General features: G+C 45.7%; 140 protein-coding genes, 1 tRNA gene and 4 pseudogenes. 66 read left to right on the plus strand and 79 right to left on the minus strand.

Annotation, left to right across the window (positions count from 1 at the left end; genetic code table 11):
• The first annotated feature begins 286 nt into the window (after nucleotides 1–286).
• From ACP2WE_RS10160 to ACP2WE_RS10180, 5 genes are all read left to right on the plus strand, one after another.
• Nucleotides 287–796, plus strand: a complete 510-nt coding sequence (locus ACP2WE_RS10160; protein ID WP_425215444.1) for a VOC family protein — start codon at nucleotides 287–289, stop codon at nucleotides 794–796.
• A 25-nt stretch (nucleotides 797–821) separates the two neighbouring features.
• A complete protein-coding gene (locus ACP2WE_RS10165; protein WP_425215445.1) occupies nucleotides 822–1,010 on the plus strand; it encodes a hypothetical protein in 189 nt (62 codons plus the stop codon).
• 70 nt (nucleotides 1,011–1,080) lie between these two features.
• Nucleotides 1,081–1,245, plus strand: a complete 165-nt coding sequence (locus ACP2WE_RS10170; protein ID WP_425215446.1) for a DUF1016 N-terminal domain-containing protein — start codon at nucleotides 1,081–1,083, stop codon at nucleotides 1,243–1,245.
• Between the two features lie 130 nt (nucleotides 1,246–1,375).
• Nucleotides 1,376–1,585, plus strand: a complete 210-nt coding sequence (locus tag ACP2WE_RS10175; RefSeq protein ID WP_425215447.1) for a hypothetical protein — start codon at nucleotides 1,376–1,378, stop codon at nucleotides 1,583–1,585.
• 1 nt (nucleotide 1,586) lies between these two features.
• Nucleotides 1,587–2,009 (plus strand): aspartyl protease family protein, encoded by a 423-nt coding sequence (locus tag ACP2WE_RS10180; RefSeq protein WP_425215448.1) that lies wholly within the window; start codon nucleotides 1,587–1,589, stop codon nucleotides 2,007–2,009.
• 153 nt (nucleotides 2,010–2,162) lie between these two features.
• On the opposite strand, the gene ACP2WE_RS10185 is transcribed toward ACP2WE_RS10180, so the two are convergent.
• The 7 genes from ACP2WE_RS10185 to ACP2WE_RS10215 form a co-directional block, all read right to left on the minus strand.
• On the minus strand, nucleotides 2,163–3,272 hold the full coding sequence (locus ACP2WE_RS10185; RefSeq protein ID WP_425215449.1) for a serine hydrolase: 1,110 nt from the start codon (nucleotides 3,270–3,272) through the stop codon (nucleotides 2,163–2,165).
• A 187-nt stretch (nucleotides 3,273–3,459) separates the two neighbouring features.
• Nucleotides 3,460–4,554: an alpha/beta hydrolase family protein gene (locus ACP2WE_RS10190; protein ID WP_425215450.1), complete on the minus strand. Its 1,095-nt coding sequence runs from the start codon at nucleotides 4,552–4,554 to the stop codon at nucleotides 3,460–3,462.
• A 48-nt stretch (nucleotides 4,555–4,602) separates the two neighbouring features.
• Complete coding sequence (locus tag ACP2WE_RS10195) at nucleotides 4,603–5,859, minus strand: hypothetical protein (RefSeq protein WP_425215451.1); 1,257 nt, start codon at nucleotides 5,857–5,859, stop codon at nucleotides 4,603–4,605.
• Between the two features lie 40 nt (nucleotides 5,860–5,899).
• Nucleotides 5,900–7,231, minus strand: coding sequence for an APC family permease (locus ACP2WE_RS10200; protein ID WP_425215452.1), 1,332 nt, complete (start codon nucleotides 7,229–7,231; stop codon nucleotides 5,900–5,902).
• Between the two features lie 322 nt (nucleotides 7,232–7,553).
• Nucleotides 7,554–8,966, minus strand: coding sequence for a serine/threonine protein kinase (locus ACP2WE_RS10205; protein WP_425215453.1), 1,413 nt, complete (start codon nucleotides 8,964–8,966; stop codon nucleotides 7,554–7,556).
• Nucleotides 8,967–9,014: 48 nt separating this feature from the next.
• On the minus strand, nucleotides 9,015–9,206 hold the full coding sequence (locus tag ACP2WE_RS10210; RefSeq protein ID WP_425215454.1) for a hypothetical protein: 192 nt from the start codon (nucleotides 9,204–9,206) through the stop codon (nucleotides 9,015–9,017).
• A 65-nt stretch (nucleotides 9,207–9,271) separates the two neighbouring features.
• A complete protein-coding gene (locus ACP2WE_RS10215) occupies nucleotides 9,272–11,239 on the minus strand; it encodes a transglycosylase domain-containing protein (protein WP_425215455.1) in 1,968 nt (655 codons plus the stop codon).
• A gap of 39 nt (nucleotides 11,240–11,278) precedes the next feature.
• Here ACP2WE_RS10215 and tyrS point away from each other — a divergent pair, with 39 nt between their 5' ends.
• Nucleotides 11,279–12,514, plus strand: coding sequence for a tyrosine--tRNA ligase (gene tyrS / locus ACP2WE_RS10220; protein ID WP_425215456.1), 1,236 nt, complete (start codon nucleotides 11,279–11,281; stop codon nucleotides 12,512–12,514).
• Nucleotides 12,515–12,587: 73 nt separating this feature from the next.
• Here the strand turns inward: tyrS and ACP2WE_RS10225 are convergent, their stop codons facing one another.
• Nucleotides 12,588–13,139, minus strand: a complete 552-nt coding sequence (locus ACP2WE_RS10225; RefSeq protein WP_425215457.1) for a heme-binding protein — start codon at nucleotides 13,137–13,139, stop codon at nucleotides 12,588–12,590.
• Nucleotides 13,140–13,244: 105 nt separating this feature from the next.
• On the opposite strand from ACP2WE_RS10225, the gene ACP2WE_RS10230 reads away from it, so the two are divergent.
• The 3 genes from ACP2WE_RS10230 to recD2 all read left to right on the plus strand — a co-directional run bounded on the left by ACP2WE_RS10230 (nucleotide 13,245) and on the right by recD2 (nucleotide 17,416).
• Nucleotides 13,245–13,502 carry a DUF3134 domain-containing protein gene (locus tag ACP2WE_RS10230; RefSeq protein WP_425215575.1) on the plus strand — a complete coding sequence of 86 codons (258 nt, stop codon included), beginning with the start codon at nucleotides 13,245–13,247 and terminating at the stop codon, nucleotides 13,500–13,502.
• A gap of 479 nt (nucleotides 13,503–13,981) precedes the next feature.
• Nucleotides 13,982–15,046, plus strand: a complete 1,065-nt coding sequence (gene argC, locus ACP2WE_RS10235) for an N-acetyl-gamma-glutamyl-phosphate reductase (RefSeq protein ID WP_425215458.1) — start codon at nucleotides 13,982–13,984, stop codon at nucleotides 15,044–15,046.
• A 126-nt stretch (nucleotides 15,047–15,172) separates the two neighbouring features.
• Nucleotides 15,173–17,416 carry an SF1B family DNA helicase RecD2 gene (gene recD2, locus ACP2WE_RS10240; RefSeq protein WP_425215459.1) on the plus strand — a complete coding sequence of 748 codons (2,244 nt, stop codon included), beginning with the start codon at nucleotides 15,173–15,175 and terminating at the stop codon, nucleotides 17,414–17,416.
• A 75-nt stretch (nucleotides 17,417–17,491) separates the two neighbouring features.
• Here recD2 and hepC read toward each other — a convergent pair whose 3' ends face one another.
• The 3 genes from hepC to ACP2WE_RS10255 form a co-directional block, all read right to left on the minus strand.
• Nucleotides 17,492–18,412 carry a heterocyst development glycosyltransferase HepC gene (gene hepC / locus ACP2WE_RS10245; RefSeq protein ID WP_425215460.1) on the minus strand — a complete coding sequence of 307 codons (921 nt, stop codon included), beginning with the start codon at nucleotides 18,410–18,412 and terminating at the stop codon, nucleotides 17,492–17,494.
• Nucleotides 18,413–19,180: 768 nt separating this feature from the next.
• The gene (locus ACP2WE_RS10250; protein ID WP_425215461.1) at nucleotides 19,181–21,361 is read right to left on the minus strand and encodes a GumC family protein; all 2,181 of its coding nucleotides are present in this window, start codon (nucleotides 21,359–21,361) and stop codon (nucleotides 19,181–19,183) included.
• Nucleotides 21,354–22,526 (minus strand): glycosyltransferase, encoded by a 1,173-nt coding sequence (locus ACP2WE_RS10255; RefSeq protein WP_425215462.1) that lies wholly within the window; start codon nucleotides 22,524–22,526, stop codon nucleotides 21,354–21,356. The genes ACP2WE_RS10250 and ACP2WE_RS10255 overlap by 8 nt, the downstream gene beginning before the upstream one ends.
• A gap of 464 nt (nucleotides 22,527–22,990) precedes the next feature.
• Here ACP2WE_RS10255 and ACP2WE_RS10260 point away from each other — a divergent pair, with 464 nt between their 5' ends.
• Nucleotides 22,991–26,794 carry a WD40 repeat domain-containing protein gene (locus ACP2WE_RS10260; protein ID WP_425215463.1) on the plus strand — a complete coding sequence of 1,268 codons (3,804 nt, stop codon included), beginning with the start codon at nucleotides 22,991–22,993 and terminating at the stop codon, nucleotides 26,792–26,794.
• Nucleotides 26,795–26,806: 12 nt separating this feature from the next.
• Here ACP2WE_RS10260 and ACP2WE_RS10265 read toward each other — a convergent pair whose 3' ends face one another.
• The 8 genes from ACP2WE_RS10265 to ACP2WE_RS10300 all read right to left on the minus strand — a co-directional run bounded on the left by ACP2WE_RS10265 (nucleotide 26,807) and on the right by ACP2WE_RS10300 (nucleotide 36,358).
• Nucleotides 26,807–27,775, minus strand: coding sequence for a GDP-mannose 4,6-dehydratase (locus tag ACP2WE_RS10265; protein WP_425215464.1), 969 nt, complete (start codon nucleotides 27,773–27,775; stop codon nucleotides 26,807–26,809).
• 2 nt (nucleotides 27,776–27,777) lie between these two features.
• The gene (locus ACP2WE_RS10270) at nucleotides 27,778–28,242 is read right to left on the minus strand and encodes a hypothetical protein (protein ID WP_425215465.1); all 465 of its coding nucleotides are present in this window, start codon (nucleotides 28,240–28,242) and stop codon (nucleotides 27,778–27,780) included.
• Nucleotides 28,243–28,246: 4 nt separating this feature from the next.
• On the minus strand, nucleotides 28,247–28,795 hold the full coding sequence (locus ACP2WE_RS10275; protein ID WP_425215581.1) for a hypothetical protein: 549 nt from the start codon (nucleotides 28,793–28,795) through the stop codon (nucleotides 28,247–28,249).
• Nucleotides 28,725–29,873 carry a glycosyltransferase family 4 protein gene (locus ACP2WE_RS10280; protein ID WP_425215466.1) on the minus strand — a complete coding sequence of 383 codons (1,149 nt, stop codon included), beginning with the start codon at nucleotides 29,871–29,873 and terminating at the stop codon, nucleotides 28,725–28,727. The genes ACP2WE_RS10275 and ACP2WE_RS10280 overlap by 71 nt, the downstream gene beginning before the upstream one ends.
• A 378-nt stretch (nucleotides 29,874–30,251) precedes the next feature.
• A complete protein-coding gene (locus ACP2WE_RS10285) occupies nucleotides 30,252–31,397 on the minus strand; it encodes a glycosyltransferase family 4 protein (protein ID WP_425215467.1) in 1,146 nt (381 codons plus the stop codon).
• Between the two features lie 258 nt (nucleotides 31,398–31,655).
• Nucleotides 31,656–32,351, minus strand: a complete 696-nt coding sequence (locus ACP2WE_RS10290) for a hypothetical protein (protein ID WP_425215468.1) — start codon at nucleotides 32,349–32,351, stop codon at nucleotides 31,656–31,658.
• Nucleotides 32,352–32,943: 592 nt separating this feature from the next.
• The gene (gene acnB, locus ACP2WE_RS10295; protein ID WP_425215469.1) at nucleotides 32,944–35,541 is read right to left on the minus strand and encodes a bifunctional aconitate hydratase 2/2-methylisocitrate dehydratase; all 2,598 of its coding nucleotides are present in this window, start codon (nucleotides 35,539–35,541) and stop codon (nucleotides 32,944–32,946) included.
• Nucleotides 35,542–35,686: 145 nt separating this feature from the next.
• Nucleotides 35,687–36,358 (minus strand): hypothetical protein, encoded by a 672-nt coding sequence (locus ACP2WE_RS10300; RefSeq protein WP_425215470.1) that lies wholly within the window; start codon nucleotides 36,356–36,358, stop codon nucleotides 35,687–35,689.
• A 125-nt stretch (nucleotides 36,359–36,483) separates the two neighbouring features.
• On the opposite strand from ACP2WE_RS10300, the gene ACP2WE_RS10305 reads away from it, so the two are divergent.
• Nucleotides 36,484–36,900 carry a DUF309 domain-containing protein gene (locus ACP2WE_RS10305; protein ID WP_425215471.1) on the plus strand — a complete coding sequence of 139 codons (417 nt, stop codon included), beginning with the start codon at nucleotides 36,484–36,486 and terminating at the stop codon, nucleotides 36,898–36,900.
• Here ACP2WE_RS10305 and ACP2WE_RS10310 read toward each other — a convergent pair.
• The 3 genes from ACP2WE_RS10310 to ACP2WE_RS10320 form a co-directional block, all read right to left on the minus strand.
• The gene (locus ACP2WE_RS10310) at nucleotides 36,897–38,003 is read right to left on the minus strand and encodes an amino acid ABC transporter substrate-binding protein (RefSeq protein ID WP_425215472.1); all 1,107 of its coding nucleotides are present in this window, start codon (nucleotides 38,001–38,003) and stop codon (nucleotides 36,897–36,899) included. The two genes, ACP2WE_RS10305 and ACP2WE_RS10310, sit on opposite strands and share 4 nt — an antisense overlap.
• A gap of 111 nt (nucleotides 38,004–38,114) precedes the next feature.
• Nucleotides 38,115–38,894, minus strand: coding sequence for a serine O-acetyltransferase (gene cysE, locus ACP2WE_RS10315; RefSeq protein WP_425215473.1), 780 nt, complete (start codon nucleotides 38,892–38,894; stop codon nucleotides 38,115–38,117).
• A gap of 138 nt (nucleotides 38,895–39,032) precedes the next feature.
• Nucleotides 39,033–39,767: an RDD family protein gene (locus ACP2WE_RS10320; protein ID WP_425215474.1), complete on the minus strand. Its 735-nt coding sequence runs from the start codon at nucleotides 39,765–39,767 to the stop codon at nucleotides 39,033–39,035.
• Between the two features lie 122 nt (nucleotides 39,768–39,889).
• Between ACP2WE_RS10320 and ACP2WE_RS10325 the strand changes: the two genes are divergently transcribed.
• The 4 genes from ACP2WE_RS10325 (at nucleotide 39,890) to yidD (ending at nucleotide 41,945) form a co-directional block, all read left to right on the plus strand.
• On the plus strand, nucleotides 39,890–40,156 hold the full coding sequence (locus ACP2WE_RS10325) for a TIGR02450 family Trp-rich protein (RefSeq protein ID WP_425215475.1): 267 nt from the start codon (nucleotides 39,890–39,892) through the stop codon (nucleotides 40,154–40,156).
• A 255-nt stretch (nucleotides 40,157–40,411) separates the two neighbouring features.
• A complete protein-coding gene (locus tag ACP2WE_RS10330; RefSeq protein WP_425215476.1) occupies nucleotides 40,412–40,630 on the plus strand; it encodes a DUF2839 domain-containing protein in 219 nt (72 codons plus the stop codon).
• Nucleotides 40,631–40,660: 30 nt separating this feature from the next.
• A complete protein-coding gene (locus ACP2WE_RS10335; protein ID WP_425215477.1) occupies nucleotides 40,661–41,191 on the plus strand; it encodes a GIY-YIG nuclease family protein in 531 nt (176 codons plus the stop codon).
• A gap of 124 nt (nucleotides 41,192–41,315) precedes the next feature.
• On the plus strand, nucleotides 41,316–41,945 hold the full coding sequence (gene yidD, locus ACP2WE_RS10340; RefSeq protein ID WP_425215478.1) for a membrane protein insertion efficiency factor YidD: 630 nt from the start codon (nucleotides 41,316–41,318) through the stop codon (nucleotides 41,943–41,945).
• 38 nt (nucleotides 41,946–41,983) lie between these two features.
• On the opposite strand, the gene ACP2WE_RS10345 is transcribed toward yidD, so the two are convergent.
• The gene (locus ACP2WE_RS10345) at nucleotides 41,984–42,523 is read right to left on the minus strand and encodes a Uma2 family endonuclease (protein ID WP_425215479.1); all 540 of its coding nucleotides are present in this window, start codon (nucleotides 42,521–42,523) and stop codon (nucleotides 41,984–41,986) included.
• Nucleotides 42,524–42,600: 77 nt separating this feature from the next.
• Nucleotides 42,601–43,077, minus strand: coding sequence for a Uma2 family endonuclease (locus ACP2WE_RS10350; RefSeq protein ID WP_425215480.1), 477 nt, complete (start codon nucleotides 43,075–43,077; stop codon nucleotides 42,601–42,603).
• 408 nt (nucleotides 43,078–43,485) lie between these two features.
• Between ACP2WE_RS10350 and ACP2WE_RS10355 the strand changes: the two genes are divergently transcribed.
• Complete coding sequence (locus ACP2WE_RS10355) at nucleotides 43,486–44,184, plus strand: hypothetical protein (protein WP_425215481.1); 699 nt, start codon at nucleotides 43,486–43,488, stop codon at nucleotides 44,182–44,184.
• Between the two features lie 124 nt (nucleotides 44,185–44,308).
• Here the strand turns inward: ACP2WE_RS10355 and ACP2WE_RS10360 are convergent, their stop codons facing one another.
• Nucleotides 44,309–44,755, minus strand: coding sequence for a nucleoside deaminase (locus ACP2WE_RS10360; RefSeq protein ID WP_425215576.1), 447 nt, complete (start codon nucleotides 44,753–44,755; stop codon nucleotides 44,309–44,311).
• Between the two features lie 129 nt (nucleotides 44,756–44,884).
• On the opposite strand from ACP2WE_RS10360, the gene ACP2WE_RS10365 reads away from it, so the two are divergent.
• Nucleotides 44,885–46,228, plus strand: coding sequence for a glycosyltransferase family 2 protein (locus tag ACP2WE_RS10365; protein WP_425215482.1), 1,344 nt, complete (start codon nucleotides 44,885–44,887; stop codon nucleotides 46,226–46,228).
• 354 nt (nucleotides 46,229–46,582) lie between these two features.
• Here ACP2WE_RS10365 and ACP2WE_RS10370 read toward each other — a convergent pair whose 3' ends face one another.
• On the minus strand, nucleotides 46,583–46,783 hold the full coding sequence (locus tag ACP2WE_RS10370) for a hypothetical protein (protein WP_425215483.1): 201 nt from the start codon (nucleotides 46,781–46,783) through the stop codon (nucleotides 46,583–46,585).
• A 33-nt stretch (nucleotides 46,784–46,816) separates the two neighbouring features.
• Between ACP2WE_RS10370 and ACP2WE_RS10375 the strand changes: the two genes are divergently transcribed.
• From ACP2WE_RS10375 to ACP2WE_RS10400, 6 genes are all read left to right on the plus strand, one after another.
• Nucleotides 46,817–46,993, plus strand: coding sequence for a hypothetical protein (locus ACP2WE_RS10375; protein ID WP_330484664.1), 177 nt, complete (start codon nucleotides 46,817–46,819; stop codon nucleotides 46,991–46,993).
• Nucleotides 46,994–47,063: 70 nt separating this feature from the next.
• Entirely contained in the window at nucleotides 47,064–48,107 is a 1,044-nt protein-coding gene (gene queA, locus ACP2WE_RS10380) for a tRNA preQ1(34) S-adenosylmethionine ribosyltransferase-isomerase QueA (protein ID WP_425215484.1), read from the plus strand.
• Nucleotides 48,108–48,135: 28 nt separating this feature from the next.
• On the plus strand, nucleotides 48,136–49,362 hold the full coding sequence (locus tag ACP2WE_RS10385; protein ID WP_425215485.1) for a glycosyltransferase: 1,227 nt from the start codon (nucleotides 48,136–48,138) through the stop codon (nucleotides 49,360–49,362).
• 19 nt (nucleotides 49,363–49,381) lie between these two features.
• On the plus strand, nucleotides 49,382–49,687 hold the full coding sequence (locus ACP2WE_RS10390) for a hypothetical protein (protein ID WP_425215486.1): 306 nt from the start codon (nucleotides 49,382–49,384) through the stop codon (nucleotides 49,685–49,687).
• A 44-nt stretch (nucleotides 49,688–49,731) separates the two neighbouring features.
• Nucleotides 49,732–50,097: a hypothetical protein gene (locus ACP2WE_RS10395; RefSeq protein ID WP_425215487.1), complete on the plus strand. Its 366-nt coding sequence runs from the start codon at nucleotides 49,732–49,734 to the stop codon at nucleotides 50,095–50,097.
• Nucleotides 50,098–50,307: 210 nt separating this feature from the next.
• Nucleotides 50,308–51,075 carry a glycosyltransferase family 2 protein gene (locus ACP2WE_RS10400; protein ID WP_425215488.1) on the plus strand — a complete coding sequence of 256 codons (768 nt, stop codon included), beginning with the start codon at nucleotides 50,308–50,310 and terminating at the stop codon, nucleotides 51,073–51,075.
• 18 nt (nucleotides 51,076–51,093) lie between these two features.
• On the opposite strand, the gene ACP2WE_RS10405 is transcribed toward ACP2WE_RS10400, so the two are convergent.
• Nucleotides 51,094–52,443, minus strand: a complete 1,350-nt coding sequence (locus tag ACP2WE_RS10405) for a glycosyltransferase (RefSeq protein ID WP_425215489.1) — start codon at nucleotides 52,441–52,443, stop codon at nucleotides 51,094–51,096.
• A 126-nt stretch (nucleotides 52,444–52,569) separates the two neighbouring features.
• On the opposite strand from ACP2WE_RS10405, the gene ACP2WE_RS10410 reads away from it, so the two are divergent.
• The 8 genes from ACP2WE_RS10410 (at nucleotide 52,570) to ACP2WE_RS10445 (ending at nucleotide 66,912) form a co-directional block, all read left to right on the plus strand.
• On the plus strand, nucleotides 52,570–53,313 hold the full coding sequence (locus tag ACP2WE_RS10410; protein ID WP_425215490.1) for an FkbM family methyltransferase: 744 nt from the start codon (nucleotides 52,570–52,572) through the stop codon (nucleotides 53,311–53,313).
• Nucleotides 53,314–53,481: 168 nt separating this feature from the next.
• Nucleotides 53,482–55,350: a beta strand repeat-containing protein gene (locus tag ACP2WE_RS10415; protein WP_425215491.1), complete on the plus strand. Its 1,869-nt coding sequence runs from the start codon at nucleotides 53,482–53,484 to the stop codon at nucleotides 55,348–55,350.
• 523 nt (nucleotides 55,351–55,873) lie between these two features.
• The gene (locus ACP2WE_RS10420) at nucleotides 55,874–57,163 is read left to right on the plus strand and encodes a leucine-rich repeat domain-containing protein (protein ID WP_425215492.1); all 1,290 of its coding nucleotides are present in this window, start codon (nucleotides 55,874–55,876) and stop codon (nucleotides 57,161–57,163) included.
• A 74-nt stretch (nucleotides 57,164–57,237) separates the two neighbouring features.
• Nucleotides 57,238–59,001 carry a hypothetical protein gene (locus tag ACP2WE_RS10425; RefSeq protein WP_425215493.1) on the plus strand — a complete coding sequence of 588 codons (1,764 nt, stop codon included), beginning with the start codon at nucleotides 57,238–57,240 and terminating at the stop codon, nucleotides 58,999–59,001.
• A 113-nt stretch (nucleotides 59,002–59,114) separates the two neighbouring features.
• The gene (locus ACP2WE_RS10430; protein WP_425215494.1) at nucleotides 59,115–60,362 is read left to right on the plus strand and encodes a leucine-rich repeat domain-containing protein; all 1,248 of its coding nucleotides are present in this window, start codon (nucleotides 59,115–59,117) and stop codon (nucleotides 60,360–60,362) included.
• A 100-nt stretch (nucleotides 60,363–60,462) separates the two neighbouring features.
• Nucleotides 60,463–62,244: a hypothetical protein gene (locus ACP2WE_RS10435; RefSeq protein WP_425215495.1), complete on the plus strand. Its 1,782-nt coding sequence runs from the start codon at nucleotides 60,463–60,465 to the stop codon at nucleotides 62,242–62,244.
• Nucleotides 62,245–62,357: 113 nt separating this feature from the next.
• A complete protein-coding gene (locus ACP2WE_RS10440) occupies nucleotides 62,358–63,368 on the plus strand; it encodes a pentapeptide repeat-containing protein (RefSeq protein WP_425215496.1) in 1,011 nt (336 codons plus the stop codon).
• A 1-nt stretch (nucleotide 63,369) separates the two neighbouring features.
• A complete protein-coding gene (locus ACP2WE_RS10445) occupies nucleotides 63,370–66,912 on the plus strand; it encodes a beta strand repeat-containing protein (protein WP_425215497.1) in 3,543 nt (1,180 codons plus the stop codon).
• Nucleotides 66,913–67,328: 416 nt separating this feature from the next.
• Here ACP2WE_RS10445 and ACP2WE_RS10450 read toward each other — a convergent pair whose 3' ends face one another.
• From ACP2WE_RS10450 to ACP2WE_RS10555, 22 genes and pseudogenes are all read right to left on the minus strand, one after another.
• Nucleotides 67,329–67,637, minus strand: a complete 309-nt coding sequence (locus ACP2WE_RS10450; protein ID WP_425215498.1) for a hypothetical protein — start codon at nucleotides 67,635–67,637, stop codon at nucleotides 67,329–67,331.
• An 11-nt stretch (nucleotides 67,638–67,648) separates the two neighbouring features.
• The gene (serS, locus tag ACP2WE_RS10455; protein WP_425215499.1) at nucleotides 67,649–68,929 is read right to left on the minus strand and encodes a serine--tRNA ligase; all 1,281 of its coding nucleotides are present in this window, start codon (nucleotides 68,927–68,929) and stop codon (nucleotides 67,649–67,651) included.
• A gap of 164 nt (nucleotides 68,930–69,093) precedes the next feature.
• On the minus strand, nucleotides 69,094–69,399 hold the full coding sequence (locus ACP2WE_RS10460) for a CAB/ELIP/HLIP family chlorophyll-binding protein (protein ID WP_330485087.1): 306 nt from the start codon (nucleotides 69,397–69,399) through the stop codon (nucleotides 69,094–69,096).
• Nucleotides 69,400–69,519: 120 nt separating this feature from the next.
• A complete protein-coding gene (locus ACP2WE_RS10465; RefSeq protein ID WP_425215500.1) occupies nucleotides 69,520–71,037 on the minus strand; it encodes a protein kinase domain-containing protein in 1,518 nt (505 codons plus the stop codon).
• 378 nt (nucleotides 71,038–71,415) lie between these two features.
• Nucleotides 71,416–71,910, minus strand: a complete 495-nt coding sequence (locus ACP2WE_RS10470; RefSeq protein WP_425215501.1) for a response regulator — start codon at nucleotides 71,908–71,910, stop codon at nucleotides 71,416–71,418.
• 11 nt (nucleotides 71,911–71,921) lie between these two features.
• Nucleotides 71,922–74,285 carry an ATP-binding protein gene (locus ACP2WE_RS10475; RefSeq protein ID WP_425215502.1) on the minus strand — a complete coding sequence of 788 codons (2,364 nt, stop codon included), beginning with the start codon at nucleotides 74,283–74,285 and terminating at the stop codon, nucleotides 71,922–71,924.
• Nucleotides 74,286–74,324: 39 nt separating this feature from the next.
• Nucleotides 74,325–80,081, minus strand: a complete 5,757-nt coding sequence (locus tag ACP2WE_RS10480) for a PAS domain S-box protein (RefSeq protein WP_425215503.1) — start codon at nucleotides 80,079–80,081, stop codon at nucleotides 74,325–74,327.
• Between the two features lie 11 nt (nucleotides 80,082–80,092).
• Complete coding sequence (locus tag ACP2WE_RS10485) at nucleotides 80,093–83,407, minus strand: response regulator (RefSeq protein ID WP_425215504.1); 3,315 nt, start codon at nucleotides 83,405–83,407, stop codon at nucleotides 80,093–80,095.
• A complete protein-coding gene (locus tag ACP2WE_RS10490) occupies nucleotides 83,404–83,835 on the minus strand; it encodes a response regulator (RefSeq protein WP_425215577.1) in 432 nt (143 codons plus the stop codon). The genes ACP2WE_RS10485 and ACP2WE_RS10490 overlap by 4 nt, the downstream gene beginning before the upstream one ends.
• On the minus strand, nucleotides 83,836–89,574 hold the full coding sequence (locus tag ACP2WE_RS10495) for a PAS domain S-box protein (RefSeq protein WP_425215505.1): 5,739 nt from the start codon (nucleotides 89,572–89,574) through the stop codon (nucleotides 83,836–83,838).
• A 57-nt stretch (nucleotides 89,575–89,631) separates the two neighbouring features.
• Complete coding sequence (locus ACP2WE_RS10500) at nucleotides 89,632–91,389, minus strand: sensor histidine kinase (protein ID WP_425215506.1); 1,758 nt, start codon at nucleotides 91,387–91,389, stop codon at nucleotides 89,632–89,634.
• Between the two features lie 12 nt (nucleotides 91,390–91,401).
• Nucleotides 91,402–91,581 (minus strand): annotated as a pseudogene (locus ACP2WE_RS10505) (alpha/beta fold hydrolase); the annotation flags it as partial.
• A 16-nt stretch (nucleotides 91,582–91,597) separates the two neighbouring features.
• Nucleotides 91,598–93,565 (minus strand): diguanylate cyclase domain-containing protein, encoded by a 1,968-nt coding sequence (locus tag ACP2WE_RS10510; protein WP_425215507.1) that lies wholly within the window; start codon nucleotides 93,563–93,565, stop codon nucleotides 91,598–91,600.
• 9 nt (nucleotides 93,566–93,574) lie between these two features.
• Nucleotides 93,575–94,396: an alpha/beta fold hydrolase gene (locus ACP2WE_RS10515; protein ID WP_425215508.1), complete on the minus strand. Its 822-nt coding sequence runs from the start codon at nucleotides 94,394–94,396 to the stop codon at nucleotides 93,575–93,577.
• Between the two features lie 16 nt (nucleotides 94,397–94,412).
• On the minus strand, nucleotides 94,413–96,809 hold the full coding sequence (locus ACP2WE_RS10520) for a hybrid sensor histidine kinase/response regulator (protein WP_425215509.1): 2,397 nt from the start codon (nucleotides 96,807–96,809) through the stop codon (nucleotides 94,413–94,415).
• Between the two features lie 463 nt (nucleotides 96,810–97,272).
• On the minus strand, nucleotides 97,273–100,548 hold the full coding sequence (locus ACP2WE_RS10525) for a hybrid sensor histidine kinase/response regulator (protein ID WP_425215510.1): 3,276 nt from the start codon (nucleotides 100,546–100,548) through the stop codon (nucleotides 97,273–97,275).
• 20 nt (nucleotides 100,549–100,568) lie between these two features.
• On the minus strand, nucleotides 100,569–100,991 hold the full coding sequence (locus ACP2WE_RS10530; RefSeq protein ID WP_425215511.1) for a response regulator: 423 nt from the start codon (nucleotides 100,989–100,991) through the stop codon (nucleotides 100,569–100,571).
• Nucleotides 100,992–100,997: 6 nt separating this feature from the next.
• Nucleotides 100,998–102,113, minus strand: coding sequence for a sensor histidine kinase (locus ACP2WE_RS10535; RefSeq protein ID WP_425215512.1), 1,116 nt, complete (start codon nucleotides 102,111–102,113; stop codon nucleotides 100,998–101,000).
• Between the two features lie 90 nt (nucleotides 102,114–102,203).
• Nucleotides 102,204–103,526 (minus strand): sensor histidine kinase, encoded by a 1,323-nt coding sequence (locus ACP2WE_RS10540; protein ID WP_425215513.1) that lies wholly within the window; start codon nucleotides 103,524–103,526, stop codon nucleotides 102,204–102,206.
• 102 nt (nucleotides 103,527–103,628) lie between these two features.
• Nucleotides 103,629–104,084, minus strand: a complete 456-nt coding sequence (locus tag ACP2WE_RS10545; RefSeq protein ID WP_425215514.1) for a response regulator — start codon at nucleotides 104,082–104,084, stop codon at nucleotides 103,629–103,631.
• Complete coding sequence (locus tag ACP2WE_RS10550; protein ID WP_425215515.1) at nucleotides 104,084–106,516, minus strand: PAS domain S-box protein; 2,433 nt, start codon at nucleotides 106,514–106,516, stop codon at nucleotides 104,084–104,086. Before ACP2WE_RS10550 ends, ACP2WE_RS10545 begins: the two co-directional genes overlap by 1 nt.
• Nucleotides 106,517–107,000: 484 nt before the next feature.
• Nucleotides 107,001–107,189, minus strand: a complete 189-nt coding sequence (locus tag ACP2WE_RS10555) for a hypothetical protein (protein ID WP_425215516.1) — start codon at nucleotides 107,187–107,189, stop codon at nucleotides 107,001–107,003.
• A 44-nt stretch (nucleotides 107,190–107,233) separates the two neighbouring features.
• Between ACP2WE_RS10555 and ACP2WE_RS10560 the strand changes: the two genes are divergently transcribed.
• Complete coding sequence (locus ACP2WE_RS10560; protein WP_425215517.1) at nucleotides 107,234–107,734, plus strand: hypothetical protein; 501 nt, start codon at nucleotides 107,234–107,236, stop codon at nucleotides 107,732–107,734.
• Nucleotides 107,735–107,848: 114 nt separating this feature from the next.
• Nucleotides 107,849–109,036, plus strand: a complete 1,188-nt coding sequence (locus tag ACP2WE_RS10565; protein WP_425215578.1) for a DUF4336 domain-containing protein — start codon at nucleotides 107,849–107,851, stop codon at nucleotides 109,034–109,036.
• Between the two features lie 102 nt (nucleotides 109,037–109,138).
• Here the strand turns inward: ACP2WE_RS10565 and ACP2WE_RS10570 are convergent, their stop codons facing one another.
• Nucleotides 109,139–110,719 carry an NAD(P)H-hydrate dehydratase gene (locus ACP2WE_RS10570; RefSeq protein WP_425215518.1) on the minus strand — a complete coding sequence of 527 codons (1,581 nt, stop codon included), beginning with the start codon at nucleotides 110,717–110,719 and terminating at the stop codon, nucleotides 109,139–109,141.
• 45 nt (nucleotides 110,720–110,764) lie between these two features.
• Here ACP2WE_RS10570 and ACP2WE_RS10575 point away from each other — a divergent pair.
• A tRNA-Arg gene (locus ACP2WE_RS10575) sits at nucleotides 110,765–110,838 on the plus strand.
• A gap of 174 nt (nucleotides 110,839–111,012) precedes the next feature.
• Here ACP2WE_RS10575 and ACP2WE_RS10580 read toward each other — a convergent pair.
• The gene (locus ACP2WE_RS10580; RefSeq protein WP_425215519.1) at nucleotides 111,013–111,378 is read right to left on the minus strand and encodes a transporter; all 366 of its coding nucleotides are present in this window, start codon (nucleotides 111,376–111,378) and stop codon (nucleotides 111,013–111,015) included.
• Between the two features lie 82 nt (nucleotides 111,379–111,460).
• Complete coding sequence (locus ACP2WE_RS10585; RefSeq protein ID WP_425215520.1) at nucleotides 111,461–112,993, minus strand: tetratricopeptide repeat protein; 1,533 nt, start codon at nucleotides 112,991–112,993, stop codon at nucleotides 111,461–111,463.
• Between the two features lie 270 nt (nucleotides 112,994–113,263).
• Between ACP2WE_RS10585 and ACP2WE_RS10590 the strand changes: the two genes are divergently transcribed.
• From ACP2WE_RS10590 to ACP2WE_RS10600, 3 genes are all read left to right on the plus strand, one after another.
• Nucleotides 113,264–113,839 carry a Uma2 family endonuclease gene (locus ACP2WE_RS10590; RefSeq protein ID WP_425215521.1) on the plus strand — a complete coding sequence of 192 codons (576 nt, stop codon included), beginning with the start codon at nucleotides 113,264–113,266 and terminating at the stop codon, nucleotides 113,837–113,839.
• 60 nt (nucleotides 113,840–113,899) lie between these two features.
• On the plus strand, nucleotides 113,900–115,156 hold the full coding sequence (locus tag ACP2WE_RS10595; RefSeq protein WP_425215522.1) for a glycosyltransferase family 2 protein: 1,257 nt from the start codon (nucleotides 113,900–113,902) through the stop codon (nucleotides 115,154–115,156).
• A gap of 65 nt (nucleotides 115,157–115,221) precedes the next feature.
• Complete coding sequence (locus tag ACP2WE_RS10600; RefSeq protein ID WP_425215523.1) at nucleotides 115,222–116,205, plus strand: 4-hydroxyphenylpyruvate dioxygenase family protein; 984 nt, start codon at nucleotides 115,222–115,224, stop codon at nucleotides 116,203–116,205.
• 407 nt (nucleotides 116,206–116,612) lie between these two features.
• Here the strand turns inward: ACP2WE_RS10600 and ACP2WE_RS10605 are convergent, their stop codons facing one another.
• The gene (locus tag ACP2WE_RS10605; RefSeq protein ID WP_425215524.1) at nucleotides 116,613–117,269 is read right to left on the minus strand and encodes a response regulator; all 657 of its coding nucleotides are present in this window, start codon (nucleotides 117,267–117,269) and stop codon (nucleotides 116,613–116,615) included.
• Nucleotides 117,270–117,488: 219 nt separating this feature from the next.
• Here ACP2WE_RS10605 and ACP2WE_RS10610 point away from each other — a divergent pair, with 219 nt between their 5' ends.
• From ACP2WE_RS10610 to ACP2WE_RS10645, 8 genes are all read left to right on the plus strand, one after another.
• A complete protein-coding gene (locus ACP2WE_RS10610) occupies nucleotides 117,489–117,902 on the plus strand; it encodes a response regulator (RefSeq protein ID WP_425215525.1) in 414 nt (137 codons plus the stop codon).
• 156 nt (nucleotides 117,903–118,058) lie between these two features.
• Nucleotides 118,059–118,901, plus strand: a complete 843-nt coding sequence (locus ACP2WE_RS10615; RefSeq protein WP_425215526.1) for an ABC transporter permease — start codon at nucleotides 118,059–118,061, stop codon at nucleotides 118,899–118,901.
• A 22-nt stretch (nucleotides 118,902–118,923) separates the two neighbouring features.
• Nucleotides 118,924–120,195 (plus strand): ABC transporter ATP-binding protein, encoded by a 1,272-nt coding sequence (locus ACP2WE_RS10620; protein WP_425215527.1) that lies wholly within the window; start codon nucleotides 118,924–118,926, stop codon nucleotides 120,193–120,195.
• The gene (locus tag ACP2WE_RS10625) at nucleotides 120,192–120,938 is read left to right on the plus strand and encodes a TylF/MycF/NovP-related O-methyltransferase (RefSeq protein WP_425215528.1); all 747 of its coding nucleotides are present in this window, start codon (nucleotides 120,192–120,194) and stop codon (nucleotides 120,936–120,938) included. The genes ACP2WE_RS10620 and ACP2WE_RS10625 overlap by 4 nt, the downstream gene beginning before the upstream one ends.
• Nucleotides 120,935–121,489: an acyltransferase gene (locus ACP2WE_RS10630; protein ID WP_425215529.1), complete on the plus strand. Its 555-nt coding sequence runs from the start codon at nucleotides 120,935–120,937 to the stop codon at nucleotides 121,487–121,489. The genes ACP2WE_RS10625 and ACP2WE_RS10630 overlap by 4 nt, the downstream gene beginning before the upstream one ends.
• Nucleotides 121,486–122,466 (plus strand): glycosyltransferase, encoded by a 981-nt coding sequence (locus ACP2WE_RS10635; protein WP_425215530.1) that lies wholly within the window; start codon nucleotides 121,486–121,488, stop codon nucleotides 122,464–122,466. The genes ACP2WE_RS10630 and ACP2WE_RS10635 overlap by 4 nt, the downstream gene beginning before the upstream one ends.
• 106 nt (nucleotides 122,467–122,572) lie before the next feature.
• Nucleotides 122,573–123,574, plus strand: coding sequence for a glycosyl transferase (locus ACP2WE_RS10640; protein WP_425215531.1), 1,002 nt, complete (start codon nucleotides 122,573–122,575; stop codon nucleotides 123,572–123,574).
• Between the two features lies 1 nt (nucleotide 123,575).
• Entirely contained in the window at nucleotides 123,576–124,640 is a 1,065-nt protein-coding gene (locus ACP2WE_RS10645) for a glycosyltransferase family 2 protein (RefSeq protein ID WP_425215532.1), read from the plus strand.
• On the opposite strand, the pseudogene ACP2WE_RS10650 reads toward ACP2WE_RS10645, so the two are convergent.
• The 9 genes and pseudogenes from ACP2WE_RS10650 to ACP2WE_RS10695 form a co-directional block, all read right to left on the minus strand.
• Nucleotides 124,613–124,894 (minus strand): annotated as a pseudogene (locus ACP2WE_RS10650) (tetratricopeptide repeat protein); the annotation flags it as partial. The gene ACP2WE_RS10645 and the pseudogene ACP2WE_RS10650 overlap by 28 nt on opposite strands.
• Nucleotides 124,895–124,940: 46 nt before the next feature.
• Nucleotides 124,941–126,167, minus strand: a pseudogene (locus ACP2WE_RS26045) (tetratricopeptide repeat protein); the annotation flags it as partial.
• 813 nt (nucleotides 126,168–126,980) lie between these two features.
• Nucleotides 126,981–127,568: pseudogene (locus ACP2WE_RS26050) on the minus strand (NB-ARC domain-containing protein); the annotation flags it as partial.
• Nucleotides 127,549–127,836: a type II toxin-antitoxin system HicB family antitoxin gene (locus ACP2WE_RS10670; protein WP_425215534.1), complete on the minus strand. Its 288-nt coding sequence runs from the start codon at nucleotides 127,834–127,836 to the stop codon at nucleotides 127,549–127,551. The gene ACP2WE_RS10670 and the pseudogene ACP2WE_RS26050, both read right to left, overlap by 20 nt.
• Nucleotides 127,833–128,024: a type II toxin-antitoxin system HicA family toxin gene (locus ACP2WE_RS10675; protein ID WP_425215535.1), complete on the minus strand. Its 192-nt coding sequence runs from the start codon at nucleotides 128,022–128,024 to the stop codon at nucleotides 127,833–127,835. Before ACP2WE_RS10675 ends, ACP2WE_RS10670 begins: the two co-directional genes overlap by 4 nt.
• Nucleotides 128,021–128,407: a hypothetical protein gene (locus ACP2WE_RS10680; protein ID WP_425215536.1), complete on the minus strand. Its 387-nt coding sequence runs from the start codon at nucleotides 128,405–128,407 to the stop codon at nucleotides 128,021–128,023. The genes ACP2WE_RS10675 and ACP2WE_RS10680 overlap by 4 nt, the downstream gene beginning before the upstream one ends.
• Before the next feature lie 186 nt (nucleotides 128,408–128,593).
• On the minus strand, nucleotides 128,594–129,025 hold the full coding sequence (locus tag ACP2WE_RS10685; protein ID WP_425215537.1) for a DUF29 family protein: 432 nt from the start codon (nucleotides 129,023–129,025) through the stop codon (nucleotides 128,594–128,596).
• 140 nt (nucleotides 129,026–129,165) lie between these two features.
• Complete coding sequence (locus ACP2WE_RS10690) at nucleotides 129,166–129,645, minus strand: DUF29 domain-containing protein (RefSeq protein WP_425215538.1); 480 nt, start codon at nucleotides 129,643–129,645, stop codon at nucleotides 129,166–129,168.
• Nucleotides 129,646–130,162: 517 nt separating this feature from the next.
• The gene (locus tag ACP2WE_RS10695) at nucleotides 130,163–132,055 is read right to left on the minus strand and encodes an eCIS core domain-containing protein (protein ID WP_425215539.1); all 1,893 of its coding nucleotides are present in this window, start codon (nucleotides 132,053–132,055) and stop codon (nucleotides 130,163–130,165) included.
• Between the two features lie 379 nt (nucleotides 132,056–132,434).
• Here ACP2WE_RS10695 and ACP2WE_RS10700 point away from each other — a divergent pair, with 379 nt between their 5' ends.
• Nucleotides 132,435–133,712, plus strand: a complete 1,278-nt coding sequence (locus ACP2WE_RS10700) for a tRNA nucleotidyltransferase/poly(A) polymerase-related protein (RefSeq protein WP_425215540.1) — start codon at nucleotides 132,435–132,437, stop codon at nucleotides 133,710–133,712.
• Nucleotides 133,713–133,765: 53 nt separating this feature from the next.
• Here the strand turns inward: ACP2WE_RS10700 and ACP2WE_RS10705 are convergent, their stop codons facing one another.
• Complete coding sequence (locus tag ACP2WE_RS10705; protein ID WP_425215541.1) at nucleotides 133,766–134,107, minus strand: hypothetical protein; 342 nt, start codon at nucleotides 134,105–134,107, stop codon at nucleotides 133,766–133,768.
• Nucleotides 134,108–134,404: 297 nt separating this feature from the next.
• Between ACP2WE_RS10705 and ACP2WE_RS10710 the strand changes: the two genes are divergently transcribed.
• Nucleotides 134,405–134,947 carry a hypothetical protein gene (locus ACP2WE_RS10710; protein WP_425215542.1) on the plus strand — a complete coding sequence of 181 codons (543 nt, stop codon included), beginning with the start codon at nucleotides 134,405–134,407 and terminating at the stop codon, nucleotides 134,945–134,947.
• Nucleotides 134,948–135,040: 93 nt separating this feature from the next.
• Nucleotides 135,041–135,970, plus strand: a complete 930-nt coding sequence (gene cruF / locus ACP2WE_RS10715) for a gamma-carotene 1'-hydroxylase CruF (protein WP_425215543.1) — start codon at nucleotides 135,041–135,043, stop codon at nucleotides 135,968–135,970.
• Between the two features lie 215 nt (nucleotides 135,971–136,185).
• On the opposite strand, the gene ACP2WE_RS10720 is transcribed toward cruF, so the two are convergent.
• Together ACP2WE_RS10720 and ACP2WE_RS10725 are read right to left on the minus strand one after the other, a co-directional pair.
• Nucleotides 136,186–136,620 carry a gas vesicle protein K gene (locus ACP2WE_RS10720; RefSeq protein WP_425215544.1) on the minus strand — a complete coding sequence of 145 codons (435 nt, stop codon included), beginning with the start codon at nucleotides 136,618–136,620 and terminating at the stop codon, nucleotides 136,186–136,188.
• Between the two features lie 149 nt (nucleotides 136,621–136,769).
• Entirely contained in the window at nucleotides 136,770–137,339 is a 570-nt protein-coding gene (locus ACP2WE_RS10725; protein ID WP_425215545.1) for a DUF2808 domain-containing protein, read from the minus strand.
• Between the two features lie 215 nt (nucleotides 137,340–137,554).
• On the opposite strand from ACP2WE_RS10725, the gene guaA reads away from it, so the two are divergent.
• The 14 genes from guaA (at nucleotide 137,555) to minE (ending at nucleotide 153,018) form a co-directional block, all read left to right on the plus strand.
• Entirely contained in the window at nucleotides 137,555–139,162 is a 1,608-nt protein-coding gene (gene guaA / locus ACP2WE_RS10730) for a glutamine-hydrolyzing GMP synthase (RefSeq protein ID WP_425215580.1), read from the plus strand.
• Nucleotides 139,163–139,237: 75 nt separating this feature from the next.
• Nucleotides 139,238–139,780: a GAF domain-containing protein gene (locus ACP2WE_RS10735; protein WP_425215546.1), complete on the plus strand. Its 543-nt coding sequence runs from the start codon at nucleotides 139,238–139,240 to the stop codon at nucleotides 139,778–139,780.
• Nucleotides 139,781–139,951: 171 nt separating this feature from the next.
• Complete coding sequence (locus ACP2WE_RS10740; RefSeq protein ID WP_425215547.1) at nucleotides 139,952–140,500, plus strand: type IV pilin-like G/H family protein; 549 nt, start codon at nucleotides 139,952–139,954, stop codon at nucleotides 140,498–140,500.
• A 276-nt stretch (nucleotides 140,501–140,776) separates the two neighbouring features.
• Nucleotides 140,777–142,204, plus strand: coding sequence for a Sll1247 family protein (locus ACP2WE_RS10745; protein WP_425215548.1), 1,428 nt, complete (start codon nucleotides 140,777–140,779; stop codon nucleotides 142,202–142,204).
• Nucleotides 142,205–142,211: 7 nt separating this feature from the next.
• Nucleotides 142,212–143,669, plus strand: a complete 1,458-nt coding sequence (locus tag ACP2WE_RS10750; protein ID WP_425215549.1) for a RecQ family ATP-dependent DNA helicase — start codon at nucleotides 142,212–142,214, stop codon at nucleotides 143,667–143,669.
• Between the two features lie 84 nt (nucleotides 143,670–143,753).
• Entirely contained in the window at nucleotides 143,754–144,026 is a 273-nt protein-coding gene (locus ACP2WE_RS10755) for a hypothetical protein (protein ID WP_425215550.1), read from the plus strand.
• 353 nt (nucleotides 144,027–144,379) lie between these two features.
• Nucleotides 144,380–146,515 (plus strand): protein kinase domain-containing protein, encoded by a 2,136-nt coding sequence (locus ACP2WE_RS10760; RefSeq protein ID WP_425215551.1) that lies wholly within the window; start codon nucleotides 144,380–144,382, stop codon nucleotides 146,513–146,515.
• A gap of 69 nt (nucleotides 146,516–146,584) precedes the next feature.
• On the plus strand, nucleotides 146,585–146,839 hold the full coding sequence (locus tag ACP2WE_RS10765; RefSeq protein ID WP_425215552.1) for a hypothetical protein: 255 nt from the start codon (nucleotides 146,585–146,587) through the stop codon (nucleotides 146,837–146,839).
• Entirely contained in the window at nucleotides 146,832–147,245 is a 414-nt protein-coding gene (locus ACP2WE_RS10770) for a type II toxin-antitoxin system VapC family toxin (RefSeq protein ID WP_425215553.1), read from the plus strand. The genes ACP2WE_RS10765 and ACP2WE_RS10770 overlap by 8 nt, the downstream gene beginning before the upstream one ends.
• Before the next feature lie 83 nt (nucleotides 147,246–147,328).
• Entirely contained in the window at nucleotides 147,329–148,057 is a 729-nt protein-coding gene (locus ACP2WE_RS10775; RefSeq protein WP_425215554.1) for a Uma2 family endonuclease, read from the plus strand.
• Between the two features lie 135 nt (nucleotides 148,058–148,192).
• Nucleotides 148,193–150,682, plus strand: coding sequence for an ATP-dependent Clp protease ATP-binding subunit (locus ACP2WE_RS10780; protein WP_425215555.1), 2,490 nt, complete (start codon nucleotides 148,193–148,195; stop codon nucleotides 150,680–150,682).
• A 45-nt stretch (nucleotides 150,683–150,727) separates the two neighbouring features.
• The gene (gene minC, locus ACP2WE_RS10785) at nucleotides 150,728–151,786 is read left to right on the plus strand and encodes a septum site-determining protein MinC (RefSeq protein WP_425215556.1); all 1,059 of its coding nucleotides are present in this window, start codon (nucleotides 150,728–150,730) and stop codon (nucleotides 151,784–151,786) included.
• A gap of 71 nt (nucleotides 151,787–151,857) precedes the next feature.
• Nucleotides 151,858–152,661, plus strand: a complete 804-nt coding sequence (gene minD / locus ACP2WE_RS10790) for a septum site-determining protein MinD (RefSeq protein ID WP_425215557.1) — start codon at nucleotides 151,858–151,860, stop codon at nucleotides 152,659–152,661.
• A gap of 12 nt (nucleotides 152,662–152,673) precedes the next feature.
• Nucleotides 152,674–153,018 carry a cell division topological specificity factor MinE gene (minE, locus tag ACP2WE_RS10795; RefSeq protein WP_425215558.1) on the plus strand — a complete coding sequence of 115 codons (345 nt, stop codon included), beginning with the start codon at nucleotides 152,674–152,676 and terminating at the stop codon, nucleotides 153,016–153,018.
• A 78-nt stretch (nucleotides 153,019–153,096) separates the two neighbouring features.
• Here the strand turns inward: minE and ACP2WE_RS10800 are convergent, their stop codons facing one another.
• The 10 genes from ACP2WE_RS10800 to ACP2WE_RS10845 form a co-directional block, all read right to left on the minus strand.
• Nucleotides 153,097–153,786, minus strand: coding sequence for an NUDIX hydrolase (locus tag ACP2WE_RS10800; RefSeq protein WP_425215559.1), 690 nt, complete (start codon nucleotides 153,784–153,786; stop codon nucleotides 153,097–153,099).
• A gap of 42 nt (nucleotides 153,787–153,828) precedes the next feature.
• Complete coding sequence (locus ACP2WE_RS10805; protein ID WP_425215560.1) at nucleotides 153,829–154,461, minus strand: L,D-transpeptidase; 633 nt, start codon at nucleotides 154,459–154,461, stop codon at nucleotides 153,829–153,831.
• Nucleotides 154,462–154,541: 80 nt separating this feature from the next.
• Nucleotides 154,542–155,531 (minus strand): signal peptide peptidase SppA, encoded by a 990-nt coding sequence (sppA, locus tag ACP2WE_RS10810; RefSeq protein ID WP_425215561.1) that lies wholly within the window; start codon nucleotides 155,529–155,531, stop codon nucleotides 154,542–154,544.
• A 92-nt stretch (nucleotides 155,532–155,623) separates the two neighbouring features.
• Nucleotides 155,624–157,141: a F0F1 ATP synthase subunit alpha gene (gene atpA / locus ACP2WE_RS10815; RefSeq protein WP_330481586.1), complete on the minus strand. Its 1,518-nt coding sequence runs from the start codon at nucleotides 157,139–157,141 to the stop codon at nucleotides 155,624–155,626.
• 81 nt (nucleotides 157,142–157,222) lie between these two features.
• Nucleotides 157,223–157,780, minus strand: a complete 558-nt coding sequence (atpH, locus tag ACP2WE_RS10820; RefSeq protein ID WP_425215562.1) for an ATP synthase F1 subunit delta — start codon at nucleotides 157,778–157,780, stop codon at nucleotides 157,223–157,225.
• A 30-nt stretch (nucleotides 157,781–157,810) separates the two neighbouring features.
• Nucleotides 157,811–158,344 carry a F0F1 ATP synthase subunit B gene (locus ACP2WE_RS10825; protein WP_425215563.1) on the minus strand — a complete coding sequence of 178 codons (534 nt, stop codon included), beginning with the start codon at nucleotides 158,342–158,344 and terminating at the stop codon, nucleotides 157,811–157,813.
• Between the two features lie 43 nt (nucleotides 158,345–158,387).
• A complete protein-coding gene (locus ACP2WE_RS10830) occupies nucleotides 158,388–158,873 on the minus strand; it encodes a F0F1 ATP synthase subunit B' (RefSeq protein WP_425215564.1) in 486 nt (161 codons plus the stop codon).
• 74 nt (nucleotides 158,874–158,947) lie between these two features.
• Nucleotides 158,948–159,196, minus strand: coding sequence for an ATP synthase F0 subunit C (gene atpE / locus ACP2WE_RS10835; protein ID WP_330481582.1), 249 nt, complete (start codon nucleotides 159,194–159,196; stop codon nucleotides 158,948–158,950).
• 85 nt (nucleotides 159,197–159,281) lie between these two features.
• Nucleotides 159,282–160,037 (minus strand): F0F1 ATP synthase subunit A, encoded by a 756-nt coding sequence (gene atpB, locus ACP2WE_RS10840; RefSeq protein ID WP_425215565.1) that lies wholly within the window; start codon nucleotides 160,035–160,037, stop codon nucleotides 159,282–159,284.
• A 49-nt stretch (nucleotides 160,038–160,086) separates the two neighbouring features.
• Nucleotides 160,087–160,527, minus strand: coding sequence for an ATP synthase subunit I (locus ACP2WE_RS10845; protein ID WP_425215566.1), 441 nt, complete (start codon nucleotides 160,525–160,527; stop codon nucleotides 160,087–160,089).
• Nucleotides 160,528–160,908: 381 nt separating this feature from the next.
• Between ACP2WE_RS10845 and ACP2WE_RS10850 the strand changes: the two genes are divergently transcribed.
• Complete coding sequence (locus ACP2WE_RS10850) at nucleotides 160,909–161,565, plus strand: hypothetical protein (protein WP_425215567.1); 657 nt, start codon at nucleotides 160,909–160,911, stop codon at nucleotides 161,563–161,565.
• A gap of 68 nt (nucleotides 161,566–161,633) precedes the next feature.
• Here ACP2WE_RS10850 and ACP2WE_RS10855 read toward each other — a convergent pair whose 3' ends face one another.
• The gene (locus ACP2WE_RS10855) at nucleotides 161,634–163,313 is read right to left on the minus strand and encodes a S8 family serine peptidase (protein WP_425215568.1); all 1,680 of its coding nucleotides are present in this window, start codon (nucleotides 163,311–163,313) and stop codon (nucleotides 161,634–161,636) included.
• A 75-nt stretch (nucleotides 163,314–163,388) separates the two neighbouring features.
• Here ACP2WE_RS10855 and ACP2WE_RS10860 point away from each other — a divergent pair, with 75 nt between their 5' ends.
• The gene (locus ACP2WE_RS10860; RefSeq protein ID WP_425215569.1) at nucleotides 163,389–164,159 is read left to right on the plus strand and encodes a hypothetical protein; all 771 of its coding nucleotides are present in this window, start codon (nucleotides 163,389–163,391) and stop codon (nucleotides 164,157–164,159) included.
• A gap of 71 nt (nucleotides 164,160–164,230) precedes the next feature.
• On the opposite strand, the gene ACP2WE_RS10865 is transcribed toward ACP2WE_RS10860, so the two are convergent.
• The 3 genes from ACP2WE_RS10865 to ACP2WE_RS10875 form a co-directional block, all read right to left on the minus strand.
• On the minus strand, nucleotides 164,231–164,743 hold the full coding sequence (locus ACP2WE_RS10865; protein WP_425215570.1) for a Tic20 family protein: 513 nt from the start codon (nucleotides 164,741–164,743) through the stop codon (nucleotides 164,231–164,233).
• 92 nt (nucleotides 164,744–164,835) lie between these two features.
• The gene (locus ACP2WE_RS10870; protein WP_425215571.1) at nucleotides 164,836–165,975 is read right to left on the minus strand and encodes a ligand-binding sensor domain-containing protein; all 1,140 of its coding nucleotides are present in this window, start codon (nucleotides 165,973–165,975) and stop codon (nucleotides 164,836–164,838) included.
• A 142-nt stretch (nucleotides 165,976–166,117) separates the two neighbouring features.
• Nucleotides 166,118–167,239 (minus strand): FecR domain-containing protein, encoded by a 1,122-nt coding sequence (locus ACP2WE_RS10875; protein WP_425215572.1) that lies wholly within the window; start codon nucleotides 167,237–167,239, stop codon nucleotides 166,118–166,120.
• Between the two features lie 192 nt (nucleotides 167,240–167,431).
• Between ACP2WE_RS10875 and rplI the strand changes: the two genes are divergently transcribed.
• Both rplI and miaA read left to right on the plus strand, forming a co-directional pair.
• On the plus strand, nucleotides 167,432–167,893 hold the full coding sequence (rplI, locus tag ACP2WE_RS10880) for a 50S ribosomal protein L9 (protein WP_425215573.1): 462 nt from the start codon (nucleotides 167,432–167,434) through the stop codon (nucleotides 167,891–167,893).
• Between the two features lie 170 nt (nucleotides 167,894–168,063).
• Nucleotides 168,064–168,993 (plus strand): tRNA (adenosine(37)-N6)-dimethylallyltransferase MiaA, encoded by a 930-nt coding sequence (miaA, locus tag ACP2WE_RS10885; protein WP_425215574.1) that lies wholly within the window; start codon nucleotides 168,064–168,066, stop codon nucleotides 168,991–168,993.
• The last annotated feature ends 197 nt before the right edge of the window (nucleotides 168,994–169,190 follow it).

A 169,190-nucleotide genomic window follows, 5' to 3' on the forward strand; every position in this document is an offset into this window, starting at 1 on the left:
AATCTTTTCTGTAGGGTATACTTTGTCTGATGTAAGGAGCGATGCGATATATTAGTGGACATGAATCTATCACTCGTTGCATGGTCGTCTCCTCGGCTTGATTGTTTTCGTCTCCCCATAACATCATTGGAGCGGACAAACTTGTGATATTTTGGTGTTGAGTTGGGAAAAGATCGCTTGCCGCTCAATTCAACCGTTGGGCATCAAGTGCAATGCTCGGCCTCAGCCGATGTATTTAGCTGAGTCTGCCAGCCAAAATGGATCGGCTTCAAAACACGAGGACGTCATGAGCCAAGCAAAATTTCGAATGGGGCATCTCGATCACGTTCATATTCGCGTGCCCGATCGAGAAGTGGCGGCGCAGTGGTACGCCGACTACTTGGGCTTTGAAACCGTCAAAAAGTACGAGTTCTGGGCGAAGGGCTTCGACGGCGGCCCACTTCAAATCTCCGCAGATGGCGGAAAGACTATGCTCGCGCTGTTTGAGGCAAGTGATGGACACCCTATGGCCCCGCAAATAACAGGGGTCGCATTCAGCCTTGATGTAGAAAATTTCACAGCTTTCGCCCGATCACTCCCGAATGGCATTGACAGCCCATCAGGTCAGCCACTTCATATCAATGATGTCGTTGACTTGGACATGTGCTGGGCCTATAACTTCGCCGACCCTTGGGGAAATAATTTCGAACTTAACTGCTACGAGTATGAGCGCGTCAAGATAGATTTAATCGAGGCGGACGGCGTAGATCCAGTGCGCTACTGGCCGCACGAACTGTACGAGCAGTACCATAGATGAAAGCGTTTGGTTTGGGAGAGGATTAATGCCCAACAAATCGTTGCAGCGGATATTTGACCCGCCACCCATTTTTGCTATCGCAAAAACGGACGTCGCCTCAAATGCCGCTGAACTCGGGCGTTATAGAGATCCCTGTCGCGTAAACGATGCTAAAAATTTTCGCGATCGCGAGTATAGTCGAGCCGATCTTGTAGGGTACGTTAATGAAATGTAACGCGCCTTATTTTTGCTTCAATTTGAAATGCCCTTTAGGATACTATTAAAATTTTCAGTAAAACCACTTAATGGCAGCCTCTTTGCAGCCTCAATTTGCGGAAATTCTCACTCCGATCGAAACTGCTCAGCAAAAGGTCATCGCTACCGCAAACCAAGAACCGATCGAACTATATTGGAGTGTTGGTAAGTACATCAGCGATCGCCACCTCGATTGTTCAGAGAAAGATTGCTGACACAGAGATAGAAGTTCCTGAACCAACCGATCGAGCTAATTGGTAGAATTAATGAACGCTAGCGATCGCTCGTATGAGACAAGCTAGTACTACTAACCTTTTCAGCAACCTCAGACGAGGAGAACTTGAAATGCCATTGGCTGAACTTATGTCACAAATTCAGGGGCTTCCAAAAATTGACAAGCTTAGGCTGATGCAGTTTCTTGCAACAGAACTTGTCAAAGAAGAAAATGTAAACTTCTTTGTTGCAAACCAAGAGTATCCTGTTTGGTCGCCCTACAATTGCTCTGAGGCTGCCAATGTTTTAATGAATCTTCTAGCTACCAAAAAACAAGGATAGAATGGTTGACGCTCAGAGGTTCTCCTACAAAATTATTGATAGCAGTCTCGGTCTAGTCGATCGAATGCCGTATCTGCCTTTAACGCTCAGGCTTAATGGTCAGTCCCTGAACGCCGAAGGCTTATTAGATACAGGCGCAAGCGTTAATGTTTTGCCATACGAGTTGGGGCTACAACTGGGTTTAATCTGGGAAGATGAGACGCTCTCGGTTGTATTGGCAGGGAACTTAGCTCGATTTGAAGCTCGCGCAGTCGTTGTTGATGCTCAAATTAGCTCATTCCCAACGGTTAACCTAGCATTTGCCTGGACACAAGCAGCCGATGTGCCTTTGATCTTGGGGCAGGCTAATTTCTTCTTGGAGTTTGAGGTTTGTTTCTTTCGGGCGCGTTCTGAATTTGAAGTCCGCCCTAAACAGGTTAGATAGAAATGAAGATGGGAATGCTGGTTGGAGGAGATCGGTGAGGTACAGTCTAATAATTCCATTGCACACCGAACGTCAAGATTGTCTGTAAGTCCGAAAGGTTACTAGCGGCGGGTGAACGGGAACGTTATAGAACGCCCTATCGCGTAAACGGTACTAAAAATTTTCGCGATCGCTAATATAGTTGGCAATGCGATGAATGCAATCTCGCAAACCCTCTTCACCTCCAGTATTGTCATCGATCGCAGTCACGATATAAATCTTATCCGCGATGCGCATGGCTAACGTCGTTCCTAGCACATCCGAAGTTTGTCCTGTTTTTTCACCCAACCACTCTGCGGGGGTGTTTTGCAGCGCTGCAAAACCAAGATCGAGATCGGCCTGTAACCGCAGTGCCTCCACCAAGAGATGCGCGCTCGCATACTTGAAACTGTAGGTATCCAGCATGATCTGGGTAAGCTCATCGCTCGTCAGCCGATTCGAGTCATTCCCTGGGTCGGCAGGCATGGTTTCTTCGCCCACAACTTTAAAATTAACTTCTGTCGATTGGTAACCGAGATCGTGCAGCGTTCGATTCATGTAATCCCAGCCGAGGTAATCGATCAACTGATTGGTGGCAATGTTACTGCTATGGGTAATCATTTCAAACAGGAGCGTCTTGAGTGGCAGTTCCTCGCCAACCCCAATGTCGCTCTTGTCTTCGGTAAAGTTATCGGGCGAAACCAAGGTTTTGGTATTGAGGCTGAGATTCTCCGCATCCGATTTATGCAACAGCAACAAAGCGATCGGAACCTTAATCAAACTAGCGGGATTGTCTAAACGCTGGTTGCCTCTCAAATGGCGACACTCGCCGCCCAACTGACAGACCGTAATCATGGCACTGGGGGACAATCCACTGTCTGTAGCAATTTGGGCTAAAAACTCCGAATGCTTAACTTCTAAGGCATAGGCATCCGCAGTGATGTGCTTGCGATTGTTGGCAGCTAGATCGTCAATTTTAGATAGCGCCAGCATGGGCTGTTGCTGTTCCGTCACAAGGACATATTGTGTCGATCGCGTCCAACGCAAAGCTACTTGCGAAAGGCATGTTAAGACCTCATCTCGACAGAGTCCCGTGCGTTTGGTAATTTTTTTTGGATCTTTTTTGAATGTCGAAGATAGGGGCATACTCCGATCGCCTGCTGATAGCGAAACAGCTGAGAGCACGGAAATACCTACCGCACAAGAAATTCCAATCAGGGCAAGTAACCTGCGACTTAGTTTCATACCTCAGTCAAATTCCTAAGCAAAGAGGTTTGTTGCCTCAAGATTAACTTTACCTTAACCTAAACAATGAAAAGCTCTTGGTGACCGTTTTTTCAGAATTCTTACAGCTTACTATGGTTGGGAAAAGCGATCGCTGTGCGTAAAACTCAAACTTTAATCTGGTGGAAATTCAGGAAATAGGGATCGCTCAGCCCTGCCAGAGCACATTGACACCGCGATCGCTGCGCGCACCACTTTTTAAATAGTCCATAGCCACCCCATCGTTGGTGGCATAGGCTCGCAAAAATGCCGCTGTCCACCGTGAAATTGTATCGATCGCAGCTTCTTGGGCGATCGCAGGGCGGGCTTTCTCCTTTGGCGAACCAGAGGGATTGTCCCGATCGGCAATGCCGTAGTGATTAGCACCCAAAACGCGGACAAAAGCTTTGGGAGGTGTCTGCACAATATCGTAGGTGCTCTTTACGGCGCTGTCGGCAATCAAACTGTCTTTACTCCCGACAATAAACGCAATGGGAATGCGATCGTTTTTAATCGATATAAAATTGCCGTCGTACCACAAATCTGAGCCATAAAAGACGCCTGCCAGTAGTTCTGGTGGACGGGTATAGGTTCCCACACACCAAGGCGGATCGCAGACATTACGAATTGCATCCATACCAATAAACCCACCATGGGAATGTCCGATTAAGACGAGTTTCGTAACGTCGATCGCACCCGCTAGCGGCGATTTGGGATTCTGGTTCTCTGCGCGAGCATAGGCTAGAACATCGGGCACTTCTCCTACCTGTGCGAATAGTTCTCGTTGACCGCGCACGCTCGTATAGTGGTTGGGCAGCACGACGACAAAACCATGTCTGGCGATCTGGGTCGCAAACTTGGAGTAAACCGACTTTTCGACATTAAAGCCTTGCAACAACAGGGCAATGGGAAAGGTCGGCTTAGGATTGGCTGCGATCGCCTGAGTAGGCTGGCTGGGTGTTGCAATCGGATAGTAGACATCGGCGAGATCGCCATTGGCAGGGATCGTGGTGGCATAGTTACCAACGCGATCGAATCTGGGTTCTAATTTTGATGCCAATTTGGTCTCTGGTTTGGTCTCTGATTTGGGCATTGCTGTCAGCAATGCCTGTGCTGAAGGCGTCATGTTTTCTAGGCGCAATGAGGAAGATGTTTGCGCCAACAGGGGAGACAAAGTAGCTCCTTTGATATCGGTAAACCGACTAACCGCGATCGCGGTCAAAATGGCAAGGAGGATCAACCAAAGCATCCGCTTTACGCTCATCTCAAGTACCCCTTCTTTAACTAGCGATCGTCATTCTTTAATCTAATCCTAATTCTTTTTGGTGGCTAGCATCAAATTTGACTCGTTGAGCCCATACTTATAGCCAATGCCAAAATTGAGCGCCTTCACGTTTGAGCCTGTTTCATAGATCTGGCGCAGGTCATCTTGATATTCCTTGGCAAATAATGCGATCGGCCCTGTGTAAGTGCCATAAAACTGCAAATTCCACTGTTTGGGCTCAAAAAATCGGACAGGCATACCCGAGTCATCCTGTAAAATCGCGCTACTCTTTGCCAAAACGAGATCTCGAATCTGAGAGAAGTTCTCATAATGCATCAGATAAGACGCCGCTTTGGTATAGGTAATCGACTCTTTGAGGTTCTTTTCCACAAAATTTTTCAGTGCGGGTGTAGCTTCAAAGCCCTCGTCAGAGAGGTCGATCGCAAAGTAGTATAGAAATTGTGGTTCGGACTTTCCAGCCTGCACGAAAGTAATCTTTGCCCCTTTAAGATAAGCTTCGTCGATGTTTCCATCGGGGAAGGTCTTGAGACCACCATTCTTATCCATGCCAACATATTCCATGGCTAAGATCTGATTGTTGGTTCTTGCCAAAAACACAAATAAAATCGGTAGCGTGCCCTTGTCTGCGAGGTCAACCTGCATCGATTTAGTCTGAAAAAAACTGAACTGGAGGAGCGAGAACATTGCACCGTTCATCTCTCGTAATTTCTGAGAAATCTCATCGTCAGAGAGTGCTGCCAGATCTGGCAGTTTCCCCACTGGCTCTAAGCCAATCAGCATATAGTTATTGGCATTGGGAAAAAAGGTATAGGCATAGAGGAAATCAGGCCCAGCAAATGGATAAAAGATCGGTTTACTGGTCTGGCTGAGAGATTTGAGTTCCGTACTCGACCATTTCTTGATTGGGGAAAGCTGTTGGCTTTCTAACTTACTCCAAGCCTCCTCAAAAAATTTGTTGTACTCTATCCAAGCTCCGCTTTTCGTCAATCTCGCCAGTTTGCTTTTGTCTTCTAACTTGATTCCTGCAATAAATTTGGCTGTATCTGTCAGCCGCTCGGCTTCCGCGCGATCGAACTTGGCAAGCAGATCGGGTTTATCAGGAGCTTTGCTCTCTACAGGAGTTGGTTTCGATTGAGCTGACGGAGTCGGTTGTGCATTCGTGACAGCAGTGTTTTGACGTTGCGACTCCGTGCAACCTGCCAAAGACATGACCAAACCTAGAAATGCCATCAGCAGCGGCGGGACGCATCCTGAAAGGAATCGCGAAACATGGGACTCTACCATACTTATAAACCTCTTGCGAATAGTAACAATTTGTGGACTATTACTCGATCTCAGTAGAATCGAGCATGGGAGCTTTTTGTCGCGCTCCCCATAGATAAATCGGAATCCCTAGCAAAATAGTTCCCAAGCCAGCGAGGGACTCAGCGGGTTTATCGCGAAAAATGAAGACCAACATCCACAGACTGATGGCAAGGAAGATCAAGGGTGTCAATGGATAGCCCCAAGTCCGATAAGGACGAAGGATATCGGGATATCGGAGGCGATGGACAAACAAGCCTAAAACCGTAATGCAGGAGGAGAGCGTCAGGGTAAACCCGAGATAGGTAATCACTGCCTCAAAGGAAGAGCTAATCGTTAGAAATATGACGATCGCCAACTGCAAGAGCATGGCATAAAGGGGCACTCCATACTGATTGCGTTTGGATAGCAATTTGAACAGGGGAATATCTTCTCCCATCACCTGCGTCACCCTTGGTCCCGCCCAAACCATCGAACTGATACTTGAGACCAACCCAAAAGAAATCAAAAAACTCATGATATTGCCGCCGGCAGCACCAAAAATGCGGTTGGCAGCGACATAACCCACATCTAATTGCCCAGCCAATTCACCAATGGGGGTGGTGAACAGGAAGATAAAGTTTAAGAACACGTACAACACCAAAACCACTAGCGTGCCGAGCAGCAAAGAGACAGGAATGTTCTTTTCTGGCTTTTTGATGTCATTGGCGATATAGATCGAGGCATTCCAGCCTGAGTAGGCATAGGTAACGAACACCAATGAAGTGGCAAATGGTGCGCTAAAAATGTCAGAAAAAGATGCCGCAGAAGGCAGAAAACTCAAGTTTTGCGGTTGTTGAACTAATAAGCCACAGGCGATCAGAACCAAAATCAGCGCTACCTTGAGGGTGGTCGAAATCCCCTGAAAATAAGCACCCACTCGAATATTCCGCGTATGAATTAGAGAAATGGCAACAACGGCAATGAGGGCAGTTGCCTTTGCATCGATGCCAGGAACAACATGGCTGAAATATTTACCCAAAGCGATCGCTGCTGCAGCGATCGGAGCGGCAAATCCTACCGTTACCGATACCCAGCCGGACAAAAAGCCGACAATCGGATGATAGATTTTCGATAGATAATGGTATTCTCCTCCCGATCGCGGCATAACCGAGGCGAGCTCGCCATAGCAAAGCGCACCACATAGGGCAAAAATGCCACCCACAATCCAGAGTGCGAGCAAGGCAAAGCCAGAAGTAATGCTCGTAACTTGGAAGCCCAAGCTAGTAAACACTCCTACACCGATCGTATTGGCTACTACGAGACAAGTAGCCGTAAATAAGTCAATTTTCCTTGGACTTGAGTCTACGTTCATCGCTCCAAATCAGGCTTGGTAAACATCGCAGGCAATTAAAGTTAGCACCCTAACTTGCATTTGGGAAAAGAGTTTTGGGGCAAATCAAATTAAGTTTGTTTGCGACCAACCCTCCGTCCAATCGGCATGCTCTGACTCTAAAACATGCCGCTTTGCACCTAGGGAGATTTTTCTTGTTTTTAAGAAAAGCTGATGCAATGCTTAGACGTTGGGTATGAGATTTTTCGTTCCCAAACAGCCGCTATTGTATGAGATACATGAAGCGATCGCAAAGCTGAGAAAAACATACATGACAAGAAATCTTGTGGTAACTTATGTTGCCTTAGGTGCGAACTTGCCGAATAAACTCAGATATTTCGGCAACTAGCCAGTCTAATTCTTTTTGATCGAGTAACTCGGAATCTAGACGATGTTCTTGGGTTCCTTCCCAAATCGAACAATTGGTGGCTTTGCCATTTTCAGGGGACTCTAGGGTTTTATTTGTAATCGCTGTAATGTCAGCCACATAGCCTTGAGATTGCGTAAACTTGATGCCGAGGAAATATTTTTTAATGTGAAATGTATTCCGATCGATCGCAATATGTACCTTGCCAAAAATGGAGAAAAGCAACATGATCGGAGCCACGATCGCCAACAAAAATAGGGGTGAAGTTACGACACCCAGCAGGATCTTGAGCCACCATTCACTCGTGGAGAACAAGGGTAAAATCCATTTAAATAGCGCAAAATACGTGAAGCCACCAAAAAAACCTGCTCCCCAAAGCGTATCGCTCTTAAGTTGGGGTGGAATGTCAATGGTCAAGCGATCGCTGCTTTTCTCTAAGGTAACGCGGCTATGTAAGGGTTTGCGTGGTTTCGCGATCGCAGCGTCTAGAAGATTTTGTGGAGCGATGGAACTGAGTGGCGATCGCTGGGATGATTCTACATCATCTTCGTTACGCAAGGCAGCAAGCGCTACTTGGGCAGTCTGAAATCGATCTTCGAGTACTGGTTCCAACAGGCGATCGAGCCAATTGGCGAACTGAGGCGATAATTGCAATTGGGAACGAAAATCGATCTTCATGCGGACTTGTGGTAGCTCCGCAGGCGATCGATGGGTCAGCAAGAAAGCAAGGGTTGCACCTAGGCTATACAGATCGGAGGCACAGGTGGTTTGTCCTTGAAACTGCTCGGGTGGCATATACCCGTAGGTTCCGACAAAGGTTCCACTGCGAGTTGCTGTATTCCAGACATCTTGAACTGCACCAAAATCCACCAGAAACACCTGCCCATCGGGCTGACGAATGATATTTTGCGGCTTAAGATCGCGATGAATTACTGGAGGTAAAAGACTATGCAAGTAGCTGAGAACTTCTAAAATCTGTTCGGCAATTTGCTTGACTTCTGCTTCGGTGGCATGCCAGCCCTTTTGAACGAGTGCTACTAGCGAGTCACCCTCGATTAACTGCTGTACTAGGTAAAAACGGCGATCGCTTTCCGTATCAATTTGAAAATAGTCTAGATATTTAGGAATGGCAGGATGATCGAGATTTGCCAGCACCTTCGCCTCTCGCTCAAACAGCTCCATGACTTTCCAGTCAGAGATTTGGCGCAGGGAGAGAACCTTGATCGCAATTTTTTGTTGGCTTAGAATATCCGTAGCGGCATAGGTGGTTCCCATGCCACCCTGTCCCAATAGATCGACGATTTGATACTGTTCCCGAAGGATGTCGCCCAGTTGATGTAATGATTCCATACTGTTTCTATCCTTGGGTTTTGCGGAGAATCCTTTTGGGTGGAACCTTTAGCGACGCAGCCACAAAATCAAGGCATAGATAGCAACGGGAAGCGTAATTGCTGCGATCGCAATCCCATTCATCATGGATATTGGCAGATCGTGGGCTGCGATCGATGAGAAAGCGGGAAGTAGAGGTAGCCCAAATTTAACGATAGCACTGGCGATCGCCGAGAGAACCATCACTTTGAGGATAAGCATGAATTGGGAGGTGAAAGGCGATCGCATAACTTACTAGGTTTAAAATTACAAATTGAATTTATCTGTTAGTTCTTTTTTCCGTCGGTTTTTGTGTCATTTTTGCGATCTTTTTTCACATCCGTTTTGCTTTCAGCAGGAATTTCACTCGGTACGGGGAATTGCTCAATGGGAACCCCAGCCATCGCTTTTTCCATAAACTGTCGCCAGATCGGTGCTACGTAGACACCGCCCGTAACGCCATGCGCCATCTGTGAATAGTCGTCATTACCAATCCAGATTGCCACTGCCAATTGCGGTACGTAACCTACAAACCAAGCATCGCGGAAATCGGAGGTTGTGCCTGTTTTACCTGCGACGGGACGACCATCGCTCAGTTGTGCTTCCGTACCCGTACCATTCGTCACCACACCTCTTAAAACCTCAGTAAGTTCTGACACAGCGATCGGATCGAGAATGAGCTCGGGCTTGGGTGTGTTATCCCAAATCACGTTGCCGTTGCGATCGGTAACTCTGGCGATCATCGTGGTTTTCGACTTATAGCCACCACTAGCAAATACGGCATAGGCTCCTGCAACTTCTAAAGGTGTGACATCGGCTGCCCCCAATGGCAGCGAGACAACAGGTAACATGGGGCTAGTAATGCCCAGTTTGCGACAGAGTGCTACGACATTTTCCATGCCAACATGCAAACCTAGCCTGATCGCGGGGATATTACGCGATACTGCCACTGCCTGACGAATGCTAATTACACCTGAGAACTTATTGTCATAGTTACGGGGCTGATAATTTTCGTCGCCATCGGGGATACTCATTGGCGTATCCTCAATGCTTGAGTCAGGCGCATAGTCGCCTGTGGCAAAGGCAGCATAGTAGACAAAAGGCTTAAAGGATGAACCAAGTTGTCGTCTTGCTAGTACCGCCCGATTGTATTGATTTTTATCAAAGGGTCCAACACCACCTACCAGAGCCTTGACAAAGCCAGTACGTGGATCTACGGCAACCAGCGCTAACTGACCAGCATAAGCACCGCGATCGTTTAGATCTTTATGCGCTTGTTCGGCGACCTCTTCAGCAATGCGTTGTAGCTTTAAGTCAATAGTTGTCTGTACGCGCAGTCCCCCTTTAAGAACGACATCCTTGCCAAATTTTTCTTCTAACTCAACGGTCACCGCTTGCGTTACATAGGGCACGCGGCTGGCTTCGTAGGAAATGCCTTTGCCCAGTTTGATCGGTTGGGCTTTCGCGGCTTTGACTTCGGCGGGGGTTGCCCAACCAATTTCCTGCATCCGATCTAGTACGAGTGCCTGTCGATGTTTTGCCGTTTTGTAGTCATCCACAGGATTAAATGCCGAGGGTGCTTGAATTACCCCCGCCATCATCGCAGCTTCACCAAGGGTTAAGTCGGCGGCGGATTTACCAAAATAGTTTTGTGCCGCAGTTTCAGCCCCATTCGTGTTTTGTCCCCAAAACACTTGGTTGAGGTACATTTCTAAAATTTGATCTTTGGTGAAAACCTGCTCGACGCGCATGGCTAAAACTGCCTCAGCTACCTTGCGGTTGATGCTTTTTTCTGAGGATAGAAATAAATTTTTCACCAATTGCTGCGTTAGGGTAGAGCCACCTTCTAGGGTGCTGCCAGCATTAAAGTTAACCACGATCGCACGGGCAACACCACTCGGATCGACCCCTTTATGGGTGTAAAAGTAAGCATCTTCGATCGCCAGTACAGCGCGTTTGAGGTGGGGCGAGATGCGATCGAGCGGTACGACCTCACGGTTAATGTCGCCGTGCAGGCGGGCGATTAGTTCGCCGTTGATGTCGTATATATAAGTTGTCTCAGCAGGAACATACCCTTTTAAAACTCTAACATCGGGTAGATCGCGAAATGAGAGTGCTAAGCCTACCAAGCCACCTGCGACTCCGGCTCCGCCAATCATGACCACAGCAAGCAGTGTGCCGCCAACAGCTTTGAGCGTTCCTCTCAAAATGCTGCCTGCTAAAGAACCAGACTGCTTTAAACTATTAGATGCCACAGTAGTTTGCCTTTTCAACGGTTGTTATTTGTTGTAGGAATGCCAGAAAGTTTAACCGACACCACCCCAAACTTGCCACAGTCTCATACAAATTTTTTGCTAGCGCGTGGCGTAGTTGAGATTTTTCCAGACAGCAGTTCTGAGAACTTGCTCAACAGGATAACAGAAGCTAACCGACCCCTGCGGATCAAGTTAGGCATCGATCCCACTCGCCCAGACTTACATCTCGGACATACGGTAGCCCTCCGCAAGTTGCGCCAGTTTCAGGATGCAGGTCATGTAGCAGTATTAATCATAGGTGATTTTACTGCACAGATTGGCGATCCCACAGGCAAATCTGAGGCACGTCCTCGCCTGACAGCGGCGGAAGTGCTGCACAATGCCGAAACTTACCTCGATCAAGCCCGTAAGATTTTGGACTTTCGCAGCGATCGCTTAGAGTTGCGTCACAACAGTGAATGGCTAGGCAAGTTAGACCTCCAAGAAATTATTGGCTTAATGGCAAGCATGACCGTCGGTCAAATGTTAGCCAAAGAGGGATTTTCGGGCAGATATGAGAAAGGTACGCCGATCTACCTGCATGAATTTCTCTATCCACTCTTACAGGGCTACGACTCTGTAGCCATTCAATCGGATGTAGAGCTAGGGGGCACAGATCAAAAATTTAATATTTTGGTTGGGCGCGATCTGCAACTTCATCTCGATCGAGCGCCTTCTGGCAAGGGACAGTTTGGTTTGTTATTGCCGTTGCTTGTGGGCTTAGATGGCGTGCAAAAAATGTCTAAGTCGCTCGATAATTATGTCGGCTTGACCGAAGATCCCCTGTCGATGTATTCCAAATTAGAAAAAGTGCCAGATGCCCTAGTCAATCAGTACTTTGAGCTACTCACGGATATTGACATTACTACGTTACCCGAAAATCCCAGAGAAAAGCAAAAACAACTAGCCAGAGCGATCGTGGGGCAATATCACGGTGAGGACGCTGCCCTCCAAGCCCAACAAGATGCTGAAAAAATTGTGCTATCGGGAGTTACTTCTGATTTAGGACAAATTCCTGAGTATGCGCTTTCAGAGATCGCTTTTCCGACACCGCTTTACTACCTACTTAAGGCAAGTGGGTTATGCAAGAGCAACAACGAAGCCCAAAGTCAGATCGACAATGGTGCGGTGCGGATCGATGGCGAGAAAGTCCAGAATTTAACCTTTGCCGCAGCAGATGAACTGACAGGTAAGGTATTACAGGTCGGCAAAAAGAAATTTTTGCGACTGGTTTAACGCCGCTCGTTAAATTACCCGAATTGGGATCTGTACCTCACTGCGCTTAAGGGGGGCGGGTGTAAACGGTGAGTCATAAAAAGCAACGGCGCGGCTCACCGATCGCTTCATATTCTGGATGCTCGGTTAACCATTGCTGCAATTTCGCTAGGTTGTCTTGATAGCTGCTATAGCTATAGGCTCCTTGAATACCAATACTGACCACCAGCATGGGCGGATGGTCTTCAACCTTGATGTCTTTGGTAATCTGCTGGGGCACAATATCAGTGCTGCGGTAGAGAAAAGACACCTGGGCAATGCCTCGATCTAGCTTGCGATCGAGGGTTTCGGTGGGATACCGCGCCTCGACAGGAGAGGTCATAGCGATATTGTTACTACGAATATGGTTGTAAAGAGGGTTAAAAGCATTCCCTGTGGCATCTTCGAGCTTACCCTCGTAAACATAGGTACCCGAACGATAGGCAGGATATTGTTTGACTTCAATGCGATCGTCTGGTGTAGGCGCAGGAAAACCAACGGGTAGAGGAGTAGCCATAGCTTTTTGAGCCAGTGGATATAGAACGCCGAAAATGACGATGGGGAGAGCAATCAGTCCAAGCGTGAGTAACAAGTTTTGTAGCTTCATAGCTTCATTGTAGGTTGTGAAAAAATCCCTAGTGGATGGGTTTATGAGAATTGTGCTACTTTGGAGGTTGTGAAATAATTGTCTCTGCAACTTACCCAGCCCGATATGTATAACCCTTCTCTGCGTGAAGAGCCCAGAAATAAACCCGCCTCAGTCGTTACCTCTAAACAACAGGTATCGATTCTCAACTGGCTAGAATCTACAGGTCGGTTGATTGCACGCGAGGCTGTCCCCAGCGTATATGGGGATGACACGGAAGAACTCAATGAATTAATGCTGGGTGATGATGCCAGTTATCTAGATGATGAAGAAGACGATGACGACGATGATGATGCTGTTGCTGACGACGATGATATCGTTTAGACCAGCTTCTTAGAAATTAACTAATTCTCTCCCCTCGATCGATTCTCCCCTTGGCACTATTAAATCAAAGGGGATAATTTCTCTTAGCATTCTTTAAAACTCTTCACTCCATTCACTTGTATGAGGATAGAGTTGGTTTCCTTACCAACGTTGAAGTTCGGGAACCGCAAGTCACAATCGATCGCTGCAAGCAAGATCGTCGCCAAATATTCATGATTTGTTCGTTCAAATCACTTGCATTGTCAGATCGCTTGTTGCGATCGCAACGCAACGAGCAGCCATGATGAAATTTTAAAAACTAGGATAAATAACCAATTAATAACTCCAAACTTGCCCAATACTTCACTATCGGGTGTATCTTACATTTAATCCGATCGCTCGCATCTTTAGCTCAGCTTTGATAGCAGTAAATACAGAATCATTTCGGGTTTTAAAACTAAACTCAAGACGAAATTTAGAAACACTGGGACAGAAAAATTATGGGTGAAGATAAGCGCATACCAGTGGGAATCATCGGTGCATCTGGCTATGGTGGCATTCAGTTAGTCAGACTGCTACTCGAACACCCACTTGTAGAAATTACCTATATGGGTGGTAGCGGCAGTGTTGGACAGAATTTTTCCGATCTGTATCCTCACCTAGCCCATTGTGTTAACTTACCCATCGAAAGTTGCGAACCTGAGGAAGTTGCTGCCAGAGCCAAAGTTGTGTTTCTCTCTTTACCGAATGGTCTCGCTGCCAAGATCGCACCGAAGCTATTGGCAAAGGGCTGTAAGGTTCTCGATCTCTCTGCTGACTATCGGTTCAAAGATCTGCAAGTTTATGATGCTTGGTACAAAGAAGGCGAACCTCGTACCGATCGCGAAGTCAACCAAAGTGCCGTGTATGGCTTGCCCGAACTCTATCGCGATCGCATTGCCACTGCCAATCTAGTTGGTTGTGCGGGTTGTTATCCGACGGCAAGTTTATTGGCATTGCTACCCCTGTTGAAACAAGGTCTGATCGATCACAGCACGATTATTATTGATGCCAAGTCAGGCACATCGGGCGGTGGTCGCCAGCCCAAAACCAATTTACTATTAGCCGAAGCCAGCAACTCTCTGGGAGCCTATGGCATTGCCAGTCACCGTCATACCCCAGAAATCGAACAAGTTTGCAGCGATATTGCGGGGCAAGAGGTGATGGTGCAGTTTACCCCGCATCTAATTCCGATGGTGCGTGGCATTTTATCAACGGTCTATGCCAAGATGCGCGATCCCGGTCTTACCAAAGACGATGTGCTCACGATCTATAAGTCTTTTTATCGCAATTCTCAATGGGTGAAAGTGCTTCCTAAAAATGTTTATCCCCAGACTAAATGGGCTTGTGGAACCAATCTCTGCTATCTCGGTGTGGAGGTCGACCAGCGCACAGGTCGCGTGATTGTCGTTTCCGCGATCGATAACCTGATGAAAGGGCAGGCATCTCAAGCCCTGCAATGCCTAAACATTATGATGGGCTGGGAAGAAACCCTCGGTCTGCCTCAACTAACTTTCTATCCTTAGAAGCTCAAACGGTATAATTGATAAATCGTTCAGAATGATAGGCTGGGCTTTGTGCAACACATTCTGCATGAAATTCAATATCGCTTTTGTAGGTGCTGCGTGAAGCTCTTATTCGATCGATGAACTATGGAAGATACTTCCTATTCATCTCAAAAGCACGAACAACTGCAAGGCGTAGTCGAGCGCCTGACGTTTCATTCGGCGGATACGGGTTATACGGTGGCAAGGCTGAAAGCACCGCAGGAAATGGAACTCGTTACTATTGTTGGGAGTTTTCCTGATATTCAGGCGGGACAGACATTAAAACTGGAAGGATTTTGGCGATCGCATCCCAAATATGGCGATCAGTTTCAAGTCACGCAATATCAAGAAACCAAGCCGGCAACCCTGACTGGGCTAGAGAAATATCTCGGCAGCGGACTGATTAAGGGTGTGGGTGTCGTTACCGCCAAACGGATTGTGGCGCACTTTGGCTTGGAAACCCTAGACATTATCGAGAACCAAATCGATCGCTTAAACGAAGTACCTGGTATCGCTCAAAAACGGATTGTCGCCATCCAACAGGCTTGGCAAGAGCAAAAATCGATTAAAGATGTAATGGTGTTTTTGCAGGGACATGGGGTTTCCACGGTTTATGCGGTCAAGATTTTTAAGCAATATGGCAAGGACTCGATCGCTACGGTTACGGATAATCCCTACAGGCTTGCCACGGATATTTACGGAATTGGTTTTATTACTGCCGATGCGATCGCGCGAAATTTGGGAGTTGCGCCCTCCTCAGAGTTTCGCTATCGCAGTGGAATGCTCCATGTTTTAGGTGAAGCTGCCGAAGAAGGGCATTGCTATTTGCCACAACAGGAACTGGTGGAGCGCTCTGTAAAGCAGTTGAGTTTAGAAGCTCACGAGCCAGATGCTGAAGCGATCGCGGCACTGATTCCCAAAATGGTCGAGGAATTAGAAATCATCGTAAAAGCCGATCTTAAAAGCGGTAAGGAAGTAGCAGAGGAACAACTGATTTGCTATAAACCGACGTTCTTTCGTACTGAAGAGGGACTTGCCAAGCGCATCAATCAGTTACTCGAACGAGAGGTAATTGTAGATGGATTGCGGGTACAGAACTGGATCGATCGGTTCACGCAAAAATATCATGTCGCACTCTCCAGCAAACAACGTCAAGCTGTAGAGATGGCAGCCAGTCAACGGTTTACCATTCTCACGGGCAATCCGGGTTGTGGGAAGACCTTTACCGTCCGCACAATTGTCGCACTCTGGAAAGCGATGGGAAAATCGATCGCTTTGGCATCTCCCACAGGACGAGCCGCCCAACGACTGGCTGAGGTGACAGGGCAGGAAGCAAAAACCATTCATCGTTTATTGGAATTCGACCCAAGTTCGATGGGCTTTAAACGCGACCAAGATCGTCCGATTGATGCCGATGCGATCGTGATTGATGAGGCTTCCATGTTGGATATTTTTCTAGCGAATTCCCTCATGAAGGCAATACCACCCGACGCACAGGTTCTATTTGTCGGCGATGCCGATCAATTACCCAGCGTGGGAGCGGGCAATGTTTTGCAAGATTTAATTCAATCGGAACGCGTACCTGTGGTGAAATTAACAGAAGTGTTTCGGCAGGCGCAGTCTAGCAAAATTGTCAGTCACGCCCATACGATTAACCAAGGCAAGTATCCTCAAATTGAACCTGTCAGCGATCGCCCCCAATCGGATTGTTTGTGGCTCAATGCCAGCGAACCAGAACATGGCGTCCAAGCCATTCGCGATTTACTGACTTACCTAGTGCCTGCCTTAGGATTTGAACCCGCCCGAGATGTACAAATTCTCTGTCCGATGACGAGGGGGGAGATCGGAACGCGTAACTTAAATAAGGTACTACAGGAATTGTTGAATCCCGCTCAGGCAGAAAAACAAGAACTGATCAGAGGCTCGACAACCTTTCGGGTCGGCGATCGCGTTTTGCAACAGGTGAATGACTATAACCGCGAAGTCTTTAATGGCGATCTCGGCGTTATCTCAGATATTGACCGAGAAGAACAGGCTGTGGCAGTACAGTTTGGCGATCGCATCGCAATCTACGACTATGCCGACTTAAATGAGATTGGTCTAGCCTTCGCTACCACAATTCACAAAAGCCAAGGCAGTGAATATCCTGTGGTAATTTTGCCTATATTTATGCAGCATTACCTGATGCTATCGCGTAATTTGATCTATACAGGCATTACAAGAGCTAAAAAGTTAGCCATTCTAGTTGGTTCTCAAAAAGCGATCGGCCTAGCCATCAGGCAAGTCAAAGACAAGCAACGCTATACCCAGTTGGATATGCGACTTTATCCTAACCAAGCGATAAATTAGTAAGAGGAAAGAGAGCATTGATTAAAATGCTCTCTGAACAGCCAACAAAAATAAATAGCGGACGATCGACAATTTTTAGAAAGCCCCAAACCCAGATAACACTTTAGGCAATGTCATGCAAAGGATCTTGAGATCTGTCCATAAAGACCATTTACGTAAGTAATCAAGATCGCATTCATTTACGACATCCATGTCTAACATGGTCGATCTGGACTTCACTTGCCATGCACCCGTAATACCAGGGAGGGAGTTGAGGCGGCGATCGCCAGTTTTACTAATGCGTAAGGCATCATACAGTGCCCATGGACGAGGACCGACCAAACTCATTTCTCCACGGAGAACATTAAATAGCTGGGGTAGCTCGTCTAAACTGTACTTACGCATCCAACCACCAAGTCGAGTTACCCTTGGGTCATTCTCGCATTTGTGCAATCCTTGTTGTCCAAACATAACTATCTGGTGTCGCTTTTCTGCACCGACTACCATTGAGCGAAACTTGATGATTCTGAATAATTTCCCACGTTGCCCAACCCGCCACTGATAAAAGAAGATGGGACCCGATGATTCATTTTTAATCATGAGGGCAAGCATCAACATCAGAGGGCTAAAAATCACCAATAGTAGGGAGGCGGCAATTAGATCTAGCCCACGCTTGATCAGCCAGTCTGTAGGATTGCGCTTTTGAGGTAATTCAGCTATAGAGGACAACCTCAGAAATAAAGGCTTCTCTGCAAGCAAACACATATCGGCAAGGTGATTAATCCGTGGTTCGCCAATATTCGTATCGACAAGCACTAGCTTTACAGGGGAGTTAATTAAGCAGTCTTGCAGACGTCCTTCAGGATTACTCAAATTTTGCGAGAATTGCCAATCTGATTTTGACAAACCGACAAGCAATTTCTTTTGTCTCCAAGTAAAAGAGAGAGGGTGGAGGGGGCGTAATTTACGCAGAGGATAGGGTGGCTTTAGTAGTTTTAGTCCGGTTGGGCTGTTCATGGCTTCCATCTTTTACTGGCTTAGATAATCTAGCTGACGTACATCCAACAAATTTCAGACAACATTGACAAGAATTTCAGACAACATTGACAAGAATTTCAGACAATATTGGCATAGAGACGGCAAATATTAATTCAGAGTTCCCAATGAATGTAGGAGAATCACAGGAACCCTGGAAACCAGATATGTCTGCTTTTGAAGTCAGATACTTAAGCAATTCACGAAATGGGGCTATGAATTAACTGGGTATCTCTCTTCACAAACAACCTGACCAACTCCTATCTTTTTTTAAGCTCTTAGAAAGAGCACCAGAAAAGTAGGAAGTAACTTTATGGATATCATTTACTCATCTCTAACCAGCTTTTACAACTGCCTGAAGTTATGCAGAAGTCATCGTAAAGTTATATAGAAGTCATATAGAAGTCATTATTAAAGTTATATGGAGGTTATATAAAAGTTATATTTTTCGGATTTATTTATCAAAATCTCTACAGAAATTTCACAAGCTAAGTCTAAAAATCTAATGAATGTTAGGTTTGAATAGACTTCCCCGCCTCACTTATTTATAGGGTTGTATACCATTTCAAACCAATAATTCAACGCATAATTGGTTGGGCGATTTCGATCTACGAGGAACTCAAATCTCGATCTGTTGCCCGTTCAAATGGACTGGGTATAACTTTAAAGTTATATCCAGCATGATTGCGTTAGACTTCTTGAGAATAATTTCTTAGCCTAAGCTCAGATTACATAATTTTGATTTAAAAGCTAGTTTTCATCTTCGTTGTCGTCATCTTTCGCGATATAGGTTTTGGGGCGATTATTCACGCCATTGGCAATAACCCCGATCGGATTAAATCGTTTCATCACTTCTGTAGCCTGCGCAAATTCAGAGCGGGTAACGCGATCGATTCGTCCTACCAACAAGACCCCACTACAAAAAGAAGCGATTTGAATTGCATCGACAGTCCCCAAAATTGGTGGTGAATCTACAATCACGAGATCGTAGGTTTGCTCGAATACAGACACCAATTTCCGCATCCACTCGGAGCTTAAAAGATTTACCGAGTCTGTGGGTATTGGACCAGAGGTAAGAATATCAATATTGGAGTTTGAGGACTGAATGATATCTGTGCTTAGAACTGTACCGTTGCTGGTAAGAAGTGTGGATAGTCCACGATCGTTGGGTAACTTGAGAAATTTATGCAAGCTAGGCGATCGCAGATCGGCATCAACCAAGAGCACCCTCTGGTGTAACCTTGCGGCACTCGTTGCCAAGCCTAGTGCAATCGTTGATTTACCCTCGTCTGGCAAGGATGAACTGATCACGAGCGATCGCAATGGGGACTCAAAACTAAGTAGTTGAATATTCTTGTAAATTAAATCCAGCGACTCTCGAAAAGGCTGCCACTGCACGACATCAATCGTCAAAGGTGAAAATGCCTTGCCCTTCAAAAATTGCGACACAAAGGTTGTGGGTTCTGTTTCGGATTGCCAAAACTTAGGTGTCATACCCAAGAGTGGCAGTTCCATTTGCTTTTCTAGGTCAGATGAGGTATGAACTGTATCGTCTTGCAGATCTCTGACAAAAGCGATCGCGGCTCCTAAAAACAGCCCCACAATTACACCTAAAATTAAATTGCGTTTCTGGTTGGGTGCTAGTTCTGCTCCCAAACGGGGTTCTTCGACCACTTGCCAATCAAACCCGCCTCTAGCAATTTCTAAGCTAAGTTGCTGCCTTGCTTTTAAAAGGGTTTGGAGCGTATCTTGTTCGATCAGTAGTTTTGGTTTTAAGGCATCATATTCTGTGAGTAGGCGGGGGAGCCGTTTAATTTCAGCTTTTAGCTGCTGTTCTTGCTCCGCTAGTGCTTGCTGCCTAGCAGCGATTATCGTCAAACCAGATTGTGCTTCAACCAATTGGGTAGCTTCAGTCAGATCGATACCATTCAACTGGTCAGCATTCCACCGATCTCGCTCGAGCGATCGATTGCCAGAAATTCTTTGCTTTTCGTCTCCTAGCAACTGCAACTGGCTCTGAAACCGATCTTGAAGTGTTTGGATCAGAGGGCTAGCACTGGTAAAACGTTGCTGTTCCTGAACTAAAGCAATCTCAGTTTTCTGCAATTCCGCCAATATCGTTGTAAAACGAGGTGACTGGCTCAGGCGCGTAGAAGTGCGAGCATCTTGAGGAGAAAGACCCAACTCTTGCTGTAAAGAATTTACCCGCGATAAGAGTTGCTCGTACTCAACTGTATTTGCCCGCTTTTGTTGCTCGATCGCATTCAACGCTGTTGTAACCTCTGCTACCCGTTGAGAAGCATCAAAAATATTATGAGTCTGGCGAAACTGTTCTAAAGCACTCGTGGCATCAGCGATATTTTTTTTCACAACAGGAACTTGCTCGTCAATAAAGGCAAGCCCATTGGTTAAACGCAGCTTTTGTTGCTCTAAGTTGTAGGCCAAATAAACTTTCTGAAATGCTTTGAGAACTTGTCTTGCTTTTACAGGATCGTCGGATGTATATTCGATTTCAAAAATTTTGGTAGCAGTCGTCCCTTGGCTAACTTGCCCAACTTTGAGTGACTGGCTTAATTCAGCAATATTAATGTTTGGATATTCTGCTACGAGTAGATCGACTGCTTTTTGAAACATTTGCGAACTACGCATCAGAGTCAGTTGTGTAGAAAAGTCAAGCTCCACACCTGTACCTGTGACAAATTGACTTTCAGAGGTTCCCGCTCCTCCTTTAGCCTGTTTGTAGTTGGGCTCAACCAAAAATTGCATTGAGCTTTGATAGGTAGATTTAGAAATAAGGTTTATAACTGTTGCTGTTGCGAGACTGACGCATAGCGTGCCCAAAACCCAAAAACGTCGGCGTGAAAAGATCGCAAAGATTTGTCCATAGCCAAAATCACTTTCAAGCATTGGGCTAGATTTACTTTTAGTCATATTGCACTTCCTCAGATTGCTCAGCAGTGGGTTGATGTGCGTCAGCTAGCCCTGCATTGACGAGATCGGTTTTGGTTACTTTGGTTTTACAAACATCCTCAATTACTCGATCGACCTTTTGAAAAAATACACGCTCAGAAAAATTTGACAGCGCATGTTCCCTAATTTTTGCATAGTCCCAATTAATTTCACGCGCTTCTAATAAAGCGGCTTGCAAAGCTTCAGGTGTTTGTCGTTTAAAAAACACGCCCGTCTCTCCTGGAATTTGGGTGTCAAGCACACCACCTGCACCATAGGTAATCACAGGGGTACCGCTGGCATTTGCTTCGACAGGAACTAGCCCGTAGTCTTCAAGCGCAGCAACAATGACAGATTTAGCCGTTGACATTAGCTTAGCTCGTTCTTCATCACTCACATAACCAAGAAACCGAATATTATCTAACGCTCGTGATTCTAAACGTTCGCGCTCTGGTCCTTCTCCAATAATGTACAGTGGGAATCCTAGCCAGTTTAAAGCTTCCACAATCACATCAATGCGTTTGTAACTCAATAACCGAGCTGAAGTGAGGTAATGATCGCCTTTTTGATCTGAAAATGTAAAACGGGTTTCATCGATGGGATAGTTAATCACGATCGCTGGCTTGCCATAGGTATCCCGAATTCGTTTGCCCACAATACTTGAGTTGGCAATATACACATCAGGCTCTTGAGCGTAGGCGAAATCTGTTTTTCGCATGGCTCTAAACATTTTGTCAATTACAGGATAGAAGTTTTGAAAATCAGAGTACTCGCGCAGGTAGTTTTTGGTGTCCCATAAAAACCTCGTGACATTATGACAAAAGCAAATATGCCATGCACCTTCTCGCTTCCGTACAGCTTTGGCAAAACTCGTACTGCTACTGATGATTAAATCGTAAGCGCTCAAGTCGAGGGCGCGAAATACTGGATAGTAAAAAGGAGCCATCAGGCGAAAATACTTAATGGCACCAGGGACTTTTTGCAGGGGGGGCGTGTGGACGAGGCGATTGCCTAAATCGATGGTGGCTTGGGGATCGTACAAAGACGTATAAACATCTGCATCAGGGAAGTGCTTACAGAAAAGTTCAAACACACGCTCCGCACCGCCACGTTGGGTTAAGTAGTCATGGACCAGAGCAATTTTCATGAATTTGAACCGTCTCTAATCGTATTCGTAGTTAGCAATTGCATTGGTATTTTGTGCAAAGATTGACTACCGTTAAAAGTGCTAAGCTGCTCGGGTTTGAATGGCTAGTCTAGCATATGCTTTAGCTTTGATAAAATTGCTAGATTGCATGAAAAAAACAGCAAAATTGAGCAGAATATCTAAACTTAAAGTTGTTGTATTTAGACAATATTCTAAAACTAAAGTGGGTATGAATAAATTATAGACTGAGTGCAAATCACTCATAAAATGCATATTAAAATGCCGATCGAGTAAGACATGTATAAATTGGTGAATGTTCCAAGTAAACACTGACTTTTCGCCCGATCTCATCAGTTGGGTCAGATAAATTCTACAAAGAACTAGATTACAACATGCTACAGCGATAAAAAGTTACTAGAATGTCATAGTTAAGGTTATATAAAGTTATATCGAGGCAATATCCTATGACTGCTGACGAAGCACTAGCATTTATAGAGATGGGGCTAGAGCAACGCAGCCTGACTAAAGTCGAGCGCTCAGTGTTTCTAGGCGTTTGGCAGGGGCTATCTTACGCTGAGATTGCGAAACAGTCTGATTATGACTCTGGCTATATTAAGCTGGTTAGCCATAAACTTTGGCACTTGCTCTCAGAATCTTTGGGCGAAAAGATTACCAAAAGTACTTTACAGTCAGTTGTTAGGAAGCACCTTCACAGTAAAAAACTGAGTGTGAATGTCTCAACGTTGAGTTCTGATGGCAATAGTCGTCAAGATTGGGGTGAGGTGGTTGATGTTTCTATTTTTTACGGACGTACCCAAGAATTAAACACTCTAGAGCAGTGGATTGAAAATGAGCGCTGCCGCCTTGTTGCCATTTTGGGTATGGGTGGACTTGGTAAAACTGCATTATCTGTAAAATTATCGCAACAGGTTCAGGACAAGTTTGATTTTGTGGTGTGGCGATCGCTGAGTAATGCCAAATCGCCAGAAGAAAAGCTGATTGATATCATTAAGTTTTTATCAGGAGAGCGAGAAACAGAATTTAGCAGCGGCCTCGAAGACCTGATTTCTAGGCTATTGGAATATCTGCAACAACACCGATGCCTGATTGTACTAGACAATTTTGAGTCTGTATTGCAAAGTGGGAATCACGCTGGCTCTTATCGCAGTAACTATGAGGGTTATGGTGTGCTGCTAAAGCGTGTGGGAGAAGTGTCACACCGCAGTTGTCTAGTCATCACCAGCCGAGAAAAGCCCGAAGAAGTGGCAATGCTTGAGGGAGATAGGTTAGCTGTTCGATCTTTTCCGTTAGAGGGCATTGATGAAGTTGCGGCAGAACATGTTTTAAATGCCAAAGGTCTATTTAGTCAGTCCAATGAAATTCAAAAGTTGGTCAGTTGGTATCGCGGTAATCCACTTGCGTTAAAGATTGCCGCCACCTCAATTAAAGAAGTGTTCTCAGGCAGTGTTGCCAGATTTCTAGAACAGAAGAACAGGATCTTTAGTGGGATTACGAACCTGATCGATCAGCAGTTTCGGCGCTTAACTCCCCTAGAAAAACAAGTCATGTTTTGGCTGGCAATCAACCGAGAGCCAGTCCAGGCAGAGGATTTAAAATCTGATGTTGTACCGAATGTCGAACAATCTGAAGTGTTTGCGGCATTGGGATCTTTGAAACGGCGATCGCTGATTGAAGATAGCCTTTCTGGGTTTACACAACAGCCTGTGGTAATGGAATACATTACCAGTGTGTTGATCGAACAGGTTTATCAAGAAATCACGCAAGAGCAGCCTCTCGGTATTCTTCCTAGCATTCAAGCCAAACTCCACAAACAATTATTTTATTTGCGACACTACGCCCTCATGCAGGCAACTGCTAAAGACTACGTTAGGCAGAGTCAAATTCGTTTCATTATCGAGCCTCTAGTGGTCAAGCTCAAAGCAAGTCTTGGGACAAAACAAGACATTACCGAGATTCTGTTTCAAACCCTGCAAGAACTGCGCAAACGGGATTTACGATCGCCCGAAGGTAGATCTACCCCAAATTATGGCGGTGGCAATATTATCAACCTCCTCGCTCATTTGAATGTCGATTTAACGGATACAGACTTTTCCTATTTGACAATACGGCAAGCCTTTCTTTCCGATGTCAAGCTACATCGGGTCAATTTCAGCCATGCAGAAATCGTTAAATCGGTGTTTGCTGAAGTTTTAGGCGGTGTCTTGTCTGTCACTTTTAGCCCCGATGGCAAGATCTTAGCGATCGGAGATACTAGAGGGGAAATTCACCTATGGCTCGTTCGAGATAGTAAGCCTTTACAAACCTACAAAGGGCATACATCATGGGTGCGATCGATTGCGTTTAACCCCGATGGCAAGATCTTAGCGAGTAGTAGCAACGATCAAGCGATCAAACTCTGGGATGTGAAAACGGGCGAATGTTTGAAAACATTTCATGGCGACATTGGACCCATCATGTCCGTTGCCTTTAGTCCTGACGGTCAAACCTTAGCCAGTGGCAATGCCGATCGCACAGTCAGGTTATGGGATGTTGGTAGTGGTCTGTGTTTCCAAGCTTTACAGGGACATGAAGATATTGTTGGTTCAGTTGCATTTAGTCCTAGAGGAAATCTTTTAGCCAGCAGTAGTGACGATCAAACCGTAAGACTGTGGGATGTGGAAACGGGAGAATGTATTCGCACCCTAAGAGGTCATACAGACATTGTTTGGTCAATTGCCTTTAGCCCGAATGGCAATGTCTTAGCCAGCAGTAGTGAAGACCATACGATTAAGTTATGGAATGTTGAGACGGGAAGTTGTCTCAAAACCTTAACAGGTCACAACCATATCGTCTTTTCTGTAAGTTTTAGTCATGATGGCTCTACCTTAGCTAGTGGCAGTGGCGATCGCACCATTCGTCTATGGGAGATCAAAACTGCCAAATGCATCAAAACTCTAATCGGGCACAATCATTGGGTGCGTGCAGTTGCTTTCCATCCGCGAAGCCTTGTACTTGCTAGTAGCAGTGGGGATGAGATGGTTAAGCTTTGGGAAACTAGTACTGCCCAATGTATTAAGACCTTTCAGGGGCATATTGGTAGATCTTGGTCTTCTTCTAGCAAAGCAGAAGTACAAGATCCCGTATCGAACAGTAATGACCATTTGCAAAATCTTTGGGAAGTCAATAGCGGACAGCAGTTTCGGATCTTGCAGGGCTACACCAATGCAATTTGGTCTGTTGCCTTTCATCCAACCTCCTATCAAAAGGGCGATACAGAAGGGATCATCGCCAGTGGTAGCGATGACTCCATTGTGCGCTTATGGAATATCCACACAGGAGAATGTGTCAAAACCCTTTCAGGGCATGCAGGACGAGTTTGGTCGGTCGCTTTTAGTCCAGACGGCAATACTTTAGCAAGTTGTAGCGAAGACTGCACGATCAAACTCTGGCATATCAAGAGTGGGCAATGTATTACTACAATCAACGAGCACCCTGATGAAGTACGTACTCTTGCCTTTAGTCATGATGGTCAATATCTGGTTACTGGCGATATGGGGCACGCTGTGAAACTGTGGCGGGTGATTACGGGGGAAAGATTACAAGTTTTTGAAGGACATAGCCGTGCGGTATTGTCAGTGGCTTTTAGCCATGATAGTCAAATCTTAGCCAGCAGCAGTCGAGATAAAACCGTAAAATTATGGCGCATCAGTACTGGGGAATGCCTGCAAACCCTAAATGGACATACAGAAGCGATCGCTTCTGTCGCCCTAAATGGCGAAGGTACATTAGTTGCAACTGGCAGCTCAGCCAGCACAGTTCGTCTCTGGCAAGTAGAAACAGGCGAATGCCTACAAGTGATCCACGGACATGAGGGCAATGTGCTTTCGGTTGCCTTTAGCCCTCATCGCTGTGACCTCGACCAAACCCTAATTAGCGGTAGTGAAGATTGCACAATTAAAGTCTGGGACTTAAACGCAAGAACCCCCTTACTTAACCTAGAGGGACATACGGGCACAGTCCATTCCGTTGCCGTTAGCCCTGATGGGAAGGTGATTGCAAGCGGTAGCCGCGATGAAACGATTAAGCTTTGGGATATGACTACAGGTAAATGTTTAAAAACCTTAAGAGAGCCCAGACCCTACGAAGAGCTAAATATTACTGGTGCCATTGGTTTGAGTTCAGCCCAAAAATCGAAGCTTCTGGCGCTGGGAGCAGTTGAAATTGAATCGCTAGTTTCCGATGAAAATGATGGTGCTAGCCTTTCCTAGGTCATAAATTGTTCAAACCAAACTGCTAATGGCTCTATAGTCGTCAACCATTTTTTGCGCGATCGCTGGCATTTGCTCCTTTGCATGCCAACTCAGTTTTTGCTTTGCTTTAACAGGATTAGCACTACTTGTGAGAATGTCAGTTGGTCGAAACAAGCTTGTATCTGTAATGATATAATCGCGCCACTCTAGATCTAGGTATGCAAATACAGCCGCGATAAAGTCTTCTAGTGTGTAGGTTTTACCAGTGGCAATTACATAATCATCAGGATTAGGCTGTTGCAGCATCCTATACATGGCTTCGACATATTCAGGTGCCCAACCCCAATCTCGCTGAATTGCAATATTCCCCAAACTGAGTTTCTCACGCTTACCTGCGGCAATTTGGCAAGCAGTCATGACAATTTTTTGCGTGACAAATCGCTGAGGTCTAAGCGGAGACTCGTGGTTAAACAAAATACCCGAACAGGCAAACAAGTTATACGCCTCTCGGTAGTTTGCCACTTCCCAAAAAGCCGCCGCCTTTGCCACCGCATAGGGGCTACGAGGACGGAACGGTGTATTCTCATTGGCAGCCTCTGTACCCGTATTACCAAAGCACTCACTAGAGCCAGCATTATAGAATTTGATTTTGCCGCCGATAAATCGGATCGCTTCCAACAAATTTAATGTGCCAACTGTAATACTCTCCATGGTTTCTACGGGTTGCTCAAATGACAAACCCACGGAAGTCTGTCCCGCTAAGTTATAGATTTCATCGGGTTCTACCTTTTTAATTACTTGCAAAACGCTGCGAAAGTCATTTAAAGCCATGGACTCGACTTTGACCTGACTACGGATACCCAAGCGCACAAGATTATGGAAGCTGGACATTTGGGCATCGCGAGAAGTTCCCCAGACTTGATAGCCCTCCTGCAAAAGTAACCGAGATAGATAGGCTCCATCCTGTCCTGAAATGCCTGAGATTAACGCAGTTTTCATCGTTATTTCTTTGGCTGGTCTAATTTTTGGATTTGTTGAGTAACGTGCCCTGGAAAGAGATCGATGCCCAGACCCGATTTAACCAAATAGGCAAGCAAAATCACAAAGGCACTGATCAGTAAATTAACCGCTAGCAGCAACAAAATCGAGGCAACAATATTCGCAAATCTCGTGATTTTATGAAGAGGATATTGACGTTGCTCACCACGATTATCTTTACCAACAAACAAAACGATATAAAAACGCGAAACGACTAAATCGACAATAAACCGCAGATCGACGATTTTGGGTGAAGGCTTAGGAATAGCTCGATCTAACACTTCTCGGACAGCAGCTAGCTGCTCTGGGTCAAACTTAACCAAAACAGACCGATCGATCTGGTTGATATAGTAGCTGGCATCTCTAAGATGATAACTAGGTAGGCTTGGTTGCTCAGCTTTTAGCGATGATATTTCTGATTCTTCCATAGGGTTAGAAGTTAAGGTTGTAAATTAGCAAGCCGAGTAGCATAGATACCCAAGTAAGTATGACTAGGCAATAAAAACCCTGCTTTTTACCAAGCCCGATCGCTTGTAGGGGGCGCTTTGCAAAAGCAAGTAGCAACACTAAAACAAGTGCAAAAATCCAAGCTAGCAATAATGTCCATGCTACAGTTGGACCGCCTCTTGGTGGGAAATTTTTAGGATATGCCCATGCCAACGCGCCTGTTCCCACTAACAGAACGATCCAAGTTGTTGCCACTGCGATCGCTGCCGAACCAGCCTTGGATAGATGTACTAGCACTGCTAGCGTCACGAACCACGCTACCCACGAAGCATTATAGGCAGCTAACAACCAACCTGCGGCGGTATAGCCCACGACTAGTACGATTAGGTGAACCCATGGGACATATTTGGATGGGGATAAAGATTTCATCGTAGGGTGAAGCCCATTGTTCAACTGTCTAATGTCAACTGTCAGGATCGATCGCCCGATCGAAGTTGGCAATTTGAATGTCAAGCGCAAATGTAGACTTAGCATGAATGTATCCCTGCTGGGCGATCGCCGCAGTCCTGTCGGGGTTAGCCAACAGAGACTGAATGACTGTACGCAATGTCTCAGGATCGCTAGGTGGGACGAGCCAACCCGTCTCGCCATCTTTCACCAGCTCTAACGCACCACCTGCAGCAGTCGCAATCACAGGTCGTTGTGCCAGTTGTCCTTCTACAATTACACGGCCGAACGGTTCTGGCTCTGTGGATGTATGTACGACGATCGTACAAGCTGCCATCAAGGCTGGAATATCACTGCGAAAGCCCAACCAATGCACGCGATCGCCAAATTCATGCTCGAGTGCCATTTGCTTGAGGCGATCGGCGTACTCAACTTCACCAAACAAGGGCTCCCCCACCAGCATGACATGGACGTTAGGTAATTTTTGAATCGCCTCTAAGAGAACATGCTGACCTTTCCAGTAAGAGATACGGCTAAATACACCCAAAAGGGGCCAATCCCCCACACCTAACTCTGCACGAATCTTGGCAGTTTGTGCGTGCGATACCTGCTGAAAGGGCTCTAGGGAGAAACCGTTATAAACCACGCTCACCAGTGCTGGGTTTCCACCCACTGCGATAAATGCGTCCCCTGTGGCATGGGAATTGACGATTACCTTAGAAGCAAAACGATTCGCTAAAGTGACTGCAATCCAGCGATTGAGCTTACTAAATATGCGTGCTGTAAGGATGTCATGTAAATGCCAGACCACAGGCGCACCACCTAAAAGTCGCGCGATCGCTGCCACAATAAACCCTTTTTGATTGTTGGCATGAACCAGTTCAAATTCTTGGCTGATTTGGGCGACTTGTTTTGCCAATTTCCACAGAGCAGACAGTGACTTTAGCGAAGCCAAGCCACTAGATGTTCTCACCTCTGCCAAAGACTGCGATGCCTGCAAAACCTGTACCTGTAAGCCGACTTCTGTCAAACGCTGCCGTAAGATGCCATCGGTCAGTAAAAGTACCCGACTGGTTTCGCGATAGGCTTGGGCGATATCTAGTAAATAGAGTTCAGCCCCGCCTAAGACGGCTGCATAACTGACAAAAAGGATGCGACGTTTCATGGGTAATCAGTAATCCGCGATCGGTTATTCGTCAAAAGTTGCGGGCATTTAACCCAACAAGAGCTAATACCAATTTCTCTTGAATTTGCCACAGATCGGGTTTTGGGTTTTGGGTTCCGCGCTCTGCGCGGTCTTTTCAAAAAGATGCGTTGCATCATTTTTTGAAAATGGTATAAAAGCATGTCTTTTCAGGATAAGAAAACCTAAAACGCCAAACATCCCAATAATGTCCCCCAACGCCCCCTGCAAAATGGGGAGAATTTACTTGCCTCCCTTTTGTAAGGGGGATGCCCGATAGGGCAGAGGGATCGAACACTTTGGTTCTAACAAATTGGCTTGCTTTGTTCCGAAATCATTATCTCGAATTCACGTTAAAAGCTATCTTTGATTATCCAAAACTTGCTGATAGACAGCTTTGATTTTAGTCGCGATCGCTTGCCGATCGTAATTTTTTCGTACATAGGCTTGACACATTTCCGCAGTCGGCAACCGACGTTGACCCGCCAGTACTTCTATAATTCCTTGGGTAATCTGTGCCGTAGAGATCCCCTCCAGCAGCAAATCTGACGCAAAAGGGCTCAAGACTTCTGGCATCCCCCCCACAGGTGTACTCAATACAGGTGTACCCGCCGCTAGAGACTCAATCAAGATCAATCCAAATCCTTCCAAAGCGATCGAGGGCACAATCGAAAAATTGGCGGCACGATAAGCCGCCACCAAATCTCCCTCGGGGACAAACCCCAATAATTTGACGTGATTCTCTAACCCCAGCGCTTCGATCTGTGACTGCAACGCCTCATGGATGGGGCCTTTCCCAGCAATCAACAACAATACTTCTGGATACTTTTGCTTTACCTCTGCGATCGCGTCGATTAACCGCTCCAACCCCATGCGATGCACCAATCGGCGCACCGAAAAAATAATCTGTCGGTCTTGCGGCCACCCCAGTCTTTCCCTTGCTCGCGATCGCGATAAATCAAGTTTGTATTGCTGCGAATCGATGCCTCCTGGGACAACATCAATTCGTTCCATCGGCACGCCATAGGTTTGATGCAAAATCTGGCGAAAAGCTTCTGACAGGACGATAAAACCGTTCGATCGGTTATAAGTTATTTTCTCCAACATCCATTTTGCCCCTGCTGCGAGAGTTTTTGCCCCCTCAGCATTGCTCTCTAATGCCCAAGGTCCATGGAAATGCGTCACTAAGGGGCGTTGACCGAGGCGATCGAGAATCGGAAACGTATATAGTGCAAAATGAGAAGCCACTAAGTCATAGCTTGACTGTAAGAATGCCTGCTTAACCGCAAACCGTAAACCTGTCCATCTTTGCCACAGCGAAGATTGGGTAGGGGCAAACGCCTGCACAACTCCCATAGAACTGCGAGATACCTGCTCGGAACCCGTTACCAAGCCACTTACCTCAACGCCTATCTGGGGTAAAGCCTGAATGCAGTCATAATATACCCTCGGTAAACCACCTGGTTGCTCTGGGAACCACTCCATCCCTACCTGTAAAACCCTCATACGCTCCCAGCCATTTATTACCAAATTCAATTGAATTTACAACAGATCGGAATTTGAGTTTCGCACAAAGCGCAGGCTTTCAAAAAAACAACATCACAGTTTTTTGAAAGTTTCCTCAGTGAAATGTCTACCCGTAGAAAAACATCGTAATAAAAAATAAGGAGTAGAAAATTACTACTCCTTACAAGGTTGAAATCTGAATACAACTAACTTTTGCAGGTTAAACCTTATACAAATAAGCTAGATTTGCCAAACATATTAGACGGCAGCTTTAGCTGTTGCAGCTTGCTTGCGCTTGAGGGTACGGCTACCAAAGTACAGACCAGCCAAAATCACACCAGGCACGATTGCTGGAACTGGAACGGGTCTAGCCGAAACGATGAAATCGTTAAAGTCGCGATCTCCGAAATCGTCATTTACGCCGATCAGTACAGCACCGCCACTAAAGTTAAACGTGCTGACCAGATCTTTGAATTTGTTGGCAGGTGTACCAGGATTGGGTACGCCACCAGTGCTTGAAGGATCGTTACTAGTAAATGGAAGCAAAGCTAGTGTAGCAGCTTGATTTGATGAGTTAACAATCCAGAAACCTTGACTGCCAGGAGCAGCTGTCGCGGAAGACGTAAACGAGGTGTTGTTACCGAGATTTTTACTAAAAAAGTCAGCAGCTGCGCCTGTAAAGGTATAAGTTACTTTTGTGCCTGGTACGATACCACCATTAGGTGAGGTACCGTTTAATTCTGAGAATAAGGTTGTCGCACCTGGATCGACACCAAGTTCAGTCTTAATTGCACCAAAGGAGTACTCAAAAGTAAACTCCCATGTACCGCTAAAGTTAAACACACCATTTTCGGCGGTGACATTTGCTGCCTTTACAGAAGAAGCAGGTAAAAATGCAAGGCTAGAAGCGACAGCCGCAGCCGTCAAACCTAAAGCTAGTGAAATATTTTTCATGATGATTATCGTCCCGCAATGAATTAAGTAGTTAAGTTCATAGATTCTGCCTGATTAGTGAGCATGGCTTTACGAGCCGATCACTACCATCACATTTGCCCAGTTCAGACGTTATGCTTAGGCTGCACACTAGTACAGATAAAATTTTGCAGATTGTGAGACGCCCTTAGGGATAAAGGCAAAAATTAAGTCCTTATGTAAAGACAGATTAATTAATTCTTTGTTCCCAAAAAGCATACAAATCTAAACTTGACATTCCTTAGCTGCGAGTATGGCCTTACCTACCATCACCACTTAATATTGTCTGCATTAAGCTACTCATCGCTAGGTGAAGGGAAACAAGAATATTTAAAAAACTGAATCATTAGCCCCAGACAACAGTTCTAAATATTTTTATTCCTTCAGGAGAGATTTACATCACTTCAATAACTGAAGTTTAAATACTCTCTAAAATTTAATCAGCATTAATAAGCTGCTCCTACACAAGCTTATTAACCTTTGACTAAACTCTACAGGATTTTTTTGGAGTTGTAAACCCTTTTTAAGAGAAATATTGTAGGAGCCCTTGGTCTAGGGTTTTCCTGACGAGCAATCAGCGTACCCCCATGCCCAAAATGTCCTCAATGCGAGGCATTTGCTCGAGTGGAATTACTCGTCCCTCATCCTCAAACCCTGCAATTTGGTCAAAGTTGAGGTAGCGGTATAGGTCGCTGGCAAAGGGATCGACTTTTTTCGCCACAATGTCCATATACTCCTGCACGGTAGGGACGCGACCGAGTAGGGCGCATACAGCCGAGAGTTCAGCCGAGCCTAGATAGACTCTGGCATCCTTACCCATGCGATTGTTGAAATTGCGGGTTGAGGTGGAAAATACAGTCGTACCGTCACCGACACGGGCTTGATTGCCCATACACAGGCTACATCCAGGAACTTCAGTTCTCGCACCTGCTAAACCAAAGGTGCTGTAAACTCCCTCTTCTTTAAGCTTTTGCTCGTCCATGCGGGTGGGTGGACAAATCCACAGGCGCACTTTTACAGGGGGTTCCTTCTCAAGCACCTTCGCGGAAGCGCGGTAGTGACCGATATTGGTCATGCATGAACCAATGAAGACTTCATCAATGCGATCGCCTGCAACTTCCGACAGTAGCTTAATGTTGTCTGGATCGTTAGGAGCGGCTACGATGGGCTCTTTAATCTCATTAAGGTCAATCTCAATAATCTCAGCGTACTCAGCGTCGGCATCCGCTTCCATGAGTACGGGATTCGCTAACCAAGCTTCCATTTTGGCAACGCGGCGCATAATCGTCTTGGCATCCTGATAGCCCCGTGCCGCCATGTTTTTGAGCAGGGCTACATTGGAACGCAGATATTCCGACACCGTCTCAATACTGAGTTTAATCGTACAACCCGCACAGGAACGTTCTGCCGAAGCATCCGTGAGTTCAAAAGCCTGTTCCACTTTGAGGTCGGGCAATCCCTCAATTTCCATAATGCGGCCTGAAAAGACGTTCTTTTTATTCTTCTTCTCAACGGTGAGCAATCCCTTTTGAATCGCCACATAGGGAATCGCATTCACGACATCCCTAAGGGTGACACCAGGTTGCAGTTCTCCCTTAAAGCGAACCAAGACCGATTCGGGCATATCTAAAGGCATGACACCCAAAGCCGCCGCAAACGCCACCAAGCCAGAGCCACCGGGGAAGGAAATCCCCAGAGGGAATCTGGTATGGGAATCGCCTCCAGTCCCAACTGTATCGGGGAGCAACATGCGATTGAGCCATGAATGGATAATGCCATCGCCTGGGCGAAGTGCGACACCACCACGGGTAGAGAAAAAGTCAGGTAACTCTTTATGGGTCTTGATATCCGTAGGCTTAGGATAGGCTGCGGTATGGCAGAAGCTCTGCATGACGAGATCGGCACTAAAGCCCAAACAAGCGAGTTCTTGCAGTTCATCGCGGGTCATGGGCCCAGTTGTATCTTGGGAACCGACGGTGGTCATCAGTGGTTCGCAGGATGTGCCAGGGCGAACACCTGCAAGACCGCAAGCTTTGCCCACCATTTTTTGCGCAAGCGTGAAGCCTTTGCCTGTATCGGAGGGAGCGGTGGGACGTTGGAAGATTTCACTCGTTGCCAAGCCGATCGCGTGACGGGTTTTATCGGTCAAGCTACGCCCAATGATTAATGGAATCCGTCCGCCTGCTTGGACTTCATCGGCAATAATTTCGGGCGCAAGCGTAAATGTGGCGAGGGTTTCACCCGTTGCACGATCGGTGACCTTACCTTCTTGCGTATGAATCGTAATTACCATGCCCGTTTCGAGCTTGGTGACATCGCAGACGATCGGCAAAGCTCCAGCATCTTCGGCGGTATTGAAGAAAATAGGCGCGATCGCACTGCCTAAAATTACCCCGCCCGCCCGCTTGTTGGGAATACAGGGAATGTCATGACCGATATACCAAAGCACGGAATTGATGGCAGATTTGCGCGAGGAGCCAGTGCCGACCACATCCCCCACATAGGCGATCGGAAAACCTTTTTGTTTGAGTTCGGCGATCGTGGCCAGTCCTTCGGGCATCCGAGAGTCCAGCATACTCAGTGCATGCAATGGAATATCGGGGCGGGAAAATGCCTGAGCCGCAGGTGAGAGATCGTCGGTATTGGTTTCACCTGCAACTTTAAATACGGTGACTGTAATCGTCTCAGGTAGAGGGGGGCGACTGGTAAACCATTCTGCATTTGCCCAAGCATGAATTACTTGCTTGGCATGGGCATTGGTCTCCGATAGCTCTAGCACCTGATGAAAGGCATCAAACACCAAGGTGGTTTTGCTCAAGGCTTTGGCGGCAGCATCACCTAAATTTTCATGGGAAAGTAGATCGACCAAAGTTTGGACATTGTAGCCACCCACCATCGTACCGAGTAGCTCGACAGCCAACTCTGGAGATACTAATGGGGACTGCACCTCACCCTTGGCTATGGCGGTCAACCAGCCAGCTTTAACATAGGCTGCTTTGTCTACCCCAGGTGGAATCCGATCGCGGAGCAAGGCAAGTAAAAATTCTGCTTCATCAGCAGGGGGATTTTGTAATAATTCGCATAATGCTGAAGTTTGGGGGGCAGTTAGTGGCAGTGGAGGAATGCCCAGTTGAGCGCGTTCAGCAACATGGTCGCGGTAGGCTGATAACATAGGTGGCTTAATTCAGGTCTAGGTTCAAATGTCTATCTACATCTTAGATAATTAATTATCATTAATTCGCAGTTAGACTCAAATAAATGTTTATAGCGATCGCTATAATCGCGATCCCCACGCACCTAAATCCTCAAATTCGCGATTAATTAGGCAATTTATCGAGGCAGTGATTGGGTAAAAACGCCGACCAACCATTGTCCAGTTTGACGCGACAACTGACGCTAATCACCTGATCGACCGTGCCGACTTGATTGGCATATTGGGGACGATTGGCATTGACTTGGACGCGATCGCCAACTCGAAACGTTGCTTTTTCTTTAGTCTGACTTTTCGCAGTTGTTTTAACATCAGCGGCAACGCGATCGCTCTTAGCTTCTTTAGATTGCTTGGGGTGAAATGTTAGGGATGCTGCCATTTGCTCGCCAACGGTATAGTTGTGACTGCGCCCTTGAATCAGTTGGAGATTGCCAATTTGCAGGGGTGTAACCAGTTGCACAAATCGCTCGACAGTAATGCCCATAGCTTCGGCAAGCTCTTCAAAGGCGATCGGATAGCTCCAAAAATTATCCCCAACTTGCTCGTTTGCTAGCTCTTGCCATGTGTCAAACAGCTTTCTGTCAAAATCAAGGCTGATTTTTATCTCAGATTCCGCTCTAGGGCTAGCCTCAGCTTGATTTGGACTAGAATTATCGTCAAGCAAAAAGGTCAGCACTTGGATCAGCAGTTGTTGCGCTTGCCGATCGCCCTTGTCAGCCTGCGATCGCAAGTAGTCTTGAATTTGCCTCAATAAATCTGTACTAGTTCTGATTGTCATGAGTTTGCGATATATTCCTGAGCTTCAATGGCTGCTGGTCTAAGTTAAATTCTAAGTTTAAATTCTGAGCTTCGATGCTGAGATTAAATTAAGCTAAGCCAGAATACCGATCTAGAAACAAGCAAATGACCGAAGACATCGCGATCGCTTTTGAACAAGCCGTAGAACAGTTTAACCAGCGAGATTTTTATGCTTGTCATGATACTTTAGAAGCGATCTGGATGGATGCTTTACATCCTGACAAAGCGTTTTATCAAGGTTTGCTACAAGTTGCTGTGGGTTTATATCATTTTGAGAACCACAATTGGCGCGGTGCAACGATCTTATTGGGGGAAGGGATTAGCCGCCTGCGTTACTACTTACCAACTTACGGCACAGTTGAAGTACAGCAAATTTTGACAGAAAGTGCAACGCTTTTAGCTACCTTACAACAAGCAGGAGCCGAAGGCGTTAGTGATTTGTTAAAAAAATTTGAATCTGGCGAACTCAACTTCCCCAAGATTCTTTGCTGCGATCGCGATCGATCGTCCATCAATCCCTAACGGAAGGGAGGTGCATAGATCAGTCCGCCATCGCTCCAGAGTTTGTTGAGTCCGCGTGGCAGGTTAAATTTAGAATCTTTACCCATGTTGCGATCGTAGATTTCACCATAGTTGCCAACATGCTTGATTACCCTTGCGGCAAAATCGTTACTCAAGCCCATATCCTTACCCAAGCTTCCTTCCATACCGAGAAAGCGTTTGATGGGAGCATTACTACTTTTTGCCTGTTCTGCCAGATTTTTGGAGGTGATTCCCAACTCTTCAGCTTCTATCGTGGCATAGACAACCCATTTCACCGTGTCGAACCATTTTGAATCGCCATTGAGTACCGCAGGTGCGAGCGGTTCCTTTGAGATACTTGCCTCTAGCACGACATGATCGTCAGGATTCGGTAACCGCGTGCGACGGCTAACTAGGGCTGAGCGATCGGCGGTAACTGCCGCACACCGACCCGATTGATAGGCAGCAAAGGTGGCATTTACATCTTCAAAAGTAATGGGCTTATAGGAAATATTGCGCTTTCGCATTTGATCGGCAAAGTTTAGCTCTGTGGTTGTACCACTCTGAGCGCAGATCGAGGCATCTTTTAGATCGTCTAAAGATTTGATGTTGCTATCTTTGCGAACCATAACGCCTTGACCGTCATAAAACACCACGGGGGCAAACTCCATCTTGCCTGAGGTATCTCGACTCAGCGTCCAAGTTGTGTTGCGACTGAGCACGTCAATTTCGCCTGTTTGCAAGGCAGTAAATCGCTCTTTAGCATTTAAGTTGCGATACTGTACGGCGTCGGGGTTATCAAACAGGGCCGCTGCGATCGCTTTGCAAACATCGACATCAAGCCCAGAATACTTCCCAGTTTGATCGACAAAACTAAATCCAGGCAGTTCGCCACTGACCCCACAGATCAGTTTTCCTCTAGCCAGCACCACATCAAGACGACTTGCGGAATTGTTACCTGTATTCTGTCCAGACTGATTGGTTGGGGTTTGACCGTTTTGGGGAGGTCGATCTTCACAAGCTGTCAAAACAAATACTGCGATCGAGCTACAAACAGCAAGGGCAAATAGCTTTAGGGAATTTCTCGCAAAAGAAGCAATCATTTTGGTTTGGTTTGAAGATGATCTCTATTTAAACCCAGATTTTAGGCAATTCAGAAAATCTATACCATTTACGACAGTAGGGGCATAGCCCCTACTGAAATCTGCTTATACTTAAATGCCTGCACCCTCATCAAAATCACCGTAGCTAAGATCGGTTCTGTGCAATTTACTTAGCTCCGTTGCATATTCTGCTTGCGAAAAATGGCGAGGACGCACATCTTCAAGCAGTTTAGAATCAATTAGACAGTTGCGAACTGGGCTGAGGCTTTGCTGCTGCAATTGTCGCTCTAACTGTTCGACACGACCGATCAGCGATCGAATCACATCTCCCTCTGGGTCGGGTATGCAATCATGATTGAGCGGGGGCACAACTTGTCCGTGTCTGTGAACGATCCGACCTGGCACACCTACGACAGTGCAGTCGGGGGGAACGCACTTTAATACCACAGAACCAGCCCCAATTCTGACATTGCTGCCAATCTGAATGTTACCAAGCACTTTTGCGCCTGCACCGATTACGACGTTATCGCCCAAAGTCGGGTGGCGTTTGCCTGTCTCTTTACCAGTACCACCGAGGGTTACACCTTGATATAGCAAGACATATTCACCCACGATCGCGGTTTCGCCAACCACAACGCCCATACCATGATCGATAAAAGCACCTTTACCAATGACTGCTCCAGGGTGAATCTCAACCCCTGTAAAGAAGCGAGCCAGTTGTGAAATCGTGCGTGGGATCACTGGAATACCAAAACCTTGTAGCCAATGGGCAAAGCGATAAAACCAGAGGGCATGAAGACCGGGATAGCAAAATAAAACCTCTAACCAATTTCGGGCAGCGGGATCGCGCTCAAAAATGATCTTGAAGTCGGCTCGAAGAGTATCAAACACTTGCTTAAAAATTTTGTGTTGAATAAGTTTGCAATTCAGATCAATGATCGTAGCGGATCTTTCAACCCTTAAGTAACTTTCTAAAGAGATAGTTAGCAATTCTGACGAGAAAGCGAGAAAACAAATGAGAAACTGGAATCATCTGCGGCGACGGGGTCTTCTGACCCGACTTGGGGGGCGCGATCGCTCTTCATCGCCGTAAGCATCTTCTGGGTAACGCGTTTGCTTTTGACTGCGAGGCTGGCTGCGGGTTTGACTGTGGGTTTGACTGCGATTGGAATTGCGGGGCTGATAGTCTAGATCGTCATCGCGTCCGCCATACCGATCTTGATAGAGCTGCGTGGTGCGCTGACCGACTTGACCAAATAACTTAGATAGTTTGCGATCTAGTTCAAACCCTTTTCTAGACATAATTACAATTGTGCCGCCTAAGCGATCGTGCAGCATTTGACGTTTTACGGGATCGGCGATCGCAAAGATGATATCCACCGCTAAAGGCAACCAAGCAAATACGATTAAGGTGGTGGTGAAAGTACTGAGTAAAATCACAAGCCCAAGGAAAATTACAGCCTCGCGTTTGAGCAGATCGACGATCCCAGAAGTTTTGCCGTAGTTCATATCTACAACCCGAATGCTCATCAGCCAGCGCCCAAAACTTTGCCCCTGTGCTTTGCTCGATACCAAGACGCGGAATAAAAACCAAACAGGCGCAAAAATAAAAGTATTCAAAGAGCCATCGTTGTTGTTCCAAATCAATGCCTGAATCAGTTGGCTGAGAAATTCACAGGCGACAAAATCGATCAGGGTCGCACCAATGCGCTGCGGTAACTGGGCGATCGCAAGACGATTGTAGGCGGGGTCAAAGTCCATCATAAAAAGTGCGCTGCTGAATTAGAGTCGCCGATCTGCGGCAAGATATCTATGGGAAGCGATCTCCAAAAGTAAGATTGCCTCAGACTCATATTTTAGTACCCATACCCCCATCAAAAAAGTCAATGTCAAAAAAGCAAAAGTTTCCATACTTAGTTGGTTCTAAGTGGACTGCCATGCAGGAAACTTTCGGTTGGCGGCATTTTATCGTCACCAATCGTAAAAATGAAGGCAATCTAGTCTTTGCCGAACTCAAAGCCGCTTGCGATTGCACGGTAAGTTTTTGGTTAAATGCTAAAGCCTTAAACGAGCGATCGCTCTGGTTGCCCGGCTGGCAAGCTTTAAGCGAGCAACTCCCCCCTAACACAGCAGATCGAGAGGATCTCGCCTAGGCTTCCTAGATCTTGCACATTGACAAATTCTTCCATACTATAAATTTTTGATTGATGATTGTGGGGGTAGGAGCAATCCCCCTGTGGTTGCCCAAATATCTAGGGGTAGACACTAACGCTATAAATACAAAATATTGAGAAATGTAGCGTTGGTATGAGGTTATGGAGAAAAAATTAACTCCTGCCTCTAGAATTGAAAAAATAAGTTGCGAAAACTTGGATCTTTGAAATTGGCAGAAAACTTAGGAAAAAACCATGGGTGAATCAAAGCGTCGCAAAGAAGTTCTCGGAGAAGATTACGGTAAATCAGAGCCCTTAATTTCTTGGATCCCTTTTTGGACAAAGCAAAAAGCAGAACAGTTTGTCACGCTCTCTACCAAAGCTGCTTGGATCGGCATTTTTGTGATGGCGGGTTTGTGGGTAACTATTCGTTTTATCGGCCCCGCATTGGGTTGGTGGCAACTCCTTGACTAAATCAATTCCTACGCCACCCCTTACAACGAAATGAGTATTACAGATTCTATTCCAGCCTTAGCTGAGTTGCCTTTTTTGCCTTACCTAGACGAAGCTGGGGGCATATCGGCAGATTTGGCTGGCAAGATCGGCGTGTATGCGATTTTCGATCGCGATCGCACCCTGCAATATGTGGGCATCTCCCGCGATATTGCGGCAAGTCTAAAACTTCATATGGTGCGCGTGCCCGATCGCTGTCACTGGGTTAAAGTCACCACGGTGACCAAGCCTAGCCGTACCGTTCTCGGCGAAATGCAAGCTACTTGGTTGGGGGACAAAGTCTTAACCTCAGAAGAGCAAGAGCTTTGGGATCAACCCCTAGACTGCAAAAAACAGATGACGGAGGCTGAGAAACAACTCTTGGCTGAAGCGCTCAATGAAGGCGAACAGGAAAAAATTCTCAAAAATGTGGCAAGGCGTTTGGAAGAGGGAATTCTGACGCAGCTCAAGGCGAGGGGTATAGGTTTTGATGTGCGTTTTAACCCTAAGCTCAAAAGTGCAGGGATTTTGGATATCAAGTAATCCTCTGAGGCGGCGGAATGTATGCCGTTGAGAATTGCTTTCAGAACTTCAATCCTAAAAAACGCTTGAAAGATCGAATGTCAGTAGGTGTCAGATCGAAATATTTGATGTAAGGGGCTTGGCAATGCACACAAATCTTCTCGATACTACTGCTAGAAAGATTGCGGTAACTTCTATCGCTGGCTATCAGCGCTATATCTCTCCCCATAAGGGTTTTTCTTGCGCCCATCGAATTTTGCATGGCAGTGAGTCCTGCTCGCAATTTGTGAAGCGGGTAATTATCGAAGAAGGTGTGGTGACGGCAGTCAAGGCTTCACGTCAGCGTTTTCAAGCCTGTAAAGAAGCAAATCAAATTCTTAAAGCCCGTCGCATGGGAATCTGTAAGAAAGTCTCTTTGCAGGTTCCTTCTATGCAAATTCAACCGCCTCAAAATATCTCTTCCGATCCATCCGATCTCCCCGAAGAAATTCCAGAAGGGAATCCTGAAGATATGCCAGAAGTCCCTTTGCAGGGAACCGAAGGGGCAGAGGCTGCCAAAAAGGCTAATGCTTCTAATTCTTCTAATGGCTGTAATGAATGTGGCGATTTGGGTGACTGTTCTTATATAAGTTGCGATGCGATCGACTGTGCCAGTGCAGATTGTTCGGCTTTGGATTGTTCTAGTCTCAATTGCTCGGGCGCAGACTGTTCGGCTTTAGATTGCTCGGGTGCAGATTGCAGTGGTTGTGGAGACTGCGGTAGTTGTAGTTGGTAGTTTGCGGTGGATTTCGAGCTTGAGGATTCGCGATCGCGTTAGCACTCTAACCAACCGAAAATGAGATCGGGGGTTAGTTGCAGTGAAATTTCGTTTAAGACTGTTAGAGGCGTGTCGTCTCTAAGGAGGCGGAGAGGCTGTTCGGGTAGAAAAATCATGACTACTTTTTCTTGGCTGTCGATTAACCAACCCAGTTGAGTTCCTTCCGTAAGGCAATCCTGAATTTTTGTAATTAGTTTTGTCGTACTTTGGTCGGGAGAGAGGATCTCGATCAGCCAGTCTGGGGCACCTTGAATTGGCTCATTACCAGCAGGTATGCGACTTTGGTGAACGATCGCGATATCTGGAACAACGGAGTTTTGGCTCAAGATACAACGGAGTTCTGGAAAAGCTTCATAGGCACTATTCGTATTATCGATCGCACTGACTAAGCGTTTTTGCAACCGACTGTGGTGAAGTGTTGGCATAGGCTTTTGTAAGACTTGACCGTTGAGAAGTTCCCAAGCTGGAGATTCCTCAAGGTTGGGGAGCTTAGTAAACTCATCTAGGGTGACCGATCGCAGAGTTGCTAAAACCATAAGCCTCGTATACACTCCGAAATAAACCCAATCAATTAGATTTTACTATGTTCAGCTAATCAAGCGAACCATTTAAATCATCGTTTGATTTGCTTGGGGAAATCAGGAACTAACAGAGAGTGTGCTAATTCATTTTGGGGGCTAAAGAATTTGATTTCGCCTTGCTCGTTGCACAACCAAACTTCAAGAGCTTGAGCGGCAAAATATAAATTTTTCTTGAACTCCATTTCATCCGAAGTGTTACCAATGGACTTCACTTCTACACAAATTTCTGGTGCGATCGAAGCCGACACTTGCTCTTGAATGATGTCAAATCTTTCCTCTGAGCACCAAACGACATCTGCAACTTTAACCCCATCTGATGTGTCGATCGCGCATTCTGGCATGACTTCTCCAGACTTCAGTAAAGATTCTAATAGACGTTGAATTCTGCCTTGATAAAAAGAATGTTTGATCTTTACTGGACTCATTACTATCTGACCCCATTTATTTAACTCAATTTTGAAGGGTAAATCTTGTAATTGCTTATTGTCACAAACTTCTTCCCATCTCATATCGTTAGTTCCCTAGAGCGATTCATTTAATCCTAACTCATTTCTAAAAACAGATATAGCGATCCGATCTGATTTGTGAGAATAGAAGATGCTTGTAGAGTTCATTTCACAAACTCCCTGTCTCACGAATGACTTAGGATGACTATATCTATGGATGTGTAGCGAACGCACATAAAATGCTACTTTTCTAATAAATTACAATTCATAAAGCATATTTTGCTTGAAAATTTATCGCCTTCATGATAATTTTAGTTTTACTGAGTAGAAAAGTAGAATGTAGCTGCTTTAATTTTTAGGTAATCTAAGTAATTAAAAATCCAAAAGAATATACATGCTTTTGGGGGCTAAATAGCTTCTAGTTTTTCTATATAAGTTCTTGAATCTTTTTTCTGTTAAACCTGTTGAATTGTGCAAATTTCTCTTCCAGAAAACATTACAAAAAATCTACAAAATACTAAAAGCTTTTTTGATGCAAATATTGATACTGCTGCAAATACTGTTAACCAAAATGTTCAGAAAGCTAAAACTGTAGTCTTAGAAAGTACTAACCAGTCTATTGAAGGTATCAATCAAATCACAGAAAATGCAAAAGTAAATCTTACTGAAACTGCTAAAAGTACTCTAGGAAATGTTACAGAAAAAAGTGGTCAACTACTTTATAGTATAACTACTGCAACTAGTACTCTAAAAGACTCTTTACAGGCAGCTATTCAAAAAATTGACAGTCTAAACCAAACATTGTCAGATGGCATACAGGCTTCAATTAATTCATCTTTGAATAGTTGGATTGATGAAAACTCTCAATTGATTTGGTTAATAAATCATCCTCTACAATGTCTTGGCATATTGCTGTTAGGACTATTTCTGTTTTCAGGATTACTAGGAGCAATATCTAAAATAACTGAGAAGTTTTGGCTATTTATTCTGACCTATCCATTTAAGATATTTTCAAACAGTTGGATGTTGATTTCAAAATCTTTACAGAAAGATGATGACAAGAAAAAAACTGAGAATCAGAAACGAGTTACAGTAATTTTAAGGCGCTTAGAATCGATTAGACACGAGCAAACATCATTATCGCAAGAATTAGAGTCTCTTCTCAAATAATTTGCAATGAAATCTTAGATTTGCTTCCTAGAATTATATAGCAATCCAATTGGATACATGAGAGCTTCTTGCCTCTACATTGAGCGTAGGAGCAATTCATGAATTGCCCCTACGCTCAAATCATTTAGGGCTGTTCTACATTTCGCAATTGTTGGAACCATGTTTGGAGCAAATTCTGACAAGAAATTTCGCAGATCCCAGCAATTACAGTCAGGCGATGGAAAGAGACTGGGCTGTCGGGTAAGTTCGCCACGGTACGAATTGCCCCTGTTTTGGGATCGTCCGCGCCATAAATGAGGGTACTGACTCGCGCTTGGATAATCGCCCCCGCACACATGGGGCATGGTTCGAGAGTGACATAGAGACTGCAACCATTCAGATGCCAGTCCTTTAGTTTTTTAGCGGCGGCTCTTATTGCCACAATTTCAGCATGGGCTGTGGGATCGCGATCGCGTTCCTTACGATTTTCCCCGATCCCCACCACTTGATTGCGAGCACTCACTACGATCGCCCCCACAGGAATTTCGCCTGCTGCTCCTGCTTGCTCAGCCAGTGCGATCGCCTGCTGCATCCAAGTTTGGTGTAATCCAAAATCCACTTAGAAAACCCACTTAATTCGATGTGTTTTGAGTAACTGTCAATCTAATCGCAAGATAAGATTATGATTTTACATAGTTCTTAATAATGTATTTAAATTTTGATGGATCAGACAGATTTTGGCAGCAACTTGACTGCTAGGGGTGAGAGGCGCAGGCTAAAGGCGGCGATTGTCGTAATTTTCGTTTACGCCTCGATCGTGTGGCTACATCTGTTGCCTTGGGGTCAATGGCTGATTTTAGGTTTGCTCCTGTTTATGGCAATTCATGGGCTGCGGTTGCTCGTATCTCCGCCTCTGCCCCAGCCTGCTGGTGCGACTACCAACCAGAGTCAAGACCAAGAGTTACCTTTTTTCTCTCTGCTGGTGGCTGCCAAAAATGAGGAGGTTGTGATTGCCAACTTGGTCACCTCCCTCTGTCAACTTGACTACCAGAGCGATCGCTGGGAAGTATGGATTATTGATGACAACAGCAGCGATCGCACCCCCGAGGTTTTAGAAAAACTCAAACAAAAATTCCCACAACTCAAAACCATTCGACGCGGGGCAGATGGCAAAGGTGGAAAGTCGGGTGCTTTAAATCAAGTGTTACCCCTGACCAAAGGCGAAATTATTGGTGTATTTGATGCCGATGCTCAAATTTCTGCCGATTTTTTACATGCCCTCGTGCCGTTATTTCAACGTCCCCGCACGGGGGCCATCCAGTTACGCAAGGCGATCGCCAATGCTGCTCACAATTTTTGGACAAAGGGACAGTCCGCAGAAATGGCGTTGGATATTTTCTTTCAAGATCGGCGCAATCGCGTTGGTGGCATTGGCGAACTGCGGGGCAACGGTCAGTTTGTCAGGCGATCGGCTTTACTGGAGTGTGGTGGTTGGAATGAAGAGACGATTACCGACGACCTAGACCTTACGATTCGCTTGCACCTGCATCAATGGGATATTGGCTGCCTCTCTTTTCCTGCCGTACAGGAAGAGGGGGTAGAGACTTTCATGCAACTGTGGCATCAACGCAATCGTTGGGCGGAAGGTGGATTTCAGCGCTATCTAGACTATTGGTCGGCGATCTTAAACAGCAAAATGGGGTTTGCTAAAATTGCCGATATGTCCATGTTTTTACTGACCCAATATCTTTTACCCACTGCCTTTGTGCCTGACCTGATCGCCGCGATCGCCCTGAAACAACAGCCTTTACTCGCCCCCATTGGTGGGTTTGCTTTAGTCCTATCGACGATTGGGATGGCTTTTGGTATTAAGCGATCGTATCAAGTCTCATGGTTTAGCGCTTTGGTGCAAACCCTGCGCGGCACGATCTATATGCTGCACTGGATTCCTGTGATGGCAAGCGTAACGCTGCGGATGTCGATTCGCCCCAAACGTTTGAAGTGGGTAAAAACCGTGCATCAGGGTATTGGCAATAGTTTGATCTTGGACGAACTAGAGAGCTAGTTCCTGAGTGCAATGCCTACAACCAAAAGTAATTCTTGCAAACGGTAGGCGATCGCTGAATTTGATTCATCTTTCATGGTGAAAATCCCCCCAAAGCAAATATGCCTGAGATATCGGAATCTCAGGCAATCTCAGAAAAACTTGCAAAATTGGCAAATCAATTCAGTGGCATCCTTTTTTAATGGAAAACGACAGAGTGGACTTGACTTTCTAAAAGTCTGAGCAACAATGGATGACTGGCTATGCCGTCTCGATCTAGATGTTTTTAAGCAGGGTCAAAATTTGGTTCAGTTACTACCAATAAAGTATCTGGTCTAACTTTCGATTGAGTAATCTGGTTTGAACGATTTTGACCTAGTTTGTGCGTGCTGAAGCCCCATTTGCGATCACGGTTACAGATTTGTGCTTTTTACTAGGGTTACGGGAAGCATCTATACTTACAACTGTATAAGTCTTAGCGTTGCTTGCCTCAAATTTATCCCCAACGGCTAACGGTGTGTTGTAGTTTAACGTACCGATAAAGCGTTGGTGTAGATCCATCATTAGGTATTGCATAAGAATCCTCTTGGGTTGTTTTTTGATTGAGTTATGTCTTGTCAAGGTGTGCCTAATACAGCAACTTCAGCATTTCACTGTAGCTTTAGCACAGATGGGAAGCTTTTCGCGATCGCGATGATTTATCAAAAGCAAATTCAGCTTGGTACATCTGGACTAGGAGCAAATGCCACCCTCTATATACCACTCGTTAGCAAGTTGCGTATATAAATTTTTATTTTTTTCTATTGAATTTAAATTCAAAAGGTTAGGAAGTGTTAGGAGTGATTACAAATTGCAAATGCCGAATATCGATCATAGCTTAAGTGCCTACGACTACGAACTACCCAGCCATTGCATTGCCCAAAATCCTGCTGTCCCAAGGCATAACTCACGTTTGTTGGCAGTGGATACTGACAAAAACATCCATCATTTTCATTTTTATCAGTTGCCCCAACTCCTAAAATCGGGAGACCTGCTGATTTTTAACAACACGCGGGTGATTCCTGCACGCATGCACGGGCATAAGATTTCAGGTGTACCCGTCGAGATTTTGCTCATGGAGCCAACGGGACATAATCGCTGGTTATCCTTGGTCAAGCCCGGTAAACGCCTACCCGTGGGTAGCACAATTATTTTTAACGAGGAAGTAAAAGCCACGGTTGAAGGGATTGACGAAGCCACAAGGGCAAGAGATCTGCTATTTCATATTCCCGAAGATCAAACCCTGCATCAGATTATTGACCATTTAGGCAAAATTCCTTTTCCACCCTATGTGACGGAATCTCAAGCGGATTCGGAGCAATACCAAACGGTCTATGCCAAGGTTCCTGGGGCGATCGCTGCCCCAACGGCGGGCTTGCACTTCACGGAGCCCCTACTTCAGCAACTAAGTGATATGGGTGTAAACCAAGCCTACATTACCCTGCATGTGGGGTTAGGCACATTTCGACCTGTAGAAACTGAAGATGTCAGAGAGCATAAAATGCATAGTGAGTGGTTTGAGGTGTCTCAAGAAACGATCGCTCTGATCGAAGCCACAAAAGCCAAAGGTGGGCGGGTGATCGGCGTGGGTACGACGGTTGTGAGAGCCATTGAAAGCAGTAATATGCAGCCCTATCAGGGCAAGACCAATCTAATGCTTTACCCAGGTTATGAATGGAAAATCTTGGACGGCTTGATTACCAATTTTCATTTGCCCAAGTCAAGCTTGATGATGCTAGTTGCCTCCCTTTTAGGCGAGGGTGGACGAGAATTTTTGCTTTCTCTCTATCAAGAAGCGATCGCACAGAATTACCGTTTCTACTCCTTTGGCGATGCCATGATGCTGTGGCGCCGCCGATAAATTGTACGGATAAATGATTAAGCACAGCATGAAAATCTTGCATGTCATTCCTTCGGTAGCGGCGGTTCGGGGGGGGCCGAGTCAAGCTGTCCTAGAAATGGTCAAGGCTTTAAATGTCTTGGGGGATGCTTCAGAAGACGAGCGGAAGGTAACTGCTGCGGTGGGACGCATTCGGTACGAAATCGCCACCACCAATGATAATGGCAAGGACTTGCTGAATGTCTCCCTAGAGGATTGGACGGAATATGCAGGCGTGCCGATTCGCTTTTTCCCCCGATTTTCTCCTTCTGTCCATGGGATTCGCGAGTTTGCTTTTTCTAGTTCGTTCACTGCTTGGCTGTGGCAGCATGTCACGGACTACGATTTGCTCCATATTCATGCAATTTTCTCCTATCCTTCCACAATTGCGATGGCGATCGCCCGCATGAAAGGGGTTCCCTACATCAACCGACCGTTGGGGCAATTATGTGCGTGGTCGTTACAGCAAAGTCGATTCAAAAAACAAATTTATTTATCCGCGATCGAACGCTCGAATCTCAAGCATTGCCGAGCTTTACACCTGACATCCTTGCAAGAACAGCAGGAAGTTTCGGCGTTAGGGTTATCGCTACCAAGTTTTATTCTGCCCCACGGAATTTCTATCCCTCCACCGCTGATCGTAGCGCGATCGCAATTACGACAGCTTTTGGGAATTTCCGCAGACACACCGATAATTCTTTTCATGTCGCGGCTTCACGCTAAAAAAGGCTTAAATTACCTGATCCCAGCCCTAGGGAAATGCATGAACCTTACAGAGTATCCCTTTTGGTTTATTTTGGCAGGGCAAGGAGACCCAGCCTATGAAGCCGAGGTGAAAGATTTATTGCGCGAACATGGACTCGATCGCTGCACCCATTGGGCAGGATTTGTGACAGGCGATCGCAAGCAGTTGTTTTTACAGGGTTCCGATCTATTTGCGCTCACCTCCCATTCTGAAAATTTTGGGATTGTGGTTTTAGAGGCAATGGCAGCAGGTTTACCGATCTTGACTACACCAGGGGTAGCCTTAGCCGCTGAAGTCGAGCAGTATCAGCTTGGCATAGTCTCAGCCTTGGATATTGATGGAATTGCGACGGCGATCGCAGATTTCCTAGAGCAACCGCAAGCGTTTAAACAAATGGGCGATCGCGCCAGTCAGTTGGTTGCATCGCAGTATAGTTGGGATACAATAGCGACGAAATTGGCGGAAGTTTATTCGAGAATTCTGACCCCGTGACGCATGAGGCATTTGACTAATGACCCAAACAGCAATTCAAACCGTATTTCAGGTTTTTAAGAAGTATCTTCCTACGCCAGTGTCCAATGCGATCAGAAGCTTTTTTACTGCCACACTCACACCGATTCTATTCAGTTACCGAACAGGGCATTTCAGAAGTAGTTGGAAAATTTCTGCGGTTTCGAGAATAGGAGAAGCACTTCCCTGGTATACCTATCCCTGTATCGATCTCCTCAAACATAGAGATTTTTCTGGAAAAACAGTGTTGGAGTTTGGGGGGGACAATCTTCATTATGGTGGGCGCAACGCGCGAAATCTGTTGTAACCCTTGAAGGCGATAAACAGTGGTACGAAAAGATTAAAGAGAGGATGCCAGCCAATGTCCAACTATTTTTGGTGTCTCTAGACAGTCCATCTGCATGCGTGCAAGAAGTCAATCAAATATTGCAAAATTATCCTGAGTTCGACGTAATTATCATTGACGGTCTCTATCGCTATGAAATGATTGCTATTGCTCGGGCTCTCATGGCAAATGATGGTGTGATTATCTGTGATAATGCGGAAGGCTATGGATTTCAAGAAGGTTTCAAAGAGAGTGGGATGAGTCGAGTTGACTTCTTTGGAAATGCGCCAGGCGTTATTTTGCCACACTGTACATCTCTATTTTTCAAAGAACAGTGTTTTTTGCTGTCATCAAAGTATGCCATTCCAACGATCGCGAAAGAAGACAAGTAAGAAACCCACATATTCTAATTCTGACCCTATGGCTATCCCATTTCATCCCTCTCTCTATTTATACCAATTTCTCTTGAAATTGCGACAGATCGGGTTTTGTGTTCCGCACGGAGCGCGGTCTTTTCAAAAAGATGCGTTGCATCACTTTTTGAAAATGGTATTAAATAGTTATACTGGAATCCCTTTGGCTTAGGGGGAGTCGAAAAAGCAATGATAGAAACAGTTACGCCCCTCATTCTCACCTATAACGAAGAAGCAAACATTCAACGGGTTTTGCAGCGTTTGACTTGGGCAAAACAGATTCTTATGTTAGACAGCTTTAGCGACGATCGCACCTTAGAAATCGCAGCAACTTTCCCACAGGTATCAATCTTACAGAGAAGATTTGATTGTGCCGCCAACCAATGCAACTATGGGCTGGAACAAATTCAATCAGAGTGGGTGTTGTCCCTTGATGCTGACTATGTACTGAGTGATGCTCTCATTCAAGAGATCCAGACCTTAGTGGATAGTCCTCTGGTTGATGCCTATCAGGTTAATTTTAAATACTGCGTGCAGGGGAAGATGCTTAGGGGAACGCTGCTTCCGCCTCGCACAGTTCTCTATCGCCGTGCTAAAGCAAGCTATTACACAGACGGACATACACAGCGAGTTCGCATTGAGGGAACTTCTGCAATGCTAAAAGGAGTGATTTATCATGACGATCGCAAGTCGCTCAGTCGGTGGTTGCAATCTCAAGATCGCTATATGATTTTGGAGGCGAAGAAGCTCTTAAGCACTGCCGATCGCGAATTAAGCTGGAGCGATCGCCTGCGCAAACGTAAGCTCTTTGCTCCCTTTTTAGTCTTCTTTTATTGCTTACTGTTCAAGGGAGGTATCCTAGATGGTTGGGCAGGTTGGTACTATGCCTTTCAACGCACCATCGCTGAGCTTTGGCTAGCGATTTATCTCATAGATCTCGAGCATTTGATTGAATAGGGCTCTTAGCCCACTCTCTCAGGTTCCAGTAATCTGAAAGACTTTTTCCAGTAAGATTTTTGAGCCATAGTCCCAGTTAAATTTTTGTTGGGCTAACTCCCAAGCTCTCTGTTTCATTGCCTCTAGCTTCTCAGGATTGGCGAGTAATGGATTGAGTAGATTGGCTAATGCTTTTTCGTCTTGATTGGGGAACAAGAAACCGCAACCAGAAGCTTCTACGAATAATTGTCGGTGGGCGATTGTATCCGTTAGAGCTAAAGCCAAACCTGCCATCATTCCTGTAAACACTTTATTCCCGATCGCCATTTGATAAAACAGTTCTTGGCTGGGTTGGCTACCCAGGGCAATGTCGTGTTCGGATGCTAACCTCACCATATCGAGGGGCGAAGCTGTCGGCAAAATCTCTAGAAATTCCGATACATTTAAAGTTTTTGCAAGATTTTGGAGATAGTCTATATATTCAGCTCTAGGATTTCCTCGCAATACCAACTTAATGGGTTTGCATAGGTATGGCATGGCCTTTAATACTTGATCCGCGCAAGCATGGGTACCTATGGTTTGACCAAACCAGTAAATACTCAACGTTTGTTTAGGCGATCGCAATTGAGGCGCTAAAATACCAAGACTTTCTTGAAGTCTTGGGGTGTTGTATAAAACGAGCGGTTGTGACTGCAAATGATTGGTACGTTCGAGCCGCTCTGCGGCTACCTGTGACATGGTAGAAATAAACGCACAGTGTTTTGTATAACGCCGTTCTAGATGAAGCATTAACTCTACGGGTTCGGCAGAGCAATCTGCGAGTAAATCTTCGGCATCAAAGGCAAACTTGCTCTTGTTTTTATGAGCCGCCCAAGCTGCTGCCGCGATCGCAAAATGTTGATGGGCAATATACAGATCGGCTGACTCTTGGGCTGCCAGTTTTGCGAGTTCGGGATTTGCATATCCGCAAGCATAACGGATTAAATTTTCAGTAGGGAAAAGCTTCACGAGTTTTGCACTCAAAAAACGGCGAACGCGCACAAAATGCCAATGAAGGCGCTTGCTCATCTCTGAGCCTAAAAAATCAACATAGGTTATACCAATTTCTCTTGAATTTGTGGCAGATCGGGTTTTGGGTTCCGCGCAGAGCGCGGTCTTTTCAAAAAGATGCGTTGCATCACTTTTTGAAAATGGTATTAATTGCCACGCAGCATCAGCGATGGTTTCGCGATCGGCCTCGAGCCATTTGGACGCAAATCTAGCGCTGACAACACTGACCCGATATCCTGCGGCATGGAGGGCAGTGGCATTTCTGACGAGACGCGGACTCGCCCCGATATGCCCAGGTGTAATCAAACAAATTTTTGCTTTTTGTTGTAGTGCTGTCACGGTTTTTATCATTTTATTGCTGATATTTCATACCCTTGCCCTATGTTTCATGCTACTTGCTTGAGAGAAATGCAACGAAGACAGAGAGCAGTATGATTTTCTCATTCTTTTAAATTGCATAATGCCATGAATTTCTCTGGAATCCCAAATCAATCCCTATTAGGTAAAATCTTACGTCTTCCATTACGGCTTCTCCCTGCCAATCTGATTGTGCCCATCTTACAGGGAAAACTAAGAGGGCAAAAGTGGATAACGGGCTCTAGCAATCATGGATGCTGGCTTGGAAGCTATGAGTTAGACAAACGATTGCTAATTGAGCAAACTATACAAGAAGGCAAGGTTTTTATTGACTTGGGCGCTCATGTTGGATTTTACACACTTCTAGCCTCTAAATTGGTTGGGGAACATGGCAAGGTTTTTGCATTTGAACCCGTACCAAGCAACTTGCAATATCTACGGCGACATTTGCAAATCAATCAAGTGGATAATGTCAAGGTGCTTGCGATCGCAGTTTCTGATTCTAATGGAAGCGCCAACTTTGAGCCATCTAAAGGTAGCAGTCAAGGATACCTATCTAACCAAGGTGGACTCATGGTTGAAACCGCTAGCCTCGATCGCTTGATTGCAGATGGCATTCTACCAAATCCAGACTATATCAAAATGGATGTAGAAGGGGCGGAAGCTTCAATATTATCAGGAGCTAAGTCTATGCTCGCAGAGGTGCATCCAACGATTTTCTTGGCTACCCATGGCGAAGAAGTCAAAGAACAATGCTTAACGATTTTACGATCTTTAAACTATCAACTCACCGCGATCGGTGGTTCTAACTTAGAGAAAGCCGATGAAATCCTCGCGACATACAGTTCCTAAAACTCGGAAAAAGGACTCTTGAAATCCTTGGGGAAATAAACTACCCAATCAGTAGGAAATTTGCTTGAAGGGACTTTAGGAAAGAATACGAAAGTGACTGAATGTTTCAGAGTGTATAAGGGTATAATCTGACAATATCCTTTATTCGGTTGGGATCGAGGGGCTCTTATGGCAACAGTGAATGGAACATCTGGAAATGATACGTTTAGGTTAGGAACAAACCCTGCATTGTTTCAATATCAACCTGGAGACATTTTGGTTGGAGGAGCAGGGAATGATAGCTATCTGTTACAAGACACGGCAACAATTGTTAAGGAGTTGAATGGAGGTGGTTTTGACACAGTCTTTTGGAATGGAGCTGCTGGTAGCACTTATACTGCGACCCCTTTCGTCGATCGCGTAGTTTTGCAGGGCACAGCCAACACAAATGCTACCGCCAGTTACACTGGGACTACCTTGCAAGGGAATGCAGGCAATAACATTCTTACGGGTAGTGCGGGTAATGATATCTTTTACGACTTTGATGGTGGTACGGATGTCTTTCAAGGTGGCAATGGTAACGATACCTACTTTATAAATCACACAGGCATTTCGGTTTTTGAAACGGCTGGTGGTGGGAACGATTCGATACGTGCCTATGTATCTGTCGATCTTTCGGTTACAGATGCTGAAATCGAGACAATCGTGCTTGATAATGCCGCAGGAGCCGCAGATATTACAGGTAGTTCTTCTAACAACGTCATTACTGGGAATAGTTCCGTTAATAATTTGTTGGGGGGAGGTGGCAATGATACCCTAGATGGCGGCAGCGATAGTGTCGCTGACATTATGGATGGAGGAAATGGTAGCGACACCTACAACGTTCGTCCTGGGCAATTTGACACGATCGTCGATACTGGAGTCTCTGGAACTGATACCATCATTGCGGCGATCGCTCCAGGTGACACAATTGATATTGGCACGGCTCAATATCAGGGCATTGAGAATGTGACCTTAGGTGGAAACCTGACTGGTCCTGGCAGCAACAACGGGGCTCCCAATAGCAACGTCACTGGCAATGCTGCGGTGAACGTACTGAAGGGAAATGGTGGAGATAACATTATTACTGCTGTGGGAGCAGGGGATACCCTGTTTGGCTTGGCTGGAGACGATACCTTTGTAATCAATAATGCTTCTGTTCAAATCTTTGAAAATGCAGGTGTTGGCTGGGGAATTGATACTATCCAATCTTCAGTTTCCTTTAACCTTCAATATGCTAGTAACGTTGAGAACCTCACGCTTACAGGGGCTAGCAATATTGATGGGCAAGGGAACGGTTCTAGTAATGTAATTACAGGAAACTCAGGCAATAACTTGCTGACAGCAAGTACGGGTGCGGCGGATGGTCAGGCTGATACGCTTCAAGGTGCTGGAGGTAATGATACCTACTATGTCTACGAAGACTTCAACTTAGACATAGTGATTGATACAGTGGGAACGAACACAATATACGCCTTTAGTAACTATGATATGGGCGGTACAACTGCCGATCTAGTGGATATTCGTTTGCAGGGAACTAACATCATTGCTGGTGGCACTAGTGCGATCAATACTATTTCTGGAAACGCTCAAAACAATACCCTGAGAGGCTATGGAGGCAATGACAAGATTTTTGGAGGAGCAGGCAATGACACCATTGATGGGGGGACAGGCAACGATATCCTCTCTGGAAATAATTTAGGAGCAACCAGCGCAACCGAACAAGATACGATAACTGGTGGTATTGGAGCCGATACATTTGTGCTTGGCTTTGGTAGCAATGTTTTCTACCTAGGTGGTGGAGCCAACGACTTTACAGCGGTTCAAGACTTTAACCCCACATCAGAGGGCGATCGCATTCAGCTAGCAGGTGGACCCAGTGCCGCTTACACGCTCAATAATTTGGGTGGTGGCAGCTATGACCTCTTGCGTACCACTGGCGCAGACCTGATTGCCAAGATTACGGTTACAGATGGTTCCACACTGACACTTTCTTCGAGCTTCTTTGTTGCAGGCTAACGAGAGAGACTATATTTAAAGTTCAAACATCCCTCTTCTCAACCAGAGGGATTTTTTTATGGTTCCATTGTTGTGATAATAAATAACCTGAGTTCGGGTTAAGGATTTCGGAACAAATCAAGCCGACTTGCTGGAACCGAGAGGTTTGATCCCCCTGCCCTATCGGGCATCCCCCTTGAAAAAGGGGGACAAGTGAATTCTCCCCCCTTTTTTCAAGGGGGGCTGGGGGGGATCCTTGGGATGTATAGCGTTTCAGGTTTTCTTATCCCGAACTGACGTTAAATAGAACTTCTATTCCATCGACAATTTCCCCCAACCTGTCGCAAAAATTGCCGAAGGTCGCTCCTTCAAATCCCCCCAGATCGTGTGACCCATTCAAACAGACGAAGGTTATGTTAAGGATGAATTAAATATAATTTTTGATTAATTTTCCTGAGATAAAAGTGGTAGTGTGGAGTGGATCGCTGGTGGTTGCGATGCATACAATTACCTTGTAAACAACGCAACTTTGAATAGGTAAACCATGAAAAGATTTTTAACGCTGATAGCCGATAGAAAATTTATTTGGGTAAGAACTCTTTTTATAGGTGTTTTTGTTGCTCTGATGATTGCGATCGGGATTTCTGTTCCTTCGCCTTCTGTGGCTCAAACAAGGCGGCAGGTTAGTGACTTCAATAGCTTTGCCGATCTATGCCTGAATAAAGAAAGCCTTCCCGGAGTTACTAGACATACCGTTTATTATCTTCTTTTTAACATGCACAATAATGATTGCATTATGGCTGGGAAAGAGCTTGGAGAGAGAGAATATATTTACCGTGAAGAAATTAATACTGATGGAGGACTAAGACAATTCTTCTCTCCTCCTCCAATTTCAGATATTAGTCCTTTGAGATTTGCTCCCAATTTAACTGAATTAACATTGTCAGGAGCTTATATTGTCGATTTAAGCCCACTTAAATTCTTGCCTAAGCTTACGGATCTTACTTTTTTCCCAAGTGAATATGGGCTGAGTGCGATTGATTTTAATATTAACGAGCTAAACGCATTAGATCCTCTCACCAATCTAACTCGACTTGTATTTAGTACTAGACTAATTTCCGATATAAGTCCTCTTAAATCTCATACTAAATTAACCACACTGAAGTTCTCAAGCAATAGTTTAGTATCTGACATTAGTTCTCTTGAGTCTTTAACCAACCTCAAGGAACTCTTTATTAAAGAGTCTAGAGTGTCTGACTTGAGTCCATTACAATCTCTTACAAAGCTTTCAACTCTTAATCTGAGTTGCACCCTAATTAATAATATTGAGCCACTTAAATCTCTAATTAATTTGGAATATCTTGCTCTAAACAGTGCCCCTATCAAAAATATTTTCCCACTGGGTTCTTTATCAAAACTCAAGGGTCTTAGTATTACTAGGCTAAATTCTCACCCTGACATTACAGCACTTCAAACTTTAACCAATTTAAGGAATCTTTATCTTGGGAGTTCAGAAGTGACTGATATAAGTCCATTGAGATCGCTTACAAAGTTAGTTTCTCTCGATTTGACTGGTAATAAGGTGTCAGATGTTAGTCCGCTTCAGTCTTTAGCTAATCTAGAATATTTATCTCTTGCTCATAACCCAGTTGTAGATATTACTCCACTTCTATTCTTACCAAAGCTCAAACGTCTTGTTCTTGATAGTAGTCAGATTGCAAACATCAAACCACCCTATTCCCAGCACAATAAAATCATTCAAAACTATAACATGAATGAAGGGATAGTTCCTATTGAGATTCCTCCTCAACTTAGTGATTGTGGAAAACTATAACCAGTCAAAACATAACTCGACAAGATTCTTCTCAAACAAGCTTTAACTACAAACTATAAAGGATAATTAAACAAATGACATTTACTATAGATCTTGATTTCAATACTTTCCCTTCTACTCTGTTTGACACCTCTAGTGCTGGCTTAGCTGCAAGACAAGCTGTTAAAGATGCTGCTGTCACTTGGTCTCAATTTATCAAAGATGATTTCGATCCAGTGCCCAAAGATGTCTATATTGATTTGATTGACCCTACTACTGGATTAAAGGCAAAAAATGACCCGCTAGGATTTAAACTCACTTCAGCGATAGACGATCTCCGAATTTATGTCAGTACACAAGCACTTGGTTCTACTCCCGCTTCAACATCTGTAGGTGCTGCTACAAAAGGCTCTCTTTACGCTCTTCCTGGAGTGGATTACGGATATCTTGATGCCAGAAGATATGGTCTAAATGCTGAGCCTTTTGCTGCTTCCATAGCATTCAATTCTCAACTCGCATTTAATGCATCTGGTGTTACCAACGCTAGTCAAAGCGATCTTTATACATTTGCACTACATGAAATTGGTCATGCTTTGGGCTTTTATGTCGATAATTTTGCTAATCCGCCTACCAGCCCCACAGCCTTTGCATACGGGATCAGTAGCGGCAAATTTTATGGTAAGAACCTGTCAAATGGTATTTTGTTAAACAATCCTTTCAGTGGTCACCTTAGCGGTAATTTAGTCAATGGTCAGCCACAAAATTACGCTACAGGTATTGTTGTTGCTTATAGAATCCCTAGAGACCCATTGCTGCCTAACAATACAATAGGAACGAGCCAGTACGATCTTATGGTTTTTGCTCTTCCACAAGGTTCTGATGCTCAAGATCTCGGAATTACTGATATCGATCTCAAGTTTTTAGCAGATGTGGGTTATGACATTAATTATCCTGGCATAAGCAAAATTCCTCTAACTGCTCCAGCCCCTACACAAAACTTCCTTGGCTACATAATTGGTGGAACTATTAATTCTGACACCATCACAGGCAACACAGGCAACGATACCCTAGCAGGTGGACCCGGCAACGACACGCTCAATGGAGGTGGAGGAAAAGATAATTTGTATGGAGGGATTGGAGACGATACGATGACTGGTGGGTTAGGCGACGACACCTACTATGTGGATAGCATTTTAGATGTCGTGACAGAGCTGGCAAGCCAAGGAAATGACACGATTGTAGCTACAGGAGACTTGAGTGTATATAATTTCTTCTCACTCCCCGCAAATCGTCAAAATGTAGAAAAGGTTATCGATTCTACTAACAAAAAGCTTGCTTTATCTAGCGGGAACAACACAGATGCGAATGCCATTATCTCTCTGTACTCATCCGATAAAAATGGTTGGGAAGTGACAACGTTTCTAGGCGGTAATGACGACATTAAAACTAAAGGATTAGGCAACACTACAGTTTCCGCAGGCGATGGGAATGACATAGTCTTTGGCGGGAATGGAAACGATCGCCTCTCTGGTGATGCAGGTGACGACATCCTCGTAGGTGGCAGCGGAAGTGACACTATTTTTGGCGGAAGTAGTAGCGGCTTCAATACACTCGTAGGCTTTGACATTGGCAGTACGACAGGCACACCAATTCTCACACCCAACCAAGTCGATACACTGACGCATTCCTCAAACTCCTCCAATATTTTTGTACTCTCATCAGGCGGAGTCAACGCCTACACAGCAGGAAACGACTACGCCAGAATAGTCGGTTGGACTTCGCAAAGTACCAATCCAGCCAAATTTGACCGTCTCAAAGTTGCTTCCTCTCAGACGAAGGTTATGTTAAGGCTGAATTAAATATAATTTTTGATTAATTTTCCTGAGATAAAAGTGGTAATGTGGAGTGGATCGCTGATGGTTGCGATGCATACAATTACCTTGTAAACAACGCAACTTTGAATAGGTAAACCATGAAAAGATTTTTAACGCTGATAGCTGATAGAAAATTTATTTGGGTAAGAACTCTTTTTGTAGGTGCTTTTGTTGCTCTGATGATAGCGATCGGGATTTCAATTCCTTCGCCTTCTTCAGCAAAAACTTGGCGGCAGGTTAGTGAATTCAATAGTTTTGCTGAGCTATGCCGAAATAAAGAAAGTCTTTCTCCAGTCAGTAAAAATACAGTAAATTATTTACTCTTTCATATGGGCAAAGGAGGTGATTGTAGTCAGTCAGGAAAAGAACTTGCACAGCGAAAATATATTCGACCTAAAACACTAGTGAATTCTCGTGGTGGAACAGAAGTAATCTATGGCGGACCACCAATTTATGATATTAGTCCGCTGAAATTTGCTCCAAATCTAACTGAATTATCTTTGTTAGGCTCGATAATTTGTGACTTTAGTCCGCTTCGATTTTTAACAAATCTAACAAACATTAGTATTCTTGCGATTAAAGATCTCAATGTATTAGCTCCACTCAAAAAACTAACTTGGCTCGAATTTAGTACCTCACTATTTTCTGATATCAACCCACTGAGTTCTCATAACAAATTAACTAAACTAAAATTTTCAGGCATATATATATCGGATATTAGACCACTTGAGTCCTTAAAAAATCTAACCGATTTGGATATTACAAATACATCTGTAAATGATTTAAGTCCGTTGCAATCAATTACAAAACTAACATCACTTAATCTTAAGTGTAATCAAATTGAAGACATCAAACCGCTTCAATCTTTAGTTAATTTGAAATCTTTATCCATACGGAATAACAAAATTGATAGCATTACACCACTAAGTTCTTTGTCAAAACTCACTCATCTTGAACTTGACGACATTCGGAATTTAGATCTTAAGTCACTTCAACCTCTTACGGAACTGACCGAGCTATATTTTCCATTCTCAAATATTTCTGACATTAGTCCATTACAAACTCTAACAAAACTAGTTAGACTCGATCTGAGTTTAAATAATATCTCCGATATTAGTCCGTTAAAGTTTCTAATAAATTTGGAATATTTAATTCTTAATGGAAACAAAATCAGGGATATCACTCCATTACTCTCTTTGCCAAAGCTTAGAGAGCTTACTCTTATTTACAATCCAATTTCCGATCTCAGCCCACTGAAGTCTTTAAAAGCAAGTTACATTGATATCCGAAATGGCTCTATTCCAAGTATTTCTGCATTGAGTACTCGTAGAGATTGCAGCGAGTAAGAAATCAAAATTAATCTTTTGAATCTGAATCCATTAGTTTCTGACCAAGAAATTTCTTGTCTCTCATCAAAACACAAACCTTATTTTGGAGTAATTAATCATGGCATTTCAAATCGAATTAGACTTTAGCAGATATCCTTCAACCTTATTTGGAGGGCAACTAAATGTCAATCTAACGCAATCTCAAGTCGATGCTCAAAAAGTGGTTAAAGATGCTGCTGACACTTGGGCAAAGTTCATCCTAGACGACTTTGCCCAAGTGTCAGAAGGGGTCACAGTTGATTTGATTAGTCCAATCACAGGTTTAAATGACACATTCACTCTCCCTACGGCTATAGATGATCTCCGAATCTATGTAAGTACTGGGCAGACTTCTGCTGGGGCTGAGACCTCTGTTGGCAGTGCTACTAAAGGTTCTTTTATTAGAACTGCTCCTGGAGTGGATTACGGATATTTAGATGCTAGAAGGTATGGCATAAATGCTGAGCCTTTTGTTGCTTCCATACTGTTCAGCAATCAACTCAACTACTTTAGTACATTTGGTGTAGTACCAAGCAATCAAGTCGATCTCTACACGATTGCACTACATGAGATTGGTCATGCATTGGGCTTTTATAAAGATGACAACAACAACCCGCCCATTAGACCAACTGCATTTAGCTATGGAATTTCTGGAAATAGTTTTGTCGGTCTAAACCTTAGTTCTCCTGGAATCCAACTTGAATCCATTAATACAAATGCTGGTTTAGGAAATCATTTTTTTCGCACCTTTGATTCATCTGGCAACGTCAATATAAATAGTGTTAAAGGAATAGTAGTTTCAACTAGATCTCCAACGCTCCGACCTAATGGAGAGGTCGTGACTTACACAAATGCTATTACAGGGCAACTTCAAGACGATTTAATGGGTGCAGGCATTTTAGGCGGTTCGATCGCACAAACTTGGGGAATTACTGATAACGACCTCAAGTTTTTAGCTGATGTAGGCTATAACATTGACAACTCAAAAGTTGATATATCTGGATTTAGTACTACCAACATTCCACTTGATGCCCCTGCTCCAAGTGGAAACTTTCTCGGATACATCATTGGCGGAACCAAAGGTGATGACACCATCAAAGGTAACATCGGCAATGACACTCTTGCTGGTGGACCCGGCAACGATATGATGACTGGCGGACTAGGCGATGACACCTACTATGTGGATAGTATTGATGATAAAGTGACAGAGCAGACAAACCAAGGAAATGACACGATTGTAGCTACAGGAGACTTGAGTGTATATAATTTCTTCTCACTCCCCGCAAATCGTCAAAATGTAGAAAAGGTTATCGATTCTACTAACAAAAAGCTAGCTTTATCTGGTGGGAACAACAACACAGATACGAATGCCATAATCTCTCTGTACTCATCCGATAAAAATGGTTGGGAAGTGACAACGTTTCCAGGCGGTAATGACGACATTAAAACTAAAGGATTAGGCAACACTACAGTTTCCGCAGGCGATGGGAATGACATAGTCTTTGGCGGAGATGGAAGCGATCGCCTCTCTGGTGATGCAGGTGACGACATCCTCGTAGGTGGCAGCGGAAGTGACACTATTTTTGGCGGGAGTAGTAGTGGTTTCAATACACTCGTAGGCTTTGACATTGGCAGTACGACAGGCACACCAATTCTCACACCCAATCAAGTCGATACACTGACGCATTCCTCAAACTCCTCCAACATTTTTGTACTCTCATCAGGCGGAGTCAACGCCTACACAGCAGGAAACGACTACGCCAGAATAGTCGGTTGGACTTCGCAAAGTACCAATCCAGCCAAATTTGACCGTCTCAAAGTTGCTTCCTCTCAGACGAAGGTTATGTTAAGGCTGAATTAAATATAATTTTTGATTAATTTTCCTGAGATAAAAGTGGTAATGTGGAGTGGATCGCTGATGGTTGCGTTGCATACAATTACCCTGTAAACAACGCAACTTTGAATAGGTAAACCATGAAAAGATTTCAAGTTAAACTTCGGCGTTCTTCAATAAAAAAAAGATGGTTGATTGTAATTTTATTACTTATTCTAGTAATAGCTACAGGGCAAATGGGCATCGAGAATGCATTGTCTGAGAATAGAACTCAACCTAGTTACAATCCAACTGATCTCAAACAATGGTTAGAGACTGGCTCTTGTATAAACTGCAATCTGCGAGGAGTTAATCTAAGTGGCAAAAAGGCTTTCAGCCGTTTTGTGAAACGGGAAGATACTTTTTCAAGAGTAGTAGAAACGGGTGAACTTTATCTAGATCGAAGAGCAATAGGGAATAGTATGAATCTTGGCGGCTCCGATCTCAGTGGCGCAAACTTCAGCAATGTCGATTTAAGTGGTGCTAACTTTTCAGGCGCAAAACTTGTTGGCACTAACTTTCGTGGTGCTAAGCTTCATGAAATACAGCTTGGAAGTGCCGATCTACGAGATGCTGATTTTACAAATGCCGATATGAGGTACGTCCAAATTTCATATGCTCAAAGTGTTCCCTTTGCAAAGTTGGCTCGCAAGTGGGTGCTGATTTGGGAACTTTTCCATGTTGGAGCTTATGGGCGTGACCTTAGTAATGAGGATTTTAGCTATGCCATTTTTGAACCAACCCCTCCTCACTCAGAATCACGGATGTTCCCTAATTTTACTGGAGCAAATCTTAAGGGTTCCACTTTTAAGGGATCTACGTTAAATGACTGTAATTTCAGGATGGCAAATCTACAGAATGTTGACTTATCTGAGGCGAAAATACAATCGGCTAATTTTCGTGAAGCCGATTTAAGACACGCAAGCTTCAAAGGCACTCTTGCAGTTGGATTAGACTTCAGTAATGCAGATCTGAGAGACTCTAATTTTGAGAGATTTGTGGGAGCACTAAAAATCCAAGGGGCAAAATTAGATGGAGTAAAGTGTGGAAGTAAGAAAACTGGTGAGAGCTGTTTCCTCTCAAAACAATTTATTATAGATAAGGAGAACTAAAATGGCTTTTAGCATCGACATCGATTTTGATTATTTCTATCAACTCAATCCATCGCCTCTTTTTGACCCTAGTACACCAGATGGACAGAAAGCGCGTGCAACAGTTGTGAAAGCCGCAAATGACTGGGCGCAGTATATTGCCAGCGATTTTATTGATGTCCCTCAGGGAACTAATGTAAAAGTTGCTAACACAGGAGATATTGACTTCCCGAACCCTAATAATCAATCAACAATTACTCTTTCTACTCCAATTCAAGACATTAGGATTTTTATTGGGACAAGAACTAGGGATAGGAATGACATTAACATAGCCCAAACTGCAACTGGTGATGTTCTCAAGCCTCAAAACATTTCGAGTACTGATAACAACGACTATGATTTCTGGAATGCTGCCAGAAATGGGATTAATCGTCAACCTGCCGTAGGCTCTATTACATTTAGTTCTACTAAACTATTCCAAGTTGACTATTCCAAGCCAGTTAATGACTCACAGTACGATCTTTACACAGTTGCTTTACATGAAATCTTTCATATTTTGGCTGCTGAGCGTAACGGGTTCCTATCTAACAAGCCTGCTCTTGCGTATGATGTGAATCTGAAAACTGGAACTACTTTCCTTGGAAGTAATGTAACTTCGGTTGTACCTTTAGCTAATGGAAGAAAAATTACATCCGCTACAGATAGTCACTTTGTCCCTGGGACGACAAGTCCCCCTGTAGGAGGTGGAAACCCTCTGATACCTGAGTTACTTGTTCCTAGCTATCCTCCAGGTTCTAGAAAAGTTATTTCTCAGTTGGACTTAGCAGTATTAGCAGATGTTGGTTACAAGATTATCAATGCTGGGTTCACCCCTACATCAATTAGCCTTACAGCGCCAGTCCCTCTTCTTCTTGTCTCTGGCTACTCTATAGCAGGTACTCCTGATGCCGACATCATTAACGGCAACATAGGCGACGATACTCTTGCAGGTGGACCTGGCAACGACGCACTCAGTGGAGGTGATGGCAACGACAACTTGTATGGAGGGATTGGAAACGATACGATGACTGGTGGGTTAGGCGATGACACCTACTATGTGGATAGCATTGATGATAAAGTGACAGAGCAGGCAAGCGAAGGGAATGACACTATTGTAGTTAAGGCTCTATCGGGAAACTTGAGTGTATTTAATTTCTTTGTAGACCCCGCAAATCGTCAAAATGTAGAACAGATTATCGACCTTACTAACAAAAAGCTTGCTTTATCTGGTGGGAACAACAACACAGATACGAATGCCATAATCTCTCTGTACTCATCTGATAAAAATGGTTGGGAAGTGACAACGTTTCCAGGCGGTAATGACGACATTAAAACTAAAGGGTTAGGCAACACTACAGTTTCCGCAGGCGATGGGAATGACACCATTTTCGGTGGCGATGGAAACGATCGCCTCTCTGGTGATGCAGGTGACGACATCCTCGTAGGTGGCAGCGGAAGTGACACTATTTTTGGCGGAAGTAGTAGCGGCTTCAATACACTCGTAGGCTTTGACATAGGCAGCACGACAGGCACACCAATTCTCACACCCAACCAAGTCGATACGCTGACGCATTCCTCAAACTCCTCCAACATTTTTGTACTCTCATCAGGCGGAGTCAACGCCTACACAGCAGGAAACGACTACGCCAGAATAGTCGGTTGGACTTCGCAAAGTACCAATCCAGCCAAATTTGACCGTCTCAAAGTTGCCCCCGGCACAACAGTCGTTAATGGAGTCGATCAATTTGGACAAACTGCACTAAATATTAGAGATCCTAGTGGTGAAGTCATAGCACACCTCGTAGGAGAAACCACATCAAGCTTCTCCACAAGTTCGTTCGTTTTCGATAACGATGTCAATATCTTTCCGCTTACCGAAACCATCACAGAAAATGCCCCCAGTGGTTCGGCATTTCGTATAAGCAGAGCAGGCTCCACAACTTCTGCATTAACCGTAAATTACACAATTAGCACTGGTTTAGGGCAAGCAGCTCAGGGCCCAGACTACAATGCCAACTTCACGGGCAGCATCACGATTGCCGCAGGCAGTGCCTTTGTCGATTTACCCCTCTCTCTAATCAATGATTTCATTATCGAAGACATTGAGGATATCTCTCTAAACCTTACACCCTCTGGCTCATATAGCCTTGGAATCTTATCTGAGGCAATACTATCGATTATCGACGACGATCGCGTCAATCTTTCTGTAAATACCACAACAGCAAGTGAAAACGGTCAAACCGTAATTACGCTAACTGCCACAAATTCAGGCACTGTAGTTGGAGATCAGACCGTTGATATATTTTACTCAGGTACAGGCATCGATGCCAATGACTTTACAGGCACAATTCCCACTCAAATCACCATTCTTAATGGGCAAACCACTGGTTCCGTTTCCTTTGTGGTTAACTACGACACAATTACCGAAGGAACAGAAATCGCAACCTTTACCATTGACAACCCCACAATAGGAATTGCCTTGGGAAGCACGACTAGCCAAACTGTAAGCATTTCAGATAGTCGCCTTAAAATGAACGTGAATGGAACCTCTGGAAATGATACGTTTACATTGGGAACAAATCCAGCCCTATTTCAATATCAACCAGGCGATTCTGTATTTGGCTTGGCGGGAGATGATACCTATGCGATCGATACTAATTATCCAGTTCAAATCTTTGAAAACGCTGGTGCTGCTTGGGGCATCGATACTGTCCAATCTTTAGTCTCCTTTAATCTGCAATATACACCTAATGTTGAGAATCTTACGCTTACAGGATCTAGCAATATCGAAGGTCGCGGGAATACTTCTAGTAATGTAATCATAGGAAACTCAGGGAATAACTTGCTGACCGCAAGTACAAATGCGGCGGATGGTCAGGTTGACATACTCCAAGGGGGGGTAGGCAATGACACCTATTATGTTTACGAAGATTACAATCTAGATAAAGCGATCGATACAGTTGGAACAAATCTGATTTATGCCTATAACACCAACTACGATATGGGTGGTACGACAGCAGATTTAGTTGATATTCGCCTTTATCAGGGAACTGGCATTATTGGAGGCGGCACGAGTACAGCTAACTATATTTCTGGAAATGCTCAAGCCAATATACTCAGAGGTTATGGCGGCAATGACACGATCGCTGGTGGGGCTGGAAATGACTTCATTGACGGTGGGGCTGGGAACGATGCACTCGCAGGAAACAACTTAGGTCCAACGAGTATAACTGAGCAAGACACTTTAAAAGGTGGTACTGGAGCCGATGCATTTGTTCTCGGTTATGGAACCAGTATCTTTTATTTGGGCGGAGGAGCAAACGACTTTACGTCGATTCAAGACTTTAACCCTACAGCAGAGGGCGATCGCATTTATCTTGGGGGAGGACCTAGCGGAGGCTATACGCTCAACAACCTCAGTGGTGGAAATTACGATCTGCTCCGCACCTCAGGTGCAGACTTGATTGCTAAAATCACGGTTACAGATGGTTCTGCTCTGACGCTTTCGTCTAGTTTCTTTGGCTAGTTTCTGATTGCCAAGCTAAAGAATTCATCGTAGTTGTAATTTCCCTCTGCTTAATCCCTCAGATTTGTCAGAGGGATTTTTGTTTTTATAGTTCTAGCATTTTAAAAAAAAGATGCGTTGCCTCATTTTTTTTAAAAACCGCGCTCAGCACGGAATCTAAAATCTGATCTGTCGCAAATATTTAGGAAATCGGTATTACCTCCGAAGGACAGGTAGAAGTTCTCAATGGATAGTTGTCTCGGGGTGGAACGACAATACATAAAATTTCACTTGTCCAAGGGTTTTGCTTGTTTTGGGCGCTTTTTCTTGTACTTTATCAGTTCTCGAGATCTTTGAAAACCTTTTGGTTTGTCTGTTTGAACTTTTTTCAGCAAACCCTAATTAGGTTGAAGATCGAGAAAGGTAGATTATGAAACTTACCGATTCCAAAGCTTTACGCCTAGGAAATAGAGAAAGATTCCCCAAAGCAGACTATTCAAAGGCAATGTTACGATCGCCAAAATATCGCTCAAAGTCTTAGGCAGATGACCCAAAGACTTAGAAAAGAGGATTAAAAGCCAGCCTAGGGGAAAGAAAAAGATGTATGAAAGCAGATCTAAAAAGCGATCGCCTAGAGATGCATTGCTAAAGTATTCTCCCCCTTTAGCTAGGTTCCAAATGACAAGGAACAGCGAAAAGAGCAAATGAACCAGCGAAATCCCCAAAACGATCGACTTTCTTTTCATCGCTTCAGAGCCTAAAGATACTCCCTGCCCATAATTGGTTGTAGGACTTCAGGTAGCTTGATACGACCATCGGGTTCTTGATAGTTTTCCAAAATTGCCGTCATGGTTCTACCTACAGCCAAGCCCGATCCATTGAGCGTGTGCAGGAATTCCGTTCCTTTTTTGCCCTTGCTCTTAAAGCGTAAATTGGCTCGACGGGCTTGAAAATCTCCAAAATTCGAGCAGCTAGAAATCTCGCGATATTGACTTGCCGAAGGTAGCCATACCTCAAGGTCATAACACTTTGCCGCACCAAAACCGATATCGCCCGTACAGAGTTCGACCACACGATAGGGAAGCTTTAACGCTTGCAAAATCGCTTCCGCATCTTCTACTAGGCTCTCATGCTCTTGGGCAGAGGTATCGGGATGCACAAACTTGACCAATTCCACTTTATTGAACTGGTGTAAGCGAATCAGTCCTCTGGTATCTCGCCCATAGCTCCCTGCCTCTCGTCGGAAGCAAGGCGTGAAAGAACAGTGGCGAATCGGAAGCGTCTCCCCATCGAGAACCTCATCGCGATACAGATTCGTTACAGGGACTTCTGCGGTGGGAATTAACCAGAGATCGTCTTCAGCGCACTTAAATGAATCTTCGGCGAACTTAGGTAACTGCCCCGTACCGGTCATGCTGGCAGTATTCACCAATACAGGTGGAAGTACTTCGATATAGCCCTTAGCCGTATGGGTATTGAGCATAAACGTAGTAATCGCGCGTTCTAGTTGTGCCCCTGCACCCAAAAGGGTCACAAATCGCGTCTGGGCAATTTTGACAGCACGTTCAAAGTTGACAATCCCTAGTTTTTCAGCAATTTCCCAATGGGGCAAGATATCTGTTCGCGTCGATTTATATTCATCGCCCCAGCGCCGCACTTCCACATTGTCGTTTTCGCTTTTGCCGACGGGTGTGGTTTGGCTCGGTAAGTTGGGAATGTCTAAGAGGAGTCGATCGATTTGGTCGCGCAGGGATTTTTCTTGGGGTTCTAGACCTGCAATTTCCTGCTTGATCTGATTTGCCCGTTCTTTAAGGGTTTGGATTTCTTGCTCTTGCCCGCTAGAAGCCGATCTCATCATTTGTCCTACCTGTTTGCCAATTTCATTGCTTTCGGCCTGTAGGTGCGATCGCTTTGTCTCTAATAAACGAATTTCTCGATCGATCTCGACAATTTTGCCAATATCGTGATCGCCACCTCTAAGATTAAGGCGGGCTTGGACTTGCTCGGGCTGCGATCGAATTTGCTTGATATCTAACACGAACTTCTAAACTTTTCCTTGTAAACTTTTTTAGATGTAACCACTTTATCGCAAACAATAAAAAGAGCGCACTACTGCACGCTCTTGAATGGAATTTTGTTTTGATATTTCATTTTTACATCTCTTTGGGTTTAGACAAAAGAGATACGAGAGAGGTGAGAAATTTAGCTGGCGCTTTCTTGAGGTGTTGCAGTTTCTTCTAGCTTGACAACCTTGATCGCGTAGTAGCCAACCATTGTTGCGATCGTAAAGCCTGTGAGAAATAGAGCCACGAGCAAACCACCAGCACCTGTGATGCCGATCTGAGCCAAGATGCCTTTGCCTGTGACGATTTCATTTGCCAAACCAGCCGCAAAGCCGATCATTGCCATGCGTCCATTCCACGTTTCGGCAAAGTTACTAAACCCAATAATGCCATCACCTGTGGGGTTAACGTTAAGCGCTTTTAAATCGATCTTGGTTGCTGTCATGGTGAGATTTCCTATTCCGTCGTTGCATTTACAAATCTTTATATAATGTTGGCTTTTTTGTAAATAAATGTAAATCTACCGTCAGAAGCATTTCAAACCAAGGGCTTTTTAAGAAATTGCCTAATTGTCCTTGCAAACCTGTAGGCGATAGAACAAGCGATCGATCGTGTTAAATCCTTCCCAATAGCAAAGGCTGGGTAAATGACCTTTAGGCGCATCTAAACGGAATGTAAGATCTTGATACTTCAGCCACTTGGGCGATGACGATAGCGCCGAGAGCCAAGATTTTTTTGTCCATCCCACGCGATCGCTAAATTTAAGATAGGTCTTTGCTAACTGCCAGTAGTTCTCTTCGGAATAAAGCAGCCCGCCGCCTAAGCCCTCCCAAATTTCTTTTTGTACGCTAAAGCTAAAATGTCCGTTGCTATAGGTTGTCCATAGTCGATCGATCGCGAACAACTCAGCACAGGGAAATTTGGTAATGTCCTCTCCCCGTAAGTTCGATATGTTCTCTTTTTTAGAGATTTTGAGAATTAGATAATTGGTATGTCGATCTGCTTTTTGCCAACTTCCCTTGGCGAGGAATTCCTGTAAAGTAAAAAATTCCGCATCGTTAACTCCCTTCATGCCCAAGGGCAAAGCATCGGGATCGCCCAGTTGCACTTGAGCTTCAGGAACGGAATTGAGTGTGAGTATAGGATTTGCATCGAAATTCGCATTGGGATTCCCTTGGATATTCACCAAAGGGATAGTGTTGGCATAGGGAATCTTTAAATCTTGCAGGATCGCGATCGCGGAGGGATAACGTCGTGCGATCGCTCTCTCCAGCATTCGATCTAGAACTCGAACCAGCGTTTCAGAGATCGGTGTAACCACCCGCGATCGCCACATCCATACATCTTCGCGATCGTTATAGAGGTCAAAGGGTGGAAGATTGGTAAGTAAATGAATGCAAGTAACGCCCAAACTATAGAGGTCGCTTTGAAACACGGCTTTGCCTCTGGCTTGCTCAGGCGCGACATATTCCGCACTACCGATCGTTGTACCTGTTTTGCCAACCATGGCAGGATCTGCGAACACCTTTGCTGCCCCAAAATCCACAAGCACATAGCTTCGATCTTCTTGCCGTTGAATAATATTTTCGGGTTTGATATCGCGATGAATGACGTTGCGATCGTGGATAAACTGAATCACGGGTAGTAAGTTCGCCAATAAACCCAGAATTTGTTGTTCGTTAAATGCACCAAATTGGGTTAAGGCTTGGCGCAGGTTTTGCCCTTCGATTAGCTCTTGGACTAAATACAGACAGCGATCCTGTTCAAAATAGGCGATTAGCTCTGGAATTTGGGGATGTTTGCCCAATGCTTGCAGTTGCTCTGCTTCTCTTGTAAACAACTCTGTTGCCTTTTGTAATGCTCGATCGCTCTGCACCTGCGGCAAAAACTGCTTAATCGCACAGAGGCGATCGAACCTGCCCAGATCTACCGCGCGAAAGGTTCGACCCATACCCCCTTGGGCGATCGGTGCGATCGCACGGTACAGCCCCTTAAGTACTAACCCAGCCCCACAGGTTTGACAAAACTTTAAACCTTCTGGGTTCTGCGGCTTTGGACAATAGGGATTGAGGCAGTAGCTCATTGCATTGACAAGGTTTTAAGAATCAACTTTCCATTCAGTTTAACGAATGACAAGATTCTACGCGTACTTATGCGCTCTGGTCTACACAAACGATCCTGCGATCGGTTCGGGCGGAATGTAGGTTGAAGGTAAAGTAAAGGTAAATAACGTCAGTCGATCTAGCCCCCTAAATTCCCTAATTCTGGGGGACTTTAAGAATCCTTCCCCAGAATTGGGGGCTAGGGGGCGATAAACCTTTGATTTAATTAAGTTTGACGACTTGCGTGTATACCTTAGCCTCGCAGGAGAGGGGCTTGAAAACCCCATTTTTTCTTGTTCCTCCCTCATCTTTTAGGTAAGGGAGGCTGGGAGAAAGAGGTTCATCGAATTCACGTTATCTTAGGGACTGAGTAGAGCGTGGTAGGGTAGGACGGCAAAATGAAACCAAAATTGAAATAATGATTGAATAGCCTCTTGCATTTCAGCGGTTCCCATTGCCTTTAATAGATAGCTGTTAGCACCGTAGCGGTAGCAAGTTTCGATATCCAGCGTATTACTAGAGGTGGTCAGCACGATAATGGGAATCATCTTGAGTGTTGGGCTTTGCTTGACCTGCTTGATAATATCACGCCCGTCGGTACTAGGTAAATTGAGGTCGAGCAGGATGGCAACAGGTAGGGGAGCATTTAGATTTTCGTAGACCTCTTGGCGAAACAGATAATCTAATGCCTCATCTCCATCCTGGAAACGTAAAAAATTAAAGGGCGATCGCGTTAATCGGTTTAGATTGCGCGTAGCACGCAAAAAAGCATAAAAGTCTTCATCACTGTCTTCAACAATCATAATGACTGGACTGTTCAGATCTTCCCAAGGTGAATCGAGTAGCCTTTGCATATCAGAGTTTGTTAAACGATTACGGTCGGTACTTGGATGGGCAACGTAAACCAGAATGTGGTTCCTTTGCCGTAGGTGGATTCTACGCGAATCGAACCGCCGTGGCGTTCGACGATTTTTTTGACGATGGTTAGCCCTGCGCCAGTACCCCCACCATATTTTCCCTGCGCATGTAGGCGTTTGAAGATGCGAAATACCGATTCCAAATGCCGATCGCGGATGCCAATGCCATTATCTCGAACGTAGAGTGTCACCATTTTATTGTCTGGGTCGCTCAAATCGAGCCAGCCAATTTCTGCATATTTTTCATGGCTATCGTTGTATTTAAAGCCATTGGAGATCAAGTTGGTAAAGATCTCCCCGACGAGGACGCGATCGCCCCAAACCAAGGGTAACGGTCTAGGAATCCGAATGGTACATCCAACCCACTGAGGGTTCATTTGAAACAGCTCACTCGTATCGTCGAGCAATTGGTTGAGGTCAATTTGCCGCATTTGCAATTCTTGCCGCCCCAGTCGCGAGAACTTGAGCAAGGATTCGATCAAGGATTCCATGCGTTTAGTCAGACGCACCAAGGTATGTAGTTTCTCAGCCCCATCTGCTTTTAGGATATCTTCGTAGTCTTCCAACAGAAAGGTGGCATAGTTGTGAATGCCGCGTAAAGGTTCCTTTAGATCGTGGGAAGCAATGTAGGCAAAAGCATCGAGTTCTTTGTTACTGCGTTCCAATTCTAAATTGATACTGGCAAGCTCGTCTGCTTGTCGCAACACAATATCGACGATCGCTTGCCGCAGTTCGATCGCTCCTTCAATTTCACAGGGTAACCAAGGACTAGACTTGCACTGCACAATTTCCTGCCATGCCTCAAAGGACTGACGCGGAAAAATCATCAAACTTCCATCTGCTTCCACCCGCTTTGGCTTTTCGGGATTCCCTGCCCAAGTAACGGTTTGTAAAAGCTCTGGACGGAACCAAAGGATATAGCGACGTTGAATCTTAGAGATGGCAACCGCCAGCAAACCGCTAGCAACGCTTTTGTAAGCCTCTGCTTCAGGGTAGAGTTTGGCTAAGGCATCTGTAACAAACAGATCGCGCTCAAAGCGATTCTTTATTTCCTCATTGAGAACGGGATTTGTACTATCAACCAACCAAGCGAGAAGGGTTGAGATATCTTCTTGTGTAGGGGTTTGCCCTATGAGTTCGATATCTTCCCCTTGGCAAACGGCGGCTCCCCGAGCACCTGTCAGATTTAATAACATTTCAGGTGCAGTTGTCAGCTCTGCGGCAAAGTCTGTGGCTCTGCTTAGGCGTTCGATAAATTGCCCTTGGATGTCCTTGAGTTGCAGTTTGTAGTCGAGGTTTTCGTTGTTTTCCTTGGCTGCCAGCTCTGTGGACATTAACTGCCCTAAAAACTCACAGACAGTACGGGCTTCGTAGGGGATAAATTTTGGCGTGTTGTGATGACAGGCAATCAGTCCCCACAGCTTTTGTTGCTGAATCAGAGAGATCGACATGGACGCGCCAACTTCCATGTTTTTGAGGTATTCGATATGAATGGGAGAGACCGATCGCAAGGTGCAATGACTCATGTCTAAGGGAGATCGAGGCTCCTCTGAAAGCAAGGCTGCGCTAGTCAGTAAACCGATCGCTTGGTAGTTGACATCAGGAACTAGGCGCAACCAATTGAGTGTATAGAGGTGCTTTGCCTGCTTGGGAATGTCGGAGTCAGGATAGTGCATTCCCAGAAAAGGTTCTAAATCTGGTTGCCTGTCTTCGGCGATCACAGTGCCTTCGCCTCGCTCGTTAAAGCGGTAAACCATAACGCGATCGAAGCCTGCGATCTGCTTGACTTCACGCACGATTAGATTACATAGCTCGGTCAGATTTTCAGCCATCTGAATTTTGGCGAGCGTGCCCTTGATCTGGCGGTAAAACTGAAAAAAATCTTGCTCGGCATCGGGAACCAATGGCTCTAGCTCTAGTACGATCTCGCCGCTTAAAGCGCGATGCACAATGCCGTTAAGGCACATGGGTTCATTATCCCCGATCGCAAAGGTAAGGGGGAGAGGGTTGATATGCTCGAAACTGAGATCGAGGCAACCGCGAACAGCATCAAGGCGATCGCTGGCGATGAAATTTCCTAAGGGGCGATCGAGCAGATCCTCAGGCGCAATTCCTAAAATCTCCTGGGTATTTTGACTCACCTGTACGATCTGAAGATCGGGTTCGCTCAAGATCAGCAAAAACCCGTGGGGCTGAATGGAGCCGGGAATATGGATGGGTTCGCGATCGCAATTGGTGAGGTTAACGGGTTCAAATTCGTTAAGTGAGTCGTTAAGCGTGTCGCTAGCTATCTGCTTGGAAAACTGGTTCATGCCCACTCTCTTGTGCGAGGAAACCCTCGTTGTGTCTTATCATGTTACTGCTAAAAGCTGTTGGATTGTCGCCACCAACTGCTTGAGCTTGATCGGTTTTGCAATGTAATCATTGGCTCCCGCCTTTAAACAGCGATCGCGATCGTCAGCCATGGCTAGGGCAGTGAGCGCCACGATCGGTACGTTCGCCAAGTTTGGATCGCGACGAATATGTTGCATGGCTTCTAACCCATCCATCTCAGGCATTTGAATATCCATTAAAATCAGAGCTGGATGTTCCGCCTTTGCCAAAGCGATCGCCTCACGTCCGTTGTTCGCCACAATCACGCGATAGCCCACAGCTTCCAGATAACTCGAAATTGTATTGACATTGGCTGCATTGTCTTCGGCAAGTAAGATCGGGGGAGAGTTGACTGGTTGAGGCGAGGCGATCGCTGTAAGATTTTGTTCGCGATCGTTAGGAGAAGTTGAGGTTGTCCGATCTTCAATCTCGCAGATGTAAGGTAAGCGGACTGTAAAGCAGCTACCTTGACCGAGTTCGCTGCGAAGACTAACATCTCCCCCATGCAGTTCGACGATGCGTTTTACCAGTGCTAGACCTAATCCAGTACCTTCATATTGCCGATTGAGAGCGCTATCAATTTGGACAAAAGGTTGAAACAGCTTGGCTTGATTGGCAGCAGAAATTCCAATACCTGTATCGATCACAGAAATGCAGAGAAAGAAACCGTTCTCTGGAAGGCAGGTTTCTGGTTCAGCATGAAGTTTAGGTGGCATTGTTGGATGATTTACCTGTATGCGCTCGGCTAAATCGATCTGCATCGGCTCGCGATGTACTTCTAGGGTCACTTGCCCACCAGCAGGCGTGAATTTTACGGCATTGGTCAAGAGATTGATCAACACCTGCCTGATCCGACGTTCGTCCAAAATTATTTCTCCTAGATTTTTTGGCAGGGTCGAATTTAGTTGAATCTGTTTTTTAAATGCTTGTTGTTTGATAAATACCAGACTCGATTGGCAAAGCTCAGCAATCGAAACCTTTGCCGTCGTTAGTTCTAGCTTACCTGCTTCAATTTTTGAGAGTTCCAGAATGTCATTGATTAAGCCCAATAAATGCTGACCGCTACGTTCGATCGTCGCAATCGATCGCTTTTGGCGATCGCTCAGATCGCCAAATACTTCTTCTAGCAATCCCTCGGACATCCCTAAAATTGCATTGAGGGGGGTGCGAAGTTCGTGGCTCATATTGGCTAGGAACTCATCTTTAAGCCGAGTAGCGCGGATGAGTTCGGCATTCGATCTCTCTAAACGGTGTTCGTATTCTTTACGATCGCTGATATCCACAATCACACAAATGGTTTGGTTGTCTGTGCCAGGGAGCAGGGCTGCCCCGATCAGGATCGGAACGCGGCTACCATCCTTGCGATAGTATTCCTTTTCCCAAGGGGCGATCGCGCCATGCTCGGTGAGGTATTCGATCGAAGCGAGATCGGATTGTGCGTACTCAGGTGGGGTCATGGTATCCCAACGAATTGCCCCAGCATTTAGTTCTGCTCTGGTGTAGCCAATAATCTCTAAAAAACGATCGTTGGCATTGACAATCTGTCCCTGAAAATCAGCAAATACCATGCCGACTACGCTGGAGTCAAACACCCGACGGAACTTAGTTTCGCTAGCCTGTAGGGCAATTTCGGTTTGCTTGCGATCGCTAATGTCCCGCGAAATATTCACAAGAATCAATTCACCTTGCCACTCCATCGATCGCCGAGAAATCTCAACAGGAAATATGGAACCATCTTTGCGGCGATGGAGCGTTTCAAAAGTAGATTCGTTCAATGAATTATCTTTGAGAATTTCGGGAATTTCTTCAGGAGACCATTGGGCATCCCAGTCAGCAACATTAAAGCCAACCACTTCAGAAGGGGTGTAGCCTAGCATTTGCGCAAATCTGTCATTAAATTCCATCAGATTGCCGTCCAAATCTAAAATATGGATGCCATCGGAAGATGCATTAAAGATTGTATTTCGCCGCCGCAGCTCCTGTTGCAACGCTAGTGCAGCCTGTTTGCGATCGCTGATGTCGTGGAGAAACCAGATCCGACCGTAATACTCGTCAGCCGAATGAATGGGGCTAGAATATCGTTCGAAGGTTCGTCCATCAAGGAGGCTAATTTCATCTCGGCTGACCTCCTGAGGATGGTCGTACAGGTATTCAACCATTTCTAGAAACTCGTTCGGATAGGTGAGTTGCTGTAAAGCAAAGGAAATGAGTTGGCGATCGTCTCCATCCACAAATAAGGATTCAGGAATGTTGCATAGGTTCAGAAACCGCTGATTATAGGCAACTACCTGACGATTTTCGTCAATTACGAGAATGCCATCAAACGAAGCTTCTTGCTGAGCCGTTAACAGGGCGTTGTTCCTTTGTAGGTTAGCAACAGTGCGAGCTAGTTCGGCATGAGATTGCATCAGTTGCTCGTTCGCAGTTTGCAGTTGCGCTTCAACCTGTTTGCGATCGCTGATATCCGTTAAAATCCCTTGGGCACCGATTGCAATACCTTCGGAGTCTAAGATCGGTGTGGTGTTGACGCTCACCCAAATATAGCGACCATCTTGGTGGAGATTGCGAAATTCAAGATTGTTATACTTTTGCCCAGATCGAACCGTCTCGAAATATGCTCCAAACTTTAACTCCAAATCTTCAGGATGTACGAGATCCATACAGGATCTGCCAATCCATTCATCGGGCTCAAAGCCAAAAAGCGTTTTAAATTGAGGCGAGAGATAGTTAAATAAGGCATTACGATCGGACGACCAAATCAAGTCATTCCCATCTTCGACCAAACGGCGGAATTTAGCTTCGCTCTCTGCTAATTCGATCTCAATCTGTTTGCGATCGCTAACATCCGATAAAATTCCCTGTGCGCCAATCGCTTCCCCTTCTAAATTGATAATGGGTGTGGCGCTGGCTCTCATCCAGATGTAGTGGCCATCTCGGTGACGATGTCTGAACTCAGGATTAATCGACTTTTTGCCAGATTTGATGTCCTCTCTATGCGTAGTAGCTACCAATTGACGATCGTCTGGATGCAAAAGATCGATCAGCGACTTGCCAATCCATTCACTGGGTTCCCAACCAAAGAGTGTTTTAAATTGCGGTGAGAGATAAGTAAGCATACCCTCTTTGTCGGCTGACCAAATCAAATCGTTAGCGCCTTCCACCAAGCGTCGGAATTTCAATTCACTGTTAGCTAATGCAGCTTCAATCGCTTTGCGATCGCTGATATCCTTCATGAAGCAATGATGCCCTGTAAAGTTACCGACTTCGTCATAGGCAGCAATCATGTTGACTTGCTTGTAAAAGACCGATCCATCTTTGCGAACACCCCTTGCCTCTACTTCTACCTTGTTGGTATGGAGCATTTCTTGATAGGCTGATTCTAACAGAGCGATGTCCTCTGGATGGACTGTTTGAAACCAAGGCATCCCAATCATTTCCTGAGGTTCGTAGCCGCACAAGCTGGCATAGGCAGGATTTACAGAGAGATAGCATCCATCAATGCCCAGTCGAGAGATTCCATCTACCGCATTTTGCAGGGCAGAATTTAATTCCTCTACTTTGGTTTCAATTTGTTTGCGCGCTGTGATATCTATCAAAGTACCAATATAGCCAACTACGCAACCATTTCCATCGATTTCTGGTGCTACCTGAACGTAGAACCAATTGATACTACCATCGGGGCGTAAATGCCTTCCTTCTCCATGCTCGAGAATTCGATTGCCTGACTTCACTCGAGTGTAATCTTTAGTCCAATAGGCGACAAGACTCTCGCGATCGTCAGGGTGCAAAGCATCCATCCATCCTCTTCCAAGGGCTGATTCTGCGGGTCTACCCGTCATTTCGCTCCAACGAGCATTGACGTAGATACAGTTCAAGGGTACATCAAATCGGAAAATTGCCACTGGAGAAGCCGTAGCTAAGGCAGCATAGCGATGTTCGCTCGTGCGGAGGGCATTCTCGGCTAGTTTGCGATCGGTGATATCCGTTTCAGAACCACTCATACGAATAGGCTGCCCAGCCCGATCGCGCAATGCCTTACCGCGATCTAAAATCCATCGATAGGAGGCATCTTTGCACCGCACTCGATACTCCACTTCAAAAAATTCGGTTCTCCCAGCAAAATGATCGTCAACCGCCATCATCATACGATCGTAGTCATCTGGGTGCACTCGACTCAGACATTCATCAGGTGTATCGCCAATCTCATCGCTGTTAAAACCTCGCATTTGCTTCCAGCGATCGGAATAGAAGACTTTATTAGTTCTCAGATCCCAATCCCAGATGCCATCGTTTGTACCCTTTAGGATTAGCTGCCATCGTTCTTCACTGGCTTGCAAGGCAGTGGTACGTTCCGCTACTTTCCTCTCCAGTGACTGATTTAACGTTTCCAATGCCTGAGTCGCCCGTTCTCGCTCTAGTTCGGCAGCAGCACGGACAGCAAAAACGCGCAGGATGTTTTCTGCTTGCTGTAGGTTTTGGATCGGTTGCTTGCTGAGGATGCATAGATTGCCGATCGCATTACCATGTATATCATTCAAAACTATGCCCAGATAGCTCTGTGCTTGCAGTTCAACCAAGTTTAGAGCGTCGGGGAACTGCTCTTGAACTAAGGACTCGCAATAAAATTTGCCGTCCTGTAATGTCCGTTCGCAGGGTGTTTTAGCAAAAGCATAAGAAAAATTGGGTTGCAGGGTATCGTTTGCCCAAAAAGCTAGGGTATGAAGTTCGTCATCTACCTGTTCGGACACAAGGGCATAGGGAACATTCAAAGCTTTGGTGAGGTGTTTCACTAAGGCAGGGAAAAAGTCCTCTCCAGTGGTGGTGGCAGTGCCTTCAATCAGGTTTTGGAGCGTGGTTTCTGCCTGCTTGATTGCAGTCAGGTTGTGGGTCGTAATCACTACCCCTGTAAGCGTACCATCTAGCTCGAAATAGGGATGGAAAGTGGCTCTGATAAATTGACGTCCACCATTCTTATAGTCAAACCAAGTCTGACATTGTTGGGGTTCACCTGTGAAGCAGCGATCGACCAAGGGTCGAATCTTGTTTTGAAAAATCGTTTCGCCATGTAGATCTGCGATCGTACATCCGAGCATCTCTTCTGCTGTTTTTCCATGCCGATGCACGTAGATATGGTTGACCAACTGATACACATAGTTGCGATCGACGAGGGCAATGCCATCGTTGGTGGCAGAAAACACCCGCTCGTACTTGCGGAGAAGGGACTCTGGTGGTTCGCGATCGCGACTCTCGTTCAGATTTTCCACATCACCCGCTAGATCGTGGGAATCTGAGACCTTTGCAATTTTAGATAGCTCCAGTTGGTCGATCGCCTCGATCAGACTTGCATGGGTCACTAACCCCACCAAACGATCCTGTGCGTCCACAATCGGTAAATGCTGAATGCGATGCTGCTGCATCAGATTTATAGCACCAAAGAAATCGGTAAAATCAGCCTCGCGCATTGTCAAGACAGGCGATGTCATCACCTCGCGTACCGCGATCGTATCGAGCGATCGCTGCTGGGCATTGAGTTGTACTATCAGGCATAATAGATCCCTTTCCGTCAAAATACCGACCACCTGCTCGTTTTCCACCACCAGTGCCAGTCCATTGAGGCGATCTGGCTGACTCTCAATAATTTCCTGCAAGACGGCATCGGGCGCAACAACAAAGGGGGCGCGGTCGATCGCAGTCTGGATGTCGATTTGGGTGAGCGGAATTGCAGCAGTTTTCATAAATCCCTCGTCTACTGGGCTAAAAGGGTTTGGATCGTCTGGGATAGCTCTTTCATGCGTATAGGTTTGGCAAGATATTCAGTGGCTCCAGCTTCTATGCATCGTTCGCGATCGCCTGCCATCGCCAGCGCCGTGAGCGCCACGATTGGTTTATTGGCTAAATTGGGAACTTGCCGAATTTGCTGTATAGCCTCTAGACCATCCATCTCAGGCATCTGAATATCCATGAGGATCAGATCGGGATCTTCCGATTGTGCCAACGCGATCGACTCTTTTCCGTTTTTCGCCGAAATGATGCGATAGCCCTTGGCTTCTAGATAGCCCGAAACTGTTATCACATTGGCTTCATTGTCATCAACCAGCAAGATTAAGGGAGGTACTTTGGGTTTGAGTTGACTAGATTCAGTTCTAAGTTCGGTTTGAGTTTCTGGTTTAAGCGAGGAGGTTGCGGAGGCAACACAGGGAAGGGCGATCGTAAAGCAACTGCCCACACCTACTTCACTGGTTAGACCCACTTCGCCGCCGTGGAGTTCGACGAGACGCTTCACGAGGGCAAGCCCTAAACCAGTACCATCATATTTGCGATTGAGGGCGCTATCGATTTGAATAAAGGGCTGAAATAGCTTCTTGATGTTTTCTGGGGAAATACCAATGCCCGTATCAATGACAGCAATTTGCAGAAAAGCTCTCTTCTCTTTCGGCAGTCTCAGGGCAAATCCAGATTCTTTTTCGATTAGAGCAGAAGATGTGATTCGCATTACCTCTAGGGTGATGCGTCCATTCTCGGGAGTAAATTTGACGGCATTGCTGAGCAGATTGATTAAGACTTGGCGAATGCGCCGTTCGTCCACGTATAATTCGGGCAAATTGGGTGGTAGTCTGCTTGTTATCTGGATGTTTTTTTTCTGAGCTTGTTGTTTGATAAATGTCAAACTAGATTGACAGAGGGTAGTTATATCGATGGGAGCGCATTCTAGCTCGATCTTGCCTGATTCAATTTTGGCAACATCGAGAATATCAGTAATGAGTTCTAGTAAATGATTGCCGCTGCGCTCGATGGTTTTAAATGCTTTGAGTTGGCGATCGCTCACACTACCAAAAACGCCATCTTCTAACCCTTCCGTCATGCCCAAGATTGCATTGAGGGGAGTGCGAAGCTCGTGGCTCATATTGGCAAGGAACTCGTCCTTGAGGCGAGTGGCGCGGGCGAGTTCTTGGTTTGTCTGTTGCAATTGGGCTTCGGCCTGTTTGCGATCGCTAATATCTCGAATAAAAAAGACAACCTCATCATTGCCGCAGGGAGCAACGCGAACTTCTTCATAAATCTGTTTGCCATCAAGCTGAACTTGCTGTTCTTGAATCTGAACTGTTTGAGTGGCAAGTGCTTGCTGAATTAAAGAGCATTGAGATTCGGCGATGTCGTAGGGTAAGACTTCGGGAAGATATTTGCCAATTACCTGCTGTGGCTCGACTAAATTTCTACCCTGGGGCGATACCAAGAAATCGACATATTGACCTTTACGGTTCACCCGATACACTAAATCGGGCAGGGCTAAAAGCGTGGCACGGGAACGTTCTTCGCTGCGTTTAAGGGCTTCTTGGATGGCTTTGCGATCGCTAATATCCATATTGATGCCAAACAATCGCGTCACCTGCCCCACCTCATTCCAGATAACTTCTGCTTTGGCAAAAATATACCCAGAGGAACCATCGGCTCGAATAATTTGGAGATCTGTTTCGTAGGGTTCTCCAAGCTGAATTGCTCTATCTATGAGATGGATAAAACGATTGCGGGCTTCTATTGAGAAATACCCGAGTAGTGCCTCGTAAGTTGGCTCTGGCGAATTGGGATCGAGTCCAAAGATTCTAAAAATCTCAGCTGACCAAGTAATTTTTCTGGTCTGCACGTCTAATTCCCAACTACCGAGATGGGCAATCTGCTGTGCCTCGCGCAAACTGGCTTCACTCTGATGTAAAGCGGCGGTGCGCTGTGCCACGCGATCTTCGAGTTCTTGGTTTAGCTGCTCTAGGGCTTGCGTGGCAAGTTCCTGCTCGATCGCAATTTTGACGAGATTGGTCACGAGGGCGATCGCTTGTAGCTCGCGCTCTTGCGGATGATGGATCTCTCGGTAATGCACGGCAAAGGTTGCCAACACCGAACCGTCACTGGCGAGTACGGGCACTGACCAGCAAGCTCGCAACCCATGGGCTAAGGCTAAATCTTTATAGTCCTGTGAGAGTTGAGCTGTGGCAATATCGGGAATAATCACAGGTTCTTTGAGAAAAGCCGCTGTCACGCAAGGCCCAATCCCTTCGCCAATGACTATGCCTTCAATGTTTTGATTGTAGTCATCGGGCAAATGGGGAGCCGCGCCATAGTGTAGCTTCCCTTCGCGATCGCAGAGTAAAATCGAACAGAGTCCCCCTTCCGTTTGATCCTCCGTTGCCAGCGCCAGCGCACTAAGAATATCTGGTAAAGGTTCTGCCTTGGCAATGCGTTCTAAAATCGAGTTTTGCAATGCCAATCGCAGTTCGGCTTGCTTGCGATCGTTAATATCTAGATGCGTACCGATCATCCGTAGGGGTTTACCCTCAGCATCCCAATCGACAACTTTCCCCTTGCACAATATCCAAATCCAAGCGTCTGATTTGTGACGCATCCGCAGTTCGTGCTCGTAGGTTATGGTTTCTTTTTGAAAGTGTCTTTCCAAAGCTATGCTTAGTTTCTGTAAATCCTCTGGGTGGACATTGTGTTGCCAAGTGTCAATGCCAATCGGTTCCAGTTCTTCTAGGGTATAGCCCAGCATTTCTGCCCATCTTGGGTTAATCGTCATGGCTCCAGTCTGAACCGACCAGTCCCATAATCCGATGCCAGAGCCTTCGATCGCGAGTTGCAGGCGTTCTTTGGTGCGATCGAGTTCGCTCGCAGCTTGCTGACGCTCTAGGCGCATCTGGGCTTCCCGAACTTCTCGTCGCACGATCTCTGGCAGACGAGTTAGGTTGCCTTTCATCAGGTAGTCGTGGGCTCCTGCCTTCATCAGTTCCACTGCCGATGCTTCGCCGATCGTGCCTGATATCACAATAAAGGGAAGATTGGGCTGGCTTCGTTTGACGATTTGGAGTGCCATAGGGGCATTAAAGCCTGGGAGGTTGTAATCTGAAAGAACCGCATGCCAAGGTTGGCTTACCAAGGCAATGCGGAGGGACTCTGAGGTTTCTACCCTTTCGTAGACCACATTAAACCCACCGCGCCGCAGTTCTCGTAGGGTTAAAAGTGCGTCATCTTCCGAATCTTCAACAATCAAGACATGTAGAAGCTCGCTCATGGTTTATTCATTCCATTTGGCAATGGTTGATTGATCAATGCCCAGTAAAGCCCCAGTTGGCTCACAGCCTCTGTAAAGCGATCGAACTCAACGGGTTTGCGGACATAGCTATTTGCTCCCAAGCTATAGCTCTCAACAATATCGCGGTCTTCACTCGATGATGTCAGCACGACAACTGGTAAAAAGCGAGTGCGTTCGTTGGCTCTGATCTGGCGCAAGACTTCTAACCCGTCAATTTTGGGGAGCTTTAGGTCTAGTAGCACGACGCTGGGTAGCGGATCGGCATTAAACACCATCCTCAAGGCTTCTTCACCATTGCGAGCGATGCGAATTTCATTGGCAACTTTACCCTTTCGGAGCGCCCGAATAGTTAGTCTTTCATCATCGGGGTTATCTTCAACCAGAATGATTTCATGCAGAGTCACGATCTAAGCTCCTGTCCTGATAAGTGTATTAGGCACTGTGAAATAAATGGTTGCCCCTTGTTCTACAACTCCCTCCGCCCAGACCCTCCCACCATGACGGTGAATTGCTCGTTGGACAGTTGCTAAACCAATACCCGTGCCCGGAAATTCATTGGTGTTATGTAATCGTTGGAAAACACCAAATAACATTTTGGCAAATGCCATATCAAAGCCTGCTCCATTATCGCGCACAAAATAGGTTAGTTGCTCATCTTGTTGCAATACTCCAAATTCGATACGGGCAGTGGCATGGTGACTGGTAAATTTCCAAGCATTCTGCACTAGATTACTGATAATGACGTGCATCAATGTCGGGTCGGCTGTGACGACGATATTTGGCGCAATCACAAATGTAACCTGCCGTTCTGGCTCCGATGCTTGCATTTCATCCATCTGTTCTTGTATTAACGCACTGAGGTTGACAGGGCTAAATTGCATTTCCGATCGCGACACGCGGGAGAGCCGCAGCAGGTCATCAATGAGCATACCCATACGCTGTATGTTACGGCGAATGCGATCGAAATAATCTCTAGCATCCTCATCAAAGCGATCGCCATAGTCCTCGATTAAGGCATTGCTAAAGCCATCGATCGCGCGTAAGGGCGATCGCAAATCGTGAGAAACCGAGTAGGCAAAGGCCTCTAGCTCCCGATTAGAGGCTTCAAGTTGGGCGGTGGTTTGCAAGAGTTTGCTCTCTGCCAGTTTGCGATCGGTAATATCAAGGTTAACCCCGATCATATGCTGCGGTTCGCCGCGATCGTTGCGCTGCACTAGTGCATAGGCTTTGATATAGCGAATGTTGCCATCGGGATGCACCACCCGAAATTCGGGGTCGTAGTCTTTTTCGCCTGTTAAGGCTGTTTGAATGGCAGTTTCGGCAATGGGGCGATCGTCGGGATGCAGACTACTCGCCCAAGCATTATAGACGCTTGTAAACCGATCGGGGGTAATGCCATAGAGTTCGTACATGCGATCGTCCCAAGTCAGGATATTTTCGGTGACGTTCCAGTCCCAGATCGCGATCGCCCCAGACTTGACTGCTAACATCAGGCGATCGGAGAGGTTTCGCAGATCCTCTTCTGCTTGCTTGCGATCGCTGATGTCCTGTGCAGTCCCAATGGTCAACTTTATCTTTCCGCGATCGTCTCGACTAAATACCGTGTCGCGGCTGTAGAGCCATCGCCATTCGCCATTGGCATGACGCATCCGATATTCAATTTCAAAAATTTCCCCTTCTCGATCGGCTTCGATTTGTTGATAGTAATCAGGTATTCTCGCAAGGTCTTCGGGATGCATCAAGTTTGCGAATAGTGCCGATCCCATCGCCTGAATCTCAGTGGGCGTGTAGCCAAGCACGGTTGCAATTTCGCGATTGCTGTAAACGTTGCAATGTTCTTGTAGGTCGTAGAGATAGAGAATGTTGGGCGAAGCCTCGGCAATTTTTTGAATAAACCGCTGGTTTTCCAAAATCTCTTGTTCTGCTTGCTTGCGATCGCTGATATCAAGACAAGAGCCGATATATCCCAAAAATTCACCATCGGCATCAAATCGCGGGATGCCTGTATCCAACAGCCAACGATACTCACCGTCAAATCTTCTAAGACGATATTCCATCTCAAAGGATTGACGCATCTCAAAGGAAGTTGAATAGACATCTAAACAAAATTGAAAATCGTCAGGATGAACCCCTTCAGTCCAGCCATTTCCAAATTCCTGCTCCATCGTCCGTCCTGTAAAGTCTAGCCAAGTCTTATTAAAGTGGAAACAAAGTGTATCTAAACCTGACATCCAAATCAACACAGGGGCATGATCTGCCAAATAGCGAAATCTGGCTTCACTTTCTTGGACAGCTAACTCTGCCTGTTTGCGCTCGGTAATGTCAAAGCGAATAGCAAGATATTGCCATGGTCGCCCTTGCTCGTCCAAAAAGGGAACTATCGTGCTTTCCATCCAATACAGACTGCCATTTTTAGCCCGATTGCAAATTTCGCCGCGCCAAATTTCACCACTAGTAATAGTTTGCCAAAGATTTTGGAAAAAGCTAGGGGGATGGTAGCCAGAGTTGATAATGCGATGGGTTTGACCGAGTAATTCTTCGCGTGCGTAACCAGAAATCTCGCAGAGACGATCGTTGACGTTGGTGATTACACCTCTGGCATCGGTGATGGCAACAATGGCAGACCGATCCAATGCAATCTTAAAGTTAGATAATTCCTGAAATAGCTGCTGTCGTTCGAGTTCTGCCTGCTTGCGATCGCTGATATCTTGAACGCTAGACCAAATTAATTCTTCGCCATTTTGCTGAACGATCAATCCTGTCAGCAGGACTGGAACGAGATGCCCGTCCTTATGAATGTATTCTTTCTCATAGGGACCATAGCGACCGTGTTGTTGGAGCAATCGCAGTTGTACGGCTTCTTGCTCGGCATATTTCGTCGGTGTTATATCCCAATAAGTTAGGGCGAGGGTTTCTTCGATCGTGCGTCCCAAGATCTTGGCAAAGGCTGAGTTGACATAGACGAGTTGCCCATCCATTCGACAACTGGCTAGTCCAACGGGAAACTCTTCGACCAACTGGCGGTTAAATGCTTCGCTTGCTGCTAATGCTGCTTCGGCAATCTTGCGATCGCTGATATCGCGCACGATTGCCAAAACCTCTCGGTCGTTAATGGCTACGATCCGAATCTCTTCATAAACCATGCGATCGCGTTTGCAAAATTGATGTTCGTAAACCTGCAATTCCTTTGTGAGTATTGCCTGCTCGATAATTTGCAACTGATTTTGTAACAACTCTGGGGGCAGAACTTCTGAAATATGTTTCTCGACGGGTATAAAATTATCTGCTCGTATTCCCGGCCTAATGTATTCCGCACAAGTGCCATCGCGCCTGAGTCGCAATAACAGGTCGGGAATCGCCTCTAAAGTGGCACGATTGGTGGCTTCGCTCGCCTTTAGCGCCGCAGTTCGTTGCTCTACTTTTATTTCTAATTCCTGATTGAGCTGCTGTAGTGCCGCTTCGGCTTGTTTGCGATCGCTAATATCCCTAGCGATCGTAGAATAATGGCTGATTGTGCCATCTCTCTGACGATGGCAGACGATCGTCTGTAGGACGGGAAACTCGCTACCATCCCGTCGCCGAAATCTGGTTTCTCCCGCCCAAAATCCTTTCTGTACGCACTGGGGAATCGCTTCTTGCAAAATAAAATCAGCTATTTGAGGCGAATGATAGTCGGGGATATGGGTTTGAGAAACGTCTTCGTCTAGGGCAATGCCTAATAGCGCTCTCCCCGCCCGATTGAGATAGATGACTTTTCCTACGCTATCCGTAGAGGCAATGATATCCTTTGCAACTTCTAGGATATCCAGACGGTGTAGGGCTTGTTCTTCTGCATATTTGCGATCGCTAATATCTGTAATCGTGCCAACATAACCGATGATTTCATCAAACTCGTTGCGTTCCGCCACTGCCTGACCATATCCCCAAGTAATTTGTCCAGCTTGGTTTAGAAACCGATACTCTAAACTAAATGGGCGGTTTTCCTCAACAGAGGCATTCCATTCCGCAGACACGAGTTCGCGATCGCTGGGATGTATACCATCGATCCAGCCAAAACCTGCTGCCTCCTCGGGTGTTAGTCCCGCAATTTGACACCAGCGATCGTTGACATAGAGACAATTACCTAAGTCATCGGTACGAAAAATTCCTACAGGTGCAGCAACAGCCAGAGACTCAAATCGTTGCTCGCTCTGTTTTAGTTCCAGTTCGCGGCGTTTTGTTTCTCTGAGATCTCGACCTTCAGGAATTAACAGTACCACCCGATCTGAGTCATCAAAGATGGGACGCAATGAGAAGTCGATCGGAACAATCGTCTGATTTACGCCCCAGACATCGACTTCGTAGCGCACAAATTCTCCTTGGGCTGCACGGGCGATCGCCTGTTGTAATTGCCCTTGAGCCTCAGGTGAAATCTGCCACCAATAGGTTTCCCAAAAGGGACGACCCACGACCTCCTCATACAAAATTCCGCCGACTCTCAAGGCAGTTTGGTTGATTTCGAGCAGGGTTCCATCCAGTGACAACAGCCCAAGCAATTGGAACGAATTATTAAAAATTGCCCGAAATCTCTGTTCGCTATCCCGCAGGGCAACCTCGGCACGCTGTCTCTCAGCCAGTTCGGTCTGTGCCAGTTGGTGAGCCATGGCTTGTTGAATCGCGATCGCAATCTGCACTGCCATCTCATTTAACAAGAGCAGATCGGTATCTTGCCACTCCCGATAATCGGCACACTGATGTCCGATCGACAATCCCCATAATTTTCCTGAGACATGAATTGGAACGACGAGATTGGCTTTGACCTGATAGGTCTCAAGCAACTGGATGTAACAGTTGGGATAGCCAGCAGTGTAGATATTGGCGATCGCGATCGTGCGACCTTCGCCATACCTCAGAGCAATATCTCCGCGAAAGCAGGGATCGTCAATCACATCATGCAAAGCCGCTCGCCACCCCGCACCCACAGACTCAGCTACGATCGCCCCTGTCCAATCGGGCTGAAACTGCCAAATTAACATGCGATCGCAACCGAGGAACGATCTCAACGCTTGTACGCTAGCTTCTAAAATCTCTGGCAAATTTAACGAAGCCGCAATCTTTGCCGCAATCTTTGCGATCAATTGCTCTCGCTCGAACTTAGCATGGAGGTCGGCTGTGCGCTGCGCTACCTGCTGCTCTAATTCAGCCGTGTAATTTTCCATCAGCTTCAACTTTTCTGCCTCTAGCTGCGAAACCTTTTGCTCCAAAATCTTGGATAGGGTGTAGAGTTCCAAGGGATTGAGGGCATGTAAGAGGCTGGTCTGGGTCACGACACCCAGCAGTTCCCCCTGCGTGCCTGTCACCACCAAGCGACGGATCGATCGCTGCTCCATGACCTGCTGCACCACCATCAGGGTATCGCCAGGACGCACCGCAAACACAGGCGCACTCATGACCATCCGCACTTCCACCCGCTCTAATTGCAGCCCTAGGGATTGAAATTGCACGATATCGCGTTCGGTGGTGATGCCCAAGGGGATTTGCCAGGGGTTGCCCTCTGGATCGATTTGAGTTTCCACGATCAAGACCGAGCCGACGCGACGCTCTGCCATGATTTGGGCGATCTCTAGCATCGATGTCGATGGATCGGCACAGACCACATTGGCTGTCATCACCTCAGACACCAAGCGCAAGCGCAATAAATCGACTGGTCGCGCCAGTTGTCGCAAGCTCTCGTGGGTGATTATGCCCAAAAGGCGATCGTTGCGATCTAAAACAGGCATATGGCGAATGCGGCGCTGCTGAAGTAGATTCACTGCCGAAAACAGATCGGTAAAGTCAGTCTCTTGCAGCGTGACCACAGGTGATGCCATCACCTCGCGTACGGTCACAGTGTCAAGCGATCGCTGTTGGGCGCTGAGACGCACGATATCGCGTTCGGTCATAATGCCGACAACTTTTCCCCCTTCCATCACTAAGACGCAACTCGATCTGGCTTCGAGGTGGACGTTATCTGAGTCGCCTGAACGATCGGAGGCACAGATCGTCCTTGTCTCGCTCATTTTGGCGATCGCTTCCATCACAGTAGTTTCGGCATTAATCACCAAAGGGTTCTGCACGATTGCCGATTTTAGCTCGATTTGAGTGAGTGTTGTTGTAGGCGTAGACATAACGGTTTGCAACGTGATGTGAATAGAACTTACTTTCCTAAAAGAGCGATCGCTCCTTTAAGGTGGATCGGGCAAGGTGAAGTAAAAAGTAGCTCCCTGTTCGATCGCTGCTTCTGCCCAAATTTTGCCCCCATGGCGGCGAATCACCCTCTGCACAGTTGCTAAACCAATACCAGTTCCAGGAAACTCACTGGCACTATGCAATCGTTGAAATGCACCAAACAGTTTGGAACTATTTCCCATATTAAACCCCGCACCATCATCGCGCAGAAAATAGGTGGTTTGTCCCAAGGTTTGATGGACATCTGTTGCCATGCCAAACTCAATACGAGCAGTAGCGTGATGATTGGTGTATTTCCAAGCATTTTGCAAAAGATTTTCCAAGACAACAAGGGTTAGATTTCTATCTGCATAGGCAATTGCCTTTGGCTCAATTAGAAATTCCACGACTCTTTGCGGTTGCGAAGCTTGGAGATCGCCTGCAATTTCCCGCACCATTTCGCTAAGATCGACCCTGCCATAGTGAATTTCCGCTCTGGAGATCCGCGATAGGCGCAGCAGGTCATCGATTAGGGCTTCCATGCGGTGGATATTCCGTTGAATGCGATCGAAGTAGTCTTTACAGTCGTCATCAAAGCGATCGCCATAGTCTTCCAACAAAATTTGACTAAACCCTGTAATCGCCCGTAATGGTGCGCGTAGGTCATGGGAAACAGAATAGGAAAAAGATTCTAGCTCTTGGTTCGTAGCTTCCAGTTGAGCGCTAGTTCGTTGCAATTCGAGGTTTGCCATTGAAAGCTGCGCATTTGCTTCTACCATCCTGTCTTCAGCCCTCTGCCGTTCTACTAATTCTGCCTGCAACTGATTAAATAAATTGGCTTGCTGAATCGCGATCGCTAATTGATTGGCAATTTGTTGAATAAAATCAATCTCAACTGCTTGCCATCTGCGCGGCGCAGAACATTGGTGGACGCAGAGTAAGCCCCACAAATGCCCTTTTTCTAGTAAAGGGACGACCAATTTGGCTTGAATTTGAAATTGTTGCAAAATCTCTAGATGACATTCCGTAAAACCTGCTTGAGTAACATCATCCACAACTTGAATGCGACCTTTATGATACAGATCGGCATATTCCTCGCCAAACAGGCGATCGTGAATTTTAATCGCAAGTGCTGATTTGCATCCCTCAGCCACAGATTCGGCAATAAATTCTCCATCGTTAAAATTAGAATCAGGCTGGAATTTAAAAATGCCCACGCGATCGGACTGAATTGACTGACGGATTTCCCGCGTGGAGATCTCAAAAATCGTGACTAAATCAAGGGAATCCCTGATGCGTTGGGTGATTTCCCCAAGGAGAATGGCGCGATCGTACTGCGCTCTCAGCCCTATTTCCGCTTGCTTTTGAGCGAGCGTGGCAGCCTCCGCTGCTTTCTTGGCTTTTAAGATTTCATCTTCATACTGAATGCGCTGGCGAATGGGGATAAAAATACAGTTGTTAACAAAGGTTTCTCCTTGCTGGCGACGCTCGGCATTAATGAGCATCGGGATATCATTCCCTGATTTCGCTCTTAATGAGAAGTAAATCTCTTCGATTTTGCCATGCAGCTTTAACAGCGGGAAAAAATGGGTTTGATAAAAAATGCGACTGGCGATCGGCAAAATTATCTCAAATTTTTTCCCAACTAGGCTAGCCTTTTCATGTCCCAATAGCTGCAATAACGTAGCGTTAACCATTACGATCGCGCTATCGTCAGTAAACGAGAGAAAGCCACAGGGGGCATGGTTGAGTAACTCGTCGATCTGCTGGCTCACTGGGATAGTCTACTAAAACGGTGGCATGGGCATGTTCAAATATGCTTTCATCAGCGCGATCGTCTCTTGAGGGTGACTCATATGCGGACAATGACCTGTCGCTTGCATCAATCTTAGAGTACTTTCAGATAAATGACGATGCATATATTCTCCCACTTCGATGGGGGCGATCGCATCATTAACCCATTGTAAGTTTGACAAACAGAATCTAGATCGATATCGACTTTGGAGGATAAAAGCGATCGCGTCCTAGTCCTTTTGCTTGATAGAGATTCTGGTCAGCGATCGCAACTATATCTTCTAGAGACTGCTCTAGAGAGGGGACTTGGCAAGCAATCCCCAAGCTAACCGTTATGTTTTGACTGATTTTTGAGGCTGCATGAGGCATCTTGAGGTTATGAATTGCCTGTAGGACTAGCTCGGCAACAGCAAGCGCGCCAGTCATATCTGTATTTGGCAAAATCATTGCAAACTCCTCACCGCCATAACGCGCAAATAGATCGGCAGGGCGTTTTAGTTGGTTAGCAGCAGTTTGGGCAACTTCAATTAAGCAAGTATCCCCTGCTTGATGACCGTAGCAATCGTTGTAGCGTTTGAAATAATCAATATCTAAGAGAATGAGAGAAAGCGATCGTTGTTCTCGTAGCGATCGCTGCCATTCTAATTGCAAGCGCTCGTCAAAACAGCGGCGATTGGCAACTTGCGTTAAGCTGTCGGTCAAAGCCCTGACACGCTCTTGCTCAGATTCTTTCTTTAAAATTTCCTTGGCTAATCTTTGCTCGGTAATATCTGCAAAAGAAACCACTACCGCATAGGGAATTGTGCGATCGGAGTGGCATAGTGGTTGGGAATTAATCGAAATCCATTTTGTGGGACTATTTTCCTGAACGATTCCCATAATGACATTGTTTTGTGGTAGTCCAGTGTTTAGCGTCACCATAGCAGGATGCTCTGTGGCTGGGAATGGAGAACCATCTTCTCGAATGGTGGATCGCTCGAAATCTACGGATTTAAGCCCTTGCATTTGCTCTGCAGATAACCCCAAAATTTTTTCCGCACTTTGATTGCAGGCAGTAATCCTTCCATCTGATTGTTGTAAAACTACGCCTTCGGTCATACTAGAAATTACAGAGCGATATCGCGCTTCGCTTGCTTCTAGTTCGGCAAGCAGGAGATGTTTGGCTGCAGCTTCCCGTTGGCGATCGCGGAGTTCTTGCTGCAACTGTTCAAATAAACTGGCTTGTTTAATCGCGACCTCTAATTGATTGGCGATTTGTCGCACAAATTCAATTTCAGACTTTTGCCAGTGGCGTGGCGCAGAACATTGATGAATACAGAGCAATCCCCATAAGTCTTCTAACTGGATAATGGGAACTACCAAATTAGCAATAATTTGGTAGCGTTGCAAGATGTCTCGATGACATTCCGTCAATCCCGCATTGTTGATGTCAGCAACTACTTGACAGCGTCCTTCTAGATAGAATGGAGTATATTTTTCTCCAAAACAATGGTCTCGAATTTTAATCTCGATAACCGAATCAAACCCCTCTACAACATATTCAGAGACAAACTCGCCATTGTTAAAATTGGAATCTGGATCGAATTTAAAGATACCGACACGATCGGCTCGCATCGATTGGCATACTTCTTGGGCAGTAAGCTCAAAGATAGCCGATAAATCGATGGATTGCCTGATGATCTGGGTAACCTCTTTAAGCAAAATCGCGCGATCGTACTGTTGCCTCAAGGCAGCTTCTGCTTGTTTCTGGGCAAAGTTGGCAGCCTCAGCTAATTTCTTGGATTTCAGGATTTCATCTTCAAACTGAATGCGCTGTCGTATGGGAATAAAGGCGCAATCATTGACAAAACCTTCTCCTTGACGGCGCCGCTTTGCATTAATCAGCATGGGGATTTCATTCTCATCTTTTGCTCTCAATGAGAAGTAGACCTCCTCAACTATGCCATGCAACTTTAGTATCGGAAAGAAATGGGTTTGAAAAAAGATGCGACTGGCGATCGGTAAAATTACATCAAGGCTTTTTCCCGACAGATCGTCGGGTACATATCCCAATAGTTCTGACAATGTAAAATTAATTACTGTAATTAAGCCTTTGTCATTAAACGAGAGAAATCCGCAGGGGGCATGGTTGAGTAACTCATCGATCGGCTGGCTCACTGTAATAGTTCACTTAGATGATTGTATAGGCACGTTCAAATATTCTTGCATCAGTGCGATCGTTTCTTGAGGATGGCTCATATGCGGACAATGTCCAGTTGCCTGCATCAATTTTAAGGTGCTTTTGGCTAAATGACGTTGCATATATTCTCCTACTTCGGTAGGGGCGATCGCATCTTCAGCACATTGCAAGATCAGGGAGGGCAGGGTTACTTTGGCGAGATCGCTGCGATTATCTCCATAAAACGTAGCTCTGGCAAAACGGTTGGCAATGACTGGATCGGTCGAACAAAAGCTCGTTTCTAGCTCTTGAGCTAGCTCAGGGCGATCCTCGTTTTTCATGATTACAGGTGCTAGAAAATTTGCCCAGCCAATGTAATTTTTTTCCATAATATCCAGCAATCCCTCGATATCCGATCGCTCAAACCCACCGACATAATCAGGCGGATCGTTGATATAGCGGGGAGATGGGGTCACCAAAATCAGCCGTTCAAAAAATTGTGGCGAGGCGATCGCTGCCAAGATCCCGATCGTACAACTGACGGAATGCCCCACTAAAATTGTGTCTTTTAGATCTAAGGCGGCGCAGATATCGAGAATATCCTGGGCATAGCCCTTGAGTTCTGTGTAGCGCTGGGGATCGTAGGCTTGCAGATCGGATTTTCCCGAACCCACATAGTCAAACAGTACGATCTGATAGTCAGCCTCAAATGCAGGTGTGACAAACCGCCACATGTTTTGATCGCAGCCAAAGCCATGGGCAAACAGCATGGGCTGAGTTCCCTGACCGCTTACTTTGACATTGTTTCGTTCTAAAATATTTTGAGCCATGGGATTTTATCCTCGTTTATGGAATTGGCTTTAAAAGCCTTTCAATGGTTGCTGCAAGTTCTCTTAACTTTACAGGTTTCGCAAGGTAATCATTAGCACCAGCTTTTAAACAGCGATCGCGATCGCTTTCCATTGCTAAGGCAGTGAGCGCAACAATCGGTATGTGGACGAATTCTGGAACGAGGCGGATCTGCTGCATTGCCTCAAAACCATCCATTCCTGGCATTTGAATATCCATCAAGATTAGATCGGGGCGTTCGGCTTGAGCTAAAGCGATCGCATCCTCTCCATTTCTTGCCAAGGTAATCCGATAGCCTTTCGCTTTTAGATAGCCCGAAATCGTCATGATGTTGGCTTCATTATCTTCTGTGAGCAAGATGAGGGGGGATTCTTCTTGTTTTGGTTGGCTGGCTTCGATGCTCGATTCGGACTGGGTTTCTAGTTCGACAGACGATAGTGTGCCACTGTAGGGCAGCTCAATCGTGAAGCAACTGCCTACGCCAATCTCACTGGTTAATCCCACTTGCCCACCATGAAGTTCGACGATGCGTTTCACGAGGGCAAGCCCTAAGCCTGTACCCTCATATTTGCGATTGAGGGCGCTATCGATTTGGATGAAAGGCTGAAATAGTTTCTTGATATTTTCTGGAGCAATACCAATACCTGTATCGGTGATGGCAAATTGGACGGCAGACCGCTCTGACTGTTTTTCTGACCCATCTCCATCTCCTCTCGGAAGAGTCGTCAGCCTAGCTTCAAGGGTGATATGTCCTCGCTCTGGTGTAAATTTGACTGCATTGTTAAGCAGGTTGAGCAAGACTTGGCGGATGCGGCGCTCGTCTCCATAGATGTTGGGCAAATTTTGGGGGAGTTTGCTCTCTAGTTGAATGTTTTTCTTTAGAGCTTGCTCTTCGATTAATTCCAAGCTGGATAGACATAAGGGAACTACGGAAATAGAGGCGAGGTCGAGATCTAGATGACCTGATTCGATCTTGGCAATATCGAGAATGTCATTAATCAGTTCCAATAAATGGTAGCCGCTATGCTCGACGGTTTTTAAGGCTTTGATTTGGCGATCGTTGACCGTACCAAAGACTTCCTCTAGCATTATCTCCGTCATGCCCAAGATGGCATTGAGGGGCGTCCGCAGTTCGTGGCTCATGTTGGCAAGAAAACTATCCTTCAGGCGATTTGACTCTACGAGTTCGGCGTTGGTTCGTTGCAGTTCCTCTAAGAGCGAATTCTGTCGATTTACCATACTAAAAAAAGCATTGGATAAACGACTGATTTCATCTTTGGGTACGCTGGAACGATTCGGATCGCCGATCGCGCGATCGCAAACATCTAAGATCGGCTGCAATCGGCGGTTGAGAAAGCGGAAAAAGAGCCAAACCACCAAAGCTAAAAAACTTCCCGCAACGCTCGTTGCAACGAGCGCTCCCCAGAGGGCTGGTTTTATCACCTTCTCATAGGGGATCGCTTGGATCATTACCCATTGGCTACTGGGAACCCTTTGATAGACCCAATAGGTGGAATCAAGTTCCAAGTATCCTTTGGATTTGCCTTGCTCTAATTGGTGGCGAATCTCATCCCAAGCAGGTTTTAACTTCGGAATTGATTCAACATTTTCCAACTTGGCTGCTTTTTGGGGATCGGGGGAATAACTTAAAAGTTTTCCCTCTTGTGCGATTAAGGCATAATATCCTACCCCATTAAATTGAGTGTCATTCTTGACTTGATTTAGATCGTTAATGTTAATATCGCCATTCATCACAGCGATTAACTTGCCTTGCCGATCGCGAATCGTCCCTGCAAAAGTCATTAACGGAATTGGATAGGTTTCGTTGATATAGGGTTTTGACCAAAAGTAGCGATCGGCTTTAACGGCATCTTTGAAGTATTGCAGTTCGGGATATTTTTCGACCTGCCAGAGTTCGACAAGGCTAAATCTGGGATCTTGGGGGAGTTTTACACCGCGCTTGGGAACGGATTCTTCGATATAGGGAGCAAACCATTCGCGATCGACCAATCCGCGAGGAAGTTGCATGATGCCAAAGCCCGTAATCAGTTTAGGACGAGCCGACATAAACGATAGAACTAATTTCTCGTAGGCTTCTGGCGATCGCACGCCACTATCCTGCAGAAAAGTGGTGGCAGAGACTAGACTCTTTAAAAAACTTTCGCTGGCCAGAATTTCAGCATCTAATTCTCTAACTTTAGTATCTGTCTCTGAAGTTAATTGCAGAATTCTGACAGCTTTAAGTTCGTTATAAAATAAATATCCTAAGCTGCCGAGTCCAATGGAAGCAGCAACCATCACCGCCAAAAATAGACGAGTGCCAATAGAATGCAGTCCAAATCTCACGGGCTTGACGGGCATTCCTAGATCGTTATTCGCTAAATTTACGGTCATGATTCCCCCAAGCAATTTGGTGATGGCGGTCGAAAGTGTCTCCCTCGTGTATCTAGAGCAACCACTGAGAAATTGCCCCTACCCTACGTGGAATAGATTACCTCAATAGATAATTATTAAGCCTTAAGCCTATGCGAAGAAAGAAATGGGAACAAATCTTCGCATAAAATGTTTTAGATCGCCTCGATCTCAGGATGCTAATTCGCTTCATAGATGTACTTAAAACTGCTTGCTATAAAGCCACTTAAACTAACTCATCCTCAACCATTTACTTACTGAATCTTGTCCCAGTTTAAAGTCACTGACTCGACCATAAACCTCGATAGGCACAAAATCTCTTCTCCACAGTTCATGTAATTATTGTAGCGTAACATCTCTCAACAACGCACTTCATGTTTAATCAATTCCCGTTATATTGCGGTCGAAGTATCAAAACCCGAACCTAACAAACGATTTAGGATGGCTATATAGCATGACCTAAAAGGTGTTGTATAGCAGTTGCTAATTCCTTTAGCCTAACGGGTTTGGTGAGGTATTCATTAGCTCCAGCATCTAGACATTTTTGGCGATCGTTCGCCATCGCTAATGCTGTTAGCGCTACGATCGGCAAGTTGGTTAAGCTAGGGTCGAGACGAATCTGCTGCATTGCTTCGATGCCATCCATCTCAGGCATTTGAATATCCATCAAAATCAAGTTAGGATGGTGAGCTTTTGCCAGTTCGACAGCCTCCAGCCCATTTCTTGCCAAGAGCATGCGATAGCCCTTGGCTTGCAGATAGGCCGAAACCGTACTGATATTGGCAGGGTTGTCTTCGGCTAACAAGATTAGGGGAGAGGTTTCTAGTTGTGGTTGGCTGGGTTCACTTCCAGAATCGCCCGATTGGGGAGTGGGTTCAGAAGGGGACGATCCTGATACTGCACAAGGCAGTTCAATCGAAAAGCAACTACCCACACCGACCTCACTGGTCAGCCCCACCTGTCCGCCGTGGAGTTCGACAATCCTTTTTACCAGCGCTAGTCCTAAGCCCGTACCTTGATACTGGCGGTTGAGGGCACTATCAATTTGAATGAAAGGCTGAAATAGTTTTTTGATGTTTTCGGAGGAAATACCAATACCTGTATCGATGATGGCAATTCGCAGGAAAGACCTCTCCCCCAGCCCCTCTCCCTCAAAGAGAGGAAAGTTCTCTTTCTGTTGCTGTTTGTAAGTGACCTCTAAGGTGATACATCCTCCCTCTGGGGTAAATTTGAGGGCGTTGTTGAGCAGGTTGATCAAGACCTGGCGGGTACGTCGTTCGTCAACCAATAGATCGGGTAAATTGGGTGGTAATTTCGTTACAAGCTGGATGCGTTTTTGCATAGCCTGTTGCTTGATAAATACCAGACTCGATTGGCAGAGTAGAGATACAGAGGTAGGCGTGCAATCGAGTTCGATTTGACCTGATTCGATTTTGGCAACATCCAGAATGTCGTTGATCAGCGACAGTAAATGGGAACCACTGCTCTCAATGGTTTGGATTGCTTTAACCTGTCGCTCGTTCATATTGCCAAAAACACCTTCTTGCAGCCCTTCAGCCATACCCAAAATGGCATTCAGTGGCGTGCGAAGTTCGTGGCTCATATTGGCAAGAAATTCATCTTTAAGCCGTGTAGCACGAGCGAGTTCTTCGTTGGTTCGCTGTAATTCCGCTTCAGCCTGTTTGCGATCGCTAATGTCCTGAAAGGTTCCCACGATTCCGATCGCATTGCCTGCCAAGTCTCGCAAAGGAACCTTGTTTGTTTCTAGCCATCGCTGTTCGCCCGTGGGTAGGGTTATTGTTTCTTCAATCCCGAGCCTGGCTGCGCCAGATTCTATTACCTGTCGATCGTCGGCACGATAAGCAAGGACTTCGGCTTCTGTGTAGGGAAAGTCAAAATCAGTTTTGCCAATCACCTCCGAGGGGGATTGCAGCCCAGTGGTTTTGACAAATTGTTGGTTGCAACCCAAATAGACCGAGTCGCGATCTTTCCAAAATACAGAGAGGGGAAAGGTATCGAGGACAGTCTGCAAAAACTGTTGAGATTCTCGCAGTGCATTTTCTGCCTGTTTGCGATCGCTGATATCTTGGACGCTAGACCAGATCGATAGCTCATCATTCCGTAAAATTACGATTCCAGTTAATAGCACTGGAACGAGATGGCCGTCTTTATGAATGTATTCTTTCTCATAGGGTCCGTAACGACCTTCTGTCTGGATTATTAGGAGTTGTTCGGCTTCGCGATCGGCATATTTAATCGGCGTAATATCCCAGTAAGTGAGTGTGAGACATTCTTCGACAGTGCGTCCCAATATATGGGCAAAAGCCGAGTTGACATAGGTGAGCTGTCCGTCCATGCCACAACTAGCCAGCCCGATCGGGAACTCCTCAACCAACTGGCGATTAAATGCCTCGCTCTCTGCTAAAGAGGCTTCGGCAAGCTTGCGCTGGGTAACATCTCGAAAGATGCCCCGCGTGGCGATCGGGATGCCATCTTGCATTTGACAATTGACATTTCCTTCTACGACAATTTCTCGGCAATCTTTGGTCAAGAATCTAGTTTCGAGGTTTAAACTTGTAGAACCAGCAAATAGGGTTTGCATCGCGATTTGGCAATGCGTCAGATCGTCGGGATGAATAACTTGGAAAATAGACAATTGCGCTAGGTCGGCATCGTCATATCCCAAGGTTTCTTTCCAGGCTCGATTTACAAACAAAATTCGACCGTCGGGCGCAACGCTTTGAATCAGATCGGTAGCATTGTCAAAAAGATCGCGCAGTTGAGATTCTCGCTCTTGCAGCTCTTGCGTCCGAGTTTCTACCCTAGCTTCAAGTGTTTGGTTGAGCTGCAGCAGATTGGCTTCTGCCTGCAATCGTTCTTGATTTTCCTGTCGCAATGCGTCCGTTCGTTCCAGAACGATCTGTTCTAAGTTCTCTCGAGCATTTCGCAATTCCAACTCGATCTGCTTTAACGAGGTAATATCGCGAATCACCCCAACCCCGATCGAGCTTGATGCTTCATGGATGCGGGATTCAGAAATAAAGGCAAGATAGCTCGAACCATCGGCTCGACGCATGGGAATTTGACCGTCGACTGCGCCCTCGAGAATTAGGCAAGAATTAGAAGAGATCCATTCTTCCAAGTCTGGCTGCTTTAAAATTTGAATGGGCTGACCGATCGCCTCTTGAGGCGTGAGATTGCTGAGCTTTGCAAGCGTATTATTGACAAATTGCAGTTCCCCCTGTTCGTTGAGAATGTAGATGCAATCTTTGACGCTCTGCATCGCATGGTTGAGTAACAGTAACTGCCCCTCTGCTCTATGGCGGTCGAGGGTTTTGTTGACAGTTGCGGGTAGGACTTTGAGATAGTTGCGATCGGGGTCTTTGATTAAGTAATCGTAAGCTCCTTCATTCATTAACTTCGCGGCAGTTTCTTCATCGCCACTGCCTGTCGAGATAATAAACGGACAATTTTTGGCTTTTAGAATCGGGAACAGAGAGCTAGAGAGACCATCGCCTAGGTTGTAGTCTAGGATGGCAATCTCAAATACCTGAGTGTTTATGATGCTAATCGCCTCGGTGAGAGAAGTGGCGATCGTATAGTCATAGGGCCAACTGGCTTGTTTTGCACTTCGCGTAAAGGCTAGGCGATCGATCCGATCGTCTTCAACCAGCAGAACCTTTATTGGGGGCGAATTTAAGACAGCGGCAGGAGAAATCATAAGTTAAGGAACCGATTAAATTAGGTGATTAAATTAGGAATTTCGCTTAAACGCCAATAGTTGTAGATGACCAGTAACTTCTCAACAAAATCAGGATACTCTAATGGTTTCACAATATAGCCTGCGGCACTTAGCTCAAAACTGACGAGTCGATCCTGCTCTTCTCTAGAGGTTGTTAAGATCACGACGGGGATTTTACGCCAATTGGGATCGGCTTTAAGAATTTTAAGAAACTCCAGCCCGTTCATGCGTGGCATATTTAAGTCTAGCAAAATTAAGCCCGGAGTCGGATTATTGGGGTCGCGCAAAAATTCGAGAGCGTCTTCCCCATCGTTTCTGACATGGAGTGGGTTGTCAGCATGAATATCTCTCAATCCGCGTTTGAGCGTCATGATATCGAGTTTGTCGTCTTCTACAAGTAAAATTGGGTCAAAGCTTCTCATGATGGTTTAACCTTCATCCTCATTTACTGGTATAGGCAGCGTGAAGTAAAAGGTACTACCTTTCCCGACTTCAGACGTTACCCATATTTGACCGCCATAGGTTTCCACAATTTTTTTGACGATCGCTAACCCCACACCCGTGCTTTCTGACTGGTCGCGCGGTACGAGGGTTTGGAAAATTTGAAACACCTTGTCAAAATGTCGCTCCTCAATGCCCACGCCCGTATCGCTCACATAAAATTGCCAAAAGCCTTGGGTTTCCGTATGACCGATGTGAATCTCTCCCTCTGGCTTACCCATATACTTGACAGCATTGCTAATCAAGTTTTGAAATACTTGCTGGATGCGAATCTTTTCTGCCTGTAATACGGGTAGTTTGGTGTCGATCGCAATCTGGATGCCCTTTGGTGCGGCGATCGAATCAATGATATCCACCAGTAATGGCTTGAGATCGACCTCTGTTTTATCCTCCCGCACTCTACCAACTCGAGAATATTGCAACACGCCATCGATCAGATCGCTCATCCGCCGCACCCTACCGCCCATCAGTTGCAGCATGTCTTTGCCCTCGTCATCGAGGCGATCGCCGTAATCTGTGAGCAACCAGTCTGCTAGAGAGGCGATCCCGCGTAAAGGTGCTTTGAGATCGTGGGAAACAATATAGGCAAAGTCTTTGAGTTCTTGATTGACATGCGCCAACTCTTCCAGTAGTTGATTTTGCTTGACTTCCCCTTGCTTGCGTTCGATCGCGTGCAAAATCGATCGCTCTAACAGGGCGGCACTGATGAAACGACCTTTGACCAGATAGTCCGCCGCACCCGATACCATGGCTTTGCGATCGATCTCGCTATCTCCGACCCCTGTAAGCAAAATCACGGGTTTGACGCATCCGAGTTTAAAGGCTGCTTCCATCAAATCTAAGCCAGTTTCTTTACCGAGCCGATAATCAAATAAGTAGACATCATGGCGGTTTTTAGCAATTTCTGCCAGCCCAGCTTGGAAATTATCAGCCCAAGTCAACTTAAAGATAGCTTGCTCTGCCTCGCTCAAAAAATCGCGCGTGACCACGTAGTCATCTTCGTCGTCATCTACAAGCAGAACTCGATAAATCTCTGGAGCCATGGTTTTGCATTACTGGTTAGGAGTTTGGCGATCTCACCTCTGACACTAAGTTCTGACACTAAGTTCTGACACTAAGTTCTGAAGCACAACTTATGATTCAGGATCGGGTTGTCTGAGAGGCAGGGTAATGATAAAGGTAGCGCCACAGTCAGGTTGGCTGTAGGGCACGATCGTTCCCTTGTGTCGTTCGACAATTTTACGGCAAATCGATAGACCGATCCCCGATCCTTCATACTCTGACCGACCGTGTAAGCGTTGAAATACCTCAAAAATCCGATCGCGATATTTCTGATCGAACCCAATGCCATTATCGGCGACTTCAATGCGGACGCGATCGCCTTCTACAGCCGTCGTAACAGTCACAACAGGGGGGACGCCTTCGCGACTGAACTTGAGCGCGTTGCCCAAAAGATTTTGGAAGAGTTGGCGCATTTGAGGGGGATCGGCATCGATCGCGGGAATTTCACCCACATTGACCGTACCGCCGACCCTTTCGATCCGAACTTCTAGATCGGACAGCACACCATCAATAATCTCGCGTAGGTTCACCTGCGTAAAAGGTTCGACTTTGGTCGTAACCCGCGAAAAGGTCAGCAGGTTGTCGATTAAAAGTTGTGCGCGATTGGCAGCGCTCAACATGCGCTGGAGATAGTCTTGGCTTTTGTCGTCGAGCAGTTCCCCACAGCGAGTCTTGAGGCGATCGCCAAAGGCTTGAATTTTGCGTAGGGGTTCTTGCAAATCGTGGGATGAGACATAGGCAAAACTCTCTAGCTCTTTGTTACTGCTTTCTAGCTTTTGGGTGAGAAATCGCAACTCTTCCTCGGCTTTTTTGCGCTCTTCTAACTCGGCTTGCAGGCGAGCGTAAAGTTCTGCCTGTTCTAGCGGCGCTTCCAATTGCCATGCCAGTTGTCGCAAAAATGATATTTCCCAATCTTGCCAGTCACGCGCATCGGCACAATGATGGGCAAGTACCAATCCCCATAGGCGATCGCCCAAAATAATCGGTATGGCACAACTGGCGCGAATCTGGTAATTAGCATAAATCCCCTGCATGCATTCAACTACCTGGTCGCGATCGCGCATACGGGTGACGTTGCCTTGAAGATATTTCTCGTAACAACTTTGTGGGAAAGTTTCTGGGGGGAATACTTCTTCCATAATTGTGCGCCAAGATTCGCCCACAGATTCGGCAGTGGCTTTGCTCGTGCCATCGGCAAACACTTGAAACACGACGACGCGATCGGTCTGCAGAAATTCTCTGACTTCTTCGACAATCGCAGTCAAGATCTTGTCTAGTTCTAGGGAACTGCGAATCCGTTGCAATATCGATGCCAGCAAACTTGCCTGGGTCAATTGATGCTTTAAGGCCAGATCGCAGGCAGTCAGTTGCTCGGTTTCTTTAAGGTCGTTCATATTCAGATCGCTCTTTGTAGATTCGGTAATCTTGAAATGGTGTTTCTTGTTAAAGCTGAGGCTGGGGCAGCGCCATAAATCTCCATCGTGACAGATTGCTTGCTAGGAGTTTTGGTCGGGCAATTCCACAATTTCAAACCAGTAGGTTCCTAACGTCTTCATGATTTTTACCATCGAGTCAAACACGACGGGCTTGGCAATAAAGGAATTTACCCCCAGATCGTAGGTACGCAGAATGTCTTCTTCGGCTTTGGATGTGGTGAGCACCACAATCGGAATCTGGCGTAACTCTGGATAGGATTTAATTTCTTTGAGCGCTTCTCTGCCATCCTTGCGCGGCATATTTAAATCTAACAAGATCAAACTGGGGCGCGGCGCGCTTTTAGGATCGCTGTAGTTGTTACGATGCAGCAGATAGTCCATCAACTCTTCGCCATCAAAGACAAAATGCAGGTCGTTGGCAAGGCGATTTTCTTCGAGGGCATCTTGCATTAAAAGGCGATCGTCTTCATCGTCCTCTGCAACCAAAATAGTGATGCTTTTTCCTTTGTTAGGCATTATTGAAGTTCTCCTGTGGGCTGATGAATTGGTAGAGTAAAAATGAAGGTTGCACCTCGATCGGGTTCGCTTTCTGCGGTTAACGTACCATTGTGCCGCTCTGCAATTTTACGGCAGATGGCAAGACCGATACCAGTGCCTTCAAAAGTTTGCCGTCCGTGCAGGCGCTGAAAGATCTGGAAGATGCGATCGACATATTTTTGCTCGAACCCAATGCCATTATCGATTACGCGAATCTCGCACCAATCTTGACCGTGAAGTGGGTAGATTTGCGATCGCACCTGCACGACAGGGGCAATGCCCTCTTGCTGAAACTTGAGCGCATTCCCAATCAGATTTTGTAAAATCTGGCGCATTTGCATGGGGTCGGCATCGATGACGGGAAGGCGATCGATTTCCAAAGTGGCTCCTGTTTGAGCGATCCGCACCTCTAGATCGGAGAGCACGCCCTCTAGCACCTCAGCCAGATCGACCGATTCAAAGGGTTTAGACTTAGTGGTGACCCGCGAAAAAGCCAGCAGATCGTTAATCAAGATTTGGGCTCGACCCGCCGCATTTAGCATGCGCTCTAGATAATCTAACCCCTTAACGTCGAGCGAATCTTTACAACTTGACTTGAGGCGATCGCCAAAGGCTTGAATCTTGCGCAGAGGCTCTTGTAAATCGTGGGAAGAAACATAGGCAAAATCTTGCAATTCGCGGTTGCTTGCCTCGAGGCGCTCTGCCAAGACCCGTAACTCCTGCACCGCGCGTTTGCGCTCCTCGACTTCTCGTTTTAGATTGCTTTCGATTTCTTTGCGGGATGTAATATCCTTGCGAATGGCGAGGTACTGATAGGGTTTCCCCAGTTCGTTGAGGAAAGGCACGATCGTCGTGTCCACCCAATAGAACGAGCCATCTTTAGCCCGATTTTTGATTTCAGCCTGCCAAGTTTCTCCTTGAGAGATCGCTTTCCACATATCAGCAAAAAACTGGCGAGGATGATGTCCAGAATTGAGAATGCGATGGTTTTGTCCGAGTAACTCGTCACGACTATATTTGGAAATTTCGCAGAATTTATCGTTAACAAAGGTAATCGTGCCCTGAATATCCGTGATCGCCACAATTGCGGTGCGATCGAGCGCAGCAGCGATATCTAGAGCATGCTTTTCTGCTTGTTTCTGAGCGGTGATATCTTTGGCAATGCCCAAAAATCCTGTAATCTCGCCTTGATTTGTGCGAATGGCGGTAATGGTTAGCATTACAGGGAAACGCGAACCATCTTTACGGATATAAGTCCATTCCTGCTCGGCAACCTGTCCTAGTTTAGCCTTGGCAACAAAGACTTCAAACCCAGGCTCGATATCTTGATGAAGTTCTTGAGACAGGTGCTTAGCTTGGGAAACAACTTCATTGAGATCGTGCAAAATTGCAGGGCTAGTCTTGCCTACGACCTCCGAGGCAGCATATCCCAACATATTCTCAGCAGCTAGGTTAAAGGATCGAATCGTGCCTTGTAGATCGGTTGAGATAATGGCAAAGTTGGCGCTATCTAAAATAGCTTTTTGCAACATCAAAGTTTCTGATAGTCGCTCTTCCGATGCCCTGCGATCGGTAATATCTCGCGCGATTTTCGATGCCAGAATAATTTTGCCTTCAAAGTCTCGTACTGGAGAAATCGTTGCCGAGACGTAAATACGCTTGCCATCCTTGCGAACGCGCTCGGTTTCAAAATTCTCGATGCGATCGCCTCGGGCGATTTTCGCGAGAATTTGCGGTTCCTCCTCTTTCCGATCTGGCGGAATCAGCATCGCCATGGGCTGTCCGATCGCCTCCCGCGCTGTATACCCAAAGATCTTCTCCGCTGCGGAATTCCAACTGGTGATAATGCCATCGAGGGTTTTGGTCATAATGGCATCATCGGAGGATTCGACAATAGAGGCAAAAAGCTGAAATGCATTTTGATTTCGTCTTAGTTCCAACTGACTGATCGCCAGACGACTGAGCGACTCAAGTTGTTCGATTTGCGTTTCTGTCAGTGTTTTAGGCTGGCGATCGATCGCGCACAAAGTCCCCAAGGTATAGCTATCAGGGGTAGTTAAAGGGACGCCAACATAAAAGCGAATATTCGGATCGCTTGCCACGAGAGGATTGTCCGCAAAGCGATCGTCCAAGGTGGCATCGGGAACGATCAATTTCATATTGTTGGCAACGACGTGACCGCAAAAAGAAATGTCTCGCGGTGTTTCCGAGGCATCAATGCCGACGCGCGATTTAAACCACTGCCGATCGCGATCGACCAAAGAGATTAAAGCGATCGGGGTTCCACAGATACGGGCAGCAAGTTGCGTCAAATCATCGTATTCCTGCTCTGGTAAGGTATCGAGAACCTTATAGCGATCGAGAGCTGCTTGCCTTTCGCTTTCATTCTGTGGGATTTCGGGCTTTTTCATGGGATTAAACCGATCGCGGCATCTATCATTACGGAATTTATCGATCTAGAAATTAATTTAGAATTTGTTGACATTGAGGGCAAGCAAAGCTGTTACATGGCAGTTACCAAATGCTTCAGCTTTTTGCACGAACGATTAATTTCTTTTTTAGATATTCAGATGATTGAATTCCCAAATCAAAATTATTGGTTCGATAAAAATAAAAAAAAGATAGTCCTTGCTTCGTGCGATCGAGCCCCCACTCATCCACACTCAATATAACTGAAGAATTGCGATTAACTGACTTTAGCTCAATTTACTTCATAAAAAAGCAAAGTGTAAGTGTAGTTTTCCCACTGTATGGGTAAGATTTACCCCTCCCCAGCCCTACAATGAAGGAAAATGGATTACCTATCTTCCTCCAGTAGGGTGAATTAAAAGGGGGAAGTCCGATTTGCCTGTTTACAGGTATCCTATTTCGCATCCAAAGTAAACCACAGACTCTTCACATTCCTTTGATATGCCCGTAAATTATGTGCTGATGGAATTGATAGATTAATTTTGCTGATTCTGGTACGCGATCGTTATGAAGCAAAACGCGATCGGGTAGGTAGTACTTCCGAAATATGGGAGAATCTGCTGTGAGCCAAAAACTTGAGTTTTTGGCGTTTTTGACAAGGTTGCAAGATTCCAATTGACCGTCATACGCAGCATTATATAATCTCTCCCCAAAACCCTATGAGCCTAGAGACGTTATTTACCGAGTACCGCATCCCGATTATCTTTCTCATGCTCGCCACCCCTTGGCTTACCTATCTGATTTGCTACGCTATTCCAGGGAAAAAAGAGGAGCCCTTTGTCTTGAGTGCCAACCTCTGGCTCTCGGTTTTGAGTATGCTCACACTGGCAGGGTATCTAACCTATGCAACCCATACAAAGGGATGGGAAATGATTGTCAAACAAGCCGATGCATTTTTGCTATTTATACCACCCTATCATCTGATTACATCGCTGTGGCTATCCAAGCAACGCCTTCCCTTAATTGAGATTCCCGCCTTTCGCACCCTACAGGGCTTGATCGTCATGGCAGGTGTTTATATGGTTTTGGCATGGATCGCCTCCGCCACTCGAATCTATATCATTGTATTTTCTTTCCTTCCATTCCCCATGTTTTTGGGATTCCTCGCACTCTTGGTAGGCATTGGCTATTTAGGATATCGCCGCACATTTGGTACGTAAGCGGTTAACAAGGCATTTCATCAAGCAGCTAACAAAATTAATTACAGAATTTGGCTGAAAGCGATTTGAGCTTTACAATGGGCTTTGCGATGGTTACTCATAACCTGATTAATGATGCAAGCACAAACAACTCCCCCACGCGACTTTTCATGGGCTTTTTGGCATATTGTCCCGCTTTACCCATATGGTAAGCGGCGCACAATTCGTCAAGAAGCGATCGCCAATGCCGTTTGGACATTCGATCAACTGCAAGGCATCTTTTATGTGGTCGTACCGATCCGAATGACGGTAGTTAAACTCGATCGCGGTGGGTTGTTGGTTTATGCCCCTGTTGCCCCAACGACTGAGTGTATTCGTCTCGTCAAAGAATTGGTCGCCGAACATGGCGATGTTAAATACATTATCTTGCCAACTGCTTCTGGGCTGGAGCATAAAGTCTTTGTCGGCCCTTTTGCGAGGTGCTTTCCCAATGCCCAGGTATTTGTTGCCCCCGATCAATGGAGCTTTCCGCTCAATTTGCCTTTAAGTTGGCTGGGTTTACCGCCCAAGCGCACGCAGGTACTGCCTCAAGACAGCCGTCAAGCTCCCTTTGCCGATCAGTTTGACTATGCGATTCTAGATTCCATCCATCTCGGGTTAGGAAAATTCACAGAAGTTGCTTTTTTTGATAAGCGATCGCGGACTTTATTGGTGACCGATATGGTGATTTCCATTCCTCAAGATCCGCCCGCGATCGTGCAAGTCGATCCGTACCCCTTATTATTTCATGCCAAAGATCGCGCCTCCGATCTCGTGGAAGATACGCAGGCAAATCGTCGCAAGGGATGGCAGCGCATCGCTTTATTTGCTATGTACTTCCGTTCCAGTGTCTTAGATGTGATGCCCTGGGGGGAAGCATTTCGCGATGCAGCTCAAGCCAGCGATCGCTCTAAAAAAGCTTATTTCGGACTATTTCCCTTTCAATGGAAACCCAATTGGCAACAGGCATTTGAGGCACTACGCGGCAATGGAAGATTATTGGTTGCACCCATTCTCCAAACCTTAATTCTCAATCGCGCACCAAAAGAAACGCTCGATTGGGCCGATCGGGTCGCAAGTTGGAACTTTCAACAAATTATTCCCTGTCATTTTGACGCTCCGATCGCCGCTTCTCCGCAACAGTTTCGCCAAGCCTTTGCTTTTTTAGAAAAGCAGGCTTCTGCCCATACATTTTTTCCCCAAGAAGATGTGCAGCTTTTGAGAGAAATCGATCGAAGCCTACACAAGCGCGGCATCTTACCTCCTGTAAAAGAGAAGGTGTGAGAATTCTTCGCCACCTCATGGAACGTTAGTTCGCGATCGGAAAATCTGTTGTGAATAATTACCTTGCTACGCAAGGCTTTGAAAAAAGCTAATCGCTGAATGCTAACCGCTTCTCTCAGCGAGAAAGGATAAGAGATTTTGTGCCAATGCGAGCGGATCGACACCCATCTCGGTGCGTTGTTTAGCTAGCCAAATCGCTGTTTGTGAATGCCAGACAGTTCCCGCGATCGCGGCATTTCCACCAGTCATGCCCTGCGCTAATAACCCACCTATTACACCTGCTAACACATCACCACTGCCACCTCTCGCCAGTGCAGGCGTACTTTCAGGATTCACCCAAGTTTGTTGGTGTTCTGAACCCTCTAGAGAACTGGTTGCCAACCGATCGCAGAAACTAATCGCGGTTCTCGCGCCCTTGAGTAAGATCGTCGCTCCTGTTTGGCTTACAGCTCTTTGCACTGCCGTCAGGCGATCTTCAAGTTTTAGCTCGGGAAATAATCGACCAAACTCTCCCCAATGCGGTGTGAGAATTGTTGCTTGAGAACGTACTTTCAGATGCTCTATTCCTAAGCTTGCTAATAAAGTTAATCCATCAGCATCTAGGACTAATGGACAGGGTGCTCTGAGAACTCGATCGACGATCGCTTTGGTTTCCAAAGACAAGCCACAACCGCAGGCGATCGCTTGATATTTTTGCAGATCCAGTTCGGGTAAGCCTGCGATCGCCCCCGTATCGGTCTCAGGGCAACCCATTACCAGTGCATCGGGTACCTGTGCCAGTACCATCGACCTGAGAGATTCGGGAACGGCAATCGTCAACATTCCCACGCCGCTTGCTTTTGCGCCTAGAGCCGCCAACAGAGCCGCCCCGCCATAGGTTTGCGAACCTACGATTAATAGAAGATGCCCGACTTGGTATTTGTGCGTCGTAATGGCACGAGGAATTGGCAAGCATGAGGATGCTGGATTCCCCCTAGAAGATTGGGATGGATGGCGAAATATTTGCTTTGGGTCGATGCGCCACTCAGCATGAGCATCTCCCAGAACTTGACGCACCATGGATTCAGGAATATCAAAATCAAGGCGATCGACTTGACCGAAATAGGAAAGGGTCGATTCGGCAAACAGTCCGCGCTTCCATAGACCTAAACAGAGGGTATGGGTCGCTCGAATCGCCACCCCCATCACAGCCCCCGTATCGGTATGGATGCCTGAAGGCAGATCGATACTGAGGATAGGAATCCCCCAAGTATTTACCTTATCGATAATTCCTGCGAGTTCTCCTTCGATATTGCGTTCCAAACCAAAGCCAAACAGACCATCCACAATTAGATCGCAGGTTTTTAGCTCCTCCAAATCGACAAATGGGATGCCTAGACTCTGGGCATAGCAGCGGTGTACGCGGGTGAGCGGTTTGTGCTTTGTGAGGGTTGAATAAATTTTGACTTCGCGCCCCCGATGCCAAAGTTCTCTGGCAACAACTAAGGCATCCCCACCATTGTGTCCCGAGCCTACCAAGATGCCTACTCGTCGATAGGCAGCGATCGGATAAATTTCTGCGAGACGTTGGGCGATCAGACCTGCCACTTTTTCCATCAAAGCCGCTACTGGCATCCCTGCTGCAAACATCAGCGACTCGATCGCCCGCATCCGATCCGCCGTAACAATAACTTGGTTTAGCATGAAACGATTGTCAAAATCTCATTTTGATATACGATAGTAAGCTGTGGGCTAGTAGCTCAGTTGTATAGAGCAATCGCCTTCTAAGCGATCGGTCACAGGTTAGAGTCCTGTCTAGCCCGTTTTTAGCGCCTACAAAGCATTGGGGTGACTCATATTATCGCCCCTAGCAGTAGTTGAGCATGATTGAGGATCTCGTACGAGATCCTTTCCTTTCTCCGCATTGAGTGTAGGGGCAATTCATGAATTGCCCCTACACTCAAGTCATTTAGGATGGCTATATTTTCACTTTGGGTTTAGCTCAGTAAAACCATCAAAACACCTACCACAATCACCACCACACCCATAAAACGGATAAGCGGTAAAGGTTCTTGAAATATTAATGCCCCACCTAAGGTAATAATCACGTAGGAAATTGAGATCGTCGGAGCTGCAATGGATAGCTTGGTGCGAGATAGCACAATGATGTACCCGACCGCAGAGAGTCCATACATCGAAATACCTGCCCATAAATAGGGCTGGAGTGCCATAGAAATCAGTTTTTCACCGACATTCCCCATGCCTACCTGTCCGAGTGCTAAAGCACCCGCCTTAAGTAAAAACTGACCCACAATGCTTAACAGTAGGGAGACAACTTGAATCAGTAACGTGTCAAGAGACATGAAGTTTGTATTGGTTACATCTGTTTAATAAAACCCATCTAATTTAATTTGCCTAGTTAAATCTAAGCTAGTTAAATCTAAGCTAGTTAAATCCCAGTCGGCGAAACGCCAAGCGGCGATTTTGCCATACTTCAGGTTCTTCGGGTTCAATCTGAATTGCCTTATCATAGCAAGCGATCGCCTCTTCTAGCTGCCCCAAGGCACTATGGGCATTGCCCCGACAGTACCAAGCATAATGATCGTCCGACTTAATCTCTAAAGCTTGATTGAAACTAGCGATCGCGTCTTCATAGAGGTCTAAATTGCTCAAAGCTAGACCGCGATTGTTCCAAGCATAGTAATCATCAGGGCGAATGGCTAAGGCGCGATCGTAGCTGGCGATCGCTTCGGAATATTCCCCTAAACTGTCTAGGGCTTTGGCGCGCCAATACCAGAGTTGATGATCCTCTGGTTTAAATTCCAAGGCGCGATCGTAGCTTTTGATCGCCTCAACATACCTACCCATCGACTCGAGGGCATAGCCGCGACTAAACCATCCTTGGATGTAGCTGGGCTGAATGGCTAGGGCTTTGTCACAGTTGCTAATCGCCTCTTCATACTGCCCCAAGTCATTGAGTAAGGCTCCTTTGCTGGCAAAGGCAGGATGATAATCAGGCTTGAGGTTGAGGGCGCGGTTAAACGCCGCGATCGCTTCTTCGTAACGTCCCAACATACTCAAAGAAGTACCGAGGTTATAGTGGGCTGGATGAAAATCATCTTTGTGACTGAGCGCTTGATTGTAGTTAGAGATCGCTTCTTGATGTTTCCCGAGCAGATCTAGCGCTACGCCGCGATTGTACCAAGCCAGATGCGAGTGGGGACTGATTTCCAGCGCAAGGTCGCAGTTCGCGATCGCTTCAGCATAACGATTGTCTGCGGCTAGCAAACCTCCCTGTTCCAGTAATAGCTCGACTCTGCGCTCGGACTTAAAGGGCTGGGCGGCAATTAATTTTTGCAATTCTTGAAACTTGCGATCGCGCTCTTCGGACGTCATGCTCAAAAAGGTCTGGTAGCGATCTTCTAAAGAGCGGCGCAGTACTTCTTGTCGCAGCAACTCCATATCTGTCGGGAATTCGAACACCTCAACAGATTCGTCAAAGAAAGACGGCATCCTTCCAACAAAATATTTGAGGGCAAACAAGGGGAGTAAAAATATAAAGCAGAAATTAAAGTCTTGCTGTAATTTGCTTTGGAGCAGTCCTAAATTTGCTAGCGGTCTGGGAACAGAGTCTAATTCTTGTTGTAGGCTCAAATCTAGATTTAACAGTTGGGTATGGCTAACCAAAAACTCTTCAATACCTGTGACAAATAGAAGATCGGGGTGATTTTGACTGGCAAAATTAGCGATCGCGCTGCTAAAGTCTTCTGGAGATTGCTGAAGGTGCAGGACTTGAACATTTTTCTGCTCAATATCATGTTGAGTCCTGAAAATAATTTGATCTGCTTCAGTCGGAGAGCATCTGACAAAAACAAAATCGAACCCATTTTTTGCTTTGAGAGACTTTAATAATGCCCGATATTCAGTCTCTGGGTTTTTAGCTGCGTCCTTATCCCAAGTAATTATCGCCTTTCTCATGCTTCCAGTTTGGTCAAGAGCGTTTAAGGCATCATATCAAATCCTTTCTCTTTCTTGCTTTTTTATGGTAATTCCTGACATATTCCAGATATATAAAAGCCCTAAACCAATTGTGAATTCTATGGGATTCGTGAAATTCCAATGGCATGGAAGAGATCGGATTAGGAATGCATAGATTCGCAGTCTAATCGTAAAAGTCGATTAAAATGAATCCTAATCCTGCCTAAATCACCAGACTATTCCACAGGTTGAAACCTAGGTTTATTTCCTATGAACTCCCTAACCGTTAGTTTAGACTCTGTACTCGAAATCACTGACGAGCAGTTTTTTCAACTCTGCCAAAAAAATAGCGATCTAAGGTTTGAGCGCAATGCTCAAGGAGACATCACCATCATGGCACCAGAAGGCGGCGATACAGGGATGCATAGCCTATCTCTAGGCGCAGATTTGGTAATTTGGAACCGCCGTAAAAAGCTAGGTGTTGCCTTTGGTTCCTCTACTGGGTTTAAGCTCCCCAATGGTGCAAATCGATCGCCTGATGCTGCTTGGCTCGTAAAAGAACGGTGGGAGGCACTGACCCCAGAACAACGAGAAAAATTTCCGCCGATCTGTCCAGACTTTGTCATTGAGCTGATGTCACCGAGCGACAGCCTCAAGACCACGCAAGCCAAAATGCAAGAATATCAAGATAACGGAACTAGATTGGGATGGTTAATTAACCGCAAGGATCGGCAAGTCGAAATCTATCGGGTTGGCAAGGAAGTCGAGATCCTGCGATCGCCAATTTCGCTCTCAGGGGAAGATGTCTTGCCCGAATTTGTTTTAAATCTGGAATCAATTTGGTAAAACCCTAAAATTACGGATTGCCAGTGGGCTAGCATTTAGTTTGTCACGACTAAATTTTTAATGCCTACCATCGTTATTTTTCATCTGTTGTTCTGTTGTTTGCTTTTGGCATCTACGATCGCCATTACCGAATTTAGTCGTCGTTTGTTTCGTTCTGTAACGGCTGCGCCCAAATTAGCTATTCCCGAAGCTAAAACGAATTCTTTTATATCTGATGCAGCCCCATCGATCGCGGTGGTAATTCCAGCCTATAACGAAGAAATTAATCTTCGCAGTTGTGTAGAGGCGGTTTTACAAAGCCAGTTAAAAGCCTCCCAAACCTTAGATGTCTGGATTGCCGATGATGAGTCGAGCGATCGCACGGGAGAGATCGCGCAGCAACTAGTCAGCGAAGATCCGCGCGTCCACCTGATTTCCGTTCCACCCCGTCCCACCGATCGCGTTTGGCGAGGCAAAAACTGGGCTTGTACTCAGGCAGCAGAGCGGGTTCAGAGCGAATATCTACTATTCATCGATGCGGATGTGCGGTTAGAACCCCAAGCGATCGCGGCAGCACTGCATGAAGCCCAAACCCATCAAACCGATCTGCTGAGCATTGCCCCAGAAATTATGTGTGGATGCCTTGCAGAGTGGCTAGTACAGCCCTTAATGATGAGCGTACTTGCCGTAGGGTTTAACTTTGACGCCGTGAATCAAGCCGACGATCCCACAGCCTTTGCGGCAGGGCCGTTTATGTTATTTCGTCGAGTGTCCTACGAAAAAATTGGTGGGCATCGCGCCGTGGCAGAGCAAATGGTTGAGGATGTAGAACTCGGTCGCCTCGTGAAGCAAAATAAACTGAAATTGCGCTATATCCTCGGTTTAGGTCTCGTCAAAGTCAGGATGTACCAAAATTTTGCCGCTTTGTGGGAAGGCTGGACGAAAAACTATTACATGGGAGCCAATAGAAATCTTGGTATGACGCTATATTCTGCCTTTGTGCTGAGTTTAGTTTACGTTGTGCCTTGGCTGGGGTTAATTTGGTTAGTCGTCAGCGCTCAGTTATCCGTCGTTAGTTATCGGTTATTGGAAATCGATCGCCAGTGGGTGCTGAATAGTTATTTAGCACTATGCCTGTTGACGACGATCGCGATCGCCTTGCAATATGTTTTCCGCAAGCGCAGTGTTAAGAGTTTTGGGCAGCCCTTGCGCTATTGGCTGTTAACGGGTGTAGGCGGGGCAATTGTTGTGGCGATCGCTTTGGTATCCATTATCAAAACTGAGACTGGCTGGGGCTGGACTTGGCGGGGGCGATCGCTGTCAACGCCGAAACCCTAAACTTCAACTTTCGGTCTAGAGGATAATAGGAGTAGATTTTATAATTTCTTTATTCTAAATGCCCCATGCTCATCGCTGAATCTAAGTCATGTCGAGATTTTCTTGGTGTCGATTGCGTACATTTCTATGTTGAGAATGTCGCTCGTTGGCGTAAGTGGTTTGAAGAATGCTTAGGATTTCAAACGGTGGGTACGGTGCGCGACCACGCCCACACTGAAATCTTGCAGCATGGCACAATCCAAATCAAACTTTCTGCGCCCCTGCGCTCTAGCAGTCCTGTTGCAAAGTTTTTGCAGCACCATCCTGCGGGTGTGGGTGAGATTGCATTTAGAGTCAAGCCCGATCCTTCGCAGGGATTTGCCAGTGAATCTTCCCGTGAATCTCTACAGTTATGGGGAGATGTGACGCATCATTTTGTGACGAGCGATTCATCTTTGGCATTGGGGAACGATCGCTCATTTCATCATTCCTCTGGACTTTCTACTGGAATTTCCACTGGGAATTCTACAGAGTCCCTATTCACACATATCGATCACTTGGTTCTCAACGTACCCGTGGGTGAAATGTGGAAGGCTGCCCATTGGTGCGAAAAGCATATGGGATTGCAGATCGGCGATCGCTTTCACATCCAAACCGATCGTTCGGCATTAAAAAGTATCGTGATGGAGAATTGCGATCGCACCATTAAAATTCCCATTAACGAACCCTCCACGCCAAACTCTCAAATCCAAGAATTCCTCGATTGCAATCGAGGCGCAGGCATTCAACACATTGCCCTGCATACCCATGATATTTTTCGGACGGTAGCAATCCTTAAATCGCGCGGAGTCAAGTTTTTGGAAACTTCACCTCCCATTCTTGTGGATGTACAGAATCAGGAGACGGGTCAAGCATTACTCCAAATTTTTACCCAGCCGATTTTTGACCAGCCCACCTTCTTTTTTGAGATCATCCAGCGTCAGAACCTTGCCCAAGGCTTTGGTGAAGGCAACTTTCAGGCTTTGTTTGAAGCGATCGAACGCGAACAGATAGAAAGGAAGAGCCTTTGATCGTCAGGAAGCAGAAAGAGTTGCCGCTATAGTTCCCATTCCAAAATCACCCAGAGTAATTCTTAGGAATAACGTCAGTTCGGGTTAGAAATTTACCTCTCCCTCCCAACCTCCCTCGCCTTTTAGGAGAGGGAGGAGCAAGATATTTTTCTTTTTCTTAGCCCCTCTCCTCGCAGGCTATGGTGTACACACAAGTCGTCAAACCTAATTAAATCAAAAGTATATTGCCCCCTAGCCCCCAATTCTGGGGGGACAAGAACTCTTAAAGTCCCCCAGAATTGGGGGATTTAGGGGGCTAGATCGATTGAGACGAAGACAGATTTACTTGTGTGTACACGGCAGCCTCACAGGAGAGGGGTTGGGGAGAGGTCATGGAGTAATTTCGATTCCCCGATCCCCAACTCAGGTTAGGAATAGGTTCCGTTCGCGTGCTCAAGGTAATAGATCGCGGCTTGGGTGCGACTCTGCAGATTGAGGCGATTGAGAATGCTGGTGATGTGATTTTTTACGGTCTTTTCAGTAATAAACAGTAACTCCGCGATCGCGCGGTTACTCGACCCTTGGGCAATCAGCTTGAGAATTTCATGCTCTCTGGGGGTAAGTTCGCTCCAGTCGAGTTCGGGTTTTGCGGCTGGCATGATGATTTTGGCGATCACTTTTTGACCTAGCCCAGGGCCTAAATGCATATATCCCTTACGCACTGCTTGAATCGCGATCGCCAGTTCGTCTGGGGGCGTATTTTTGAGCAAATACCCTGCTGCTCCCGCTTTGAGTGCCTTTGCCAAGTCGCGATCGTCGTCATCAACGGTCAGTACCAGCACTTTGGCATCGGGAACGCGATCGCAGATGGCGCGAGTAGCCTCAATCCCATCCATGATCGGCATGTGGATGTCCATCAATACAACATCGGGTTGCATCGCTTCCGCTTGGCGGACGGCATCTTCACCATTTTCTGCCTCACCCACCACATGGAAACTGCTGTCCACATCGAGAAGCATCGTCAGGGCACAACGGATCAGGCGTTGGTCGTCTACCAGTAAAATCCGAATCATAGCTGCGTCCATCTCCAGCAAATGCTCATAAGCTTAGCACCATAGGCTTTTTGCTCGTAGTGCATCCTTTCAGAATAGAGCAGCCTCGATGCGATCGCAAGAACGATTAGTCCTGACTTAGATCGGGACAAAAGTCCCAGACAGAATTGAGACGATAACCTCATGCGCTCCTTCGTTTCGCCCCCTAAGATTGGGCAATCGCCTTAAAGAAAGCATAGGAGGAAACCCAAGATGGATGTTAAAAAACTTGTTCTCGTTGTCGAAGATAGCCCTACCCAACGGGAAGCGATCGCTTCATTGCTGCGATCGCATGGCTTTGAGGTAATTTCAACCAGCAGTGGTGGTGAGGCATTGCAGTACCTGCATGAATTCTATTTTACCCCCGATCTGATCGTACTGGATGCGATCATGCCCTACCCCAATGGCTACGAGGTCTGTCGTCGGGTACGGCAGCACAAGCGTACCCAAGCGATTCCCATCCTTCTTTGCTCTTCGCAAAGTAGTGAGTCTAGTCGCTATTGGGGGCTAAAGAATGGAGCCGATGCCTATTTGGGCAAACCCTTCTACCCAGAAGAGTTTTTGACGACAGCGATCGATCTGCTATCCAAGGATGGGGCAACAAGCTACACCGAGAAATCCTCATAGGTCGAGCAAGGTAGCTTTGTCTGCTGCATCAGCGCGATCGCAACTAGGGATTAGCGCTCATTATGCAAATTTAAAGGTTTCTATGCTATAAATTGTCAGAAAAAACTGGGAATAATCAAGTAAAATACGCCCACTCAACGCACTGGCAATACCAATATGGTTAGACACAGGATCGCACCCCCAACGGAGATTGTCATTGAGGCAGGTCGAACTGAAAAACAATACTGGCAAGATCTATGGAATTATCGAGAACTATTTTACTTTCTGGCATGGCGTGACATTCTCGTACGTTACAAGCAAACAGCGATCGGCATTGCTTGGGCATTGATTCGTCCATTCCTGACGATGGTTGTGTTTTCGGTTGTATTTGGACAACTCGCAAAGCTCCCTTCCGAAGGTGCACCCTATCCCATTTTGGTGTTTGCCGCCCTATTGCCTTGGCAGTTTTTTGCCAATGCCCTGTCGGAAAGTAGTAACAGTTTAATCAGTAACGCCAATTTAATCTCTAAGGTTTACTTTCCTCGGCTCATCGTTCCTACGAGTACTGTGATTGTTAGCTTTGTTGATTTTCTGATTTCAGGCATGATTTTGCTAGCGCTGATGATTTGGTACAGTTTTATCCCCAGTTGGCGCATTTTCACACTGCCGCTGTTTGTGGCGATCGCCTTGGCAGCTTCTATGGGTGCAGGTTTATGGTTAGCAGCCCTAAATGTCAAATATCGAGACTTTCGCTATATCGTGCCGTTTATCGTGCAATTTGGTCTATATATTTCTCCTGTGGGTTTTAGTAGCAACATTGTGTCAGAGCAATGGCGATGGCTTTACTCGCTCAACCCGATGGTGGGTGTAATTGATGGCTTCCGCTGGGCAATTTTGGGCGGTGAAACGAAACTTCATCTCATGGGCTTTAGTCTGTCCTGTGGGTTTGTTTTCGTACTACTGATAACAGGCATCTGGTACTTCCGTAAAACCGAACGCACCTTTGCAGATGTGATTTAACAGAAAAATTCCAGAGGAAAAGATGTCTGACACGATTATTCAAGTCGAGAATCTTAGTAAGAAATACATCATTGGACATCAGCATCAAAAGCGTTATGTGGCTTTGCGGGATGTTTTGGCGGATGGCGCGAAGTCTCTCATGCAGAAACTGAGATATCCGAGTAAGCCACAACTCGATCCCGATCGCGAAGAATTTTGGGCATTAAAAGATGTTTCCTTTGAGGTAAAACGGGGCGATCGCGTCGGTATTATTGGTCGAAACGGCGCAGGCAAATCCACTCTACTAAAAATCCTCAGTCGGATTACAGAGCCTACAGGAGGACGAATTGCAATTAAAGGTAGGGTTGCTAGTTTATTAGAAGTAGGAACTGGGTTTCATCCCGAATTAACGGGGAGAGAGAATATCTTTCTCAATGGGGCAATCTTAGGCATGACAAGGGTTGAGATCTATCGAAAGTTTGATGAGATCGTGCAATTTGCAGAGATTGAGAAATTCCTAGATACCCCTGTAAAACATTATTCTTCTGGGATGTATATCAGACTGGCGTTTGCAGTTGCCGCCCATTTGGAACCAGAGCTTCTAATCGTGGATGAAGTCCTCGCCGTCGGTGACGCGGCTTTCCAGAAAAAATGTATGGGTAAAATGGAAGAGGTGAGCACGCAAGGACGCACAATTCTATTTGTCAGCCATAATAGCAGCGCGATCGCCAATCTATGTGACAAAGGACTGGTACTAGAACATGGACGTGCGATCGCCTACACGAGCAGCCTTAAAGCTTTGAACATTTATGCGAATGCACTCAATCAAAATTTCTATGTCGGCGAGCGGAAACGAGATAAACCTTCGATTCTCAAGGTGGAAGTAGAACAGTCAGCCCTTGAGCAAGGCGATCTGAAGATCGTGGTGCGCTTCACATCGCCTTGGGTGTTAGATCCGCCGCTACTTGGAGTTGTCGTCTATACGTTGTACGGGATGCCTTTGTTTGGAATTAATACATGGCAGTCGGTTGATGCTCTTTATCCCATGAGTTCTGGCATTGCCACATTGACCGTAAAGAATTTGCCCCTGCATTCTGGCACATACAAAATTTCTGTCTGGCTGGGTGAAAAGAAACAAAGCTACGATGTTAAAACCGATATTCTCACCTTTGACTTTATTTCACCCGATGTTTTACCTGGCGATTTATCTGCGGATGTAATTGGGACTGTCAACGTCAAAGGGAGCTGGAGCCTGAAAGAGGACATTTTGGCTTCAGGCACTGAGATCTATGAAACCCAGGGGAGTAAGGCATGAAAGAGATTCCAGTAAAGTTATTTAGGAGATATAAGCTGTTCGTAAATCGCTTAAAATACACCAGAATTTTCTGGAAGTTTCAGCCGTTTACGATGCTCTCTCCTCATTCCTATATCCGCAATTTGTGTCTTGTCGAGCGCTTTCGGCATATAGATGGCATTGTGGTCGAGTGTGGGGTTTGGAAAGGCGGAACGATCGCGGGTATTGCGGAGCTTTTAGGGGCTGAGCGAGAGTATTATCTATTTGATAGTTTTGCTGGAATTCCTGCGCCTCAAGAGATTGATGGGCAAGCAGCCTTACAATGGCAACAAGACAAAGACTCGCCCCACTATCATGATAACTGTAGGGTGTCAGAGGATGTTGCCTGCGAAGCAATGGCCCGCGCTGGGGCAAAACATTTCCATACCATGAAAGGATTTTTCGAGGAAACACTTCCTCAATTTTGCCCCCAAAAGCCAATCGCCATCTTAAGGTTAGATGCGGACTGGTACGACTCCACCATGCTCTGCTTGCAATATTTATATCCCTACATTGCAGAAGGAGGTGTGATTATTTTGGATGACTATTACACGTTTGATGGCTGTGCTAGGGCTGTGCATGATTTTCTTTCGGCACGATCGCTGACCGAGCGCGTTCATCAGTTTGAGCATGATGTTTGTTTTTTGGTAAAGCGTTCCCCTGTTGAGCCCGTAGAACCGCTCAATTCCATTCCAGGGACATTTAAAAAATTGGAGCGATCGTGAGTAAACTTTGCTATCGATGGCATAAACTACAGAGCAAATGGCGAACTTTTTGCCTTAGAAGTGCGGGCGTAGAAATTGGAGCTGCCTGTGCGATCGCAGAAGGAGTCACGGTGCGTCGTGATAGTTTACCCTACAAACTCGGACAAGTTCGGATTGGTGCTGGCGTGGAATTAAGTCGAGGTGTAATTTTGGACTGCTGGGGTGGAAATATTACGCTAGACGATCGCGTCTTTTTGGGACCCTACGCGATCGTCTACGGACATGGAGATGTCTCTATTGGTAAAAATAGCCTGATCGCGATGCACTGTCGCATTCTTTCATCAAATCATACGATTCCCGAACGTCATGTGGGAATTAGATCGCAGCCCGACATCTTACTACCTGTGACGATTGGTGAAGATGTCTGGTTGGGAGCAGGCGTAACCATTTTAGGCGGAATTACCGTTGCAGATGGTTGTGTTGTGGGAGCTGGTGCAGTCGTGACAAAAAATTTGCCACCTTATTCAGTTGCTGTTGGTGTACCTGCTCAAGTCGTGAGAGAGCGTCCATGAAACCCCTGCTATCTGTTATTATTCCTACCCATAATCCCCATCGAGATCGGCTAGAGAGAAGCTTGAAAGGGCTACAACGACAAACTTTAGAATCTGAGAACTGGGAATTAATTCTGGTGGATAATGCCACTCGCGATCTCGACTATCTCTCTCGTTTCGATCTGAGATGGCATCCCAACGCGAGGGTGATTCGTGAAGATCGGCTAGGCTTAACTTGGGCGAGAATTGCAGGAATTCAAGCCAGTCAGGGTGACTACCTTGTGTTTGTTGACGATGATAATGTCTTACATCCCAACTATTTGAGGTATGCGATCGCCATCTTTGGGGTAAATCAGCAGTTAGGCGCGATCGCGGGCAAAATCTTGCCAGAATTTGCAGTCGAGCCTCCAGACTGGATCGGGGATTCTTTTCGTCGTTGTCTGGCGTTAAGGGATCTAGGCGATCGGGAATTGGTTTACCCTTCCGCACAAGAGCCTCTCGAGCCTTTACGGCATCCAGATTTCTTACCTGTGGGCGCGGGTATGGCGTTGAGGCGATCGGCGGTAAATACCTACGTCGAGCGATTCACCACAGGCACTTTAGACTTGCAAAAGTTCCCTTTAGATCGCACGGGTCGTAGCTTAAGCTCTGGAGGTGATTGCGATCTTAATTTGACTGTAATTACATCGGGCTGGCAAGCAGGGTACTTCCCACAATTGCAGCTAACTCATCTTATTCCCTCTGAGCGTTTGACCAAAGATTATTTAGCAAAACTGAACTATGGAAGTTCTCGCTCTTGGGTTCAAGTATTAGCCATTCATGGCATTTGTCCTTGGCAACCCATTCCCTTATGGAGTGTTATCCCTCGCCAGATCAAAGCGTTTTTTAGCGGTCAAGCTTGGCGAGATCCTACTGCTTATATAAGATGGCGTGGAGCCTGCGGTATTTTTGTTGGATTGAGCGAGTTGGATGAATTAGAGCAAACACAAAAAAACTAAACAGCATTAATTTATGGCTCCTCTTTTAGTTGAAACTTTTGTCCCATCAGCTTTTTAAAAATAATGACATAGAAATACACTTCATCAATTTCCATCAAGAGAAATCATGTACGAACTGGGAAAAAAATTAAAACTTGGAAAAATAGCCTATCGTCTCTACTATGCGCCTAAAGGCTTCATTCAAAGAGGCTTAGCAAGGGGAATGATTAACTCAATTCTAGATTATCAAGCTCAGAAAGCTATGGAGCGTTCTGCTTTTAAGCTACCTCCAGTTCCGATCGCTCGAGAAGCTCAAAATGGAGCGAAGCCATACTTAGATATTCATTTTTTGAGTGGCAAAAAATTTTGGTATCAAACTTGTTTTTGTGCCTATTCTTTGATTCAACATACAACCCCGAAAGAATCGGCAATCCTTCGTCCCATAATTTATGATGACGGTTCCCTTGCTTCTAACTATGTGGCTGAAATTTATAGAATCTTTCCCCACGCACAAGTCATTTCTCTTGCAGAAATTGCAGCCAACCTCGATCGCGATCTACCGATTGCTAAATTTCCGCATCTCAGATCTCTCCGCATCACCTATCCGCATCTTCGTAAAATCACGGATATTCATGCAGGTTCTACAGGCTGGAAACTCGTGCTTGATTCTGATATGCTGTGCTTTCAATTTCCTACATTTTTAATTGATTGGCTGCGATCGCCACAGGTTCCCTGTCACATGGTGGATATTGAGACCTCTTACGGATATTCTGAAGCCCTGATGACTGAGTTAGCGCAGGCTCCGATTTCACCGCGATTAAATGTGGGGATTTGTGGGCTGCAAAGCGAAGCGATCGATTGGGAGAAGTTAGAGTTTTGGTGTAAGACAATGTTAGCAAGGGAGGGGAAGTCTTATTATCAAGAACAAGCCCTTGTAGCGATGTTAATGGCTGGTCAGGGCTGTGCGATCGCGCCTGCCCATGAGTATCTCGTCATGCCCGATCGGGCGGAAGCGATCGCACCGCAAGCAGTACTCCATCACTATGTCGCAAATTCCAAATGGTGGTATTTTCGCCATGGCTGGCAGCATATTGTTGAGCATCAATCTATTAAAGGAATAGTACCCTAAAATGCTGTCCCCCCTGAATCCCCAACCTTTAGTATCTATTTTAATCCCATGCTACAACGCTGAACCTTGGTTGGCAGAAACGATTGCGTCGGCGATCGCGCAGACATGGCAAAACAAAGAAATTATTGTTGTCGATGATGGCTCTACCGATGGCAGTCTGGCGATCGCCAAGGGATTTCAATCTGAAATCGTTAAGGTAATTAGCCAAGCAAATTGGGGTGCAAGTGCGGCAAGGAATTCGGCGTTTCAGGTATCGCGTGGAGCATTCATTCAATATTTAGATGCTGACGATCTGCTCGCTCCAGATAAGATCGAACGCCAAATTTCACGGTTCTCTCTAGATCTGCTCGATCCTTCTCAAGCACCTCCAGATTATGTCGTAACTTGCGAATGGGCGAGATTCTATCAAACTCCCGACGAAGCTCTATTTATTCCTCAACCGCTATGGCAGGATCTATTGCCTGTGGACTGGCTAATCTGTGCGTGGCAGGGCAATTGGATGATGCATCCTGCGGCATGGTTAGTCCCCAGACATATTGCTAAATCTGCGGGTGATTGGAACGAGCAACTCTCACTAGATGATGATGGCGAATATTTCTCTCGCGTGGTTTTGGCAAGTCAGGCGATCGCGTTTTGTCAGGGCGCGAAAACCTATTATCGCTCTGGGATGGCTGGTTCGTTAAGCAAAGCCAAATCCCCCACTGCGCTGAAATCGGCTTTTAGCAGTATCGAACTTCGCACTTCTTGTTTATTGGCAAAAGAAACTAGCGATCGCACGCGCCATGCCTGTGCGAGACTCTATCAATACTTTGTTGCGGGTGTTTATCCTGAAGCCCTCGACTTGGTTGGGCAAGCAGAACAAAGGGTTAAACAACTCGGTGGCAGTCCGTGGCGACCGAAAGAAGGCTTGCTTTTTGAATTGTTTGCCTCTGCGATCGGATGGCGATCGGCAAGGTGGTTACGCCATTTTTTGCAGAAATATGGTTGGGGGAAGTTGCCGATGGGCTGGAAGTTCTATTTGTTTCTGCAACAATGGAACTATAAAAACAAAAATCTCACTAATTGAGAAGGAATAGTTACTATTTTCCTCCTGTTGCTCTTAGGATAGCGCACGATCTCAGCATATGGGACGTTTGAGGGCGTTGGTGTCGAGATAGATTTACTGACTTTTAGGCATGACTCGTAATTTTCTCTAACTTTGCGCGTGTTGGGATGATCTTGCCCTAGAGTTTGCATGAGCTTTTTTAAAGCTCGCAGAAAGAGCGGTTCGGCTTCGTTAACCTTCCCTTGCACTCTGTAAAATCCTGCGAGATTATTGAGGCTTTGAGCGGCATGGGGATAGAGATATCACTTAATGACAATAATATTAACGATTCTTCAAATACCTATTTGATCCAAATCCTTTTTTCTTTGACTCTTTTGGCGGGCTTCTCTTTTTTTCCTTTAAGCATAATTCATAACTTATACGAGTTTTGATCGTATCGGGGTGATCTACACCTAAAATCTGTTCCGAAATCAGTAAAGCTTTTTGGAACAGCGATCCAGCTTCTTCATGTCTCCCTTGCGAATCATAAAGTCTAGCGAGGTTGTGAAGACTTTCTCCAACATTGGGATGACAATCCCCGAAAAGTTCCTGCCTCAATTTCAGATTTTTTAGACACATAGGTTCTGCTTCTCTGTATCTCCTTTGTGAAATATACATCACTGCAAGATTGTTAATAGTTTGTGCGACATCGGGATGGCAATCCCCTAAAAGCTCTTGAGATATTGTCAGAGCTTTCAGATAGATAAGTTCTGCTTCATCATATTTCTCCTGCGAATGGTAGAGCAATCCAAGGTTGTTGAGACTGGTAGCGACAGAAGGATGGCGATCTCCAAATAGTTCTTGCAACATTGTCAGTGCCAGTTTGTTAAGGAGTTCTGCGTCTTCATATCTCTCCTGCGAATAATAGAGCAATGCTAGGTTGTCCATACTTTGTGCGACATCGGGATGGCGGTCTCCGAAAAGTTCTTACCTCAAAGAGAGCGCTTGTTTTAAGAGCGGTTCCGATTCTTCATATCTTCCTTGCCTATAGTACAGCCCTGCGAGACCACTCAGACTGGTAGCGACATCGGGATGGCGGTCTCCGAAAAGTTCTTGCTTCAAAGAGAGCGCTTGTTTTAAGAGCGGTTCCGATTCTTCATATCTTCCTTGAGATTTGTACAGCTCTGCGAGGTTATTGAGGCTGGTAGCGACATCGGAATGACGATCTCCGAAAAGTTCTTGCCTCAAAGAGAGCGCTTGTTTTAAGAGCGGTTCCGATTCTTCATATCTTCCTTGAGATTTGTACAGCTCTGCGAGGTTATTGAGACTGGTAGCGACATTGGAATGGCGTTCTCCAAACACTTCTTGATTCAAAGAGAGTGCTTGTTTTAAGAACGGTTCCGATTCTTCATATCTTCCTTGGAATTCGTACAGCACTGCAAGGTTGTTGATAATGTTGGCAACATCAGGATGGTGTTCGCCTAAAATTTTTCGTACAGAAATTAAACATCTCTGATATAGATCTTCGGCAAGTGTGTAGAGTCCTTGTCCTGCATAGAATCTCGCAATTCCTTCAAAGGCCCATCCTAAATTAGAGCTTTCAGGGTTAGGAATGTCACCTAGCATTTCGCGGCTCATCATCTCTAGATGAGGAATAGCAGGAGTAACTTCAGAAATCTTTTCTATAGTTGGAGAATTAGGTATCCGTTTTGCTATCTCTAGCAAAGCTCCGACTATCTTTTGCCTTAAAGAAAACCATTCAGGATGTTGTTGCAATTGAAATTGAAAATATTCCCGCAATAACTGATGCAGTTGATAAATGCCCTGATTTTCTCGTTGCAATAGATGAAGGTTTAGCAATTCACCTCGCAGCGCCTTCAAATCATTGAGCTGAAATTCTAAAGGCTTCTTTTGAAAAATCTTGCCTAAAGACTGCCACCAATTTTTTTTTGCAGCTATAGAAAATAGCGCTGCATCTTCAGCTAATTGCCAAGGAATAGGAGCAAGGGCAAACAAACCTAGCAAACAAGCTAATCTTTGTGCTGAGGTTGATAGCTCTTGCCAACTCAGATTAAAGGAAGCAACAACATTTAAGTTTTTCGGTAATAGTTTCTTTTCTTCTTCGGTCAACTTTTCCAGTTGCATCATACATTCTGTCTGCAATCGCTTGAGTAAATCTGCAATAGAAGTATCTTGCTGATTGGGCAAAGCCAAATATCGCCCTACCAATTCGATCGCTAAAGGTAACCTTCCCAACCATTCACAAAGATCCGTAATTTCTGAGCTTGTCCTGCGAGGGTCGTCCATAGGCAAAAATGATAGTAATAACGCTACAGCCGCCGATAATTCTAAAATATCTAATCGGTATTGCTGCATTGCCCCACCCAACTCTAGCCGCGTCGTCGCCAATACCGTGAAATCTCCCCCCAGCGGTGGCAAATATGGCTTTAAACTTTCATAGTCCTTCACATCATCCAAAATCACCAGCATCTTTTTGGGTTGTGCTTTGGTCTTAGGATCGGCGCTTAAATGCTCGGTCAAACACCTCCAGCAATAAGCCGCCAACTTTTCCATTGTATCCAAATCGTCGGGAAAAGCCCGATCTAGCTGCACTTGCACAAAATCCCGTAACTGGATCGCCAGATCGCTATTTGCCTGCAACCAACAGATGCCGCCGCGATAGTCCGTCAACAGATGCCGCAACGCATATTGCAGTGCTAGTTCCGACTTGCCCACACCGCCCATGCCCTTGACATAGGCTGACACCGCCACCCGTTGATTCTTTTCTAAAAGCTGATGCACCTCTACCAAATCCGCATCCCGTCCCGCAAAAAATGTCACATTCGTCGGCGGCAAGTTCAACGGAATCCCTAAGCGCTTTGCCTCCTGCAAGATTTGGTTGTAGTTGAACGTATTGTTCTGCGTATTACCCGAACCGTCTTGTTTGATATTAATTTCTGAGTTGCTCACGGTTCACCTTCTGCAAACTCGCGACAGAAACATGGGTTAAATAAAACTCTTCGCCTTCCGAATCGCGCAAAGCATCCAAATATGCATCAATTCCACGCGGTTTTGGCAACTCATCGCGATCCACCAGATGTAAAGCCAACGCCGATCGCATTAGCTTTGTAGTTTCTTCCAAAGTCTCGCCCGTCGCTATACAACCCTCTACATCAGGCGAATATGCCGAAAACCCAGTATCACTTTTTTCCAAGACGATTAAATATTGGTCGATCATTTTAACCCTGCCTGTTTGAGAATACTTGCCAGCGTCCCTTTGCGTACATCATCGCTCAACTTACCCGCCACCGTCACTTTTCCCGATTTTGTTGGATGTTTGTACTGTCTATGACTACCCACAGTATCCACCAAAAACCACCCGTCAGCCTCAAGCAACTTCAGCAGATCGCGTACTTTTGTCGTCATAGAGTAAAAGTATTGTTCTGGGTGTTATTTGTCCCTGCCTGACTCACATTAATCTGTTTGCCAATAATAGTAATCGTGCCACCTGCTTTTACTGCCTGAAACTTTTCTTTAAATTCCTGATTCTCCTCAGCATCAGCCGCCGCCACCAGTTCTGTAAAAATCGGATCGGGTGGGATCTCTTCTAAAACGGCTTTCCCCAGATTTAGTACGGTTGGGTTGCCTGCCTCTAACGCCTTGGCAGTTTCAGGAGAATGTTCGCGAATTTTAGCGATCGCCTGTCCAACCTTCGCGATCGTTGCCTCACCAAACTTTTCGCCCGACTTCTCCAGAGCTTTCGTTAGAAATATGATGCCGATCGTCGTTGCTACCGTTAGAGGATCCATGAGCTTTCACTTTTTTGCATGAGTTCTATCATAACCATTTCAGCATAGTTACACGAGACCATCAAGTCAGATGTCGCTAAAATTTCATAATTCTGCTTTCAAAATCAAACTCTACTCTCTATGGATGCTTTGACGTTAGCGATCGCTTCCTTTGAGAAACTGCGGATCGAGGATTTGGGCGATCGCTTATTCACTATCTGCCAAAATTAAGGCGATCGCCCGATCGATAATCGTATTGCGATCGACCATGGCTGCTAGTTGGCTCACTGTATAGCAACCACCAAAAGCTTCGGCCGCCGCTCCCGATAAAGCTACCCGATATGCATCACTAATCGCTTCCCGTAATTCTTCCTCTAATAGATAATTACCGCCAGCTTTCCTGCGCCGATTGGTCTTCTGGATTTCATATACGGCATTCTCAATCGAAGCATCCCACGATCGCGTTGTTCTTCCTTCAGCTTGGCGTTTGATTAAATGTAGAAGCAGAATCTTTGCAAAACTTGAGATTTTATTCAGCTTGTCATCCTTGCTCATTTCTGTCATCTCTTCCACTAGCAGTAAAGCATCATGGATATTGCCATCAAGCAAAAATCCCTTGAGTTCTAATAGCTCTTCCATCGCGCATACCTCCTAGATCGAACTGCCTAATCGATTTCATCCATTATCTTCATATTTCTATTATTAAAATCGCTCCATATTTACACCGTCGATTTACCAATATCTTAATTTTACGCCATACTCAATCCAAAGCCTTAACGTTAGCGATCGCTTCCTTCAGGAAACTGCGGATCGAGAATTTGGGCGATCGCGTAGGGACATTCCTTTGGCAAATCGTCGATGTCTAGAGGTGTTTCGCGCAAAACTAAATTGACTCCCTGTCGAAAGCCTTTCTGGATCGCTTCATCAAGATAGGGTTTCAAACTTGGATTTTCTTGCAAAATATCCAAAACCTCATCTCGTTGCTCGCGAATGGTCGCTTTCCAGCTTTTGCCACGCAACTCAGGTTGGTATTCCCATTTCAAGAAATGTCCGATTAAGATTCCTAAACGATTGCGAAGTTCCTGCTTTTGCTGCTTCCCCAATGATTCGATCTCCTCAGCTAAATTCTCAATATCTAACGCCTGCCATTTGCCCAAACGCAACAACTCTGACTGACTCTGCGTCCATGCATAAAAATCTCGTTCGTATAGATTAGTGGCGCGATCGTATTCGCTTTGCTCTAATTTTGCTTCTAACATCACTTGTTCCTCCTACTTCGTTTAGGATAGCGCATTGTTTGATTGCATGGAAGAAACTAAAATTGCTACAAGATCGGCGATTTTTTTGAATTTTGAATTTTGTTAGTGTCACGAAGTTTTCGCCACTTGCAAAATACAATTTTGTAATGCTTTTGCTGTAAGGCTTTAAAAATTCAAGTTTCTTGGTGGCGAAAAATTAAAGACACTAACGAATTTTAAAGATAACTTCGAGTGCCAAAGCTGATTCATCATCACGTATGCTGAACAAAGTTTCTTGGCTTTACGCGCAAATCTCCGTACTGAAGAATATATGTAGCGTTGGCGGTGTTGGGTTAGGAGTGTAGTGAATGTTGTACTTCGGATTTGAATTGGTGTTGGGATTGGTAGTGATATGGATTTAGGTTTTGCTTTTGGCTGCGTGCTCATGTGACCTTACCCCGATAAAACGCTCAACCAACCTACCTGCTGGTGAGTTGTTCTCTACACTTCCTTAGTACACTCTACAGACAAGACTCTATTATTTAAAAAGATCATCGATCTTCTCTCTCATCTTCTTTCCTTGTTCTTCTAAGGCTCTTTGTGTCTTGGAGTTTAGTAATTCTTTCCGTCCTGTTATCTTGTCGGTAATTATCCAATATCTCGGATTTCTTTCGTCGTCTGCTCCAAAACACTCAACTGTGATATGTAAGGCACTTAAGGCATCTTTTTGTGCAGTCTCTTTTTCCCGTATATCGTCGAAATCTAGTAAAGATAGATGGGTCTCATATTTCTCGCCAAAGCTAGAAATGGGTTCCATTTTCGTAACTCGTTCCTCTATTTCTAATTGGTTTAGTAATTCTTCGCCACTAAGAATTGGCAGGGTGGAACCTTTAGATTTTGATTTTTTCTTTTTCCCTTCTTTCTTAGGAGGGGGGGCGATCGCCGCCCTGACAATCAGCTCAGACCATTTAATTATCTCTTCTGAAGTAATATTGTAGCGGTTCTCTGCCTCTTCCATTTCGGTTCTTGCAGCTGCTAACTCTCCCAACAAGATTTTATTTTTAGATGGGCTAAGGAGTTTTTCATCTAGTTTCTTTTTTGCTTCGTCATAAGGAATATCTGCCAACTTATATACTGACGTATTAAACGTCTTGTCTGAGTTTGGTTTCTTCTTATACTCTTTATACTCTTCGCGATTAAGTATCCAATCCTTTAGTTTGATAGCATATATTGTGTCTGGGGCATCAGGGAAGTATTCGCTATCTTCGATATACTCGTTCAATGTCGCAACTATAATTTCCACTAGTTCATGTTTCTCATCTTTCCACATCTGTCTAATCTTTTTCTGGGCATCTCCTCTAGTCTCTTTCCCCGTATCTATTGCTGCCTCTCCCTTCCCTATCACTACTCTCTGAATCATTTTTTCTAAATTATTTGCCTTCGGTATTAGTATGGATTGGCTAATAAAAGGTTGTGAAGATTGTAATGGAGTTGTGAGTTGTAATCCTTGCGATTGAGAGCGTTGTACTTTATCTTTATTCTGCTGAACCACATGCGTCAATTCATGAGCAATCAACTCCTGCCCACCTCGACTACTTGGCTCATAGGCTCCCCGTCTAAAGAATACATCCTGCCCTGTCGTAAACGCCTTTGCCTGAATCGATTTGTTAAGGCTATCCGATTTGGAATCCGTATGGATTTTCACGCCACTGAAATCTGTACCAAATGCTTGCTCCATTGGTTGACGGATGGAATCTGTTAGGGGTTGTCCGTTGCCGCACGATCCTTGGATGGCACTCTCAAGATCGGATGTTGCCTCTACTTCCCTCTCACCTGATTTTTGTTGAAGCATCTGCGATCTTTGCAGTTCGTCTTCTTCATCAGGCATGGCTTCCCGTTGCAGGTCATCTGGCTTCATCTGAAGTTCGTCTTCTTCCTCAGACATTTCCTCACGCTGAATAGAGGAGATTGCAGGCTTCATTTGGAGTTGCTCTTCCTCTTCTGTCACTTCCTCACGCTGAACGCTTTCAGAGTCATTAATCTTTTGTACGACCTGTTCGGCGACGCGATCTGCTTCCTGTTCATATTTATCGCCCACCGCTCCGATCGCTAACTTTGCCTGAATGGGCACAGCAATCCCTGCCTCTTCTGCACGTTTCTCTTTATATCGCTGCACCGTCTCCGCCCATTTTCGCTGCGTGACACTGGCGGACGAACCATAGTAGTCATGGTTGCGATCGCCCGAAAACCATCGTGCTGTATCGTATAAATTCTCGTGTGAACTCAGATTTGCCAACTGTTCGCTTGATTGTTGCGAGGTAGAGGGCTGCACTTGAGGAGGTGCAAACGGGCGTGTCTGAAGTTGTATGACAGGTGGCGCGGATGAAGATTGGGTTGCAGGCTTCTTGATATATTCGCTATATTCGCTCACGGTCAAACACCTCTTTCTTTAAATTGAGTGTTCTCGAAATTTGTAGCAACGGCTCTAACAACAAGGCTCAAAAATTCTCGATTTACTGTTTAGGAGGAATGTTTGAGATGGTGGCGATCGCTTAAATCTAAAAATTCATTTTTTTGCAATTAAGCGCATTTTAACCGAAATATTGCTTAAATGTGGGTTTAATCAGAGATTTGTATAATTAATCGTGAGATTAGAGTAAAACATTTATTCGTAATGCATTTGGATATAGGATCGAGCTACCGCTTGGTTTTACTCCTAATATTGGTGTAATCAAAAAAATCTAACTCTCAGAAATTGACAGGATTTACCCCAAAATCAGCATAATTCTTAACAAAATCGCTTTTTAAATATGTCTAGATTCCCTTTCGACTTGAACGAATTGCCCAAGCCTGCCTATCTTGTGGGGGGATGGGTGCGCGATCGCTTGTTGGGTCGTCAGTCTAAATATTTAGATATCGATTTTGTCTTGCCCGATCGGGCAGTTGCAATTGCCTCTGCGATCGCCAAGCGATACAAGGCAGGGTTTGTCGTCTTGGATGCCGAGCGTCAAATTGCACGGGTAGTGTTTAAAAATGCCACTGCCGATTTCGCCCAGCAAATGGGAAGTTCGATTCGAGAGGACTTGGAACGCAGAGATTTTTGTATGAATGCGATCGCGGTTTCGGTTAGCGAAGATTTTCAATCTGAATTCACAAAAACAGGAATCTTGCCTCCATCTTCTCTCCTCGATCCTTTAGATGGAGCAGGCGATCTAGCCAAAAAACAGGTGAGAATGGTTGCGCCTGAGAATCTATTGGACGACCCTCTCCGCATCTTGCGTGCCTATCGGCAAGCAGCACAGTTAGGCTTTGAAATTGAGGCGTTAACCCAAAAGACCTTGGTGAAATTCTCTCATGCTCCTTTTCAAGGCATATCGCAGATCGCAGCAGAGAGAGTTCGCACGGAGTTGAGCTATCTTCTATCGCTTGATGAGGGGAATAGATGGTTGGTGACAGCGATTGACGATGGCATTCTTGAGGCTTGGCTTCCTACTAATTGTTTGGAATTCAATCGGTTTGCCAGAATTGATGAAGCGATCGCCTTGCTAATTGAGACTTTCCCAAGATTAGAAGTCTATTTTGCGAATGTACTAGCTAGCGATCGCACGGCAAAAATCATCACGAAACTGGCAGCATTGTCGAATTCAGCCACAGCAATGGAACCTCTAGGCTTCAGCCGCAACGAACTGCGTTGGTTGATGGGGATTTTGCGCTATCTTCCCAAATTTTTGGAATTGCTCCCCGGTGCAACACCTAAGCAGCAGTATCAATTATTTCAAGCCACCCTAGAGATTTTCCCTGCTCTCTGTGCTGTGGCGATCGCCCATGGAACTTCCGATGAATCAGCTTTTGAAGCGATATTGTCTTGGTTGCGTCAGTGGTGCGATCCGCAGGATGCGATCGCGCATCCTGCCATTCTCGTTACAGGTTCAGACCTCATGACTGAGTTAGCTTTATCCCCAAGTCCTAAAATTGGAGAATTGCTAGAATCCGTAAGGTTGGCACAGGTAGAAGGAGCTGTGAAGGATAAAGCTGAAGCGATCGCCTATGCCAAACAGGTTTTACTGAAAGAAATCCCCAATCCCTAACCTCGACTATCGTAGAGGCAATTCATGAATTGCCTCTACAGCTACGTTCTCAATTAGTCGTTAAGGGTATAGGTTGTGGTCGAGCAAAGATCGAGACTGTAACGCTCAAAGGTCTGACCGCTTTTAAACACTACTTTTAGATCGTAGCTACATTTACGAGTTCTGTCATTGAAGTTGATGTTTGTAGACTCAGTACTGCCAAGGACGTCTCGCCCTAAAACATCTTCCTCCCATGAATTAGATCCAGAATCAGAGACATAAAGGTGCATGATCGACTGACTAGTATTGTTGATAAAAGTAAAGTCTCGGCGATCGGCAAATGCACTAGGAGCGCTGAGAAAACTAACGGGCAAAGCAAAAGCGGTCGCAAGTACAGCGGCAGGGAAGAATTTCATCTATTTATTCTCCGTAAGATGGATGTAAAAGTAAATTTAATGTGAGATCGGAATCATAAAACCTAAAACCCTATACATGCTGGTTTATCCCCCCAGCTCTCCTACCCTACGGGAAACCGCTTCGCGGCTAGAAAAAAGGTGAAAAGAATAAAAACTTCCCCTTTTAAAAAGGTATGCCCCCGATAAGGCAAGAGAATGAAACCCTTTGGTTCCAATAACATAATTTGTCTTGTCCCAAAGTTCTTAACCCGAACTCAAGCTAAATTTAATTTACCCAGACACATACGGATTGCGATCATGGCTTCTGAAGAAAATTTAGATCGAGATTTAGCTGAGCAAATTTTTCAAGCGGGGGTTGCCAACTTTGAGGGTGGTAGCTATCAACAGGCACTGCAGCAACTAGAGCAAGCTAAAAGCCATGCGATTCCGGGTACATATCAAAGCGGAGAAATCCAAGTTTGGCTGGCAAATGCCTACGATGCGGTGGGTCGGACGGAGGAAGCGATCGCACTCTGTCGCAGCTTAGTCAAACACCCAAATATTGATGTGCGCAAGTCAGCTCGCTATGTACTGAGCGTTTTATCTGCCCCACAGCTACGCAAATTAGAGGGAGTAACCACGGAAATACCCAACCTTAGTAATTTAGATGCCCATGGCAATGGGGGGGGATATGGCAGCGCTGGCAAAAATTCCAGTAAAAGTGTTTCCAGCCCCAAGGATTTACCAGATGCTCTCTATACCGATGCAGATAAGCAAAGGATCGCTCGTAGAATCAATCAATTCTTGTGGGTTGCGGGCGCGATCGCTCTCTTGGGACTGCTAGCTTGGATCGCGCACTAAGATGGGGATAGGTACAACCACGAAGACTCGATACTTGTCTAGTAGTTTATACTTTTGTTAAATAAACTTAATCAACTCTTGGAGTTTTTTGTGATGAGGCGTGTGATTTCCGCACAGTGGATTACTTTAGCTGCTCATTTAGCTGCCATGCTGTTTGGGCTGGTAGGACTGTTACTCGTTATGCCAAATACCGAGTTTATTGAGAGCCTTTCTGAGTTAGGACTGCAAATCTTTGCCCTGGGTATGCAGGGTGGCGGCGCAGTATTTATGATCTTGGGCGCAATTTCAATTTCTCTGTACGGTTGGCACACGCTAGGGGCAAAAAGACTATTTGCATTTCTAATCCCCTCTGTATTTCTATCGCTGGGTAGCGAGTTACTCGGAACCAGCACAGGCTTTCCGTTTGGTGGCTATTCTTACCTAAGTGGTTTAGGCACAAAAATCGCTGGGCTCGTACCTTTTACTATCCCCTTATCGTGGTTTTATATGGGGCTTGCCTGTTTTCTGATTGCCAATACGACCCTACGCTTTGGTAACCATTGGATGCAGAGAGTTGAAGCGATCGCCCTAGGCGCAATGATGCTTACCTCTTGGGACTTTGTGCTCGATCCCGCCATGAGTCAAGCCGCTTTCCCCTTTTGGGAGTGGCATCAGCCCGGAGCATTCTTTGGCATGCCGTTGCAAAACTTTGCGGGCTGGATGGGCACAGGAGCCTTATTTATGACCGTTGCTTCTCTTTTGTGGGGCAAGGATAACCAACCCGTACTCAACCGCAAGCAGCTAGTATTTCCCGTGATCATGTACATCGGTAACTTTGTGTTTGCGACGATCTTAAGTTGCGGTGCGAGTATTTATCCCCCCATTTTCTTGGGCTTGCTGCTAGGGGTTGCCCCAGTCTTGGGTATGTGGTTTTCTGCTGCCAAAGAAGAGGACACCATTCCAAGCCTAGCCCTCGAATCTTTAAACACTAGCTCGATCGCACTACCAAAGTCTAGTCAACCAGAAGTTGCCGCAAGGCGTTAAATTCTCGTACCTTCTTAGTCCGCCAGTGCGGACTTTGTTTGGTTGTTAGATCGATAGTGGTTGGGAATTCCCAAAATTCCGAACAATTCTGGGGCTTGAATGCAAACACCCATTTATACCATTTTCAAAAAGTGATGCAACGCATCTTTTTGAAAAGACCACGCTCCGCGCGGAACACAAAACCCGATCTGTCGCAATTTCAAGAGAAATTGGTATTACAACTCAGTGGATGTTAATAGGAGTTTGAGTTTGAGATGAATCAAATTTAACTGGGCTAAACCAATTTGCACATCTCCCTCTAAGACGATCCCCGTGCTAATTAAGCGATCGAGCAATTCTAAAATTGAAGCTTCGCTAGAGGGCTGGTCGGGATAATAGGCTCCCTTACGGGGTAAAAGTTTCCCAGCTTCACCCAAATCGAGGTTGAGATCCTCAGGATCGATTTCTAGGACTTCGCATAGGGTTAAAATTTGTTTCTCTAGTGCTTGCAAACTGTCGGCGGCTCTTTCTACTTCGGCGTCAGAGAGTTTTCCTGCATCCATACGGCGGATGATTTGCGCTTCCATCAGTTGACGCAGTAGCTCCACCAAGGTCAGGACTAGAGAAGCCAACCCACCTTTGTTTGCTTTTACGGGAATACTTTCACTCATGGTGGCATTATGTCACTAAACCCCACACAAGCAAATTTCCATTGCCCTTGCGATCGCTAAGGATTTGATCCCATTAAACAAAAAGACCTTGCTCTGTTTGGTATGAATTCCTGATTCGGAGAGGACTTTCAAAAAAAGCGGTTTAGTTATCACCAACGAGAAGAACTATAAAAGTGCAGTCGCCCATAGCCAAGAAATTGCCCGTGGGGTTGACTGCCTGGAGGGAAAGCCGTAACACCAAACAAATACACGCCTTCATAGCGTGGATTGCGAGAGGGATACAAGCTAATCACGACAGTTTTGCCTGCGGGAACGGGTGGATCGAAAACAATCGATAGGGTTCTTGTTTCTGGGTTTAGGGTTGTTTTGCTGACTAGGGGAGCGCGATCGCTGCCAGCATCTTGAGCGTAGGCAAGGGTTTCGCCTAGGTGAAACGCAACGGTATCGCTACCCTCATTTTGCGCGATCGTGACGGACTGCAAAGGTTCTCCTGCGTCACTAGCCGTCTGAATTGTGAAATAGTAGGTTGCACCCCAAGCATGGGTACGATTGCTGGTTGTTGCCGCATCAATCAAAGTGGGCGGATGCAGAAAATAGGTTTTGCCATCTCGTAGCTGTACGGCTTGAACCGACGAGTTGCTCCAGTCCCGAACGACGGGAGGACTGAAGATCGCAGCAAACAATAAGAATGAGGCAACCAATGTTTTTTTGTGCAGCATACTCAATAAAATTAAGAAATTTCTTACTTTTCGTAAAGCTTCTCTAAACTGCATCTACAACCTAGCCCCAGAATAAATGCAGATCCTCAACTTGCTTTACATCTGTTTTGCTAGCATTGTACGAATAGCTACTTTTCGTAAGTTGCAATTTACCTACAAGTTTTCGCCATCTCGACAGGGGTACTTATATCGTGGTTTCTTCAACTCAAGCTACCATCTCTACTATATCTGATGCCAATCGCACAGAAACCTATGACAGTGCCACTCGTTCTACGATCGCCATTCTCGACTTCGGATCGCAGTATTCTGAGCTAATTGCTCGCCGCATCCGCGAGACGCAGGTTTATTCTGAGGTACTGCCTTATCATACGTCGATTGAGAAACTAAAAGAATTTGCCCCCAAAGGGATCATTCTTTCAGGAGGCCCCAACTCAGTCTACGACCAAGGCGCACCCATGTGCGACCCTGAAATTTGGAACCTTGGCATTCCCGTGTTAGGCGTGTGCTATGGGATGCAGTTAATGGTAAAGCAGTTGGGTGGCGAGGTTGCCCGTGCCGATCGCGGCGAATATGGTAAAGCTGCATTACTGATCGACGACCCTACCGACCTGCTAACCAACGTTGAACATGGCGCGACCATGTGGATGAGTCATGGCGACTCGGTACTAAATTTGCCAGATGGGTTTGAAATTTTGGCACATACTGCCAATACTCCCAATGCCGCGATCGCCCATCCCAACAAACAGCTCTATGGAGTACAGTTCCATCCTGAAGTCGTGCATTCCATCGGTGGACAAGCTCTAATTCGCAACTTTGTTTATCACATTTGTGAATGCGAACCCACTTGGACAACAGACTCCTTTATCGAAGAAGCGGTGCGAGAAGTACGAGCCCAAGTCGGCGATCGGCGCGTGTTATTAGCACTTTCTGGTGGGGTTGATTCATCGACCTTGGCGTTTTTACTGCATAAAGCGATCGGCGATCGCTTGACTTGTATGTTTATCGATCAGGGCTTTATGCGCAAGGGCGAGCCAGAGCGTTTGGTCAAGCTATTTTTAGAGCAATTTCATATTCCAGTAGAGTACATTAACGCGAGCGATCGCTTTATTGCTCAAGTAAAAGGTATTACTGACCCCGAAGAAAAACGCAAGCGTATCGGTTATGAATTTATTAATGTATTTGAGGCGGAGTCAAAGCGCTTAGGACCCTTTGACTTTTTAGCACAGGGAACGCTCTATCCCGATGTCATTGAGTCTGCGGATACGAATATCGATCCTGCGACAGGTAAGCGTGTTGCTGTCAAAATCAAGAGCCATCATAATGTGGGTGGCTTGCCACCAAACCTGCGCTTTACCCTGATCGAGCCCCTGCGCATGTTATTTAAAGATGAAGTGCGCAAGGTCGGCACAGCCTTGGGACTTCCCGAAGAAATTGTTAAGCGTCAACCATTTCCAGGACCTGGATTGGCAATTAGGATTATTGGTGAAGTTACACCCGATCGCTTAGAAATTCTCAGAAATGCCGATTTGATCGTGCGACAAGAAGTCAACCGCTCTGGCTCTTATCACGAACTCTGGCAGGCTTTTGCGGTGTTGCTGCCTACGATCAGAAGTGTGGGTGTGATGGGCGATCAACGTACCTATGCCTATCCGATTGTACTGCGCATGGTTACGAGCGAAGATGGCATGACCGCAGATTGGGCAAGAGTTCCCTACGATCTGCTCGAAACGATCTCTACCCGCATCGTCAATGAAGTCAAGGGAGTCAATCGTGTAGTACTCGATATCACCTCTAAGCCACCTGGAACGATAGAATGGGAATAAAGTTTTCGATCGCAAGCTATCTCCGATAAGGTCAGAGCATTCGCGTAGATCGGTTTTGATAATGGCAAAACTTTTTTGCACGAATGCTTCCTCCCTACAGCACTTACCAATCAAGCAATGATGAATCCCGATCGCGGTATACAGGTAGTCCTAAATCGACTTACAAAAAATTTAGCAAAAGATTCTTTGGTTTACACCTCGTTGCAAGAGTTGAGAAAATTGCTCGATATCGATCGTGTGGTTTTGTATTACTTTTACTCGGAATGGAAGGGACAGGTGACCTTAGAGGCAATCGGCGATCCAAAATATTCAATTATCGGTTCGACAGGACCCGATCAATGCTTTAACGCTGGACATGCGGAAATGTATTTGGCAGGACGAATACGTGCCACGGAAAATATTGAAACAGAACCCATTAGCGATTGCCATCGCGAGTTTTTGCGGAATTTGCAGGTATTGGCAAATTTGGTGGTTCCGATTGTACCCAACGGAAAGTTGTGGGGATTGCTAGTTGCGCATCATTGTCAAGACACTCATGTTTGGAAAGATGATGATATCGAGGCAATGCAAAGATATGCCAAATATTTAACTATCGTTCCTTCTATTTCCGAATCCTAGTCAGTTCAAAGTATCAACTTGAACATTTCAGATCGAGGCGATCGGGCTCTAAACGCTTGCCCAGTAGAAAGTCTACAACTGCTTGTTATGGAGAGATTGAAATTAGAAAAAAGGGGGTAAGTTGTACTAATAGGTGAAATGTAACTCTCTCAAAACGAACGGGGCAAAGCCATGAAATCTGAATTTAAAGCGAAATTACTTCAACACCTTCTCAATATGAAGGATTCCGAAAAGGGCTTTACCTTAATTGAACTGCTAGTTGTGATTGTAATTATTGGTATTTTAGCAGCGATCGCAGTTCCAGTTTTCTTTAGCCAAACGAGCAAAGCCAAGCAATCAGAAGCCAGAACCTATGTTGCTTCCCTAAACAAGGGTCAACAAGCTTACTATGCTGAGAAGACTAGGTTTGGTACGAGTATTGACGTTCTAGGCGTAGGTATTTCAACCAACACAACTAACTACACCTATGACTCCAGTACTACGGGAGTTGGTATCAATGTTACGGCTCTGAGCAATGCTTACTCTAAGTTTACTCCCCTCAGATCCTATGCTGGGGTAGTTTCACTTTCATCGATCGCTGGCAGCAGTGATGTTACCAGTCTTGCTATCCTCTGTGAAAATAATCAACCAGGAATTGGTGGAGTTGCGGCAAATAGTGGCACATTGCCCACCAATGCTCAAGGGGGATGTGGTGCAGGGACTACGGCTCTGGGGCTGTAGTGGTATAACAAAAATATCTTGTCAAAATTTGGCAAAATTTTTAAAAATCTAACCTATAATTATTTCTCATTAATTACAGTCGCTAGTACATTAGTTTTTTTGGGGGTTATAGATACCTTCGTAATAGAAAGAATTATGTTCCAGGTATCGTATGCATCCTTTGAGCCATGTATGCGACTTGAGTCATATCAATCAAACATCAGGGATTCTCCCCAAAATCTCCAAAATCGTTAGGTATAAACAACTTAAAATACTTATCGCAGCTAGAGGTATGTAATGTCTGGCTTAGCGTTTTCACAGCCAAACCCCAATCAATACTCTGAAGAAATCACTGAGATCCAAACTGGAAGCGTTGAGCAAATCCAGCAGCGTATCTATGGCTTTTTTTTGGAAATTGTCAGACGGTATACACCTGAGCAAGTCATACATCAGTTTCAAAACCTATTTATTCGGTACGATCAGGTTGACGATCCAGTGACATTTCGAGCACTGGGGCAGATTATTTTTTTTAATCAAGAAACAGAATTTAGGAATACGCTGTTACGTTGCTGCTATATCCTGATCAATAATTGGCGGATCACCAGTAATTATCGTTATACCCATCTTCTGATTGGTCTATTTTCCGATCCATCGATCTATCAGCCTAGCAAAACTACGAAACTCAGAACCCTAAGAGCTTGGCTAAAAAACTTTATTAGCAGCCCAGATTATGAATCTCTTCTCCTCTTTTTAGGTAGACCTAGTAGCACCTACCAAGATAGAAATAACTGGAGCGATCGCTTTACCTCTTACCTTCTCACCTCTCAGTATGCCGATCTCAGCAAACCGCTAGAACAGAGGCAAATTGCCGATGCCCTCTCTCGCAAAATCAAAAAGCAATTTAAATTCGATCTGGCAATGTATACAGCCCGTCTCGGTAGAAAAGAACCCTCTGCGAGCACCAGTCGACAATCAATCGCGCTCTCAAAGTCATCAGCTAAATCCCAAGCGAACCCCACGAGTCTTGGGGATGGCGTGCTCAATCTTGTGAAGACAATTTTGACGAGACAAGGGAGTAATAGTTATAAAAGTTTAGCCCGTCATTTCTTGGAACAACTTAAAGGAATTACATTCCTAGAATTTAAGCAGAAGTTTTTGGAGTATCTAGAACTCCCTAGCTATGATGCAGAAGTATCTGAGCTATTGCAGATTGGCTTAGTCAATAAATTTATGCAGTTGCATACTAGCTGCGATCGCCAAATTGTGATGTTTGGTTTAGTCCATACGGCTTGTAAACGTGCGATCCAGCTTCTAACGCTCGATGGACAGAGAAATCCTTCCGATTTGTTTTATTTCTTTCTGTCTCGAGACAATCCTATGCCCTTAGTGATTTTATTACTCAAAATCATTCTCTTGCGTCGGGAGAGTCGATTACACCTTGAGACCTGCATTGCCGATCTAATTAAATACTATAGTCATTACTCCGAAGATGAATGTCGTGGCTTTATTAATTTTTTAGATATTCTCAATGTCACGCTTGCGATTTATGAAGATGATACGGACTACAGTATCGTTCGCATGACAGAAAATGGCGAGGCGATGACAGATGAAACCAATGCAGATGATTATCGCGTGTTCTCGTTCGTCAAGCGACCCAAACCGATCTCCAAAGATATATCCGAAAGTCTGGCTCAGCTCTCTCAAAAGAAAAAATCAACTTCTTAAAAATCTGATGCTTCCTTCCTCAGTTTTGCAGACTTTTCAAAAAGTATGGGGCTATGCAGATTTCCGTCCGCCGCAAGCGGAGATAATTGAGAATCTATTACGCGATCGCGATAGTCTTGTTTTACTAGCAACGGGTGGAGGCAAATCCATTTGCTTTCAACTCCCCGCAATTTTAAAGCAGGGTTTAACCCTAGTGATTTCGCCACTTTTGGCATTAATGGAAGATCAAGTCCAAGATTTACAGAGACGCGAACTTCCTGCCGCCACCTTACATAGTAATCTGACCAGTCGAGAACGCCATCAAGTTCTGCAAAAATTACCACACCTGCGATTGCTGTATGTTTCACCAGAAACGCTTTTGAGTCAACCCGTGTGGGAACGACTCTGCGCGCCCACACTAACGATCGCAGGAATCATGATTGACGAAGCCCATTGTCTCGTGCAGTGGGGAGATACCTTTCGACCCACCTATCGCCGTTTGGGAGCTGTGCGTTCTGCTTTGATGCAACATAAGCCGTTAGAGCATCCTAGGATTGCGATCGCGGCGTTTACCGCCACGGCAAATTCTCATACCCAAGCCAAATTGATTTCCTGTCTGCAATTAGAACAGCCACAGGTGATTCGCACTAGCCCCTATCGTGCCAATTTAAGTTTAAACGTAGCGATTGCTTGGACACCCCTTTGCCGCAAACATCAAACCATTCGCTTTATCCATTCTCAGCAAGGTCAAACGGGCTTGATCTATGTGCGCAGTCGGCGTGAGACGGAGGAACTCGCAGAATGGTTATCTACGCAATCTTTCCGTACTGCTGCCTATCACGCGGGACTTCCCTCAGAGCAACGTCGTCAGATCGAAACAGCTTGGATAGAAGGTGAGTACCCCTTTGTGGTCTGTACCAGCGCGTTTGGCTTGGGGCTAAATAACCCGAATACGCGCTGGGTTCTCCATTTTCAGGCTCCATTGACACTTGCCGAGTACATTCAAGAGGTAGGAAGGGCGGGAAGAGATGGGAACCCTGCCACAGCCTTGATGCTGGTGAGCGAACCTACGGGATTCTTGGACAATAGCGATCGCACCCGTCAGGATTTCTTTTTACAGCAGCAACAAAAACAATTGCAAAAAGCGCAGATGCTTTTGCCCAAATTACCCCGCAAGGGAAATTTCTCTGATGTTATCAAAGGGAATCCCGATCGCGCCCTAGTGCTAGGAATGCTGCATAGTGCGGGGAAATTAGTCTGGCATAGCCCGTTTGCCTATGAAATTCGGGCAGGAAATCACAAATTTGCCGAAATCGATCGCACACCGCTACTCCAAATGCAGTCGTATATGAGTACTCGTCACTGTCGTTGGGCGTTTTTGATGCAGGCTTTTGGGTTTGAGCGAGAAGCAAAAACTTTGCGCTGTGGCGTATGCGATCGCTGCTTGCCGCAAAATAAAAAGCGATCGCAAAATCTAACACCTTGACTCTAAGGCAATAAATGGTAAAGTAACGCCCAAAAGCACAAAAAACGCCAAAAAGCGAAACCTCGACATGGAGGTAAACCCAAAATGAGCTCAGGCACAGATGATTCGCAAGGTCGAAGCGCGAAACAGCCAAATATCACCTTTTCACCTGACACAGATTTACTGGTTTGGTTGGTAGGATGTCGGCAAAATGATGAGATCATGTCTGATGTGATTAATCGCAAGTTACGAAAACTGATGAATATGGAACTTGCAGAGCTAGAACTGCGTAATCGACCAATCGACCCCAATGCCGAAGGTGCAGGTGAAGAAACCTCTATACAATCAGACACCCCAGATCCAATTCAATCTGACTAAGGTACGAAGAGAAAAAATTGCTACTAATAGCAGCAAAAATAGAAATAGAGTCAGAGAAACTAAGACTTCATCACGTTCATTAAATGAGTTTCCAATAGAAGTTTGACCAACTTCAGTATTCTTGTCAGGGAATAAATGGAAAATCAGCAGTGATGCAATAAAAAAGCTTTGCAAGTACCATAAGCACCTTCTTAATGGGTTCTTTCTCAGAGTTCTTGTACGAATAAATGCAACGCTAAGATACCAAACTGGAAATAATAGTGCTATTAGATTGCAGTTTAGAGAGATTCGAACAGCTCTGAATGGAAATCATAGATAATTATTGTGGGTATAGCTTAAGTTGGCTTGTATTTATGTCACAGTTCTGTTTTAACCCCAATTGCCAAAAGCCTGAAAATCTTGACAGCGATCGCTTCTGTAAAAGCTGCGGTTCTGATTTGATTTTACGCGGCAGTATGCATCCCGATCGCAAAGCGTTTCCGAAGGAAATAGGGAATCGCTATCGTGCGGTAAAGGTTTTAGGTCAGGGAGGTTTCAGCAGAACTTTCCTTGCCATTGATTCCCAGTTCTCAATAGAATCCTCTGAGCAGGATGAGCGGCATATTGAAAGGTATGTGGTTGTAAAACAGTTGTGGCATCAAAACCTCAATCCAGACAACCCAGAAAGCATAAAAGTACGATTTCAACAGGAAAGCGATCTCATAAGGCAACTGGGCGAACATCCGCAAATTCCTTCTCTCTTCGATAGCTTTGAGATGGAAGGATATCTCTATTCAGTCCATGAATATATTGCAGGCAAAAATCTCGCGATCGCCCTTTCAGAAATCGAGAATTCAGAGATTGGGAATTCAAAACCATCTACTTTCAGTAACCTGCAAGTATGGAGCATCCTAGAAGCAATTTTGCCCGTCCTACAGTTTATTCACGATCGTCAAATTATTCACTGCGATTTAAAACCGAGCAATATTATTTGCCGTTCTGCAAATTCGAGCGGCGATCTCACAACATGGAAAGATTTTGCCTTGGTTGATTTTGGTACGTCACAATTCGTCTCAGAATTTAAATTGGAGCGACAGGGTAGAGCGATCGGTAGTCCAGAATATGCGGCTCCCGAGCAGGTCAGAGGCGAAGCTGTATTTGCTAGCGATCTTTATAGTTTGGGCGTGACTTGCATTCACTTACTTACGGGTATGCGACCTTTTAGCCTGTTTGATTTTGTCGATAACTGTTGGAACTGGCGACCCTATTGGCATTCTCAAGCAGAGTCCCTTCCTCTAAGACAGCAAGCTTTACTCGAACAATTCCTCGGTGAAATTCTCGATCGCATGATTCAGCCCGATCTGAGCAAACGCTTCTCCACTGCTGCGGCTATCCTCAAACTGATGAATCAATCGGGAATCAAGTCTGGTGTGAAACAGATATTCTCTCCTATACCTATGGATCGACCCGCGAAAAAATTATCTGAATGGCGATGCGATCGCACCCTGATCGGACATGAAGGACTCTTCGCTAGCGTGAATGCCGTAGTTATCCTTACCCCAGATACGATCGCCAGTGCCAGTGACGACAAAACGATTCGTCTGTGGAATTGGCGATCGCAACAACAAATCGCTTGCTTGACTGGACATACGAACTTTGTCAAGGCTCTTAGCTATGCATCTATATATTTACCTACAGAACATTCACCTACAGAGCAAATTCCTCAAACAGGAGAGCAGGAGAATTTGCATAAAGCCAAAAATCCGAGGCTTCTAGCGAGTGGGAGCGCAGATAAAACCATCAAGCTCTGGGACTTAGAGGTGCAGCAAGAAATACTCACGATTACCGAACACAGCCATGCTGTTAATGCTGTTGCGTTTGCATACCCAAAAGCTGAGACGAATTCCGATCGCTTCTGGTTGGCAAGTGGAAGTGCTGATAAAACGATTAAGCTATGGTCGGTTGAATTCGAGCAAGGTCTGACTGCACCAACTGCGAAATTAATCGCCACACTTACGGGACATCACCTTGCGGTCAATGCGATCGCTTTTTCGCCGATCGCCCCAATTCTTGCCAGTGCCAGTACCGATAGAACCGTGAAACTATGGGATCTAGAGCGATTTCAGCTCATCCAAACGCTAAAAGGTCACACTTGGGCAGTAAACGCGATCGCGTTTAGCCCCGATGGCGAACTTTTTGCAACGGGAGGTGACGACAACACGATCCAACTTTGGAATGTAGCAAATGGCACAATTCTGCGCACGCTCTCTGGACATCCTTGGGCAGTTTCAGCGATCGCTTTTAGTCCCGATGGTAAAACATTAATTAGTGGAAGTTGGGACAAAACGTTAAAACTGTGGCAAGTCAGTACGGGTAAAGAAATAGATATGCTTTCTGGGCACACAGATTCTGTCAGTTGTCTCGCCGTTGGCGAACATGGCGATCTGCTAGTCAGTGGCAGCAGGGACAAAACCCTCAAAATATGGTGTAGAGAAGCCAAATCCCCATAATAGATTTTGTTACAATACTGCCATGAATCAACTAACCGAGGAAAGAAAAAGCAAGGAGAGTAGAAAAATATGACAGATACCGAACTGTTGCTTAAGGAAATTGAATATGCTCCAGAGCAACTAGTTACAGAAGTTTTGCACTTCTTGTTATTTACAAAGACAAAGTTCTATACCAGCGATTCCATAACGGATGCGTACCGCCGCCATCCTGAATCTTTACCAAAACGAAATGATTCCATTTTTGGACTTGGCACAAATCCAGTTGCATGTGATGTAATTGATGCTGCTGAGAACCACGACCTATATATTTACACGAATGGCTGAGAATCAATTTTTCTTGGACACAAGCTACGTTTTGTCCTTGGAACTATTAAACGAAAAACACCATGCTGAAGTTTTAGCCCATTGGCAAAGTCTAGATCGGCAAACTCTTGAGATAGTTACTACGTCGTATGTATTTGATGAGATTGTAACTTTTTTCAATAGTCGCGATCGCCATGATAAAGCTGTAGAAGTCGGCGATCGTCTACTCAACAGTTCTATTATCGAGCTAGTCCAAGTTGATGAATCTCTCTTTATAGAAGCATGGCTATTTTTCGCAAAACATTCTGATAAATCTTATTCCTTGACAGACTGTATTTCATTCTTAGTCATGTCAAAAAAGAAGATTTCTAAAGCCTTGACAGCAGATCGACATTTTGTACAAGCTGGGTTTCAGAGACTACCTTGATGGGAAAGACAGGATTGATAAAAACCTTACGTCCTCTTAACATAAAGTAATTAAGTTCAAGCAATTTGGCATGCACTGAAACCATGATAGTTGCGCCACAATTTCATTTTCCGCCTGACTTAGAGAGCGACGAACCGCCCTTGGAGACACCAAGACACCTTGAGCAACTGATTTTGCTGCTAACTTGCTTGCAGTGGTGGTGGCGCGACCGACAAGATTATTTTGCTTCTGGCAATATCAGTATCTATTACACGCCCGAACAACTAACTGGTAAATATAAATTTCGCGCCCCCGATTTCTTTGTCGTACTAGACACAGCGCAACAAGAGCGGAGTAGCTGGATTGTGGAACGCGAAGGGGGAAAATTCCCCAACGTAATTATTGAGGTTCTGTCCCGCAGCACAGCAAAGGTAGATCAAACCACTAAAAAGCAGCTTTACCAAGACACCTTTCTTACCCCTGAATACTTTTGGTACGATCCCCGCCCAACGAAGCGCGAGCTTAAAGGATTTCGGCTAATCGATCGCAAATATCAAGAGATCCAGCCTGACAATCGCGGTTATCTCTGGAGCGAACAACTACAGCTATATTTAGGCATTGCCGGGGAATATGCTCGTTATTTCACAGCTCAAGGTGAAGTTGTCCCCAATTTCCAAGAAGCCACCGCCCAACGCGATTGGCAACTTCGCCTAGAAAAACAACGTGCCGAACGGGAGGCAGATCGAGCAACCCAAGCAGAACAGAGAATTCTGGACTTAGAGGCAAAACTTCGGGCTTTGGGTGTCGATCCAGATTTACCGCCAAACGCATGAGCCCTGCGATCGCATCATGTCGTCTAAGGGCGGTTGATCCCCACGTTTTGGTGTAAAACCCGTACAAGCGAAAACCCATCTCGCCTGTGTTAGTATTAACCATAACCAGAACGCAGCAAATTATGGGGAAACGCCATGTTTGAACGCTTTACAGAGAAAGCAATTAAAGTAATCATGCTGGCTCAAGAGGAAGCTCGTCGCCTAGGTCATAACTTCGTAGGGACAGAGCAGATTCTTTTGGGTCTGATCGGAGAGGGAACTGGCGTTGCTGCCAAAGTCCTGAAATCGATGGGTGTAAACCTCAAGGATGCTCGCATCGAAGTCGAAAAAATTATTGGGCGTGGCTCTGGCTTTGTCGCTGTGGAAATTCCTTTTACCCCACGGGCTAAACGAGTGCTAGAGCTTTCCCTAGAGGAAGCCAGACAACTAGGACATAACTATATTGGTACCGAGCATTTACTTTTAGGGCTGATCCGTGAAGGTGAAGGCGTTGCTGCCAGAGTTCTGGAAAATCTAGGTGTCGATCTTTCTAAGGTGCGGACGCAAGTCATCCGTATGCTTGGTGAAACCGCCGAAGTGTCTGCGGGTGGCGGTACACAAGGTCGTACAAAAACCCCCACACTCGATGAATTTGGTTCTAACCTGACGCAAATGGCAGCCGAAGGCAAACTCGATCCAGTTGTCGGTCGCCAGAAAGAGATCGAACGGGTAATTCAAATTCTCGGTCGTCGTACTAAAAACAACCCTGTTTTAATTGGCGAACCTGGTGTAGGTAAAACCGCGATCGCTGAGGGTTTAGCTCAACGTATTGCCACAGCTGATATCCCAGACATTCTGCAAGACAAACGAGTTGTGACCCTAGACATTGGCTTGCTTGTCGCAGGTACAAAATACCGCGGTGAATTTGAGGAACGCCTCAAAAAAATCATGGACGAGATTCGCACTGCCGGAAATGTGATCTTGGTCATTGATGAAGTGCATACCCTGATCGGTGCAGGCGCGGCAGAAGGCGCGATCGACGCTGCCAATATCCTTAAGCCTGCCCTAGCTAGAGGCGAACTCCAGTGTATCGGTGCGACCACCTTGGATGAATATCGCAAGCATATCGAACGCGATGCTGCCCTCGAACGTAGATTCCAGCCCGTACAGGTGGGTGAGCCGAGTGTCGATGAAACCATTGAGATTCTTTATGGTCTACGCGAACGCTACGAGCAACACCACAAACTCAAAATTTCTAATGCTGCTGTAATTGCTGCTGCCAAACTATCCGATCGCTATATCTCCGATCGATTCTTGCCTGACAAAGCGATCGACTTGATCGACGAAGCTGGCTCTAGAGTCCGCCTGATCAACTCCCAACTGCCGCCTGCTGCCAAGGAACTAGACAAAGAGCTACGATTGTTGCTCAAAGAAAAAGACGAAGCAGTTAGGTCGCAAGACTTCGATCGAGCGGGTGAGTTACGCGATCGCGAAATTGAGATCAAACAGCAAATTCGCACCCTGACTCAGACCAAAAAGACAGAAACGACCAAAGACGAAGAAATGCCCATTGTGGACGAAGAGGACATCGCCTACATTGTCAGCTCTTGGACAGGCGTACCCGTCAGCAAGCTGACTGAGTCCGAATCTCTGAAGTTGATGCAGATGGAAGACACCTTGCACCAACGTCTCATCGGGCAAGAAGAAGCAGTACGAGCCATCTCGCGTGCTATCCGTCGCGCCCGTGTGGGTCTCAAAAATCCCAACCGTCCCATTGCTAGCTTTATCTTCTCTGGTCCTACAGGTGTGGGTAAAACAGAGTTGACCAAAGCACTAGCTGCCTACTTCTTTGGTGCCGAAGAAGCAATGATCCGCTTGGATATGTCGGAATTTATGGAGCGGCACACCGTTTCTAAGCTGATTGGTTCGCCACCTGGCTATGTTGGCTATAACGAAGGCGGTCAACTTACCGAAGCTGTGCGTCGTCGTCCTTATACGGTCGTGCTATTTGACGAAATTGAAAAAGCACACCCCGATGTATTTAACCTCTTGCTACAAATTCTCGAAGATGGTCGCCTGACTGACTCTAAAGGTCGGACGGTGGACTTCAAGAACACCCTATTGATCATGACCTCTAATATTGGGTCTAAGGTGATCGAAAAAGGTGGCGGTGGACTCGGGTTTGATTTTGCCGAAAATCAAGAAGATTCTCACTACACCCGCATCCGCTCTTTAGTTAATGAAGAGCTAAAGCAATACTTCCGTCCAGAATTTCTCAATCGCCTTGATGAAATTATCGTATTTAGACAACTGAATAAGGATGAGGTCAAGGAAATTGCTGACTTGATGCTGACTGAGGTATTCAAGCGACTCAAGGAGAAAGAGATCGTCCTGACAGTCACCGATCGCTTTAGAGATCTACTGGTACAGGAGGGCTATAACCCCAGCTATGGGGCTAGACCCTTACGCAGAGCAATCATGCGTTTGCTAGAAGACTCCCTTGCCGAGGAGATCCTCACAGGCAAGGTACGCGAAGGGGCATCTGTGATGATGGACGTAGATGATGATGGCAAGGTTATTTGTATCGATCAGACACCAGCCTTAACGGGTTCCGACAATCTACAACTCATGCCTTCCTCTAACTAAATTTTTAGCACCCTCATGGACTTGTTGGCATGAGGGTGCTAAATTATGCCCATGAATCCAGATGAATCCGTAACTACCATTAAAAGTCCTCCCGAAACTTCGCCTCCAGAAGATTCTGTACCGTTAAACTCCGTGCAGGCAAGTGGGGATAAAATCAGTGGCGCTTCGACCAGTAAAGGGGATTTATCCTCTCTTAAAGTTATTGGCGACAAAGTCAGTGACGATAAAATTAGTGAGAAAAAAATTAGAGCGGACAAAGCCAATAAGGGGGATTTGTCCGCTCTAGAATTTCCTGAAGTTGTTACCGAGCCTGAAAGTGTAAAGCCCGAATCCGATTCTGCACTCAGTTTGCTCAATGACGTATCGCAGGTGCGATTTAAGACGATCGCAGGCAAACTAAACCTAATATTACCAACTGACAGAGATCTACAAGATACAGAGGGTGCCAGTTACTCCACATTTAGCTGGACAGAAATGTTAGAGCAGCTCGAGCAACGCATGCAGGCAAGCGCAAGATTTTGGCAGCCACGCACTCAAGTCTATTTGCAAGTGGGCGATCGCCTTTTAGATGCGCGACAAATGCAAGAACTCGCAGAAGCTTTACAGGTCTATGAGTTAACCTTGCATAGTATTGCCACCCATCGCCGCCAAACAGCCATCAATGCTGCTACTGCTGGCTTTTCGGTAGAGCAAGGTACATTGCTCCACAACTTACCCGGGTTTAATCCCATCCCCACCGACCCCATTGAAGATCCTCTATACGTCAAAATGACGGTAAGATCGGGTACCGAGATTCGTCATGCAGGAACTGTAATTGTATATGGCGATGTCAATGCAGGCGGTGAAATCATTGCCGATGGTGACATTCTCGTATGGGGAAAACTGAAAGGGGTAGCTCATGCTGGGGCAAGGGGTAATGCTCAGGCAGTCATCATGGCACTACATCTAGAAGCAACACAGCTCCGCATCGCTGATTTTATTGCCCGTGTGGAGACACCCAGCACAACATTTTGCCCTGAGATCGCTTTGGTTAGTACAGTTGGGGTGCCAAACATTCGCATTGTCAAGGCTGTCGATCACGCTTCCTTAAAAACGACAACCTAGGGTATTCTTGCTAAGGTCTCTTGCTTCTTGTTCTTACTCTTAACTTCTTTGCTTTTAACTAGATGTCAACCATGAGTCGCACAATCGTTATTACCTCCGGTAAAGGAGGCGTAGGCAAAACCACTTCTAGCGCAAACTTAGGTATGGCTCTAGCCAAGCTGGGGCGAAAAGTCGTGTTAGTCGATGCTGATTTTGGACTGCGGAATCTAGATCTATTGTTGGGCTTAGAAAATCGGGTTGTTTATACAGCTCTCGAAGTCATCAACCGCGAATGTAAACTCGATCAGGCTCTGGTAAAGGATAAGCGGCAGCCAAATCTTTCCCTCTTAGCTGCACCTCAAACCCGCAATAAAACTTCAATTACCTCGGCACATATGAAGGCTTTGGTTGAGGTTTTGAGTCGTTATTTTGACTATGTGCTCGTTGATTGTCCTGCGGGCATTGAAACGGGCTTTCAGAATGCGATCGCAGGGGCAAAAGAAGCTATCATCGTCACCACTCCTGAAATTTCGGCTGTGCGCGATGCCGATCGCGTCATTGGATTGCTAGAGGCAAATCGGATCAAAGATATCAAGCTGATCATTAACCGCCTGCGCCCCAAGATGGTCAAGAATAATGACATGATGAGCGTTGAGGATGTCTTAGAGATTTTATCGGTTAAGCTAATTGGTGTCATTCCTGACGACGAGCAAGTAATTGTCTCCACCAACAGAGGCGAACCGCTTGTCCTGTCAGAGAACTTACCCTTAGCTGGTATCGCTTATGAAAATACGGCAAAAAGATTAGACGGTAAAGAGGTCGAATTTCTCGATCTCGACGCCCCGCGTGATACACTTTTGACGCGCCTGCAACGTTGGCTTACTGGCAATTCCTAGATAAGGTTTACCATGATTTCTGAACTGCTCGACCGACTTTTTCCTAATCGTATCATCACTCCAAGTAGTGCTAAGGTCAAGCAGCGCCTAAAATTTATTTTGGCGCACGATCGCGCTGCTCTGACGCCGCAAATGTTTGATGAGATGCGCCGAGAGATCATGCAGGTGGTCTCAAAATATGTCGAGCTTGACGAAGATAGCCTTGATATTCGGCTTGAATCCGATCAACGCAATACGATCGTGGTGGCAAACCTACCCATCCGTGCCATCCGAGATGAACCTCAAGAGCCTGCTCCAGAAGTTTTACCTGCATCTGAACTCGAGCTATCTCCAAGGCCTGAAAAGACTGACGCTTAAGGCATGTAGTTTTGGCGAAGTTTATGACACTTCAAATTCAGGTTTAGGTTCTGTTTACTCTGTCGAACTCGCGTTGGTTTAAATCTCAAAATTAAAGCCCTTTTCTTTTAACTGGCGATAGGTAGCTTCATCAAATTCATACAGTTGCGCGGCACGATGGGTGACATTTTTTTCTGTTTCATTTAAACCAATCAGCAACCCCATGCTGAGAATCTTTTTGCGAAAATTGCGCTTATCTAACGTCTCTCCTATCACCGTTTCATAGAGTCGTTGCAGTTGCGAAAGCGTAAATTTCTTTGGTAAGAGTTCAAAGCCGATCGGTTCGTAGCGCAGTTTTCCCTTCAGCCGAGCCAACGCTACAGATAGAATTCTCTCATGATCGAAGGCTAAAGTGGGGACTTCAGTTATAGGGAACCAAGCTGCTTCTCTCGCATCCGTGGTTGCTTGAATAAGATATTCACTCAAATTGACTAGGGCATAGTAAGCTACAGTCACGACGCGATCGCGTGGGTCGCGATCGAGATTCCCAAAGGTATAAAGCTGCTCCAGAAAGACTTCCCTGATTCCCGTTTCTTCCCTGAGTTCTCTCATTGCTGCCTCTTCCAAGGTCTCATCCATTCGTACAAATCCGCCTGGTAAAGCCCATTGCCCTTGAAAGGGAGGAATAGCGCGTTGGATCAGCATGACTTTTAAGTCCTGAGCATCCAAACCAAACACCACACAATCGACGGTTAGCGCGGGTCTAGGAAATTTATAGCTATAGGACATAGAGGGGATATCAATTCTTAAACTTTCTGCACATATATCTTTTTAGGGAATCACTTTCACAGTCATACCGATTTCTACCAATTCAAACAGCGCTACAATATCGCGATTTTTCATTCTGACGCAACCATGGGAAACTGCCTGCCCGATCAGCGATTCATTAGGAGTCCCGTGGAAACCTATGGTATCTTTCCCATCTGTCCAAAAGCCAATCCATCGCAAACCGAGGGGATTATCTTCCGCAGGAGGAATAACGTCACCCGTCCAAGGGCTTTGCCAAGCAGGATTGCGGATCATTCTTAGGATTTTAAACTCTCCTGTAGGAGTCTCCCATCCACCTTTTCCTACAGCAACAGGGAATTTTTTGAGAATGCGATCGTCTTGATAGGCATAGACTTGACGTTCGCTAATACTTAAAACTAAATGTGTGGCGCGATTGTCATTCAGCTCTTGGAGTAAAAGGTCAGAAGATAGATCGGGAAACTCTGGCTTCATCAAATCGGCAAGATCGATCTTCAACGTATCGGTGGCAGATTGCAACTGTGAAATTAGCGGCGATCGCACCTTCTCACCTTGAACTGTTTCTGGGGTTTTCGCGATCGCTCCTTGTCCAAATGAACAAACCAAACATACAATCCCCAAGCCAAGCTGTAATTTCCGACTTAATTTGCTTGCCATTCTATCCATCCCCTCAATTGAGACAACTAAATCAAAAGACTTCTATCTATCGCATCACGCAAATTCTGAACGCAGAGAATTTAATTAAACCAACTTGGCATTAATAGAACGGGTGGATCGTTGCTAGACAGTCCAGCAGAATTTGGTTGGAATAATCTTTGGACTAAAGTATCTAGATTTTTTGACAGGGGAGAAGCTAAATTTAAAGACAAATCCGCTTTATTCAACAATTGATCTAAAAGCCGTTCTACAGAATTTGGGCTGCGCTCAATCGGCAACTCTTTGATGTCGGGTAGATTAAATCTAACTCTAGCAAGTTTGCGTAGATCGGCGATCGCATCGTCAAGCGTACCGATCTCATCGACCAATTTATTTTCTTTGGCTTGGCGACCCGTATAGATGCGACCATCGGCTAGTTTGCGTACCGTCTCAAGATCCATATTGCGTCCCTTAGACACGTCAGTAATGAACTCTTGATAGGTGTTTTGCAGTAAATCTTGCAGCAACTGACGTTCAGGCTCACCCAGTTGACGAAAGGAGGAAAAAATATCTTTATAGGGACCTGTTTTAATTGTTTGTGGTTCGATACCGACGCGATTGAACAACTCGCGCACGTTAAACCCATTGAGAATTACACCGATACTCCCCGTTAACGTACCAGCATTGGCATAGATTTTTGTCGCAGCACTAGCAATATAGTAACCGCCACTAGTGCCTTGATCGAGCATACTCACAACCACGGGCTTGAGCTGTTGTAATTGCTTAACCGCTTCGTAGACTTCTTTACTCGCGCCCACGGTTCCGCCAGGGCTATTAATCGACAACAGGACTCCTTTTACAGACTCTATCTTTTTCAGATCGAGTAAGCGATTGCGTACTGCCATAGCTCCAGACGAAGAAGTCCTCATACCTGTAATCACACCATCTAAAGAGACGAGTTCTAAGCGATCGCTAGATCGATCCAAGGCTTGACGCAGAAATGCCTCTTCGCTTTGGCGTTGAATCCCAAAAATGGCAGCAACGAAACAGACGGCGACCAAGACAAGAGCAATAATGCGATTGAGTTGCATACGAAAAAGATTGCTAAAGAAAAAAATAACCCCTCACACCAGCATAGCGGTTTCGTGAGGGGTTATTTCAATGAATTGCTTAGCGAATTAACTTAAGCGGCGGCTGCGAAGGTTTTCTTAAATTCAGCGATCGCTTCCTTTAAAATCTTCTCAGCTTCGTCGCCAAGCTTCTTCTCTGCCTTGACAAGATCGGCATATTTAGGCTTGCTAGTAGAGAGGTAGTTACGTAGTCCCTTGTTAAAGGAAGTTACCTTTTCTACTGCGATGTCATCAAGGTAGCCGTTGATAGCGGTGTAGATAATCGCAACTTGGTCAGACACAGGCAAAGGAGAATATTGAGGCTGCTTGAGAATTTCACGCAATCTTTGACCGCGTTGTAACTGCGCTTGGGTAGCTTTGTCCAAATCAGAGGCAAATTGAGCAAAAGCAACAAGGTCATCGTACTGGGCTAATTCCAGTTTGATCTTCCCTGCAACCTGCTTCATGGCTTTAATCTGAGCTGCCGATCCAACGCGGGATACCGAGATACCTGGGTTGATCGCGGGACGAATACCAGAGTTAAATAGGTCAGAAGACAAGAAGATTTGTCCGTCTGTAATGGAAATAACGTTGGTAGGAATGTAGGCGGATACGTCACCAGCTTGCGTTTCAATAATGGGTAGGGCTGTCATTGAGCCACCGCCCAACTTGTCGCTGAGTTTTGCTGCGCGTTCGAGCAAGCGAGAGTGGAGATAAAATACATCCCCAGGGTAGGCTTCGCGTCCTGGTGGGCGACGGAGGAGTAAAGACATTTGGCGATAGGCCTGTGCTTGCTTAGACAAGTCATCATAGACCACCAAGGTTGCCTTGCCTGAGTACATAAAGAACTCAGCCAACGATGCACCCGTGTAAGGCGCTAGATATTGCAACGTTGCTGGATCGTTGGCATTGGAAGCGACCACGATCGTATATTCCATCGCACCACTTTCGCGTAGTACGTTAACGACGTTGGCTACGGTTGAAGCTTTTTGCCCGATCGCTACATAAACGCAAATACAATCTTCGCCCTTTTGGTTGATGATCGTGTCAACCGCAACAGAGGTTTTACCTGTTTGGCGATCGCCAATGATTAACTCCCGTTGTCCGCGACCTACAGGAATCATGGCATCAATAGCCGTAATCCCCGTTTGGAGAGGCTCAAACACTGACTTACGCGCAATAATACCAGGAGCAGGAGACTCAAGTAGTTGGAATCCGTCGTTCTTAATGTCGCCCTTACCATCGATGGGACGTGCCAAGGAATCCACAACACGACCAATAAAGGCGTTTCCTACAGGAACCTGAGCAATTCTACCCGTGGACTTGACTGAACTTCCTTCAGCAATGCCACGTCCATCACCCATGAGCACAACCCCAACGTTGTCCTCTTCAAGGTTTAAGGCGATACCAACGGTACCATCTTCAAATTCGAGCAACTCGCTGGACATGCACTTCTCTAGTCCATAAACGCGAGCGATGCCGTCACCCACTTGCAACACAGTACCAACGTTAGAAACTTGCAGTTCTTGGTTGTACTGTTCGATTTGCTGCTTAATAATATTGCTTATTTCGTCAGGTCTGATGCTAACCATAGTTGTCAGTTGTTTGTGTTTATTTGTTTGTTATTTGGCAATCAGCGATTTGCAGTTTGCTTTCTTGGCAATAAGGAAGGTTTAAACCCCAGCCATCAAGCTACTAGAAAGGCGACGCAGTTGTCCTCTAATACTGGCATCAATGACTTGTGAGCCAATTTTGATAATTACCCCACCGATCAAATCTGGATTTACCACGATCGAAAGTTGAACGCTGCGGGCACTGGTTACGTCAAGAACTTTTTGTTCTAGGGTTGCTTGTTGCGCCTCAGTCAATGCCACCGCTGAGATAATCTCAGCAAAAGCGACTTGATTCATCTCTCTCAGCAATGCTTGAAACTGCAAACAAATCGGCTCTAAAAAAGTAATGCGTCGCCGATCGACCAACACCATTAAAAAGCTTTGCAAAAAGGGATGGATGCGCGATCCAAATACCTCAGCAATCACGCTCTTTTTGACATTATTTTTAATTAAAGGGACTTCCAGCAGTTGCCTCAGTTCGTTTGATGAACGCAAAGTCTCAAGAATTTGCTGCACATCATTACCAAATGGCTCAACCAAACTTCGATCCTTTGCCAAAGACATCAGAGCCTCGGCATAGGGTTCGACAAGAGTTTGGCTTACAGAACTAGCTTTCATGAAATTATCTAACTCCTACATTCAGATCTTTTATTTAGATCCCAAAAGTGAAATACTGCGGTCAACTAACTCTCTCTGAACGGAGTCTTCTAGTCCACGCCCAAAATACGCTCTTACACCAGCCAAAGCTTGCTCGGCAACCCGTTGTCTTAGTTGAATCAACACGCGCTCTTGCTCAGTTGCAATCTCTTGATCGGCAGATTCTCTCAATCGTTCGATGTCAGCATCTACAGTCGCTAAAATGGCAGCACCTGCTGCTTTGGCATCTACTTCAGCTTGCTGACGCAGGCGATCGCATTCTGCCTGAGCCTGTGCTAGCTTTTCCTGCTGATCGGCTAGCTGCTCGATCGCCACTTGCTTGCGCTTGTCAGCATCTTTAATTGCTGACTCAATCGTTTCTAGACGTTGGGAGAGAGCTTTGCCTAAAAACCCCTTTCCAGCATAAATTAGAACCCCTAAAAGGATCAAAATATTGACCGCATTGGTTTCTAGAATATTGCTGTTTAGACCAAAACCTGATGCCTCACCTGCTTCACTAGCAAGTAGGAATAAACGAATGTCCATAAGATATTTTTCGATTGAAAATGACTAAGCAGTTCGTGCGTTACTAGCTACTTACCAAGTTTCCTAATAGTTTTTGCAAGATTTGACGACTAAGTGATTCGACCTGAGCATTTAAAGAAGCTTCAGCAGCACGCTTTTGGTCTTCGATCTCAGCTTTGGCGCTTGCTACCTTGGCTTGAGATTCTTCTAAAGCTTTGGCAATTTGCTGAGCGCGAATTTTCGCTGCATCAGCTTGAGCTGCCAAAATCATAGCTTGAGCAGATTTACGAGTTGAAGCAACCTCTTGCTCGTATTGATGAGCCAAAGTATTTGCCTTTTCTAGTCTCTCCTTTGCTTCCGCGATGTTGTCTCGCACATAGTCACTGCGATCGTCAATTGCCTTAGTTAATGGTTTAAAAAAGATGGCATTGAGAACAGCAACCAGTAGCAAGAATTGCACTGCCATAAGTGGCAATGTGGCATCGAAATTGAATAAACCACCGCTAGGTTCAGCAGATTCAACTGCTAGTAAAAATGTCCAGTATGTCATGAGAATTCAGTCTAGGTAGCAACTCATAGCGCAATTGCATTAGCTATTAGCCGCAGAGCTAATAGCTAACACACTTAACCGGCAAAAGGATTAGCGAACAGCAGCACCAATGCTACTACAAGACCATAGATGGTCAAAGATTCCATAAATGCGAAGCTCAATAGCAATGTGCCACGAATTTTGCCTTCAGCTTCAGGCTGACGGGCAATCCCTTCTACAGCGCGGCTTGCTGCTGTACCTTGACCAATACCAGGGCCAACTGCGGCCAAACCAATTGCAAGACTGGCGGCGATCACAGATGCGGCGGCAACAATGGGGTCCATGATGATTTCTTCCTTTCTATGTTTGTGTAAATGTAATTTGAGGTTTGTGTTTCATGAAATCGGTAAGATTCCGAATTCAACTGAGTCAATGCTCATGCTCTTCTTCACCGTGACCTTCGATCGCTTCCCCGATGTACACTGCTGCTAAGGTAGCGAAAATCAAGGCTTGTACGGCACTGGTAAACAGTCCTAAAGCCATGACAATCAGTGGGACAAACAAGGGAACCAACAGAACGAATACCCCAACCACTAGTTCATCTGCCAAAATATTACCGAACAGACGGAAGCTTAGGGAAAGAGGTCTTGTGAAATCTTCTAGAACCCAGATGGGTAAAAGGAATGGGGATGCGACCACATATCTGGAAAAGTAACCAAGTCCTTTATTACTCAGCCCTGCATAAAAGTAGGCAACAGAAACTAAAAGAGCTAAGGCAACTGTGGTGTTGATATCACTCGTGGGCGCAGCCAATTCACCCTCTGGAAGGTGGATGAGTTTCCAAGGCACTAATGCTCCCAACCAGTTGGAAACAAAAATGAACAGAAACAAACTTCCAATGAAGGGCATCCATTCTCGATAATGTTTTTCACCGATTTGGTCTTTCGCAATCCCTTGAATAAACTCTAGGACGTATTCCATAAAGTTTTGGAACTTTGCGGGGATGCGTTGGATGTTACTGGTGGCGCTCGCAGAGGCTATAAGCAGCACACCAATTACAATCCAGCTAACCAGCAACACCTGACCATGTATTTCTAGTCCACCAATTTGCCAGTAAAAGTGCTTACCAACTTCTAAAGCAGCTAGATTTGTTGTGTGAGCGCGGAAAAGTAATGGATTAATCATGTTCAACAGATATAGCCCCAATGGGACAAATTGATTTGATTTGATTCGGTCAAATCTTAGGAGAACGGAACTCGCGGGTGAGATCCTGAGCCAGAATCACTAAAAGCGAAGCCTTGTAGGTGATAAAGCCAAGAAACGCAGGCAATATTTGCAATTGTTTCAAGCGCGAAGCAATGACGATTAGAATCACAAAAACAGCGAATCTTGTATAACCGAGACGTCTGTTTTGAGGATCTAGTCGATCAACACCTCTAGCCAACATCCTTAAGTAAACCACACCAGTGCACGCACCTAACAAGTAATTTAGAGAGACATTCCACCCATAGATAACCCCGATCGCTAAGCTAATAAAAGCTGAAAAACCGATGGTTAAGATGAATAGTTTCCACTTAAGTTGCTCGTATTCCTCCATCGAATCTATAGATGACACAGATGAACTTGCCGTTGCCGATTCACTTTGTTCTCTTCCGTTGGCAGGAATGATCTTCACAGTTGATGTTGGGTTACACTAGAGGCTTATGCAGAAATTTCACAATTGGCTTTCGTTTTAGGAAGCTTTGCACTCCTTATCTACTCCTTTTCACTAAGTAATAGGACTCAGTGAAAGAGAGCGGCGAATCACAAATGTGTTTGCATACACAGTTATTAAAATTATTACGCAATTTGTCACACTTTCTTTATCTATCCAGTCAAACTTGTTAATTAATTTTGGGACTCGAGGTGAAAACTTGCAGCAAAGGTATAGATTAAAAACTTTTGACAGATACATGAGTCAGTTGAGAGTGATACGATATCCAAAGTTTTAGATGAGCTTTCTTAAGGGCTTGATTTCATCAGCCTATGCAACTTAACCCTTCGTACCCCTCCAACCATGTCAATTTTTGCCGTTAAGCCTTGCCCCACTCAACCAATACAAAACCGCATTTCCGATCAAAATATTGGGCGAAATTTCCAGCGATCGCTTCACTCTGTCTACTTGGCATCGTTTGCATTGTTGGCATTATTTCCGATGGCAGCGATCGCTCAAACCACTGACAGTTTGGATCGAGTCACAAAAGTTGCACAAGCAAGCCCCACTGAAGTTGTTGCCCCTAAACCGAACTCTTTAGACAATAGTGTTTTTAGCATTCCAGGTGGCGAACGTTTAATGACCGAGGCAATGGCATCTGTAAACCAACAAAATTACACCGTGGCAATCACCAAATTGCAGGACGCGCGGCAGGTGTTTAACCAACTTTCTAATTTTTACCAAGATTTAACCACAAGCTTTGCTGGTATAGATAACCGTATTTCTGATAGCCATCGTCAAAAAGCCTTGCAAACAGCTCAGCTACGGGACAAAGCCACCTATCAGTTAGCTGTGGTTTATCGCGCCAACAATCAGCCTGAGTTAGCTGTACCCTTGTTAATTCAACTGATTCGCAGCCAAGCCCCCACTCGCGAACTGGGTCAGCAGGCATATCAACAACTATTTGAGTTAGGGTTTGTGGATATGCAATATCCTCGTACCCCTGCTGCGACCAACTAGTTCAGTTGCTGTAATTTCCTCAACAAAACTCTCAGACTAAAGCTTCTGAGAGTTTTGTTTGTATGTAATCAACGTTTAACAGGCGCAGTCCACCATGCTAGTCCATATCGCTGTATGGGTTCGTTATTTTGTGGAGTATTAAATACAACTCGGATTTTATATCTCCCAGCAGCGGGAATCTTGACGAAAATATGCTGGAGGTTGTCAATTTTACTGACCGACGACCAAACATTTTGAGAGATATCGTTATCTTGCTCGCGCATTAAGTAAAGGTCTAGGTTGTTGATGCCGCTATTCTTAAAACTCTCCCCGATATCAAAGAGTCGATTGCCATTTTTATCATTTAAATTGACGAGTCGATCCCACGTTAGCGTAATTGCCACAAAGCTATCAGCCATCAGGGGTTCTGCAAAGATATATTCTTGATATTGTGCGGCTTCAACCACATGACTGTCCCAACCGATCGCACTGACCGTACCAGGTGACTGTTGTCCTGCTTGAAATTGCTGAATGGCACGGGCAGCATTTAACTGTCCTGCCCCTAAGTGTAAGCTCAGGGGGATATCTCGACTGCGATAGGCTTCCGAGTCGAGCCAGTTTTTACCATAGGCATCTAAGATCGTCTTCGACATTCCTAAGGCTTTACCATCCCCCGTATCTTTAATTTTGTCAGCCGAATTAATCAGTACCGCTTTGATAATTTCATGGCGACGCGCATCTACGCCCCATTGCTCGCTGAGAATTTGGCGATCGGCATATTCTTGTAAAAGCGCAATTGTGCCAACCACATGGGGAGAGGCAAAACTGGTACCGTTGGCGGAGATAAATTTACCCTTGAGGTCGGGCAGCATGACATTATTACCTGGTGCGAGTAAAGCAAGCGATCGCCGCCCATCCGTGGGACTCTCTACACCCGGCGTCCATTTGCCATCCTTATTTAAATCGGTAAAATATTCGCCAGCGTCATATCTACCATTGCCGTTGCGATCGATAAACGGCTCATCAATCAAATTGCCGCGATCGAGCTGACTGTAGACCCCATCGCGATCGCGGGTAAACCCCACCACAATGCCATTATATAAATCAGTGGGAATTGGAATTCCACCTTTACCTTGATTTCCTGCTACAACTGGTAAGGTGTTATAGGTAATTGCCAGCCAATCAAGGCTCAGGGTTAGTAGTGCATTGCCATCAAGCTTAGGTTTTGGTCGGGGATCTTCGTTAAGGGGTTCGCCAAAGCTAAAATTTAATGCTCTAACATAGCTGTTACATTGTCTTGCTACATATTGTGCGGCTAAGACTGCTTCTGGCTGACCGTCACGGCGACGTTGCGCGTAGGCTGATGACAAAAGCTTGGCTTGAGGGGCAACTCCTTGATGAATTTTGTTGCGGCTGATCATCACCGCTGCTACTTGAGCGGAATGATCGTCTAGATTGCGATTGGGTACAGGTTTACCATCGCGAAAGAAAACCTCAAAGGGTTCGATCGCCACGCGATCGAGTTGAATGAGTCGATTAACGATCTTGTCTACGGCAAACTGTCCTGGGCGGCTGAGTTCGATTTGACCTATACAGATATCTTTACCTGTGAGGTTATAGGGCGCAACATGAAGCCTACGGGCATCAATGCCTGGAGTGCCGACCGATCGATCTAGGGCTAGCGCTGTTTGGGTATTGGGTGGCAAAAATTTTGGTAACAAAGCCACAGTCAAAATCATACTGCTGACAAACCAATATGCCCTACACATTTTTCTGATTAATCTCTTAGAATAACGCTTGTGGATGTTCTCATTTAGGCAGTCCCACTCAGAAAAGAATTCTCAATGGTTAAACCTTTAAGCTCATTTTCTTCGATCGAAACTCTGGCAAAAACTCTGACCAAAAAACAAACAAAACCTCAACGGTGGAAGATTAAACTAATCGCTTGCCAGTTTTGCTTTTTTGCGTTTTCCTACCTTAGCATTTGTAGCCAAGCATCCGCCGAAACTCCAATCTCTAAGTCAGCTTCAGACCTAAAAGTTAACCAAGAAGTGATCGATAGTAGCCCTGTCTTACGGCGATGGCTAACCAATCCACCCGATCTTTTGGATGATATCTACAACAGTCCTAGCTTCGATCCAACCCTTCGACTAGGAATTACTTCCCGCGACAACAATTTAGGCGTGGATGTGGGAATTGACAATCTACTGGTGGGGCAGACAAGGCTAGCTGCAAGCGCTAGCTATCAGTCCGAATTTAGCGGTAAAGAAAGTGGCTTTGATGCTAATTTGCGCTATTACATTTTGCCACTGGGGTCTTATTTCAATATTGCCCCACAGGTTGGCTTTCGGCAGCTTAATGTGACCGATCGACCCACGATTTCAGGTGTAGATTTGGGATTGCAAGGAATTTTAGTCCTGTCTCCCCATAGTGCCGATCTACGTCTAGGTCAAACATTTACAGCTCCTGGTAGTAATGTCGAATTGAGCATTACATCCCTATCAGCGAGTTACGCTTTGACCAAACAGATTCGTCTTGGCAGCAAGATCGAATGGCGGCGATCGCCCATTTTTAACGACAGTAGAGTCGGCTTTGTTCTAGAGTTTAATCTTTAGTTGTTGGGGATTGGCTATCAGTAGTTTTTTGGAATTGACACAATAAACTGACAACTGAAAGCCGATAACTATTAAAAACGCACTTGGTAGTAAGCTGCTTCTGAAACAATTGGCATCTCTGCGTATAAGCCTCGAATTGATTGGAAGATTGAGAAGCCGCAGGCTGCCATCATGCCAACAAAAATTGTGTTGGCAAAAATTTGAACCACAAATATGAGAGCTTGCGAACTCGCAGAGGGTAAAGCAGGTTGCAATAGACTGACAAGAATTTGAATCAGGACTAACACAATTCCTAATAGCAAAGCTTGCATGGCGTTGAAGCGCACAAAATGATTTACTCGTTCATTTCTGACCACAAACATGTAGACACAAATAAAGACAACGAAGTCAAGTGAAATTACTTGCGGAATTATGGGAAAGCCCAACAAAAACTTTAGCCAAATCAAAGGAAAAAAGATCGTGGCTAGAGGTGGAAATTGACCAAACAGAAAAACCCCGTAGAATACGGCTGCTGACATCGGCAAAAGATAAGGCAAGCAACCATATAATCTATCTAAAGGTGCTACAGATCCGCGTAATGCCATAGGTTTAACCCTTGATAAGTTTTTATGTGGTGTATTTTCAGATCTTAGCCCAACTTACGTTTGAGATACAGTGATTGTAATCAGATTAAAAATCAAGGTGTTGCATAAATCACCTTGGCGTTACTGGTGCGATTGTCAAAGATCTTGACATCCGCATTTAGCTTTGCCAAACCATTGCGCGTACCGATCCACAATTGCCGATCGCTTAACAGTAAAGTACCAATCCCACTTGAGGGCAAGTTTTGAATCGTCGCCGTAATTTCACCATTATCCGTATCGACTCGCACCAAGCCATCGCGCGTACCCACCCACAATTCACCTTTTTTGTCACTGGCTAAGGCAAGAATGTCTCGGTCTGTAACGCTATTAATGCGGGCGATCGCTTTATTGGTCGCAGGATTTACCAAGATCACATTACGGGGCGTGCCTGCCCAAATCAGTCCTTGCGGATCGAGCGTAATGGCTTGCACAATTTGTCCTGCCACATAGGGAATCCGCGCTGTAATCTCAGCCGTCCCTGGATTAATTTTGATAATTCCTTCCAGCGTACCGACCCATAGCTGTCCTGCATTATCTATCTGCATTACATTGGCAGCCGTTCCTGGAATGTTGGGCAGTCGGGCATAGGTCTCAGCGCTGGTGGGGCTAATACGTACGATTCCTTGTTCTGTGCCTACCCAGATAAACCCAGCCCGATCGATCGCCAAACTCAAGATGCGGTTTGAAGGTAGGTTAATGGTGACGTTTTCAACTTTGCCCGTATCAGGTTGCACTTGAAACAAGCCCGATGCCGTCCCTACCCAAAGTTTGCCGTAGTCATCAAGCAACATTGTGGTCACGACTGGGCTAGGCAAATTCACTACAAACAGGGTTTTACCATTACTGGGGTTCACTTCGATCAACCCACGCCAAGTGCCGACCCATAGCCTGCCGTAACTATCAATTAGTAAAGAGCTAACCCTGCCATCTACTGCGCGACTGGGGGTGCGGTTATTCACCAAAGGTTGTGCTTGTGCTGAGAAAACATCTGGGAAAATATCGATGGGGGCGATCGCTTGCCCTGCCAAGATGCTAATCGTAGCTAAGCCCCATAGACAACTGCGTAAACCCGACACAATCTGGCGATCGTTTCGATTTGCTTCTTTATTCTTATCTCTCGACTTATGTAGAGAATTCGAGCAGACTAAATGACCCGATCTTGCGGGTTCATTGACTAAATTATTACTTGACATACGCTTTACCTGACATCCTCGCCGCACTGAAAATTAATAGCCTAAACCGATCGTCAAATGTCTAGATTCATATACCTAGCCCAAGGCAGCTAGATAATAGCTGACAGTTTGCGAAAAGTCTATTTTTCAGTGAGAGATTTCGTTAAGGTCGTTTTGGTTCTGAGGGCGGAGCAACAGGAACAACTGGCGTAACAGGCTGAGGAACAGGTACGATCTCAGGCTGAATTGGCAGTGGCGGTGGATCTAGAGGCTGTACAGTTGTAGGAGGGGGCGCTGTGTTCGTCGGATTCGTCGAAGTTACAGGAGAGGCAACAGGCGTAGCAACAGGTGATGTCGGTGCAGGTGTCGAAGTTGCTGGAGCGACGGGATCTCGAGCCGCTGCCGTGGGTTCTTGTGTGGGTCTTGGAGCTGGATTTTGAGGGTTAGAGTTTTGCGAATCATTACTTCGAGTTGAGGTGTTGTTCTTGTCTGCATCTCGGTTAGAGCCAGTTGATTGGGATGCTGGGTTCAACTCAGGTTTGATTTTGGAGATATCTGAACGCTTAAATTTGACCGCCTCAGCTTCCTTAATGCCACTAGAAATTTTGAAGGTTGTCTCTATATCGGCTTGACTTGCCAAACGCGTATTAAACCCAAATAGTAAAGGATTTCCAGCTAAGCGCTTCTCGATATCTTCTTTGGCTAGGGGCTTGGGTGTAGATGGGGTGCCATCGGGCATAACGGTTAATTCTTCGCCTGCCTTGAGGGTAAGGGTGTCAGAAGAGCGGGATAGCTTTACCGTCACCGTGCCGTTGAGTGCGAGGATTTGCCTCTGTTTTGAGGACTCTTTGGGAATATCGACATAAAATGTACCATCGCTGCTGGAAACTGAGCCAAAAGGGGTTTGAATTTCGGCAGTTAGGTTTTGACTAGAAGCAACCCAAGCAAGCAAACGACCTTTATTTAGGTTGAGTTGATTTTTAGGATTGATCGTCAAGGTGGCATCACCGGCAACACGCACGATCACGCCGCTATTGAGCACGATTTGAGCGCGTGAAGTCCCCTCAGTGCGAACCGTTTCGCCAGCTTTTAAGGTTGTGCCTACGCTAGCAGTCCTATCTTCACTGCTATTGAGAAAGCGTACCCAGACTGAGAAATCACGAATCTCGCTGATCTCGGCAAGGTTATCGGTCGGTACGACCTCTGAGCTAAATGGTTTGGATGGTGGAGGTGCAAAACAGCCCGGTACGGCAACCAATCCAAGGGACAAACAAAACAATGACACGAGGCGCAAAGATGTCCTAGATAGTTGGCAGCGTCGCATTTGAGTTTTGTGTAGCAAAGTTTTTAGATATACTAGAAATTCTGACTATGAGCTTAAAACCTATTTTAATCTTTTTTTAGGATTTTGGTAGGCTATAAGTCGATCTTAGGGCAAGTGTAACCTTAACTGCAAAATGGGATGTAATTCAAAAAAATGGCAAAAAGTGACGTTCAGGTAATGTTGACAAAAGACGTAACCAAGTTAGGAAAGCTGGGTGAGTTGGTAGCAGTGGCTCCAGGCTATGCCCAAAACTATCTTTTACCTAAAGGTTTAGCGGTACGTGCCACAGTAGGTGTGGTCAAAGAAGTAGAAAGACGCAAAGAAAAAGAGCGCCAACGTTTGCTCGCTATTCGCGAAGAAGCAGAAAGCCGTAAAGTTGCGCTTGCTACCATTGGTGGCTTTGTCATCAAAAAACAAGTGGGTGAAGGGAATGCCATTTTTGGCACGGTGACAGATCGCGAAATTGCGCAGTTGATCGCCGCAAAATCCATGTTAGAAATCGATCGCCGCGATATTACAGTACCTGATATCAAACAAACAGGTAATTATGAAGTTTCCATCAAGCTCCATGCTGAGGTAACCGCCACGATCGACCTTCAGGTTGTACCTGAATAATTTCTGCTTTGTTGGCAAGCGATCGCTCCTGTGCATCTCCTAACGTATTCCTAGTGTCTAAAGTGGGGCAAGAAGTAAGGGGCGAGTTCGCCCTGCTTCGGCTCTAAGGCTCAAACTAAGGAGTATGGACGTAGATATTTGACCGATTTTGAGATCTGAAAAACTTTAAGATGCCCAAATCGCCAGGACTAATCGTTATTTTGGGTGCTACGGCTACTGGAAAAACTGGCTTAGCGATCGCTTTAGCAAAATCACGCAATCTGCCCATTTTAAGTGCCGACTCGCGCCAAATTTATCGACATTTTGACATTGGCACGGCAAAACCCACACTGGCTGAACGGCAAGGCGTTCCCCACTATTTAATCGATCTTGCCGAGCCAGACAGTACCTTTACATTGGCTGAGTACCAGCAACAGGCACAGAAGCTCATTGCAGGGTTTCACGCTCGTGGCATTACCCCTATTCTCACGGGTGGTACAGGGCTTTATATCAAGGCGATCGCTTCTGGGTTGCAAATCCCCAAGGTTTCGCCACAACCAGATCTGCGATCGCAACTTGAGCAGTTAGGTCAAAATTCCTGTTACGCCATGCTCCAGCAGGTCGATCCCTCAAGTGCTGCCAAAATTCACCCCCGCGATTGCGTCCGCACCTTGAGAGCGTTAGAGGTTTTTTACGTAACGGGCATACCACTTTCCGAGCAGCAGCGAGAAAATCCCCCTGATTACCCGATCTGGCAAATTGGTCTGCACACCCCTGAGCCTGAGGTTTATCGGCAATGGATCGGCGATCGTATTGAGCAGATGCTCTTGAGGGGATGGCTAGATGAGATTCGTCAACTTCAACATCGCTATACAAAAAATCTGCCACTTCTAAGCACCTTGGGCTACGCAGAAATGGCAGACTATTTAGCAGATAAAACGGGTTTAGCTACCGCAAAACAGTTAAGTGTAGATCGCACCTATCAATTTGGGAAACGTCAGAGAACTTGGTTTCGAGGTTCGGGGCATGGCGATCGCCCCATTCACTGGCTAAATAGCGGTAGCCATCTCGATGAATTGCTGGAACTACTTAATTTGCTCCATGATCGAGAAGATCGGTAGGTACATCCCCACAATAATCGAACCGACCATGCCGCCCAAAACGCAGATCATGATAGGTTCCATCAAACTAGTACAACAGGGCGGAAATAGGGCTACCCTATAGAAGGTGAGCTAAATGAAAGAGAAGAGCTATGCCCAGATCAGCCCCTACACCCTTAAAGTTAAATGAAACCGAACGTCGGGATCTTCAACAAATC

This window comes from Tumidithrix helvetica PCC 7403, from assembly GCF_965232925.1.
Classification (GTDB): Bacteria; Cyanobacteriota; Cyanobacteriia; order Pseudanabaenales; family Pseudanabaenaceae; genus Tumidithrix; species Tumidithrix helvetica.

Excerpts from the sequence above, each read along its gene's own strand:
- ACP2WE_RS10160 (WP_425215444.1), top strand. The coding sequence starts at position 287 with ATGAGCCAAGCAAAATTTCGAATGGGGCATCTCGATCACGTTCATATT.
- ACP2WE_RS10165 (WP_425215445.1), top strand. The coding sequence starts at position 822 with ATGCCCAACAAATCGTTGCAGCGGATATTTGACCCGCCACCCATTTTT.
- ACP2WE_RS10170 (WP_425215446.1), top strand. The coding sequence starts at position 1,081 with ATGGCAGCCTCTTTGCAGCCTCAATTTGCGGAAATTCTCACTCCGATC.
- ACP2WE_RS10175 (WP_425215447.1), top strand. The coding sequence starts at position 1,376 with ATGCCATTGGCTGAACTTATGTCACAAATTCAGGGGCTTCCAAAAATT.
- ACP2WE_RS10180 (WP_425215448.1), top strand. The coding sequence starts at position 1,587 with ATGGTTGACGCTCAGAGGTTCTCCTACAAAATTATTGATAGCAGTCTC.
- ACP2WE_RS10185 (WP_425215449.1), bottom strand. The coding sequence starts at position 3,272 with ATGAAACTAAGTCGCAGGTTACTTGCCCTGATTGGAATTTCTTGTGCG.
- ACP2WE_RS10190 (WP_425215450.1), bottom strand. The coding sequence starts at position 4,554 with ATGAGCGTAAAGCGGATGCTTTGGTTGATCCTCCTTGCCATTTTGACC.
- ACP2WE_RS10195 (WP_425215451.1), bottom strand. The coding sequence starts at position 5,859 with ATGGTAGAGTCCCATGTTTCGCGATTCCTTTCAGGATGCGTCCCGCCG.
- ACP2WE_RS10200 (WP_425215452.1), bottom strand. The coding sequence starts at position 7,231 with ATGAACGTAGACTCAAGTCCAAGGAAAATTGACTTATTTACGGCTACT.
- ACP2WE_RS10205 (WP_425215453.1), bottom strand. The coding sequence starts at position 8,966 with ATGGAATCATTACATCAACTGGGCGACATCCTTCGGGAACAGTATCAA.
- ACP2WE_RS10210 (WP_425215454.1), bottom strand. The coding sequence starts at position 9,206 with ATGCTTATCCTCAAAGTGATGGTTCTCTCGGCGATCGCCAGTGCTATC.
- tyrS (WP_425215456.1), top strand. The coding sequence starts at position 11,279 with ATGCCAGAAAGTTTAACCGACACCACCCCAAACTTGCCACAGTCTCAT.
- ACP2WE_RS10225 (WP_425215457.1), bottom strand. The coding sequence starts at position 13,139 with ATGAAGCTACAAAACTTGTTACTCACGCTTGGACTGATTGCTCTCCCC.
- ACP2WE_RS10230 (WP_425215575.1), top strand. The coding sequence starts at position 13,245 with ATGTATAACCCTTCTCTGCGTGAAGAGCCCAGAAATAAACCCGCCTCA.
- argC (WP_425215458.1), top strand. The coding sequence starts at position 13,982 with ATGGGTGAAGATAAGCGCATACCAGTGGGAATCATCGGTGCATCTGGC.
- recD2 (WP_425215459.1), top strand. The coding sequence starts at position 15,173 with ATGGAAGATACTTCCTATTCATCTCAAAAGCACGAACAACTGCAAGGC.
- hepC (WP_425215460.1), bottom strand. The coding sequence starts at position 18,412 with ATGAACAGCCCAACCGGACTAAAACTACTAAAGCCACCCTATCCTCTG.
- ACP2WE_RS10250 (WP_425215461.1), bottom strand. The coding sequence starts at position 21,361 with ATGACTAAAAGTAAATCTAGCCCAATGCTTGAAAGTGATTTTGGCTAT.
- ACP2WE_RS10255 (WP_425215462.1), bottom strand. The coding sequence starts at position 22,526 with ATGAAAATTGCTCTGGTCCATGACTACTTAACCCAACGTGGCGGTGCG.
- ACP2WE_RS10260 (WP_425215463.1), top strand. The coding sequence starts at position 22,991 with ATGACTGCTGACGAAGCACTAGCATTTATAGAGATGGGGCTAGAGCAA.
- ACP2WE_RS10265 (WP_425215464.1), bottom strand. The coding sequence starts at position 27,775 with ATGAAAACTGCGTTAATCTCAGGCATTTCAGGACAGGATGGAGCCTAT.
- ACP2WE_RS10270 (WP_425215465.1), bottom strand. The coding sequence starts at position 28,242 with ATGGAAGAATCAGAAATATCATCGCTAAAAGCTGAGCAACCAAGCCTA.
- ACP2WE_RS10275 (WP_425215581.1), bottom strand. The coding sequence starts at position 28,795 with ATGCTAAGTCTACATTTGCGCTTGACATTCAAATTGCCAACTTCGATC.
- ACP2WE_RS10280 (WP_425215466.1), bottom strand. The coding sequence starts at position 29,873 with ATGAAACGTCGCATCCTTTTTGTCAGTTATGCAGCCGTCTTAGGCGGG.
- ACP2WE_RS10285 (WP_425215467.1), bottom strand. The coding sequence starts at position 31,397 with ATGAGGGTTTTACAGGTAGGGATGGAGTGGTTCCCAGAGCAACCAGGT.
- ACP2WE_RS10290 (WP_425215468.1), bottom strand. The coding sequence starts at position 32,351 with ATGAAAAATATTTCACTAGCTTTAGGTTTGACGGCTGCGGCTGTCGCT.
- acnB (WP_425215469.1), bottom strand. The coding sequence starts at position 35,541 with ATGTTATCAGCCTACCGCGACCATGTTGCTGAACGCGCTCAACTGGGC.
- ACP2WE_RS10300 (WP_425215470.1), bottom strand. The coding sequence starts at position 36,358 with ATGACAATCAGAACTAGTACAGATTTATTGAGGCAAATTCAAGACTAC.
- ACP2WE_RS10305 (WP_425215471.1), top strand. The coding sequence starts at position 36,484 with ATGACCGAAGACATCGCGATCGCTTTTGAACAAGCCGTAGAACAGTTT.
- ACP2WE_RS10310 (WP_425215472.1), bottom strand. The coding sequence starts at position 38,003 with ATGATTGCTTCTTTTGCGAGAAATTCCCTAAAGCTATTTGCCCTTGCT.
- ACP2WE_RS10320 (WP_425215474.1), bottom strand. The coding sequence starts at position 39,767 with ATGATGGACTTTGACCCCGCCTACAATCGTCTTGCGATCGCCCAGTTA.
- ACP2WE_RS10325 (WP_425215475.1), top strand. The coding sequence starts at position 39,890 with ATGTCAAAAAAGCAAAAGTTTCCATACTTAGTTGGTTCTAAGTGGACT.
- ACP2WE_RS10330 (WP_425215476.1), top strand. The coding sequence starts at position 40,412 with ATGGGTGAATCAAAGCGTCGCAAAGAAGTTCTCGGAGAAGATTACGGT.
- ACP2WE_RS10335 (WP_425215477.1), top strand. The coding sequence starts at position 40,661 with ATGAGTATTACAGATTCTATTCCAGCCTTAGCTGAGTTGCCTTTTTTG.
- yidD (WP_425215478.1), top strand. The coding sequence starts at position 41,316 with ATGCACACAAATCTTCTCGATACTACTGCTAGAAAGATTGCGGTAACT.
- ACP2WE_RS10345 (WP_425215479.1), bottom strand. The coding sequence starts at position 42,523 with ATGGTTTTAGCAACTCTGCGATCGGTCACCCTAGATGAGTTTACTAAG.
- ACP2WE_RS10350 (WP_425215480.1), bottom strand. The coding sequence starts at position 43,077 with ATGAGATGGGAAGAAGTTTGTGACAATAAGCAATTACAAGATTTACCC.
- ACP2WE_RS10360 (WP_425215576.1), bottom strand. The coding sequence starts at position 44,755 with ATGCAGCAGGCGATCGCACTGGCTGAGCAAGCAGGAGCAGCAGGCGAA.
- ACP2WE_RS10365 (WP_425215482.1), top strand. The coding sequence starts at position 44,885 with ATGGATCAGACAGATTTTGGCAGCAACTTGACTGCTAGGGGTGAGAGG.
- ACP2WE_RS10370 (WP_425215483.1), bottom strand. The coding sequence starts at position 46,783 with ATGCAATACCTAATGATGGATCTACACCAACGCTTTATCGGTACGTTA.
- ACP2WE_RS10375 (WP_330484664.1), top strand. The coding sequence starts at position 46,817 with ATGTCTTGTCAAGGTGTGCCTAATACAGCAACTTCAGCATTTCACTGT.
- queA (WP_425215484.1), top strand. The coding sequence starts at position 47,064 with ATGCCGAATATCGATCATAGCTTAAGTGCCTACGACTACGAACTACCC.
- ACP2WE_RS10385 (WP_425215485.1), top strand. The coding sequence starts at position 48,136 with ATGAAAATCTTGCATGTCATTCCTTCGGTAGCGGCGGTTCGGGGGGGG.
- ACP2WE_RS10390 (WP_425215486.1), top strand. The coding sequence starts at position 49,382 with ATGACCCAAACAGCAATTCAAACCGTATTTCAGGTTTTTAAGAAGTAT.
- ACP2WE_RS10395 (WP_425215487.1), top strand. The coding sequence starts at position 49,732 with ATGCCAGCCAATGTCCAACTATTTTTGGTGTCTCTAGACAGTCCATCT.
- ACP2WE_RS10400 (WP_425215488.1), top strand. The coding sequence starts at position 50,308 with ATGATAGAAACAGTTACGCCCCTCATTCTCACCTATAACGAAGAAGCA.
- ACP2WE_RS10410 (WP_425215490.1), top strand. The coding sequence starts at position 52,570 with ATGAATTTCTCTGGAATCCCAAATCAATCCCTATTAGGTAAAATCTTA.
- ACP2WE_RS10415 (WP_425215491.1), top strand. The coding sequence starts at position 53,482 with ATGGCAACAGTGAATGGAACATCTGGAAATGATACGTTTAGGTTAGGA.
- ACP2WE_RS10420 (WP_425215492.1), top strand. The coding sequence starts at position 55,874 with ATGAAAAGATTTTTAACGCTGATAGCCGATAGAAAATTTATTTGGGTA.
- ACP2WE_RS10425 (WP_425215493.1), top strand. The coding sequence starts at position 57,238 with ATGACATTTACTATAGATCTTGATTTCAATACTTTCCCTTCTACTCTG.
- ACP2WE_RS10430 (WP_425215494.1), top strand. The coding sequence starts at position 59,115 with ATGAAAAGATTTTTAACGCTGATAGCTGATAGAAAATTTATTTGGGTA.
- ACP2WE_RS10435 (WP_425215495.1), top strand. The coding sequence starts at position 60,463 with ATGGCATTTCAAATCGAATTAGACTTTAGCAGATATCCTTCAACCTTA.
- ACP2WE_RS10440 (WP_425215496.1), top strand. The coding sequence starts at position 62,358 with ATGAAAAGATTTCAAGTTAAACTTCGGCGTTCTTCAATAAAAAAAAGA.
- ACP2WE_RS10445 (WP_425215497.1), top strand. The coding sequence starts at position 63,370 with ATGGCTTTTAGCATCGACATCGATTTTGATTATTTCTATCAACTCAAT.
- ACP2WE_RS10450 (WP_425215498.1), bottom strand. The coding sequence starts at position 67,637 with ATGAAAAGAAAGTCGATCGTTTTGGGGATTTCGCTGGTTCATTTGCTC.
- ACP2WE_RS10460 (WP_330485087.1), bottom strand. The coding sequence starts at position 69,399 with ATGACAGCAACCAAGATCGATTTAAAAGCGCTTAACGTTAACCCCACA.
- ACP2WE_RS10465 (WP_425215500.1), bottom strand. The coding sequence starts at position 71,037 with ATGAGCTACTGCCTCAATCCCTATTGTCCAAAGCCGCAGAACCCAGAA.
- ACP2WE_RS10470 (WP_425215501.1), bottom strand. The coding sequence starts at position 71,910 with ATGCAAAGGCTACTCGATTCACCTTGGGAAGATCTGAACAGTCCAGTC.
- ACP2WE_RS10475 (WP_425215502.1), bottom strand. The coding sequence starts at position 74,285 with ATGAACCAGTTTTCCAAGCAGATAGCTAGCGACACGCTTAACGACTCA.
- ACP2WE_RS10480 (WP_425215503.1), bottom strand. The coding sequence starts at position 80,081 with ATGAAAACTGCTGCAATTCCGCTCACCCAAATCGACATCCAGACTGCG.
- ACP2WE_RS10485 (WP_425215504.1), bottom strand. The coding sequence starts at position 83,407 with ATGAGCGAGCTTCTACATGTCTTGATTGTTGAAGATTCGGAAGATGAC.
- ACP2WE_RS10495 (WP_425215505.1), bottom strand. The coding sequence starts at position 89,574 with ATGTCTACGCCTACAACAACACTCACTCAAATCGAGCTAAAATCGGCA.
- ACP2WE_RS10515 (WP_425215508.1), bottom strand. The coding sequence starts at position 94,396 with ATGGCTCAAAATATTTTAGAACGAAACAATGTCAAAGTAAGCGGTCAG.
- ACP2WE_RS10520 (WP_425215509.1), bottom strand. The coding sequence starts at position 96,809 with ATGACCGTAAATTTAGCGAATAACGATCTAGGAATGCCCGTCAAGCCC.
- ACP2WE_RS10525 (WP_425215510.1), bottom strand. The coding sequence starts at position 100,548 with ATGATTTCTCCTGCCGCTGTCTTAAATTCGCCCCCAATAAAGGTTCTG.
- ACP2WE_RS10530 (WP_425215511.1), bottom strand. The coding sequence starts at position 100,991 with ATGAGAAGCTTTGACCCAATTTTACTTGTAGAAGACGACAAACTCGAT.
- ACP2WE_RS10535 (WP_425215512.1), bottom strand. The coding sequence starts at position 102,113 with ATGGCTCCAGAGATTTATCGAGTTCTGCTTGTAGATGACGACGAAGAT.
- ACP2WE_RS10540 (WP_425215513.1), bottom strand. The coding sequence starts at position 103,526 with ATGAACGACCTTAAAGAAACCGAGCAACTGACTGCCTGCGATCTGGCC.
- ACP2WE_RS10545 (WP_425215514.1), bottom strand. The coding sequence starts at position 104,084 with ATGCCTAACAAAGGAAAAAGCATCACTATTTTGGTTGCAGAGGACGAT.
- ACP2WE_RS10550 (WP_425215515.1), bottom strand. The coding sequence starts at position 106,516 with ATGAAAAAGCCCGAAATCCCACAGAATGAAAGCGAAAGGCAAGCAGCT.
- ACP2WE_RS10560 (WP_425215517.1), top strand. The coding sequence starts at position 107,234 with ATGAGCCTAGAGACGTTATTTACCGAGTACCGCATCCCGATTATCTTT.
- ACP2WE_RS10565 (WP_425215578.1), top strand. The coding sequence starts at position 107,849 with ATGCAAGCACAAACAACTCCCCCACGCGACTTTTCATGGGCTTTTTGG.
- ACP2WE_RS10570 (WP_425215518.1), bottom strand. The coding sequence starts at position 110,719 with ATGCTAAACCAAGTTATTGTTACGGCGGATCGGATGCGGGCGATCGAG.
- ACP2WE_RS10580 (WP_425215519.1), bottom strand. The coding sequence starts at position 111,378 with ATGTCTCTTGACACGTTACTGATTCAAGTTGTCTCCCTACTGTTAAGC.
- ACP2WE_RS10585 (WP_425215520.1), bottom strand. The coding sequence starts at position 112,993 with ATGAGAAAGGCGATAATTACTTGGGATAAGGACGCAGCTAAAAACCCA.
- ACP2WE_RS10590 (WP_425215521.1), top strand. The coding sequence starts at position 113,264 with ATGAACTCCCTAACCGTTAGTTTAGACTCTGTACTCGAAATCACTGAC.
- ACP2WE_RS10595 (WP_425215522.1), top strand. The coding sequence starts at position 113,900 with ATGCCTACCATCGTTATTTTTCATCTGTTGTTCTGTTGTTTGCTTTTG.
- ACP2WE_RS10600 (WP_425215523.1), top strand. The coding sequence starts at position 115,222 with ATGCTCATCGCTGAATCTAAGTCATGTCGAGATTTTCTTGGTGTCGAT.
- ACP2WE_RS10605 (WP_425215524.1), bottom strand. The coding sequence starts at position 117,269 with ATGGACGCAGCTATGATTCGGATTTTACTGGTAGACGACCAACGCCTG.
- ACP2WE_RS10610 (WP_425215525.1), top strand. The coding sequence starts at position 117,489 with ATGGATGTTAAAAAACTTGTTCTCGTTGTCGAAGATAGCCCTACCCAA.
- ACP2WE_RS10615 (WP_425215526.1), top strand. The coding sequence starts at position 118,059 with ATGGTTAGACACAGGATCGCACCCCCAACGGAGATTGTCATTGAGGCA.
- ACP2WE_RS10620 (WP_425215527.1), top strand. The coding sequence starts at position 118,924 with ATGTCTGACACGATTATTCAAGTCGAGAATCTTAGTAAGAAATACATC.
- ACP2WE_RS10625 (WP_425215528.1), top strand. The coding sequence starts at position 120,192 with ATGAAAGAGATTCCAGTAAAGTTATTTAGGAGATATAAGCTGTTCGTA.
- ACP2WE_RS10635 (WP_425215530.1), top strand. The coding sequence starts at position 121,486 with ATGAAACCCCTGCTATCTGTTATTATTCCTACCCATAATCCCCATCGA.
- ACP2WE_RS10640 (WP_425215531.1), top strand. The coding sequence starts at position 122,573 with ATGTACGAACTGGGAAAAAAATTAAAACTTGGAAAAATAGCCTATCGT.
- ACP2WE_RS10645 (WP_425215532.1), top strand. The coding sequence starts at position 123,576 with ATGCTGTCCCCCCTGAATCCCCAACCTTTAGTATCTATTTTAATCCCA.
- ACP2WE_RS10670 (WP_425215534.1), bottom strand. The coding sequence starts at position 127,836 with ATGATCGACCAATATTTAATCGTCTTGGAAAAAAGTGATACTGGGTTT.
- ACP2WE_RS10675 (WP_425215535.1), bottom strand. The coding sequence starts at position 128,024 with ATGACGACAAAAGTACGCGATCTGCTGAAGTTGCTTGAGGCTGACGGG.
- ACP2WE_RS10680 (WP_425215536.1), bottom strand. The coding sequence starts at position 128,407 with ATGGATCCTCTAACGGTAGCAACGACGATCGGCATCATATTTCTAACG.
- ACP2WE_RS10685 (WP_425215537.1), bottom strand. The coding sequence starts at position 129,025 with ATGGAAGAGCTATTAGAACTCAAGGGATTTTTGCTTGATGGCAATATC.
- ACP2WE_RS10690 (WP_425215538.1), bottom strand. The coding sequence starts at position 129,645 with ATGTTAGAAGCAAAATTAGAGCAAAGCGAATACGATCGCGCCACTAAT.
- ACP2WE_RS10700 (WP_425215540.1), top strand. The coding sequence starts at position 132,435 with ATGTCTAGATTCCCTTTCGACTTGAACGAATTGCCCAAGCCTGCCTAT.
- ACP2WE_RS10705 (WP_425215541.1), bottom strand. The coding sequence starts at position 134,107 with ATGAAATTCTTCCCTGCCGCTGTACTTGCGACCGCTTTTGCTTTGCCC.
- ACP2WE_RS10710 (WP_425215542.1), top strand. The coding sequence starts at position 134,405 with ATGGCTTCTGAAGAAAATTTAGATCGAGATTTAGCTGAGCAAATTTTT.
- cruF (WP_425215543.1), top strand. The coding sequence starts at position 135,041 with ATGAGGCGTGTGATTTCCGCACAGTGGATTACTTTAGCTGCTCATTTA.
- ACP2WE_RS10720 (WP_425215544.1), bottom strand. The coding sequence starts at position 136,620 with ATGAGTGAAAGTATTCCCGTAAAAGCAAACAAAGGTGGGTTGGCTTCT.
- ACP2WE_RS10725 (WP_425215545.1), bottom strand. The coding sequence starts at position 137,339 with ATGCTGCACAAAAAAACATTGGTTGCCTCATTCTTATTGTTTGCTGCG.
- ACP2WE_RS10740 (WP_425215547.1), top strand. The coding sequence starts at position 139,952 with ATGAAATCTGAATTTAAAGCGAAATTACTTCAACACCTTCTCAATATG.
- ACP2WE_RS10745 (WP_425215548.1), top strand. The coding sequence starts at position 140,777 with ATGTCTGGCTTAGCGTTTTCACAGCCAAACCCCAATCAATACTCTGAA.
- ACP2WE_RS10750 (WP_425215549.1), top strand. The coding sequence starts at position 142,212 with ATGCTTCCTTCCTCAGTTTTGCAGACTTTTCAAAAAGTATGGGGCTAT.
- ACP2WE_RS10755 (WP_425215550.1), top strand. The coding sequence starts at position 143,754 with ATGAGCTCAGGCACAGATGATTCGCAAGGTCGAAGCGCGAAACAGCCA.
- ACP2WE_RS10760 (WP_425215551.1), top strand. The coding sequence starts at position 144,380 with ATGTCACAGTTCTGTTTTAACCCCAATTGCCAAAAGCCTGAAAATCTT.
- ACP2WE_RS10765 (WP_425215552.1), top strand. The coding sequence starts at position 146,585 with ATGACAGATACCGAACTGTTGCTTAAGGAAATTGAATATGCTCCAGAG.
- ACP2WE_RS10770 (WP_425215553.1), top strand. The coding sequence starts at position 146,832 with ATGGCTGAGAATCAATTTTTCTTGGACACAAGCTACGTTTTGTCCTTG.
- ACP2WE_RS10775 (WP_425215554.1), top strand. The coding sequence starts at position 147,329 with ATGATAGTTGCGCCACAATTTCATTTTCCGCCTGACTTAGAGAGCGAC.
- ACP2WE_RS10780 (WP_425215555.1), top strand. The coding sequence starts at position 148,193 with ATGTTTGAACGCTTTACAGAGAAAGCAATTAAAGTAATCATGCTGGCT.
- minC (WP_425215556.1), top strand. The coding sequence starts at position 150,728 with ATGCCCATGAATCCAGATGAATCCGTAACTACCATTAAAAGTCCTCCC.
- minD (WP_425215557.1), top strand. The coding sequence starts at position 151,858 with ATGAGTCGCACAATCGTTATTACCTCCGGTAAAGGAGGCGTAGGCAAA.
- minE (WP_425215558.1), top strand. The coding sequence starts at position 152,674 with ATGATTTCTGAACTGCTCGACCGACTTTTTCCTAATCGTATCATCACT.
- ACP2WE_RS10800 (WP_425215559.1), bottom strand. The coding sequence starts at position 153,786 with ATGTCCTATAGCTATAAATTTCCTAGACCCGCGCTAACCGTCGATTGT.
- ACP2WE_RS10805 (WP_425215560.1), bottom strand. The coding sequence starts at position 154,461 with ATGGCAAGCAAATTAAGTCGGAAATTACAGCTTGGCTTGGGGATTGTA.
- sppA (WP_425215561.1), bottom strand. The coding sequence starts at position 155,531 with ATGCAACTCAATCGCATTATTGCTCTTGTCTTGGTCGCCGTCTGTTTC.
- atpA (WP_330481586.1), bottom strand. The coding sequence starts at position 157,141 with ATGGTTAGCATCAGACCTGACGAAATAAGCAATATTATTAAGCAGCAA.
- atpH (WP_425215562.1), bottom strand. The coding sequence starts at position 157,780 with ATGAAAGCTAGTTCTGTAAGCCAAACTCTTGTCGAACCCTATGCCGAG.
- ACP2WE_RS10825 (WP_425215563.1), bottom strand. The coding sequence starts at position 158,344 with ATGGACATTCGTTTATTCCTACTTGCTAGTGAAGCAGGTGAGGCATCA.
- ACP2WE_RS10830 (WP_425215564.1), bottom strand. The coding sequence starts at position 158,873 with ATGACATACTGGACATTTTTACTAGCAGTTGAATCTGCTGAACCTAGC.
- atpE (WP_330481582.1), bottom strand. The coding sequence starts at position 159,196 with ATGGACCCCATTGTTGCCGCCGCATCTGTGATCGCCGCCAGTCTTGCA.
- atpB (WP_425215565.1), bottom strand. The coding sequence starts at position 160,037 with ATGATTAATCCATTACTTTTCCGCGCTCACACAACAAATCTAGCTGCT.
- ACP2WE_RS10850 (WP_425215567.1), top strand. The coding sequence starts at position 160,909 with ATGTCAATTTTTGCCGTTAAGCCTTGCCCCACTCAACCAATACAAAAC.
- ACP2WE_RS10855 (WP_425215568.1), bottom strand. The coding sequence starts at position 163,313 with ATGTGTAGGGCATATTGGTTTGTCAGCAGTATGATTTTGACTGTGGCT.
- ACP2WE_RS10860 (WP_425215569.1), top strand. The coding sequence starts at position 163,389 with ATGGTTAAACCTTTAAGCTCATTTTCTTCGATCGAAACTCTGGCAAAA.
- ACP2WE_RS10865 (WP_425215570.1), bottom strand. The coding sequence starts at position 164,743 with ATGGCATTACGCGGATCTGTAGCACCTTTAGATAGATTATATGGTTGC.
- ACP2WE_RS10870 (WP_425215571.1), bottom strand. The coding sequence starts at position 165,975 with ATGTCAAGTAATAATTTAGTCAATGAACCCGCAAGATCGGGTCATTTA.
- rplI (WP_425215573.1), top strand. The coding sequence starts at position 167,432 with ATGGCAAAAAGTGACGTTCAGGTAATGTTGACAAAAGACGTAACCAAG.
- miaA (WP_425215574.1), top strand. The coding sequence starts at position 168,064 with ATGCCCAAATCGCCAGGACTAATCGTTATTTTGGGTGCTACGGCTACT.